We start from the raw sequence: 230,686 nt of genomic DNA on the forward strand, positions 1-230,686 counted from the left end.
TGGGCGGGCTGGCAGTGGCTGCCGGATGCCTGCTGTTGGGTGGCAAGGTGCTGGAGACGAATGGCAAGAAGATCACCTCGATGTCCTTGCTGCAAGGAAGCGTGGTGTCTGCCACCGGCGGCAGCCTGGTGATCGCCGCTTCCCTGTTCGGAATTCCGGTCCCGCTTACGCAAGCGACGACCTGCGCCATCCTCGGAGTGGGAACGGCGGAAAAAGGTTTCCGGCTGTGGCAAAAAGGAATCATCAAGCAGATTGCCATGGTCTGGATCGTCTCTCCGGTGTCATCGCTGGTCGTGTCGTTTGGTCTCGTGCATCTTTTTTTGTTGGGCGACATGTACATCTTGATCGCACTCGCGAGTGTCTTTGTCGCCACCCTGGGATCAGTCGTGCTCGTTCGACTGATCCGCAGAGAGAACAGTTCGATAAATGACCAAGGAGGGGGCATATGAGCAAGTTGCGTTACGCTACGGCAACCGCAGAAGAGCTGGCAGCAATCAATCGGGAACTTGCCAGGGGCGATACCGTCGACGTGATCAAATGGGCGTATGGGACATTTGGGGATGAACTCATCTACTCCTGCAGTTTCGGCGTCGAAGGCATCGTCCTGATCGACCTGATCAGCGGGGTGAAAAAGGATGCGCGCGTCACGTTTTTGGACACCAACCTTCATTTTGCCGAGACGTACGACTTGATCGAGCGCGTCCGCGAGCGCTATCCCGATCTGCGCCTGACGATCAAGCAGCCGGATTTGACGCTGGCGGAACAGGCCGCGATCCATGGCGACAAGCTGTGGGCCAGCCAGCCTGACCTGTGCTGCCAGCTTCGCAAGGTCGAGCCGCTCGACAGTGCGCTAAAGGGAGCGGCAGCATGGATGTCCGGGCTGCGCAGAGAGCAGTCGCCGACCCGGGCGCACGTACAGTTTGTCAACCGTGACGAGCGATTTCAGTCGTTGAAGATTTGCCCGCTGATCCATTGGAAGTGGGATGAGGTCTGGCAGTATGTTCGCATGTTTGACCTGCCCTACAACCCGTTGCACGACCAAAGCTACCCGAGCATTGGCTGCGCCCCTTGCACCAGACCGGTAGCAGCAGGAGAAGATTCCCGTGCAGGCAGATGGGCGAATCTCGGCAAGACTGAATGTGGGTTGCACGTTCCCAAGTGAGCTTTGTCTGGATCACATAATAGCTGCTTGAAAGAAAAGCAGAGTACGTACTGGGATGAGGAGTGGGAGAAATGAGTGGAAGCATTCCGCACGGCGGAACCTTGGTAAATCGTTACGATCCGCACAGCGATTTGTCACAGGCTGTGCATAGCGTAGAACTGGACGCTTTCGCCCTGTCCGATCTGGAGCTGATCGCAATCGGCGGCTACAGTCCGATCACAGGATTTCTCGATCGTCGCGACTATGAATCTGTCGTCGAGCGGATGAGGCTGGCTGACGGGCATGTGTGGAGCATCCCGATCACCTTGCCCGTCTCGCAGGAGGCGGCTGCGCCGTTGCAGACTGGCGACCTGGTACGACTGACGTACCAGGGAACGGTCTACGGCGTGCTTGAGCTGACCGACATGTATCAGCCGGACAAACAGAAGGAAGCCCGTCTGGTGTATGGCACAGATGACCGCAATCATCCTGGCGTGAAAAGGCTTTTGGAGCGTCCGCCCGTTTATCTCGGCGGTCCGGTTACGCTCGTCAAGCGGACGGACAAGGGTGTCTTTTCCGAACATTGCTACGATCCGGCGCAGACACGGAAGCTCTTTGCCGAAAAAGGCTGGAATACGATCGTCGGCTTTCAGACCCGCAACCCTGTCCATCGTGCCCATGAGTATATCCAAAAGGCGGCATTGGAAATCGTCGACGGACTCTTCCTCAACCCGCTCGTCGGCGAGACGAAAGCGGACGACATTCCGGCGACGGTGCGGATGGAAAGCTACCGGGTGCTGCTGTCCCGCTACTATCCTGCCGGCCGGGTGCAGTTGGCGGTTTTTCCGGCTGCAATGCGCTACGCCGGTCCGCGTGAAGCGATTTTCCACGCCTTGGTCAGAAAAAACTACGGCTGCACGCATTTTATCGTAGGACGCGACCATGCAGGAGTGGGCAATTACTATGGCACCTATGACGCGCAGCACATCTTCCGCAACTTTACGGCAGAAGAGCTGGGCATTACCCCTCTCTTTTTTGAAAACAGCTTTTATTGCAAGGCGTGCGGCAATATGGCCTCCAGCAAAACATGCCCGCATGACGCCGCTCATCATGTCGCGCTGTCCGGCACGAAGGTACGGGAGATGCTCGCCCGAGGGGAAGCGCCGCCGCCTGAATTCAGCCGCAAGGAAGTGGCAGATGTGCTGATCGCCGGGCTGCAAGCTCAGGTGAGCCGCTGAGCAGGCATGAGAGAAAAGGGGGAAGTGCGCATGGCAAACGAGTTGACAGAAAATATCGTCTGGCATCACACGACGATCAGCAAGACGGACCGCCAGCAGCGGCTGGGGCATAAAAGCTGTGTTGTCTGGTTTACCGGATTGTCGGGGGCGGGCAAGTCGACATTGGCCAATGCGGTCGAACAAAAACTGCATCAGCGCGGGATCCACAGCTACGTGCTGGACGGAGACAACATCCGGCACGGACTGAACCGAGGTCTCGGCTTTGACCCGGAAGACAGAAAGGAAAATATCCGCAGAATCGGCGAGGTCGCCAAGTTGTTCGTCGATGCGGGCGTAATCACCTTGACTGCCTTTATCTCTCCTTTTCGCGAGGACAGGGAGCTGGCGCGCAGCCTGGTCGAAGCTGGCGAGTTTGTCGAGGTGTATGTCAAATGTCCGCTGGAGGAGTGTGAACGGCGCGACCCCAAGGGGCTGTACCGGAAAGCAAGAAGTGGCGAGATCGGCGACTTTACCGGAATTTCGTCGCCGTATGAAGAACCGGTCGCACCGGAGCTGGTCATCGAGAGCGCGGAGCAATCCGTGGAACAATCGGCGGAGATCATTTTGAGCTATTTGCAGGAAAGAGGGATTATTCCGCTTCCTGTACCCCATCCATTACACAAATCGTAGTAGTCCATGGGCAGGTCCCTGAGCGATAATTCAGGGAACGGCCCATTTTTCTTTGCCATGGGATTCATAATTCTGGTAAAAAGAAGAAGAGCGGATTAGAGAGTGGAGGGCTTGGACATGGGATTGATCCACATCACAAAACAGAATATCGAAACCGAACACATCTGTTGTGCATTGGGGGCAAAACAGTACGAGCACGCGGTACATGAAAAGAAAAAATGGCTGACAGCCCGCATGGAGGAGGGACTCGTCTTCCAGCGCCTGGACGAGAGGGCAAAAGTATTTATCGAATACATCCCGGCCGAGATGGCATGGGTCCCTCTTCACGCGCCCAACTATATGTACATCAACTGCTTGTGGGTCTCTGGCAAATACAAAGAGAACGGATATGCCAGGCAACTGCTGCATGCTTGCAAGGAAGATGCTGCAAATCGTGGCATGGATGGAATCGTACATATCGTAGGGAACAAAAAGTACCCCTATTTAAGTGACAGGCAATTTTTTGCACATATGGGCTTTGAAGTCGTCGACGAGGCACCGCCCTATTTTCAGCTAGTAGCCTGGAAGTGGAACGAACGTGCAGCGCAGCCCTCTTTTCGAAAACTGACCAAGGCAGCGCACGCAGAAGAGGGCATCACCATCTACTACACGGCTCAGTGTCCATTTGCGGTCGGGGTGTTGGACGAGCTAAGGAAGATAGCGGAGAATCGGCAGGTCCCGTTCCAGGCGCATCGGATCACCACGAAGGAAGAAGCGCAAAGCGGGCCGCTGATCTGGACGACATTTGGCTTGTTCTACAATGGCGAATTCATCACGCACGAGATCGTAAGCCCGAACAAATTGGACAAGCTGCTTGCCACATTGTTGTCGAACTAGCGAAAAGACGAATAGGGTGGCCCGGAGGCGGAATTTTGTTTAAAGTGACTAAACAATTTGGCTGTTTACACCCATGCCGGGTTTTCATGTTATATAATGTGAGAAGATACAGATTTTTTTCGCAGAATGTTAGGAAAAGGAGAAAGGGAATTTATGCACAGAATCGGCGTTGTCGGTCCAGCTCCGTCAGTCCAGCGGATCTTGGAAGTCTCCAGGGAATTCCGGCACGAGATTGAATTTGTTTCGTTTCCGTACGAAGAAGCCAAGGAAGTCAGGGAGATCGTAACCAGACACAAAGCGGAAGTAAACGGCTGGTTCTTCTCAGGGCCGATCCCGTATTCCATGGCCAAAGACGTGCTGGAGGATGGCGCCAATTTCATCTATTGCCCGTACACCGGAGCGAGCTTTTACAAGTCGCTGCTGGAAATCTCGTATGACAACAAGCTCCTGGAGATGGAATTTTCGGTCGATATGACCCACTCCACGGAAATGGAAGAACTGCTGCATGAACTCGGACTTTCTCTGTCCGGGATGCATTTGCAGACCTTCGATGAAAACTACAGCAGGCATGAACTGGTCGAATTTCACCTCCGGCTGTGGCGGGAGGGCAGGACAAAAGGTGCGCTGACCTGTTTGAATTCGGTGTTTCAGGCACTGAAACAAGAGGGAGTCCCGGTATACCGGATCAGCATCACCAAAATGGAGATTCGGCAAACGATGAAACTTTTGATCGAGAAAGTGCGCAGCATGTACTTCAAAGGTTCGCAAATCGGGGTGGAAATTCTGGAAGTCGAGAGTTTGAGCCAGGCGACGAGACATTCGTCTGGCAGGTACCGCCGCTTGCACCTGGAGCTCAAGATCAAGGAACTGCTGCTCTTGCATTGCGAAAAAATCGCGGGCACGCTGATGGACAACGGCGATGGCAGCTACCACATCTTCAGTTCACGAAGCGCGATTCAAGGCGGTTTCCAGACGCTTCTCGATACCGTCCAGCAGCTTTCACTGGAAATGGACGTTCCGGTAGCAGTCGGGATCGGCTACGGCGTGACGGCTTTTTCCGCCGAAATCCATGCCCGCCAGGCGATTCGCCATGCCAAAGAAAACAATGGGGGCAAGATCGTCGTCGTCGAGGATGATGGTACGATTCGCGAATATCCCGAGCAGCCATATGAGCCGCTGGAGCACAGCCGAACGGATGATGACCTGCTGCGGGTACAATTGGCCAAGGCGCATATCAGCGTCAAGTCTTATCACAAAATAAAAGCCCTCGTTGCCCGCATGAACTGGGACGGGTTTACGACGGCGGATCTCGCCTCTCATCTGTCGATGACGGTGCGCAACGCACAGCGTATCATGGGCAGCTTGTGCGAGGCGAATTTGGCGGAGATCAAGGGAGAAGACCTCTGTTCCGTGCGCGGCAGGCCCCGAAAAATTTATCGCTTGCTGTAATGACCCCTGTTTATGTCCGAAATAGTGTTAGATAAGCTGACAATTCTGCTTGAAAATATCAATAGAAACAAATATACTTTATTTAACGAAAACTTCGTTATTTATTCTTTTAATAATGGGGGTCAGCATGGGACAAAACGCAAAAATGACAAATCAACTTCCACAAATCGAACAAAAAGGCATTTTGCGATGGATTGAAAAAGTAGGCAACAAGCTCCCGCATCCATTTATGCTGTTTGTGTATTTGTGCATCGTCGTCATTCTCGTATCGTATTTTCTAAATGGTACGTCTGTCATCCATCCCGGAAACGGAGAGACGATTGCCGTCAAAAACCTGCTCAGCGCAGAAGGCATTCACTGGATGTTGTCCGATGCCATCAAAAACTTCACAAGTTTCCCAGCTTTGGGTTTGGTATTGGCAATGATCCTCGGGATTGGTCTGGCTGAGAGAGTAGGGTTGATTGAGACTGTGTTGCGCCGGATGATGGCGAATGTTCCAAAAAGATTGTTAAGTGTGACAGTTGTATTTGTCGGAGTATTGGGAAATATTGCATCCGATGCTGCCTTCATTATCATTCCTCCGCTCGGAGCTCTGATCTTCATGGCAGCCGGGCGTCATCCGCTTGCCGGTTTTGCTGCTGCGATGGCAGGGGTAGGCTGCGGCTTTACCGCCAACCTGCTGATTGCCGGTACAGATGCCTTGCTTTCCGGGATTACGACAGAAGTAGCGAAGACGATTGATCCGAACATCGTCGTATCGCCGGTTGACAACTGGTTTTTCATGTCCGCTTCCGTATTTGTCCTGGCGCTGATCGGGGCCTGGATCACGGACAAGATCGTAGAGCCGCGCCTTGGTGTATATGAAGGAAAAGGCGATTCACAGACTGTCACTGCAATGACAGACGCAGAGAAAAAAGGTCTGAAAGCCGCTGGTATTGCGGGTGCTATTTACGTAGCCATCATTGCCTTCATGGTTGTTCCGGAAGGTGGACTGCTCCGCAACCCGGAAACAGGAGCAATTCTGTCTTCGCCGTTTATGAAAGGGATTATCCCGATCATTCTGCTTTTCTTCATCACAGTAGCGGTAGCGTACGGGCTGCGCACCGGGAAAATCAAAGGCCAGGCAGACGTGCCGCGGCTGATGGGTGAATCGATCAAAGAAATGTCTGGTTTTATCGTGCTTGTCTTTGTCATTGCCCAGTTTATTGCGTATTTCAACTGGAGCAATCTGGGCATCATCCTCGCTGTCCAAGGGGCAGAGTTTTTGGAAAGTATCAATTTGACAGGCTTCTCTGTCGTCATCGGATTTTCTCTGGTGGCACTTGTCGGCAGTATGTTCATCGCCAGCGGATCTGCGCTGTGGGCACTGCTCGCTCCGGTTTTCGTACCGATGCTGATGCTGCTTGATTTCCACCCGGCATTCATTCAGGTTGCGTACCGTGTCGCGGATTCGGCGACCAATACGATTACGCCGACCAACCCGTACCTGCCGATGATGCTGGCGTTTTACCAGCAGTACAAAAAGGATTCCGGATTGGGTACCATCATGTCCACGATGCTTCCGTACACGATTGCTTTCTACCTGGTCTGGATTCTGATGATGGTCGTTTGGCATTACTTCGGTCTGCCAATCGGACCGGGCGTATACAGTCAATAAGATTACTTGGGGAGATGATTTGCTGTGGATATCGTTTCGCTGCGACGTGATTTTCACAAACATCCGGAGGTTGGCTTCACTGAATTTCGCACCGCCTCCAAGGTGGTACAAATCCTGACTTCGCTGGGATATGACGTGATCTATGGAAAGGACGCGCTGGACGGCGATTCCCGTCGCGGATTGCCGAGCGAGGACCAACTGCAGGCTGCCTACGAACGTGCATTGCGCGACGGGGCTGATCCTGCCATCCTGGAGAAAATGAAGGGCGGCTATACAGCAGTGATCGGGGTATTGAAAGGAAAAGCAGAGGGTCCGACGACAGCCTTTCGCTTTGATATGGACGCGCTGCCGATCCTGGAGAGCACCGATGCGGATCACTTCCCGCAGTCATCGGGTTTTCGTTCGATCTATGAAGGAAACATGCACGCCTGCGCGCATGACGCACATACGGCGATCGGCTTGGGTGTGGCGGCAAAGCTGGCAGACCGGGATTTTGCCGGTACCGTAAAGCTGTTGTTCCAGCCAGCGGAAGAAGGGGTGCGCGGCGCGTATGCTGTCGTGCAAAAAGGGATGGTCGACGATGTGGATGCGATCTACTGCTTCCACCTCGGTACCAATGTTCCGTTGGGAGAAGTACACGGCGGCTCTGCCGGATTCCTCGCCAGCACGAAAATGGCTGCTCATTTCTACGGAGTCTCCTCTCATGCGGGAGCCTCACCGGAGCAAGGTCGCAATGCCTTGCTCGGCGCAGCTACTGCGTTGCTGAACATCCATGCGATCCCGCGCTTCAGCACCGGATCTACGCGGATCAACGTCGGCGTGCTGGAAGGCGGAACTGCAGCCAACATCATTCCGGCATACGCCAAGCTGGTCGTAGAGACCCGCTCCGTATCCGAAGAAGTCAATGAAGAACTGGAACGCCGCGTACGCAACATTATTGCCCACAGTGCCGAGATGCACGAGCTGCAGCACGAGGTAGAAGTGATTGGCGGAGCCATCACGATCTCCTGCGACCAGGAACTGGTCGAAGCAGCGCTGGAAGAAGCGCGCAAGGTGGAGGGCTTCCATACCTTCAAAACGATCGAGTCCAGCTCGCTTGGCAGCGAAGACGCCAGCTTCCTGCTGCGCCGCGTCCAGGAACGCGGTGGAAAAGGAACCTACATGATCATCGGGACGGACATTCCGGCTCCACACCACAATCCCAAATTCGACATTCAGGAAGAAGTGCTGCCACGCGCCGTGGAGCTGTTGGAGCGCATTGCCAGAAGACCGGCCAGATAAGGTCGCAGAATGTACGAAGAGGGGGAGTTAGCGTGGATTATCGTCAGGTCCTGTCAGCGATCATTGAGGAAAAAAAGGATCTTTTGGTATCAGTCAGCGATTCAATCTGGGACTTCGCGGAGACGCGTTTTGAAGAATTCAAGTCCGCGGAACTTTTGTGCAAAACATTGGAAGACGAAGGCTTTGTCGTCGAACGCGGTGCTGGCGGAATCAAGACGGCATTTGTTGGCAGCTTTGGCAGCGGCAAACCGGTCATCGGGATTTTGGGCGAATTCGATGCCTTGTCCGGCTTGAGCCAGCAAAAAGGCGTTGCCGAGCAGCTTCCTGTCGTTGCGGGCGGAAACGGTCACGGCTGTGGCCACAACTTGCTCGGAACCGGTTCGTTGGCGGCGGCGATTGCCGTCAAGCAGTACATGGAGAAGCACCAGCTCCCGGGTACGGTTCGCTATTACGGATGTCCGGGCGAGGAAGGCGGCTCGGGGAAAACCTTCATGGCTCGCGAAGGGTTGTTCGATGACCTCGACTTCGCGCTGTGCTGGCATCCGATGGACTACAACGCGATTATGGCGGTCAGCACGCTGGCCAACTACCAGGTGTACTTCAAGTTCAAAGGCAAAAGCTCGCATGCAGCCGCCAGTCCCCATCTGGGCCGCAGTGCGCTGGATGCCGTGGAACTGATGAATATCGGCGTCAATTATTTGCGTGAACACATCATCCAGGAAGCGAGAATCCATTACGCGATCACCAATTCGGGCGGGCTGTCCCCGAACGTCGTCCAGGCGAACGCCGAAGTGCTGTACCTCGTACGGGCGCCGGAAGTGTCGCAGGTACAAGAAATTTACGAACGGGTATGCGACATTGCCAAAGGCGCAGCGTTGATGACTGGTACCGAAGTGGAGATCGTCTTTGACAAGGCGTGCTCCAACCTGGTGCCGAATACTGTGCTGGAAAACGTGATGTACCGCAATTACGTCGAGCTCGGCATTCCCTCGCATGACGAGCAGGAGCTGGAGCTGGCCAGGCGCGTTCGCGCGACGTTGAGCGCACAGGAGATCGACAGCGTCCGCCGGATGAATCCGGAGCTGATGGGAAAAGACCTGGCTGATCGCCTCAATCCGTATACCGGAACGCTTCCGCTGTACGGATCTACGGACGTAGGGGATGTCAGTTGGATTACCCCTACCGCACAATGCACGACAGCCTGCTTCGTTCTCGGCTCACCGGCCCACTCCTGGCAATGGGTAACGCTCGGCGCTACCTCGATCGCGCACAAGGGCATGCTGCACGCAGGAAAAGTCATGGCGGCAACAGCCGTTGACATGCTGCTGAACCCTGAGCTGATCGAGCAGGCCAAAGCAGAACTGCGCCAGCGCGTCGGCGAAAAAGGGTACGTTTGCCCGATTCCTGATGGCGTCGTCCCTTCTGCGAAAAAATAAAGAGATGATACGATCCAACCAGCCTGATGCACGCACGTCGTGATGTCAGGCTGGTTTTTTGTACCCAAAAACAGGAGTACAAAGATACATAAATGAACATGTCGGGACATTCATTAATAGCAAGGATGTTTTTACTCCAATACGAACAGGAGGTAAAGATGTGATGAGCATTTCGCAACTTCAGGAACAGTTTCGCGAAGCAGTGCCAGCGCTGAAGCCGAAAGAAGCGATCGATGAGGCCAACCGCTGTCTCTACTGCTATGATGCGCCCTGTATCAAGGCTTGTCCTACCTCGATAGACATACCCTCCTTTATCAAGAAAATTGCGACAGGCAATCTGCTCGGATCGGCACGGACAATCATGGAGGCAAATCCGGTAGGGGCAAGCTGTGCGCGTGTCTGTCCCACCGAGGAGCTGTGCGAAGGTGCCTGTGTACTAAATCACGACTCCGGCTCACGTGCCATTATGATCGGTTTGCTGCAGCGCCACGCCACGGACTGGGCGATGCAAAACAACGTCTCCCTGTTCACCCGAGGTACGGCAACCGGCAATCGCGTGGCCATCGTCGGCTCTGGCCCGGCTGGCTTGTCCGCTGCCCGTGAACTGGCGAGAATGGGGCATCAGGTGACAGTCTATGAAGCGAAGGAAAAGGCAGGCGGACTCAACACGTATGGGATCGTTTCCTTCCGGTTGCCGCAGGATGTCTCCCTGTGGGAGGTCGAACAGGTCGCTTCGCTGGGCGTACAGTTTTGCACCGGCGTCAAGGTAGGCGTAGACGTGCAGCCGGATGAGCTGCTGGCCCAATACGACGCCGTGCTGCTGGCGTGCGGGATGGGGCAGGTGCCATCGCTCGGAATCGAGGGCGAGGAGCTGGAAGGGGTATTGGATGCGATTTCTTTTGTGGAGGAGACGAAGACAAAGCCGCTCGACGAACGGATGGTGGGCAAAAAAGTAGCGGTGATCGGCGCGGGTAACACGGCGATCGACGCTGCGACCTGTTCGGTCCGCCTGGGAGCGGCGCAAGTGCAAATTTTGTATCGGCGGACCGCCAAGGAGATGACCTGTTATCCGTTTGAGTATGAATTTGCCAAGCAGGATGGCGTAGAGTTCCGCTGGCTCGTGGCACCGACGCGGATTCTTGGCGAGAACGGTCGCGTCACAGGGCTGGAGCTGGTGCGCATGGAGCTCGCAGGCGAACCGGATGCAAAGGGGCGGAAAAAGCCGGTGCCGATTCCGGGGAGCGAGTTTTCCATTGAGGTCGATTACGTCGTCAAGGCGATTGGACAAAGCCGGCTCGTTCCGCTGATTGAATCATTTGGCCTGGCGCACCGCCACGGAGTGGTGCAGGTCGAGGACGGAACATTCCAAACCTCCAACCCGCGCGTCTTTGCCGCAGGCGACGTCGTCTTTGGCGGTGGCAAGACAGACGCGATGGTCGTCGATGCAGCGAATCAGGGGAAGCGGGCAGCGCAGGCGATCCATCAGGTGCTGGTTGGCTGAGCGCGCGTTTTTCGAGGAACAGGACGCCACATTTTTCGGATGTGGCGATGGAATGACGCAAAAAGGAGGAGAGTACAATGGCGGACCTTCGCATCAATTTGGCAGGGATCAAATCCCCCAATCCGTTTTGGCTGGCTTCCGCGCCGCCGACCAACTCCGGCTACCAGGTGCAGCGCGCATTTGAAGCCGGGTGGGGAGGCGCTGTGTGGAAGACGCTGGGAGAACCGATTATCAACGTCACTTCCCGTTTTGCCGGTCTGCATCTGGGCGGGCAGCGCGTGGTCGGGTTCAACAATATCGAGCTGATTACCGACAAGCCGCTGGAAGTGAACTTGCGGGAAATGGACGAGACGAAAAAACGCTTTCCCCACCACACCTTGATCGCGTCGCTGATGGTGGAGCACAAGCGGGAAGCGTGGCATGAAATCGTCAAACAGGTCGAGGCGGTCGGCGTAGACGGGCTGGAGCTGAACTTCGGCTGTCCGCACGGGATGGCAGAGCGGGGAATGGGATCTGCGGTAGGCCAGCATCCAGACCTGATCCGCCAGCAGGTAGAGTGGGTAAAAGAAGTGGCACAGACGCCAGTCATTGTGAAGCTGACCCCGAATATCACCGACATTCGCTTCACCGCACGCGCTGCGGCACAAGGAGGAGCGGACGCAATCAGCATGATCAACACGATCAACAGCTTGATGGGCGTCGATCTCGATACGTGGCTGCCGATTCCCCATGTAGACGGCAAAGGGGCGCATGGCGGCTACTGCGGTCCGGCAGTCAAGCCGATTGCCTTGAACATGGTGGCGGAATGTGCGCGCGACCCGCAGGTAGGCATCCCGATCTCCGGCATCGGCGGCATTTCCAACTGGCGGGATACGGTCGAGTTTTTGCTGATGGGCGCGACTGGCGTACAAGTATGTACCGCTGCGATGCACCACGGATTTCGCATCGTCGAGGACATGATCGATGGACTGAACAACTACCTCGACCAGCGCGGGATCAGCTCGGTAATGGAGCTCGTGGGCAAGTCGGTTCCCACTTATTCTGACTGGGGCAACCTGAACCTCCATTACAAAGTGGTAGCGCGGATCAACGAAGAGATTTGCATCACGTGCAACAAATGCCATATCGCCTGCGAAGATACGTCGCACCAGTGCATCGACCGCGTATGCGATGCCGAGACAGGCAAGGAAAAACTGATCGTGCGCGAGGAAGACTGTGTCGGCTGCAACCTCTGTTCCATCGTCTGTCCGGTGGAAGGGGCGATCGACATGGTGGAAATCAGAAGCAACAAACCTCCGCTCAGTTGGAATCAGCGGCAAGCGGCATTGGCATCGGGCGGCAGTGTGGAGACTGGCGGAGCACACTAGGCGTCTTTGCCGGACAGACAAGAAATGTTCAGAAGGAGGAAACGAGTGTGAAAAAATGGATTCGTGGCGGCACTGTGGTCACCGCCGCCGACACCTACCAGGCTGATGTACTGGTCGAAGGGGAAAAGGTCGTCGCCATTGGCAATGACCTGCAAGTCGGGCAAGCGGAAGTGATCGACGCGACAGGTTTGTATCTTCTGCCGGGAGGAATCGATCCGCATACGCATCTCGCCATGCCATTCGGCGGCACTGTCACCTCTGACGACTTTTTCACGGGCACCAAGGCGGCTGCCTTTGGCGGAACGACTACGATCGTCGACTTTTGCCTGACACAAAAAGGGCAGTCCTTGCAAGAGGCGATCGCGACCTGGCACGAAAAGGCAAACGGTAAAGCGGTCGTCGACTACGGTTTTCACCTGATGATCGCAGACGCCAACGACCAGGTGCTGGAAGAGCTTGCGACCGTGATCGATCAGGAGGGCATCACCTCGCTGAAGGTGTTCATGGCGTACAAAAACGTATTGATGGCAGATGACGAGACGCTGTTCAAAACCTTGATCCGCGCCAAAGAGCTCGGGGCTCTCGTCCAGGTGCACGCAGAAAACGGGGACGTGATTGACTATTTGACCAACAAGGCGCTGCGCGAAGGAAATACCGACCCGATCTATCACGCCTATACCCGTCCGCCGGAAGCGGAAGGAGAAGCGACTGGCAGAGCGATCGCACTGACCGCGCTGGCTGATGCGCAGTTGTACGTGGTGCATGTCTCGTGCGCCGATGCGGTGCGCCGGATCGCCGAAGCGCGGGAAAAAGGCTGGAATATTTACGGCGAGACTTGCCCGCAGTATCTCGTGCTGGATATTACCGATCTGGACCGTCCCGATTTTGAAGGTGCGAAGTACGTCTGGTCCCCGCCTCTGCGCGAGAAATGGCATCAGGACGTCCTGTGGAGCGCGTTGAAAAACGGCATCTTGCAGACGGTCGGCTCCGATCACTGCCCGTTCAACTTTTCCGGGCAAAAAGAGCTGGGCCGCGGCAATTTCACCAAGATTCCAAATGGTGGCCCGATCATCGAAGACCGCCTGACACTGCTCTATTCGGAAGGGGTACGACAAGGAAAGATCAGCCTCAACCAGTTCGTCGACATCAGCTCGACCAAGGTAGCCAAATTGTTCGGAATGTTCCCGCAAAAAGGGACGATCGCCGTCGGTTCCGATGCCGACATCGTGCTGTTTGATCCGGCAGCCGAGCGCACCATTTCCGCGAAGACACATCATATGAACGTCGACTACAATCCGTTCGAAGGGATGCAGGTACACGGCGAGGTAGTATCTGTCCTGTCGCGTGGCGCGTTCGTCGTGCGGGAGAAAGAGTTCGTCGGGCAGGCCGGAAATGGGCGCTATTTGAAACGAGCCACATTCGCCAGACCGTAGCGGAATCGTGGCAGAAAAGGGGGAGTGCAGATGGCAAGCAAAGTCAAAATCGGGCTGATCCAGGCAAAAAATGATGTGCATGGCGATAAGCCGGTACACGTCCACAAGGAAAAGGCGATTGAAAAGCATATCAAAATGGTACAGGAAGCTGCCTCACAGGGCGCGCAAATCATCTGCCTGCAGGAGATTTTTTACGGACCGTACTTTTGCGCAGAGCAAAATACGAAGTGGTATGAAGCGGCCGAAGAAATCCCGAATGGCCCGACCATCCAGCTGTTCCGCGGGCTGGCGCGAGAGCTGGGCACGGTGCTGATCGTCCCGATCTACGAGCGAGTCGGCATCGGCACCTATTACAACACGGCCGCCGTCATCGATGCGGACGGCTCGTATCTCGGCAAGTACCGCAAGCAGCACATCCCTCATGTCGGGGTCGGGGAGAGCGGCTGCGGCTTCTGGGAAAAATACTACTTCAAGCCGGGAAATCTCGGGTATCCTGTATTTGACACCGCCTTCGCCAAGGTCGGGGTGTACATCTGCTACGACCGCCATTTTCCTGAGGGAGCAAGGCTGCTCGGGCTAAACGGCGCGGAGATCGTCTTCAACCCGTCCGCCACGGTTGCCGGTCTCTCCGAGTATTTGTGGAAGCTGGAACAGCCGGCGCACGCCGTCGCCAACGGCTACTACGTCGCAGCGATCAATCGCGTCGGAGTGGAAGCGCCGTGGAATATGGGGGAATTTTACGGACAGTCGTACATCGTCGATCCGCGTGGCCAGTTTGTGACCGTCGGCAGCCGCGACAAGGACGAAGTGATCATCGGGGAGATCGACAAAAACAAAATTCACGAGGTCCGGGACACCTGGCAGTTCTATCGCGACCGCCGACCGGAAACGTACGAAGACATGGTCAAACTGCTGCCGTAAACGACGGCGGGAGAAGGTGCTGCGGCGCCTTCTTTTTTTGTTCACAGGGAAGCAATAAATCCGATTGAATTGTATTCAACCTGGTTGATCCCCTCCTTTCGCCTGGGCTATAATAATACTGGAAAGAAATGAGAAGGGGATGTTTCACATCGAGCTGTCCGAGATTGGAAAACGAATCAGAAAAGCGAGATTGAGCCGCGGCTTTACCCAGCAGGAGCTTGCCGACCGCTGCGGCGTGACCAAAAGCCTCCTGTCCAAGATCGAGAACGGACAAACGGCGTCTGCTGTCGCCACCTTGTCCAAGATCGCGGAGCATTTGCAAACCCCGCTGGCCTGGTTTCTGGAAGAAAATCGGGATGAGCATCTCGTCTTGTCTCCCCACAAGCAGCGTACGACAAAGATGGGCAGCAAGGAGATGGGCTACCTGTATGAAACATTGGCAAATCGCTCCCGCTTCAGCAAAATCGAGCCGATACTCGTTACCGTCCCGCCGGATATGACGTACACCGAGCCGTATACGCATCCCGAGGAGGAGTTCATCTACATCGTCAGCGGAGCGATCATCCTGCTGTATGACGGGGAACGCTACGTGATGGAAGAGGGAGATACGGCCTATTTTTCGGGAGCCAAGCCGCATATTTTTTTGCCGTACCAAGAGACGGAGGCGAAAGTCTTAAGCGTCTTCATTCAACCGGCGAATGAACGATAGAAACAACAGGATAGAAGAGTGGAAGAAAACCAGTCGCATGTAAACGATGACTGGTTTTTTCTTTGCAAATTTTTTAAATTCTTCATATTTACAAACAAAGAGGCGTATAGTAGTATAAAACCATTCAACTAAGTTGAATGAAAGGAAACACACGCTGTCGGGAGGTGAGTCTTCGCGACTGATTGAAAGCGTTTTAATGCAAAGCAGTGGTAAAGACATTGGCACATGAGAAAAAGAGAGATCAAATCCAGATAGAGTAGGAGAAATCAGAATGGCTACAACACGAATTTCCGGTTTTTATCGACTGTCACCCGAGGAAAGGCTCGAATTGATTGCGCAAGCACGGAACTTGAATGGCGAAGAAAAACAGATTCTCTCCGGCGCACAGCCTTTTTCCATCCGTTCCGCCGACGCCATGATCGAAAATGTAATCGGTGTCATTTCGATACCGCTCGGGGTTGCTGTCAATTTCAAAATCAATGGCGTCGACCGCTTCATCCCGATGGCGACCGAAGAGCCGTCTGTCGTCGCGGCTGCCAGCAACGCTGCACGCACGGCGTACGATCTGGGTGGTTTTCACACATCGTTGAGCGGTTCCATCATGCGGGGGCAGATACAGATCGTCGACTTGCCTGATCCGTACGGGGCACAGGCGCGCATTTACGAACACAAGCAGGAAATTTTGGACCGCTGCAATGCCAAGGACCCGACTCTCGTCTCGCTCGGTGGAGGCGCGATCGATGTCGAGGTGCATGTCATCGAGCGGGCAAAAGAACCGATGGTCGTGCTGCATCTATTGGTCGACACGCGCGACGCGATGGGGGCGAATGCGGTAAATACGATGGCAGAAGCGGTAGCGCCATACATCGAGGAAATAACGGGGGGACGCGTAGTGCTTCGGATTATTTCCAACCTGGCTGACCGTCGCCTCGTTCGCGCCAGAGCTGTCTTCTCCGCAGAAGAGCTGGGCGGCAGCGAAGTCGTGGCCAACATCGTACGCGCTTATGAATTCGCCGAGTGCGATCCGTATCGCGCGACCACACACAATAAAGGGATTATGAATGGCATCAGCGCAGTCGTACTGGCGACAGGCAACGATACGCGCGCTGTAGAGGCAGGGGCTCATGCGTACGCCTCTGTGTCCGGCCGCTATCGCTCGCTGACGCGCTGGGAACTGAACCAGGACGGCAACCTGGTGGGCAGCCTGGAGCTTCCCATGGCAGTAGGGATTGTCGGGGGAGCGACCAAGTCTCATCCTACCGCCCGGCTCGCGTTGAAAGTCATGGATGTCCAGTCAGCAGAAGAGCTGGCAGCTTGCATCGCCGCTGTCGGATTGGCGCAAAATCTGGCAGCGCTGCGTGCCCTGGCGACTGACGGAATTCAAAAGGGACATATGGCCCTGCACGCCCGCAACCTGGCAGTGATGGCAGGAGCGACGGATGAGCAGATCGATCTGGTCGTGAAGATGGCGATCGCAGCAAAAGATGTCCGCTATGACAAGATTTTGGAGTTGACCAAACAATTGCAAACGGGGGATGTCCATGGAGACGGAAGTGACAAGCAAGGATAGACAGACCGAGAAAGCGCCAAAAGAGTATTTGGAGGTGCTGGGGGACACGGTTGTTCCCTCCAGCCTGCTTCTCTCCGTCGTGATTAGTGTGACCTGCACGATTGGCGGATTCTTTTTGGGCCAGGCGATTTTCCCCAGCCTGGCGGAAGCCAAAATGGTAAACTCGTACTCGCTTTTACTGGGCATCGGGGGAAGTGTGCTCGCCCTGATCGTATGCGCGCGCCTGTTCAAGCCGAGCCGCCAGTTGAAGGAAGAGCAGACGAGTGCGGAAAATTTGCACGCGATCATGGATGATCTGCAAATCGACGCAAAGACAGAGTACGAGCTGATTGTGAATGACCCTGTGACGCGCAAAGAGATGGAGGAACTTGGCATTCTGGAAACATTCAAGCGAAGCGGGGAGCGTGAAGGCAAATGAGCGTGTTGATGATTTCGATCTTGCTTGCGCTGTTGGGCGCATTGATTTTCACCCTGATCGGTCTGATTTCAGGGACCGATGAAACCGCTATCATGGTACCTTTTACCTTGCTGGTCATTTTGCTCGGCGCACCGCCTGAAGCCGTCCTGTCGTTCTTCATGGCTGCCGTGCTGGCCAAGCATTTGACCCACGCGATCCCGACAGCCCTCATGGGGATTCCGGGCGATACGACGGCCGTTCCGCTGGTGGACCACGCCTCCACGCTGCGCCGCCTCGGAGTGCCGCATGTCGCTTTGCGCAAAATGCTGTCCGGCGGCTTGCTGGGAGCTTTTATCGCGCTGCCTGTGGCAGTCTTGTTCGGGCAATTTCTCGGCCAGTTCGCCGACTTTTTCAAATCGGCCTCCGGTTTGATCTTTACGCTCGCGGCTGTGTTGATCGCCTATTTTTCAAAAGGGAAATGGGTAAGCATCGCCATGATTATCCCCTTTGCCTTCTTTATCAAAAGTCTGGACACGTTCAGCTTTCAGATGGTGGACAAGCACTTGAGCATCAGCTTTTTTCTCGGGATCGCCATCGGGCCGATGTTCTACGACCTGTTGCTCTCGCTGTCTGCGAGCGGCAGAAAAAATCTGGTCCGGCGCGGTCCCAATGAATATCATCTGGCACCGGAGATGAACGCGTGGAAAGGGTTTTTCCCGAATCCGTTCCGAGTCCTGACCAGACGGCAGGTGGCGCATACGTCCGCTACCTCGTTTATCTCCTCACTCACTTTTGCATTCAGTCCGGTGGGGATGACATCCTTGATGGGCGAGATCGTCGGTTCGCGCAACAAGGGCACGTACAAAAAATCGACCTCCAGCCTTGCTGCGATGAACGGCGTGACGGAGTCGACCTACATTGCCGAAGCGATCATTCCGCTTTTGGCGTTCGGGATTCCGCTTTCTCCGGTGGCTCTGGGGCCGGCTGCAGCCCTGTTCAACGCGCCGCCCGTATTTACCAGTGACCCGGTGAACAACCTGCACAACATGCTGAGCGCCTGGGACTTCTTCTTCTACGGGCTGATCGGTCTTGTGGTGGCTTCTTTGATCGCGTATCCGTTTGCCATGAACTACGCTCGGACGGCGACAGTGTTTGTGATGAAGTACATCAGCCAGGAAGCGATTGTCGGAATGTTTGTCGGGCTTGCCTGCCTGCTTGCCTTTTATGAGGCGCAGTTGGTCGGTGTGATGCTGGCGTTGACGATGGCTGCCGTAGGTGGACTGCTCAACCGCGTGCTGGGTGTCGGAGCTGGTGTCCAGTTTATGATTTTCTACGGTTCTTCCTATATGATGATGAAACTGGTGGGGGCGTAAGCGATGATGAAGCTGACTCCGCGAAAGGTACAGATTCGGGAGGTGGGGCCGCGCGACGGCTTGCAAAACGAAGCTACCTTTCTCGCTACTGAGCACAAGATCGCGTGGATCAACCAGCTTTCGCAAACAGGGCTATCCTACATCGAAGCGACATCGTTCGTCCATCCTGCATGGATTCCCGCACTGGCAGACGCTGACCAGGTGATGAGCGGCATCGATCGCGTCCCCGGAGTTGCCTATGCGGCGCTCGTGCCCAACATCCGCGGCTTGCAGCGTGCATTGGCAGCCAATGTGGACGAGGTGGCGATATTTTTGTCAGCCAGCGAGAGCCACAGCCAAAAAAATATCAACAAGTCGATCGAAGAGACGCTGGAGGTGCTGGAAGAAACGGCAACAGCGGCGCTGGCGGCGGGAAAAACCGTACGCGGCTACGTCTCTACCGTATTTGGCTGTCCGTACGAAGGAGAGGTCAAGCTGGACGCGGTACTGCATGTGACGGAAAAATTGTTTGAGATGGGCGTACGCGAGGTATCGCTGGGAGACACGATCGGCATCGCGCATCCAAGACAAGTGGCTGAGGTGCTCGATGAGATGCTGAAGCGCTATCCGGCGGAGCGACTGGCGTTGCATTTTCACGACACGCGCGGACTGGCCATGGCCAATACACTGCTCGCGCTGGAAATGGGCATATCGACCTTTGACAGCGCACTGGGCGGTCTCGGCGGTTGTCCGTACGCGCCGGGTGCCTCTGGCAATCTGGCGACAGACGATCTGCTGTTCATGCTCGATCGATTGGGGATGGAGACGGGGATTGACCAGGAAAAATTGCGCGCCTCTGCACGCTTTCTGGAAGAAAAATGGGGCCGCAAACTGATGAGCCACCAGATGCAAATCTGCTAAACAAAAAAGAGGATTGTGCCCAGGACACATAAGCATGTTCTGATGCACAATCCTTTTATATTCCCGCTTTTCATCACGCTAAACCGAAAAAGTAAATTCTGTCAATAAAATTTACATATGCTCGACTGCTAATCCTTTTTTTGCTAGCATTATACAGTGTTCAAAGATTTTGATAGTTTCGAAACGATTGGCGAAGGGAGCTGACGATCAAAGGGATGGGGTTTTTTCGGAACCGCAGTACACGCAGTAAAATTTTTATTCTTGTTCTTATTATGACTCTTTTCCTCTTGGGTGTGGGAATTACCGGCTACATGAATCTGAGAGTATCGGGTGATCGAATCCAGACAATGTACGAGGAACAGCTTCTCCCAGTGAAGTGGCTGAACGATTGGCGGCAGGAGGTTCGCGCGATCGATGCCACCGTGTACAAAATGCTGATGGACCCGGGTGCAAACAACTACAGCGCCTACGCACAGGAATTGGACCTGCGCCGCGAAAATGCCGGTATGCTGTTTGACACGCTGATGCAGGCCAGACTGGATGATCCCGATTATGAATTTGCCAGTGTCATCAGCCAGTACCTGGAACAGTATTACCACACGCTGGAAAACGTCAAGCGAATGGTCGAGGAAGGAAATCAGGAATACGCCTATTCCTTGTACCGCGCTACGGAGCAGACAGTGAACATTATTACGGAAAAGCAGTTTGACTGGGCGAACTACCGTTCCGAACAGGCTGAAAACATCCGCGCCGAGAGCCATCAATCAGAGCAATTGTCGCGTTTGCTGATGCTCGGTGTTATGGCTGTATCCGTGCTCGTGTCCGTGATGGTGGGATACAAGATTTCACAAATGATCACCGCTCCGCTGCGCGAAGTGATGACCAAGATGAATGAGCTGTCGCAGGGGAATTTGACGGTTGCGCCTGTTTCTTACTCCTCCAAGGATGAAGTGGGTCAGCTCGGGTCTGCATTCAATGATCTGGTCAAGCATTTTCGCGTATTGATCCTGCAAGTAAAGGAAGCCAGTGAGCAAGTCGCATCCTCCTCGGAACAGCTCTCTGCCAGCGCCGAGCAGACCGCCCAGGCATCCCAGCAGGCGATCGGCAGTGTACAGGAGATCGCTTCGACGTCGGAGCTGCAGGGCCAACGTACGAAGGAAAGCGTCCAGGTAATGGAGGAAATGTCGATCGCCATCCAGCGTATTGCCGATACCTCTGCTTCTGTTTCTGAATCGTCGGTGGAAGCAGCCGAAGAAGCGAATCAGGGGAAAGTGCAAATCATTAACGCGGTCGAGCAGATGGCTTCGCTTTCCGCATCGGTCTTCCAGGCCGCCGAGCATGTTCAGCGACTGGGCGTGCGTTCTGAGGCGATCGGCAAAATTGTCGATGTCATTACCGGCATCGCCTCGCAAACCAATCTGCTGGCGCTGAACGCAGCGATTGAAGCGGCCCGTGCTGGAGAGGCCGGAAGAGGCTTCGCGGTCGTCGCCGAAGAGGTGAGAAAGCTGGCCGAACAGTCGGAAGAATCCGCGCGGGAAATCGCTCGACTGATTGAGGAAATCCAGCGGGAGACTAGCAAGGTCGTTTCTGTGATGCAGGAAGGTAAGCATGAAGTGGAGAAAGGCTCCCAGGTCATCCAGGAAGCAGGCGAGACATTCCAGCGCATCGTCGGCTCCTCGCAGAACGTGGCCGATCAGATTCAGGAAGTATCCGCCGCATCCGAAGAAATGTCGGCCAGTGTACAGCAGGTCGCCGCGTCCATGGACGAAATCAACAGGGTAACAGAAGTTGCTGTCGAGCATACGCAGAGCGTTTCGCGAAATGCCGAAGAGCAGTTGGCGACGATGCAGGAAATGGCCCGCTCCAGCGAAAACCTGACGATTTTGGCGCAGAAGCTGCGTGAATCCGTGAGCAAATTCCGCGTCTGATAAAAAACTGGAACCGCCGAGATGGGGTTCCAGTTTTTTTGTGCTGCTGTGCGGTTCCCGATCCGATCAGGCAGAGGCTTCGTGCTTTGTCCGCAGCGTAATTTGCTCGTACTGCTGCTGGCTGATAACCGAGTTGTTCGATTTCATCATCCAGGTGTAGATGAACAGCGAGATCAGCAGTCCTACCGTCCAGGCGTTATCCCAGACAAAGGAGAGACCGGGCATGTATCTGCACAGGAACGGGATGGCGATCCCGATAGCCATCGCCCAGATGGCGTTGCTGTTGAACCCGCTTTTGTACGAATAGATGCCATTCGTTTTGTACAGCTCGATCACATGAATTCTCCGCTTGCGTACGAGCCAGTAGTCTGCGATGGCGATGCCGTCGATTGGTCCGAGCAGCGCTCCATACGTACCCAGCCAGAGGAAAATATAATTTCCAAAATTATCCAAAATATACCAAGGCTGCATCAGCAATGCGACGAGACCGGCAATAATCGCACCGGCTTGATAGCTGAGGCGACGCGGGGCGAGATTTTCCACGGCTTTGGCCGGGGCGACGATATTGGCTGCTACGTTGGTCGTCAAGGTGGCGAGGACAATTCCGATCGTACCGAGGAAAATGGCGAATGGAGAAAATTTGGCGAGTACAGCGGCAGGGTCCCAGATCGCTTCACCATAGATGACGACCGTTGCCGAGGCGACTGCCACACCGATGAAAGAGAAAAAACCCATCGTGGTAGGAAGCGAGCTGGATTGGCCGATTATTTGTGCCTTCTGGCTCTTGGCGAATCGGCAAAAATCGGGGATGTTCAGTGCCATCGTTGCCCAAAACGCGATGGCTCCGGTCAATGAAGGGAAAAATACTTTGAGAAAATCGCCAGTCGTCTCGAAGGAGGACGGAGCAGACAGCATGGGTCCCCAGCCACCTGCCCGGGTCAAAGCCCAGATCAGCAAGGCAAGGCTCATTATGATCAGCACAGGGGCAGCCCAAAACTCCATTTTGCGGATCGTTTCAGGCCCGCGATAGGCGACCCAGACGTTCAGGGCCCAGAAGGCGAAGAACGAGATCCACAAATGCCCCGGCACATTGCCCCAGCTTGTCATCGACATCAGCAGCGTGTCGATGGCCGCTCCGCCGAACCAACAGTTGATTCCGAACCATCCGGCTCCGATCAAGCCGCGTGCGACAGCCGGGATATGCGCACCTTTGGAGCCAAACCAGAGGCGGGCGAAGACGGGGTACGGGATACCGAATTTGGTGCCGGCATGCGAGTTGAGAAGAATGGGAATAAGTACGATAACATTGCCCAGAACGATAGTCAAAATCGCCTGCCACCAGTTCATGCCAAGTGAGATCAGCCCTGCCGCCATCGCGTACGTAGGCAGACAGATCGACATCCCGATCCACAATGTGGCGAAATTGTACCCCGTCCAATGGTGCTCTTCCCGCGTGGTCGGACGCAGCCCTTCGTTGTACAAGGGGCTATCCTGGACCAGTGCTTCGCCTTCCTTGGTGAGTGTCACAATTCCGTTTTGCTCATGTTGGGTCTTCACGAATTACCCTCCTTTTATACGGTGATTCTTCTATTCGGACAACCGCCCCAGTTTGTCTCGAATACAAGTTGCTTAATTATATTGAGGAGGAGAAGGTGTAAGTACAAAAGAATTGCCTGTACATGTTGCTTCGTTTATATAAATCGCTTACAATATGCTCCGCCCCAGATTTCTACCTATTCCCCTGCCAGGGGTGATAGAATAAACCAGAGGTGAGAGTAAATGGTAGCGCACAAAAGAGGGCGGCTCTCCTTTCAAGCCAGGATGATCTTGCTGATTACTGTTGTCATTATTTTGATTATTGGCGCAATGGGAGTCGTATTTACCTCGATTATTGCTTCTTCCATGGAGGATCAGATTGGCAAGCGGGCACTCAGTGTAGCGAAAATTACCGCCAATGATCCCGAGCTGCGCGCGGCATTTTTCACTGCTGACCCGTCCAGGCTGATCCAGCCGATCGCTGAAAACGCGCGAGTCCAGACGGAGGCGGAATTTGTCACGGTCGGAAACCGCGAAGGCATCCGCTATGCCCATCCGCTGCCTGACCGAATTGGCAGAGAAATGGTCGGGGGAGACAACGATCTCGGGCTTGTGCACGGGCAATCGTACATCTCCAAGGCGGTCGGCAGCCTGGGTCCGTCTCTGCGGGGGAAAGCCCCGATCAAAGACGACGAGGGAAACATCATCGGGATCGTCTCTGTCGGCTTTCTGCTCTCCGACATCGAAGAGACGATTCAGGATTACCAGTCCAAGGTGTTTTTGCTCATGGGGGTGGCGGTGATCTGTGCAGTGCTTGGAGCGATCGGGCTCAGCCGCTATTTGAAGCGGGCGATCCTCGGACTGGAGCCGGAGGAGATCGCTTCGCTGTTCGTGGAACGAAACGCCATGCTCGAATCTGTGCGTGAAGGCATCGTCGCCATCGACCAAAATCACCGGATCACGATGATGAACAAGGCAGCAATTCGTATTCTCGGCTTGCCGGAGGGCGATTACCAGAAAAGGCCGATTTCCGAGGTGCTGTCCGATAGCCGCATGCCGGAAGTGCTGGAGACGGGCGAATACCAGTTGGACCGGGAGACACAGGTCGGCGGCAAGGAAATTATCGTTAACCGCCTGCCGATCAAGCTCGGCGAGCAAGTAGTAGGGGTCGTCAGCAGCTTTCGCGCCAAGTCGGAGATCGACCAGCTGGCCGCAGAGCTTTCCCAGGCTCGCCGTTACGCTGACGTCCTCCGGGCGCAGACGCACGAGTTTCACAACCTGCTGTATACGATTTCCGGCTTGTTGCAGCTCGGTTCTACCCAGGAGGCCGTTGAGCTGATCACCAAGGAGACCTCCTCCCAGCAGGAGCTGATTTTGTTTGTAGCCAGACAAATCCCCGACCCGCTGATCGGCGCGTTGCTTTTGGGGATGCACAACCGGGCCAAAGAGTTGAAAATCCAGTTCCAGATCCATCCGGACAGCTATTTGCAGGAGCTGCCCTCCTCGCTGAACCGGCAGCAGTTGATTATTTTGCTCGGCAATCTGATTCAAAACGCCTTCGAAGCCGTCATCGAATCGGGCAGCGAGAGGAAAATGGTGGAATGCTATCTCTCCGACACGGGCGAAGAAATACTGTTTGAAGTCGAGGATTCCGGTCCGGGCATCCCGGAAGAACTGCGTGAACGGTTGTTTGAACACGGATTTTCGACCAAGGAAGGCAAGCAAAGAGGACTGGGCTTGTCCAAGGCTGACGGGATTGTCAAAGAGATGGGCGGTTACATTCTCGTAGGCGACAGCGAACTGGGAGGCGCGCTGTTTACAGTATCGCTGCCCAAAGAATGGAGGGGACAAGGATGAACAAGGTAGAAGTGCTGATCGTTGAAGACGATCTGCGGATTATCGACATCAACAAGCGGTTTGTCAGCAGAATTGACGGCTTTGAAGTGATCGCCACAGCGACCGATGGCGCGGAAGCGAAGGAGCTGCTCGCATGTACGCATCCGCAACTGGTGCTCCTGGATGTCTACCTGCCCGACATGCTGGGGACGGAGCTGGTCTGGTTCATCCGGCAGCACTACCGCGACATCGATATTATGATGATTACTGCAGCGAAGGAAATCGACATGGTGCAGGAAGCGCTGCGCGGCGGAGTGTTTGACTACATTGTCAAGCCGCTCGTCTTTGAGCGCTTTCGCGAACGGCTGGAAAGCTACCGGACGTACCTGCTCAAAAGCCGGGAAGCAGGCGAGGTGGATCAGGAGCTGATCGACCGGATGATGAGGCGACATCTGGCCAAGCAGCAAAAACAGGAGAGCGCGTTGCCAAAAGGAATTGATCTGCTCACCCTGGAAAAAGTGCTGCAAGCCATCCAGCAAACAAAAGATCAGGGGGTTTCCGCCGAGGAGATCGGAAAGGTAATCGGGACGAGCCGCACAACGGCACGCCGATACCTGGAGTACCTCGTCGAGCAAAGAAAGGCCCGCCCTGACCTCGTCTATGGTACGGTAGGCAGGCCAGAGCGCAGGTATCGCTTCCTCTCGTCCTGACCGTGAACAATATGAACAAAAAGGTCAAAAAGGGTAAAATAGGCAATATGTTCAAAAACTGTCCATCTGCTTCCTGGCGTGATACTTTACTCCTAAGCATGAATGCGTTTACAAAAACGAAATAGCTAAGGGGGAAGTGTCATGAAAAAGAGAAGCATGCTTATCGCGCTATCTGCTTTCCTGTCGGTATCGCTCGCTGCCTGTGGCGGCGGCGGAAGCGCCACTGGGGGCAGTGCGCAAGGAGGGGGCTCTGCCTCGACCTATCCAGACAAACCGATTGTGATGGTCGCGCCGTCTGGTGCCGGTGGCGGATGGGACAAAACAGCCCGCTCATTGGGCAAGGTGTTGAATGAAACGAAGCTGGTCGAACAGCCGATCACGGTAGAAAACAAGCCGGGCGGCGGCGGCGTAGTCTTTATGGCCGAATACGTGACGAAAGACAAAGGAAATCCGTACAGACTGTTCGTGAAATCCCCGCCGATCCTGATCAACTACAACAAGAAAGAAGGCAGCAGCCAGTACGGCTACAAGGACGTGACACCACTGGCGCAGCTTACCCGTGATTACGGCGCGCTTGTTGTGAAAGCGGATTCACCGTATCAAGACATGCAAAGCATCCTCGATGCGATCAAAGCCGATCCGTCGAAAATCACACTGGCCGGAGGTTCTGCTCCCGGGTCCATGGACCACCTGATCGCCGTCCTGCCAGCTGCCAAATCGGGAATCGATCCGAAGACGGTCAAGTACGTGTCCTACGATGGCGGCGGCGAAGCAATGGCTGCCTTGCTCGGTGGAAATGCGGACATGATCGCGACCGATGCGTCCAGTGTTCCGGAATATCTGAAAGCGGGCAAAGTGCGCGTGCTGGGCATTACCTCAGACGAGCGACTGGGCGGTGATCTTCAGGATGTTCCTACCTTGAAAGAACAGGGAATCGACGCGACCTTCAATATTTGGCGCGGTGTGTTCGGACCGCCGGAGATGCCGGAAGACGCCAAAGCGTACTGGGAAGAAAAACTCAAGGCTCTGTCTGAAAGCGAAGCGTGGCAAAAAGAACTGGAAGCCAACGGCTGGCAAAGCGAATACAGAGGGGCTGCCGACTTCACAGCATTTCTCGACGAACAGGACCAGCTTGTCATCGAGCTGCTGACCTCGCTGGGCATGGCGAAGTAAACAGGATGGTTGGAGAGGGGGCTCCCTCTCCTTTTTTCCAAGAAGGAGGGATCATCAGGGATGAACAAGACGTTTGATCGATACAGCAGTGTCGCCTTCGCCTTGATCGGAGCATTTTTCGTAGTCGAGAGTCGGAATATTTCCACGAGTGCCTACGGAAGCGAAGTCGGGCCCAACATGTTTCCGCTCGGGCTGGGAATCCTGCTGATTGTGTTAAGCCTGCGCCTGTTTTGGGAGTCGAGCAAAAAAGCAGCGAAAGCCGAGTCCGAAAGCACCGTCTCGATGCAGTACGGGCGCTTTGCCATCATGCTAGTGGCGACGCTGCTCTACGTGCTGCTGCTGGAGCCGATTGGCTACGTCATTACCACATTTTTGTTTTTGCTGGTCGGCTTTCAGACGATGGGGAGCAAGAGCATCCTCGCCTCTACGCTCGTGGCGATTTGTTTTTCAGCCGGCGTCTACTATGTGTATGTCCACATTTTAAAAGGCACGCTGCCGGGCTTTCCTGCCTGGCTCGGCTTGTAGGAGGTGTCGGACATGAGCACGATTCAATATTTGGCGGACGGGTTTTCGATCGCCCTGCAATGGCATAATCTGATCTTTGCCTTTATCGGCGTGTTAATTGGTACAGCCGTCGGCGTCCTGCCTGGCATCGGACCGATGAGCGGCGTTGCGCTGCTGATGCCGGTAACCGCGTCGCTGACAGGGGGACTGGAGCCGGAGCACGCGGCTGCCAGCGCCATTATCCTCTTGGCAGGTGTCTACTACGGAGCCATGTACGGCGGCTCGACGACCTCGATTTTGCTGAACACCCCGGGAGAATCCTCCTCCGTGGTTACGACCCTGGACGGCTACCAGATGGCCAAACAGGGACGAGCTGGTGCCGCGCTGTCCATTGCCGCCATCGGTTCTTTCGTTGCCGGGATTGTCGCGCTGATCGCACTTGTGTTTTTGGCGCAGCCGCTGTCCGATCTCGCCTTGCAATTTGGGCCAGCGGAGTACTTCTCCCTGATGCTGCTCGGTCTGTGCGCGGTCAGCGGTCTGGGCGGAAAATCGATGACAAAAGCACTGATTATGACCATCTTCGGGTTGCTATTGGCGACGATTGGCATCGACTCCGTATCCGGTGTCGCCCGCTTTACTTACGAAATTCCGTCCTTGTACCAGGGATTGGAGTTTCTGACGATTGCGGTGGGGCTGTTTGCGGTGGGCGAAGTGTTTAAAACAATCCTGGAAAAAGACACATCTGCTTCGACCGTCATCAAAGTAGGACGGATCCTGCCGACGAAAGAAGATATGAAACAAAGTGCGGGTCCGATCGCACGCGGTTCAATCATGGGATTTTTTGTCGGTGTCTTGCCGGGTGCAGGCGCTACGTTGGCCTCATTTTTCTCCTATATTATGGAAAGAAAATGGAGCAAAACCCCTGAGCGCTTCGGAAAAGGAGCGATTGAAGGGGTGGCGGGTCCCGAATCCGCGAACAACTCGGCTTCCGGTGGTGCGATGGTTCCCCTGCTGACGCTGGGAATCCCCGGTTCCGGCACGACCGCGATCCTGATGGGTGCTTTGCTGATGTACAACGTCCAACCGGGACCGCTTCTGTTTACCGACCATCCGCAAATTGCCTGGGGTTTGATCGCCAGCATGTTCATCGGCAACGTGATGCTGTTGATTCTCAACCTGCCGCTGGTCAAGGTGTTTGCGAAAATCATCGAGACGCCGCCGCATTTCCTCATTCCGGGAATCGTCGCGATCTCGGTATTCGGTGTCTACGCTGTACAGATCAGCACCTTTGACCTCGTACTGCTGGTCATCTGCGGACTGGCGGGTTACTTCCTGAACAAAAACGACTTTCCGCTTGCGCCGCTGGTGCTCGGGCTGGTGCTGGGACCGATGATTGAAAACAACATGCGCCGGGCGCTCACTTCCTCAAACGGGGACTTTATGATCTTTTTGACCAAGCCGCTGTCGCTGTTCTTCCTGATTTGCGCGCTGCTTTGGCTGCTCATCCCGCTCTTGTTGAAGAAGCGCGGCAAGCAGGTCGTCATCAACGAAGAAGCGTAAGGGAAAAAATTGTTGACAGGTCAGGGCAGACATGAGTATCCTTGTAAAAATTTCGCGGCACTGTACTGGGGTGCAGCCATGCCAGAACAGTCCCGTGAAAAAAGGAGAATTGTTTATGTTGGATGTCAACCCTGTCACACTGGAAGGAACGCATGTCCGTCTTTTGCCGTTGAGACGAACGCATGCGGAAGGGCTGCGGGCGGCCGGAAGCTACGATCAGATTTGGACTTACACGGCGACCAGGATGAACGATCCGATCGCGTACATCGAAACGGCGCTGCGCAACGAGCGCCTCGGTACGGAGCTGCCCTTTGCGATCGTCGAGCGCGGTAGCGGGCAGGTGATCGGCAGCACGCGCTTCCTGGGGATTTCTCCGGCTGATCGGGGTCTGGAAATCGGCAGCACGTGGCTCACACCGTCTGTCTGGAAAACGAGCGTGAATACAGAGTGCAAATACTTGCTGTTGCGCCATTGCTTTGAGGAGCTGGGATGTATCCGCGTCCAGCTCAAAACAGATCGGCGCAATGAAAATTCGCAACGCGCGATCGAGCGGATCGGCGCTGTCCGCGAAGGGGTGCTGCGCAATCACGCAATCGTCCAGAACGGCTATGTCCGTGACACCGTCATGTTCAGCATCATCGACCGGGAATGGCCAGCGGTCAAAAACAGGCTGGAATTGTTGCTGTTTGGTGAATCCTGATCGCGTCTCATTGTGTAGGCCCTCTCGCCATGTGTACAATGGAGGCAGTATGCGACAGGGAAGAGAGGATACCGATGAGATTGCGCCTTTCGCCAGCTGCCTGGCTGCTGTTGGCCGGTGATCTGGTCATGTTTTGGTTATTTGTGTACTACGGGAAAATGATTCACCATATGCCGATTAGCCTAATCGCCATTTTGGAGACACTCGCTCCCTTTTTGGTCGGCTGGGTGGTCGCTGCTCTTTTGTTTCGAAGCTACCGTAAACAGGTGTACGAGAATGGCTGGCGGCTGCTGCTTTCGACACTGCTTACATGGACGGTGGCAGCGCCAATCGGGATCGTGCTGCGTTCCTGGTGGCTGGATGCGCCGATCACATGGATTTTTACCCAGGTAACGTACGGGGTGACACTCGCGTTTTTGCTTGGCTGGCGTGTGCCGTTTGCCGTCGTCTATACAGTCAGAGAAAGGGTTTTGCGCAAGTCGCTGCGGTGATTTGCCGCGGCCCTTTTCTTTTTGTCTCAGGGAAAAGTACAGCTATCGCTTCCGAAGATGGTATAATGGGATTCGTTGCTGGGATTAGCGAGTGGAGGGAGAACATTGACCGAACCAAACCAGAATATCCAGCATGTGACCTTGTCGTCACAGGCGTTTTTATTGTTGTGCCGGTTGTTTGACCGTTGCTATGACGGGTTTGCCAAACATGAAACGATGACCGAACTGGTGGAATCAATCGCCCATATTCTCCTGGCTGGCGTGCAGACGCTGGAGGAGCAAGAGAAAAAGCCAAAAACGATTACCGTTCCACTTACGTTGTCCCAAGCGTTTTTCCTCCGACGGCTGGTCGTGGAACTGCTGGCGCACTCGCCGGAGCAGTATGAGAACACGATGGTCTGGTGGCAGGAATGCCTCAGCGCATTGACTGTCACAGGGGGTGACGGAAATGGCGGAAACGGCGTCACGCCTGCCTGAACTGCATGTAATTACCAGCGGCAAGCAGTCACTGGAACAGGTGCTGTCGATGGCAGAAGCCGCTTATGCGGGAGGCATGAGCTATTTGCACATCCGGGAAAAGCAGCGAACCGCCCGGGAGTACATGGAGTGGGTCCGGGCTTTGGGCGAGGTCGTACCCGCAAGCTGCCTGATCGTCAATGACCGTGCCGATGTGGCGGTCGCGTCCCGCTGCCGCGGTGTACACCTCGCCTACCACAGCTTGTCTGTGCGCGAAGCCCGGACGGTAGTAGCTGCTGGTCAATCTGTCGGCAAATCAGTACATTCGTTGGATGAAGCGATCGAAGCGGCGGCAGAAGGCGCAGACTATGTACTGTACGGACATATTTACCCAAGCGGCTCAAAGCCGGGACTGGCTCCGAGAGGGACGCAGGAGTTGACGGCGATCACCCGGGCTGTATCGATCCCTGTCATCGGATTGGGCGGAATCACTCCCGAGCGGGTAAGCGAAGTGATGGCTGCCGGATGTACCGGTGTCGCCGTCATGTCCGGGGTGACAGCAGCAGATGACGTGAAGCGTGCGACGCTTGCCTATCGGATGGAGTTGGATCGCTTTGTACGGGGAGGAGAATCACGATGAGAAAGCAAGACGTGTTGAAGGAAAAGATGGCGGTTTACCTGGTGATCGGAAGCCAGGATTGCGGCCATTCCATTGAACGTACGGTATCCATTGCCGAAGATGCGCTCCAGGGCGGTGTAGGAATGCTGCAGCTTCGGGACAAGGGCAGCACCTTGACAGACGAGCAGCGCTACCAGTTGGGGTACCGGCTGCGGGAATTGTGTGCCCGCTACGGCTGCCTGTTTATCGTCAATGATGACGTTCGCCTGGCGATTCGCCTGCAGGCAGACGGCGTCCATGTCGGCCAGGAGGACATGCCTCTCCAAGAGGTGCGCGCGCTCGTCGGGGAGACGATGAACATCGGCGTATCAGCCGGAACGATTGAGGAAGCACTGGCAGCAAAAGCCGGGGGTGCCGATTGCCTGGGAGTCGGGGCGATGTTTGCCACCTCATCGAAAGCGGATGCAGGCGAACCGATTGGACCAGACGGCTTGCGGCTCATTCGCGAGGCAGTAGGAGCGGAGATGCCAATCGTGGGGATCGGCGGTATCACCCGCGCCAATGCAGAACAAGTGATTCGTGCAGGTGCTGACGGAATTGCCGTGATCAGCGCGATCACGAGAGCCGATTCAGCGAAAGAATCCGCTTCTGCGCTGCTGCAGATGGTACGATCTGTTTCGCACGGGTAAACCGAGGAAAACATATGGTACGGTAAACAACAGGAGAAGACAGGGAGGTGGAGTACATGAAAAACCGGATTTATCGCATTGGCTACGAATGGGTCAGCAAGCGCGAGATGCTGGAACGCCTCATGCTGGCTGACAGCCTGTTGGTGGAACATAAACGACTCCACCCCGCACCGGAGGATACGGAGACTGAGCTTGCACCGGAGGAAGAGCGTCATGCTGTACTGATCCGCAGCCAGCATCGCACCGGGGAGTGGATTACGTTTAATGGCTTGTACGAGATTCTCAACCGGGAACCGATCCCATGGATTGACTCTCCGATCGAATATCATCAGTTCGGCACGGAACTGATTCCCGGCAATATTCGCAGGGAAAAGGCACCACAAGGGAGGATTCCGCCCAGGACCAAGCTGCAGATCGCGGCGATACGGCAGGATACCGTGTTTGTGACCATCCCTGGCCATCCTTCCCGCCGCTACGAGATGACGCTGGCGCACGCGCGCTTTGCCAAGGATCATCCGACCGAGCTGGAACTCAAGCTGCAAGTGTACGCCTATCCGCCGCGAAATGATATTTTTGTCGATTGGCTGCTGAAAGAAGGCAGGAAATCGGGTATTATCACACGGCCCAATCAGGAGCGAGTGGAGCGTTCCGCTTTTCAGGTATGGGATGAGCTGCGAAAGGAATACGGCCTCAGCGTCAGTGCTGCGCTCATTGCGATCAAGCAAGCCTTGATCGTCCTCGATCGCGCCGGCGTGGAGACCGATTTTCCTTATCCGGTACAGGAGCGTTCGGATCTGTCCCTGTTTAGCGAGGAAGAGCGCGAAGCGTTTTACTCCTACCATGCCGTTCGCTGTGCGATGGCTTCCGTATCGGCATTGCTGACGACCGATCCGAAAGACCCGCTGCAAGATATTTTGCTGCTCGATATCATGCTCGAGCAACAGCAAAACCGCAGACGTGACAGCTAGCGTCTGCGGTTTTTGTTAGATCAAAATGGGAAAAAATGGGTTTTTATGATAGAAGTGGACATCCCGCTACTTTACATCCGGCCCTCTTTACGGTCATAATAAACAGAGGGGGTACTAGACTCGCAATGGAAAAGCACACTGGATACATAGACTAGAAAAAGGAGCCAGAAGCGCTTTGAAAACGAAGATGCGTACGAGTTTATCCAATCTGGCGCATGATATGGCCGCCACTGCTTTGCAGCGATTGTCGACACGTCCAGCATTCGTGGACATTGTAAGTGAACGAGCGAACATATTGGAAAAAACTGTGAGTGCTTTTGTCCGAAAAACGGCAGAAGCGCTGGAAAACGGGGAGTACAAGGAACTGGAGAACTACGTGTATACGTATGCCTTCCGCTGTGCAAGACGCGGAATCCCGCTCCTGTTCGTCCTCTATGCACTTCGCATTTGCAAAGAAATGATCGCCAAGGAAGCACAACTGGTATTTGAACCTGTGGAAAAGACGAAATTTTTTGAATGTAGAGGCGAGATCGAAACATTGTTTGATTCCTTGGTCATGCAAGCCGCATCAGGCTACCACGACAGGGAGGAACGACAGCCTGACATACATGCGCAGCGAAAGCAGCAAGCCGCAGTCTCGGAACAACGGGATGGTTTGCCCGGGGACTCACTGCTGCACCTGATTATCAAATCCAACATGTTCGCCTGTTTGCTGGTCGATTCGGATTTTTCCATCATGGAAGCAAACGACACTTTTACGGAAATGTTCAATCTTCGGCGCGATGAGTTGGTCGGCCGGCAGATTGACAGCATCCGACCAATCCAGCCGAGCAAGCGATTTGTCCAGTGGGTGCTGGAGCGCAACAAGACCGGCCATTACGTCACATCGATCAACGGCTTGTGGGTCACGGTCAGTACCAGCAAGATTTATCAGGAAGGCAAGCCGAACGGTGTGTTGGCGATCTTTAAGAAGCTGACAGACATCAATATTTACGAAGAAAGCATGACAAAAAAGGAAGCGCTTGCGTCAGTCGGACAACTGGCAGCGGGAATGGCTCACGAGATTCGCAATCCATTGACGTCGATCAAGGGATTCATCCAATTGCTTCGCGAACAGGACGCCGCCCAACGAACCCGCGACTCGTATTACTCCGTCATTTTGATGGAGATCGAGCGCATCGACGGCCTGCTAAACGACGTACTCGTTCTGGCCCGTTATCGGGAGGAAAATGCCAGCCTGCAAACCTTTCGGGTGATCGACGAGGTTTTGGGGGTTGTACGACTGCTGGAGCCGGAAGCAAATCGCCGGGGCATCAAGGTGGAACTGCAGGTAGCGAGCGGGGAGTGGTACGTGCATGGGCAAAGCGCACGGATCAAGCAGGCGATTCTCAACATTATGAAAAACGCCTTTGAAGCCATTTATACAAAAGGAAAAATCGTACGGGTCTGCGTCTATGCGACAGCAGCAGAGGTCATCATCACGGTAGAGGATGACGGACCGGGACTCTCCGACGAGATTTTGCAAAAGCTGTTTGTTCCCTTTTACACGACCAAACCAGAGGGGACAGGGCTTGGGTTATCGACGACCCAGCGGATTATCGCAGACCATCACGGAGTAATCTTTGCCGACAATTCCCCCCGATTGGGAGGGGCGCGCTTTGAAGTTCGCCTGCCTCTCGCAACGCTCTCATAAAAATAATGAAGGATGGACTTCGTTCCGTCTATTTTTTTTGCGGGATTACTTGACTAGCCGATGACGCAGTGCCTTTGCCACCGCTTGCGTGCGATCCTCCACGCCCATTTTGTGCAAAATGCGATGCACATGCGTTTTTACGGTACCTTCCGAGATGAACAGATTTTGCGCGATCTGATCATTGCGATATCCGTAGGCGATCTGCTGGAGGACATCGAGTTCGCGGTCGGTCAGATCTTCCAGCAGCAAGACCGCTTCCTCGTCGCCGTTCTGCTGTTCCTGCGGCAGCGTCTGGAGCACCTCGGCCAACGCTTTGGCTGCCGTTACGGTATGGAAAAGGGCTTCCCCTTTGTAGGCTCGTCTGATCAGGTCGAGCATCTCTTGGGAATCTGCGTCTTTGAGCATGTAGCCGACTGCGCCGGCGCGAATTCCTTCCACGACGTAGTTGTGATTGTCGAAGGTAGTCAGGATCAGCACTTTCGTCCGCGGCTGCTTCTCGACGATTTCCTTTGTAGCCTGAATGCCGGATTTCCCGGGCATCTGCACGTCCATCAGCACGACGTCGGGAAGCAGGGAATTTACCAGATCCACGGCTTCTTCACCGTCAGACGCTTCCCCGATTACGGTCATGTCCGGCTGCATCGAGATGACGTATCCCAAGCCCTGGCGAATCATCGTTTGGTCGTCGACCAGCATCACGCTGATTTTTTCTTCACTCATCTCTATTTCCCCCCAAGTAAAAACTAGTCGATCGGAATCGTAACTTCAATTTGAAAACCGTGCGGTTCACGGATAAAATAAGAAAGTGTGCCTCGCAAGGATTGTACTCTTTCCGTCATGCCCGTCAATCCAAAACCTGGTGTAAACGAACTCTCCTTTGTAATCTTTCCGTTATCCTGAATGATCAGCTTGATCGCATCCTGCTCTTTGAAAACTGATACACAAAACCATGTTGCATCGGAGTGACGCAAGGTATTTGTAACCGCTTCCTGTAAAATACGGTAAAAAGTGATGGCGATTTCCTGGGTCAGCGGGATTTCTGCGTCATCTGCGACCATCTCCACCTGCAGTCCGGTATGTTTTTCCACCTGGGACAGGAGGGCACGCAACGGGGTAATGCCCAGCGAATCTTTGTCAATCACCAGTGTGTGAACAGAGGAGCGGATCTCTTCCAGACTTTGCTTGGCGACGGTGAGCATGTTTTGTACCGCTTCTTTTGCTTGCGGCGGGCCGTCTTGCAGCATGTACTTCAACGCGTGCAGCTGGACGATCAGCGAAGTCAGGCTGTGTCCGAGCGCGTCATGGATGTCGCGGGCAATGCGCGTCCGCTCCTCCAGAACCGCCACTTGCATCGTGTGGACAGCGGCATCCTGGAGCTGATGATGCGCTTCCTGCAGTTCCGCGTGGGCATGCTGCAGCTCATGCAGGTGTTGCTGATTCGTCTCATAGGCAATCTCTTGCAGCCGGTAACCTCTTGCCCCGATAAAACAGCCGATGTACGTCAAGACAAACGGGACCAGATGGGTAATCATAATGTTCCGGTCAAACAGCAGGTGCAGGGTGGAGAGCAACCCGAATACCGCGGCGTAAATGATCGAGTGTCTGCCGATGATGTAATACCCGATAAAGACAGCAAGCGGAAACATCAGCCCATACGATTCGCCGCCGGACAACATGCCTTTGAGCAGCGAGACGGTTCCCAGCAAAATCGCCGCGATGCCGAAAGAAACAGGCTTCCAGTTCTTTTTAGGTACCCAGTACAAAAAAATGTAACCGAAGAACAGTAGTATCGTAATAGAGAATTGGAGCGGCGTCTCCCTCAGGAATGCATTGGGTATCAAAGATAGGAGGACGAGGACGGAAAACAAGATAATCAATAATCGTTTTTGTATGGCGTGTTTCATCCCTTTTAACAAAACGAAAGCCTTCTTTCCGTACATAAGATTTGCGCTTAGATTCATTCTAGCATGCAGTGTCGTCTATCTCTAGATAGAGGTGCGGCATAAAAAATCAGTCCTGGGATGGATTTCACCGTGTACAAAGACCTATAGAATGGATAAGGTATTATTTGCTTTTTGCGGTCAAAGGGTTTTCCGCATGGCTGCGAGTAAAGAAAAGGAAGTTGAGGAGCAAGAAGAGACGTTCTGCGCTGCTTCTTTGTTTTACGCGTGCCATTTTTTGTAACAAGCTTGCAACAAGTTGGGAAGAGGTGAGTGGATGTGAATGTCTCTGAACTATCGGTAAGGCGCCCCGTCTTGATGATCATGCTGACGGTGGCTATGTTGATTTTTGGTTTCGTTTCGCTTCCACGCTTGGCAATCGACCTGATGCCGGAACTGAATTTTCCGGTAGCGGTCGTGGTGACCTCCGTCAATGGAGCATCTCCAAGCGAGGTTGAAGAACTCGTAACCAAACCGATTGAGAATGCGCTGGGTACGGTCGCCAATCTGGACAGTATCCAGTCGGTTTCCATGGAGGGAGCATCGCAGGTAATCCTGATGTTCAACTGGGGAACCGACTTAGATATGGCGGCTCTCGATATGCGGGAAAAGGTGGACCAGGTGCGGGGAGCATTGCCTGACAATGCGAATGCACCGCGCGTCCTGCAAATTGACCCGAACAGTATGCCAGTGGTTACCTTCGCCATCACAGGTGACCAGGATGTAAACCAGATGCGCGACATCGCCGAAGATTTGATCCAGCCGAGACTGGAGCGTATTGACGGTGTTGCTTCGGCGTCGATCAGCGGCGGTCAGAGCAGAGTGATTGACGTAATCGTAGACCCGGCAAAACTGTCGGCGTACGGACTGTCTCTCGACCAGATTTCGCAAGCGCTCAACGCCAGCAACATTTCCGGCCAAGGCGGTTCTGTGCGCGAAGGCGACGAAAAATTGAGCATTCGTGTACAAGGCGAATTTGTGAGCGTCGAAGAAATATCCCAGACCCCGATCAATGTAGGCGGCGGCTCGATTCGCCTGGGCGATATTGCCGAAGTGAACGATACGCGGGTCAAACAGACGCAGTTCAGCTACGTAAATGGCGCGCCTAGCTTGGGTATTTCGATCACGAAGGCGTCTGGCGGCAACACGGTGGAAGTGGCTGAGCAAGTCATCAAAGAAATGGAAAAAATCAAGCCTGACTTGCCAGAAGGAATGGAAGTCATCCTGACGATGGACTCTTCGGAATACATCAAAGACTCGATCTTTACGACCGCAGAGCATGCCTTGCTCGGTGGCGGTATCGGGATGATCCTGCTGTTCTTCTTCCTGGGCAGCGTTCAATCCATGTTCGTTGCGATGATCGTGCTTCCGGTATCGATTGTCGCTACCTTCCTGCTGATGTACATGACGGGCCAGACGATCAACCTGATTTCCTTGTCAGGTCTTACACTCGGGTTAGGTTCATTGGTTGACTTCGCCGTCGTTATGCTGGAAAATATTTTCCGGAAGCGCGAAGAAGGCAAAAACATGATGGCAGCGGCACTGGAGGGTTCCAAAGAAGTCGGTACGGCCGTTATTGCATCGGCGTTGGCGCAAATTTGCGTGTTCCTCCCGATTGCCTTGACGGAAGGGATCGCGGCCGAGCTGTTCGGACCGCTGGCACTGACCGTCGTGTACTCGCATATTGCGGCGTTGGTGTTCTCACTCCTGCTGGTGCCAATGCTCAGTTCGCGTATTTTGAAAAAGGTTCCGGATCACGGTGAACGCAAGAACTACCGCGGGATCAATCCTGTCGTTTGGTTCAACATCGGCTACCACAAGCTGGAAAAGGCGTACCATCGCTTGCTGAAATGGTCGCTCGGCCGTCGGAAGACTGTCATTGTCGGTTCCGTGGTGCTGATGTTTGGTTCCCTTTTCTTGACGCCGATGATCGGTGCCGAGTTTATCCCGGCGATGGATGAGGGGCAGGTCAGTGTCTCTATTAAGATGCCGAACGGTACGGTGTTGGAAGAGACACACGACGTGGCCTTGAAAGTAGAAGAAATCGTCAATACAGTACCGGAAAAAGACATTGTCGCGACATCAGTCGGCGGCGGCGGTTCGCCATTGGCGAGCAACTTGTCATCACACATGGCGACAGTGACGCTGACGCTGGTCGATATAAAAGAGCGCAAGCGATCTTCCGAAGAAGTGGCGATGGATTTGCGCGAGAAGTTGCAAGGCATTCCGGGTGCAGAAATTACTGTGAGTGCTTCCCAGGGCATGTCCACTGGGGCAGCTGTCCAGGTAAACCTCAAAGGGGATGACCTCGATGTGCTGCGCGACATCAGCGGCATTATCAAAGGCGAGATCGAAAGCGTCCCCGGTACGGCAAACGTAGAGACGAGTCTGGAATCGTCCCTGCAGGAATTCGCCGTCAATGTGGACATGGAAAAAGCAAGCATGTACGGATTGACAACCGCACAGATCTTGTCCAGTGTCCGGACGTCCTTCCAAGGTCAGACTGTTACGAAGTTTAGAACCGGTGATGACCAGATCGACGTAATGCTGAAATATCCTGAAGAGTACCAAGAAGACGTCAACTTCTTGAGCAATTTGCGGATTGCGGCACCGGGCGGAGCACAAGTAGCGCTCTCGTCGGTGGCGACAATCACGAAAATCGAAACGCCGCTGGCGATCAATCGTACCGACCTGACTCGTCAGGTAAGCATTACGACTGATATTGCAGGGCGTGACCTGAACTCTGTCGTTCGCGAGGTTCAGGCGAAACTGGCTAATTTGAACCTGCCGGATGGATACTCGATTGATTACGGCGGCCAAAGTGAGGACATGGCTGAATCGTTTGCGAGTCTGGGTCTTGCGGTCATCCTGTCCGTCGTCCTGGTGTACATGGTTATGGCGGCACAGTTTGAATCGCTGTACAGCCCGTTCATCATCATGTTCTCTGTTCCACCGACCATTACCGGTGTCTTGCTCGGTCTTCTGGTGACCGGTACCCCGATCAGCGTATCGGTGTTTATCGGATACATCTTGCTGATTGGTCTCGTCGTAAACAACGCGATCGTCTTGATCGACCTGGTCAACCAATTGCGTGCAAAAGGTATGGAGCTGAATGAAGCGATCCTGAAAGCAGGTCCGGTTCGTTTGCGCCCGATTTTGATGACGACCCTGACGACCATTCTGGCAATTGGACCTCTTGCATTCGCGAGCGGTTCCGGTACAGAGACACAAGCGCCGATGGCGATTACCGTAATCTTCGGTCTGAGCTTCTCTACCTTGATTACCCTGGTTCTGGTTCCGGTCGTGACATCCTGGTTCGATCACCTGGGTACGAAATTCCGCAACAAACGCGAGAAGAAAAGACTGAAAAAGCAAATGAAAAAAGAAATGAAGCAGCAAAAGAAGCAGAACAGCGTTCCAGCAATAGAATCCTGATGCTTGGAAGGATAAGGAGGGACATTATGAGTAGAAGGCAAAAACCTGCCATACTGGCGTTGTTGGCGATCACACTGGTGGCAGCTGGCTGCTCCGCTCCGGAAGCAGCCCCCACCCCAACAGAACAGACGGAATCAGTCACTCCGGTACAGGTAGAGACAGTAACCAGCGGTGTCGTATCGTTGGATGCCGGTCTCACAGCAAAGCTGGCACCTAGCGAAGAGGTGCAGGTAGCGCCTAAGGTTGGCGGGAAGATCACATCTCTTCCCGTCAAGCTGGGGGATTATGTGAAGCAGGGACAAGTGCTGTTTAAAATCGACGAGCAGGATCTGCAGAACAGTGTGAAGTCGGCGGAAGCAGCGTTGGCTGTGGCTCAGGCCAACCTCAAGCAAGCCGGCAGCAGCTCGGATCAAGGACTCGTGCAGGCGCAAAACGGATTGAAGCAAGCCGAGCAAGCCTTGTCAGACGCACAAATCAACTACCAGCGCATGCAGCAGTTGTTTGCGCAAGGAGCGATTTCCGCGCAGCAGCTTGAGCAAGCCAATACGCAGCTTACGAATGCGCAAACTTCGTACAACACTGCCCAGCAATCGCTGGCAGCAGCGCAACAAAAAACAAGCATCGACATTTCCCAGGCTTCTGTCAATCAGGCTTCAGTTAGTCTGCAGATGGCGCGTGAGCAATTGGCCAACGCCACTGTGACAGCACCGATTGACGGCTATGTCTCCAGCGTCATGGGAGCCGTCGGACAAATGGCTGGCCAGTCTCCGGTCGTCGTGATCGTCAAAACCAATCCGTTGATTGTCAAAGCGAATTTGTCGGAAGCAGATGTGAACAACGTAAAAGTCGGCACACCGGTGAAAGTACATGTGCAATCGACGGGACAAGAGCTGGACGCACAAGTAACGGCGGTCAGCCCGGTAATGGATTCCCAGTTGAAGGCGTACCCGGTGGAAATCTCGATTCCTAACCCGAACAACGAACTGAAATCTGACATGGTCGTTACGGTTACTTTCCCGTCGGGCGGCGGTGAAAGCGGCAGCTCGCTGGTCGTCTCCCGTCAGGCAGTATTTGAACGGGGCGGCACACAGTACGTATTCAAACTGGAAGGCGACGTTGTAAAACAAGTGGAAGTCACCACTGGCGTCGGGTCCAGCAAACAGATCGAGATCACATCCGGCCTGAGCGAAGGCGATCGAATCGTCGTCAAAGGACAGACCTTGCTGCAGGACGGAGCAAAGGTAAGCATCCAGGAATAAGGCATCGTCGCAAGTACGAAAAAAGGCGCGGGAATATTCCCCGCCTTTTTTCTGTTGGACGAATGGTGTTTGGCAGAATAATGTAACATGCAGGAAAAAAAGAGAGGTGGGAGAAATGTCAGTTTTGCAGATACAGACGGAACGGTTGAAAACGATGTTTTTCCAGTCCTGGTCCATACAGTCAAGCTCCTTGTGGACGCCGGAAAACCCGGCAAAAGGGCAATGTGGTGTTACTTCTTTGGTCGTCCACGATCTGCTCGGCGGGGAAATTCGAAAGACCATGCTCAAAGAAGGGTGGCATTTTTACAATCTGATCGATGGGCAACGGTTCGATTTTACGGAATCGCAGTTTGCAGCTCCGATCACGTACATGGATCTTCCAGCGACACGCGAGGAAGCATTTGCCGATACGAATGCTCAGCAGTACACATTCTTGAAAAAGCGAATTCTCGATCAGTGGTGTGACGCAAACCATTAATTTACATAATAAATCTTATGGAAACATAAATGTCACGGAATTAAGGCAAAGTGCTGCGGACACTTTTGAGGAATGGAAAACTTCGCTACAATAGATAAAACGAAGAGCTTGTATGCGTTTTCGATGGAGGTACATATGAGTGGTGAACTCTCGATCTTGCTCGCTTTTGCCGCAGGGCTGCTGTCTTTTGTGTCGCCGTGCTGCCTGCCGCTCTACCCGTCGTTCCTGTCGTATGTGACGGGAATTACGGTAGATGAGGTCAAAAAGGGAAGAGCTGTCTTTCAGAAACAAGCAATGCTGCACACCTTGTTCTTTATTCTCGGTTTTTCCATCATTTTCATTGCGCTCGGGCTTTCTACCTCCTGGATTGGCAGCCTGTTTGCCGACCAGCAGGACCTGATTCGCCAGCTTGGAGGCATTTTGCTCGTCGTGATCGGTCTGGTCATGCTGCAGGTGTTCAAGATGGATTGGATGATGCGTACCTGGAAGATTGATTTAAAATCGCGGCCTTTGGGGTATACTGGGTCCATACTGGTCGGAATCACGTATGCAGCCGGATGGACGCCTTGTGTCGGACCGATCCTCTCAGGCATTATCGTCATGGGAGTCTCGCAGCCGTCACTCGCCCTGACGTATACGATTGCGTATACACTGGGTTTTGCCATTCCTTTTTTCATCATGGCTTTCTTCATCAGCAAGGTGAAAGCGATCGTCAAATATTCCGATCGTCTGATGAAGGTGGGCGGCGCGCTGATGATCGTGTTTGGCGTATTGCTGTATACGGATAAAATGACGGACATTACCCGTGTGCTGATTCAGCTCTACGGGGGCTTTACCGGATTCTGACCGAGAAAGCCGGGGGATACGATGAGAAAACTACTATTGGCCATGCTGGTTGCAGTAGGGATCGGCTATTTTGTGGTGGGACAGCCGGTAGGCACATACCCGGTGCTAGCCAGCGAACAAAAACCGGAAGCAGGGTTTCAAGCACCGCATTTTGTTTTGACGGGTCTGGATCAGCAGCCTTACAAAGTAGAGGGAAAACGGGAAAAACCGCTCATCCTCAACTTCTGGGCTTCGTGGTGCGGTCCTTGCCGGATCGAAGCGCCTGATCTGCAACATATGTACGAGAAGTACGGCAAACAGGTGGACATCTACGGGATCAATGCCACAGCCAATGACGACCCGGAGTCCGCGATGGCGTTTGTCAAAGAATACAAGCTGACCTTTCCGATTCCGATGGATGTAGCGGGCAAAGTGACAGAACAATACAAGCTCATGGCTTTCCCGACGACATTTATTGTGGACAAGGAAGGTGTCATCCGTAAAAAGATCATCGGTACGCTCGATGCAGCAACGCTGGAAAATGAGATTCGCGAGCTGCTAAACTAGCTGTAATGGCGCTGGACTGCTTCCCCGCCCAAATTCGGGGCTGGAGTCCTTTTTTGTATGTTTGACTAAAGAACAAGGTTGTTCCCCTTCATAGACTGGAGTGAATCCAGGGAAGGGAGGGGAGCATATGGCCAAATCAAAAATAAAAAAGAAGCACGCGCGGCAGCATCCCAACCAGACGCAGATGAAAATCGTCACGTCGCAGACCTGCATGGCGTGCCAACAGCAATGCGCCCGCGGACTGGCGTACCTGGAGAAAATGGCCGAGCCCGGCGCGATCGGTTTTGGCGTTCCCTGCATCCTGACCAAGCGTCAAGCCCAGACACGTTCATAGAAGAAAGCAATCATCCCTTCCAGCCAAGGGATTCTTTTTTTCTCTACTGTGGAGTGCAGCCGTTGCCCGGTTTGCTCTGGAAAGAGGAAAAAGACTGTATTATACTTAAGAAACTGATGGCAGCGAAAGGAAGTGGTCCTGTGCGTCCGTTGCAAATTTCTGCGGAGACAGCAGTCAAGCTGGCGGAGGCGCTCAATGTTCCGTTGGAGAGGCTGATGCATATGCCGCAGCATATTTTGCTGCAAAAAATGATGGAGCTGTCCAAACAAGAGGAGCAGGAGAACAGCAGCCCTGACAAGAAACAAGACTAGCAAGACGCGGATACGTGTATGGATACTGGATACATAAAAGGAGGAGAAGCAGATGGCAGTCAATGTTGCCCACAAGTTTGGAAAAGGCGTAAAACCGGAAGCGTTCGTGACGGGAATGAACAAAAACCAGGAGGCATTTCAAGACTGGTCGCAGGCATTTTCCTGGCCGAGCGAAGAGGATCGCGAATTTTTCGCTTCGCTTCGTTTTCGCGACGACCTGCGCTGCCTGATTTTGGCGGCTGAGTGGTGCGGTGACGTCGTACGCAATGTCCCCGTTATCTTGCAGCTATTGAAAGAGACGGAAATGCCGACTGAGATTTTCATTATGGAGGAACACCTCGACCTGATGGACGAGTTTCTGACAATGGGTGGTCGGGCAATTCCTGTCGTTATTTTCGCCGATACAGGCGGTCATGTACTGGGTACGTGGGGTCCTCGTCCAAAGCATGTCCAGGAGATCATGGTTGCGTTCAAGCAGCAAAACCCGGACCGCAACGCTCCCGACTACGAGGCAAACATCAAGGTAGCGCGCGAGCAAATGCTGCAGCAGTATGGCGAAGGTCCCGGCTACCAGGCTGTGATCGTGAAGGAAGTGCGGGAGCTGCTCTCGTCGTTTTAATTGTCACAGATGGAACAGGCGGGTGTGACAGACCCGCCTGTTGGCATGGAAAGGCTGAGTGGAATGCATTATTACGGAAACGAAACGATCATGTCGCTGGAACAGGTACTGCGGTTAAAGCCGTCGGAAGTACGTATTCTGGAATGGGTGCGAACGTACGAATTCCTCGAGAACAGCTACGGACTGGACGAACCGGTGCCGTACTTTCTGGAGATTCGCTGTGAGCAGGAAGGCGTACGCATCCGTAAAAACCGGATTATTGATTTTCCCGACTACGAATGTGAGGCCGAACAAGTTTTTGCGAACGTGGAAGAAGCGTTGGACGTCTTTCATCGCTGGGCGGATGAAATTCTGCAAAAAATACAGCAATAAACTATTGACTCTATTAGTCGTTCATGGTAGATTGATTATTGCCAGTCATGTTCACGAATGTGAATGGGGCTACTTTCTTCTCTTGGACGACAAGCAGTGTGCAGATCGCGAGGATGACCGTGCTAGCGTAGCACAGGGGTAGTGCAGCTGATTCGTAATCAGCAGGTCGGGGGTTCGAATCCCTTCGCTAGCACCATTTTCTCTTGAAATCCAAGATGGAAAAGGCGACAGTATATTGTACACTTTTCCATGCCGGTGTGGCGGAATGGCAGACGCGCGCGACTCAAAATCGTGAGGGAAACCGTGGGGGTTCAAGTCCCTTCACCGGCACCATCTAAGAAATGAAGCTCTTAGGATGAGGATGTTCCCATCTTAAGAGTTTTTTATTGCAAGCAAACGGTGTTGTGGCCACATCGATTACCCTTGTGAAAGCAACAATGCCGTTCCGTTTTGTGTCTGATCGGATTTCCAACCGATTGGAAATCTGACTTTATAGGAAACTGCACAGCAGGATCGAGGTTAACATAAACACTGATGAATTTAATGAAAGACGCGAGAGCTTACAAAGCCCTCACGTCTTTTTTTATATGAAATAGTGATTGCTTTCAGATTCCGATTGGTGTCGTCCACATTTTTAGAGCAAATGTCCGCCAGACACTTCAATGTCCTCGGCTGTAACCCAGCCGAAATCATCAGACAATAGGTTTACAATGACCTTCGCAAGATCTTCGGGTTGACCGATTCTGCCGAATGCTGATTGTTCTGCCAGAGGCTGGATGAGTTCAGGATGTTTATCGAATGCTCCATCGCCAAAATTGCTGTGCGTAGGACCGGGAGAAACGGCGTTGACCCGAATTTTGCGCGGTGCAAGTTCTTTGGCGATGTATCGAGTCCAGGATGAGAATGCTGCTTTTAACGAGCCGTAAGCGGAGTACCCCGGAAATGACTGGTTCTTGGCTGTGCTCGTGGTATTTACGATGGCTCCGGCATCATCCATGAATCGGACGAGGTGCTGGGTTAAAAAAACAGGTCCTTTGAAGTTTGTATGAAGAATCTTGTCGAAGTACTCTTCGCTCATATCAGCAAACAACATTGGCCCACCAACACCGCCGTTATTGACCAAGTAATCAAAAATCGTCCTGTTCCAAATTTCTTGGAGACTCTGTTTAACTTCCAGAACGAAATGTTCGAATGTCGATATTTGAGACAGATCCAGCTTTAGTGCTACAGCCCGAACTCCTTCATTCGTCTCAATTTCCTCAACGACAGCTTCCGCCCTGTCTTTGTGGGAATTGTATGTGAGAATCACACCAATTCCGCGCTTGCCAAGCTCAAGTGCGGTCGCTTTTCCAATGCCGTTGCTTCCGCCGGTTACGATTGCAATTTTCATAAGATCCTCCTTTTTTGTGTTCGATCTGGCTTTCATTGTAGTCGTTTCTGCTGAAGCGATCGAGATTCAATCCTGCCTTTTTATTGCCTAAAAACACCTTCGTTTTATTTGAAGCACCCATATTGTCTTATGGTTCTCCCGTCAAATAGCCTAAAAATGCCGTGAATTTCGGGGGTGTGTTGAGGAACAGAAAGTCAACGTGATAGAATAGGGGTATGAATAAAGTTTTGGATGAAATTATCGATCTGATGAAAAGAGCAGGCACTCGACCAATGGAAACCGGAGTACCGGGACTGAGCATGATTAAGGGAGACATTCCCGCACATCAACTCGCAGCGCTCTACAAGCCGATGATTGGTTTTACAGTTCAAGGAACAAAAATCCTTTCAATTGGGGAGCGCAGGACTGCCTTGGCAGGTCCTTCATATCATGTGTTACCGGTGCATGTTCCGGCAACGGGGAGTGTACATCAAGGCCGTGATGGCCGTCCTTACATGGCTCTCGGTCTTGAGTTGAATCAGAATGTTCTTCAGAGCTTATTAAGAGATCTGCCTGAAGATCTAATACCGACTGCTTCAGAACATTTCGCGGCTTGTGAAATAGACATTGAATTGATGGAGGCATGGCTGCGCTTATTGCGATTATCGAGGACACCAAGAGATATTCCGGCTCTTGCGCCTGCTTATGAACGAGAAATCCTTTATCGCGTTCTGATGGGACCACAAGGATGGTATTTGAGGCAGCTTGGCTTGCGAGAAAGCAATTTCTCCAAGATTTCTCAGACTGTTACATGGCTTCGCGATAATTATACGAAGCCAATAGACATCGGTGAGATGGCATCAAAATCCGGAATGGCGATCAATACCTTTCACCGTCATTTTAAACAGGCGACGGGTTTAAGCCCGATTCAATTTCAAAAGCAATTACGGCTTCTGGAGGCTAGAAACCTCATTGCATTTGAGGGCTATACAGTAGCCAGTGCCGCATATCAGGTTGGTTATCAGAGTCCTTCACAGTTTAATCGAGAGTACTCCCGCTTCTTCGGTACATCGCCGGCTCGGGATACTGAGAAACGAAGACGAATCGAAAGCGCGAGGGATTAGCGGCGCTTCCATCCAGGTCGGGAAATCAGACGAAGCGAATAACAATTCCATGCGATTTGCCATGAAAGATTACCTGGCCGCCGTTCGTTCGATTGTACTTGAAGATAGGGACCTCGCCTTTCGATCTGCCCGGTGTTCGGATTTTTAAAAATGCTCAAGCTGATCAGCAATCGCTGGAGAGATGCGTAAGAACCCTCGCTCATGGACGAGGGTTCCTTTTTTAGTTATGTGCAAGATAATGTGTTCGCGGCCAATCAGGGTAATCAGTTCTTTGTTCGTGGAGCCTGTGATCGTGCCAATCACGCAAGTCACGACACCTTGATTCTCCAATCGATCAAGTCGATGCTCTATGGACGAAAGCTGGTTCAACGACTGTTGCACATTTTTTCTTTACCTGTATCTGGTCAACCAATGAACTGCCTGATCCAAAACGGATCGGGCTTTTCTTTTTGAGGCGAAAAGATACGTTTTTATTGCACAACACTTGAAGTGTGTATATAATGTGTATATAGTATATATACAATATACAATCCATGCGGATCGCTCTTCGATATTCAAAAAAACCCAAACTTGTACCGATCTTGATTCAGGCAGTATGGGAGAGTAAATCCATTCTGTTCTCGAAAAAATAAAAAAGAGGGATGGGCATGCAGATCATTATTTCCAACAGTTCCAAGGAGCCGATCTATGAACAAATCACGAATCAGATCAAAGCTTCTATTTTGGCGGGTGACTTGCTGGAGGGGACGGCACTGCCTTCCATCCGTCAGCTCGCGAAAGACTTGCAGATCAGTGTCATAACGACGAAACGAGCCTATGAGGAATTGGAGAAAGCGGGCTTTATTTATTCGATTGTCGGGAAAGGTTCTTTTGTCGCAGAGCAAAATTTGGAGGTCATTAGAGAGAAGAAGCTGAAGGTCATCGAGGAGCAGTTGAGCGCGGTCATCACCAATAGCAGAGAGATTGGACTGACGCTTGATGATCTGCAGCAGTTGATGAAGATTTTGTATGAGGAGTGAGAGAATGGAAAACGTGGTTGAATTCAAAAATGTCGAAAAAACATTCAAAGATTTTTCTGTGAAACATATCGATTTGCAAGTAAAGCAAGGCTTTGTTACGGGATTCATTGGGGGCAATGGAGCAGGCAAATCAACAACGATCAAAATAATGATGAATCTACTAAGGCCGGATGCCGGTGAGGTCAAGGTTTTCGGGCTGGACTACAAGACGCATGAGAAGGAGATCAAGGAGCGCATCGGGTTTGTATACGACGGCAATGTATTTTTTGAAGGCTTGAACCTGAAAGACATCAAGCGCATTGTGGGACCAGCGTACAAGCGTTGGGACGATGCATTGTTTTATCAATATGTGGAACAATTTGATTTGCCGCTGAATAAAGCGATCAAAACATTTTCAAAGGGGATGCAGATGAAGGCGTCGCTGGCGATCGCCCTGTCTCATCACGCGGAGTTGATTATCATGGATGAGCCGACAGCAGGTCTGGACCCCATCTTCAGACGGGAGCTGCTGGATCTATTGCAGGAATTAATGCTGGACGGCAGCCGCACGATTTTCTTCTCAACGCATATTACGACCGATTTGGATCGGATCGCGGATTATATCGCATTTATCAGGAATGGGAAACTCGTATTTAATCAATCCATTCACGAGGTAGCTGAGAACTATGCGCTCGTAAAAGGAACAACGGATCTTTTGGATCGGGACACCGAGCAAGCATTCCTGCATATTCGCCGATCATCAGCCGGTTTTGAAGCGTTAACGGACAATCGGTCAAACGTGAAGAATCTGTTCGGCAATCATGTGGTGATCGAGCGAGCTTCATTGGAAGATATCATGTACCATTTAAAGGGGGATACGCGGCATGCTTAATCTGATGAGACGGGACATCATCCTGCAGAAGAAACAGTTGATGATCTTTATACCGTATATCCTGTTCTTTATTCTGATGGACAGTCCGGCTATTTTGACTTTTCTGGTGGCAAGTATTTTCATTCCGTTCAACGCTTATGCTTACGACGAAAAGGCGGCGACCAATATCTTGCTGAACTCTTTGCCGTATACACGAACGGAAATTATCGCTTCTCGATATTTGGGGGCTATTTTGTATATGGTGGTTGCGATCGGCGTAACCTGTCTGGCTTTATTTGTATTCGGGAAAATGTTTACCTGGGCGGATGTGGCGATAGCGGTCGGATTGTTCCTGGTATTTGCCTCGTTGACGTTCCCGCTGTTCCAAATCCTGAAACCGGGCTACATTTCAACGGTGATACTGATGAGCTTTATTCTCGTTGCGATCATTCTTCAACGGATGTTCGGTTACTTGAGCGAATATGTTACGGCCATTTCGGAGTTTATGGATCGATTTTCTGTTCCGACTTTATATACAGGAGCTGCGGTTGTGGTACTGGCAGTCTATGCGGTATCCTGGTGTGTTACCACCGTCATCTACCAGCGCAAAGCGTTCTGAGAACAGGAAGCACCGCCGATTTTCGAGCGCACATGAATACCGACTTTTTGGTGTCGTCTGCGTTACATGTGCGAACACGATCCGAGAACAATGCCGGTCAGCAGCCGGTGATCCTGCGATGCAAAATGGTGCTATCGCTATCTTTGCGAGGTGCTCGATATTGTTTCGTGAATGAGCCGTTGTGCGATTTCTTTCTGTTGTAAATGGAAAGACAATGCACAATTGACGGCAGGAGGGATTCGCGTGGAGGATTTTGCAGAATACGTAGCAAGTATCGATAACCCGGGGCACCGAACTCGCGTGGAAGATGTTTTTGCCTGGGTGGCGAAGACATTTCCTGATTTGGTGCCAAAGATCGCCTGGAATCAGCCGATGTTTACCGATCACGGAACATTCATTATCGGATTTAGCGTATCCAGGCAGCACTTGGCTGTTTCCCCGGAAGAAGCGGGAATTCAGCATTTTTCTGAGCAGATTGTGCAGGCTGGCTACGAACATACCAAAAATATCGTACGTTTCCCGTGGAATCGTCCGGTGGACTATTCATTGCTTGAGAAAATGATTGCGTACAATATTGCGGAGAAAAAAGACTGCATGACTTTTTGGCGGAAGTAATGGCCATAATGCATACGCATATCGATATTCAATCACGTAAGCCCCGCACCTTGGGGCTGTTCTTTTGTCCCGCTGCCAAGGCGGGATTTTTTGCATCCAGGACAAGCTCCTCCCTGCAGGATCTATTGTAGAAATCCTCCTTTTTACGCATAATCAAGTGAATTTCTGGAAAAATAACAGCAAATGGTTCACCGGAGGAGGCCTCCTGCGATGATCAAGCAGTTTACCTTTCTACAAATATCGTTCACCTTTTTGATGTCGGTCGGCATGATGAATCACGTTCTTCTCATGCCACAGCTCATTGAGGTCTCTGCCCGGGATTCCTGGATTTCCGTCCTGCTGGCAAGCGCGCTATTTCTTCCGGTTTTTTTGATGATTGGCTATATTGTCAACAAGACGAAGCAAATTCCGATGATGGAATGGTTGTCGAAGCACTATGGGAGATGGGTCGTGATTCCCGTGTCCGTATTCTTGGTGTTGGTGCTCATTTCAATCGTAATCACAGTCGCAAAAGACATGATGGTGTGGACCACTTCCTCCTATTTGCCGGAGACTCCACCGTCTGTCCTGATCAGTTTGTTTTTGGCTTTAGCCCTGTATTCCGCACTAAAAGGGCTAAAATCAGTCATCATTACGTCCGGTATCCTTCTGCCGATTGTCGTCCTGTTCGGTGAATTCGTGATGATCGCGAATTATCCGAACAAGGACTACAGTCTGCTTTTCCCTGTTTTCGAACATGGGCTGGCCCCGGCCTGGGCAGGGATCGTTTATATCGGGGCAGGGCTGCTGGAGTTACTCTTTTTTGTTCTTGTTCAGCATCATGTCGCGAACAATGTGAGGAAACGGTATTTCATCATTTTGGGACTTTTGCTTGCCGGACTGGCTTTGGGCCCTACCATGGGTGCAATCGCTGCGTTTGGTCCGTTTGAGTCATCTTTGCAGCGCAACCCTGCTTTCGAACAGTGGAGACTGGTCAGGATCGGCGGCTATATTGAGCATATGGACTTCCTTTCCATCTTTCAATGGCTGAGCGGCGCTTTTATCCGGATATCCTTTACGTTATACCTGATACGGGAGTTGATCCCGTGGAAGCGAAAAGGCTTGATTCTGACCGTGATCACCGCACTTTGCTGGATAGTCATACTGTATCCGTTAGGTGACGTTGATCTCTTCCGTATCTTGAAACATTACTATTATCCGATCTTGTTTGTCGTGTTGCTGGGCTTGACCATCCTTTTGTTTGCCCTGGCTCTGTACGCCAAACCCGCAAAGGAGGCGAATACATGAATCTGACGCTGGACGCGATCAAGGACTACTTTGCAAACTGCCATGATGTCGTGTTTGATTACCGCAAGTTTACGGATGAAGAAGGAGTCACTTTTATTTATTGCCGGACATTGTGTGAAGAAAAGTTATTGAACGGGTACGTTTTTTCAGATATTACGCAGATTGATGTTCTGCTTCGAGAGAATGTCGAACACAACCAGAAGAATACGACTCCTTTCAAGGTAAACCGGATGATGGAAACCACCTTGAGAGACATCGATGAGCAGGTTTTTTCCGGGCATGTGGTGCTCTGGATGGAGCATGTGGATTCCTGCTATTATCTGTCTGCCGCCCAAAAGCTCGAACGCCAGACAGAGGAAAGCGGGATCGAGGTGTCCATTCGAGGACCGCGGGACGGTCTTGTGGAAAGCATCGAGACGAATATCGGCCTGATCCGTAAACGATTGCCAACAGCGTCATTAGCTTATGAGGCGTATACCATTGGGACGAGAACGAAGACAAAGGTCGGTCTGCTATACGACGCCGACACCATCACTCCGGTTACACTGGTCAGAATTCAGACCAAACTTGCTGCCGTTCAAAATGAGATAGAGGAATTGCTCAGCGCGAATCAGTTGGAGGAAATCATCTCCGATAACCCTTTTTCCATTTTCCCGCTCAGCATTTACACCGGAAGACCAGATTACATTGCTTCCTGTCTGATCAAAGGCCGATTTGCCATACTAATCGACGGGGTACCCGGTGCTATTATTGCTCCCGCAACACTTGCGTTGATGCTGAAAACGGCCGAAGATACTCATTTTAATTACATTTCATCTTCGTTCGGCAGGATTCTTAGAATGTTAAGTTTGGGAATCGGCATGTTTTTGCCTAGCTTTTACGTGGCCCTAACTGGATTTCATCAGGACCAGATTCCGTTTCCTATGTTAGCGACGATTGGACTGGCGCGTTTGGGTATTCCTTTTTCGATTCCGATGGAAGTTCTGATCATGCTCGGCTTGATTGAAATCTTCAGAGAAGCAGGGTTTCGCTTGCCTTCTCCTCTGGGTCAGTCAATCACCGTTGTGGGCGGGCTCATTATCGGGGATGCGGCGATCCGAGCGGGATTAACCTCGCCGACAATGGTTGTCATCGTAGCCATCGCGATCGTCGCCAGTTCTACACTCATCAGTCAGACGTTGTCCGGTACGGTCAGTGTCCTGCGGTTTGGTGCTGTTCTGCTGTCTTCCTTACTGGGGATGTTCGGTTTTATGTTCAGTTTTTTGTTCGTCGTGGTTTATCTTTCGACACTTACCTCGTACGGGGTTCCTTATCTCGCACCGCTTTCCCCCGTGAATGTGAAGGATTTGCTTCAGGCAATTTTTCTGCTTCCGCGAAAATGGGGCGGCCACAAGCCGAGGTATTTGAAGCCAAAGTAGGGGGCTACGAATGAAAACATGGATGAAGCTTGCCAAGTTGCAAATGGCTTTTGTCCTTTTGCTGTTCTTGCCGGGATGCTGGGACTACAAAGAGATTACGTTCACCATGTACGCAACGTCTCTGGGTATCGATTACAAGGATGGAGAATATACGATGTACGTTCAAGTGCTGAACTTCAGCAATATAGGGAGGTCGGAGGGACAGACCCTGGAAAAAAAACCGATTGTTGTCGGGAAAGGAAAAGGAAAGACGCTGACCGAAGCCGCATTTCAGTTGTATCGTTCCGAACAAATACCGGTATTCTGGGGGCATGTTGCGGCTGTTGTGTTCACGAAAGAAGCGCTTCAACAGATTGATTTTCACGAACTGATAGATCTTATTACGCGTTACCGTGAAATTCGCTATAACATCTGGTCGTATGCTACGGACAATTCAATCGAAGAACTGTTCAATCTCAGTCCTTTTTTTGGCTTATCACCATATGAATCGATTCTCATGAGCCCGATGGACACGTACAGGCAATTTTCCGATATTAAGCCAGTCTACTTGTTCCGGTTCTTGGCCAATTACCTGGAGCCAGGAAGAACAGCCGCACTTCCTATCCTTACATACGATAAATCGACATGGATGGAGGGAGGGAAGATGTCGCCCCAATTGAAGGTCCAGGGAGAGTATTATTTTTACGGCGATTCGTTTCTCGGAAAGTTAAATGTTGAGCAAGGAATTGGCAAACGGTATATGGAGAGAGGTATGAACAGGGTTCCCATGACAGTTTACAAGGATAAACGGCCACTTGTGACGATGGTACTTGAGGTAGACGACTACAAAGTCCACCATTTTGTAAAGAAGGGAAAAGTAACATACAATCTCGACCTGAAGGTCAATATGTTTATCGATGAGATGGAGGCGGACCTGAGTGAAGAATTCATCCTCTCGGAAATTACGAAAAAAATGGAGGAGCAGATAAGGAGCACGTTTGAGCGGGGCCTGCAAATCTCGGCTGATATTTACAATCTGAATGATACCGTATATCGCTATGACCACCAGACCTGGAAAACATATATCAAGGGCAAGCCTGTAAAAGAAACGATGCAGTTGGGTGAAATTCGTATCAAGGGAAAACTTTTCCATTCTGGCAAATTAAAAAACCGGATGGATTAAAGAGTTCAAACGCGCTTGTCTGGTTCCCGGCGATGGGATTGCCTCGCCGGGATTGACAGGTGCATATCATGCAGATCACGCTTCGATGAACCTTACGTTCAAGGTCTACAGGCGGCTGGCAGACTGTGTGCCCATGTTTTCAATATGCCGGACGTTGTTTGCGCAGCACAGCCCGGAAGCAGTGCAGTCCTCCCCACATCTGTCGGGCTTTGGAAATTTCAGTCCCGCTATTACCATTACAGGTGGAACTACTTTTAGTTTTCCCTCGGGTGAAGCATTTTCCTTTGTAATGCCGTTTGACGCGACGATTAATGGCATTTATATGAGCGCGACAAATCTTGCCTTTACTCCTCCGTCGGGACAACAGATTTTTCCTTATGTGGCTTTAGCAACTGCCCCGCCAGGAAGTAACACATTCACCCTGCTTCCGGAAACACAAACCTTTGTCGATACGCCATACGTTGGGGGTACAGCCTATCCTGCGAATACCATTTTATCAGGGTCGCTAACGGGAATCGCAGTACCAATTGCAGGAGGTACGAGAGTTGCTATCGTGTGCGGCTTTGAAACTACAGGATCTCCATTGGCAGCTTCCTATCTTTTCTACTACACTGGAGGTATTTCGTTAGGTAGTTGACAAGACATCGCCTGATGAGCCAGCAACGTGAAAAGTCGGCTTGCAATCGTTGCTGGGTCGTGCTTGATCCATGACAGATGCTCTCGTTTTGCTGTCGCATCTGTCATGGATGCTTTTTGCATGAAACCTGTACAAACTCCACTGCAGGCATGTGGCGAAGTCATAGTCGAAGCAGAACGGACAAAGATTTTGCAAAGCGTATGGACACTGGACAATTCTGGGGAGCTGAAATATAATGAAGCTGGTAAGGGCACGTAGGAAGCACTGAAACGGATTCGTGCGAGTGGGATTGTACCCGATATGCGGGTGTAGTTCAATGGTAGAACTCCAGCTTCCCAAGCTGGCGGCGTGGGTTCGATTCCCATCACCCGCTCCATAGGAAACAAGTCGAGAAGCCTTGAGAAATCAAGGTTTTTTTATTTTGTTGGAGGTTGGGGAAGGGGAGCATAATCGGCGTTTGGGGACGAAAATATTTCGCGTTTAGTTTACGCGGATCAAACATGTCCAGCTTTGGGTAATATCTTATGCAACCTTTTTCGTAATGTACGCATGAAGGTCTGCTGTCGTCTGATACTAGCCTAGTCACTTCTGAATAGCTTTTGCAAAAAAACACCTTCCTCGATTCGTAAAGTTGCAGCCGTTTGAGCAAATAATGCGACGAAACTGCTTAAAGCCATATCGACTCACATATTTTCCTCAATACGGGTGTCGGGGTGGTGCAATACACGGTTGCCTATTGATTACCAAAAATGAAGGGGAAAATTACCTTCCCCATTCCAACAACCATCAAAACCTTTGAGAAGTCAGAGTGAATCATATATTCTAAATAGTAATCAAATTCTAGCAACGAAGAGCGACAGAGTGGAGGTTTTTATGAACAAGGATGTGATTTACGAACAATTGAGACAGGCGACTCATCATCACCAGCTTTCTTCGGGCGACGGGAACTATGAAATCTTTACAAGCAGCTATCTCGCTGACGCATTGGGTAAAAAACGGAACTTGGTGAGCCATACGTTAAATTCTTTGGTTCGCGACGGAAAAGTAGTCAAAGTCAATACAAGACCAGTCTATTTCTTTTGCAAAGAAACATTGGAGCAAAAATGGGCTATTTCCCTGTACAAAAGCGAATTCGCAAGCATGGCAGACCTTTTTGCTTGCAAACAGAACATTTCTTCGTCCGAAGCGGACCCTTTTTCCAAAATGATCGGCTATATGAACACGATTAGCCATCAGATCGAGCAGTGCAAGGTGGCAGTTAATTACCCTCCGGCGGGGTTGCCTGTTCTGATTCACGGAGCGACGGGAGTGGGCAAGAGCTTGTTGGCGCAACACATGTACGAGTATGCCGTTATGGAGAAGGTAATTGATAAACATGCCCCTTTTGTGATTGTGAACTGCGCTGAGTTCGCGAACAATCCCGAATTGCTTACCGGAAATCTGTTTGGCTATGTGAAGGGGGCTTTCACGGGTGCGGATGAAAACAAAACAGGTTTCATTGAAGAAGCGGATGGTGGGTACTTGTTTTTGGATGAGATTCACCGCCTTTCTCCCGAAGGACAGGAGAAGCTTTTTTTGTTCATGGACAAAGGCATGTTCAGGCGATTGGGAGAGACTCAGAGATGGCGCAAATCGAATGTTCGATTCGTTTTCGCTACAACGGAAAATCCGCAGGATGTCTTGATCCAGACGTTTTTGCGAAGAATTCCGATCGTGGTGACGATTCCTTGCCTGGAGGAGCGTTCGATCCATGAAAAGATAGAGTTGATCTCTCACTTTTTCACGGAAGAGTCACGTACCATCGATCTGGATCTGGTGGTTGGCAAGCAAGTGATGAACATGCTGATCCATACGAAGTTCGAAGGGAATATCGGGGAGCTGCGCAATATCATCAAGTACACCTGCGCTAATGCCTATTACAAAAATCTGTATAAGGAAGGCGTTCAGGAGCTGCCGATCCGCGTCAGCCACTTGCCCGATGAGTTCATTCAAAAAAGCGAAAGACTGACCGAGAACCTTTTGAACAAGGAAATCCATTTCGATGATGTGAAAATCAGCAGGAATTTACGGAAACAAGGGGATGTGGGACTGAATCGAAGCAAAGTGCTGGAAGAGCTGGTATTGGACGTGATCGGCATCTACGACAACTATCGAAAAGACATCTTGGATCTGGATGAGCTGATTGCCGACGTAAACAAGGTTATCGATCGATCCTTTGATACGATGATAGCGGAGATCAATGCAGACTTTACCCGGTACTCGGTCCGGTTTTCCTATATAAAGAAAGTGACAGACAGCATTATGGAGGTCATCAAGAACAATTTCGGACTCTCTTTTTACTCCAATACTGCGAATGTACTAGCCAATTTCCTCTACTACAGGTCGAGAAACGGCTATACGGGGGGCAGGGAGTTTGCCAAGAAACTATCTGATTTGCTGCAATTGGTGCGCAAGCTGTATCCAAAAGAGCATGAATTGGCCGTGAAATTCATGGAGTTGATCCGATCCAATCTTGGCATCGAACTGTCGGATGAGGACATTATGATCACGACGCTTTATATCAAAGGGACAAACAAGCACTCAGACATCAACCGAATTCGCGCCATCATTATCTCGCATGGGTATTCCACAGCGAGCAGCATCGCGAATGTGGCTAACCGACTGTTAGGACAGTATGTGTTTGAGGCAATCGACATGCCGTATCAGATGACCCTCGAAGAGATTACCAAGCAGCTGATCGATTACATCAAAGATCTCAACACGAGCAAGGGAATTATCATTCTGGTCGATATGGGAGCTTTGGAAGATATTCACATTAATCTCGATGGGATCGTAGAGGGAACCATTGGGATCATCAACAATATCACTACGTACCTTGCATTGGACACCGGAGCCAAAATCCTGCAAGGGCTGGAGGTTGAACAGATTGTAGAAATGGTCACGGTAGACTGCCAGCCCAAGTACAAGATCATCAAGAACCATGCCCCCAAGAAAAAAGCGATTCTTACGACTTGCGTGACAGGAATCGGAACGGCCCAGAAAATCAAGAACTTGCTGGATCAAAGTTTCGATGACTACAGCGCGGAGCTGAAAGTCATCCCGTATGACTTCCTGCAGCTTAAAAATAACGGGAACAGCGACCCCATTTTCAAAGCATATCAAGTGGTTGCGGTGATCGGGACGGCCAATCCCAAGATCGAACACATCCCGTTTGTGGCATTGGAAGATATCATGCTGGAACAAAGCAACGATATTTTCTCGGATATTTTCCGCGGAGTCATCGGGGAAGAGGAGATCATCCGCATCAACCGAAATATCGTGAAGCTGTTTTCGCTGCAAAGTGTGATCAATCATGTCACGATCCTCAATCCGGACAAGCTGATGAACTATATCGAGGTGGTGACCGACCAGATGCAGCTTGAATTGGGGATGGTATTTAGCAACAGCGTCAAAATCAGCTTGTACGTGCATATCTGCTGTCTGGTGGAACGCTTGGTCAAAAACGAACCGATTCACACCTATGAAGATCTCGCCACGTTCGAGAAGTGTCACAATACGTTTATTCAAGTAGTAAGACGAAGTTTTAGTGTCATCGAGAACATGTACAGTGTCACGATACCGGTTGCGGAGATCGGTTTTATCTACGACATTATCACTATGAAAACAGAAGATCTCACTGTTTAGTAGCTATGCCAGGCGGTGTTACACTGCTTGGCATAGCTTTTGCATTTCAATTTTAAAAAAAGAAAGGAAGGTGAATCTATGCGGCACTATATTATCGCGTCCCACGGCATGCTCTCCAAAGGGATTGTAGATTCAGTAGAGATGATCGTGGGGCAGGTTGCAAATGTGGCGTGTATATCCGTGGTGCCAGGCGACAATGAGGAAACCGTCACGAGTAAGATAGAAGAACTGCTGCAAGAAAAGGGAGAAGAGTGCGAGATCGTTGTGCTGACAGATGTATTCGGCGGCAGTGTGACCAACAGCTTTTTTCCCTACATCCGTACGCACAAGCTTCATGTGATCACGGGTGTAAATCTCCCATTGGCTCTGGAAATTCTGGTGTCGGATGAAAATGAGGATTTGGAAGCCGTCATTTCCGAGTCGATACAACGGGGAAGAGAAGGAATGAAATATTTGAATCCGCTTACAGGCTTGTAAAAGAACAGATGAAAAAGGGGGCCTCCACATGATTACCTTGCTTAGAATCGACGACCGTTTGATCCATGGCCAAGTGGCTTTTGCATGGACTAAGCATTTGGGAGTGAACTGCATCCTTGTCGCAAATGATGCGGTAGCACAGGACGAATTGAAAAAAATGATGCTCAATCTGGCAAAGCCGCCGGGAGTCAAATTGCTTTTGAGCTCCGTTGCCGATGCTGTATCTTTCCTGAACAGCGAAGAGGCGGACAAGTACAAGACGTTTGTCTTGGTAGACAAGGCGCAGGATGCGTTGGCACTGTGCCAGGGAGTGAAAGGAATCAAAGCGGTAAATGTCGGCGGGATGCGCATGTCGGAAGGGAAGAAGATGATTTCCCCGGCTGTAGCGGTAAACGAGGCTGATGTCCAGACGTTTGAGACGATGGTGTCCATGGACATTGAAGTGGAAGTAAGGCAGGTTCCTACGGAAAAAAAGAAACCGATCATGGAACTTATCGGATAAGGGGGCAAGCATATGTGGCTTGAAGCAATTCTCGTTGGCATCATCGCCGCCTTTGGTATTCTCGACTCCCGTATCTTGGGCGACAACATGTTTGGTCGCCCCATCATCATCGGGCCGTTGGTAGGCCTGGTATTGGGAGACTTTCAGACCGGTCTGATTGTCGGAGGGACTTTGGAGCTGATCTTTATCGGTGCGGTTCAAGTCGGCGCCTCCAGTACCGGGGATGTGGTAACCGCCTCTGCATTGGGAACTGCCTTTGCGATCATGTCCAATCAGGGAGCTGCCGTAGCTCTTACGTTGGCGGTTCCCGTTGCTCTGCTCGCGGACAGGGTAGGAGACCTGGCGAGGATCGTCAACACACCTTTGATTCACAAGGCAGACAAATACGCTGCCGAAGGAAACATCGCCGGAGTCGAGAGGATGCACCGAATCGGGTTTCTCGTGTTCTTCCTGAATGGTTTTTTGCCCACATTTACGATGCTGATGCTTGGCTCTGCATTTATGGATGTGTTTATTGCCTCGATACCGCAATGGCTGCTGGATGGATTGCTTGCAGGGGCGCTGCTGCTTCCGGCGATTGGATTTGCCTTGCTGCTGCAGATGATGATCAGCAAAAAGCTCATTCCCTTCTTTATGCTGGGCTTCTTGTTGGCGGCTTACCTCAAGCTGGATATTCTCGGCGTCGCATTGATCGGTCTGGTCATTGCATTGGTCCTGTCCCAATACGATCGCACTGACGAAGAAAGGGTGACAGTATGATGAGCCACGACCAAGAGAAATCGATCAGCAAAAAGGATCTGTGGCGAGTATTCTTTCGCTCGCTGACGCTGCAGGGCTCCTGGAATTTTGAGCGGATGCAGGCTTTGGGATTCGCCTATTCCATGATCCCCATTTTGAAAAAGCTGTACCGGACAAAAGAAGAATTGAGCGCCGGACTGAAAAGGCATCTGGAGTTTTTCAATACGGCTCCATGGATGGGAAGTTTCATCATGGGAGTCACGTCGGCGATGGAGGAGCAAAACGCGAAGGACAAGCAATTCAATCCGGACTCCATCAACGCCGTGAAAGCAGGATTGATGGGACCTCTAGCCGGCATCGGGGACACGTTTTTCTGGGGAACCTTCCGGGTGATCGCAGCGGCAATCGGAGCCTCCTTGACCGCCGAGGGAAGCGCTGTTGGGCTGTTGTTCTACATCATGCTGTTTAACATCCCGCACTATTTTGTGCGTATTGGCGGCATCATGCAGGGTTACAAGGCCGGGATCAAGATCCTGAGCAGAGCGTCGGAAAGTGGACTTACCCAGAAAATTACCAAGGGAGCCTCCATCGTCGGGTTGATGGCAGTAGGTGCAATGACGGCGACCATGGTAGAATTCACCACTCCGCTTGTTTTCGAATTCAGTGACAACAAGATCGAACTGCAGGGCGTACTGGATCAAATCCTGCCATCCTTGCTGCCGCTTCTCTTAACGCTGCTCGTATTTTACCTGCTGAACAAGAAGCAGGTGAAGGTGATCTATCTTTTGGTCGGACTCATCTTGTTTGGCGTCATCGGCAAAGTGATTGGTTTCTTGTAAAAAAAGCTTCACAAGGGAGAGTTGAAAATGGCGATTGAACTGTACGACTACATTGTGGAACAACCCATCGTATTGAAGAAAATTTTGGAAAATTCCAAACGGATGACCGGAGACTTTGTGGAAATTTTGGCTGGGGAAAAGATATCCCGAATCGTCCTGGCCGGCTCTGGCTCCTCTTATAACGCAGCTTATTCAGCCAAATATTTCATGCAAAAGGTGCTTAACATGCAGGTGGATGTACAGGCTGCGCACACATTTACCGCCTATGAAAACATCCTGGGACCGGAAACCTTGGTCGTCGGGATTTCCCAGAGCGGAGAGAGCACTGCTGCGGTAAACAGCATCAGGAAGGCAAACGAGCAGGGAGTGGCCAGCATCGCCGTTACCTCCGAGGATGGAAGCTATATTACGGAGCATGCCAAGTACAAAATGATTGTCCCGTCAGGTGAAGAAGAGGCCGGAGCGACAACCAAAGGATATACCGCTACGGTTCTGGCCTTTTACCTCGCTGCACTGGAGGCCGCCCGCCGTTTGAACCGAGTCGATGATGCACAGTACCAGAAGTATGTAGAAGGCATCACAAAAACCATTGAAGCGATTCCTGCAGCGATTCGCAAAGCAGATGAATGGTATGAAAAGAACCGTCAGCAGCTTGTGGAGGCAAAGACCCTCATCGTTTCCGGGTATGGCAGCAATTACGGGACTGCACTGGAAGCCGGCCTGAAGTTTTTGGAGACGTCCCGTTTTCCGGTAAGCGTTTATGAGCTGGAAGAATTCATGCACGGACCGTACAACGCGATTGATGCGGAGAGCTACATCTTCTTCATCGTTCCGGAAGGCGTCGGGAAGGAACGGGCCCTGCGTTTGAACGAGTATTTTAGCGGCAAGACCGAGCATTCCTTCATGGTGATCAAGGATGACGGTAGCGGGGACGACAAAAACATTCGCGTCCCGTTCCACGAGGACACAGATTTCACCCCGCTGGAATACATCGTGCCTCTTCAAGTGCTGTTTTACCGATTGGCAAAGGATAAAGGAGTGGAGTTGAGAACAGTCCGCTATCCTGATTTTCATCGGTTTATGAACAGCAAGAGACGTTTTGAGTAACAGCAGACAGAACACTGGACAGGAGAGTATGACCATGATCGAGACAAAAGTCGTTGTAGTCAATGAACTCGGGCTGCATGCAAGGCCGGCAGCGCAATTTGTGGAAAAAGCCAAAACATACCGTTCTTCGATCACCGTACAAACGGATACATCCAAAGCAAATGGGAAAAGCATTATTGGCATTATGGGACTGGGAGTCGCCAAAGGAGAGACGATCACCATTCTCGCATCGGGTGAAGACGAAGAAAAAGCGTCACAGGAATTGAAGGAACTGATTAAAGCCTTGAAAGACTAGCCATAAAGCACTGAAAGCAGCATAAATCCGATGTTATGTTGCTTTCTTTTTTGATAGGTACGATAGGGGGGAGAGCAGATGGAAAAGACACAATGGAGGCGAGGGTTGATCGTTTCGTGTCAAGCTGTGCCGGAAGATCCATTTTACGGAGCCGAACATATCGCGCGGATGGCAAAGGCGGCGGAAATAGGGGGAGCAGTTGGACTGCGGATCAATTCGGTGGAGGACATCGAGGAAGTGAAGCGAACCGTGTCCATTCCGGTCATCGGGATTCTGAAGAAAAGGTACGAAAACTCGCTTGCCTATATCACTCCAACGATCAAAGAGGTGGAGCAAGTTGTGGAATCCGGGGCTGATATCGTATGCATCGATGGCACCAGTTCAGTGAAACCGGATGGGAAATCGACAGAGGAATTTTTGCAAGACATCAAGAAGCGCTTTTCGGTTCCCGTTATGGCTGACATATCTACTGTCGAGGAAGGAATTGCCGCCTGGAAAGCGGGGGCGGACATGATCGCGACGACTCTGGCAGGGTATGAGGAATACCTGAAAAACCCCGTGTACAACCCGGCGGATAATTTTAGAGAGCCGGATTTTGAGATTGTCGCCAGCTTGGCTGCACAGGTTGGCATTCCCGTTTTCGCCGAGGGGAGATATTGGACGCCTGAGGACGTCGTGAAGGCCATGCGGCTAGGCGCACATTCCGTGGTGGTCGGTTCGGCGATTACCAGACCGCAGTTGATCACACAACGAATGTCCATGGCCATTGAGCGTTTTCTGACACAGTGAAAGATACTTTCTTAAATGCAAGAGGTGAGAGAATGTGCTGAAAGGAATACCGGCTTCCGGGGGCATCGCAATTGGGAGAGCGCTCGTCATAGCGGAAGCCGAACTGGATATCGATACTGGGCGAGTTGAAAATGTCCAGCGGGAAGTACAACGATTCCATACCGCTGTTGAAACAGCAAAAGAGCAATTGCGTTCGCTGCAAAAGAAGACAGAGAAGAGTCTCGGCAACGAGCAGGCAATGCTGTTCGCAGCTCACTTTTTGATGCTGGATGACCCTGAAATGATTGAAGCTGTCGTCCACAAAATCGAATCAGAGGGCATCCGTGCGGAGTATGCTCTGCAGCAAGTGGCTCATACCATCACGGAGCAATTTAACGCCATGGACAATGCCTATTTTCGGGAAAGGGCCGCAGATGTCAAAGACATTGCCAAAAGGCTTCACCAGATTTTGCTCGGCGAAGAGGAGAGTTCCTTTTCGAACATTACGGAGCCATGCATCCTGGTGACGGGTGACCTGGCCCCTTCCGATACGGCGCAATTGGATCAAAAGTGCATCCTTGGAATTGTCACGGATATCGGCGGAGGAACCTCCCATACGGCGATTCTGGCCCAGTCCTATGAAATCCCCGCTGTCATGGGAACGGCGTACGCGACAAAGACCATCGCAAATGGCGATTTGGTGATCATTGACGCGGACAAGGGGGAGGTTCTGGTCACTCCATCTCCGGAGGTACTGGATGACTACTTCAAAAAACAGGCGCAGCTGTTGGAGGAGAAGAAGGATTTTGACCGATACAAGGACGGTCCCTCTCTCACCCATGACGGCAAAACAGTAGAACTTGCCGCGAATATCGGATCTCCAGGGGATCTCCAACGAGTGATGGACAACGGCGCGGAGGGAATCGGTTTGTTCCGTACTGAATTCTTGTATATGGATCGGCAAGCGCTTCCGAGTGAAGAAGATCAATTTCTGGTCTATAAACAGGTGCTGGAAACGATGCAAGGAAAACCGGTCGTCATCCGGACACTGGATATCGGGGGCGATAAAAAGCTTGACTACTTGCCGATTCCCGATGAAATGAATCCTTTTCTCGGCTATAGGGCGATCCGCCTCTCCCTCGACAGAAAAGACCTTTTTCAAACACAGATCAGAGCATTGCTCAGGGCTTCCACATACGGGAACCTGAAAATCATGTTTCCGATGATCGCAAATTTGCAGGAGCTGCGGGCAGCCAAGCAGGTGGTTGCCGATATGCGGGCCGAGCTGCAGTCCGAGGATGTCCCAACCGCAGACGAGGTGGAGATTGGCATGATGATTGAAGTCCCTGCTGCTGCTGTCATTTCCGACCTCTTTGCGAGGGAAGTTGATTTTTTTAGTATAGGAACCAATGACCTGATCCAGTACACGATTGCGGTCGACCGGATGAACGAGAAAATCTCTCATTTGTACGAACCGTTTCACCCTGCTGTCTTGCGCCTGATCAAGACCGTAATCGACAATGGGCATAAGGGGGGGATATGGGTGGGAATGTGCGGAGAGATGGCCGCTGATCCCAGAGTGATTCCTCTACTGATCGGGATGGGCTTGGACGAGTTCAGCATGAGTTCGCCGTCGATACCAAAAGCGAGAAAAGTCATAGGTGGCGTCGGGTTTGAGAAAATGAGGCAGATAGCAGAGGCTGTCCTGCAGATGGGCAGCGCCGACGAGATAAAAAGCTATCTTGCATCTGCATACTGACTGTCAATAATCATCATTAACATGGCTGTCCTACTTCGCTCAAAACAGAGCCTGACAATTTGTTGTCAGGCTCTTCTAACGGTAAATTGCCAGGTAGGGAAACAAAACCTGCATCTCGCCTTTGACATTCCCTCGCATACTCGGGTTCCTTACAGTACAAATGTAAAGAGCATCGAATCACAATAAAAAAAGGCAGCCTGGTAGCTGCCGCAAAAGGAAATTAGTCGCAAGTGCATGCGACGATTGCCAGCAGAACAAACAAAACCAGGATCAACGCGAAGTTGTCGTCAAAAAAGCTCATTGATAATCACCCCCGCCTGAGATTGAGGATTACCTCAAACTCAAACTATGCATTTCGACACACAATGTACGGGCGATACCACATGAGCTGCCAAAAATAGTTGTTTTGCCTACTTGTCTCGGTGAGTGACATGCTATTCAACGCAACAGGGCGGTCACGACGTATTTATCGCTTGTGGACACTCGAAAACAGCGAGAAGGGACACTTTACTGTTTGTTTGCCCTGATTACCGACCGGATGGCAAAGATGAGAAGCAGTAACCATGCCAGTAAAATAAAGTAGCTGACGACCATGACGACGATAGGCACATAACCGGGAGTGTCGGGGCTATCAGTGGCAAAACCGGCTAATAACAAGGGGAGGATGGGGAGGGCTAAGACAGCAAGACCGTAATTTGCGATGAATAGAGCTGAAATGACGATCACGATCCATGCCCAAATGGGTTGCTTTTTCATTTTCGATAACCTTCTTTGTGAACGGGATACGGTTGATTTTACCAAACCATCGTAAAATTGACAATTTCACCGACGGTTAATGAAGGTTTTTGCGGATTTTTCTGCCATCGACATGGGTAAACCCAAAAAATGTTTACATAACATTTTTACAGTAAACCATTTAAAAGACAGTTGTTACCGTCACGTCGTGCCATATGCTCTGAAGCGACCTGCCATCGATTGTTCCATGTTGGAGGAGATCGTGGTGAGAAGAAAAAACGTGAGCGTCTTCCTTGTAATATTCAGTCAGGACCCATCCATTTGGTGTATTGGTAATGGAAAACTTCCTATCGGAGTAGGTAAATTCGATTTCATGTCCAATAGATAAGTCGTTCTTCAGTTTTTCAAACGTATAGTCCATATACACAAATGCCTCCTGATCTGGTATAGAAAGAACCGCTTGATTCTATCATACACGATGTGGCTGCGCATCATTGCATATTTCAAAAAGGTTCTATCCAACCCGTCTACGGGCAATACTGCTAGTAAATGTACGGGAGGTCGGACCACATTGAAAACAACTTCGATAGGTGCCTTTTTGTTTGGCGTCGGGATGATCGGGATGCTGGATGGAATTGTTTTTCACCAAATCTTGCAGTGGCATAGTGTACATATGCATACGGATCGTGTACACCAAATTATGAGCGATGGTTTCTTTCATTTATTTGTCACCGTGATCATTTTCGTTTCCGGCATTTTTCTGTGGAAAGGAAATCCGCAAGACAGACCGAGTCTGTTCTGGGGCAGCTTTTTTCTGGGTGCAGGCACTTTCAACTTGCTCGAGGGCATCATCAACCACCACATCTTGCAGATTCATCACGTCAAACCAGGCCCAAACCAAGCTGTATACGACATTTCCTACGATGTTTTTGCGCTGCTGCTGATCGTCATTGGATGGGTTTTGGTGCGCCAGCGAAAACGATCGTAAAGGCGGAGACTATCGAAAAGCGTGAATTGCAGCGCTTTTGCGGACGGGCACAGACCCAAATTGTCTGAAATGTTTCAACCAAGCTAACAAAATGGCATACAGTGTACCACGACGAGAACAGGGGGAATGAATTCGTGAGCACACCCATTTTGATTATCGATGCGGGTCATGGAGGCGATGACCCTGGGGCAGTCGGAAATGGTCTGCAAGAAAAAAACCTGACCTTGCAAATCAGCACCTACCAATATGAGCGTTTTCAAGCGTTGGGAGTACCTGTAGCCATCACCCGTTCCACCGATACGACCCTGACAGCCAGTCAGCGGACAAAGCTGGTGCGGGACAGCGGAGCGCGCTACTGCATTTCCAACCATATCAACGCCGGGGGAGGAGAGGGGGTTGAGGCGATTCACTCGATCTCAACCAATGATACGTTTGCCCGGCGGCTTGCCCAGGCCGTTGCCGAAGCTGGCCAGCGCTTCCGCAGAGTATACTCCAGAGCAGGTTCAGACGGCAGGGATTACTACTTTATGCACCGCGAGACCGGTAATGTGGAGACAGTCATTCTCGAATACGGATTTATCGACAATGCAGCAGATGCCAGGCGACTGACTGAAAACTGGAGGAGCTACGCTGAAGCTGTGGTACGAGCGTTCTGCAACCACGTCGGAGTCGGGTACAACCCGCCGACGACCGCAGTCCAGCCAGCCAATGTACAGCTTGTCCAAAACGGCAGTGGCTTCGTCGTAGACGGTGTCTCGTACGTGCCGGTGCGAGCGGTCGCAGAAGCAGCAGGAGCTACCGTCGGATGGGACCCGGGTACGGGGAGGGTCACGATCAATGGAGTCGAGGTACAGGTGCGGCTTCAACAGGGGGTTTCCTACGCCTCTGCGAGGGAATTGGCGAACATCCTCAACCTCGATGTGGAATGGAATGCAAGCAGCAAGACCGTCATACTCAGAGGAAATTTGTAAAGGGAAGTAACAGAGAATGCCTGTTTATCGCTACGCAAAAACGGGTAAGGAAGGAAAAGGAGCAGGATGACGAAAGGTCTCCCGGATGTACCAGGAGACCTTTGATTTGTTTGTAAGGGGGAGGCTTTAATGCTCTTCCTCCAAATTGACATCGCGCAGTTCATCCTTTGCCTTTTCGACCAGGGTTTGATAATCCCGCAATATCTCTGTTAGCGCTGTGACCGACTCCTGGTAGTCCGGCTTGTTGCATATCTCATCGATCGCACGGTGCAGGTGGTGCATTTTATCCTCTGTCCGGCGAATGAAGTCCATCCATTCCATTCCGTTCATCGATCCTCCTCCTTTACCCATAGCCTGTACCAGTTCAAGAAAAGTATGCAAGCTGAAGGGAAAGAGAGGTCTTGTTCCCCCTGCGTATTCATGGTAAGATTCCTCCCATGACCATCGTTGCCCACCTGCTTCTCGCTGATGACTGGCAACCTGTACGGGAGGTAGCGAGAAAGGGGGAGAAAGGTGCAATACATGAGTAAACTCGCCGTATTCAATAAATGGCTGGAAAAAATCATGCCTCTGTTGACCCCCGGTAGTGTCGCGATCGGGGTTCTTTCCAGCAGTTGGCTACAGTCGTATACGTTTCTGGCTCCCTGGGTGTTTGCTTTTATGACATTCGCAGGGAGCCTTGGTTCGGGATTCCGCGAGATGTTTCAGGTGCTGATGCGTCCCTTGCCTGTTCTGGTCAATCTGGTCATCCTGCACGCGCTTATGCCGCTGGTTGCCTGGGGATTGGGCAGCCTGTTCTTTCCGGATGACATTCATGCGGTGACTGGCTTTATTCTTGCGATGATTATCCCAACAGGGGTATCCAGTCTGCTCTGGACCTCCATTTACATGGGGAACATGGCGCTGACGCTTTCCATTATCGTCATTGATACCTTGCTTTCACCGCTGCTTGTCCCGCTGGGGATTTCATTGCTATTGGGGACAGCAGTTGAGATGGAGATGGGGGAAATGGTACGCGGCATGTTTTTTATGATCGTCTTGCCTTCACTGGCGGCGATGACTCTCAATCATGTCACACGGGGACGAGTGAAACAGACCGTTGCGCCAGCGCTGGCTCCGTTTTCCAAGCTGAGTATGGGAGTCATCGTGGCAATCAACAGCTCGGTCGTTGCACCATACCTGACACAGGTCGATGAAAAACTGGTCAAAACCGCGGCTCTTGTATTTGTCCTGGCGACGTGTGGATTCGTGGTCGGGTGGCTGGTCGGCAGGCTGTTCCGCTGGAAGCGAGACGTCATCGTGACGCTGGCATTTAACAGCGGCATGCGCAACATCGGTGCGGGCTCCGTACTGGCGATCGCGTACTTTCCGCCTGCCGTTGCTTTGCCGGTAGTGCTTGGCATGCTGTTTCAACAATCACTGGCAGCCCTATTTGGACAATTCCTGCGGGTCGTGGAAAAAGAAGAGCAGACGGCTCCTGTGCAAGCGGTGGAAAAGCGAAATATGAACATGTAGGAAAAAGGGCAATGATTATATGTAATAAAATATGACATTAATTGATACATTATAGTTGACAATCAACATGTTTATGTTAGTATATATTACATAGCATGCATTCTCTCCACTTCCTATCTTTGACCCAGAAATGGGTCCTTTTTTTTGCTATACGAGAGAAACGGCAAAAAACCGCCCCTGGGTTCTTTCTTCCAGGGGCGTCTTCGTATCCGTCAGCTACTGAAGAAGCTGCGGCTGTATTTTCTTTTTTTGTAATGCGAATGTCCGTAATGGGAGTGGCCGTGTCCTTGTCCGGGATGTGGCGGGTGTCCGTACTTGTTTCGGTAGCGGTAGTCAGAGCTGCTGTATTTGCGGTGACGGTAGTAGTCGCTGCTGCTGTACTTGCGGTAAGGTTTGCGGTAGCTGTGTCCACCCAGTAACTTCATCAATTTTTTTAGCATCAGGGTTGCCTCCTCGGTCTGTTCCCGTATTCTTTTATGATTATGTACGAATAGGTTACAAAATGGTTTCAAAAATTGTTTTTTTCGAACAGGGTTGGCATCAATGCGTCGGACTGGCAAAATAAGAGCATATTCGGTTGCGGGTATCGAGCTTGCAGGAAATTGGCGAAGGCAGGTGGTTCTATGAAAATTGCACTGCACCAGATTGCCTACCAGATCGGGATTCATCCGAGGGAGATGGCAAAATGGGTTTATGAAGGCGAAATTACGGGAGAAGTGCCAGACAACAATCCACAGGCAAAAGATGCCTGGGTAGACGTACACTCCTTGCGCAATTTTATTCAGTGGCGGTTTGAACAAGGCAAATTCGACGAGATGTTTTATCAAAAGGCTGTTCGCCATATCGGCAAATATATGCGCTAAACTGGCTATTGCTTTTCATGCAAAGGAGGACACGATGGAGACGATTTACTGTCTGGTGCCCAAAAGCTATTGGGAACAATGGGTAGGCAAAGACCACTACCTGCCACGCGACTACGAGCAGGAAGGTTTTATTCACGCCACCAAAGGAGAAGATTTGCTGACCAAAGTGGCGGATCGCGTCTATGCACATTATACGGAAGCATTGTATGTCTTACTCGTCGAGGAGGGGAAAATTTCTTCTCCGGTCAAGTACGAGCAGGCGAAGGACGGTCTGTTGTACCCGCATGTTTACGGACCGCTGCAGCAATCGGCGATATACGATGTACGTGAAATGAAGCGGGTAGAAGGCCACTGGGTAATGGGGGAATCGGTCCGCTCATAAAGATTCCGCAGTTGGCGCACAATGAGGTTGGCACGATATTGGCCAGATACCCTTATGATGCGAAGGAGTGGACAGGAAGTGGCAAAACCGGATGATCGTTCTGACAATGCCAAAAAACTGCGCAAAATGGTAAACAACACACGGGAGAACATGGCGGAATCACAATCCTATTTGGCTGAGCACGCCGATGAAATCTCCGCAGTGGAACGGGAAACACTGGAGGCAAAAAACCAGCGGCGCAAACAGAGCATCGAGGCCTTCCAGGAAGAAATCCAGGATGAGACGTAGTCTATAGCCACATCATTCCCGAGCGCCTGACGATCCTATGCGACAGGCGCTTTTTCGCGTCGTGAGGAAAAAGTGCAGACAAAACATGAATTGTTTTGGGAAACATGGTAATCTGATAAAGGAAGAAATAGAACAAAAGAGGAGTATCGCGATGAAACGACCAGAAGACACGCGCGTCGTTGTCGGTATGTCTGGCGGCGTCGACTCCTCCGTGACGGCCTACCTGTTGAAGCAACAGGGCTATGACGTCATCGGCATCTTCATGAAAAACTGGGACGATACTGATGAATTTGGCCATTGTACGGCGGAGGACGACTTCCAGGATGTCCGGCGCGTATGCGAGCAAATAGACATTCCATACTACACCGTAAATTTTGAAAAAGAGTACATGGAAAAAGTGTTCCAGTACTTCTTGGATGAATACAAGCGCGGACGCACGCCCAACCCCGATGTGATGTGCAACCGGGAGATCAAGTTTGGCGAACTGCTCACCAAGGTGATGGATCTGGGAGCCGATTACATCGCTACGGGTCACTATGCGCAAGTCAAGCACGTCGACGGGCAATACAAGCTGATTCGCGGCGTCGACAACAACAAGGATCAGACGTACTTCCTGAATGCCTTGAACCAGGAGCAACTGTCGAAGACGATGTTTCCGATCGGCCATCTTCCCAAACCAAAGGTACGGGAGATTGCTGAGCAAGCCGGTCTGGCTACGGCGAAAAAGAAAGACAGCACAGGCATTTGCTTTATCGGGGAACGCAACTTCCGCGAGTTCCTGCAAAACTACCTGCCCGCCAAGCCAGGCGACATTGAAACAGTCGACGGCGAGGTGATCGGTCACCACGATGGCTTGATGTATTACACGCTGGGTCAGCGCCAGGGATTGGGAATCGGCGGCGGGCATGGGAAGACCGGCGAACCGTGGTTTGTCGTAGACAAGGATTTGCAGCGCAATGTGCTGATTGTCGGAGAAGGGGCCAACCATCCGCGCCTGTTTTCCACCAGCCTGATCGCCACGGACGTCAATTGGGTGAGTGGAGAGAAGCCGACATCGCCGTTGACCTGCACAGCCAAGTTCCGCTATCGTCAGCCGGATCAGGGCGTGACCGTTCATCTGCTCGAGAACAACACTGTCGAAGTCGTCTTTGACCAGCCGCAAAAAGCAGTTACTCCGGGACAAGCAGTTGTGTTTTACGACGGTGAGGTATGTCTGGGCGGAGGAACGATCGACCGCGTCACATTGCTGGATAAAGAGAGATAATCTGCTGGGGGTTGGAGATGGAGGCAACGAAAAAATCAAAGGTTGTCATTCTTGCTTTTTTCGTCGGAATTATTCTGATCGGCATGATGCTTTACAAAGGGATGGCGGCCGGTGGGGATGCCCACATGGAAGTCATTCAGCAGGTCATTTCCGATCAGGGCGGCGAGCTTTTGCCAGGCGGGGTGACTGCTGTGTCGGTGGATGTCAGTCCGTTTGAGCGAAGCGGCAAGGGGAATACAATCTTTCGCATTTCTTATCAAAAAGACGGCAACACCTATACGGCCTGGTATCGCGCGAAAAACCAGTCGTCGATCATTGCCGAACCAGAGGAATGGATTTTTCCGTAAGGGAGTGAGGAGAATTGTCGGCCCCATTGAGTGGACTGCAAGAACTGGCGGAGCTGATCGCACATATTGAATCAGATGTCTCGGAAGCCTCCGTCTCGGTCTTGTCTCCGGACAACCGTGAAGATATCGCCAAAGCGCTGCTCGCCGGATTGGGGGGAAACCTGCCTGTCCAGTACAGCTCCGGTGAATACGCCAACCACCTCGCCGTCGTGCGAGTCGGTGCAAACAAATATACGATCGCCCAGGACTGGCGCGAGCTGTATATCAGCGAGGTCAACTACTGCCCGTGCCGCATCCCCCCGGGTGCGAACGGTCTTTTGGTGTACCACTTTGATTATCCGGGAGTCATTTACGACGTGTCGCGTATTCTCGCCGACCATCAGATCAACATCTCCAAGCTGAATGTCTCTCGTGAGCAAAAAGGGAAAAATGCGTTGCTCGTCTGTGTGACCGACGAGGACATCACGCCCGCCGTGGCCGCAGCCATCGAGCGGGAACCGCAGATTCAGAAGGTGGTGTCGCTGCGGTAGAGAGTACAGAACCAAGCAAAGACAGCCCGGTGCGTGTGAGCCGGGCTGTTTTTTGTTGAACAGCGGACGTTGGAGCATGTATAGAAAAGAGAACCGCTGCTATAGAGCAGCGGTAAGCATAACATGATGAGAAGGGTTATGGTTACGGTACATAGGATTGTTTCTCATGCTTGTGGTCACTCATATCTCCCTCACTAACACTCTCACTTTGGATGAGGACAGAGCTGTTTTGCGAAGTGTTGAATTGGATGGCGGTATGCACGAACGTAACGAGTGCAAGCCCCGCCACGGTATAGACAATGGCCTTTTTCGTTTTGGCGCTTCCACTCTTCCAAAAGATCGCGCCTGCTAGAACGACCAGTATCCAAAATAACAAGGATCATCCTCCTTTCGCTCAACCGATCTGTTGGCACGTATTCGCTCACTGTTTCTCATGTTCAGCTCTTCGCTGTTCCATCTCAGCAATCTCTTCAGGTGTCAAGTCCCGAATGGTCACCGACATTCCCGGAGGAACCGAAGCATCGTCCTCATGTGTTACAGTAACGGTTTCTCCGCGAGGGAACGTTTCACGATATTCTTTTATTCGTTCGATCGTCCCACGTGAATAAAACCCTTCCTCAATCGTGACTTGCCGTTGTTCTTCGGGTGTGAGTTCGTCTGCAGGAACGGGATGCTCATATCCTGCAAGCGCGTATAGTTGCCCCCGCAGTTGTTCTTCAATGATGAATGTTTGTTCATCGGGGGTCAGGGCGCTGTATTTCCAGTATTGGACGCCATTGTATACGATGGAATCCCCGACATCTTTATAAACGATGGTTGTATGGGCTGCATTGAGCCGTTCCAATTCTTCCTCTGTAATGATCCGATCTTCAAGCATGCGTTGCCGTACTTGCTGCGGGGTCAGCAAATGATCGGAGAAATAACCATCCTCGATACGAACCCGTTGCTGTTCTTCTGCTGACAAAGCATCAAATGAAACAAGCTCCCCATCTGTGTGGTCGATGACTCGTCCTGTTGCATCGACATAATAGCTGGCAATTTCTTTGGTAGCGACTTCCTTCTCATAATCCGATAAAACGGAGTATGGAATATACGAGACGTGTGTATTTGCCGCCGAGCCTCCGACACCTTCTTGTGTGGCGTTGTGACTGGCCGTCTCAACCTCGGGTACATGCTTGGAAGCCCAGACGGCTGCAGATGTACCAACGGCTCCCGCCGCAACCAGGGATGCTGTAGCCAGCACGATCATTCTCGTATTCAGCTTTTTTACATTCAGCATCATCTGCAATCTCCTTTTTACTTGTTTTCCGTCACCGGATAGGGAAGCGCAAAACCGTACAGGAACGCCTTTGGAACCAATCATCACGTTCAAGATCGTTTCGCCGTACCGTTTTCGCTCGGCATGGGACATGTCTTTGACGACTTCTTCATCGCAGGACAGCTCGCTCCATGTGTGAATCTCTTTGCGGAGGATGTGAACCAGCGGGTTAAACCAATGCAAGGCACTGGCTGCCAGGATCATCGCCTTGACCCATAAGTCCTTGCGTTTCAGGTGTATCAACTCGTGATGGATGACCATGCTCAGGTCCACATTCGTATTCTTCACGGGCAGATAAATGGTTGGTTTCCACAGACCGATCAGCAAGGGACTGCGGACCGCAGAGTTATACACAAGCTGGACATTCGTTTGAATGTCGAGAGCTTCTTTCGACAAGGCGAGCTGTTTGACCGCTTCCTTCTGTTCAGGTGCGTCGGTGCGGCTATGATGATGGAGGTGGCGTGAAAATGTGCGATAGCAATAGAGCTGCCATACGGAAAAAACGATTGCCCCGATTCCCCATATGCCGATGAGAGGGAATACGATATGGCTTGAAACGCTCAACTCCGGCAAGATGGGCTCCGGATCAAAGCCTGGCAATGGCAGCGCTTGCGGAACAATGGCGGACTCATTTGCAATCATGGCGGATGTGTTTGTATGAGATGTCCAGAGCCATGACAAACATTGAATACCAAAGGCTACCGGGATCAGGTAAAAAGCGATCGCCACTTTTCCGATCACATAACGCCATGTTGCAGGGAGGAGGTTCGGCGAAATCATCCGCAAGATAAGCATGCAGATCACGACAGCACTCCCCGCGGCAGAAAGGGAGACGAGCATCTCCAGAAATGTTTGCATCAAACGCACCTACTTCCTCGAAAACCATTGTTTCAGCTCTTCGATGTCTTCATCCGAGAGCTTGTCGCCATCGTACAGGGCAGCGATCAAATTTTTGACGGAACCTTGATACAGCCCGTCGAGTACGTGCTCCGCCTCCGCGAGTTTGTAATCATCGGGCGTGATCAGGGGAACGTATTTGTTCGTGCGGCCATGTCTGGTTGATTCCAGCACTCCTTTGTCTACCAGCCGCGACAGGAAGGTGGAAATGGTCTGTCCTTTCCATTCCTTGCCGCGCGCGGCGAAAATCTGCAGCAGTTCGGTTGATGTAACAGGGGGCTCGGATTCCCAGATGACTTTCATCAGTTCCAGTTCCGTTTCTGACAGCTTGTGAACTTTTTTCATCGGTGTACACCTCTTTACTTTTTCCGTTATGCGTCCATAACGAGTTAATCACTACGAATCGTAGTGAATATAATGTACTACACATTGTAGTAGTTGGTCAAGGGGATGCCGGAAAATATCACTACCGACTGTAGTAATTTACTCCCGGCTTCGCATTTCACCTCGAAAACGTAAAAGACCCCTTGGTGTAAGGGGCCTTGCATCGTCAATGCTCACATTTAATCTGGAAGCCGGCGGGCAACCTCCCAACCTGTGGCAGGCGCATGAAAAAGGTACTTGCACACGGTTTCATCCGCGCCTTCGATTGCCACCACCATACCTTCCGGCGCAGGTACAATCTGAAGAATTTCACCGTCTGGGACGAGATCGCGAGCGAGGGGAGCGAGGATAGGAACGAACGCGTTTTCCAGCCACATTCTCTCACGGTACCAGCGTGGGGCAGGAATCGGTTGAGGATAGCCGCTGACAGGTGCACCAAGTTCAATCGCCATCCTTTCGGGATCGCATGACAGCTTGCGTCCGGAACCTATGGCTGCCACGAAACGAAGACAAAATTCAACGGTGTTGATCACTTCATCGTAGTCCAAGGAGCCGTTTGCATAGCGAATTTCTACCGTACCGATGTCAAACCATGCAGCGAGATTGATTCCGCAGCGATGAGACTGAGGGCGTCCCTTGTGAAGAAGTGCGGCACTCCCGGGGGCGGCCATAAACCGGTCGTACATGTCCGCTGTAACAGGAGGACAAAAGATGCGGCGATCTTCACTCGTACGCAGCAAATATCGTACCGCCTCCTGATACTGCAAGGCAGCCTCGATAAACCGGGGCATCACGTCCTGTCCCCAAGGCAGTACACCGACGTGTACATGAAGCCCGCAATTCCAGTTTGCTGCAGCTCCTGCAGCGTGGAGGCGAGATAGCATCTCGCGGATTTGTTCCCGCTCATGCCACCGGATGGGAGGCGGTTTTAGCTCGCCGCCGGACTCTTCTCCCGTATCATCGACTTGCAACTCATCTGCTGACAGTACCCACCCCGGCAATAGCTCGAGATTCTCTGTGTTGCCGCCAACAAATTCAATTTCAACGCCAAATCGAAGTTCTTGCCAATCCACATGCAATGGCTTCATCCTGTTCCCATCCTCCCAATTTTATTGTGAAGTGAACGCAAAAAGGGAGTGGGCGGGGAACGGGATTAACGAGGCACTTTTTTTCTCGGCACGGTTTTTCCTCCATTCTGATTTTCCGTTATAAAGAAAGTATAGTAAGCACCGGACGGAATCGCAACATTCAGCCTGATATCGATGGCCAGTCCCTGGCTCTTTCAGGCTGGCTTTTTTGATGCGTGGAAAATGTTGATTACCGCTCTGCAAAAGGCTTTTCCAACTGTCAGCTAGATTCTTCTAAAAATAAGTTTAATTTTATAAAACCTACTAGATAAAAATAATTATAAAAAAGTATTGATTTTCGAATGATAAATGTTATCATTTAACTTATAAAGCAAGCCCATTTCGTTAATGAGGTGATGAAAATGACTACAAACAAAAATCTGACTACTAGCTGGGGAGCACCGGTAGGAGATAATCAGAATTCGATCACGGCTGGTTCGCGTGGACCGACATTGATCCAAGATGTCCATCTACTCGAAAAATTGGCTCACTTCAACAGAGAGCGTGTTCCTGAGCGTGTCGTTCACGCAAAAGGTGCCGGGGCACACGGTTACTTCGAAGTGACAAACGACATGTCCAAATACACAAAAGCAAAACTCTTTAACGACGTGGGCAAACGCACGCCGATGTTCATCCGCTTCTCGACGGTGGCTGGCGAGCTCGGTTCTGCCGATACCGTTCGCGACCCGCGCGGTTTTGCCGTCAAGTTTTATACCGAGGAAGGAAACTACGACATCGTCGGAAACAACACGCCGATCTTCTTCATTCGCGATGCGATCAAATTCCCTGATTTTATCCATACGCAAAAAAGAGATCCGCGTACCCACCTGAAAAACCCGACCGCGGTATGGGATTTCTGGTCCTTGTCTCCTGAATCGCTGCATCAGGTTACCTATCTGATGGGGGATCGCGGTATTCCGGCAACGCTGCGCCATATGAACGGCTACGGCAGCCATACCTTTAAATGGGTAAACGAAGACGGTCAGGCTGTTTGGGTGAAATACCACTTTATTTCCGACCAGGGCGTCAAAAACATGTCCAACGAGGTAGCTGCCAAGCTGGCCGGAGAAAACCCGGACTACCACACAGAGGACTTGTTCAATGCAATTGAAAAAGGCGACTATCCGTCCTGGACGCTGTATGTGCAAATCATGCCGCTTGAGGATGCCAATACGTACCGCTTCGATCCGTTCGACGTGACAAAAGTATGGTCCCATAAAGACTATCCGTTGATCGAAGTAGGAAGAATGGTGCTGAACAAAAATCCGGAAAATTACTTCGCCGAGGTAGAGCAAGCGACATTCTCTCCTGGAAACATGGTTCCGGGTGTCGAGCCATCTCCGGACAAAATGCTGCAAGGACGTCTGTTCGCATACGCAGATGCACATCGCTACCGCGTAGGTGTAAACCACAACCAACTGCCGATCAACCGTCCGAAAGTCGAAGTAAACAACTACCAACGCGACGGCTTTATGGCGACTGGCAACAACGGCGGCGGCTCCGTCTACTACGAGCCAAACAGCTTTGACGGACCGAAAGAATCTGCCCATGCCAAAGTAACGCCGTTTGAAGTATCCGGGGTTGCGGCACAAGTAGCCTACGACCACGATGACCACTATACGCAAGCTGGCGATCTGTACCGCCTGATGACCGAAGACGAGCGTACGCGCCTGGTAAACAACATCGTCGCATCCATGAAGGCCGTGGAAAAAGAAGAAATCAAGATTCGCCAAATCCAGCACTTCTACAAAGCTGACCCTGAATACGGAGCACGCGTCGCAGAAGGACTGGGTCTGACCGTAGGCCACGAGACGAAGTAAGCGTAACAACCCGATTCTCGTTCCATTCTCCATCTATTCTCAATTCACCATATCGTGTAAATAAAATGTCAGAGAGGGAGCATTGCGGGACGATTCCGTCGTCTTCTGCAATGCCCCTCCTTCTTCTCCATCCATTTGACGAAGAGAGGTGTACAGATATGAAGCCCACAACGAAAACCTGCCCGAAATGCGGCACGCAAATTCGCTCGCTCAAACACAGCACGATGTGCGCATGTGGAATGAAACTCAAAACACTCAAAGCGATCCACTGATTCCGGACAGCCCTATGGTGCATGTCCGGTTTTTTTTGCATTTTCTCTTAGGCATACAGGTCCCGCGCAAGGCATGCGAAGGCCATTTTCCTGCCAGCCTCCTTTCTCTTGCACCCCGAATCTTGCACCCCCCTCGACACTCGAAGCGATTTTCCTGCTTGACGAATACGAGATATAGATGGTATTTTGAGTAAACCAACTACATATTGTGCGTGTAGGTGTCTTGCCAAGCCAACTTTTGGCAGACTTAATAGGGAAGCTCGGTGAAAATCCGGCGCGGTCCCGCCACTGTAAGCAGAGAGTACACGCTTGTTGCATGCCACTGGTCGATGGACCGGGAAGGTGAAGCGAGTACGATGATCTGCAAGCCAGGAGACCTGCCTATACGTGAACACGATGGTACCTACGGGAGATAGGGAAGTGTTGAAGACGCTCTGCTTCGCAGTACATGTGACAGACCATGGATGGGTTTCGTACGCGTATTCGACTTTCTAGCCTGAGTCGAGTGCGCGTTTTTCTATGAAAATAGTATTGATAGAGAAAAGGAGCGTAAGAAGTAGAGAGCCATGTTGATCGCATACGATTCACGAACCGGAAATGTGCAGCGATTTGTACGCAAGCTGGGGTCTGCCTATCGCAGTGTGCAGATTCAGCCGGACTTGCAACTGGACGAGCCGTTTTTGCTCATTACATACACGACCGGGTTTGGCCAGGTCCCGGAAAAAGTAGATGCTTTTTTGGCACAGAACCACGCGCTGCTGCGGGGGGTTTCGGCTAGCGGCAACCGCAACTGGGGCGCCAACTTCGCCCGCAGTGCAGACATGATTTCGCACCGCTACCAGGTGCCAGTGCTATGCAAGTTCGAACTGTCCGGCACCGGACGCGACATAGAACAATTTCAAAAAGAGGTGGCAGCAATTGCGGCATATTGAATTGAACAACGAACTGATGCAGCGTGGAGCAGACGGATTTTTTCAACTGGAAAAGGACAGGGAAGCCGTCGAGGTATTCATGGAGGAAGTGCGGGCCAAGACGATGCCGTTTTCGGATTGGAAAGAGCGGCTGGACTACCTGATTGCCAACGACTACTACGAAAACGTGTACGAGCACTACACAGAGGAGCAGGTAGAGGCGATCGTCAAGCTGGTGTATGAGATTCCGTTTCAGTTTGCATCCTACATGGCGATCTCCAAATTTTACAAAGACTACGCCATGAAGACGAACGACAAGGCGTATTATCTGGAGCAGTACCCGGACCGCGTAGCGATCGTGGCGCTGTCGCTCGGCCAGGGAGACTTCGAGCGGGCCAAGCGCCTCGCTGTCTCGATGATGGAACAGCGTCTGCAGCCGGCCACCCCTACGTTTTTGAACGCAGGAAAAAGCCGCCGCGGAGAAATGGTCTCCTGCTTCCTGCTGGAAATGGACGATTCGCTCAACTCGATCAACTACGTGCTGGGCACATGCATGCAGCTCTCCAAAATCGGCGGCGGTGTGGCGATCAACCTCTCCAAGCTGCGTGGACGCGGAGAGCCAATCAAAGGGGTAGAGGGTGCGGCAAAAGGCATCATGCCGGTGCTCAAGCTGTTGGAAGACGCGTTTTCCTACGCCGACCAGATGGGGCAGCGAAAAGGTTCGGGTGCAGCCTACTACAACATTTTCGGCTGGGACGTGAACGAGTTTCTCGATTGCAAAAAGATCAATGCAGATGAAAAAGCGCGCATCAAGACGCTGTCCATCGGCCTGATCGTACCGAATGTCTTTTACAAGCTCGCGGAGGAAGACAAGCCGCTGACCGTGTTCGCCCCATACTCCGTCTACCGCGAATACGGCGTGCACCTCGACGACATGGATCTGGACGAGATGTACGACGAGCTGCTGGCCAACGAGAGAGTGAAGAAAAAGGTCGTGATGAGTGCGCGTGACATGCTGACCAAGATCGCGATGATCCAGATGGAGTCGGGCTACCCGTACATTATGAACAAGAGCAACGCCAACCGCAATCACGCCCTGAAGGATCTCGGCACGGTGAAGATGTCCAACCTATGCACGGAAATCTTCCAGTTGCAAGAGACTTCCACGATCGCCAACTACGGCCAGCCGGACACGATCCGTCGCGACATCAGCTGCAATCTCGCTTCCCTCAACATCGCCAATGTGATGGAGCACAAGAAGATTCGCGAATCCGTACACGAAGGCATCGAAGCGGTGACGGCAGTCAGCGACATGACAGAGATCGAGAATGCGCCGGGCGTGCAAAAGGCAAATCGCGAGCTCCATTCGGTCGGATTGGGCGCGATGAACCTCAACGGCTTTTTGGCGAAAAACCGGATCGCCTACGAGAGCGAGGAAGCGAAAGATTTCGCCCGCACCTTCTTTATGATGATGAATTTCTACTCGCTGGAAAAAAGCATGCAGATCGCGCGGGAGCGGGGAACGACGTTTGCCGGTTTCGAAAAATCGGAGTACGCCAAAGGTACATACTTTCACAAATACCTGGAAAATGAGTACCTCCCGCGTACGGAGAAGGGGAAAGCGCTGTTTGCGGGCATTGCGATCCCGACAAAGGAAGACTGGGCCGCACTGAAAGAGCAGGTACAGAAGCATGGCCTGTACCACGCCTACCGACTGGCGATTGCTCCTACGCAAAGCATTTCCTATATCCAAAACGCGACTTCCAGCGTGATGCCGATCGTCGAGCATATCGAGACGCGAACGTACGCCAATTCGACGACGTACTACCCGATGCCGTACTTGACGCCGGAAAACTACTTTACGTACAAGTCGGCCTACCAGATGGACCAGTTTAAAGTGATTGACCTGATCGCGGAAATTCAGGAGCACGTAGACCAGGGAATCTCCGCCGTGCTGCATGTCAACAGCACGATTTCGACACGGGAGCTGGCCCGCTATTACCTGTACGCGGCGAAAAAAGGCCTGAAGTCTCTGTACTACACCAGAACCAAGCATTTGTCCGTGGAAGAGTGCATCAGTTGCGCGGTATAAACAAAGGGAAGACGAGGAGAAGCAGATGAAAGCAGTCAATTGGAACAGGCCGGATGACGATTTTACGCTGACGTTTTGGAATCAAAACATCATGCAGTTTTGGACGGACGATGAGATTCCTCTCTCCGACGACAAAATGTCGTGGATGGAGCTGAACGAAACGGAGCGCAGCACGTACAAAAAGGTACTCGGCGGTCTGACTCTGCTGGATACGATCCAGGGCGGGGTCGGCATGCCGAAGATCATGGAGCATGTGGACGGCTTGCAGCGCAAAGCGGTCCTGGGCTTCATGGGCATGATGGAGCAAATTCACGCCAAATCGTACAGCAGCATCTTTACCACCCTGGCGGCGACGGAAGAAATCGACGAGATTTTCCGCTGGGTCGAACAAAATCCGCAGTTGCAGAAAAAAGCGGCAATCATCGCGGAATACTACCAATCGATTGAAACGAAAAAAGACTTGTACATGGCAATGGTCGCCTCTGTCTTTTTGGAAAGCTTCCTATTCTATAGCGGGTTCTTCTATCCGCTCTTCCTGTCGGGACAGGGCAAAATGACCAGCAGCGGCGAAATTATCGACCTGATTGTCCGCGACGAGAGCATCCACGGCTTGTATGTGGGTGTCTTGGCACAGGAGGTATTCCACTCCTTGTCCGAGGCCGAACAGGCAGAGGCCAAGCAGGAGCTGTACACGCTGCTGGAAACGCTGTACGAGAACGAACAGACGTATACCGTCGATCTGTATACGCCGATCGGACTGGAAAAGGAAGTCGACACCTACGTCCGTTACAACGCCAACAAGGCATTGATGAATCTCGGGTACGAGCCGTTTTACCCCGACGAGGAAGTCAATCCGATCGTCTTGAACGGAATTCGGACACAGACCAAGCAGCATGACTTTTTCTCCAAAAAAGGCAACGGCTACGTCCGCAGCATCAATGTCGAGCCGCTGCGAGACGAGGATTTCCGCTTCGATCTGTAATGCAAGCAGCCGACAGAGGAGGGTGTGCGGTGCAGGAACTAGCACAGGCTGAGCTGGAAAAATGGTGCCGCGAGCAGCGAACATTCGCTCTGTTCGTTTACACGCCGATGTGCGGGACGTGCAAGCTGGCAGCACGGATGCTCGACGTGGCGCAGGAAGCATTGCCCCAGGCAGAGATTTATCAAATCAATGTGAACGGCTCGCCCGGGATTGCAACGCATTGGCAGATTACGAGTGTACCCGCCCTTCTTCTTTTTGTCGACGGACAGCTTGCCGAACGGCATTACGCACTGCACTCCGTCGGGTTTGTCTTTGACGTGCTGAAATCAATTCCGTGGAGATAGACATACACCTACTTCCTTCGCGATGAATAGAAGAGAAAGGAGAAGAATTGCGAAGGAGGCGGCGTATGCACATTCATGTAGTGGAACAAGGGCAGTCACTTACGTCCATCGCCCAGACGTACGGCTTGTCAGCAGAGGAAATCGCCCGGTCCAACGACCTTCCGAATCCGGATCAGCTCGTTGTCGGACAGGCGCTGGTCATCCCGATCACGGGCAGCTATCACTGGGTCCAGCCTGGGGATACGCTGTATTTGCTTGGTCAGCGCTATCAGATTAGCGCCGCGGAACTGGCGCGCGTCAACCGGATTTCCCAGTATCAACCGCTTTCGATCGGTCAGCGCCTGTACATTCCGCCACGTCCGCGTCCAGCGGCAGATTTCAATGCCTATGCGGAACCGCAGCGGCAGGTAACGCCTGCCTTGGAAGCAGATGTGCGCAGAGCGGCACCGCATCTGACGTACCTGGCTCCGTTCAGTTTTCGTATTCTCCGCGATGGCAGTCTGGCCCGTCCTCCGCTCAATGATTTTCCGGCGATTGCCCGTGACAACCAGGTATTGCTGATGATGGTCGTCACCAATCTGGAAGGGGGGCAGTTCAGCACAGAGCTGGGCGGTCTTGTGCTAAACGACGAGAGTCTGCAAAACACCCTGCTCGACAATATTTTCAATACGGCGCAAGAGCTGGGATTTGGCGACATTCACTTTGACATGGAGGCGCTGCCGCCGGAAGACCGGGATGCGTACGCGGAATTTTTGCGCCGGGCCAAAGCGAGAGCAGAAAGAGCGGGACTGATGCTGTCGGTAGCGCTCGCGCCGAAGACGAGTGCCGAGCAGCAGGGCCGGTGGTACACTGCGCATGACTATGGGCAAATCGGGGAGATCGCTGACTTCGTCGTCATCATGAGCTATGAGTGGGGGTACAGTGGAGGTCCGCCCATGCCCGTATCGCCGATCGGACCGGTTCGCCGCGTTCTGCAGTACGCGATCTCCGAGATGCCGGCGGATAAAATCCTGATGGGACAAAATTTGTACGGCTACGACTGGACGCTCCCCTACGAACCGGGAACGACAGCGAGGGCACTGAGTCCACAAGCGGCGATCGCTCTTGCCGCGCGGGAAAATGCCGCGATTCAATACGATGCCCAGGCGCAGGCTCCGTTTTTTGACTACACGGACGACGAGGGCAGGCAACATCGTGTCTGGTTCGAGGACGCACGTTCGATTCAAGCAAAGTTTAATCTCGTTAAACAACTTGGGTTGCGCGGCGTAAGCTACTGGAAGCTCGGTTTGCCATTTCCGCAAAATTGGCTGCTGATCGAAAGCAACTTCCGGGTACGCAAAAGAAGATGAGGGCAAGCGCGTACATTCCCAAGGGGGTGTACGCTTTTTTTTCGGCAAAGAATCGTGGTATGATGGCAAAAAAGAGGACTTACATATGTGCTGCGAAAAAAGGAGGAACGAACGATGGGAGAATGCAAACTGGACCACAGCGTGGCAGACGTTGAAAAAAAGCTGGAGGAACAAGCCCCTTACTTGCCGGCTGACTTGACAGAGAAGCTGCGTGCTTTCCTGCAGACGGACTTGTCCCAAGCCCAGTGCAATGAATTGTTTCATTTGCTGAAAAAATACGATCTCGCGACTGCCGAGGAGAAGCGGCAGCGTGAAGAAAAAATGGCAGTTCTGGTAGGGTGATTCGGCCCGTACATGCGCTCAAAGCGGTTTTCGGCCCAAAAAGCCGTCGTGCAGCCCGTGGTAATGGCTGACGCTTTCTTCGCCGGCTTTCCAGCAGAGAAGCACCTCTTTGCCGTCGATGATGGAGGGAAAGTCGACTAAGCCCATATCGATGTCTTTCACCTGGATGCCTTGGGAAGTGAGTCGGGAAATGCGCATCTGCGCTTCCATCTCCATGAAATCCAGGCGGCATTCCAGGTCAAATAGTTCCTGCTCGTCTACAGGCTGCCGTTTTCTCACTTGTTCACGCTGTCTGTAGGCTTCGAAGTAGCGGCGTTTGGCATCCTGCAAAAAGGAAATCTCTTCCTTGACATAGGGCAACAGTTGATTTGCCTGTTCCTGCGTAAAGATTTTTTTATTCAAGTGAACCGCCTCCTGGGCACTATTATACGCACGTTCGCTTTGCGAGAAAATGGCTGGGTGCATGCAAAAGTTTTTTGTCGACCAGATTCCCGAAAGGACAAGGAGATAGCATGAAAGACAGGCTGTATTACCAGGACCCGTACACCGATACGTTTTCCGCTTCCGTCGTCAAGCGGGGAGTGGAGGCGGACGGCACGCCGTACGTCGTGCTCGACCAGACGGCTTTTTACCCGACAGGCGGCGGTCAGCCCTGTGATCGGGGCATCCTCGCTGGCATCGAGGTCGTGGATGTGGAAGAAAGCGATGGCGAAGTCCGCCATCGGCTGGCAGCGCCCATACCGGAAGAGGCGCAACAGATAGACGGTCAGATCGACTGGCAGCGCCGTTTTGACCATATGCAGCAGCACGCCGGGCAGCACATCCTGTCCGCTGCTTTTCTGCAAGTGGCAGAGGCGGAAACGGTGGCGTTTCACCTGGGCGCGGAGAGAGTAACGATCGATGTGCGTCTGGATGAGCTGACCCCAGAACTGGCGGAGCAAGTAGAGAGCTTGGCGAATCAGGTCATCCTGGAAAACCGCACGATTACCGCGCAATTTGTGGACGAGCAAGACTTGAGCCGCTACCCGATCAAGAAGCAGCCGACGGTCACGGAAAACATCCGGCTTGTCATCATACCGGAGTTTGACTACAATCCGTGCGGTGGAACCCACCCCGCCCGTACCGGGGAAGTCGGGATGGTCAAAATTCTCGGTTGGGAGCGTCACCGCGGCAATATCCGCGTCGAATTTCTCTGCGGCTGGCGCGCCATGCGCGACTATACGAAAAAGCAGGCGACGCTAAAAGAGGCAGCGCGGCTGTTGGCAACAGCAGAAGCGGACGTGACCGGGCAAATCGCGCGGCTAGTGGCTGAACGCGACGCGCTCAAATCCGAGCTGATCGAAAAAGAGCGGTTGCTTTTGGAGGAGGAAGTGCGGCAGGAGCTGAGCCGTGCAGCTTCACTGGGAGAATTCCGGCTGATCCAGAGGGTGTGCGACGGCAAGTCGATCCAGCAGTTGCAGCAATACGCCCAAGAGGTCAACAGCCAGTCCGCGGATGTCGTCACCTTGCTGGCGACGGTTGGCGAGAAGCTGCAGCTCGTCTTTTCACGGGGATCAGATGTGCCTATTGCCATTAATCAGGTTATGAAGGACACGCTCCCGCTGATCGAAGGAAAAGGCGGCGGAAATCCGGCGATGGCACAAGGCGGCGGAGCGCCGCTGGTCGCCGCCGAGGACGTGCTCGAACACGCCAAAACACTCGTGGAAGCAGCCTTGCAGGCAGGCCTCGAACATCCGTGATAGCGCAAAAACGCAAGGAAAAAGGAGATGATCTGTCGTGATCTGGAATCCGGGAGATATCGTCCGCGTACCGTACAAGACGGGCGAGTACGTGGCAGAAGTAGTGGAGAACCATGAGAGCAAACTTTTGGTCAAGGTGCTGGCTGTGACCAAATTCCCCACCCAGGGCGACCTGCATACTTCCTACGAAGTAGACGTTCCGCTCTTTCACCAGCGCCCGGCGCTTTCGTACCAGGAAAAGTTCATGGTCCCCGTACAGTCGGTCATTCGTTACAACGGGGCAATCCCTGACTACAAGGAATCGCTGAAAAACGCCCTGGAGCGCGAGATGGAGAAGCTGAAAAAAATGTCCGCGTGGGCGCAGCGCTGCCTGGTCGAACTGGAGAACATCCACAAGGAAACCTTTACAAACGCAAAATAGCGTGGTACTGTAAGAGCGAAAGCAGCATTACAAGTGGATACCGCGATTACCAAACGGGGGCCAAGCATCGTTGGCTGAGATTGTAACAAGTGTGTTACTGACCGTTGAACCTGACCTGGGTCATGCCAGCGGAGGAAGAGGTAGGGAAATTTTTGGCGCAAATGACGTGGACGCCCGCGTACTTCTCGAAGAGAGGCGGCGTACCGCTTGCGTTGAGAAGATCGAACCCAACCATCCGGCGGCGGATGGTTTTTTGTTTGCCATTCGCCAGGATGGAAGATGTGGCTTCTTCTGTTTGTCTGGATCATCCAGCATGCGGAAGGAGCCTTTTTTCGTTGCTGAAGAGGGAATCGCGAGTGGCGAAAAGGAGGGGGAACATGCAGATTACGTTAAACGGCAAACAGGTAGAGCTTGCAGACGGGATCGTCACCATCAGCCAACTGCTGGAGGCGTATCAGTTGCGCAAGAAAATTGTCGTGGTTGAGCACAACGGAGAGATTCTCGACCGTTCTCACTACGAGAGCAAGACGATTGCAGATCGTGACCGCATTGAAATTGTTCACTTTGTCGGAGGAGGATGACAGATCATGGATACATTGAAAATTGGACCGTATGAGTTTCGTTCGCGTTTGCTCTTGGGCACCGGAAAATTTGCCGACCTGAAGACACAGGGGGAAGCAGTCGATGTGTCGGAGGCGGAGATTCTGACGTTTGCGATCCGCAGACTGAACGTGGACAACCCAAACGAGCCAAATTTTTTGGAAAAGCTCGATTTGAAAAAATACACGCTCTTGCCTAACACCGCCGGCGCTTACACCGTCGAGGAAGCCGTGCGCATTGCCAGACTGGCGAAGGCATCCGGTCTGTGTGACATGATCAAGGTGGAAGTCATCGGCGATCCCAAAACCTTGCTGCCTGATCCGATCGGCACGCTGGAAGCCTCGCGTATCCTCGTGGAAGAGGGTTTTATCGTTCTGACCTATACCAATGACGACCCGATTCTGGCCAAGCGTCTGCAGGAAGTAGGTGTTCACGCGGTGATGCCAGGCGCTTCGCCGATCGGCTCCGGCCAGGGGATTGTCAACGAAAACAACATCCGCTTTATTATCGAAGATGCGAAAGTGCCGATTATCGTGGACGCTGGAATCGGTTCGCCTGCCGATTGCGCCAAAGCGATGGAGCTGGGTGCGGACGGCGTGCTGCTGAACACGGCGGTAGCGCTCGCCGACGATCCGGTCAAGATGGCAGAAGCGATGAAGCTCGCTGTCCAGGCAGGACGCCTTGGCTATTTGGCTGGACGCATCCCGAAAAAGCGCTATGCCTCTGCGAGCAGCCCGACAGAAGGGATGATTGAGTAAATGGATCGGCTGAATGAGGCTATCGCCGCCATCGCCCGCCGGGAGGATGAACTGTTCGCGCTGCTCGGAAAGCTGATCGCTTGCCCAACGGTAAGCCCCCCCGCCCGCAACAGCGGAGAAGCCCAGACGCTGCTTGCAAATGAGCTTGCCAAATTGGGATTCGAGGTAGACCGATGGCCTGTTTTTCCCGGGGATGACAACGTCGTGGGCTGCCTTCGCGGCTCTGCCTCCGAACAGGCAAAGAGTCTGATCGTCAACGGCCATATCGATGTAGCAGAGGTAGGTGACTCGTCGGGCTGGAGCTATCCGCCTTTTGCCCTGACGCGAGGTGCGGACGGCCGTCTGTACGGACGCGGAGTCGCCGATATGAAAGGTGGACTGGCGGCTTCGCTGTTCGCGATCCAGATGCTGCGCGAACACGGCGTAGAGCTGAAGGGTGATCTGATCTTCCAGTCCGTCATCGGCGAAGAAGCAGGAGAAGCCGGCACACTGGCCGCGATCGAACGCGGCTATACAGCCGACTACGCGGTTGTCGTCGATTCCAGTGATCTGCATATGCAGGGACAGGGCGGCGTCATCACCGGGTGGATCACGATAGAAAGCCCGACGACCCTGCACGACGGCATGCGGGCGAACACCATTCATGCCGGAGGACGGGTGCACGGTGCCTCCGCGATCGAAAAAATGATGAAGATCATCGCCGCCTTGCAAGATCTGGAACGCCACTGGGCCGTGATGAAATCGTACCCAGGCTTTCCGCCCGGCAGCAACACGATCAACCCGGCAGTGATCGAGGGAGGTCGTCATGCCGCCTTTATCGCCGATCGCTGCGCGCTCTGGATTACCGTTCATTTTTACCCCAATGAGTCTCACGAAGAGATCATCCAAGAGATCGAGGATCATGTAAACAAGGCGGCGGCAGCTGACCCGTGGCTTCGCGATCACCTGCCCGTCTACCGCTGGGGCGGCCGCTCGATGATCGAGGAAAGAGGAGAGATTTTCCCTTCCCTGGAGCTTGACCGCGACCACCCGGGACTTGCTTGCCTGCAAGTTGCCCATCAGGCGCAATTTCAGCAAAATCCGGTCGTGGACATGACCCCGACCGTGACAGACGCAGGCTGGTTTGCGCATGCCGGGATTCCCGCAGTGCTGTATGGACCGGGGGAGCTGTCACAGGCGCATACGGTCGATGAATCCGTAGATCCGCAGCAGCTCGTCAGCTTTGCGCAAACGATGGCCCGGTTTATCGCCACCTGGTGCAACCAGCCAAAACATGTGTAGGAGGAAACCAATATGACAGCCTTTCATCAGCGACTGATGGAGCGAGTAGGACCGGTCTGGGAGCGCACCCATCAGCATCCTTTTGTGACCGGGCTTGGGGATGGGACACTGCCCGTCGAGTCGTTTCGCTATTACATGAAGCAGGATTACCTTTACCTGATCGACTACGCGAAAATGTTCGCGCTCGCCAGCGTAAAGGCATACGACCTCGGGACGAGCGCCAAGTTCGCCGCTCTGCAGGAATCGACGTTGAACACGGAGATGTCGCTTCACCGCCAGTACGCGGAGCGCTTTGGCATCTCCCGCGAGGAATTGGAAGCGACCGAGCCTTCCTTTGTCCTCATCGCCTACACCAGCTACATGCTCAAGGTTGCCCAGCAAGGATCGCTGGCAGAGCTGGTTAGCGCACTTTTGCCTTGCACGTGGAGCTATTGGGAGATCGGCAAGAGGCTGGCCAAAGTGGAAGGTGCCCTGGAGCATGAGCTGTACGGAGAATGGGTACGCATGTACAGTTCGGATGAATTCGGCGAGCTTGCCAAGTGGCTGATCGAGATTATGGACCAGCTTGCAGAAGGAAAAAGCGAGCAGGAGCTGGCGCGGCTGGAAGAGCATTTCGTCGTCACGTCCCGCCTGGAATACTTGTTCTGGGATATGGCATACCGGAGGGAACTTTGGCCGTGCTAGAAAAAATCGCGTTCTCCCGCGTCCATTTTTCCTATGGCAGAAAGCCGATTCTGGCTGACTTCGACTTGCTAGTCGGGGCGGGAGAGTTCGTCAGTCTGGTCGGGCCCAGCGGCATCGGCAAGAGCACGCTGTTCCAGCTGCTGGCCGGTCTGTTGCAGCCCGGCTCCGGCGAGATTCGCCTGGACGGCAGCAGCACACAGCAGCGGTTGGGCCGGATCGGCTACATGCCGCAGCGCGATTCCCTCATGGCATGGCGTACGGTCGTGGAGAACGCTGCTCTGCCTCTGGAAATCCAGGGCGTACCTGCCCGGGAAGCACAGGAGCGGGCGCGTACCGAACTCCCGCGCTATGGCTTGGCGGAATGGGCGGACGCCTACCCTGCGCAGTTGTCCGGGGGGATGCGCCAGCGCGTTTCGTTCCTTCGCGCTGTCCTGCACGGAGCAGACACGATGCTGCTGGACGAGCCGTTCGGGGCATTGGACGGAATTACCCGGATGGAGATGCAGGAGTGGCTGCTTGCGATGTGGCAGCATACAAGGACGACCATGCTGATGATTACCCACGATATTGATGAAGCGATCCTGATGGCGGACCGGGTGATTTTGTTGACCGGAACACCGATCACGAGGCCGGTCGAACTGCCCGTATCGATCGTTCGGCCGCGCGCTGCGTCCAGTCGCAACCAGCCCGCGTTTTTGGAGCTGCGGGAACAGATCTGGGAGCTGTTGCGGCAGGCGATGCAGGAGCCGTCGCGAGAGGAGCGGCTGGTACGATGAGCAGCACTCGACGAAGCCTTTGGTTTGCCATCTCGCTTACCCTGTTTCTGATCGGCTGGGAAGCCGTGTGTCGCCTGTTTGCCATCCCGGCCTTTATTCTTCCTGCGCCGAGCTCGGTACTGCTCGCTTTATGGGAGTTGCGCCAGACATTGCTCGGACTTCATCTTTGGGCGACGCTAAAAGAAGTGTTGATCGGGCTTGCGCTGTCGATCGCATTTGCCGTCTTGCTGGCGTTTGCCATGCACATGAACAGGGCGGTCCAGCAACTCGTCTACCCGTATATCGTCATTTCCCAGACGATTCCGATTATTGCGCTGTCCCCTGTCTTTATTCTCTGGTTTGGCTACGACCTGTCGGGGAAAATCGCAGTGACGATCCTGTTTACCTTTTTCCCGATCGTCGTCTCCACCTATGACGGGCTGCGCGCTACCGATCCGGAAATGGTCAACCTGATGCGCACGATGGGGGCCAATCGCTGGCAAATCTTTTCCAAGCTGCAGCTTCCCAGCAGCCTGCCGCATTTTTTCAGCGGATTGAAGGTAGCGGCTACCTACAGTGTATCGGGGGCGACAATCGGCGAGTGGCTGGGAGCAAGCGAGGGTCTTGGCTATTTTGGCAGACGGGCATCAGGAAATTTTCAGGCCGATGCGCTGTTTGCCTCTGTACTACTGCTCTCGCTGCTCGGCATGCTGCTATTCTGGACCGTGGGCCGAATTGAGCGGCACTACAGTCCGGAATGGCGGGCAAAAAAACAAATTGCAAAGTTGCAAAAAAGGAGATCATCGAGTTGAAGACAAAACAGAAGAGCTGGAAAATCATTACCCTGGCAGCGGCACTTGCCACAGGCTTGACTGCATGTGCAAGCCCGGGCCAGGAAGCACCGCAGGCAGCTCCGCAAAGCGGAGACGAGAAGACCAAGCTGACGATCGCGCTTGACTGGTACCCAAACGCGGTCCATTCCTTCCTCTACGTCGCGGAGGAAAAAGGCTATTTTGCGGACGAAAACCTGGATGTACACATCCAGATGCCCTCTGACACCAACGATCCGTTGAAGCTCGCAGCTGCAGGGCAAGTCGACCTGGCTATCAGCTACCAGACCCAGGTCATCTCCGCACGCGCGGAAGACATTCCCGTCGTCGCGGTAGCTGCCCTGGTACGGCACCCGCTCAACGCGATTATGACGAGACAGGACAGCGGTCTTGATTCGCCGGAGAAGCTGGCAGGCAAAGTGATCGGCTATCCTTCCATCCCGTTCAACGAAGCGATCGTGCGCACTGCTGTCAAAGAAGCAGGTGGCGACGACTCGGGGCTGTCGTTTGTCGACATCGGCTTTGACATCGTTCCTGCTCTGACTGCCAAACAGGTAGATGCGGTCGTCGGCGGATACATCAACCATGAGCAATTGATTCTGGAGAAGCACGGGGTCGCCGTCCATGCCTTCCAGCCTGAATCTGTAGGCGTTCCGGACTACTACGAGCTGGTGCTGGTCACCAGCGACGCCAACGCAGAGGACAAAAAAGATGCGATCGCGGCATTTTTGCGCGCGACCAGCCAGGCGCAAGAGTACGTCAAGGCCCATAAAGAGGAAGCGCTCGACCTGCTTCTCGCCAAACAGGCGCAAGAGTTCCCGCTCGAAGAGGACATTGAGCAAAAAAGCCTGGATATTTTGATCCCGCTCATGGACGCCGGGGACCAACCGTTCGGACATCAGACCCTGGAGTCGTGGCAGACGATGATCGACTGGATGAAGGAGCGCGAATTAATCTCCAAACCGCTCCAGGCCGAAGAGATCATGCAGAATATCGCATACTGAAAAAATGATGGGTTTTCTTTCGCACATAAGCACTTTATAATAAGTATGTGAATGCTTGTGTGAGGAGATCATGCGATGGAAGATAATCAAAACAAGCGTGAAAACAAATGGGTATTGGTAGGTATGATCGGTTCCGTGCTCGCTTGTGCGGTCGCGATGGTCATTTTTATCTATCACTCGATCTGATGTATACACGCACATATCCATGTGAAAAAGGCTCTCCTGAAGTCGACCGACCTTCGGGAGCAGCCTTTTGCCATCTTCGTCACCGAATGTCTCTCAGCTTTTGTTCCGCTTGCCGGGGCGACAGATGGTGCAATTCGCGAAATCCGACCTCAAGGGTGACGGTGCGCCCTTCGACGATCGGGTAGACGCCTTGCCACAAGCCTGTAATGCTGTAGAAGTCCGTTCCTTTTACGTTTTGCAAAAACAGCAAATAGTCGCCTCCCGTCAAAGGGCCCGGATACGTTTGGTTGAGCGGACTTTCTCTGCCGGGCAGCGGATCGATGCCCGTGCTGATTAGCGTGACGGAAGAACCGATGCGTCCTTTGATGAGTGTGCGGATGTGAAAGGATTGGGTGTAATTGACGATCTTGCCTTCGCGGATCGTGCGTCCTGTAGGGTAGGAGCGGATCTGGCTGCCAATCGTGCCGATAGCGATCGCGTCCGAGCGCTGGATGAGTCCTCGCAGGCTGGCGGCAGAAGTCGAGTCAATCTGTACGCGAGCCGGGTCGGTAACGGCGTGGCCGGGGATGGCAAGCATCACTGTGACGATGCAGGAAAGCAGGAAGAGAACAGACAGAAAACGGCGTGTCTTCAACAGAGAATGCCTCCTAACTGCTGCGGGAAAACAGGGCTTTTGGCTTAGTATAAGCAAAGAAGGGTTCGTTAGTCGGACGCAATCAGATGTAAATTGTGTTATTATTTTGAATAGATAGAACTTGTGCATCCATGACCTTGCACATAAAAAGCAAAAACGAAGAACGACAATACACGGAGGAGGAGTATATGAACCCTAGTCTCAAACGCGCATGTACCTGGGTATTGAGCATGCTGCTCGTGTTTTCTCTGGCAGCAGCACCCACTTTTGCCCAAAGCCAGCCCGTCGCAGACCAGGCACTGGCCGCACAACTGGAAAGTTACTTGAGCACGCTGAAACAGGAAGCAGACAGCATCGGGCTGCACGCCGGGATTGCTGTATACGATTTGACCGCTGACACATACTTGTATCGGCACAACGAGAATCGGGGGTATATACCCGCATCCAACTTGAAACTGTTCACCACTGTTGCCGGATTCGAGCGGCTGGGACCCGACTATCGCTGGAAAACAGAGGTGTACGTCAACGGATCTGTCTCAGAGGGTGGTGTGCTCACGGGCGATCTCGTCCTGAAAGGGTACGGCGATCCGAGCTTGACCGCAGAGAAGCTGGCAGAGATCGCAGGCGCTCTCAAACAAAAAGGAATTACCCGCGTGACGGGCAAACTGCTCGTCGACGAGAGTTACTTTGATGCACAGCGGCTGGGACCGGCCTGGATGTGGGATGACGAGCCGTACGGATACAGCGCGCAGATCAGCGCCCTTGCTGTCAACAAAAATACGGTCAGCCTGTCCGTGTCTCCCGGGACTACCCCGACGGTAACCTTGCAGCCTGCTACTACATACCTGACGATCACCAACCGGCTGACGAGTGTGCCCGGAAGCAACCAGCGGAGCATAACGATCGAGCGGCCTCGCGGCAAGAATGAGATCATCCTGACGGGGCAGATGGGAGCCAATGCTGCCGTTTACAGGCAGGATGTGACGATGGAAGACCCGGCGCTGTATGTGGCCGATGTCTGGAAGCAGCAGTTGCAGGCGCAAGGAATCGCCCTGCATCCGCAGCTCCAGATCGAAAAGACGACCCTCAGCGGCGGAACACCGATCCATACCCACTATTCGCCCACGCTCGCTGAAATCAGCGTGCAATTGAATAAAGAAAGCGACAATTTTTACGCTGAGATGATGCTGAAAACGCTTGGCGCTACCCAGCGTGGTGAAGGCAGCTTTGCGGCTGGCAGCAGGGTCGTTGCAGAAGTGATGCAGCAGGCAGGCGTACCGGATGGCTACAAAATTGTCGACGGGTCTGGGCTCTCCCGTCTGAACTGGATTACAGCAGAGCAAATGGTGAAACTTCTCGCCTACGTACAGGAGCGGGAATACGCTGACGCTTTTGTCCGGACGCTTCCGATCGCGGGTGTGGACGGTACGCTGCGAAGCCGCCTCGTCGGAACTCCAGCAGCGCAGGTTGTGACCGCGAAGACAGGATCGATGGGCGGCGTAAACGGAGTCTCCGGCTACGTCACGGCGAAAAACGGGCACAAGCTCGCCTTTTCCATCCTGATCAACGGCATCTACAAATCCGCATACGCGCGAAACCTGCAGGATCATCTGATGCTCCAGCTCGCCGCTTACCCGGAAATCACGCCGCCGCAAGGGTACACGCCTGAGCAGGAAAAAACATACCGCTTGTCGGAACTGCTCGATCCGGTGATCGCCGAGGCGGAAGCAGCCCACTTGACGGTCGGGGCACTGGTCAGATCACTGGATGAAACAGGCGAGGAAGCCATCTGGTATGAGCGGGAAGCGGATCGGCTGTTTACCCCGGCAGCCAGTGTAAAACTTTTGACGAGCATCGCTGCCCTGCAAGAGCTCGGCCCGGATTTTACGTACAAAACGGAAGTGTACGCAGGAGCAGCCCTGCCAGCCAATGGCATGATGAACAGCAACCTGTTTATCAAAGGCTATGGCGACCCGACACTGCGCTTGCAGGATTCTTCTGAGGATCAGCAAGGAGCCTCGCTCGACAAAATCGTCACGTGGCTTGCCGACCGAGGGGTCAAACGGATTTCCGGCGATATCGTCCTCGACGAGAGCTACTTCGACCAGGAGCGGCTCGGACTGGGATGGACGTGGGACGACGAAAATGAAGCGTTTAACCCGAGGCTGGGCGCATTGTCCGTCAACAAGGGAACGGTCACGATCGCCTACAGACCGGGCGAAAATGCCGGAGAGCCGGTACAGGTCGACGTATATCCGCGTACTTCCATGGTCGAAGTGAGCAATACGGCTGTTACCGTGGGTGCCAACGAGAGAGAGACCATCACGATCGAGCGCGTGAGAGGAACCAATCAGTTCCGCATCAGCGGCAACCTGCCTGTATCCCGTGACGGAGGAGCCCGGGCGATCCCGGTGGAAGATCCGGCTCTGTACGTGGGAGCTGTGCTCAAGGACAAACTCGAGCAAGCCGGTATCTCTCTTTCCCCGAACAGCAAGGTAGTGACAGGCACGGTGCCGGCGAATGCCGTCAAGCTGACGGAGTTTGCGTCGCAGCCCCTCTCCGAGATCGTGTACGAGATGAACAAAAGCGGCGACAATTTCATCGCAGAACTGCTGATGAAAACGCTCGGTGCCGTGAAAAAAGGGAAAGGCACCAGTTCAGCCGGAGCGGAAGCGATCCTGGAGACAGTGCAAGCGCTCGGCGGACAGACCAACTTTGACCTGGTGGACGGTTCCGGTCTGACTCGTTACAACTGGATGTCTCCGCGCCATGTCGTCGCAGCGCTTGAAGGCATCAGCCAGCAAGCAGTATTCCCCGTCCTGGAAGAGTCCCTCGCTATCGCTGGTGTCGACGGTTCCCTGCGCAACCGCCTGGCCGGTACCGAAGCGGCAGGAAATCTGAAAGGAACCCTTGGTACGCTGACAGATGTAGACACACTCAGCGGCTATGTGACGACAGCTGGAGGAGAGAGGCTCGTGTTCTCCATCATGGTAAACGGCTATGCGGCAGATGCCAAAATACCGGATGATCTGTTGGAGGAAATCGCTGAAATTCTCGCTGCGTACGAATAGCGAAAAAAGGTGGGAGGATGTCCCTTGCGCACAGACTGCGCGCGAGGCGGCATCCTTTTTCGGTTTTTCTGGGTGGATGGCGGATGTCTGCAAGTGTCGGGCGCTCCCCCCTTTGACATATCTATATCCAGAATGCATCTGACATCGATACCGGAACGGACGGAGGACAGGATGGACGTAAAAGGCACGCGATATGATAGTACGAAGCTGGAACTGATTGCTGCTGCCGTGCTGGAGCGGGCAGGCGTTTCTCCCTCCCATGCGAAGACAGTCGCAGCATGTCTCGTGCATGCTGATCTGCGCGGGGTAGATTCGCACGGGCTATCGCGACTGCCGATTTACCTTGCACGGATAGAGACGGGGGCCGTATCTTGCCAGAAAACGCCGACGTTGATCCGCCAAAGCGGTGCGACCGCTTGCCTGGATGGAGCCAATCAGCTTGGTGCGGTAGCTGGTGAGGCTGCGCTGGAGCATGCCCTGGGGCTGGCTCGTGCATACGGAGTCGGAATCGTCGGGGTCTGCCATTCCAATCATTTTGGCGCTTGCTCGTATTACGCGCAAAAAGCGGTGGAACAAAAGATGATACTGCTGGTGCTGTCGAATGCACCGAAGTCGATTGCACCAGTCGGAGGGATACGTCCCTTTTTCGGCACGAATCCAATCGCGATCGGTATTCCCGCGGGTAGCGAGGCTCCTTTTTTGCTGGACATGGCGACGAGCGTGACAGCGAGAGGAAAAATCATGCTGGCCCATCAAAAAGGGGAGTCAATCCCCGCCGACTGGGCGATGGATGCACAGGGAGAGCCGACGACAGACCCGGCAGAGGCATTGCAGGGGACGCTGCTTCCGATCGGCGGGGCAAAAGGATACGGCTTGGCGATGTTTATCGACATTATGTCCGGCTTGCTGACGGGAGCGGCTGTCGGTGAACACGTCAAAGGCTTGTACGAGAGCCTGGATGAGCCGCAAAATGTCGGTCATCTGTTTGTCGCCATCGAAGTGGAGCGATTTATGCCGTACGAACAGTTCCAAGCCATGATGGATTCCTACATCCGCGAGGTGAAAGCAGTGCCGAGGCGAAAAGGGGTCGAGCAGATATGGATTCCCGGCGAGATCGAGTGGAATACCATGCAGCACTATCACAAATACGGGATTCCGCTGGCGCCGGGAATTGCCGCCGAGGTGGAAGCGGTATGTCGCCGTTACGGCATCGACTTCCAGGAAGCGGTGATCCGGGAAGCCGGAAGCTGAACTTTCTTGATGCCCAAGCATCATGGACATCTTTTTGCACATAGACTGGTTTCATCGATGGAAAGGAGTGCCAGTCAGATGCAAAGACATATGTGCAAAGGAAAAATTCATCGCGCTACCGTCACACAGGCCGAGCTTGATTACGTCGGCAGCATCACGATTGACGAGCTTCTGATGAAAGCAGCGGACATCATGCCGTACGAGATTGTCCAGGTGACGAGTCTGCGCAATGCCACGCGCTGGAAAACCTATGCCTTGCCAGCGGAGGCGGGGACAGGTAAGATTTGCTTGAATGGTCCTCCCGCTCATCTTTTCCAACCGGGTGATCTCGTCATCATTCTCAGCATGGGAATGTATGAGCAAGAAGAGGCCGAAAAACTCATCCCGCGTGTGGTGTTTGTCGATGAACAGAACCGGATCACCAAGGTAGAAGAGCACCATCTGATCCAGAATGGGGAGATGAACCCATAAAAGCGCCGAACGTCGGAAAGTGGAGCAAACACAAACATATGGTACTCGACCCGCTCTTGCAAGAGCACTTGCCTGAAACGCAACCCTTTACCCCGGAAAGACTATGGCACTACACGGAAAACTACCGACGTGTACTGCTCAAACCTACTGGCGGCGGTGGCGGAGCAGGCATTATCAAGGTGACAAAGCAAGGGAATGAGCGGTTTCAAATCCACGCGGGCAGCGTGCGCAGGATCGTCACGGGAAAAACGCGAACCGTGCAGGCCATTCGCGCACTGTTTCGACCGAAAATGTACCTGTTGCAACCTTACCTTTCCCTCGGAAGGATTGAGGGGAGGCCCTTTGACGTGCGTGTCATGGTGCAAAGAAAAAGCCGACATGATCCATGGGTAATCACAGGCTGGCTGGCCAAACTGGCGGGACCGGGGTTTATCGTCACCAACATTCGGCGAAGCAGGGGTAAAGTGCTGCCGCTGGAAACCGCGATACGCCGCTCGAACATTGCTGCGCCACCGGATCTTCTGGATGTGCTGTACAACATTTCCATGGCAGTCGCCCAATGTCTGGGCGAGGCGTATCCGACACTCCGGGAAATCGGCCTCGACATGGGGATCGACACGGAAGGCAAGCCGTGGATTATTGAGGCAAACTTTCGCCCCTCCCTGTCGCTGTTTCTGCAACTGCCCAATCGCGCCTATTACAGACGGATCAAGGCCATGCGTCTTCGCAAGGCAGGAGCCACCTAGCTTCCCGACTGTTCGGGCAGGTGGTTCCTCCCATCCTTTTCTTTCTGATACGCACACACGCTTCTTTCACACACGAACTGTTATACGAGAGGATGAAATCTGTGAAAATTGCCCCAGTTTCCGAAGCGGACCGCATTCGTCAGTTGGACATCATCCGCGGGTTCGCCTTGTTTGGCATTTTGCTGGTGAACATGCCGTCTTACTTGCATCCGGCATTGTTTACGACCGTGGCTGGCTTGCCCGTGGACCATACGCCGCTTGATGAATGGATTCGCTTGTTGTTTGACATGTTTGTCCAGACCAAGTTTTACACGATCTTTTCATTCCTGTTTGGAGTCGGCTTTTATGTGTTTATGAGCAGGGCGGAGCAAAAAGGCTTGCCGATGAACCAGTTGTTCTTGCGGCGGCTTATGGTGCTGCTGCTGATCGGAATGTTGCACATGTTCCTGCTCTGGTACGGAGACATTTTGCATACATACGCGATTGCCGGTTTTTTCCTGATGCTGTTTTACAAAAAGAAAAAAGCGACGGTGCATCGCTGGGCGTGGACGCTCTTGATCATCATGCAGACGTTGCTTGGACTTACCCTCTTGATCCCGGGAAGTCTGGCGGGTACCCGCTCGGCTCTCGCGCAACAGGCGATTGAGGTGTACAACAACGGGAGTTGGGGAGAGTGGATGCAATTCCGTTGGCTGCACGAGATTCCGTTTGTGATGGGAAATGAACTGTTCGCTTTGCTCTCTGTCATGCCGCTGTTGTTGTTTGGTTTCTCTGCTGCGCGAGAAGGGGTGTTTTCGCGGACGGCCGAGCACAGGGCAGCGATTTGGCGCGTCTGGCGCATTTCGCTGATTGCCAGCATTCCGCTCGTCGCGATGATCCCCCTGGTGAAATACGAAGTCGTCCGGTTTCCGGCAGCGCCGGAACTGGCGATCCAGGTGTTTGTCAACTGGAGCGGGCTTGCGCTGTGTGCGTTTTACATAACATCCCTGTTGCTGCTGTTGGCAAAGGAAAGCTGGCTCAACCGCTTGGCAGGCTTGGCCCTCGTCGGGAGGATGAGTCTCACCCAGTACCTGCTGCAAACGGTTCTCTTTGTCAGCATCACCAGACTCTTTTCGCTCTACGGCAGCGTCAGTCTGGTCTGGGGTGTGCTGAGCTGCATTGTCTTGTTTGGCTGTCAGGTCGCATTCAGTCGCTGGTGGCTGGAGCGCTACTCATACGGTCCGCTGGAATGGGTGTGGCGCTGCTGCACATACGCAGCAATCGTGCCGTTAAAAAGAGAATAGGAGCCGCCTTGTGGAAAGGGCAGCGAAGACGTCCGATGTGTTTCGGACGTCTTTTTTATTTCCCTCCTTGGGTGGCAAACCGAAAAGGAGGTTTTATGAGATGCGTCACAGCTCGTCTGTGGGCAGACAATGAGTACGACAGGCAGGTGTACCGCCAAAAACAATCGAGGGATTGACCAGACTGGATCGGACGAGTCAGCGGCATGCAGGATAAAAATTACCGATACAGGGCAAAATTTCCTTATTCTGAAATCCTGAAGGGAAAGTGAGGAAAGAGCCTGTGAGCCCCAATCCTCGTCTGTGGTGGAGAAGAACGACGCATAACATCGGTAAGGAAATTCAGCACCAACAGCCTGCATCAGGTCCTGTTACACCTTTATCCCCCGATTTAGCGGTAAATGAAGAGAAGCTGCGCACTATTTTTCGCAACTGTGCCGATGTTGTCTTCCGCGCTTTTTTGATTAACGGAACAGTGAACGCCCTGCTTATTTATATAGATGGGTTGACAGATGAAGCGGAGCTCGATCGCAACGTGCTGCACCCGTTAATGAGTATTGACCGGCCCGCCTCGGAACCTTCCTCTTCGATCAACGAGATGTTCGACAAGCGGGTGACAGTTTCCAAACGCGAAGAACTCTCTACTATCGAAGAGTGCGTCCATTCCGTGATGCAGGGGAACCAGATTTTATTGCGGGCACACGAGTCCAGGGCAATGTCTTTTGGCCTGTACAAGTTCGATAAACGCTCCATTGAAGATCCGATGGCCGAGGGAGCCGTCCGTGGCCCGCGTGAAGGGTTCATCGAGGTTCTCAACGTAAATACTTCCCTGATTCGGCGCATTATCAAGACTCCGAAGCTGAAAATGGAGCAGCTTACGATCGGCACATACACGAAGACATCCGTGCTGGTCGTCTATATCGAGGGCCTTGCCCATCAGGATTTGGTCACAGAGGCGAAAGCGCGGCTCTCGCGAATCGAGATTGACGGCGTACTGGAGAGCGGCTATCTGGAATCGTTTATCGAGGATAACCCGTCCTCGCCGTTTCCACAAATTTTGAGTACAGAGCGGCCGGACGTCGTGTGCAGCAGTTTGCTGGAGGGACGGATCGCGATTATGACGGAGGGAACGCCTTTTGTGCTGATCGCTCCGGTGACGCTCGTCTCATTTTTGCAAGCGAGCGAAGATTACTACCAGCGATCGGCCGTAATGACGTTGCTCCGCTGGTTGCGCTATCTGTTTGCCGCTTCGTCTGTCGTGCTGCCTTCGTTGTACATCGCTTTGATTACGTATCACCAGGAAATGGTGCCGACTTCGCTTTTGGTCAGCATGGCTACCTCGCGTGAATCGGTTCCGTTTCCGGCGCTGGTCGAGGCGCTCTTGATGGAAATTACATTCGAAGCATTGCGGGAAGCCGGGCTGCGCTTGCCCAAGCAGATCGGTCCGGCGGTGAGCATCGTCGGCGGTTTGGTCATTGGACAATCCGCTGTCCAGGCTGGCATCGTCTCGGCGCCAATGATTATTGTCGTATCGATTACCGGGATCGCCTCGTTTATGATTCCCCGCTATGTATTTGGCCTGGGGACGCGATTGCTGCGCTTTCCGATGATGCTGTTGGCGGGTACGCTCGGGCTGCTCGGCATCGTGCTGGGAATCATCGCGACGGTTGTTCATCTCTGCAGCCTGCGTTCTTTCGGGGTACCTTACTTGTCTCCGCTAGCTCCGCTGGGCTCATCGGAACTAAAAGATGTGCTGATCCGCAGCCATTGGTGGAATATGCGCACTCGCCCGTACCTGACTGGCAAACCGAACCTGTTCCGGGAAGCCCCTGACCTAAAACCGAGCCCGGACAAAGGTGGGGAGTCTCCATGAGATGGGGGATCATGCTGGGAAAGACGGTGGTTGTCGTACTGATCTTTTTGTTCGAATGGCCAAAAATCAAGTCACAGTCTAAAAAGGACAAGCGTGCATTTCTCACCCTGCTAGGTATCGGATGGGTGCTCTTTTTATTCGACCTGCCGAATATTCCAGGACCGACAACCTTGCTCGACACCATTTTCAAGCCAATTACCAGCATGATGAGATAACCGGGGAAGGGGAGGTGTGAGATGCTGGAAAAGGGAAGGATTTCTTCCTCGCAGTTGGGGGTGATGATGTTTCTGACCATGATCGCGACGGTTGTACTGACCGTTCCGAGTTTGACGGGGAAATACGCTGGCAATGACATGTGGCTCTCCCCGATCTGGGCATCGGGAACAGGGTTTCTCACCTTGTTCATCATGGTTGGCTTGCATCGCATCTTCCCCGGAATGAGCATCATTCAATATGTGGAGCAGATTACAGGTGTACTTATAGGGAAAGGGATCGGAATCCTCTATGTCTGTTTCCTGATCCATACGACAGGGATCGTCGTCAGGACCTATTCGGAATTTATCGTGAACGCTTTTTTGGATCGGACGCCGATTGTAGTCGTAACCGGCAGCATGCTGTTGTTGACAGGGTATGCGGTTATTTGTGGGCTGGAGACGATCTCGAGGTTGGCTCAATTTTTCCTGCCCTTGTTTTTGTTTCCCCTCTTGTTTTTTCCTTTGCTGGGCAAGGATATGGAATTTGGCAATATCTTCCCGATCTTAAATGATGGGCTGATTCCGTCGATCAAAGGAGCTATCGTGCCCCAGGCATGGTACAGTGAGATTTTTTTGGTCAATTTTCTGCTGCCTTTTCTCGCAGACCCGGACAAGGCTTTGCGCGCCTGTGTTTTTTCAATCATCGGGATGATCCTCGATCTGATCCTTTGCTGCTTGGTGGTTCTGTTTATTTTTGGTCGCCAGGTAACCGATCTGATCTATCCCGTCATGTATGCGTTTGGCTATATTCGCATCGCGGACTTTTTGGAGAACCTGGAATCGCTGGCGATGATGCTCTGGGTCGTAGGCGCATTTGTAAAGATTGCCGTCTTTCATTATGTCAGCATCCTGTCTATTAGCCAGTGGCTGCGCCTGTCTTCGTATCGCTCTGTCGTTTGGCCGATCACATTGTTTATCGGGCTGTGCAGCATGTGGGCGATACCTAACCAGCAGGAGCTGCTGTACTATACCGGCACTACTTTCCCGATCCTTAGTCTGATTGTCCATGTGTTGCTCCCGTCGCTGTTGTTCGGCCTTGCCTGGTTGCGGTTCAGGAGCAGGAAGGGAACGCCTGCTGCCGCTGGCCATCAGAACAGACGGTTCGGGAGAGAGGGGTGAGAACATGAGAAACGAAAGGATCTCTCAACAACAGTTCGCACAAATGGTCTATCCAACTATGGTTACAACTGCGATTCTGTTTGGTCCGCCAGTCATGGCCAGCTATGCAGGAAATGATTTGTGGCTTTCGCCGATTTGGGGAGGGATCGTCGGCTTACTCACCTTGTCTGTGATGTTATCGCTAAGCCGGTATTACCCCCGGCAGACGTTTGCCCAGTACATCCAGCAGATTATTGGCAGGATTCCGGGGAAAATACTGGGCCTTGTATACTTGCTCCTGCAGGTTCAACTCAATGGCTGGATTGTGCGGGATTACACCGATTTTATTTCGATGTTTCTCGTTCAAACGCCGTCAGTCGTGATCAGCTCTACGCTGATCTTTGTTTGTGCGATGGCAGTCTACGCAGGGTTGGAAGCGCTTGCCCGATCCGCCCAGTTTTTCTTTTTGCTTTGTGTCATTCCCCTCGTCATCACGATTATTCTCGTAATTAAAGATTTGCAGCCTGGCAATCTCATGCCGGTTTTGGCCAAAGGGGTTTTACCTTCGATCCAGGGGGCAGTTTATCCCGCAGCCTGGTTTAGCGAGATTTTTTTTCTGTTCACCTTTTTCCCTTTCCTCAAAAACAAAAAAAGTACAGGAAGCGTCGTGCGAAAAACTCTTGTCGCGGGCATCGTGACGATGATTGTCGTAAATGTCGTCACTTTGATGATTGTGGGCAACAACATCGCTAACTTGCTGTACCCGATGATTGACACGGCGAAGTACATCAGCATCGCAGATTTTCTTGAAAATCTGGAGTCTGGCATTATGGCGGTCTGGGTCATGGGGGTGTTTGTAAAATTGTCCGCCCTCTACTATGTGTTGGCTCTTTCTACAGCATCCGTGTTCGGACTGCATAGCCTGCGCACGGTCGTCGCACCGTTGGGGTTGCTGATCCTCGTGTTCAGTCAGTGGGGATTTCCCAATTTCGCAGCCATTTCCGAGATGAGGGTAGCGATTTGCTTTACTCTGCTCGTATTTACGCTCTTCATCCCGTTCTGCCTGTTGATGATTGCCCGTTTTCTCAGACAAAATCGCAGAAACGGGGTTAGTGCGCCATGAAGGGCAGGGCAGTCTGCACGTTTTTGCTTTGCGCTGCATTTTTATTGAACGGTTGCTGGGATCGCACCGAATTGAACGACTTGGCAATCGCGACGGCGATTGCCATCGATCAGGCAGGTGGGGACCGGATCAAACTAACGGCACAATTGCTGGTGACCAAAGGATTCAGTGGCGGGCAAGGGGAAGGTACGGGAGAGATCAAAACATCTACCATCATGCGCTCGAGCGAAGGGCTCAATCTCTCTGACGCGTTGTCCAGGCTGCAGACAAGAGTACCCCGCGAGATATTTTGGGGACATACGAGGGTGTACGTAATCGGGGAAGAGGTGGCAAAAAAAGGAATTTCTGGCCACATCGAATATTTGATTCGCCATCCAAAACCGAGGTTGCAAGGGGTTGTGTACATCTCCAGGGGGGAGGCCGCAGCCGCTCTTGCCATGCCGCATGAGCTCATCGAACGATCGACAGGCGAGACGTTGCGGGAGTTGATGAGCAGGAACTTTGAACTGGATACGACCCTTGTTGATGTGCGCAACATGCTGCGCTCCGAACGGACAGGGATGGTCATTCCGTATCTGGAGCCCGGCGAGTCATGGCGGCGGGAAGATCCCCGTAAAGAAAAGCCTTTTACGCGTGGTTTGGCGATTATGAAGAAGGACAAGATGATCGGCAGCTTGAGTGCAGAGGAATCCCGGGGGATCATTTGGTTATTGAACAAGATCGCGATTGCAACGATTACAGTCCAGCCTGAAGATGGTTCCGGATACATCTCGTACATGCCGATCCGGCATACTATACGTTTCCAGCCGGATATCCGAAAGGGCAAGACAGAGATGATCGTCCACATCGAAATGAACGGACAATTGAAAGAAAACACGACGTCCCTGGACCCTTCCAAGCGAGATGATGTCGCGGTCATGGAGAGAAAAATCAAGCAAGCAATCGAAAAGGATCTGCACCGAACCATGAACAAGCTGCAAAAACAATGGAAGCTGGACGTGGTCGGATTTGATGAAAGTTACTATGAAAAGGCGCCGGATACGTGGAAACAGCAGAAAGCGCAATGGAGCCAAATCTTTTCCCAGATGCAGGTTCGGTATCGGATAAAGGTGACGCTTGATCATCCTGGTTTAATCAAGCGAGCTGCTACGGGAAAGCCGGAGGATGTGAACAAGCCGTGAAAAGCTGGGCAGTCTATCGACCTTTGACTTTGCTTGTATGCTGCTGCCTGCTCCTCACAGGATGCTGGGATCGGGTGGAGGTCAATGATTTGGCGATCGTATCAGGTATGGCTATCGATCTGGATAAAAATCAGCAAATCACCGTGTCAGTTCAGGTATTGTCGCCCCGTTCCATGGGCGCGAGAGGAGGAAGCGGAGGAGGCAGTACGAAAGTGGCCTTTGTGCGTTCCGCAAAAGGGATCACGATTTCTGACGCTTTGTCGCAAATTCAAAAAAAGTTGTCACGTCAAATTTTTTTGGGTCATTGTTGGGTTTTCATCTTTGGTGAAAAAATGGCGGAGGCCGGCATAACCGACATGATCGATTTCTTTTCCCGGCACCCGGAGACGCGCAACCGCGCCCAGTTGTTTGTAAGCAAGGGAGAAGCGTTTCGCCTGCTGCAGTTGGTTCCCCCCCTGGAGAGACACGCGCCGGATGTTCTGCGGGATTTGGCCAAGCAAAATGTCGGACCATCCGTTACGCTGGTAGACGTGACGCAAATGATGCGGGGGGAAGCAAAAACCGTTATCATGCCTATGATGGCGATATTGCCGCTACAGGGGGATACGAAAAAAAACGAGACGGTTCCCTACTTTGTGGGCTCGGCTATCTTTGACCACGGAAAAATGGTAGGGCAACTGTCCAGCAAGATTACGCGCGGGGTAATGTGGCTGCGAAACGAGATATCGCGATCTACTGTGACGGTAAAAGTACAAGGCGTAAAGGGGTATATCTCGGTAGCGCCGATTCGGGAAAAAGCCGAATTGGAGCCGCGGATTGAAAACGGCAAATGGACTATGAAAATTAAAATTGAAGCGGTAGGGAACGTGCTGGAGAACGGGACCAATCTCGATTTGAGCAGTCGCAAATGGATCGCTGCGGTCCAGCGTGCTATGCGGGAGGAGGTTGAAAACAGAATCAAGATGTCACTGGAAGTGCTGCAAAAAAAAATGAATGTGGATGTCGTCGGTTTTGCCAGGAGGTTCAATCAGAAGTATCCGGATGAATTCGCCAAAGTCAAGGACAATTGGAAAGAAATGTTCCCGGAGATCGAACTCGATCTGGAGGTAAAATCGTTTATCCGCCGGGCAGGCATGACGGGTGAGCCTTCGGGCTTGCCGGAAACGGAAGTAGATGAATAACGGGTGGCCAGGCCGTATTTTCCCATGTGCGGCCTGGTTGACCATCACTGTGGGAAGCGGTAGTATGAGAAGGATGTTTTTAATTCATGCAATGTCCGAAAAATGGGAAAATACGGATGGTGAAAAATGAGCAGAAAAGAGCGTATCGCCGAGCTGGAGCTGGTACGAGCCTTCGGGTTTCTGGCGGTCGTCTACCAGCATGTGCTCGGTGTGTACATGCAGGCGCCAAACATCGACGAGCAGACTGCGGTTGCTTATGGAATGTTGTTCCATTTGTTGAAATTTGCCGTCCCTGCCTTTATTTTCATTACGGGTTTTGTCTTGTTTTACAACTACTACGAGAAGATTCCCTATCTTTCTTTTATGCAAAAAAGAGGGAAGGAAATTCTTTTGCCTTATTTGCTATGGTCGGCGATCTACTTTTTACTGGCTCCCCGTTTGGATGGCGAAAATAGCCTGATCTGGAATGTAGCAAAAATTGTGGGCACGGGAAGTGCATCGTATCATCTGTGGTTTGTCGTGATGATCTTCCAGTTTTACTTGTTCTATCCGCTCTGGCAGCGGCTGTTTCGCTTTTTGCGCAGGCACTCCGGCACAGTTGGCAAATTTGTCATCGTGGCAGGGCTTACAGCAGGCGGGTACGCGCTGTTGATGTGGTTTTCGGCGCGCTATATCCCCGCTCAAGGCTTCCGCTTTGACCAGGCCTGGCTGGATGCCTATCTGATCAAATACCGGGATCGCAACGCGCTCTACTACTTTTTCTACTTCCTGATGGGAGGGGTCGGCGCGATCAGCTTGCCGCTGTTTCGCGCGAAGGTGAAGCAGCACTGGCTATCGATCACAGGCTTGTTTCTGTTGCTGTACGCCTACATCGGGTACGAGCTGTTCCGGGATTCGGGCGATGGGCTGATCAATCTCAATGTCGCTACGTCTCTCAAGCCTTCGATGTTTGTGTATACGGTTTTTCAGCTTTTGCTCGTCTATCTCGTGGCTCTATTGCTTTCCGCAAGACCGAACCGCTTGACAGCATGGCTGACGGAATTCGGCAAACATTCGTTCGGGGCGTATCTCGTCCATGCGCTGGTGCTGACGTACGTGATGAAGGGCTTGCGTTCCGTGGAGCTGTTCCACACGGGAATCATGGGCAGCTTTGTTGCCTTTGTACTGTGTTCTCTCATTTCCTTTGGCGTCTCGTATGGCATTAGCAAAATACCGTTTGGCTATCTGCTGGTGGGGTCGGCGCCGAAGAAGCAGAAGAGAGCGATTCCTGTTGCCGACAATGTACGAAAAGAAGCGATGTAAATGAAACCGGGGCTATCCTGCGTCAGAAGACGTTTGGATAGCCCCGGATTGTTTTGCTGTCGTTTATTTCGCCTGTTCCAGATCCTTTACGCCGCTGTAGATCAAGGAGAACAGCTCATCAATATCGGATTCCTCGATGCAGGAGAAAGCGATGCGCAGATCGGTGTCGCCCAGTGCGATTGTACCGACGCCATACTTTTCCAAAAGATGTGAGCGCAAGGTGTCGGCATCGACGGTTTTCAGCTTCAGGCACATAAAGTAACCGGAGTTGAACGGATAGTAGCTCCAGGCGTCATCGTACTTTCCGCTGTCCAGAATCGCCTTCACGCGGTTGGCGCGTCGTTTCATAATCTCGAACTTTTCTGCTTTTTGCTGGGCAAACTCGTCAGAAGTAAGAGCATGCAGGACGAAGGTTTGCGATGGATGCGGTCCGCTGGAAATTGTCGAGCGGATGATCCCCAGTGTTTTTTGTTCCAGTGCGCCAAGCAAATCGGCAGAGCCGCCGCCGTACGTGATGAAGCCGACACGGAAGCCCCAGACGTACTCTTCCTTGGTAGCGCCGTCGACCTTGATCGGCAGAATACGGGGGTGCAGCTCGCTCAAGTTGGCGAACAGGGATTCTTTCAGTGAATCTTCAAAGAACAGACCAAAATAGGCGTCATCCGTCACTACGACAATATTGATGCCAGCTTCCGCACCTGCGAGGAGAGCTTCTACGATCTCTTTTCCTTCCTCTGCTCCAGGCGTGTAGCCGGTCGGGTTGTTGGGGAAGTTGAGCACGACGATCGCTTTTCCTTTGCCCTGTTGCGCCAAAATGGCCTCTTTCAGCCCGGCTGCGTTGAACGTCATTTTTTCGTTGTAAAGCGGATAGTAGACCATTTCTGCACCACGGCGAACCGAGAAGGTCAGCTCGTAGTTTTCCCAGTTTTTGTCGGGGACGATAACACTGTCCCCTTGATCGGCGAACAGATCAGCAACTACGCTCAACCCGTGGGTCAAAGCATTGGTGACAATCGGGTTGCCGAAGGATTTGGAAGCGAGACCTGGCTGTTCCTCGATCATTTTTTTGCGCCATGCGCTTCGCAGCTCAGGTTTTCCGGCTGGCGGCGCGTACTCGTACAAATCTTTCGGATTATAGGCAGAAAGCGTATCCTGGATGACCTTCAGGTGCATCGGCTGTCCGTCTTCCAACGCGATGCCGATCGTTGCGTTGTATTTTTTGGCTTTTGCCTTTGCTTCAGCGGATTGGCTGAGAATGCCTTCTTTGGGGAAGTAGATAAGTCTGCCGATATGCGACAGCATGTGGAACACGTGCGGATTTTCCCGCTGAATTGTTTGGTTCAGTTGTGAAGCCAGTGAATGCATGATAGCCTCCCTCTTTTGTTTTCCATCAGACAAATGGGTTTGTGAAAGTGAATGAGCGACTTCATTATCAGAAATCAAATGTTTACAGTCGCGTAATCCTGTACACAATCATTCTTACACGTTAAAGATAGCGTATCTATACGCATTTGTCATCCGGCGGCGAAGGATTTTTCTCGAATCGGGCACAGGTAGTATTCGTTCCTCGGTGCGGTATGTAAAAAAACCATGCTCCTGATGGAAGCATGGTTTTTGTCCCGTTCTTATCCAGCAAATGTTTGGACCCAGTAGCCATTTACATAGCCAACGCCGATTTTGGTGAAGGAACCATTCAAAATGTTCTGGCGGTGACCCGGGCTATTCATCCATTGTGTCATAACTTCTTCCGGGCTGCGTTGCCCCATGGCAATGTTTTCTCCTGCTGTTTGGTAGGAGATGCCAAATTGTTTCATCATGTCAAATGGAGAGCCGTACGTCGGGCTGGTGTGGCTGAAGTAGTTGTTTTGCGCCATGTCATTTGCCTTGGCAGTCGCCACTTTATTCAGCGCTTCATCCATTTGCAGCGGAGCCAGACCTGCTTTTGCACGTTCCTGGTTTACCAGGTCAGCGACTTGCTTGGTGAAGGAGGCTGCATCCCCTTGTTGTCCAGTAGCCGGTTGTGTCTGTGCTGGTGCCGGCTGGGTTTGAGCTGGTGCCGGAGCTGGAACAACTTGTTGTTGCTGCGGCGGTGCTGCCGGTTTTGGCTGAACCGGAACGTACTGGTTCATTTGCCCGCCATATTGAGGGAAGTAGTTTCCGTTCATCGTGTACGGAATCCACTGTTTGAAATTGCTATATTGTTTCAGGGAAGCAAATGGAGCTCCTGCTGTCATGTTCTTTGCCTGTGGCGGGCACCAGGATGCTGCCGATGCAGTGCCAGTCAAGCTGGTCAATCCCAATCCCAAGCCCATGACCATCGCGATGCTTATATTGCGAATGCGTTTCATGTTCATACTGTTATCGTCTCCTTTTTTTTGCCTACGAGGTTAGTTGTCGGATTCGGGTTGAGGAAACACCCCTACGCCAATGGCGATTCACCCCATGCGAAGCAAGTCCTTCGCAAAAAAAAAATCCCCCGCACTCTCCGTTCCCGGAAAGTTTCGGCTGGTTTGTTTGGCATGTACAAGAATAACAGACGATCGCATGGGAAAACTACCTGTAATTATTGGCAGCCTATGTAAAACTATCAGGAAGAAGGCAAAGAAAAGAGAGAGTATGGGGGGTGAGCATACTCTCTCTTTATCAATTACATGTCCGCACCGGTTACAAGCAGATGTCGATATCCAGAGGCGAGAATTGGCTGTTCAAGACAGTGTAGCCATTCAGAACGCCACCGCCGAGGGCGGTACGTCCGTAGGTCGTAATTTGTACGTTTTCGCTGCCGGGATCTTCTACAGTGAGTCGGATTTCATAGTGGTTTGCAGAGGGGACTGCTGCGTTGAACGTGACGCGCGTATTGCCAGGGACGACTTGAGTGACATCGACGAGAGTAGATACCGGATTGGTCTGCGTAACCGTGTTGCCCCAGTCCAGAACCTGCATGCGGATGACTACTTCCTCGAGGTTTTGGTTGACGACGTCGATGTGGGCATCGATCGTCACAGCCTGGTTGTTTTGCAAGAGACCACTGCTTCGCACAGTAGCATTTTCTTCACGGCGAGAACGCACGCGTCGTGTCCCTCTTTCAAGACTATTATTTTCGCGGTCTGTCATATGCTTCACTCCTTTCTTTTCTATCTGGCGGGACAATACTACTTTATTGATATTTCCATTTTTTTGTAACGGCTAACGGTGGAGGACGAGCAACCATTTCTTGAACAAACCCCTCATTTGTACGTTTTTTCTTGTTGGACAAGGCTTAGACGCAATTCCTGCTAGACTTGCATAAAGCCCCCCTCTTATGGAAAACATTCACACGACAGCATTTTTTACTACGAAAGGGAAGGGAAGAGAAATGGACGACAACAAGAACGGCACTGTGGAAGACAAAAACACCCTGACCAACCGACAGGGGCACCCGATTACCGATAACCAGAATTTGCGAACGGTGGGCAATCGTGGTCCGACGGTATTGGAAAACTACGATTTTCTCGAAAAAATCACACACTTTGACCGTGAAAGAATTCCAGAACGCGTCGTACATGCCAGAGGCGCGGGAGCCCACGGCTATTTCGAAGCGTACGGAAAAGCAGGGGATGAGCCGATCTCCAAATATACGCGGGCCAAGCTGTTCCAGGAAGCAGGCAAAAGAACCCCTGTATTCGTACGTTTTTCAACGGTTATTCACGGGATCCACTCCCCGGAAACACTGCGCGACCCACGCGGCTTTGCTGTCAAGTTTTATACGGAAGATGGAAACTGGGACCTCGTCGGAAACAATCTGAAAGTCTTTTTTATCCGCGATGCAATGAAATTTCCCGATCTGGTGCACGCCTTCAAACCGGACCCGGTCACCAACATCCAAAGCGTGGAGCGAATTTTTGACTTTATCAGCAACACGCCGGAAGCGACCAATATGATTACGTATCTCTTCTCTCCGTGGGGCATCCCTGCCAACTACCGGCAGATGCAAGGATCGGGCGTAAATACGTACAAATGGGTCAACGACAAGGGAGAGGCGGTCCTGGTCAAATACCACTTCGAGCCCTTGCAAGGAATCAAAAACTTGACGCAAGCAGAAGCGGATGAAATTCAGGCGAAAAACTTCAATCATGCCACGCAAGATTTGTACGAAGCGATTGAACGGGGCGAGTATCCGGAGTGGGAGATGTGCGTCCAGATTATGAGTGACGACGATCATCCCGAGCTTGATTTTGATCCGCTCGACCCGACGAAGATCTGGCCAGTGGATCAGTTCCCGTTTTTGCCGATCGGGAAAATGGTCCTGAACAAAAACCCGGAAAACTATTTCGCAGAAGTCGAACAGGCTGCATTCGGTACAGGGGTACTCGTCGACGGACTCGATTTCTCCGACGACAAGCTCTTGCAGGGCAGGACGTTTTCCTACTCCGACACACAGCGTTACCGCGTAGGCGCCAACTACCTACAGCTTCCCGTCAATGCGCCGAAAAAACATGTGGCAACCAATCTGGAAGGCGGACAAATGCTCTACAAGGTAGACCGCAAGCAACGGCATATCAACTACGAGCCGTCGACATTGGGCGGCCTGGATGAAGCGAACCAGCAGGCGAAGGATTACGAACCGTACGTCGAGGGCAAAGTCGTGCGGCAAAAAATCGATCGCACCAACGATTTCAAACAGCCTGGCGAGCGCTATCGGATGATGGAGGACTGGGAGAGAGAAGATCTGATCAGCAACCTGGTAGCGGCTCTCAGCCAGTGCGACAAGCGGATCGTAGACAAAATGGTTGAATACTTCACCAAGGCAGATGAGGATTACGGGCGTCGTGTGAGAGAAGGGGTCGAGAAGGCAGGAACGAGAGGCGGCACCAGCCGATTGAGCGGACCGATGGGCGAGCCCGACGCAGGCAAAGCCGTGAAGCAGGCGGAGCAACAAGGACACAAGGCAGACCCGTATTGATCGGTTGGGAAATAGGTAAAAGGAGCGGCTGCACAAAAGGAGCCGCTCCTTTCTATATTAACGAAGAAAGTTTCCAGCCTATTGCTTCGATCGGACTGCCACTCGTTCCAGGCGTGTTCCCAGACGGCTGAGCCATTCATTGGCGATCGTCCCGGCGGCTGCAGCCATTTGTTCCGCGGAAATGACTTCCGTGCCGTCCTGCCCGATGATCGTGCTGACATCTCCAGCCCGCGTCTCCGGAATCTCCGTCACATCGACCATCATCTGATCCATGCAGATCATACCGATGACCGGGGCGCGCTTGCCGTGGATCAGCACGGCTGCCTGCGAGCCTGACAAGCTGCGGGGAATTCCGTCTGCATAGCCGATTGCCAGCACTGCAATGCGTGTCGGACGCGTCGCCGTAAACGCCCGTCCATATCCAAGCGAATCACCTGGGGCAAGCTCTTTTACGGCGGCGACTCTGGCTTTCAACGAGAGGACGGGGCGAAGGTCGACGGAGCGCCTTGTCTGCTCATCCGGTCTGCTGAGCAAGCCGTACAAGGCGATGCCCATGCGCGCGAAATCAAAACTGCCTTCTGAATCGTTCAGCACGCCGTAGCTGCTGTGAACATGAACCTTCCCCGGCTCGAAGCCCATGCGCTTGATTTGCTCCACGCTCCACTGAAAACGCCTGATTTGTTCGTCTGTATATGCGCGATCGTCAGCCTGAAGGCTGTCCGACACCGCCAGATGGGTGTAGATGCCCTCTACCGACAGGTTCGGGGAGGAGTAGATGGCGCGGATGGCGGAAAGGTTGTCGTACGGTTCCCCGAGTCGCCGCATTCCCGTGTCGATTTTCACATGCACGCGAATCGTTTTGCCCAAACCGCTGATCGCATGGGCGTAGTCGGCATCGAGTACGGTCTGGATCAGCCGATGCCGGATCAGGCGAAAAATCTCGTCGGGATGCGTATAGCCGAGGACGAGGATGTCTCCTTTTATCCCCTGGCGACGCAATCGAATTCCTTCCGACAGGCTTGCCACGGCAAACGCGCGAACCCCCAATCGGTTCAACTCGTTTGCGATAATGGCGTCTCCATGGCCGTATGCGTTTGCTTTGACGACTGCCATGACCTCGCATGTACTCGGCAGAAGCTGTCTGATCGCGTGCAGATTGTGACCCAGATGATCGAGGTTGAGCTCAATCCAGGCGCGTCCGGTAGCAGTTCGTTCCGGTTTTTTCTTTCGCACGAAGAGCCGCACAAGCAGAACGGAGCAAAAGACAGAGAGTGCGACGACTGCCAAATAGTGAGCGAGGCTGTTTTCGATCAGCAGCCATTCAAGACCTGCGACTTTGGCGAAGCCCCTGACCAGGATGATGCAGAGCGGATGAAGGATGTAAACCGCCATCGCGATTGTGCGCCATTGCCGGTTGCTTGCGCCTTTGCAGGTGAGCAGCGCGTGAAACAGAAAAACCATGACAGGCACTAGCATCAGGTACATGCTGTCATGCCGCTGAAGATCGAGATGATGCAAGGTCAGACCTTCCGCGAGCAACAAGACCGAAGACAGCGCGAGCCCGGTGAGCGCCGTTTTTCGTTGCATCTGCTTCTTTTTTCCCGCGATCATTCCGCCGAGCAGCAGGTAGAGCGGGGCAAAGAACAAGCCGTTTCGCGTATAGTCAAAAAACTGGAACAATACAGCGTACAACCCTTGCAAGACCGGGAGTTGCTCGACAAGCCCGTAATAACTGTCGCCTAACAGCCCGATGACGTAAAGAAGTGCAGTGATGGCCAATGCTGTCTGCATCGTAAACGCTCGGAGCAGGATGTAGACGATCCATGCGCCGAGCATGACCGCCGGCAGGTACCAGAGATGGTAGAGAGTACCGTCGAACACAATATCTTTGAGCAAGGCAAGCGGCATGTCCGGTTCGGCAAAATACCCTTTGTACACGAGGACCGGGAGATACAACAGCATGGCGACGAGATACAGCTTGGTCGTCTTGAGGAGAAACTTGCGCAACGAGTCTCCGCCTGCCAGCATGCTCGTGACGAGGAAAAAGCCGGTCGCCATGAAGAAAAACGGGACTCCGACACGGGCGATGATCCGCGTCAAAATAAAATCGGCAGTCGGATCATAGGAGAGCAGTGGAGAGGTGTGATTGGCTACGATCAACACAGCAGCGAGCAAACGAAACCAATCGATCCCCCCGTACTGTCCTCGTTGCTTTAGGGAGTAGCTGTCCATACCGTTACCACCAGTCCGTCCCGATTGTTGCCGGAAATCTGCCACGTGCTGTCGTCGGGCAGATCAATCGTCGCCGTGTTGCCATCTGCTAGAGGAACGTAGTAGATACACGCCAATCCGTTATTCGTCTCGACGAAGAGGTGCTCGCCGTACCGGGTGTACGCTTTCACATAATCCGTATACTCCTCCAGGGTGAGCCCGCGCTCCTGGATGATCTGCGCATGGGGGACTCCGACATAGCGAAAATGCCACGGTTCCCAGCCGATGCCGGTAATTGCTTCCTTGCCTTCGGGATAGCGCTCGATAAATCCGTATGCGGCTGCCTGCTCCCGAAACGCCTGACAAATTCCCGTATACGGAAAGTCGGGACGGATAAAATCGATCTGAGGCCTGTTTTCCCCCAGATCGATCGCTAGCCCGGTCTGGTGTTCGCTGCAATTGGGCAATGCCACATAAGTTTGCGTAAAAGCGAGACCGTTGTCGCGGATCGAGTCCGCGTAAATCTGCTGCTGCTCTTGCAGACTGCGGTATCCGCTGACGGCGACGATCTGCTGCTCGGATTGCAGGTGTGCAAACAGACGACAGAGCGCGGTCCTGGCCCGAATATTTAGCAAGACGGCTGGCTGCTGGCGCTCGTCCACTGCAACCAGCTCCTGTTCAAAGGAGACGTGCGGGTGTATCGGATGCTGCTTGTTGACCAAAATCAAATCTCCGCGGTAGATGGCATCTCGCTCACAGATGATCGTCTTCACGGTGTCACCGCCGTTCCGATCAGGTGATCGAGAATTTCCCCAAACGAAAGACCGATCCCTTTCATCATCGTCGGGAAGCGGCTGTGCGCAGTAAAGCCCGGTATCGTGTTGACTTCGTTGAACACGATGTCGCCAGCAGGTGTAAAAAAGAAGTCAACCCGTGCCAAGCCGCTACATTCCAAAGCGCGATAGACGGTAACGGCAGCGTCTTTGACGCGTTGCGCATCGGCTTTGCCGAGTCTGGCGGGCATATGAATCTTCGAACTTTGCAGCGTGTACTTTTCAGTGTAGTCAAAAAAGCCTCGGGACAACTCGACTTCATCCACTTCTCCGACGACGAGCGACTCCGTTCCCATGATCGCGCATCCCACCTCAAAACCGTCCACCGCTTGCTCGACGATCACTTTCTGGTCGTACTCAAAAGCGTTCAGGACTGCCTCGCGCAAAGCATCTTCCTGCATGACCTTGGTGATGCCAAACGAGGACCCGGCACGCGCAGGTTTGACAAACAGCGGGTAGGAGAGAGATGCCGCTTGCTGCATGTTCTCTTCAAAACGGGAATCGTTGCGGATGACAAAAGAGGCTGGAATCTGGATTCCCGCTGCTTCGACCAGCTTGTGCGCCATATCCTTGTCCATGCACAAAGCAGAAGCAAGCGTGGTGCAGCCAATGATCGGGATGCCGGCCAGTTCGAGCAATCCCTGAACGGTTCCATCCTCGCCGTTTTTGCCGTGCAAGAGGGGGAAGGCAGCGTCAAGGCGGATCGTCATTGTGCTTTTTTGTGAAAACGCAACGATTCCCCGTGTCTGCCTGTCCGGGGATATGACCGCACGGATGAGACCTGGGTCGGCGCTCCAGGAATCGTCTGCAATATTTGCCGGGCTTCCGTCATACAAAAACCATTCGCCGCTCCGGGTGATGCCGAGCGGGAAAAGCTCGTAGCGCTCCATATCGATATGCTGCATCACGGCAGCGGCGGATTGCAGGGAAACCTCGTATTCGCTGGAACATCCCCCGAACAACAGGGCGATTTTTTTCTTCGTCATTTTTTCGCTTCCTTTCAAGAGCAATCTGGCCTGTCTGTCACGGCCATTTTCAGTGTACCGGTTTCGGCCAAACTGTTTTTTAATTTGCTCTTAGTAAAGTCTTGCGAAACTCTTACAAATTTCTTAAGGCATTGCTTTGCCCGATTTTCCCGTAGATCTGCAAGGCGTCTGCGATATGCAAAGGCTCGGATTGGGGAGTGCCGGGGGCACCGGTCGTCACGAGAATGTACTCCTTGCCCGCGATGCTCGCCAGGCTCGCCAGACATAGTCCAGCTTGATCCGTATAGCCGGTTTTTCCTCCGAGAATGACCCCGTCCGGTACTTCCGCAGAGCTCATTTTGGCAAACATCGAACTGAAAAAGGTAATTCCCTCCGGCTGCCGCTTGCTCGGCGCAGTCGAATGCCGGACAGTGGTGAACACCTCGCGGAACAGATCGTTTTGCAAGGCGTACTGCAGCATAATAGCGAGGTCTTCGGGCGTGGAGTAATGGTCCGGGTCATGCAACCCGGTCGTGTTGGCAAAATGCGTTCCCTGCATGCCGAGCTGTTCTGCCTTGCGATTCATCAACTGGACAAAATCCGCTTCCGAACCGGCAGCGGCGATCGCCAAAGCGACACTGCACTCCGCGCCGGAAGGAAGCAGGGCGCCGTAGAGCAAATCGATGGCAGCCACTTCGTCGCCCGGCAAAAATCCGGCCATCGAGGCATTCTCTCGGGACAAGTCTGCGAATATGTCTGCGGGAAGCAATACGGATCGGCTAACGTCCGGAATATGTTCAATGGCGATGATCGCCGCCATGATTTTCGTCAAGGAAGCGGGGTATACCTTGTCTTTGCTGTTTACGTCCAGCAGCACCTCCTGATCGTCCAGGCTGACCAAAATCGCGCTGTGGCTGTACAAGCTGCCGACAGGGATGACCGACGGGCTGGCGGCATGCCGGGAGGGTCCAGGGATGGGGGAGAGATGCTCGTGGACCTGCTCCTCTACCCATAGCCGAATATGATGGCCCGCAACAAAGCATCCGGCGAGCAGGACAAGCAGCAGCCAGCAGACAAGCGCGATTCTTCCGTACCTGTTTGTTCGTCGTCTTCTTTTCATATAAAAAACACAACTCCTTTCCCTTCTATTGAAATACAGGAGAGAGAGCTGTGTTTTGATTTTCTCTTAGCAAAATCTTAAGATTTTCTTTCATTCTCGGATCGAGCGTGTGCAGGAAGGACGACAGTGAAAACAGTACGTTCGTCATTGCTGTCGGCACTGATGCTGCCGCCGTGCGCATGCACAATCTCTTTGGCGATCGCCAACCCCAACCCGGCGCCGCCTGTATTGGTAGAGCGGGCCGTATCGAGGCGGTAAAACTTTTCAAAGATGCTGTCGAGCTTTTCGGCAGGAATCGCTTTTCCCCGGTTGGCAAAAGTCGTGACGATCGAATCGTCCTGCCGTTTGGCCGCGATTTCAATGGTGCTGTTTTCGTAGCTGTAGGCGATCGCGTTTTTCAGGATGTTGTTGAATACTCTGGCTAGCTTGCCTGCGTCGGCGTAGACCGTCAACTCTTCTTCCGTATGCACCACCGCCTGCTTGTTCTGGGGAGCGAGCTGCGGGTAAAACTCATCGGCGAGCTGCATCAGCATGAGCGGCAGATTGATCATCTCTTTTTCCAACACAATCGCTTGCAGGTTAAACCGGGTGATTTCAAAAAATTCGTCGATCAGCTGCTCCAGTCGGTATGCTTTGTCCAGAGTGATGGCTACGTATTTTGCTTTTTGCTCTGGTGGCATGTCCGGCGCCTCGTCCAGCAGGCTGAGGTAGCCGATCACAGAGGTGAGCGGGGTTTTGATGTCGTGGGCGAGGTAGACGACCAGATCATTTTTGCGCTTCTCTGCCTCCAGAGCATCCCTGGCCCGCTTTTGCAGCGTCTGTTTCACGGCATTGAGCTTCTTCTCCATCGATTCCATCTCAGGGGAGAGTACGATCTCTTCCGGTGATTCTTCGACGAGACGGTCAAGGCCGCGGCTGATTTCCGCAAAATAACGGGTCATACGGGACAGCGCCAGATAGATCAGCAGCAACAGGACGGCAAAGTAGCCGATCGCCAAATACAGTTGTTTGTTCTGGCGGAAAAAGGCGTTGTACAAATTATAGGCGGTGTCCCAATCCATTCGCAAAACGCGCAGGCAAAAGGTGATAAAGCTGTCGGCAAAGGTCGATTGCAGGACGCCGTCTATCAAAAACCGCACCATCAGCCAGCCAATCAGCAGCGCGAGTACAGCAGTCACAATTACGGTTACGACGAGTTTTCTTTTCCATGCTCGGAAATCATGCTTCAATTTTGTACCCCACTCCCCATACCGTTTTAATGTACTTTGGCTTTTCCGCAGAGTCGTTCATTTTTTCCCGCAGGTGCCGAATATGGACCATCACCGTATTGTTGCTGCTGGTGTAGTATTTCTCGCCCCAGACCGCCTGGAACAATTCTTCCTGGGTAACGACCCGTCCGCGGTTCGCACACAAGTACCAGAGGATCGCAAACTGGGTAGGGGTGAGGGAAATGGGTTTTTCATTGAGGAGGCATTCCCGTGTGTCCTGATTCAACAGCAGGCCGGAAAAGGAAATCACATTCTCTTCCTTGTCTGCGCCGTACAGGTTGTATCGCGTAAAGCGCCGAAGCTGTGCTTTTACCCGGGCGACCAGTTCGAGCGGCCGGAATGGCTTGGTGATATAGTCGTCAGCCCCGAGTGTCAGGCCGGTGATTTTGTCGATCTCTTCGTCCTTGGCAGTCAGCATGATGACGGGAAAATGGTGGTGTTCACGAATTCGTTGACAAATGGAAAATCCGTCCATGTCGGGAAGCATGACATCCAGAAGAGCGAGGTCGAGTTTTACGCTGTCGATGCAGTGCAAAGCGTCTTCGCCGCTGTAGCACGTATATACCGTAAAGCCCTCATTTTTCAAATAAAGCTGCACCAGGTCCGCAATCTCTTTTTCGTCGTCCACTACCAGAATGGTTGCCTGCATATGGCTGTACCTTCCTTCCTATGCAAAAACGTCACCATCATTGTACAGGATGCCGGGAAAGAAGGTCTTGGTTTTTCATCAGGAAAATTCTTAACAGAATATTAATTTTTCGTTCACATCAAACCAGTATCAAGGGAATTACACTCAAAGCAGGAGTATGTCGAATAATGTAGAATATTACCAATATCTAAAATAATAGAAGTCGGTTGTACTCTCCGATTATAGGCGGAACTAGAGAAGGGGATGGCGTGAATGGATACCAATCCAGATCGTGGGTATAACCGGTATGACCCAACAGACAAACCGCGCAATGAGGGGACGGCGATTGCTCCGGATGGGGACGATCGACGTATTGCGCTGGAAGGTTACCCGGAGATTCGACTGCATTTGCAAATGATTCGTTTGACAGAGGAGGATTTGCGTCTCATCTCCTTGATGCAGCCGTTCATTGCTGACAATCAGGATCAACTGGCGGATTCTTTCTACGAATGTATCCTGCAAACAGACAACTTGCGCGAGATTTTCAGCAAACACGTAGATATGGGGCATCTGCGTGCAGCGTTGTGCGATCATATCGTCGCCATGTTCGCAGGACGAATTGACGAAAGCTATATTGAAAGACGATTCAGAATTGCCGTGTTTCACCAAAAAGTCGGCGTACCGCCGAAATGGTACATAACATTGTACCAAAATTTGCTCACGATCCTCCTGTCCTTTGTCCATGAGATCAGTGATCGCTTGTCCGATGTGGAACGAATGAGGCAGGCAATCACGAAGCTGATCAGTTTTGAGCAGCAGCTTGGACTGGAAGCGTATGAGCAGAGAAGTCAAAACGAAGAGAGAAAGGCAAAAGCGGTCATAGGTGCTGCACGATGAGTTGACAGGCTTGCCCAACCGCAGAATGTTTTCCCAGGAGCTCCAGCGGGCGATTGCGCGTAATGCTGCTGGGGACAAGCACATTGCCGTGCTGATGCTAGATATTGATCGCTTTATAATTATCAACGATGCAGTGGGACATACATACGGAGATTTGTTCTTGCAAGAAATGGCCAGGCGGCTGAAGCAGTGCAAAGACGGCTTGCAGATCACTCTCGCGCGCATGGGTGGAGACGAGTTTGCGGTCATTTATGAACATGACGGAGAATGGACGGACACAATCCAGCTGGCGGAGCGCATGCTCAACGTATTCGAAAAGCCCTACCATGCGCTTGGTACCGATTTTTACGTCACGGCCAGCATCGGCATCGCCATCTACCCTCAGCACGGGGAGGAGGCGGAGCAGTTGCTGAAAAATGCGGACAAAGCGATGTACGCGGTAAAAAAGAACGGAAAAAACGGCTATCGCTTCTTTGCCTTCGACCAGGATGAACAGCTTCTTTTGCGAATCGAGCTGGAAAGCGATCTGCGCAAGGCTGTCAAACGCAACGAACTGGTACTGCATTACCAGCCCCAGTTCGATACGGAAACGAATACATTAATCGGTGTGGAGGCGCTCGTCCGTTGGAATCATCCGACTCGTGGGCAGATACCGCCCGGGGTGTTTATCCCGATCGCGGAGGAGACCGGGTTGATCGATGAGATCGGGACGTGGACGCTGCGCGAGGCATGCCGCCAAATGAAAGAATGGCACATGTCCGGCGGGCCGCTCATTCCCGTGGCAGTGAACCTGTCCTCCGACCAGTTTCATCAGGCCAATCTCGTTGCCTACATTCGCCAAATCCTCAACGAAACTGGCCTGGACCCAGCGTACTTGCAGTTGGAAATTACGGAGAGCATCATGGCAGATGCCAAGGAATCGACGGATATTTTGCGGCAGCTGGAGAGGTTGGGAATCAAGATCAGCCTGGACGATTTCGGCACAGGGTACAGCTCGCTGTCCTACCTGCGGCAGTTCCCGATTCACAAACTCAAGATCGACCGTTCCTTTATCTCGGACATCACCGAAAACGAATGCGACCAGGCGATTGTCTCGACGATCATTGCGATGGCTCGCCAACTGAAGCTGGAAGTGATTGCCGAAGGGATCGAGACAAAAGGTCAACTCGACTTCCTGGTCAAAAACAGATGCAAGGAAATACAGGGCTTTTACTTTAGTCGGCCATTGCCTGCTGAAGAGGTTGCCCAAGCCTTTATTATGGGTAAATAAGCAAGGATGCATGGGGTTTCGACATTTTTGTAGATTTTTTAAAAATTATATGGCTAATTATGTTGAAAACAAACGAATAATGTTTTTGCGGGATGGATTTATCGGATCTTCTTTTTTATAATAAGTTATAAAGGGTTGTTGTGTTAGATAATCGACTTTTTTCCTGCAATCTATCCGACACTGGCACACCTTTGATTGGGCAAATGAGTAAACCGCTTTCAACTCCCCCTTGCTTTGATTACCACAACGATCTTATAACTGTCAGCAGTAAAGTAGAGCGGGGAACGTGAATACAGATAGACCCTTGAAAAATGTTGTGGACCCCCAGGGTTTGCTGTGGATAGGAGTTGTGTAATGCTAGATAATATAGTGGATATGCTTCACTACACAGTAGAGCTAATGAAGAATCTTGGCCCGTGGGGATTGTTCATCCACTCATTTATGGATGCAGTAATCTTTCCCATACCTGCGTTTGTGCTACAGGTGTCCCTTAGTATTCTGGACCCGGAAGCCGCGCTCTGGCTGGCGACGATCGGGTATATTGCCTGTATGCTCGGCACGCCATTCGGTTATATGATCGGCCAATTTGCGGGTAAAGCAGTGTTGAACAAGATTTTGAAAAAAGAGTGGATTGATGCGGCGACAAAGCTGTTTCAAAAAAATGGTGAAACTGCGATTTTGATTGGCTCGTTTACACCTATCCCTTTTAAAGTATTCACGATCTTGTCAGGTGCGCTGCGCTTTCCCCTCTGGAAGCTGATTGCGTACGCTGCGTTTGGCAGAGCGGTCAAGTTTTATGTAGTTGGGATCTTGTTCTACATGTATGGAAGAGCAGCCGCTGGCATGGCAAAAGACGTCTCCCTGTACGTGTTCCTCGGCGCGATTCCGCTGTTGGCCATCTATCTGTACTACAAGAAAAGAAAGGCAAAGAAGGCGGAGGCTTCGGAAGAAAACGAACAGGTGGATGCGGAAAGCAAGAATGAAAAAGAACAAGGCAACAGTTGATGTGAAACCGTTCCTGTGAAAAGAAGAGCGTTATTTCCAGTTTGACCAGACTGGAGATGACGCTCTTTTTTTGTCGTGGAGAGAAAAGACTTGACAAAGAAACAGGTCCACCTTTATTTTTGTATATAGCAATAAGTTTTGCGTTAGGGCAAAACTTTTGTGAATAAGCATAAGTCTTTGCCATCCGCATGAATGATGCGTGCATGCATGTTAAGGAGGAGAAACGAGTGGAGAGTATGTTTATGAGTCAAGTCTGGAAGAAATGGTGGACGGGCGTAATCGCACTGTCGTTGCTGTTGGCAGCTTGCAGTTCAGGTCCATCTGCGAGCGAGCAGCCAAACGATTCAGAAAACGCGGAAAAAATTCGCGTCGTGACGACGATTGCCCAAATTGCCGAGCCGATCAGCGTAATCGGTGGCGACAGGGTGGAAGTGGAGAGTCTGATGGGACCTGGGGTAGACCCGCATCTGTACAAAGCGACCCAGGGAGACATTCAAAAGCTGATGAATGGAAACATCGTCTTCTATAACGGCCTGCATCTCGAAGGCAACATGACCGAAATTTTCGAGCAAATCGGCAAGGACAGACCGGTGGCGGCTATCGCAGAGACGATTGCGAGCGAAAAACTGTTGACCGATGAGACCGGGCAATACGATCCGCACGTCTGGTTTGACATCGACTTGTGGATGGAAGCACTGAACGCGGCAACCGAAGAGCTGAAGAAAGTTTCCCCTGCGGATGCAGACTATTTCGAATCCAACAAGACAGCTTATTTTGCCGAGCTGCAAGCGCTGAAAGCAGAAGCTACCGAAAAGCTCGCGCAAATTCCCGCCGAACAGCGGGTGCTGATCACCGCGCATGATGCCTTTGGCTACTTTGGCCGCATGTTCGACATCGAAGTAGTCGGGCTCCAGGGTCTGAGCACGGAAGACGAGGTCGGGATCTCTGACATCCAGTCCACGGTCGATCTGTTGCTCGCGCATGACATCCCTGCGATCTTTGTCGAAAGCAGTGTCAATCAAAACTCCATTCAGGCTGTACTGGAAGGCGCAGCGAGCGCTGGCCTCGATGTGAAGCTGGGCGGAGAGCTGTTCTCCGACGCGATGGGAGACGCAGGAACAGAAGAGGGCACATACCTGGGCATGTATCGCCACAATGTAGAGACGATCTTCCAGGCGCTGAAGAATTGAGGCATAAGGAGTGAGGTCATGTGTCTGTACTGAAGGTAGAAGACTTGTTTGCAGCGTACCGCAAGACCAGGGTTCTGCACGACGTCAACTTTGAAGTGCAGCCCGGTACGCTGACCGGTATCGTCGGTCCGAACGGCGCAGGCAAGTCCACGCTGCTCAAGGTCATACTGGAGCTGCATCCAAAGCTGTCTGGCTCCGTGTCTTTTTTCGATACATCCTATGCAAAAGTAAAAACCAGGGTCGGCTATGTACCGCAGCGCGGCTCGGTCGACTGGGATTTTCCGACGAATGCGCTCGATGTCGTCACGATGGGCTTGTACGGGCAGGTTGGGTGGCTGAAGTGGCCCAACCGCCGCCACAAGGAAAAGGCGCTGGCAGCCTTGGAAAAAATGGGGATGGCTGCGTTTGCCGACAGGCAGATCAGCCAGCTCTCCGGCGGGCAGCAGCAGCGCGTCTTTCTCGCCCGGGCACTCGTCCAGGATGCGGATTTGTACGTAATGGACGAACCGCTCGCCGGTGTCGATGCGGCGACGGAACGGGCGATTATGACGACGCTCAAGGAGTTGAAATCGGCCGGGAAAACGGTAATGGTCGTCCACCACGACCTGCAAACCGTCGATGACTATTTTGACCACGTCCTGCTGCTCAACAAAACAGTCGTCGCCCACGGCAGGACGCAAGACGTCTTTACGAAAGAAAATGTATACCGTGCATACGGCGGAACGCTGCGCTGGATGAAGGAGGCGTAATCAATGAGCATACTGTTGTCGGCAAATGCGCAGTGGGTGTTGGCCAGCACGCTGATTTTGGGAATGGCATCCGGCACGATCGGATGTCTTGCCTATTGGAAGCGGCAAAGCCTGATGAGTGACGCTTTGTCCCACGCCGCACTGCCTGGCGTCGTGATTGCCTTTGCCCTGCTCGGGACCAAAAATTTGCCGGTGATGATCCTCGGTGCAGCCATTTCCGCCCTGTTCGGAGCGCTGTTGATCCAGATGATTCGCTCATCCAGCAGGATTAAGGAAGACACCGCGATGGGCATCATTCTCTCTGTCTTTTTTGGACTGGGGATCATGCTTTTGACTATTGTCAACCGCACCGGGACTGGCAACCAGAGCGGTCTGGACGGATTTATTTTCGGGCAGGCGGCATCGATGGTGCAAAAAGACGTGTATAAGATGATCTTCTTGGCGGCGGCCGTACTGCTTGTCGTGTTTATCGCCTTCAAGGAGTGGAAGCTGTTTTTGTTCGACCCCGATTTTGCCAAGGGGCTCGGGTTGTCCAACCGCTGGATGAACGGCATCTACCTGGCTGTGCTGGTGCTGGTGATCGTCGTCGGGATACAGGCTGTCGGCGTGATTTTGATGGCGGCGCTACTGATCATTCCGGCGGTAAGTGCCAGGTACTGGAGCAAATCATTTAAGGGAATGGTGGTGCTGTCGGCGCTGTTTGGCGGATTGTCAGGCGTGGTCGGAACGATGGTGAGTGCGATGGGCGCCGGTTGGCCGACAGGCCCGTTTATTGTCGTCGCTTCGTCATCGCTGTTTTTGTTCTCCCTCGTCTTCGGCACGGAAAAAGGGCTCTTGATCCAGAAACTGCAGTTGCGCGCCCAGCGGGAAAAACAGGTGTACACCCAAATTGAGACATCAGAGAGAGGAGGCGAGGTATGATGAGTTATACAGGATGGATTTTGCTGACCGCTTCGCTCGTCGGCTTGTCGTGCGGCCTGGTCGGCGTCTTTCTCATTTTGCGGCGGATGGCGATGATGGCCGATGCGATCAGCCACTCGGTGCTGCTTGGAATCGTCGTCGCCTTTCTCGTCACCCGGGAATTGAGCGGCATCCACATGCTCGTCGGGGCGATGATCGCGGGGATTGTGACCGCACTGCTCGTTCAGTGGTTTCACTCCCGCGGCGTGCAGCAGGACGCGGCGATTGGCGTCGTCTTTACGACCTTGTTTGCCATCGGGGTCATCCTCATCGCGACACAGGCGGGCAATGCCCATCTCGATGTGCAGCACGCATTGATGGGGGAGATTACGTTCGTTCCGTGGGAAACGATGACGGTTGCAGAGCTTGGCGAAATTCCCAAAGCCACCTTTACGCTCGCGGTCGTACTGGTGATTGTACTGGCGAGCATTTTGGCGTTTTACAAAGAGTGGAAAATCACATCGTTTGATCCGGGATTGGCAGCAAGCATCGGTATTCCTGTCGTCCTGATGCACTATCTGTTTATGGGGCTGGTCTCGATTACGACGGTCGCCTCATTCGACGCTGTCGGCGCGATCCTCGTCGTAGCCATGCTGATTACCCCGGCGGCATCCGCCTACCTGTGGACCGACAAGATGTCAGTCATGCTCGTGTTAAGCGGGGCCTTTGGCGTTCTCTCGGCAGTGGTCGGCTATTGCATCGCGGCCTGGCTCGATACGTCCATCTCCGGGGCGATGGCGTTTACGACAGGATTGGTATTCCTCGTCAGCTTCCTCGGCTCTCCACGACACGGACTGCTCGCCCGGATGGTGACGCATTAAGCGTTTGCACCGTCTGGGACGTGTAGTATACAATAATCTTATTTACGGATACTGTTACAAAGTGGAGAGAGATCCTGATGATCTATGAGGAGCAGCACGAGACATATGCACGATTGGCCACTACACTGTGCCCAATCGGTGAACCGCATCAGCAAAGACCAAAAATATACGAAACCCCGTTACACAATCTCTTCCTCGTCCGTATGAACATAGGCTGGCGCCGAGAGTCTTCGTGACCGTTTGCAAGGATTGTTCGGTCGCACCACCGCTGGAACGAGGAGAGAACATATGAAAGTATTCGAAGTCGTCGAAAACCTGTTTGCCCAATACGGGTATCTGGTCTTGCTGCTCGGCTTGCCCCTTGATTTTATCGCATCGCCGATCCCGCCCGGGAACAGCACGCTTACGTATACCGGCTACCTGTCTCACAAGGGCGTTTTGATGGCTGGCTATGCGCTGGCGCTCGCCTATGCCGGTTCGTGTATCGGTTTCACGGTTACGTACGTGATCGGGTACAAGATCGGCTACCCGCTGATTGAACGATATGGCAAATGGCTGATGCTCAAGCCAGAACATGTCCGAAAAACGCGCCGCTACTACAAACGGTTTGGCGAGAAGCTGTTGTTTATCGGCTTTTTTATTCCCGGACTGCGGCAGTTTATCGGCTATTTCTTGGGAATCATCCGGGTGCCGTTTCGCAAAATCGTGATCTATGCTTATCCGGGGATCGCCCTGTGGGTCCTCGCGTTTTTTGGCATCGGCTATTACTTCGCCGATGAATGGCAGCACATTTTCAATCTCGTGGAAGAATATTTGCTCGTGCTGGGTGTCATCTCTGCGGTTGTCCTGATCGTGTTTGTGGCGAGAAAAATCCGCAATCGCTACAAAAAATAGTGCGGGCATTCATCCAATAAAAACGTACAAGAGGCAATCCCTTGCACAAGATGGCGGGAATGTCTCTTTTTTATGCTCCCGTACGCCGCCGCAGTCAAAACCGGACCGCATACGATCAGGCAGGCTGGCACAACCTATTCATGCACATTGTGGAATCATTGCAGGGGAATCGCCGATCGATTCGGGCGATTGAGGGAGGAATGTTGCGATGGAAAAGGAACTGACGTACGGCGAAGATTACGGATTCATTCCTGCCACATCCGTCAATAGCGGCATGGGCATCGAGGTGGCTCCAGGTGTATACAGCTACACGATTCAAATCGTCAATATCGTACTGGTCGAGATGACGGGAACAAATGGCTTTGTCTTGATTGACGCCGGGATGCCGGGGTCTGCAAAGGAAATCGCCGACGCCGTGAGCGAGAGATTCGGCGCGGATCGACGTCCCGAGGCGATCTTGTTGACACACGGACATTTTGATCACGTCGGTGCGCTCATCGAACTGGTCCGCGAGTGGGATGTGCCGGTGTACGCGCATAAGGCAGAATTGCCGTATCTGACCGGCAAACAAAGCTATCCCGAGCCGGACCCGAGTGTCGAGGGAGGGCTGGTGGCCAAACTGTCCATGCTGTTTCCGAATGAGCCGGTGGATGTCGGAGATCGCGTGCAGGTACTTCCTGCTGACGGCAGCGTTCCATTTTTGCCGGACTTTCGCTGGATTCCTACACCTGGTCATACGCCGGGTCACGTATCGTTTTTTCGCGAAAAAGATCGCGTTCTGATCGCAGGCGATGCCTTTGTCACCGTGAAACAGGAATCATTGTACAGCGTCTTCACCCAGGAGCTGGAGCTGCACGGACCGCCGCGATACTTCACGACGGACTGGCAGGCAGCAGAGGATTCCGTCCGCAGGCTGGAAGCGCTGAAACCGGAGATAGCCGTGACAGGACACGGCATGCCGATAGCCGGCGATAGGCTGGCTCGTGACCTGAAACAGCTGGTGGATACGTTCGAACAGGTCGCCATTCCCGACTACGGCAGGTATGTAGACGATACGCCGCAGACGGGAGATCGGGTGTAAAAAACCTCTCAGCTTCGCGTTTTTCACGCGAGTTGAGAGGTTTTTTCTTCATTGTTTTAACAAAAACACGTTGCCATCCTCGTCCTGGAACTGCACAAAAGCACCCCACTGCATTTCCTCGGGCTCTCCCAAAAAGGAGACGCCGTTTGCTTTCATGCGTTCATATGTGCTTCTGATGTCATTGCACGAAAAGACGATAGACGCCTTCATGCTCTCCGCGCCCTTCATCATCGCTTTCGGGTAGATCACCAGGCGCGTCTGGGCACCTTTTGGAGCGGCCTCAAGCCAGTGGGCGTTCGGCCCCATCGGGTGATCGGCGACAACTTCGAAACCGACCTTTTCCGTCCAGAATGTTTTTGCCCTCTGTTGATCTTCGACATATACGGCGACAGTTGCTATTTGGGTAATCACATGTATCCCTCCGATGTTAGCTTGCCCTTGAGTATAGCATGCGGCATCCTTCTCCGCCAGATTCCAGGGAACCGCGATAAACGGGGGCGCACCTGGTACAGCGAATACAATGAAACAAACGGTACGATCTGAGGCAAGCTATCGGGAGGAAAGGAGATGATCGCGTGGAAACGGTCGATAAGCTGTGGGTTGCGCTCGAGGACGTGATCGACCCCGAAGTCGGCGTCAATATTGTCGATCTCGGGCTGGTCTACGATATTTCCCTGGATGAACAGCAGGCGGCGACGATTACGATGACATTGACGATCCCGCAATGCCCGCTTCGCGATGAAATCGTCAGCTCGGTAGAAGAGACGGCCAAAAGCGTTTCCGGTGTCAAGGAAGCGCATGTGAACCTCGTCTTTGACCCGCCCTGGAAGCCGGCGATGATGAATGATCGGGCGATTGAAGAAATCAGACGGCGAAGATCGCTCGTCTAATCAGTCAGGATGGCAAACCCCCGCCGGAGGAGCCGGAAAGTGAAATTGCGTTTTTCGGGAGGGGGTTTGCTGGTTGGTTGACGTGAAACCAAAAGGTGTTATATAATGATTCACATGAAACCATTTGGTTCTATATTTTGACTCGGGAAGGAGAATCGTCCATGGAAACGAATCGAGACAATCACATACAAGACATCGTGCATACGGCCGTACTGGAGGCTCCCATTCAAAAAGTTTGGGAAACAGTCTCTACAGCAGAAGGAATCGCCTCATGGTTCATGCCGAACGATTTTCAGCCTATCGTCGGACATGAATTTCACGTCCAGTCACCGTTTGGCCCCTCCCCGTGCAAGGTAGTGGAGATCGAGGCGCCGCATCGGCTTACGTTTACGTGGGACACGGATGGCTGGTACGTCACGTTTCTGCTCAAAGAAGTCGGGGAGAAGACAGAGTTTACCTTGATCCACGGGGGATGGAAGCAGCCTGACGCGGTCGTTCCGAAAGCCAAGGAGGATGCTGCTGTCATTCGCGAACGCATGAACCAAGGCTGGGATGCGATCGTCCACGAAAAACTTCGCAAAGCAGTGGAAGGGTAATGTCTGCTGTCCAAAAGCACGATGTGTTTCAGGCGATTGCCGACCCGACGCGCAGAGAGATTCTCCGGCTGCTTTCGGAAAAAGACTTGCCGATCTCCGAGATCACTTCCCATTTTCCGATGAGCCGCACGGCTGTCGCCAAGCACCTGAACATTCTGGCGGAAGCCAACCTTGTAAAGGGACAAAAGGTGGGAAGGGAGAAGCGTTTTCGGCTGCATCCAGAGCCATTGGCGGAATTGCAGGAATGGCTCGCATACTACGAGCAATTTTGGCGCAACAAGCTGTCGATGCTCAAGCATATCGTGGAAACGGATGCAAAAAAGGGCGATACATGAGCGATTGTCTCGTATGCGTTTGCAGTGAAAAGGCGACTGTCACCGGTGGCATACCGGATCGGCAGCGCTTTTTTTCGTCCGTGTTCCCGAGCATGGGCGAGAAAATGAGAGAATTTGGAGCGCCAATTTCGGATAATCCTGGATTTTCGTCCAATTTCCCCGCTATTTTTGGCAATTCACGCTTGAAAAGGCCGCCTGTTTTCCATACACTTTTTGTTAGCACTCATCTCTAATGAGTGCTAACAAACTGGTCGGGAGGCGAACGCCGATGTAGACGACAAGTGCAAAACCGGAATGTTCCAGTCTGGAAAAAGTGTACATCCGAACACGGAAAGAAGATTTTTACATCGAACGGTTTTACGGAACAAGGATGAGTTTACTCATTGTTGTTCACAAACAAATTGCGCAATACGTAGTTTGCTTCGCTAGGGACCACGTATTACGGAGTTTTTTTGGCCGATTGGCGTGAGATCCCTCGAATGAAAAAATACTTCTTTTTTTCTTTTGTAGGAGGGTGATTCGACGTGAATGCACTGCTGCTCGCAGGAGGACTGGGGACACGATTGCGGCCATTGACCGAACATTTGCCGAAACCGATGGCTCTGGTGGCCAATCGACCTTGGCTGGAGCATCTGATTGTGCATTTGAAACAGCAGGGGATTGCCGATTTTGTCATTGCCGTCAAGCACTACCCGGAAATCATCCAGAACCATTTTGGGACGGGTGAGAAATGGGGTGTGCGTATTCGCTACACATTCGAAAAAGCGCTGTTGGGGACCGCAGGAGCGATTAAAAACGCGGAGCCTTTTTTGGATGACCGGTTTCTCGTCGTCAACGCCGATATTGTCCATGAAGCCGAGATGATTCCACTGCTCGAATTTCACAACCAGCATGGCGGAGCCGTCACCATCGGCTTGACTACGGTAGACGATCCGTCGCATTACGGTGTCGTGGAGCTGGACAGCCAGGGGGAAATCCTGCGTTTCGTAGAAAAGCCTCGCCCGGGAGAAGCGCCGTCCAACCTGATCAACGCAGGCATCTACGTCATGGACAAGCGCGTACTGCGCCATATCCCCAAGCAACGGGAGGTTTCAATCGAACGCGAGACGTTTCCGCTGTTGATCGAACGCAGTGAAGGTGTCTTCGGGAAGACCATCTCCGGCTACTGGATGGATATGGGCACCAAGGAACGGTATCGCCAAATACACTGGGACTTGTTAAACCGCGCCTACCGATTGCCGCATCTCGGACATCAAAACGAAAACGGAATCTGGGTCGGACAGAACTGTGACATTGATTCCGGTGTTTTGTTTATTCCTCCCGTTCTCATCGGAGACAATGTGAAAATCGGCGAGCGTTCTGTCATCGGACCTTTCAGCGTGATTGGCAACGACTGCGTGATCGGAAAACAAGTCCGCTGCACGGAAACGATCATGTGGGACAGATGTTACGCGCATAGCGGGGTCGTTCTGAACAACTGCATTTTCGGATACGACCTGGAAATCGGCGCAAAACACATTTTGCACGAAGCCGTTATGAGTCGAGCGGAGGTGATGCAAGCATGACACGCGTTGCTTTTATGAGTACGTACGTACCGCAAAAATGCGGACTTGCCACGTATACCTTTCATCTCAGACAGGCCGTTCATGCTGCAAAGGGCTGGAAGGGTACGGACCCGGTCGTCGTCCTCACCCAGCAGCCGGACAAACCGGCAGAAGACCGGATCTTGTGGCCGCTGTACCGGCATGATCCGCATGAATACAAAAAAATGGCTACCAAAATCAACCAGTCGGATGTAGACGTCGTCTCGCTTCAGCACGAATTCGGCATTTTTGGCGGAGAAGCAGGCTCGCATATTCTGACCTTCCTCGACCATTTGAAAAAGCCGCTGGTGACCACGTTTCACACCGTCTTTGAGCGGCCCAAGCCTCCGTACATGGCGATTCAAAAACAAATTGCCGAGAAGAGCGACAAAATCATCGTGATGAACCGCAAAGCGATCCGCTATTTGCATGAAGCGTTTGGCATCCCTGCCGAAAAAATTTGCTATATCCCCCACGGCACACCAGAGCCGAACAAGGCCGGACGTGCTGAATGGCGCAAGCAGTGGAACTGGGAGCAGCGCAACGTATTGCTGACCTTTGGCCTGTTGAGCAGAGGAAAAGGACTGGAATCGCTGCTGGCAATTTTGCCGCAAGTCGTCGAAAAAGTCCCGAATGTGCTGTACGCCATCGTCGGACAGACCCATCCTGAAGTCAAAAAGCGGGAAGGAGAGCAGTACCGCGAAGAACTGCTAAAACAAATCGAAAAAAGCGGACTCGGCGACCACGTGGTGATGATCGACCGCTACATGGAAGAGTCGGAGCTGGTCAAGTGCATTACGGCATGTGACATTTACATCACGCCATATCCGGGTCTTGAACAGATTACGAGCGGCACGCTGGCGTACGCCGTCGGATTGGGGCGCCCGATTTTGACTACGCCGTACTCCTATGCCACCGATCTGCTGAGCGACTATCCGGAGCTGTTCCTCGACCCGGCAGAACCGTCCTCATGGGCACAGAAGATCATCTCGCTGCTCGCCGATGACAGCAAGCTGGCAGAGTGGGGACAAAAAATCGAGAACATCGGAAAAACGATGCATTGGCCGGAAATCGGAAAGCAGCATGCTGCCTTGTTTGCCGAGGTGGGAAATCGTGCGTACATCCAGGCCAGCCTTTAATCATATCCGGCTGCTGACGGACGATACCGGAATTGTCGAGCATGCGATGGGGCGCATCCCCCGCTGGCGCGAAGGCTACAGCACCGACGATCAGGCGAGGGCGCTGTGGATGTGTCTGGAATGGCTTGACCTCGTGGAGGAAGAGGAAAGCGAGTCGCTTTACGCATTGATCGATCGGTATCTGTCCTTTTTGCTCTGGGTGCAAAAAAACGACGGTCATTTCCACAACAATGTCGCCTTCAACCGGACGTGGGAGCCGGAATCTCCGTCCGATGACTGTCTGGGGCGCTGTTTGTGGGCGTGTTCGCTCGCACTGACCCAACTGCCGGACGATGATCGCCGGATTGCAGCTCAGACGATACTGCAAAAGGCGTTGCCCCAGGCTGTGAAAATGCGCTATCCCCGTGGCTGGGCTTACGCGATTGCTGCATGCAGTCTGCTCATCAGCCACAAGCAGCCGCTGGACGCCTCACATGTGCTGGAGCAGTTGACGCACAAGCTGCTTGCTGCCTACCGCTCCAACGCATCGGCGGGCTGGCACTGGTTCGAGCCCGTCGTCTCCTACAGCAACGGTTTGCTGCCATGGGGGCTGCTGAGTGCGTACGAAGTCATCGGGGACCAGGAGATTTTGGATGTGGCCAAGGAAAGCCTCGATTTTCTGATCGGTCTCTCCACGAGTGCAGTCGGCCACATCCGCCCGATCGGCAACAGAGGGTGGTGTACACCTGCGAGCAGGGCGCAGTGGGACCAACAGCCGGTCGATGTAATGAAGCTGCTGCTTGCTGCCAAAAAAGCATATGAATTGATCGGAGAACATGGATATGTACTGATTGTCCATAAATGCCACGACTGGTTTTACGGGGCGAATGACGCCGGCGTTCCGTTGGCCAGCCACGCGGAAGGAAGCTGCTTTGACGGGATCAGCGAGAAAGGTGTCAATCTGAATCAAGGAGCCGAATCGACCATCTGCTACCTGATTGCCGAAGCACTGTACCAAAAAATACAAAAAAACTGAGGTGAAGCATGTATGACAGCGATGCAGCAAAACGGGATTCCGCAGGCTGTATTTCGCGAGTATGACATTCGCGGCAAGGCGTACGAGCAAATCGATCCTGCATTTTGTTACTTGTTGGGAAAAGCGTTTGCCGAAAAGGTGAAGGCAGCAGGCGAACAGCGTGTTGTCGTGGGAAGAGACAACCGGAAATCATCGCCTGCATTTCATCGCGCATTGGTCGCAGGACTTCACGACTCTGATTGCCAGGTCGTCGACATCGGCGAAGTGACGACGCCGATGTTCTACTATGCCCTGGAGCACGAAACATGCTCGAGCGGCATTATGATCACCGCCAGCCACAATCCGGGTGACGAGAACGGCTTCAAGATCGCGATGGACTACACGACGATATACGGCGAGGCGATCCAGTCATTGCGCGAGGCGATGTGCAAGCTGGCAAAAGATCAGCAAATTCCGCAAACATACTCCTGGAATACGCACGCTCTCCAGCAAACAGATATGGAGACGCCGTACCTCGCCATGCTGAAGGAAAAAATCAGGCTCGGTCCACGGAAGCTGAAGGTCGTCGTCGATTGCGGAAACGGCACACCGTCCCCGTTTGCTCCGAAAGCATTGCGAAATTGGGGATGCGAGGTGGTAGAGCTGTACTGCGAATCCAACCCCGATTTTCCGCATCACCATCCCGACCCGGTCGAACCGGCGAACTTGCGCGATTTGATCCACCGGGTCATTGCCGAACGCGCCGATTTGGGGATTGCGTTTGACGGGGACGGCGACAGGCTTGGCGTCGTTGACGAAAAGGGGAACATTCTCTGGGGCGATCAGTTGATGATCCTGTTCTGGCGGGAAATCATGCCGCGCTATCCCGGCTGCCAGGCTCTGGTCGAGGTGAAATGCTCCCAGGCGCTTGTCGAAGAGATCGAGAAGCTGGGGGGCAAACCTGTCTTTCACCGAACCGGCCACTCGCATATCAAAGCGTCGATGCGCCGGCTGGACACGCCGTTTACCGGAGAAATGTCCGGACATCTGTTTTTCCGGGACGAGTATTTCGGATTTGACGATGCGCTGTACGCTGCCGGACGTCTGCTGCGAATATTGAGCAATACCGGCAAACAGCTTTCGGAATGCTTTGCAGACGTGCCGCGCTACTTTGCCACCCCGGAAACGCGCGTTCCATGCCAGGAAGCAGAAAAACCGAAAATTCTGGAGAAGGTAAAGGAACACTTTCGCGTCGCGTATTCGACCATCGAAGTCGACGGCGTACGGGTCCTGTTCCCCGACGGTTGGGGACTTATCCGCAGTTCCAATACACAGCCGATTTTGGTGTTGCGGGCGGAGGCGGATTCGGCAGACGGGTTGAAACGGATTCAGGCAGAGCTGGAACAAGCACTGCAAAAAGCCTCTTGCCACGTATCGATTGCATGGTAATGAAGATGTTCGGGAGTGATGCATATGCCTTTTTATCCGACAGCTTGCGAAGCGAACAAGTTGGATACCAAGTCATTTGCGGATTGCTATCCCGTCACTTTCAAACCGATCGTCCAGGAAAGGGTGTGGGGAGGTAGCCGGTTGAAGTCCTGGTACTCCCTCGACGATGTCCGGCCGATCGGTGAATACTGGCTGCTGTCAGCCCACCCGAGTGGCGTCAGTGTCGTGGATAGCGGTCCTTTTGCCGGTATGCGGCTCGATGAGCTTACCGCCCGCTACCCTGAAGACTACTTGGGGCGGTCGCCACAGGAGCGCTTTCCACTGCTGGTCAAATTGATCGAGGCGGCTGACGATCTGTCCGTCCAGGTCCATCCGGACGACAGCTACGCCCTCCAGGCAGAGAATGACTACGGAAAAACCGAAGCGTGGTATATTCTCGACCATGCTTCCCCAGGGGAAATCATCTACGGTCATCGCTTTGCCGACGCCGATCACTTCCGGCGCTCGCTCCAGCGAAAAAATGTACTGGAGTATCTGAATAGACGACCGATCGGCAGAGATGAACTGGTTTATGTGCCGGCGGGGACGTTGCACGCCATTCGAAAAGGGACGATTTTGCTGGAGATTCAGCAGACTTCGGATGTTACATACCGGGTGTACGACTGGGACCGCGTAGATGCGAAGGGAAGCAGCCGGCAATTGCATATCGATCAGGCTGCCGCTGTCATGTTCCGCACTGATCAGTCCGAGCAAACGATTTGGCAGCGGAAGACGCTCGCGTCCCGCAATGATGGCGTCCACGAACGACTGCTCTCCAGCCCGTTTTTTACGATCGAACGCCTGTCCATTCCGGACCATCGCCATTATGTGCTGCACAGCGGCCGACCGGGCAATCCCGATGTCCTGATTGTTCTCGAGGGAGAGGGGTGGCTTGAATACGGGCAGCCACAACAGCATATTTCTTACAAAAAAGGCGATCTTTTGCTGATTCCCGCTTCCATCCCGTCCTATCGCGTCCATGCCGACCGACGGGCAAAAATCATTCGTACCTATTATTAGCGGGAAGAAGCGGACAAAGAGGTGATTTGTTTCCCATGAACGTATATCGCTATCCCGAAAATCCGGTCATATCCCCAAAAGACATCCCTCCGTATTTGCAGGGCTATGAAGTCATCGGGGTATTCAATGCCGGGGTGATTCGCCATGGCGAGGAAATTATTTTGCTGCTGCGGGTGGCAGAGCGGCCGATCAACCATGACCCGAAGGTAGGCTTGAGTCCGTACTACGATGTGGAAAGCAGCAGCATGGGCGTCCACAAGTTGAAAAAAGGCGTTCCGGGCTACAATTTTTCCGACTCCCGCGGCATCGGTACGCCGGACGGTTCCCTGCTAACATCGATTTCGTATTTGCGCATCGGGCGAAGCCGGGACGGCATCCACTTTGCCATCGACGACCGACCTGCGCTGTTTCCGGAAAACCAGTACGAAATCTACGGCATTGAAGATTGCCGGATTACGCAAATCGACGATACGTACTACATCAACTATTCGGCAGTCTCCAATCTGGGCATTACGACGTGCCTCGCCTCTACCAAAGACTTCTCCTACATTCAGCGCGAGGGCGTGATTTTTCACCCTGACAGCAAAAATATCGCGATTTTTCCGCAAAAAATCAACGGCAAATACTACGCCCTGCATCGTCCGTCCAGCTCCAGCTTCGGGAAGCCGTGCATGTGGATCGCGGAATCGCCCGACCTGCTTTGCTGGGGCAACCATCGCTACCTGATGGGCTGCCGGGAGGGAGAGTGGGACGAAGCGCGAATCGGAGCGAGCTGTGTCCCGATCAAGCTGGAAGAGGGATGGCTGGAGATTTACCACGGGGCGGACCGCAACAACGAATACTGCCTGGGAGCGGTGCTGCTCGATGCCGAGCAGCCGTGGCGCGTCATCGCTCGCAGTCGGCTGCCGCTGTTGAAGCCGGAAACGCCGTATGAAAAAGAAGGTTTTTTCGGCAACGTCGTGTTTAGCTGCGGGGCGCTGTACGAAAATCAACGGGTGAAGATTTACTACGGTGCAGCGGATACGTCTACGTGCTACGCGGAAATCGAGATGACAGACATACTCAATGGGATGAAAGAGGTAGGATGACAGGTGCGCGAAGCATCTCTTTCCACGCGAAAGAGATGTTTTTTTGTGCAGGATCATCGTCCACTGTTTTACTGACCCGGGCAATTTCCATGCAATCTTATCACGGAAAAGGTTTTTCTTTCGCTTCGTCTCCCTTATACTGATTCCGATGAGCTTGTTAGCTGCAAAAGCATAGGAGGAACACGATGGCGGTCTGGAAGTTGCGCTTGTTTAACTTTAGTTATTTTTCATTATTTTCCTTGTTTCTTTCGTTTTTGCCGGTCTATCTCACCTCGATCCAGGTTTCCGAGTCGCAAATCGGATTGATCCTGGGCGTGGGGGGAGTCATCGGGGTGTTCTCCCAGCCTTTCTGGGGAGTGGTCAGTGACAAGAAAAAGACGATCAAAAAAGTGTTGCTGGCGATACTGGCCATTTCCATCGCCGGCGGCTTTGTGCTGTTTCAAACAGTGAATCTGATCCTGCTGTTCGTACTCGTCGCCTGCATGTATTTTTTCTTCATGCCGACAGATTCGCTGGTGGAAAGTCTGAACTACCAGTCGGCGCAGCGCTTTCAGACGCCCTACGGCTCCATACGCATGTACGGCGCGATGGGATACGCTACGGCGTCAATGATTATCGGTGTGGTCGCGGGTCATTTTGGCGTCGGCAGCATGGCATATCTGTTTGTCGGCTACGGCATCGTCGCCTTTTTGGCAGGACTGCGCATGGAAGACGTGGAGGCGGTAAACAAGCCGCTGCAGCTTCATTCGCTGAGGCAGTTTTTTTCGGAAAAGAGCAATCTCGTCTTCTTTCTTCTTATTTTATTGCTGGCGATTCCGCACCGGATCAACGATACCTATATTGGCATCTACATCGAACGCGCCGGCGGAAGCCTGCAATACGTCGGCTACGCCTGGTTTGTGATGACGCTTGCCGAGGTGGCGTTCTTCGCGATCGTGCATCGCTTCCTCAAACCGGGCAAGGAGCTTGCAATTATCTCCGTAGCGGGAGTGATATACGCCCTGCGCTTTTTTCTCACAGCGATAACCGACAGTCCGCTCGTACTCGTGCTTCTTCAACTGCTTCAGGGCTGCACGTTCGTGCTGCTGTACACAGCGGCGATTCAATATCTCTATACGATCGTGCCGCCAGAGTGGAAGGCGACCGGGCAGACAATCCTCGCTGTACTCTTTTTTGGCATCTCCGGTATCGTCGCTTCGATCGCAGGCGGGTTCATTTTCGAGCAGTGGGGAGGTAGCAGCCTGTACCAGCTTATGGCTGTGATCTCGCTTGTAGTGGTCGCTTTTTGCTTCATCATGCGAAAAAAACAGGTGTCAGCGCAGTAAGGCATGCTGGTTGAAACCGAATCACGACCATATTCGTAGCAGGAGGGGTAGGAATTGATGAAGGAGTCAAAAGTCCAGGAAAAAGTCCAGAGCAGATGGAAGCAGTTGCTCGAGGTATGGGGAGTATCGACCAGGCTCGGATTGACGTCGTTTGGCGGTCCGATCGCGCATCTTGGCTATTTTCACGACGAGTACATCCGGCGCAGAAAGTGGCTGGACGAACGCAGCTATGCCGATCTCGTCGCGCTTTGCCAGTTTCTTCCCGGTCCGGCGAGCAGCCAGGTGGGAATCGGCATCGGCGTGATGCGCGCCGGACTACTGGGCGGAGTCGTCGCATGGCTGGGCTTCACGCTTCCTTCTGTCCTTGCCCTCGTGCTGTTTGCGTTTTTGCTCCAGGGATTGAACGTGCAGGAGGCAGGATGGATTCACGGCTTGAAGCTGGTCGCAGTCGCCATCGTCGCCCACGCGATACTCGGCATGGGGCAGAAGCTGGCTACGGGAAAAAGCAGGGCCACGATCGCGATTTTGGCGGCCGTGATGACACTGATGTGGCAGTCGGCATGGACACAAGTGGCGATCATTCTCGCAGCGGGGATCGTGGGCACCTACCTGTTCCGCGAGAAAGACAGCCGGGAAACGGAAGTCTCAAGCCCGATCATTCCAATCGGACGTTCGGTCGCTGTTGCCTGTCTGGTGCTGTTTTTCGCGCTTTTGTTTGCTTTGCCGCTATTGCGTCAATTCTCTGCTGCTCCGTGGCTCGCCATGTTCGACAGCTTTTACCGGGCTGGCTCGCTCGTCTTTGGCGGAGGGCATGTCGTGCTGCCGATGCTGGAAAAGGAAATCGTTCCGACAGGCTGGCTCGGCCGTGAAGATTTTCTCGCCGGGTACGGTGCTGCCCAAGCCGTTCCAGGTCCATTGTTCACCTTCGCTTCGTATTTGGGGGCTGTCATGGGCGGATGGACAGGGGCAATCCTCGCGACGATTGCGATTTTTTTGCCGGGATTCCTGTTGGTGATCGGGGCGCTGCCTTTTTGGGATTTTCTGCGCACCCGCCCAGGTATCCAAGGCGCGCTCGCCGGAGTGAATGCGGCGGTCGTCGGCATATTGCTGGCTGCCTTGTACGACCCGATTTGGACTAGCACCGTACTTGACGCCCGTGATTTTGCGCTCGCCGGTATCCTGTTTGTCATGCTCGCGTTCTGGAAGGCTCCGCCGTGGGTCGTCGTAGTGGCAGGGGCGGTCGGGGGAATCGTGATCGGCTTGTAGGCAGGTCTTTTTCTTTGCAGAAAGGAGTCGGTGGATACTGGAACAAAAGACAAACCCCGCGCTCAAACCGGGAGAGGAGCTTAACGGCCTGGGCATTTTGCTTCTGCTGACGGGATTTCTCTGCATCCTGTTTTTGCTCTATCTGCTCCTCATCGGCTGGATCAAACCGGTCGAGCATGCGAGAGCGTATTACAGTGTAGCGTTCACGCTGACATCCGTCGTCCTGATTGGCTGTGGCGGCTATTTGAGCGTGCAGTTCGTAAAAAATCCGGCGCAAGACCCGGGGGACAAAAAGGCGCGAAAGCAGTTTCTCATCCACGTGTTGACGGCAAACGGGATTACGCTGTTTTTCGTCTCGCTGCTGTTGGCGCTCGTGCAAAGTGTGACATTTGGTTACAGTCTGAGCGAAGGAGCGGTGCCGCTGCTCGATCTTACCGCAGTGGTGGGAGCGGGTCTGGTCGGCATCGCGATCTTGTGCGATGTCATCGCCAAGCGGGACATTGATGATGACGCAGGTGCTACACTCGTAACCTTTGCTTTCATGGTCGCGATCTTGTATGTCATGCTGCTGGCGATCGGTTTGATTCACCCGAGCGAGTATGCACGGGAGCAGTATGAGAGGATGTTTGTCGGACTGGTTTCCGTCATGGCTGTCCTTGCGATTCTCGTCGGACTGTTTGTCCCTGCGAGCATTTACAAGGACGACCGGAAAGGGGCTACCAGCATCCTCTACTACGGGTTGATCGTCAAGACTGGGTCCCTGGCCTTGCTCGCTTGTACGCTGCTGATCGCTCTGATTCAGTACGTCACATTCAGCTATGGATGGAGTGAAGGCATTTTTCCGTTTTTGGATAGTGCGGCGATCGTGTGTTTGCTCATTCCGCTGTTGAGCCATGTCGTGCTGGTCGCGTTTTCCATGTTTACCAAAGGCTACAGGGAAAAGGTCACTCCTCTGAAGATTGCCGGGGCTGTCGCCTACGTTTTGCTCGTCATTGCGGTAATCATGCTGCGAGCGTGGTATTCGTAGGCGACAAGCAGTTGCCATCATCACAGAATTGCGATTATTTGTGAAGGTAAGCGAGCAGTTCCCGCAAATGCTGAATGTACGCAGCGGGGACTACTTCATGGAAGTGCATGTCCTGCTGTTTTGCCCGATAGGCGATGAAAGGCACGCCGCCATCCTGTGCTGCTTTTCCGTCAATCCAGGAATCACCCACCATCACCCAGCGGTCAGCCGGGATCTGTACATAACGATCGAGGATGTAATGAATACCCGAAGGCGACGGCTTGAGCATGTCCATCTGTTCTCTGCCGACGATCAGATCGAAGTGGTGGATGATTCCTGTTTCCTCCAACGCTTTCAAGGCGGCAATGCGAGCATTGTTCGTCAGGATGACCAGCGTATAGTGCTGTTGCAGCGTCTCCAGCACTTCTGCCGCCCCTTCCTCCAGCGTCGCACCATCCATCCCCGCGGATTCATAGGCGACGACAACATCCCACATCGCCGTTTCTGCCTCGGAATGAAAACGATCTGACGTCCGGCCAAGCTCAATCAACTGGGAAGCAGTGTATGCCGCATAGTCAAAGCCCGGATCGACCAGTTCAGACTGGACGAGCAATTCGAAGATAGCTTTTTTCATCTCCGCAAAGTCAATGCTCGACTGCAACAGCGTGTTATCCATGTCAAAAATGATGCCTTTCTTTTTGGCAGCGTTGCTGTACATAAAATCTTCCTCTCTTTCGGTTCGGCTTCACTCCGACTATCGTACCATACCAGGCAAGCGGGGCTTCTGGCGAATTGAAGCAGAAAAAGGGTGCCAACGATACGGGGAAAGGGCATAATAAAGATAGGGAAGCAAACACTAGGATTCATCCATACATACGTAAAGAAAAGGTGATCCGATTGACATCGCAAAAAGCGAACGATACAGGCTGGAAGTTTGACAATAGCTACGCCAGACTGCCGAATCTGCTGTTTTCCAGCACCCGTCCAACCTCCGTGCGCGAACCGGAATTGATTATACTGAACATGTCGCTGGCGGCATCTCTGGGCTTGGAGGCTCAAGCGCTGCAAAGCAAAGAAGGAGTAGACGTACTGGCCGGAAACCGGATTCCCGAAGGCGCGTCTCCGCTCGCCCAGGCATACGCCGGTCATCAGTTTGGGCATTTTACGATGCTGGGTGACGGGCGCGCGATCCTGTTGGGCGAGCAAATCACGCCACAAGGCGAGCGTTTTGACATTCAGCTCAAAGGATCGGGCAGAACCCCTTACTCGCGTGGCGGAGACGGTCGTGCCGCGCTAGGACCGATGCTGCGTGAGTATATCATCAGCGAAGCGATGCATGCACTCGGGATTCCGACTACCCGCAGCCTGGCGGTAGTGACGACGGGCGAGAGCGTAATCCGCGAGACCGATCTGCCAGGTGCCATACTGACCCGTGTGGCGTCCAGTCATCTGCGCGTCGGCACCTTCCAATACGTCGCGAACTGGGGGACGGTCGAAGATTTGCGGACTTTGGCCGATTATGCAGTACAGCGCCATTATCCACAAGCCGCAGACGCTGACAACCCGTACCTCGCCCTGTTGCAAGAAGTGATCAAGCGCCAGGCTGAGCTGATCGCCAAATGGCAGCTCGTCGGCTTTATTCACGGGGTAATGAATACCGACAACATGACGATCAGCGGAGAAACGATCGATTACGGTCCTTGTGCCTTTATGGATGCCTACGATCCTGCGACCGTGTTCAGTTCCATTGACACGCAAGGCCGCTACGCCTATGGCAATCAGCCGTATATCGCCGCCTGGAACCTGGCGCGGTTAGCCGAAGCGCTGCTGCCGCTGATCCACGGCGAGGAAGAGCGGGCACTGACGCTGGCCCAGGATGAAATCGCCCGATTCCGCCACTTGTATACAGGTGCCTGGCTTTCCGGGATGAGAGCAAAATTGGGGATTTTTCAGGAAGGCGAGGAGGATGAGGCGCTGATCGGCGACCTGCTCACGCTGATGCACGAGGCGGGGGCGGATTATACGAACACCTTCCGCGCATTTGCGCTCGACAGACCGGAAGATGCCCCGTTGCACGGGACGGCGGAATTTGCGCAGTGGCTGGAACGCTGGCAGGCCAGACTAGACGGGCAGAAGGAGTCGAAAGCAGACGCGCTGCACTTGATGCGCCAGAACAACCCTGCGGTGATTCCGCGCAACCATCGGGTCGAGGAAGCGTTGGAGAGCGCCGTGATGGAGGGAGATTTCCGTGTCATGGAGCGGCTTCTGACCGTTCTCGAAGAGCCGTACGCGTATTCGCCCGAGCAGGAGGAATACTGCACGCTGCCTTCGCCGTCCAATCGTCCGTACCGAACCTATTGCGGCACGTGATCGTGCGTTTGCGCATTGTTTTGCAAAAAAAGATGGCTGCTCCTCGCGGGGGCAGCCATTTCGTGTGTAGACGAACTTACTTGTTGAGCAGCTTGAAAAACTCGCGCATGAAACCGGGCAAGTCAGGCCAAGCGTGACCGGACACCAGGTTGCCATGTGTGTGCAGCGATTGCTCGATGTACGTCGCTCCGCATCCGACGACATCAGGACGGCAGTTTGGAAATGCTGTAATTTCCCGCCCTTTCACCAAGTCAGGCACGACGGCAAACACTTGTGCAGCGTGGCAGATTGCACCGATTGGCTTGTTGGCTTCAAAGAAATGCCGGATGATGCCCGGCATTGCCTCGTGCATCCGGATGTATTCGGGGGCGCGACCGCCTGGAATGATCAGTCCGTCGTACTGCGTCGGGTCCACATCGGCAAACGAAATATCCGATTGCAGACGATAGGCGGGTTTTTCCACGAACGTCTCCATGTCATCGACGAAATCATGGCTCACTGTTTGCAGTTTCTTGACCGTGGGAGAAGCGATCGTCGCTTCAATTCCTTCCTCCAGGCAGCGGTAGTACGGATAGAAAATTTCGAGAGCCTCTACGGCATCTCCTGTTACGATCAATACTTTTTTGCTCAAGGAAAATCCCTCCATTCATCTGATTATAGAATGATTGTACCATATGTTTCCTATTCATGGGTGGGTGCGATTGGGACAAAGTGGAAAAAACATAAAATTTACCTGTGGTTCATATTTCCGTACGGATGCGGCCACACCATGCGCGCCAAGGTCGACAGACCGAGATACCCAAACAGGGGGTAGAGAAACATCAGCAGTTCGGAGTAGCCGACGAGGCAAAGAACCAGCGCGGACAGGAAGAGAACGAGGTAAATGCGCTGCTCGCTGACTGGCACCAGCTCGCGGATTTGCTGTCCGATCCCGAATACGTTGGAGATCAATGTCGTGAAAATCTCAGAGAACAGGACGAAGACGAAAAAGAGCTGCAGCCACTCATTCCATGTATCGGTGATGACCAAAATCGGAACGTCCAGATGGAGTACATCCTGCCAATGCCCGAGCATCGCGGTATGGACGACGAGGAGCATAAATCCGAGTACGGTTCCTCCGATCACCGCCGCGCGGAACAGCACGACAGGCTCGAGGATCGTATAGCCGATGGGGATGAGAACGGATTGCGCCATAGCCAGGTTGAACGATACATACAGCACCGTTTTCCACAAAAACACGTACTCGGCGGGAGGCTGGAGGATGACAGTCACATCCGTTTGCCCGTCGAACAGGATCAGCAGCGAGAACAGCACCATGGCAGGTACGACGATGATATTGACCGCCATAAGCTGATCCAGACCTTTGTGCAAAACGACGATCGCCAGCACAGCCGTAGCAATCGTGCCCGCCAGGTATGGAATGGAGAAGGTTTCCTCCAGAACGGAGCCTGCACCGGCGAGCATCACCGTCGTGACGCCAAACAATGTGAGAAAGACGATGATGTTCATGGCACGGCCGAGTACGCTGCCGAACAGGCGCTGGTTGAATGATTCATACGAAGGCGTGCGCATCCTGTGCGCGAGAATCATCATTTTGTACCCCAGCCAGACGAACAGCAGCGTGGACAGCAAAATCCCGAGCGTGCCGGCATGGCCGTAAATCGTGAAGAATGCCAGGATTTCCTGTCCACTGGCAAAGCCAGCGCCGACGACAGTACCGATGTAGGTCGCGGCCACTTGTATACTTTTTATCCAATCCTTCATGCCCTGTACGTCCCTTTCTATACGGTAGAATGGCTAGTACACATTGTATGAGGCTTGGTCGCGTCTTTAGAAGAAAAAAGACGAAGAGACATCGCGCGTCCTCCGTCTTTCTTGATGCAGCACTTGAGGCCGACAGGGCTACAGCAGGAACATGGCGAACAGCGTCGTGACGAGCAAGCCGATGACGACCGGGTACAGGTTGCGCCGAGCAAGCTCGAACGGATCGACACCGCAGATGGCAGCAGCGGGGATCAAGGCCCACGGAATGATCGTGCCTCCGCCGACCCAGATGGCAGTGATTTGCCCCAGTGCGGTCAGTGTGGCAATGCCCGACCCCAGCGCAGTGGCAAAAAGCTGGGCCAACGAACCGGCGAGCGTAATCCCGGAGAAGCCGGAGCCGTCCAGCCCGGTAATCACACCAACGGCGGTCAGGGTGAGAGCGGCCACCTCTTTGTTGATGGGAATGGAGTGGGCGAGAGCGACACCGAGGTCGTTTACGATGCCAGCAGATGCTGCCGGCAGCACCTCGCCAAAGACCGAGACAAATCCGCTGTCTCCCATGTAGAAAAAGGCAGCGATCGGGATGACCGGACCGAACACTTTAAAGCCAAACTGAAAACCTTGAATCAAGTGGGAGGTTACTTGTTCCAGCCCGTTCGTCCGGTGAGCCAGCATCGTCGTCACAATGAGGATCAGCAGGGCAGTGCCGCCGATCAGTGCAGTCGCTTCGCCGCCTTGCAGATTGTAGGCAAACATTGCGATGACGTCCAGCGCGAACAGCACAGGAACAACGACGGCCAGCGTCTTGCGGGTGGTGTTCGGCAGCCTTACTTTTACTTCCGACCGCGCAACCGGGGAGGCAGTAGCCGATGAAATCAGTCCGAGTTTCATGTCTTTTTTCAACATCCAGAACGCAGCCACGGTAGTGACCACACCCATGACGATGACCAACGGTACGCTCGCGGCTATGACGTCTTCGACGGGAATGCCTGCCGCCTTGGCAGTAAGCGACGGTGCCCCCTGGATGATGAAATCACCAGATAGCGCGATGCCGTGTCCGAACAGGTTCATCGCCACCGCGACCCCGATCGCCGGCAGTCCTGCGCGCAAGGCGACAGGCAGCATGACTGCACCGACGAGGGCTACGCCGGGGGACGGCCAGAAAAACCAGGAAATGACCATCATCACGATTCCGGTAACCCAGAAGGCGAGAGTGGCGTTGCGCACCAGGTATGTCATCGGACGAATCATCGTCTCGTTGATCCCGGTATCCGTCAGCACGTGACTCATCGCCACGATGATGCAAATGACGAGAATGGTAGGCAACAGTTCGCCGATCGCGTACATAAAACTTCCGAATATTCCGCCTACTGAATCGATGATGGAGCCTGTTGCCGTAAATCCGAGTGCAGCGACCCCGAGAATACTGACCAGACTGGTATCCCGCCGCAACACCAACATGAGGATAATGAGCAGGACAAATACGACATACACGCCGTGCAGCCAAGCAAGCTCCATACCCATTCGTACTCCCTCCTTTTCTTGTTGCGAGATTCGTTTGCTAGCAGAATATGCGCTTATCCAGCCGTGGGTGAGGACCTACTTGCGGTACGAACACATGGCAATCGGAAGGAAAACTGGCATTTTTTGCGCTGATATGCGAGTATAAGAAAAGTGCCATACTGGCACACTTTCGCCTATCTGGAACGAGGGGGGAAACGGCGCAGATTGACACCAACGTGATTGGGTCTGTCAAACTGCCATCGACGATGAAACCAACTATCCAAATGACACCGCCTACACCCGTATTGCGAAAAGTCGACCAAGCGATTGAACTGTTGGAACGCCGTTTTCTGGAGCGAAGCGAATTGATCCGCCTGCTGATGCTGGCTGTGATGAGTGGCGAAAACGCCCTGATCATCGGGCCGCCCGGGACGGCCAAGTCGCAGTTGGCACGCGCAGTCTCCCAGTTGTTCGGCTCGGAACACTGGTTTGAATATTTATTGACACGCTTTACGACACCGGATGAAATATTCGGTCCCGTCTCCTTGCAACAGCTCAAGCAGGACCGCTATCTGCGCAAAACGGCAGGGTACTTGCCCGCTGCCCAGTTCGTCTTTCTGGATGAGATTTTCAAGGCGAACAGCGCGATATTAAACGCCCTGCTGTCGATCTTGAACGAACGGATTTACTTTAATGGAAGCGAAAAAGAAGAAGTCCCGCTCCAGTTCCTGATCGCCGCCTCCAACGAACTGCCGGACGAAAACGAGCAGTTGACTGCGCTGTATGACCGATTCCTGTTTCGCTACGAGGTCGAGTATCTGAAGCTCGCGGCGAGCTATGAAAAAATGCTGACGATGCCGTCTGCCCCGCTGCCGGTTGTCTTTTCCCTGTACGACGTGAAGGACATCCAGGGAGCCGCCTCGCAGGTGAGCATCCCGGAGGCGATCATTTACTTCCTGTTCCGGCTGAAACAAAGCCTGGAGGAAAAGGAATACCGCCTCTCCGACCGTCGCTTGCACAAGATCGCCCGCGTCTGGAAAACCTCTGCTGCCTTGCACGGACGCGAACAGGTGACGATTTGGGATACGGTCTTTACACCGCACATGCTCTGGGACGTCCCGGAAGACTTGCCCGTCATGCGCGAGCTGTACGAACAACAGTTTACGGAAATGCTGAAAGCGGAAATGGAAGAGGAGCTGCCGCTGCGCCATTTTTCCCAGATCGCCGAGAAGTGGCAGGAAAAACAAGGAGATCTGCACGCCTTTCAATTCAAAAAAGAAGTGGGAGCCAAAATCGGCAAGGAAGCGATGGAGAAAAACCGCGACCTGTTGGAAGCAGGCAAAGTCCAGATCGCCGATACGGCCCGCGACCTGCGCCACCGCTTGCTGGAGTGGCAAAAGCGGGAAGCAGATTTGCACAGCTACATCCTGGAGAAAAACAGGCTGATCGCCAATGTGGACAAATATGCCGTCAAATACGCGTATTTGCGCGTCGAGGGAGAGCGGATTTTGCAGCAGTTGCAGCAGACGTACCGGACGCTGTTTGACCAGGAGATTCCTGGAGCGGAATACGACTTCACGAGATAAGGGGTGAGGGAGGATGGTAATTCGCGCCAGCCGCGTAGACCGTTACCTGTTTGATACTTATCTCGCCTCGTCGCGAACGGCGCAGGAGTGGGTAGAACAGGCTCGCACGCACGCTTCCTGGTTTACGATAGAGCTTTTGGCCGACTTCTTCTTCGTCTTCTACCTGGAAAAGCCGGAAGTGGACGCTTCGCAGGAATCGACTCCTTTTCACAAATGGCTGGTCCGATCCCTGATGAAACAGTATTTCACCCGCATGATCCACCCGCGTACGCAGGGACAGGAGAGTGCGTCTTTCAAGACGGCGATCAAGTCGATCCTCTGGCTGACCGAGAGCTTTGCTGAAGAGGTCAAACAGCGTGAGAAAGATCAGAACATCGCCCCCATGATCGCCGGATTGCAAGAGCAGCAAGGACGGGAGGGGAGCGAGCAGGCACAAGTTTTCGAACTGCTCTCGGAAAAACAGCGAGCCAAGCTGCAACTGGTCGGATACACGCTGCAGCAGGGCAAGCGGATCGTCGAAGACAAGCAGGAAGCCCGCGATACGAAGCCGTTGGTCAAAGCGGAGATCGACGCCTTGCGAACGCGCATCAGCGAGCTGCAGGAAGAGATGCGCATCCATTTTACGAAACGAAGCAAGCTCGTACAAAAGGCTAAAAAACTCGAGGAAGAGCTCGCCCAGCGGGAAAAACAGTTGGAGCGGCTGAATCGGCAGGAGCGCGAGGCGATGGATGCCTTCGAGCGAGAACTGGGCCAATGGCTGGCACGTTCACTCAAGGCATCGCTGTCGCAAGAGGAAATGGACAGCCTGCTCGTCCACGAGCTGTTTGCTGCGAGCCAGCAGTTCGCCAACCGGCAATGGGGACACGACCTGGGCAGGCTGCGCCGGCAAAGTTTTGAAGAGTATCTGAAATGGGTGGAAAAGCTGGCCCGCCACCCGGAGCTGGTGCAGTTTCTGCAAGAGGTCGGCCGCAACGTCCAGCAGTTTCGGGTGAAGCAACGGGAAGTGCGCAAACGGCGTCTGCCCGAGGAATACTATGACTTGCGCCAGTCGGACGACGTCGCCCGGATGCTGGCGAGCGAAGCCGCACTGCTGGCCGATCCGGACTACGAGACGTACTTTTTTCTAAAATGGCTGGACCAGAAGCTGATGACCTACGATACGGCGGGCTGGGAGGAAAAGCCGCCCAAAGGACCGGTCATCTGCATGCTCGATACCTCCCATTCAATGCGTGGCGCCAAGCTCCGGCTGGCGCAAATATTCGTGATGACCTTTGCTGCGCTGTCCATGCTGATGCAGCGCGACTTCGTCCTTTACTTGTTCGGAGCCAAGGGAGAAGTGCGCGAACAGCTTCTCTCGCACCGCAAACCGGACTGGCCGGGCTTTTACCGCCTGGCGCAGCTCGCTTTTGGCGGCGGCACCCATTTTGATGCCCCGATCAAGAAGGGGCTTGCGCTGATGGAGGCAAACAAGCAGTTTCAGGCCGCAGATTTTGTCATGGTAACAGATGGTGTGGGCCATATTTCCGGATACGTTCAGGAGCTTCTGGAAGACGCCGGGACACGCTGGCAGCTTCGGCTGCACAGTCTGATTATCGGTTCGGCGAGGCAGCATCTGGTGCAGCAGTACAACCTCTTGGGCATCTCGCATCGCGTCCGCTTTGCCTCTACGTGGGAAGCAGGCGAAGAGGAGAACACCGGACTTTTGCTCGACGTGTTTTCGTAAATACGACTATACAACAAACACCCCTGCGTTCACGGCGAAAACCGTGACAGCGGGGTGTTGTTTGCGTTTTCTTGTTACCCGACCCGCGTCAGGATGGTGCGGCCGAATTCCAGCTCCTCCAGCTTGGCTTTGACCACATCCGCATCATACTCCCATTTGGCGTGTTCCAATGCGTAGGCAATCGGGACGTCGCGGATGATCGTAGCCAGCTTTTGACTGACGTACACCTGCTCGCGGTGCTCTTCGAGTTTGCTGCGCATTTTGGGTGTGCAGGCATGCAGGTTGTCGTACAGGTTGTCCAGCGTTCCGTGCTCGCTGATCAGTTTGATCGCGGTTTTCTCGCCGACGCCCGGACAGCCGGGGATGCAGTCCGAGGTGTCGCCCATCAACGCCTTGACGTCGACCACCTGTTCAGCAGAGATGCCGCGCAATGCCAGCAGGCTTTCCGGCGTGTAATGCTCATGCTTCCCGCCGTTTTTCAGGATTTTGACGCTTGTCCGCTCACTGACGAGCTGCAGCGCGTCGTAGTCGCCGGTAGCGATCACGATTTCGTGCCCCTGGTCTGCCAACTGCGTGCTGACCGTGCCGAGGATATCATCGCCTTCGAAGCCGAGGCAACCGAGGTTGGGAACGGCAAACGCCGCCGTCACTTCCTTGACCAGATCAAACTGCGGGATCAGCTCGTCTGGCGGCGCCTGGCGATTTGCCTTGTAGCCTTCGTACCACTGACTGCGCACCAGCGTTTCTCGCGAGGCGACGTCCCAGCCGACCAACAGATGCGAGGGCCGGACGAGATCGACATAATCGAGCATCATTTTCGTAAAGCCGTACACGGCATTGGTATAAACACCTGTGGAGGTCTGACGGTACCCGCCTGTCCAGGCCGAGGCGTAAAACGCGCGAAACAAAAAGCTCATACCGTCAATGAGCAGAATTTTTCCGGATTGATCCACAAAACGTAATCTCCTTTCCATGCTTGTCTGCAAGGATATGAACCCCATTATAGCACAATGTCCGCGTCTTCCTTTGTCAGATTTTGCATCGGATGCTTTGCCGCGCCAAGAGCCATAGTAGTAGTACAAGAGGTGATCACATCTCTTGACCCAATCCCGGGCTCCAAAACGGAGCGCCTAAAATGGCGGAGCTGATCCGTCACGGGAAAAATACACGTTGGGAGGAATCCAAGATGGCAAACAACAGTGGAAGCAACAACTTGCTAGTTCCTCAAGCGAACCAAGCCCTGGACCAAATGAAGTACGAGATCGCCGCAGAATTCGGTGTAAATCTCGGGGCTGACACAACTTCCCGCCAAAACGGTTCGGTTGGTGGCGAAATCACCAAGCGTCTGGTGAGCTTTGCCGAGCAACAACTCGGCCGTTAATCCCGCATCACGAAAAGCTGTGAACAACCTCATATCTGGATGTAGAGAGGGAGCCGTAACGGTCTCCCTCTTCTTCATTAGCGATGGTTGCGCAAACAGTTCGGCAACCGCTTACAAAAATTGGATAAGATCATATGCCGATATTTTTCGGCGGATTTGCTGAATCTATAATCGCAGGAGGTGATAGGACATGACAGTAGCATCCCAAGTCAAGCAAACTTTGGCAAGCCTGAAAGGCGCACAGGCAAACCTGGAGAGCTTTGCGCTGAGCACGCAAAACAAGCAGGCAAAGCAATTGTTCTCCCAGGCGGCGGAACAAACCCAGTCCATCGTCAACAATTTGCAGCAACGCGTGACTGAACTGGAAAACGAGGAGCCGCAATACAAAGGATTTTAAGTGCTTTCTGCAAGGGTGACGGGGAGAGGGGGCAGCTCTCTTCTCCGAATCCCTCAGGGAAACTGGAGGTAGGCACGTCATGCCGGATTGGCTCAATATCGTTATACGCTCTGTTGGCGCTCTTTTATATCTGTTCCTTCTGACCAAGGTGATCGGAAAAAGGCAGATTCGCCAACTGACATATGTGGAGTACATCGTCGGGATCACGATCGGTTCGATTGCCGCTTTCATGGCGACGGAGCTGGATGGACCTATCTACCATAGTCTGATCTCCCTGACCATCTTTGCCATGTTCCCCGTGCTGTTGGAGTGGCTTTCGCTCAAGAGCAAAAAGGCGCGAAATTTACTCGAAGGAAACGCCACGGTCCTCATCAAGGATGGCAAGATTCTCGAGGACAACCTGAAGTCACAGCGCGTGTCCACAGAGGAGCTGATGGAACAGTTGCGCGAGAAAAATATTTTTCGCGTCGCTGACGTTGAGTTTGCACTGATGGAAGCGAGCGGGAGCATCAGTGTTTTGCTGAAATCGCAGCATCAGCCGCTCACCCCGCAGCATTTGGGCCTCAAGGTGTCCCCCGCCGAGGAACCGCAAGCGGTGATCATGGACGGCATGATTATGGACGAGCCGTTGGCGACGATCGGTTTGAACCGCAACTGGGTCAGGAGCGAACTGGAAAAGGCAGGCGTCGCCCTGGAAAACGTCTTCCTCGGCCAAGTAGACAAGGGCGGCCAGCTCTATCTCGATTTGTACGACGACAAGCTGAAGGTTCCCCAACCCCTGGCGATGAAGCTGACGTTTGCCACATTGAAGAAATGCCAGGCCGATCTCGAACTGTTTGCCCTGAGTACGAAAGACGAGCGAATGAAGCGGGTCTATCAGGTCGACGCCGAAGGGCTGCAAAGCATTATCAACGAGGTAGAGCCGTTGTTATTACGTTAAATCGGAGTGAACAGGATGGCTGACGAAAAAAAGAAAAAACTGACGCTGACCCAGCAAAAGTACCAGCAATTGGCCAAACAGCATGAACCGCCCCGTCCACTGTTGCGCAATTTTGTCCGCGCCTTTTTCGTCGGAGGCGTGATTTGCGTCATCGGGCAAGGGATTCAGGAGATATTTATTCACTTCTTCAACTTCACGGAAAAAACAGCAGGCAGCCCTACCGTGGCAGTGTTGATTTTTCTGTCTGCCTTGCTGACGGGCCTTGGCTATTACGACCGGATCGCCCAGTGGGCAGGAGCCGGAACGAGCGTTCCTGTGACCGGGTTTGCCAATTCGATCACCTCGGCTGCCCTCGAACATCGCAGTGAGGGGCTTGTGCTCGGTGTCGGCGGCAACATGTTCAAGCTGGCTGGATCGGTCATCGTGTTCGGCGTAGTAGCAGCGTTTTTCATCGGGTTAATCAAAACAGTGATCAAAATGGGAGGATGACGAATGCGCCAGGGTCATCAGTCATGGGTGTTTTCGACAAGGCCGGTCATTGCCGGCTCCTCGGCGATTGGCGGGCCTTTTGAAGCACAGGGACCGTTGGCCGAGGATTTTGATACGCTGCACGGTCATTTGATGATCGGACAAGACAGTTGGGAGAAGGCAGAGCGCGTCTTGATCGAGGAGGCTTGTGACAAGGCAATTGAAAAAGCGGGCCTGTCGCGGGAACAGATTCAATTCATGCTGGCCGGGGATTTGATGAACCAGACGATTTCCTCCAATTTCTCCGCCCGTACATTGGCGATTCCGTTTCTCGGACTGTTCGGTGCTTGCTCGACCTCGATGGAAGGCTTGGCTTTGGCCTCGCTACTGGTGGACAGCCAGGCAGCGGATTACGTCGTAGCCGCTACAGGCAGCCACAATGCTGCTGCGGAAAAGCAATACCGCTACCCGACCGAATACGGCTCACAAAAGCCGCCTACTGCCCAATGGACGGTAACCGGTGCAGGCGCAGCTGTCGTAGCACGGTCAGGGACTGGTCCGCGTGTCGCGGCGGCAACGATCGGGAAAATCGTCGACATGGGCATGTCCGACCCGTTCAACATGGGCGGGGCGATGGCACCAGCCGCGCTGTCCACGATCGAAACCCATTTCCGCGATCTGCAGATTCCCCATGATTACTACGACCTGGTCGTTACAGGCGACCTGGGAAAAGTCGGCCACTCGATCCTCTCTGAGCTGCTCCCGGCTCACAACATCCACATCCCGTTGGAGCGCTATGTGGACTGCGGCATGCTGGTGTACGGGAATAACCCGACTGTGCTTGCGGGCGGAAGCGGATGCGCCTGCTGCGCGACTGTTACATACGGACATCTTTTGCGCAGATTGAAGCAGGGGGAATGGAGGCGGATTCTGGTCGTTGCTACCGGGGCACTTCTGTCGCCGATCTCATACCAGCAAGGGGAGAGCATCCCTTGCATTGCCCATGCCGTGGCGATTGAAGCCGGGCATGTGTAAGGAGGAAGAGCATGACGTTTTTATGGGCGTTTTTGGTAGGTGGAACGATATGTCTTGTCGGTCAGTTTCTGATGGATGTGATCAAGCTGACGCCGGCTCATACGATGTCCTCGCTGGTTGTCGCCGGAGCTGTGCTTGACGGTGTCGGTCTGTACGATCCGCTGATCAAATTTGCCGGTGCGGGAGCTACCGTCCCGATTACCAGCTTCGGCAACTCGCTCGTCCACGGAGCCATGGCCGAAGCGGAAAAGACCGGTTTGATCGGCATTGTCACCGGCATTTTTGAAGTGACGAGTGCGGGGATATCATCGGCGATTGTGTTCGGCTTTTTCATGGCCCTGTTGTTTCGGCCAAAGGGTTGAGCGTAAATGGTATGAAAATACGCGCCATGCACATAATAAAGGCGCTACTGCACAAAGGGCAAAAGGAGTGAACGCATATGAAGAAAGCAGTTGCGGTACTGCTGGCTGGTCTTTTGATCGTGTCGGGGTGCAATACAAATAACGACCAGTCGCAGCAGCAAGGGGGGAATAACCAGCAGCAGGGTGGAACTGCCCAGCAGCAAGGCACGCGAACCAAACAGCAAGGCCAAGCCAAAACGAATCAGCAGGGAGGCAAAAGTCAACAGCAAGGGGCGAAGACGCAGCAAGCCCAGAAAAGGGCAAAAAACCGGGAACAGCGGGTGCAAATCGCCAGCAAGAGCGCTACCAGCATCGCCCAATTGCAAGGTGTGCAGCGAGCCCATGTACTCGTTACGAATCGCAACGCCTATGTCGCATGCGTCCTGCAGCCAGACCAGGCCGGTCTCAGCCCTGCCTTGGAGAACCAGATCGCCAATCAGGTCCGTGCGGTAGATCCGTCGATCGAACGCGTGTACGTTTCCACCAATCCCGAGTTTGTCGCCCGTGTAAATCGCTATGTGACGGACGTGCAAGAGGGAAGACCGATTACCGGGTTTGGCAAAGAGTTCCGTACGATGATCCAGCGTGTATTTCCAATGAGCAGATAATGCAGGTGCAAAAGGTTCCCGCCAAGCGCGACAGGGACCTTTTTTTGCGTGGGGCGGCCGTGCATGCCCGCGATGAGCATTACCGCAAGTACAGCTTTAACAATCTCTCCTTGGACATGATCAAATATTTGGGAGCGAGGTCTTTTCCGCGAAATGCGTCTTTGGGGTGGGGGTGGCAGAGGATAAACATCGGTTTTAGGTACAACTGCTTCAGGCGCAAGTACCAGGGGTTGGGGATCTCGTGCACCTCGAAGCCGAGCTTTTTGACTCCCCTGTTTAAAAGCGTAATGCCAATAATGCCTTTGATCTCGGCTTCCAGTGGATGGCGGGCGACATATTGCGCCAGACCGGGCAGCGATTGCTCCACCCGGTTGTATACGTAGAGGGCACGCTTTATGTCATTGTCTATCGCCATGAGCTCTTTGAGGAGAACGCAATTGTGCAGGTGAATTTTCATCACCTGATCGTGTTTGCAAAAGGTGTTGCCGTCGGAGAGGAACAATGCCCTCCCGCGATAGGTCAACGGTTTGACGCGGAAGATGTTTTGCGCGGGTTTGTCAACGTACTCCAATGTACTCATATGATAATACAGACTGTCGAGGACAGACCATGATTGCATCAATGCTTTTCTCATACATATCACCCACGGGACGAATTTTCGAATGTGCCTGACACAGATAGGGTCAGCGAATCAAATGCAAGCTATTCTGCCGGAAGCAAGGGAAAAAGAGGGAGGATGCAGAGATGTATGATCCTTCTAAGCCCTTTTCCGTCGAAAAGGTATAAACACACAAGCACATTGGCGGACTAGTCATATGGTGTAACGAACAGATCACGATCACGCATGGACGATAAAAGGAGAGGTGTCCGCCGATGAAACGCAAGGATGTAAAGCGTCTTTTCCGCCAGCACCCCGAATTTAAGACATGGCTGATGGAAGACTCGTCACGCGCCAAGGAAGTCCGCAAAAATCCGGATAAGGCAGAAGAGCTGTTCCGGCGCTGGAACGAACGAAACCGGCAGCGGCAACGGCTCGACTTCAATTCTTTGTCGCAAAAGACGAAGCGGGCGAGCGAAATGTTAAACGGCGTCCAGTCGATCATGGACATGATGGCCGATTATACAAAGAAATTGTAGGAGGCGAGCGCGTTTTCCATGCACGGTGAGACGGATACGCAGGAGAAGGCTTGGGGTGCAGCCTTCTTTTTCTTTTTCCACAACCCGCTTTCTTTTGGTATACTAGAAAATGGGAGGGAGTGTTCATGCTGCAATCCGTCGTTAATTTTGTGCTGTTTGCTGCCGTCGCGCTCGGAGCGGGGAACAGTGAGTTGAACCGCGAAGTGCTGGCACAGGTCCAACGCCAGGTAGCCCAACAGCAAGCCGTACTTACCGTAACACCCGCCATCGCTTATCCGGGTGATGCTGTTCTGGTGCGCAGCAACCGGGAGACTACGGTAACGCTATTCGAGCAGACGTACCCGTTGCAGCCTTCCCAGGGAGAGTACGTCCGGTTTATTCCGATTCCTTTCCATGCCAAGCCCGGGACGTATCCGGTAACAGACCAGAAAAATTCCGTCTCTTTGACGATAGAAGCCAAGCACTTTCCCGTCGATTCGCTGACGGTGAGCAATCAGTTGAACAGTATGCGCCAGGATCAGGCACGAATATCCGCTGATCAGAAAAAAATAGATGCTGCCCGTTCCGTGTCAGCCCCTGTACCGTATTTTGAAGGGGCTTTTATTCAGCCTGCAACCGGCAGACTGACGACTCCTTTTGGCTATCAACGCGTCGTCAACGGTGTGCCAGCGAATCGTCACGCTGCGATCGACATCGCCAACAAAACAGGTACGCCGATTCTCGCCAGCAACCACGGCAAGGTCGTGCTGGCAGATTCGCTCTACCTGACCGGAAATACGATCATTATCGACCATGGCCTGCGCCTTTTTTCCATTTATGCACACTTGTCCGAACTGCATGTAAACGCCGGAGAAGAGGTCAAACAGGGCCAGGTAATCGGCCTGATGGGCAGTACCGGTTTTTCCACCGGTCCCCATCTGCACTATGGCATGCTGATCGGAAATACGTACGTCAATCCACAGCCGTTTTTTGAGACCTCGCCCTTCCTTTGGAAGTAACAGGAGGTGTTTTCGCAATGAAAGCAACAAACGTACCTAGCAAGGTACTGGACGAAATGGTTCATTTTTTGGCCCCTTATGAGCAGGCGGTCGATGAATTAAAAGTAAAACTAAAAGGAATTAAATACGGCTTTCAGAAAAGTGGTCGTTATTCACCAATTGAATTTGTCGTAGGTCGAGTCAAGAAAGTGGACAGCCTGATCAAAAAGGCGAAGGAAAAAGGCATCGATTTCCAGGATGACCAGTGGCAGGAGGCTGTATCGAAGGGAATCAGTGACATCGCCGGACTGCGCGTCGTCTGCCGGTTTGTCGACGATGTTCGGGAAGTCCAGCAGCTTTTGCAGGAGCGCGAGGATATTATCGTGCGCGACATCAAAGACTACATCGCGGAACCAAAAGAATCCGGGTATCGCAGCATCCACATGATCGCGTCCTACACGGTTTATCACGGCAGTGAAAAGATTACACTGGATTGTGAAATACAAATTCGCACCCTGGGCATGAACTTCTGGGCGACCAACGAACATGAACTGCGCTACAAATACGCCGGAAACATTCCGGAAAACGTATTGATGCAACTGAATGAAGCATCGGTGATCACCCATCAACTGGACCTTTTGATGAACAACCTGCGCCAGGAAATCCTGACTCCTGTCGAGGTGGACACCACGCTGGAAGATCGGCTCGAGGAAATTTTTTCCTTGTATGTAAAACAAGACCTGGACGCGGCGGCGGCATTGTACCAGCAGCATGTGAGCGGGTTTGAAGAGGCGTTTCACGACAATCCAAAACTGAAAATGATCCATGACTTGCTGGGCAAACGATTAGGGTAAGTCTGACAACGATAGCAAGAGCCAACCAAAAAAGTGACTCGAAAGGAAAGGAACCTGACGAACATGAGAGCTTTACTGACAAACCTTCTCGTCGTGGTCATTCTTTTGTGGAGCCATGAAGCATCTGTGGCTTTTGCCGAAGAGACCCAACCGATGGCTTCTCTGTCACTGAACGGAGTGTCAGCCATTTTGATTGACGCCAAAACGGGACAAGTTCTGTATGAAAAAAATCCCGATGAACAGTTGTACCCGGCGAGCATCACCAAAATCGCGACCGGAATATACGCGATTGAAAACGGGAATCCGGATGATATCGTCACCGTATCAAAAAACGCTCGGTACGAAGACGGCACGCGCGTCTACCTGGGTGAAGGCGAGCAGGTAACGCTCCGAAAGCTGGAGTATGGACTGTTGATGCATTCCGGCAACGATGCCGCGACTGCCATAGCCGAGCATATGAGCGGTACGAGAGAGCAATTCGCCGCCGAGATGACCCGCTATATCAAGGAAAAAACGGGGGTACAGCATACCAATTTCACCAACCCCCATGGATTGCACGATGATAGCCACTATACGACCGCGTCAGATATGGCGAAGATCGCCCGCTATGCGATGCAAAACCCTACGTTCCGGGAAATGGTCGCCACCAACCGGCTCCCTTGGGACGGGGCGGAGTGGAAATCGGAGCTGATCAACCACAACAAGCTGATACGCGATTACGAAGGGGCGACCGGGATCAAAAACGGCTTTACCGATCAGGCGATGCACACGTTGGTCGGTTCTGCCAAGCGGGGCGACACCGAGCTGATCGCAGTCACGATGAAGGCTGCGTCCAGCAACATGGCCTACCAGGATGTGGCAGCCATGCTGGACTTCGGCTTTGAGAACTTTGAAACGGTACAGGTTACGAAAGCCGGGGAAGAGTTTCTCCGCGCTGCGGATACGCAGGGAGAGGCGCCGGATCGGTTTGTCGCCAAGGATGATCTTTTTGCCACGGTGCCCATCGGGACAGAGCCAGAGGTCAAAGTGACAGCGCGCGATGAGCTGTCGATCACGGCAGGGTCGCTTGCGATCACGTATCCGCTGGAGCGCATCACTCCACCGAAAAAGGCAAGTCTGTCTGCTTCCGGCGATGGACAAGCCGAACAGGCATCGGCGGGAGATGTCCCTGTTTCGCGTTATTTTCTCTTGGTGGCCTGGCTGGCACTTAACCTGTTTTTAATCGCAGTGACGATAGCACGGGCGCGCAAACAAAGGCGTATCCGGCGACGGGAACTGCAACGAAAAGTATGGTAGCGTACGAATCGAAAACACGACCGATGGAAAAGGGTACAAGGCGATGGCTTCGGGGAAGCTGCCGTCTTGTACCCTTTTTCCGGTATAGCAGCCGTGTCCATCCGTATTCCCTAAGCGTAGTGTAGTAGCAGGACGAAGACTTTGGCTGCGAAGGGGGAGGCGCTCATGGACCAGCAGAAAGAATGGCAGACGCATGTGTCCGTGATCATTGTGGTTGAAAAACACAGGCGCCATTTGAAGCGATTAAGCGCTGCCGCAAAGCGGATCGCCCCGAAAACGGAAGTGATCTTCGTGTGTTCTCCTCAAGCAGCAGGTCAGGTGGAGCGAATTATCGGCTCTCCCGTGACGATTGCGGAAACTGCGTCCAGCCCGATGGAGATGGGGATCATCGGGGCAGCGCAGGCTACAGGAAACATCCTTCTTTTCCTGGAAGATCGCATGCTCTTGTCCACTAGCACTTTGAAACAGTATGTTTCCTCCGTGGAAAAAGGGAAAGATATCGTCCTGACTATATACAAAAGGGAGCGGTCTCCTCATACAATAGCGCACCAACTGCTGAACCACGTTGCTGGTCGCAAAGATTTGCAGTCTGCCTCATTGTGCAAGATGCCATTTGCCGTCAGCCGCAGCGCTTGGCAAACTATCGGTAATGGCATGGCAATACCTCCTTTGGCTCAAGCGCAAGCGGTTGTGTACGGTTTGTCGCTCGCAGCGATTCGCCTGCCTCAACATCCGTCGCTGTCCACAAGATCAAGGGTCGCCTTGCTGCCTGACACAGACGCCGATCCGCTCCTGCGGCAGCATGTCGATGCGATTCGCCTGCTGCTTGCACACAAGGGATTTCGCGGTGGGATCGAGGACGGCGATCGCTTCCGCCAGCTTTTGCAAGTGCCGGGAAAACTCCACTTTCGTTCGGTGTTTCGCAGAGATCCCGATGCATGGTGGTGGTATTCGCGACGAGGGGGAGGATCGAATGAGAAACGAAAGGGGAAACGGACCCGCTCCCGCAAAAAGAGGTAAGGCAGCGCGACTGGATCGCAGGTTTCTGGTGGAAAACGAGACCAGACTAAGCGTCATCATCGAGGTCGCTGACGACAACAAGGCGTTGCGTGGTGTGCTGCGCCAAGTCCAGCGTCTTCGGCCGAAAGAGATGCTGCTCATTGCCAACGGCACAAACGACCTGTCTTTGGATATTGCACTGTCGCATCCGGCCCATAACCTGACGACTTTCGTTTACTCGTTTCCTTTGGGGCAGGATGTATGGCGAGCTATCGGGGCGCGAGAGGCGAGTGGAGACGTCCTTTTGTTTCTTGATGCATCCAGCAAGATCAAAGGCGAGGAGCTGCTGCCGTACGTGGAAGCATGTTACCGGGGCGCTGACATTGCGATCCGCAAAAGAGGGACGGCGCGCAAAGGAAAAAAGCGAACCAAAAGCAAACAGCCCCCTTCACCGCTTTCCTTGGCGAAGGCTTATCTGAACAGCTTGCTGTCTCAGCCGGGTGGCAAATCCTCCATGATTGACCTTCCATTTGCGATGACGCGAGAGGCTGTCTCACTTGTCGGCTCCGAGCATTTGCTCGTTCCGCCGCTTGCCTATGCGAGAGCGGTCACGAATCGATTGACGGTGGAGAGAATTGGCCAGACTGGGTCGACGCGGAAGCAAGCGTCTACGCCCGAACAACAAAGACGGGACATCGTCTATCTCGGCGATCACCTGGAAGCATTTCAGTACGTCGCCGATCAGCTCGATGATGCCGATTCATAAAAAGAGTGAAAACCAAAGCGCGGCAGTCACGGACCGAGATCATGTCCTGGGCTGTCGCTTTTTGAGTGCGGAAGATTTTCGGCTGGGGATAGTCGGGAGCAAAGCAAGATTGCAAGGAGGGAATCTGTTTTTGTTTTTCCGTTTTTTGTAGTACCATAGAAGGGCAATGATTTTTTGAATAGCAAAGGAGCGGTGAAACATGAGTGTACATATCGGGGCCAAGCCAGGCGAAATTGCCGATACGATTTTGCTGCCTGGTGACCCGTTGCGAGCCAAATACATAGCGGAAACATTTCTGGAAGGAGCAGTCTGCTACAACAATGTACGGGGCATGCTCGGGTATACGGGTAGCTATAAAGGCAAACGTGTCTCTGTACAGGGGACAGGCATGGGTGTTCCGTCCATTTCAATTTATATCAATGAATTGATCCAATCCTATGATGTGCAAAATCTGATTCGCGTCGGCACGTGCGGAGCGATCCAGGAAGACATCAAGGTGCGCGACGTCATTTTGGCGATGAGCGCCTCGTCTGATTCGCAGGTGAACCGCCTGTTGTTCAATCAAATCGATTTCGCTCCGACTGCCAATTTCGATCTGCTGCACAAAGCGTACCAGGTAGCGACAGAACGCAACATGTCTGTCAAGGTAGGCAACATTTTTACGAGCGACAGCTTCTACCGGGACAGTCTCGATCTGTATAAAAAACTGGCCGGCTATCAAGTGCTCGCGGTCGAAATGGAGTCATCCGCGCTGTATACGCTGGCTGCCAAGTTCAAGCGTAACGCCTTGTCTGTTTTGACGGTCAGCGATCACATCCTGACGGGAGAAGAGACGACAGCCGAAGAGCGCCAGACGACGTTCCAGGAAATGATCGAAGTTGCATTGGAAGCTGCTTTGATAAAAGAATGACAAGTAAGAAATCGCGTCCTGCAGGTTGAGTAGCCTGTAGGATTTTTTTGTGAGGAAAGCTGTGGGATTTGTACTGGGAAGGGAACAGATGGAGCAGTTGCGAAAAGGGAGAAAGGGATCGTTTGGTTCGGTGCTTTGGTTTGCGGGATGAAGGACAACAGGTGATGTGCGGTACCGGACCGTTTGAGGTATGAAGAAAGAGAGGGAGATTGAGAAAGAGTCGATTCACGCCGAAGCAGAGTGCCTGCCGTTGGCACTCGCTTCGGTTTACTTTTTCTTGTTTTGTTCCAGGTAGTTAGCCAGGTTGTTCAGCGTGTCCTGATAGGATCTTCTTTTTTTGATCGTCATGTTTGTGGAAGTAGACTTTGATTTGGTTGGCAATTTTCTCATCGTAAGACCTCCGAGTTATTTTTTGATATAGTTATCTTAATTTTAGTATATATTAAAAATGAGAAGGTGTAAATACTGTTTTTTAATAATATTGAATATTTTTAATTGTTTTTTAGTATGGTGTGAAATACTGAAACACGTGTATCGTCCAGGTTGTGCAGGCTGAAATATATGCAGAGTGACTGTGGCCGCGGATATGCCGCAGGATGACTGTCGTACGATATGCATGTCCAGCCGAAAATAGAACCTGTTGTGAAGTCAAGGAACTGACTATGCGGGACATAAAGCTGTGCATTGGCTACGTTTATGTGTTGTTGCTATATGTGTTGCTATAGTAGATACAAATGGATTTGCAATCAGACGGCAAGAATCAGTCAGGAACATAAATGGGGCACTCCATCTTGCGGATATGCCCTGGTTTCTTTTGAGTCCGATAATATATATTATGTAAACTGATAAAAATGAGAATACGCCAATAGCTTAAGCCAATATCTCACGGGAGTTTTGGTCGGTTCTGCTGATCTCGGCTGCTGCAAACCAATCGCAAGTCGTTATGGCTTTGTGATTGGATCGAGCTTGTGGATTTATATGAGGCACACAAAAACTAGTATTAGAGTAACAAGTCTTATTTGTATTCAATGACTTTCCTGAAAACCCGATTTATTCATAGAAGATACTAGCAATCGGCTGATTTTGCATGCGTAGGCTGCTACTAGCTATAGCGACAACTGGTTATCGACAACCAGCGTCTGTAGATTCATATTGTACAAACGAACATTGTGAATGCTAATCTAATAATTGACCACCTAGTGGTACATTGCTCATAAAAAAGTTGACCACCTGAGCACCTCTTTCCTGTATCTTGAAGTTGTCGGACCACAAGATATAGGAGGAAAGGAAATGCTTCAGATGGCTAATTACGAGTTTATCAGGAAACAACACATTCTGCTAGGAAAGTCGATTCGCCAAATTTCTCGAGAGACCGGCTATTCCCGTCAAGTGATACGAAAGGCTTTGAAATCCTCTGAGATTCCTGTGTATCAGCTTTCAAAACCGAAGCCAAAGCCAGTCATTGATTCTGTCAAGCCCATCATCTTGGAGTGGCTGCATCAAGATGAACAAGCTCCCCCGAAGCAGCGTCATACTGCCAAACGCATTTACCAGAGACTCGTTGACGAACATGGATTCACCGGCGGTGAATCTACTGTACGACGCTACGTCAGAGAGTTGCGGGTTTCTCCCCCTAAAGCATTTGTCCCTCTCGATTTCCCGCCAGGGCGCTTTGCTCAATTTGACTGGGGTGAGGTTACGGTTCATTTACAAGGGAAACAAGTAAAGGTTCAAGTCTTTTGTATGCGTTGCACATACAGCAGAAAGATTTTTATCAAAACATTTGCTCATCAGAAGCAAGAGGCTCTTCTCCAAGGTCATGTAGATGCTTTTGAATTTTTCGGTGCTGTTCCCCAAGTCATCACATACGACAACCTGACAACAGCCGTTAAGAAGGTATTGGAGGGTAAAAATCGCGAGGAACAAGAGCGATTTACTCAGCTACGTGCCCACTACCTGTTTGAAAGCTATTTCTGTGATCCCGGAAAAGGGCATCAAAAAGGCCAGGTGGAAAACCTCGTACAGTTTGCTCAGAGGCAATTTTTTACCCCTGTACCCAGTGTTTCTTCTCTGGAGGAGCTCAATCAAATCCTCCTCGAAAAATGTATCTCTTACGAGAATACAACCGTTCCAAGGTCTTCACTAACGGTTGGAGAAGCATTTGCTCAAGAGTTGCCTATCATGCTTCCATTGCCTCCACGGCCATTGGATTGTTTCCGTGTTGTACCCGTGAAAAGCAATACGCTATCCATGATCCACATTGAGAAAAATGCCTATTCCGTCCCCGTTTCCTATGCATCGACCCAGCTTACTTGCCGAGTGTTTGCTGAAAAAGTTGAGGTGTATCACGGAAAAAGCCTGATTGCGACGCATGAGCGGTGTTTGGAAAAGGGAAAGGAGATTTTGCAATACGATCATTATCTGGATTTACTTCTTATTCGTCCAGGAGCAGTTCTTTATGCTAGACCATTGCATCAGGCAGGATTACCCGCCATTTACCAAAAGTTCTTGGACAAGTGCCGCAACCGACCAGGAGGGATGAAGGAGTTCGTTCGACTCTTGCTTTTGCACCGTGAATTCGATACTTCTCTTGTCGAAGAAGCACTGGAGGAGGCCTGCCAAAAAGGGATGTTCCAATATGATGCCGTAAGGCAATTATTGTTTCAGCGAACATTGCCGGAACACCGTCTACCCCAACTCTCGTTGGTGGAGGATAGCTCTGTTCCACGTATTCAGGTAAAGGCCCCAGATCTTAGCCAGTACAATCGTTTGTTACAGAAAAGGAGTGTGGTTCATTGAGTACGAGTTTCTTGCTTGAAACCTATGCGAAACGCCTTCGCTTACCTGCGATTAAACGTGTCTATAAGGAAATTGCCCATGATGCTGCTGAACGGCAAATTCCCTACGAGGAGTTCCTCTTAGCCCTACTAGAGCAAGAAGTTCAGCAAAGGGATGCTAACCAAATCGCCAGTCGCATCAAGCATGCCAAATTCCCTTCTATGAAAACGATCGATCAATTTGAATTCTCAGCCATTCCGTCTCTCAACAAGCCCAAATTGCTTCAACTGGCTCGCTGTGAGTACATCGAAAAGACAGAGAACATCATGTTTATCGGAAACTCTGGCACTGGCAAAACTCATCTCTCCATTGCACTCGGGAAGGAAGCTTGCCATCATGGCTATTCCGTCCAGTTTTGGACTGCCGCTAAAATATGCAATGAGCTTATGGAAGCTCAGTCCCAAAAGCGAATTCTCCAGCTAGAGAGGCAATGGTTGAAAACAGATTTGATTATTTTGGATGAAGTCGGGTTTGTCCCTCTCAGTCGGACCGGGGCGGAGTTATTATTCCAATTTTGTGCGGCCCGCTATGAGAAAGGAAGCATGATCATTACCAGTAATCTGGAATTTACGGAATGGACACAGATTTTCAAAGATGAGCAAATGACGTCAGCCCTGGTTGATCGGCTTACCCATCGTGCCCACATCTTTGCAATGAATTGTCAATATCGATTTAATTTTCCCCAAAACTATCGGTTGAAAATCCCCCATTTTTGTCGCTACTGGTTGTTTACTTCAGCAGGCTCTGGTCGGAAGAAACCTGCTTTTTTCTTTTCCTTAATGCGATAACTCTCCCCTTTGATATTGATCGTACTGGAATGGTGAAGAAGTCGGTCCAGAATCGCAGTGGCCAAAATGGTATCTCCGAAAATCTCTCCCCAGGCTCCGTACGATTTGTTTGAAGTCAAGATCAATGAACCTTTTTCATATCGTTCGGATACAATCTGAAAAAAGAAGTGAGCAGCGGTTTCGTCCATTTTGCGGTAACCAATCTCATCGATAATCAACAAATCTGGTTTGGTGAACGCGCGCATTTTTTGGGCAATCGTGCGATTGCCATGGGCCGTCTGAAGCGACTGCACCAGATCGTGGGCGGTGATAAAATAAACCGTATAGCGTTGCTTGATTGCTTCCAATCCAAGCGCAACGGCCAAATGAGTTTTACCAACACCGGGTGGGCCCAAGAAGATGAGGTTTTCCTGATGCTCGATAAAACCCAGAGTCGCCAAGTCACGGATACGTCTTTCATCGATGGAGGGTTGGAAAGAGAAATCAAATTCATCTAGTGTTTTTTTGAACGGAAGCCGTGCTAATCGCGTTCTTGTATGCAAAAATCGTTCGTATTTAGCGGCTAATTCCTCCTGTAAAAGCTTGTCCAAAAACTCCAAATACGATATGTTGTGTTTGGATGCTTCTTCGGCGTGATCGTGGAGGATCTCGGGGATGCGTACCCATCCAAAATGTCGGGACGCTTCCAACAGGCGTTCTTGCAAGATCATTGCAGCGTCACCTCTTCTTCCGCCAGTTCTTCATACGCCGTGAGAGAGCGTTCCAACACTTCGGGTGTTGAATTCGCCATATAACGGGGTGTAGGTTGGGGAACCGGTTTGCTCGTAGATGTGCGAATTCCTTCGAAGTGTTTTTTTATGCTTACGGTCTGATGACGCCCCCACTGTTTGGGGTGTTCCGCGATAAGATGGCCATTGCAATAAAATCGCAAGACTCCATTTTTCTCATCTTGAATTTCTACTACTCGACCGATGTGCTCCCATGGAACAGAGTAACGATTGGCTTCAAAAGAAACATAAGCGTCACTCATCACCTTCCGGTAATGCCGGTCCACAACAGCAAAAGGCACGAGGTTCAAAGGTTGGAGGTCTTCCTCTTTCCATCGTTCATTCGGCATTTGATGGGTGGTTCCGTGAAGGCGACAATTTGCAACGGTGTCCAGCCAAAAGCGTACTTGTTGATTGAGATCTTGCAGCCCGGTAAAAGTGCCGATGCGAGGCCAAAAGTTCTTTCTGAGATAACCCACCCCACTCTCCACTTTTCCCTTCGTTCGAGCCCGATAGGGCTTGCAGCTCAGCAGTTTGCACCCATAGTGGCTGGCAAAGCGGGCGAAACGCTCGTTCCAGATCACCCTACCATTGTCATCTCGACCAAAAACAACTGTTTTCATGTTGTCGTACAAACAACTTTGAGGCACACCCCCAAAGTACTGCCAAGCCCGAAGATGACAACCGATGAGTGTTTCCAGTTTTTCGTCCTCGGTAAATTCTACATACATCATGCGTGAATAACCCAGCACCATGACGAAAGCGTAAAGACGCTTTTGTTTTCCGTTGACATTTGCTCGAAAATGTCCCCAATCTACTTGCGCTTGTTGTCCAGGCTTCGTTTCGTAACGCACAGTTGCTTTTGAACGAAAGTGGGGGCGCAGCGGCTTCATGAAGTCTCGTAAGATGGTGTCCTTTCCGGTATAGCCGCGGGCTTTTATTTCTTCGAAGATGATGCGGGCATTTTGACAGCCCTCAGACATTCGAGTACGGATGAAATCCTTGAAGGGATCCAACTTGCTGGGACGTGGTTTGCGAGAAGGATAGCTCTCTGGCGTTTCTTTCAGGAGCCATTTTCGAATCGTTTTTCGATCCCGTCCCATTTCTTCAGCAATTTGGGTAATACTCATACCTTTCAGACGCATTTCTTTGATCACAAAAAACTCCCCATTCTTCACCATATTTACTCTCCTCCCGGAGAGTATGTCGGCTTTTTCTGGGGAATTTTAAACCGCTGATATTGGGGATTTTACAACCGATTTTGACAGAATGGGGACAGTTATCGCTTTAAACAGAGCATTCAAAGATCGTGATCATGAAAAAGTTACCCACCCGACGGGTGGATTGATTTTTGCCATGGTGGTCAATTTTTTGATGAGCACTGTGGTCAACATTTTGGTTGACATTCACAGAACATTCGATCACTATGCAAATTTCACCTTCTGTATCCAGGAACATGCGATCGGAGTTAACCCTCTCCCTTACTGTCGTTCGTGCAGGTATCTTCCTCGACACCCTCTGTTTGTTTCAGTACATGAAATTGTCATTTTATGAACTGAAAAGACTTCTTACTTTTTTATTTACATAACTTTAATTCAACTATGAAGGATTATTTATTATCTAAATCATTACGCTCCTACATCCGTTTTTACACCCCGTTCCTCATTTTGTTTTTCGGTCTTATACCTATCTTCTACTATAGAACAGACCTCCTCACTCAATCCCTTAATCAGTATATTTAATGGATAATAATGGTGATTTTACATATCCATGGGATATTATCAACAGGAAAGTTTAACAACACCAAAAATTAAAAAGAGCCTCTCTGGCCCTTTTTAATTTCCTGATACAGTTGTTAACTGTTTATCCTGTTTATGATTTTTTTGGTTAGTTTTCCTTTTTTCCTCTAAGTATTCCTTAGCCCATTTTGCAATCGGAAGAGCAACGGCTCTTGCTAACATAACGGGTACTGCATTTCCGATCTGCTTATAAATCTTATCTACTTGACTATTGATTTGAGGGTCGAGCGGACAAAACTCATACCAATCCGGGAATGTTTGTATCCGTTGAATCTCTTTAATGGATAATCTGCGGTACTCTGATTCATCACCCGTGAATTTCCATTTATCCTTTTCAACAAACTCCATTGGTGGCACACCTGGATGCAAAGGGGCTTGTCGCCCAGATGCCTGAATTGTGAAGCTTTGCTCGTCCCAATTTTTCCTTCGATTACGAGACATATAAATTGGAGAAAAGGATCCCTTGTAATATTTTCCATACTTATTGGGGTCACCGTTCAGGTCTTTAATTGCATCACTAAGTGTTACGAATGGTTGTTTTGTACCCGGTCCATGCGTAGGGTTAGGGAATTCATATATAAAATTTAAAGGTTTTTTTGGATCTTCACGTACACCAACGAGGAAAACACGTTCTCTTAGCTGAGGAACACCGTAATCTCTCGCATTTAGCGGTACTGGGAAAATATCCATTGGATCTTTTTTGTAATAAACTTTATATCCTACTGCTTCAAAATCTTCTACAATTTGCTTGAATACTTCTCCTTTACCTAGGGTCAACATACCTTTCACATTCTCAGCAACGAAAATATCGGGCTCTGATTCTTGCAAACAGCGAATGAACTGCAAATATAAAAAGTTACGCTCGTCATCAATAAGGCGTGGACCTGCTTCAGAAAAGCCAGGACACGGGAAACCTCCAAGAACAATATCCGCTTTTGGGAATCGTTTAATTTTTCGTATATCCCCATATAACACGTTGGTTTTTTCTGGATCTTTTAGATTTCTTTTATAGGTTTCTAGTGCTTCCTTGAAATAATCATTAGCAAAAATGGTATGGAATATGCTCTGTTCACGAAGCCTGCTATATTGATCTTTATCTTTAAACGCCTTAAGAGCATTCTCCTCACCAATGACAGCTTGAAGACCAGCTAATTCAAAGCCAAGATCAAGCCCTCCTGCACCACAAAATAAGGATAGTACATTAAATTTGTCAGGTTTATAATGTACTTCATCCTGAATATCAATCTCGCCCTCAATCTTAGATTCTTGAGCAATTTTTTGTAGCAAAAACTCACGTATATCTTCTGGTGCTAAGTTGGGAGCTGGTTTATATTTAGCACGACCTCTTTGTTCCAGTTTAACCATATCTACCGCTCCTTCCTTTAACGATGGCTTATGTACTCTATTTTACTGCATAATGAGGATAATCTAGGCTTTATTTAAAAAAGCATGGCATGTTGTTCCTAAAAACAGAAGGAACATACGTTCTTTTCAATCATAATATCGCAATTCTACTTCGTATTCAAGAGAATATCTAACTATAAACTATATACCGCCCTTCTAGTTAAGCTAAATTTGTAGCACTTTTCCATAGTTGTAAGAAGTGCTGTTCATACTGTGCAGTAATTTCATCATCCGTAATAAATTGAAAGGCATTCACTTCTGCGAAACAACTGTGAGGGATGGTAACAGACTCGTTATCGATGACGTAAACCATGTCACGATCTTCGTCCCATGCAAATTGTGTTGGTGTTACATTGGCCGTCATAACCACTACCGAGTTATCGACAATGATAAACTTATCGTGAATGACGGGATGCCAGAATTTCTGCTCCACGTTCGGTAGCCCTCTTAAAATATTTGCTGCTTTTGCAGCCCTGTTTCCCTGTTTTTGTTGCTCACTTGTTGTTTGCTTTAATACTTTTATCTCAATCTCTTGATTCTTAGCAATCTCTATTAGAAGTTCGACGATTCCCTTATGGTCTTCCGTACCAAAGGGGTTGTAATCGTTGACATGCTGAGTGCAGATATAAATTCTACTCTGTGCGCGTTTGATAAACTTCGAAATACATGTTCTTGCCACCTTAGGGCTTCCTTCTGAGTTGTAAAAAAACCAGGGAGCTGTAAACATGGCATTCCCGGTAATCTGCGTGTTCGTTTTCTTTTGTAACTTATAGTAGGCGTCATGCTGTGCTGCATCTTTAAAATCTTTGTAATCATCGAGTGAGAGCGAGTTTTCTCTAAGATGCCTAAAAAACTGCATATAGGAATGAATTGACTCCTGATCTCCCTCAATGACCAGCATATTCTCACTATGGGATTGATCAGCACAAGCTAAATTGCTGGACGTCAGAATACATTTATGCTTACCGTCTTTAAAGGTAGCAAGTACACATTTCGCATGAAGACTATACGTATATGTTCCTCGATTGTATTGTGTCTCCGACCAAACGTACGTATGAGGGAACAATCGTAAATCAACAACAGGTCCATCAGATTGCGTAATACTTTGAAATATTTTTTCAGCAAATTGTCGCTTACTTTTCTTTTCTCGATATCCGCTTACCGAAACTTCAACCTCACTATATCCATCAAGAGGTATTGTATATACTGTAACTTGAGTTCCTTTAAGAACTTGTTTCTGTAAAAAATCGTGCAGAAAGCGATTGTTATAAAGAAAAAAAGAGGCCTGAATACTTTCAGCCCCTTGAAGTTCAACCATCAGCTTCTTAAGCAAATAAGGGGAACTTCCCTTTTCGTGTTTGACTCTCGTATCTGATGGAACCTCAAAATATGCTCGATACAACTTTGCTCACCCTATCTAGAGAACATCGTTTTATTAAATCCATAGTTATCGTAATCCCTGCTCTGAAAGTCCCGAATAAAGGGAGATAAAAAAGGTGGCTTCTCACCAACACAAAACATCACCACTTTTTCTCTTGCTCGAGAAAGGGCAACATAGAGTACCTTTTTCTCCTCATTTATAATGGAGTCTTCATCTTGATAGTACCCTTCTGATGAGGTATCCCCACCGTGTCGCTTTTTAATCTCATCCATCTTCTGTTTAATAGGATAATGTTCACGATCAAAGTGTAGGATAAACACGTAATCAAACTCAAGCCCTTTTACGGAAAATGCATCCGTAAAAAAGAGAGGAGGTTTCTCTTGATCGTGGTTAAACTTTTTTCCGTAATTCTCTACGCCAATGACGTTAAAATCCCTCTCTAAAGTTAATCGGATCGATGAGTTACGTGTTTTCCATTCATCTGTGTCATATCGGTGAATAATCGCGACAGTAGCATTCGGATCATGGACTCTTGCCTTTTTGATTTCGTTCACTATATATGCAACCATCTTAGGGGTGTCCTGATATAGGCGAATCTCTGGTTTGGGACCCTCTCGAACGAAATCAAGGTCACTCTCCTTGTCATTATCGGTATCGAGAAAGGAAATGGAACGAGCCAGTTTCATGATTTGCTTGGTTGAGCGGAAATTGATTTTCAATTTTCTACTCCGATTACCTTCTATTTCAATTCCTAAAGCCTTTAGTGAATACGGCGTTCTTCGATAGATTCTCTGTTTATGATCACCAGTCATCGTAATCGATTTTTTGCCTAATAAATTCAGCGCTAATAGCTGCATAGGCTGAAGATCCTGCACCTCGTCGATAAAGATGTGATCATACTTCAGCTGTTCTGGAATTGAGTCGATATACTTGAGGAGCAAAAGTGCATAATCTTCCTGATCGTAATCCTCGGGCCAGTGCTCACTCCGAAATCGTTCATACCCTTGAAAAATCTCAAAAACCGTCTTTCGTTGTTCCACAGTTAACCTTGGACTTGTACCTCTCCCTACCCTTTCACAACTTAAGTACTTGTCTTCCTCGATAAAGCCATTGCCTTTCATCCAAAAGATCTCATCTCGAATAAACCCTTCCATATGGGTTTTATAAAGTTGCCGAGTTCTTGGGAGGGACGCATACTCTTTCGATGCCAGGAATTTAGCTAAATAGGCTTCCGTTCTACGATACACATTGTCTTCTCTTCGACCAATGGATCCAATAGATACTCGAAGTAGGTTTAGTGTCATGAGATTGGCTTCCATCAAAATATCACGAACCATTTGGTGAAAGGTCTTGAGATGAACAGTGTGATTATCTTTTAGATCGCGGTACAATTGGGACTGATTGCTGCGTTTACGAGCATCCTCAATAAGGGTTTGCCCGAAGGTTACATATAACAGGCGCTGCTCCCGCTTCTCTTCCGCCATCACCTTAAACATTCGTCCTAGTAACGTAATGCTCTTACCACTACCAGCCGATCCATTAATCATCAAAAATTTATCTCTTCGTTGAACGACGGCCAGTTGCTCCCGGCTTAACGTAATCTTGTCAAAGAGGTTTCCCGTCTTTAAAAAGGATAGCCAATAATGACGGTTCTGAAGCGCTTCATCTTTCTGGTATTCCTTATCTGTCCATGCTTCAGATAGTTGGTTCCAAAAATAGTGTTGAATCGCCATTGTTTCCGCCTACTCTTTCGTATTTGTATAAACTTGAATCCATCTCATCAACGAATCGGCTACGTTTTTGGTAATAGGTCATGACTAGAACAGATTTCGCTCTGGTCATCGCAACATAGAGCAAGCGGCGCTCAACCGCCAATGTTTCTTCATCCAAATCTTCATTTGAGTCATAAGAAGGTACCGTTTTCTCTCGCAGTCGAATGACAAGCGCGGTATCAAATTCAAGACCTTTAGCAGAGTGAAACGTCATTAGCTTTACTCCTTGCTTGATGGCGCTACCCTGATCCTTTGTGACATATTCGACAGGCACTCCTATGGTTAGTAGTCGTTTATAAAAACGTGACAACGAAGGTTTTCTGCGAGAAAGAATACCAATTGTCCATTCTGGATAACTAGTTAGCAATTCTTTTACAGCTTGAACAATGTATTCCTCCTCATCTTCATAGCCCTCACATTCCACTAACAACGGAATTGGTCCTGTTCTCTCTGGTAAAATGGGATGGACGTATTCCTCATCGTTGTTTTTATATAACGGGTCGTGTTTTTGCAAACTATGAGCGAGAGAGATAATTTGCTTGGTCGAGCGAAATGAATCTTGAAGCAACTTAGTGCGACCACCTGTAATATTTACCCCTATATCACGCCATGCGAATGAAGTATTGTATATCTTTTGCCCTTTGTCAGCTGCAATAATCATTCGCTTGTTAGCACACTTCTTGAGCAGTTTGAGCTGTAGTTCTTGTAAGTCTTGCGCCTCGTCCACTAAAACATTATCGAGTGTGGGAAATGAATTAAGATTAGCACATTTACTATGAAGAAGATGTGCCAGGTCATCGAAGTCTACACAATTCAATAGCTGCAGTTCTTTCTGATACTCCGAAAATACGCTAAAAATGACTTCACGTGCTTTTTTATCGACGAAAACCTTGGTGCCTCTGCCTATACGATCCGCACCAAAATACTGCTCTTTTTGCCGAAGGTCCTTGCCTTTCATCCAGCTGATTTCATCGTCTAGAAAATCGAGATACTTCTCTTCCACGACAAGACGATGAGTAATCTGCTCACGGACTTTTTCAATACTCCTTTTTAAGGCCAATTCTTTGTCGGTTTGCTTGACAATATTAAACCGGACACGGATCTTTCTAAGCATTTGCATGGTCCAGGAGTGGAATGTCGTAACGACGAGACGATCAGATCCAATGATGCTTGCTAACTCTTTGGCATAGGCTGACAGTGCACCGTTAAAGGTAAAGAGATAGACTTTTTCATCTACATATTTTGTGAGAATTTTGTTTGCTTTGTTGAGAAGAACTATTGTTTTACCGCTACCGGCAATTCCCCGTATAAGTAAGTCTTGTCCCTCATAATCAACGGCCTCTTGCTGTTTTTTGGTTAATGTTACGTTCTGCATGTCTATTCCCCTTAAATAAAACCGTCATCATCGTCAGAATCAGTCCCTAGAATCGCGTCGCGAAAACTTGGAATCGTTTCGTTTGCTTTTAGAAGTGCCACTTCCCCAGTGATGATACGCATATCGGTAGAAGCAGTCTGTGCTATTCTTATAAGCCTTTCCGGAGGAAGACCTCGACTCCAGCGGCTTGAAATCTCATCAAATAACTTTGTGTCAATCATAAGATGGCCCTCAACTTATCATCGACTGCATAATATCCATTCTTACAGGAAGATAGGTGCGGACACAACCGACATAGCTTCGATGGCGTTGCTCGCATCTGTATTCCTTCTTTAGCTGCTAGTTCCACTAATGTTTCTTTTACACGTTTACGACGAAATGCTTCCCGAACTGGACTCATCAGATTTAGATTTCGTTCCCCATCCGTATAATGGGAACGCAGAAACTGGAATGTTTCACGACCAAGAACATAATCTTTTCCATCTATAGTTGAGTAGTATATATCAAATAAACTAATGTACTTCATGGCATTCTCAGCGATCGTTTGCTTTCGGACCTTGCTCCAAAATGGAAATAACTCAGATATTTGTGCGGTTACTTCCTCATCCGGGCTATCGGATAAGCGGTATCCTGCCTGCAACAAAGCACCAAATAAGAACTGATGGTGGAAGTCAGACGAGAAGGTCGCATAGGGTTGAGTAAGGAAGCTGTAAGTAAACCGCGCAGGACACAACGTAAACTCAGCTGCCGCATCGCTTGGATATTCCGCAAGTGCGGTAAGAGCTTCTTCCTTGTTACCTTCAATGATGTTAAAAGGCATTTCGCTATCAGTCTGGAACAGCGTTTCAATACGAGTTGGCGTTTGTCCAAGTAACGAGATGTACACAGACTCTTCGTATACCTTATTACTCATGTTTTGAACCCAGGAAATCTTAATATTCTCCGCAAATGCAAGCACGCTAAAATACAAATACCTAGCAATATTTGGTGCATACTGTTCACGTTGGAAAAGAAGCGTAACCTCCCTTGTACAGGGAAGCTCTTTTAAAGTTTCCCTTGTAAGTGGCCAAGGGAGTGAGGCGCTGTTATAGGGTAAACTCTCCTCGTCAATTCCACATAGGTGCACATATGATCCTAATAAGGCCGCTCCATCGGCTTCGTCAAACTTTTGGACAGGGCGCATTTCTGTTTTCTGTGTTGAATCGTCTTCCTCCAGAAACCTCCCGCCTAGGTACAGCGCAATTGCATATGACAGGTCTTCAACATAGAATGATTCGTTCGACGAAAAATCTTCACGTAGACGTTCCCTTAGCTCCTCAAGAAGCTTTTTCTCACTTCCTGTAAAGGATTCTGTATCCAGTCCCTCGTCCATAAGACTCTCTATTTTACTTAAATGCTCTCGAATCGTTACTTTTTGCTCTCCTTGGAACAAAAGCTCTGCTTGAACAAATAGTTTTTCAATAAAGAATATAATGTCTTTTACATCGCTAGTCGAAACATTGAAGTAAGAAAACCGTAACATAGGGTTCTCTGCCATTCGATGGAACCTGTTATCTGAATGGGTGAATGACTCTACCGGTCCTTCCTTAATGGCTTGAAGATACTTTGCTGTTTTTCGCCATTCGGCAAGTGTACTACATCCAGAGAAGAAGGGCATAACTGCCTGCAACTGATCTACATAATGTTTGGCATTTTTCCCTTCATGGAAGAGCCATCCTGAAGTAAAGCATTCGAATAGCCCTTTTTCCGTGATTTCAAGCCTTCCTTTTCGTTCATTCCACATCAAGTGAAGGTGGAACAAATATTGTCCGATTGGATAAGAGAGGAAATGACGCTCCTCAAAAGCCTCTGGTACATAATCCTTTAATCGCTCATTCAAGTAGGAATCTCTTGGGGAAATATAACTTGCCTCGTGTTCTTTATAGTACGTTAAAAAACCTGAAAAATCGGTAAATCTGAGGATTTCAGGCTCCCAGGCTGATAAGTCTGGTGTTATTTGTGCACCTTCATAGGAGCTGCTAAAACGATCTCCAAAGTTAAGCTCTTGATCTCGCAAGGTTGAATATGTCCATTTGTCCTTTTTGACCCACGCGCCTAAAAATGCCTCAACAGCTGCAAATGTGCTAGGGTAACGTTGATCATAAAGGTTCAAAAACACCAGTTCTATTCCGTTTGCTTCCAACATGGATATTATACGATGCTGAAGTGGTGTAATAAAGTAGAATCCATGCAGGACAACTGATCTAGGTATCTCGTCTGTGTCGAGAACCTTTTTTAACTGACGAAGAAATTGTTCTGGAGATTGTAAAAAAGTACGAATTTCCGCGAAAGAACGATCTTCCGCCTCCATTCTCCGCCAGCAGCGCTGAAATAACTCCTCCTCCAATGTTTTTGGGGATAAATCGTCCGGGACTACACCCATTTCCGTAAGTAAGCGCATCGAAAGAAGTACATTTTGCTGGTTATGTCGAAATGCGTAAATTAATTTGCCAGCGAATAGCGGATCCGCACCTTCTTCACGAACAATACTAGTCAGCCGTGTAAATTGCGCAAGTTTCGTTGCCGACTTTGCCCAATTACCTAAAAGCGAGTTAATAAAAGGTCCGGCGTTTTTCGTTTGAGGGATCAATTCTTTGTATTGCTTTAGTACACCCTCATATAAGCTGACTGTTGCACAGATTTGCAACTCCTTCTTATATTCCAGAAGCTCTTCGATTTCTGTTAATTTCGTGATGTCGTTATAGGCAAACAACTTTCTAGACATGCGTATGTACCCCCTGTTTGGCAAGAAGCATATACCAGTTGTTATAGGTATACTTTTGATTGGCTATAAGCCAAAGTCTTTCTTCAGCACGAGTCATGGCTACATAAAGTAGCCGAGTCTCTTCTTTGATTGACTCATTCTCTTCAGTGGATTGAAGTCTTACATGGTTATCGTTTTTATACTCAGCTTCACCATCTCGAATAAACCAGCCCGCATGCCATTTATCTTCTAATTTTTCTAAAAGCAATTCGTTAAAAACATAGCGGAAGACTTTATCGGTAAATGGCAAAATAATCGTATGGAACTCGAGACCTTTCGATTTGTGAACGGTCATAACATGCACACGTTCTCCTTGATCTTTTTCATCCAGCAGTGGCTCATCCTCATCCCGATTGACCGCGATTTGAAGTTGTAGCCATGATTGTAGTGAGTACAGGGAAACAAACTCAGAAGAAAACTGGTTGTGAATCAGCTCAAATAGATGGTTTAGATTCAGTTCATACTGCAAGGCACGTGCTCTCGCCTCAGTTTCATTCTCCTGATCCGGTCGTTCCTGATTTAATTGTGCGAGCTCCGTCAAATAATATCGACTAACCGGGTTCGTTTTCTCTACAATCTCTCGGATAACGGCCAATACCGGGGTAATCCGCAGGTCTTCCAAATACTTTTCCCAGTTACCTAATGGGTTTAGAGAGGTCAGAAATTCACTTACCCTACTCTCATCTCCCCCAAATGAAGTAAGAGCTGACCATCCAACGTACGTGTTTGAATAAGATGAATTCAGTAAGTTAAAAAGAGCGATTGGTCGTCTAGGGAATAGGAGCGCGTCAACAAGGGCTTTGAAATCCTTCACTGTCGGACTTACATAAAAGGTGCCCCCAATGTCGAGCTGAACATCGATCCCTGCTTTTTTACACCACTGTTGGATATAAAACGCCTGGTTATTTGTTCGAACCAGCACGGCAATCCTTTGTTTACGAGGATTCTCCAGACCTTCCTTTGCCATATTAATCATATTAATTGTATGGCTTTCTTGTAAATCGCTATGTCGTTCAAAGGTTCGTTTCTGGACGAGAAGTGATTGTTCTTCTGAGCTTTGTCTTACGCCTTTAAGACTATCTTTTTTCCCGTATGGAAGAAAGTCTATCTTACCCCACGCCGAAAAGTACGTTTCCATCTGGTCAAGCAAGCGAACAGAAGAGCGATAGTTAGTTGTAAGCGAATAGTTTCTCATCGTTCCACCTGTGATACTCTTCAACTGATTGCGAAGGATATCAAATGCTGTGTATTTTGCACCTCGGAACCGGTAGATACTTTGTTTGATATCTCCAACTACGAACAATTTCATGTTATATGCACCCACTAGGCGAGAGGCAAGTTTGATCTGAATATCATCTGTATCTTGGAACTCGTCTATGAAAAGGTACGATAGGGTTTTCTTTTTATTTTGGAATACAGATGAATGCCTAGTGATATAGTCGAGTTGACGAGTCAAATCGCTTAAGGTGATTGCATTGGAGTCGATCTTTAACTCTTGAAGTTCTTTTTCACATAATGGAAAAATCGTAGAGAAAAGTCGGTGTAAGGAAGCACTTGGCGTTGCTGCACCTCCCCAATGAATGCATTTGATCTCGTTTTCCGACAAACCTTTTTGCTCCATCTCTTCCCAAAAATCGTTGGCAATCTCTATTACTTTGTAAAGTGGAATATCATTAAAGAGTGCAAGTAACTCTCGGTCTCTATTTTCACTCTGTACCCATTCGTTAATATACCGCTCAATGATAGCCGAGCGTTGCATTTTAAGGCTTTTAATGCTCACATTCGATCCGTAACCGATTATGGATCCCATTTCTTTTATGAGTTCTTTTGCAAAAGAATGAATCGTACTAATCTGCATTGAAGGAAGCTCTTCAATATAGGTAAGATACTTGACGGCACCTGTTGCTTGATATCGGCAATAAAACTCTTCACGCAGTTTTTGAAACATCCTATGAGCCGCTTCCCTCGTAAACGTGATCATCGCCAACTCTTTCAGAGATGTTTCCGTGGTTTGCAGAATGTATAGAATACGCTGAATCATGACCGTTGTTTTTCCGGTACCTGCTCCTGCCTTCACACTCAAATGAACGTCAGAAGGTGCATGCTCAACTAGGTATTGCTCTAGGTTAAAGTGACTACTTTTAGAAAAGTGCTTCAGTGCTCTTCGCTCGAGCAAAGATGAAAATTGTCCATCTACAATTGATAGCATGGGATATTTACTAAGTTCATTACCTTCAGTTACATAAATCTGTAGCAACTTGGCATCTCTATATGCTCGTAAATCCTCAAAGTCGTGATCTCGATCGGTAAACACAATGACCTTCACGCCATTTAGTAGGTATGTTTGCAGTATTTCTTTTTGAATGTTATCCCGTATCGAAACAGTTAAGTATGAATGTTTAGGCATTTTCAATATGATCTACCTTCTTTATACTAGGAATAGAACTTAGCGACTACTACATACGTGTTTTTAATCAACCGAAAAGAAATCCCTTCCATAAAACTTAATAGGAAATAAGAACCATATATAGAAGTTTAACATATAATGAAAACTCTTACAGCCACTCTAAGGAAAATTTTAGTATTATAGAATAAGACATTTCAGACTCGGAAACAAGTGGAGGAAGAACGATGATAACCTCTCGTCAACGCGGTGACCAACATGTAAGAGAAGTACATGCAGTGCTTCTTCATAAACTGACAACTGATACATGGCCGGAACAAGCATCATCTGTTTCCCTTCAAACAGCCCGCTATGTTTGGGAGAAGTTCCCTCACCCAGATAACATTCTGTGCAAGTTTGATTATCCTAACCCAGATGATCATAATGATTTGATCATTATCAAGGGTCCAACTTCTTACCCAGTGAATCTTTTTATTGTTAAGGGTAGCGGAATTATTCAACCAAAAAATCCTGGGGCGAAAAGTTTTTTATCCAGGTACTTTTTAACGGAAGAGCTACAAGAGCGATTTAATCAGTTTATGGAGTTAGAGTATCTGTACTTTTTACAGGAGCTGCTCGAGCTCAAAGACATAACCTATATTCATCTACCCCCTAAACGTGAATTGAAATCCAAAGTTAAAGAATTATTTCCGCATTTTGATAAAGACACTAATCTCCTCCGAGATCGTTTTCTCTTAAAAATCAGGGACTATTGCTTTACGCTCCTGCAGCATAATTACAATACAAATCAAGCAGGATTTATAAATGCTTTTAATGAGTTATTGATGACACGGGAAACAAATATAATTACTCGGAGCAGAAAAAAAGGGGTTACTGTTGAAGAATTCGCACCAGAAATGGGACACTATCAGGACATTATTGTATATAAGAAAGGTAAGAACATTATCGGAATCCATTATGGTTCCATTGCCTTAACCTTACGTTTTAAATTCGAAAGCTCACCTGCTTCATCCATTAAGCTTGCTACTAGTTTTGAATCATATAGAACCGATTTTAGATCTGAAATCATCCAAAAAAATAATCGTACACTTCAACAAATAAACCAAATACTTTATGAGATGAATTATAACCCTAATGGGAATGTAAGTAATGCGGTTGGGAAATGTCATGAAGCATTCACGTATTACTGGATTCTTAAACAAAATCCAGATGTTATTCAAGCGGATGATGAGGAGTGTACTTCCTACTTATTGAGGTATCTCCCTCGGATAGATCGACAAACTGCTGCTGCTATCCAGGAAAGTTCTGAAAAGACGGCTGCTGTAATTTTAGAGTTCATTCAAAAGAAAAAAAATAATGCTATTTTGGAAGGAATACAATTAGTAGCGGATATCTATACTAGTGATCGTTTAAATACAGGAGACTTAAAGATCTCTATTCGTTATATCAACGGTAATGTAGAGGAGATATACATTTCGCTTAAAGCGATTAGTAAAATTGGTCAAAAAATAACCACCAAAAATCCGGGAATTGGGACGATCTTAAGCCGTATGTTTTTTGATGTCCGAGAAGATCTAAATGAAAAGGTATCAGAAGTCAAAAAAATGTATGAGAATGGATTAGATCGCTATGAATGCCTTGTAACGCTATCCCAAGAGATTGGATTCGCATTGGAGCAAGCACCACAAGAGAACCTGAAGAGAGGAATTAATAACTTGCTTGGTAAGGCTCTAATGATCATCACTGCTTATGAACAAAAAAAGGCTTTCCATGTGGAGTACTCACAAATTAAAGGCAATGTAATCGTAAAGCGTAATACTCCAAGTAATATACAAAATACCCTTTTATGGAATAATGGAGACCAGCAATTATCTTTAAGGGTAAAGTTCAGCAAAGGTGAGTCACACGGATGGTCTTCGATCAAACTAACGTCAGAGTATTTGTATAAACCTAATCTGTAAAATTTGATGATACGATGAACCCGGCGATGGGCAATTGACAAGTTCGCGCTCGGCTTCTTCAGAAACTGCGCAACTGAGTTCTGCTTCTTTAAGCGAACAGGTAAAAGGTAAGTGCACATCCTTTGGACCCGTCGCGATAACATAGGGCTATTGTGGTTTTGAAAAGTATTCCCTGGATTTACATTGATACTTGACAATAATAGGAGCGAAGATTTTGGAAGTCAAATAAGGGTCTCTGGCATTTGCCCAACGGGTCCAAACCTTTTGACCGTTAAATCGAGTTGTTCTACAGGTCAAATTTGAACTAGTAGCGATAGCTCCAGTCACCTTCGAGATCACTGGGTCTGTCAATGATTTTGTGTAAACTCCAATAGCCGTTAGGCTCAGAGGAGATATGGTTGAACTCGCTCCGGAAACTGAACGGACAGTTGTAACAGAATTTGGTCCCAGTTCTGAACTCTCCCCGTCCACTTTCGTAACACATCCATGGTTGCCAGGTAGAGCATTTTGAGCAGGGCTTCGTCTGTAGGAAAAATGGCTTTTCCTTTGGTGACCTTTCTCAGTTGGCGATGGTAGCTCTCAATGACATTGGTTGTGTAGATCAGTTTGCGAATCTCGGGTGAGTACTTGAAAAAGGTGGAGATTTCCGCCCAGTTCGTACGCCAGGAACGGACAATAAGGGGGTACTTTTGTCCCCACGTTTGCTCGAATTGATTCAGTTCTTCCAAGGCGGCCTCTTCCGTGGCCGCTTTATAAATCGGCTGCAGGGCCGATGTGATTTTCTTGATGTCTTTATAGGAAACGTATTTGATCGAGTTGCGAATCTGGTGGATGATACACTTCTGGATTTCCGTGATGGGATAGCAAGCGGAAATGGCTTCGGAGAAGCCGCGAAGATTGTCCACGCAGGTGATGAGGATGTCTTGCACGCCCCGGTTTTTCAACTCGTTTAAGACATGAAGCCAGAACTTTGCCGATTCATTTTCCCCGATCCAGATGCCAAGTACATCTTTGTGGCCTTCCAAGTCAATGCCAATGGCCATGTAGGCGGCTTTGTTGACGATGGCACCGTCTTGTTTCACCTTGAAGTGAATGGCATCCAGGAACACGACTGCGTATACCGCCTGCAAGGGACGGTTTTGCCATTCTTTGATCAGCGGGACGATCTTGTTGGTCACGTTGGAGATGAGGGTAGGAGAAACCTCGATGCCGTAGAGCTGCTGCAGGTGATCCTGAATGTCGCGGGTAGAAACACCCTTGGCATACATGGCAATGATTTGGTCTTCGATACCCGTCACGTTCGTTTGGTTCTTTTTGACGATGGTCGGCTCAAACTCACTGGCCCGGTCACGCGGTACCTGAATGTCCACATCGCCGTACTCGGAACGCACCTTTTTCTTGCTGTAGCCGTTCCGGCTATTGGTGGTTTTCTTGTTTTTCGTGTCGTGCTTGGCGTAGCCAAGAGACGTCTCCAGTTCCGCTTCCAGCATCTCCTGAAGAGTCTCGGCAAACAACTCCTTCAGGGCCAATTGCACGTCGTCCACCGATTGCATGTTCTTTTCCTTGATCCACTGCTTGAGTTGCTCTTTGGACATCAGGCTCATGGGCTCTCCCAACCTTTCTTTGAATTCATTGTACTCTATTTGAAGGTTAGGAGTTTACACAAAATAGTTTATAGACTCAGATCACTTGCAACGAGAGCTATACCGCCTCCCGATCACCAGCCTTGTTCTTCTAAATCTTCCAAACGTTTTTTCAATGTCATCACGAATACAGAAGTGTTATCCAAAGTGCTATCCGAACGCATGACTGGATCGACCGAGGTTAGACGCGCGGTTGAGTCGCTTCCCGGCTTCTGGTCGATCCCAAACTCCCAATAAAACGAGCCAGACTTAATGCCGGGTTCATTTTCTACAGCAGCGCATCTAGACCCCCTCCCATACTCACCAATCTGACAGCTACCACCACTCCATATGTCCCTTGATGCTGCACCGATTCCAAAAATCCGTTCTCACCTATCCTCTACTCTATACCTGCTCGAAAATCAAAGGGGCGGATCTCCCCCATGAGATCGCGCCCCGTTTTTTGTTGCTTGTGAGCCCTCTGTATTAACGATTCGTTTGCAAGAGCGTAAAAAACAATTTCGGAACTGGTGTGCCCAGAAGATGTACATGCCCGGTTACCGCGAATTGATTGGAGCCATTGCTGGCAATCCCTTGAATCCAGGAGTTGTTGGAATACAGAGTCTGGTCCCACAGCTTGTTTCCGGAGGCATCCACTTTGAGCAAGTACCCGGTTTGAGAGCTTGTGGAGCTGAGTGCCCCGGCGATTACGAACCCGCCATCCGGAGATGCAGCAATGTCATATCCGTTGATTTCATAGTACTGCGTAGAGCCAGACGCATGCGTACGGGTCCAGGTGATTTTTCCTGTGGCGTCGACACGCGTCAGATTCAGATTTCCGGAAATGCCTCTGGCAGCATAAATCGCTCCATCGGGCAATACTTTACCGGACAGGACATCTCCCGGAAGCATCAACTCCCATTGTTTTTGGAAAGCAGCATTGAGTTTAACAAGCTTGGTTGATACTTGTACGCCAGCATCAGGTAGTGCTTTCTCCTGGCGATTCGTGATCAGGATTCCTCCATCATTTGTCGCCAAGGTGCTGGATACGAATGCCTCATTCGCCGGAAAATAGGAAGAAAGCGCAACAAACTGAATGTTTTGTCCCTGTTTATCGATATGTACCAGTGCACTTTTGGTCGTGTTTGCTTCGAATAGCGAACCGGACAAGACGTAACCGTCAGTCAATTCGGCTATCGAGGTGATGGAATCAAAGGCTTTATCCCCGACTTCCTGCAGCCACTCCATATTTCCGTCTTTGTCGACCTTGATGAGAAAGGCCTGTACGCCAACTTCATCCGATTGATAAAATGTTTGTCCGCCCGCCAGGTACCCGCCATCCGTAGTTTCGATGATAGCTTTGCCTACGAGACCCGGGTAAAAAGCGGTTTCCCAAAGAAGATTTCCTTGCTGGGTAAACTTCTGGAGCGTGAATTGGCGGTCTTTGCTGCCCGTGACAATCCATCCACCATCCGAGACGGGTACAACGTCAAAGCCCGTACTTTCCAATACTGGCGCGTCGACGTGCTCCGTCTGAATGCTCGCATGTTCGGCAGCTGCTGCGGTGGAGGCCATCATCCCCATTGCTGCTGCTACTGCCAGGTTCGTCCACTTCCATTTGAATGCCATGTTTCCCTCCTGATAGTCTGTGGTGTTGTTGGATGACCGGCAGATCGTGCCAAGGACAGATACATTATATCAGATCATGCGCTTTCTGGCTTTGCAGATAGTGTGGGATTCCTCTGCCCCCAAACTATCTTTTGCAAGTCTCAAAATTTGACAATCTACTCATCAACTCCTATACTTAAACTGTAATATTTACGATTAAAAGTCTCCACCTTTCACAAAGGAGTGAACGGCAATGTCAATCTCTCAAGAACCTCGCATCCCTGTCACGGTTTTGACCGGCTTTCTCGGCGCCGGAAAAACAACCTTGTTAAACCATGTGCTAACCGCAGATCACGGCCAGAAAATCGCTGTTATCGTCAACGAATTCGGGGAAGTCGGCATCGACAACCAACTCGTCGTCGGCGCGGACGAAGAAATTTTTGAAATGAACAACGGCTGCATATGTTGTACGGTACGGGGCGATCTCATCCGTATTCTCGCCGATTTGAAAAATGCGAAGCTCGGATTGGACGGGCGCCGTAAAGTCGATTTTGACCGCGTCTTGATCGAAACTACCGGTTTGGCCGATCCCGCCCCGGTGGCGCAAACCTTTTTCGTCGATGACGAAGTCGCCAATTTCTATAAGCTGGACGCGATCGTCACGGTGGTGGACGCCAAGCATGTCGGACAACATCTGGATGAGGGCCATGAAGCACAGGAACAAGTCGCGTTTGCCGATGTGCTGCTGTTGAACAAAACGGACCTCGTTTCCGAAGAAGAGCTTGAACAGGTGGAAGGGCGCCTGCGTGCGATGAATCAGGCGGCCAAAATCTACCGTACGCAGCAGTCCCGGATCGAGATCGACCGCATCCTGGGCATCAGCGCTTTCGATCTGGAGAAAAAACTGGAGATTGAACCCGGGTTTCTGGAAGAAGATCACCACGATCACGATGACGATGTCTCCTCCGTCTTTTTCCGTGAGTCCCGTCCGCTCGATCTGAAAAAGCTGGAGCGCTTCATCAGCGAATGGCTGGTCGAACATGGCGTGGACACATTCCGCTACAAAGGCGTTCTGAATATCAAAGGCTCCAAAAAAAGAGTCGTCTTCCAAGGTATTCATATGCTGTTCGGCGCGTATCCGGACCGCGAGTGGAAGCCGGATGAGGTTCCGGTCAGCGAATTCGTCGTCATCGGCCGAAATCTGGACGAAGAGTGGTTCCGCAAGCAGTTTGCCGCTTGCGTAGCAAGCTAGAACAGATTGGTAGGAAAAAAGAAGCGAGCCGTGAAGGTATCGCTTCTTTTTTTGCGAAGCCGGTAGACAAGCGTATCCCCTCCCCACTTCTCTGCTTCCTATTGCGAATCTGCACAATCTTTTTCTATCATTTAGAAAGCATGCTCTCTCCCGCAGAGATCGTATGCTAGCGGTTCGAATGTTTACCCTTTACAGTCATCATCTGTCGCGACATGTTTACCCGAGCCGAATTTTATAGTACACTTTATTAGTAAAAATTACGAATAAATCATGTGCATAGTACGTTCCCGGGCAAATCGCTACTCGCTCAAACAAGTCAGCGATTCGCATGGACCGTACCGCACGACCATGAGGTGTACACGATGCAACCCATCCATAACAAAAGAATCCTGCCCGCCAAACCGGAACGACATCGACGCTTTGGTTCCACCGACCCTATCCCGGGAAACAAACCGACAGTCAAAGAACAAATGCCCGATTTGCAAAATCATCGGGAAGACTTCCTGTTTGCCATTGACCATGTCGGTATTTGCAGGGTCCAACACCCTATCCTCGTCTGTGCGGAAATGGAGCCTGCGACCCAGACCAGTGTGGCGAAGATTACACTGACCACGAGCTTGCCGCGAGAGTCCAAAGGCATTAACATGAGCAGACTTACCGAACAATTGGAACGATACCGTCAAAAAGGCTGGACAAGCGAGTTTCCCGACCTGTGCGATTTTGCCCATGAGCTCGCGGAACGGATGGGACAGGACAAGGCCGAAATAACGATGACTTTTCCCTGGTTTTATGAACGAAAAGCTCCTGTTACGGAAAAAGCGGGGCTGAATCATGCGGAGGTCACGGTCAAAGTCGTATGCGAGAAGGGGAAGCAATTTACTGCTCAGGCATCTTTGCGAGTAGCCGTAACAACATTGTGCCCCTGCTCCAAGGAAATCAGTGAATACAGCGCTCATAATCAGCGGGGAATGGTGACTATGACTATCGAGATCGATCCTGCCTCTCCCCCGCAGCGCGATTGGAAAGCGATGTTGCTGGAAGCAGCAGAATCCAATGCCAGCAGTGCCCTCCACCCGGTTCTAAAACGTCCGGACGAGAAAAATGTTACCGAACGGGCTTATGAAAACCCGCGTTTCGTGGAGGATATGGTGCGGCTTGTCGCTGCGGATTTGTATGAAATGGAGACGGTTCAGGCTTTTACGGTGGAATGTCGAAATGAGGAGTCGATTCATATGCATGATGCCTATGCAGTGATTTCGTACGACAAAAGAAAGGAAAAGGCTCCGCAATGACGGAGCCCTTTATTATTTCATATGTTTGCGAGCCAGATAAAGAAAAAAGGGAGCGCCCAAAAAGGCTGTAACGGCGCCAACCGGCAGCGATGCCATGCGACCGCCTTCAAATAGCGGAAACGACAGGCCCTGGGACAGAATGTCCGAGCCGACCAGCAGCCACGCAGTGACAAGCGCGCTAAACGGGAATAGTCTCCTCGCATCCTGACCGACGATCCGTCTCGCAATGTGAGGACCGATCAATCCGATAAAGCCGACGGCACCTACGATAGAGACCGCACCGGCGGTCAACAAAGCTGCGATCAGCAGCAATCCGGCTCTGGCAAGGCGAACGGGGACTCCAATTCCTCTCGCAACGCCATCCCCGAGCTGTAATGCATTCCCAGCTCCCGCACTCATCAGTCCGATCGGCACCATGATCAGAAACCATGGCCAAATAATATTCCAGTGAAGCCATACCCGCCCGTTTAACGAGCCGACGGTCCACAGCAAAATGCTGCCGATCGCCTCCGAATGACGGAGCAGTACCAGGGAGGTGCAGGCGGACAAAAAAGACGATACGAGAAGGCCGATCACAGTAAACCGCAGCGCGTCCCCCCTTCGAGACCAGCCTAGCAGATAGATAACCGACACGGTAACGATACCACCGACTAGACCAAATAAGGGGATTTGAAGGGATAAGCTCGCGGATCCTCCCCAAAAGGTCATGTAGAGTACAAGCATCAGCACACTGCCGGCGGATACGCCCAATAGCCCCGGTTCCGCTAGCGGATTGCGTGTAACCGACTGCAGTATCGCCCCCGCCAGTCCTAGCATTGCACCCGCTGCAAGCGCAACCAAGGTGCGTGGCAGCCTCAGTTCCCAAATAATCTGTCTATGGTACGCATCATCGTGTTTGTTCAGCAATGCCAGCACCACTTCACGCGGGGACAAGGCAACCTGGCCAAGCGCAATATGCAAAATGAAAAACACGGCAAGCCCCAACAAAAGAAACAGAGCCCACGACCGAATCCTTCTATTATATTGGGCAGCGGCATTGTTACGATCGATCAAAAGCGACCTCTCCTCTTCGCGGCAAGCATCAGGATGAGCACCGGTACGCCGACGATTGTCGTCCATAAGCCGACCGGGATTTCACGGGGAGTGAATACGGCTTTGGCAAACAAATCTGCCGTCACGAGAAGTACCGCCCCAACTGCCGCAGAACAAGGCAGTATCCATCTGGCGTCTTCCGTTCTGAGTATCGCTCTGGTCAGATATGGCCCAAGCAACGCGATAAAACCAATCGGGCCGCATTGCGCGACGACTGCCGATACCATCACGCCGCTTGCAATCAGCAGCAGCAGACGCAGCCTGCCCACATTCTGTCCAAGTGCTTCGGCCTGCTCGTCTCCGAGCCGGAGCAGATTCAACGGTTTGGCAAACAGCATCGCGGCGGGAATGCCGATCACCGCCCACGGAAGCAAATACTCGACATGGTGCCAATGACGTCCCGATAAGCTGCCCATCAAATACGTGTACAACAGATTGATATCATTTTGTGTCCCCATCGTAACAAGCCACACAATCATCCCGTTCAGCATGGCGGTTACCGCTGTTCCCATCAGAATAATGCTCGTACTATCTGATCGTCCGTATACGGAGCTGATCACGATGAACCCTCCGATAAAACCGCCCAGCAGCCCGAATAATGGAAACAGACTGAACGCAATCGGCAAGTGTAACACCGTGATAACCGCGATGATTAGTGAACTGCCGGCAGTTACGCCAATCAAATCGGGACTAGCCAGCGGGTTTCGCAAGCCATTTTGCATCAACGCGCCTGAAATGCCAAGCATTGCCCCGGATAACACGCCAAGCACAACGCGGGGCAACCGCAGCTCGAGAATGGAGGTAACGGCAAGTTCAGAGCCGTCACGATGCAACAAAATACGCAAAAGCTCATCCCAGCTTACGGACGGATAACCGGATTTCAATGCCATCAGGATGGAGACTGTGCCGGTGACGATCAGGAGCAACACGAGGAAGAACACACGCCTCTTCCTGGTTGCTCCCGTATTGGATTGGATTGCTTCTCCCACTACTGGACAGACCCCTTAAACGTATCGGGATACAAAGTGCTCATTGCTTCATCCAGCACGATACCAAGCGAGCGCGTGCCCCTGCCGTTGGCCCAAATAGCCGTCCTTACTTCTGTAATCTGATTTTCCTTAACCGCCTTCAGTTTGCCCCAGAGCGGATTTGCAGCAAATTGTTCGGACAACGGCTGGGAGTCCGGACTGAAGCTGAATGTCTCGATAAAAATATGATCTGGATTCGTTTCCAGTACCTTTTCCAGCGAGTACGCCATTCCCCCCGCCTGATGGCCTCCGTCTTCCACCGGAGCCGGCCACGGATAGGGGGTGAGCTCAGCCAGCAACGACCCAACCAACGAACCCGCCGTATCGATTCCGAAGTTGACGTCAGCTCCATAAAGAATCAAGGCACTTCGGTTGTTTGGCGATTTTTGTTTGTAATCGGCAATCTTGTCGAGGAATTTCTGCTTGGCAGCCGCGGCTGCAGCCTCCTCACCAGTCCATTTTCCCATCATCTCAAGAAACGCGATCGAGTCTTCATACGTTTTCAGCTCGGCGATATACAGCGGAGCGATGCTTTGCAAGCCGTCTCGGAGCATATCGTGGGTGCCCTTGAGCCCTATGACCACATCGGGTTTCGCCTGGGCGATATCCTCCAGGCTAGGCTCCATGAAGCCGCCCCTGATCTGTACAAAGGAAGCCGCCCGCTCCCCGAAAAACTCCGGATGAAATGCGATGCTGTCCGGTACGACAGCAACCGGCTCCATGCCCAGCTCCGCTAGGCTGTCTACGCAAATTTCGGTTAAACAAGCGATTCGTTTTACTTGTGACGGAAGTTCCAATGAAGCCCCGGTGCTATCTGTAATCGTAACGGGATTCTGCTGCGGACTTGTGGTTGAAGAGTCTTTTCCGGACGACGACTGTCCAGCGGGATCATTCCCCGTATCTGCCACAGAAGCCGCGTTCTCGGCTGAAGGGTTTCCTTCCTCCTTGACCTGACCGCAGCCCGCAAGCAACAGCAGCAAAACCAACAGGGCTCCAATGCATTTGAATCCGACGTTATTTCTATTCCTGTTCATAAATTTACCTCCATATCAAGGATCGCTTCGTCCCTTATTATATTCGTAATTATTACAATTTTAAAGTGTAATAATTACGTTTTGTTAGCGTGCTCACTCCTCCCAAAAGATGCTGCGCCCCACAATTCAACAACTCATTGAGATAACTCCCAATGAGTTGTTCGTTTGCATCGTATCCGCTTATCCGCACTCATTTTCCGTCTTGATTCGCAATGGCATAAGGTAAAAAAACAGGACTGCCGCTTTCGGGATCTTTGATGACGTTGGCATAAATGCCGAAAGCCTGCTCCAAGGTTTGGACCGTCAGCACCTCATCGGGCTTGCCATCGGCTACAATCCGGCCCTTTTGCAGGACGACCATGCGATCCGCATATTTGGCTGCCTGATTCAAATCATGCAATACGACCACAATGGTCATCCCTCTTTCCCGATTTAACCTGCGGATCAGCTCCATTATTTCGAGTTGATGGCGAACGTCCAGAAAGGTGGTCGGCTCATCCAGCATAAGGATCGGCGTTGATTGGGCCAAGGACAAGGCAATCCAAGCTCGCTGCCGTTCACCCCCGGATAACGTGTCAAGCATGCGATGCTGAAAGCTCGTCATCGCCGTCAGATGAAGCGCGTCATCAATGGCTGAATGATCTTGTCTTTTCAACATTCGCAACGGTCCGGCATGCGGGTATCTGCCCTGCTCGACCAACTCCCTTACCGTCAAACTAGCCGGAATTTCCGGCGATTGCGGCAGGATCGCAAGCTGTCGTGCCACAGCGGTTGTGGGTAAGGTTGAAATCGCGGCTCCATCCAAGTACACCGTTCCCTGGTACGGCTTGAGCAGCCTGGCCATTGCCTTCAAAAGAGTAGATTTGCCGGAACCGTTCGTCCCGGTAAGCGCCGTAATTTTGCCCGAAGCAATCGTCAAGCTCAGTTTTGTCACAATCGCGGTATCCGCATAGCGCACATCCAAATTCTCGGCAACCAGTACTGCCGATTTGTCCAAAGCTTCCATCCTGGCAATTGCACCTCCTGGAAGTCATCGCTCCCGAGTTCGGTCATACTATTTCTGATAATCGTAATTAATACGATTATATACACAATTTGTACCATGTGCCAACTTGGACGTGTAGGAAAATTTGCATTCCTGTCATACAGATTTCAGATTCTTATTTCCAAGGGCGCACCCGTACTCTTTGACTCGGATGCGCAATCAGCATGGAATCGAGCAATTTCAGTGCGGCGAGGATTCCTTCATAAGCGATGGAGCATGGAAGGTTCCGGCTTCCAGTACAGCAGCGCCGCTTTGAACCGGTGCGGGTAGAGGAAAATCCCGTCCTGTTCGGTCACAAACTGGCGCAGGATCGCTTCGGCGGCTTTGCGGTCATAGTTGTCATCCAAGATAGCCCCCAGATTGTCTTTGATCAGCTGCTCTTCGTTGTCATAACGATAGATTCGCTCCAGGTCGAGAATTTTGCAATTGACATCGATGCCTTGCTCATACAGCAGATTGGTCAAGTAAATATAATCCCGACGCTGGAATTTGACCTTGCAGCCGAGCTGTCGGTGAATTTCCAACAGATGAGGCTTTTCCGGCCCGCTGGTCAGCCCGATGATCGCCCACCGTTTGGCCGCATTGTTCATATGCAAGAGTGCCCGATCGATCTCCTGCATCCGATAATAACAGTTGACTCCAAAGACAACATCATATCGATCATTGGGCTCGTACGCTTCCCATTTCGCGTGAATGAACCTGGTTTGAAGAAGATTTCTGCGCTTTGTCTCCTCATGCAAATAATCGATTACGCTGCGGGAGCTATCCACACAAGTCAGCGCAGACGCTTTCTTTGCGACGGCAAACGTATAGTTGCCCCAGCCCGGCCCGATCTCCAGCACATGATCGTCCGGTTCGATGAAACGCAGAAGCTCTGTCTGAATATCGGCGGCATAATCGTCCAGACTGTGCGTTTTTTTCGGGATCAATGTCTGCCAGAATGCCTCTTCCTTTGTATCGTCGGTCATTCGTTCCGGCAATTCCCCGTGCCAATCTTTCATCCCTTCGATCCAAAGCCGCTTGAAATCCATATCGAATCGTACACCGTGATACATGAATGTTCCCTCCCAATTTTCTTACGCCTGCAGCGCTTCGATGGCGGTCAGTTTCATGCCATGAACCGCACGCTCAATTTCCATCTTTACCCCGTACACCGCCTCCATGTTGGAAACGGTAAATACTTCTTCGGGTTTGCCGCTGGCGAAAATGCATCCGTTCGCAAGCATGTAAATCACATCCGAGTAACGAGCTGCCAGCTCCAGATCGTGCAGGATCAGCACGACGAGAATGTCGGACCGCTTCGCAAGTCTTCGGACGATTTCCAGCACCTCCAATTGATGGCGAATGTCAAGCGCCGAGGTCGGCTCGTCGAGCAACAGCACATCCGGCTGCTGGGCCAGCGCCCGGGCAATCAGCACTTTTTGGCGCTCGCCCCCGCTCAGCTCGTCCATGTAGCGAGCTGCAAACCGATCCAGATGGAGTTCGGCAAGCAGGGCTTCGACAATGTCCAAATCTTGCTTGGTCACACCCCAGCGTACGTATGGCTTGCGTCCGAGCATCACCGTTTCCATTACGGTAAGCGGAAATCCGGATGTGGCTTGCTGCGGCACGTAAGCCTGGATTTTCGCCAAATCGGCAGGCTTTATCGAACGAACATCCACACCGCCGATTTTCACCGCTCCCTTCTGCGGCGGCAGGATAGAGGCCATGCTTTTGAGCAGCGTGGTCTTTCCCGCCCCGTTCGGCCCGACGATGCTCACTACTTCCCCTTTATTCAGACGCATCTGAATATGGCGTAAAATCATGTTGGAGCGGTAGCCAAACGATAAACCGGCAATCTCCAAGAACAAGAGCATCCCTCCTAGGTCCAGTACTCCCGGCGTTTTTTGAGCAGCAAATAAACGAAAAACGGCGCGCCGAAGAAGGAGGTCACAATCCCGACCGGAAGCTCAATCGGCGACAGCAGCAGCCGCGCAACCGTGTCCGACAGCAGCAGGAGCAAAGCGCCGATCAGACAAGAGCACGGCAGCAAATACCGGTAATCGGTACCGATCATCATCCGGCTGATATGCGGGGCAACCAGTCCGATAAAGCCGATAACTCCGGTAAACGCGATCGCGGTTGAAGCCATGAGCGTCACCGTCAGCAGACAAATCCAGCGCAAACGCTTCACTTTGACCCCGAGCGTGCGCGCGACCTCCTCGCCGGATACCAGCGCGTTCAAATCCCATGCATATTTCATCAGAACTGCAAGAGAGACGGCGAATAGCGGCAAAAGAATGTGCAGCACTTCCCATTTCGCCCCCCAAAATCCGCCCATGAGCCAAACGGTCAAATCTTTAAGCGCTTCGTTATTGGAAAAATATTTGAGTGCGGACACGCCGGCAGAGAACAGTTGACCGATGGCGACGCCTGCGAGCAGCAGCACCGTGGTCGAGCTGCTCTTCAACCGTGCGATGCCGTAAACGACGCCGACTGCCAAACACCCGAATACAAAAGCGTTGAATGCGATCAGCCATTGACCGTGATGCACCAGGTTGATGCCAAAGGCGCTTGCTCCCGCTACAATGGCGAGAGCTGCGCCGAAAGAGGCTCCGCTGGAAACGCCGAGCGTGAACGGATCGGCAAGCGGATTTCGCAGCAGCGCTTGCATAATCGCTCCTGCCGCAGCGAGCGATACGCCGGTCACCACAGCCATCGCAATTCGCGGAAGCCGGACCTCCCGCACGATGTACACATTCATTTCATCGGCTGCACCACCCGTCATCATCGCCCAAAGCTCCCTCGCCGGCACATTGGCCGAGCCTTTCATGGTCGCTGCTCCCGCTACGATTGCCAACAAGATCACGAGTACCGCGAGCAGAAGCAGCTTTCGCATTGCGCTTTTGCGGTACAAGGAAACCAACTGCCGATCCGGGGTGAGAGCCTTGCCCGATTGCGTATGATTGTTTTGTTGGATCGATTTCTCCATCATGGGCTCTCCTTAAACGAGTAGTACCAAATCCCTTGATACGGAACTCCAAGCCATTTTTCAAAATACTCCCGGGCGTACATCTCAGGATCAATATCTTCAAACCGGTCCGGGTACAGCCATTTTGCCAGCTGCAATACGCCGATATACCGTTTGTCCGATCCGATAAAATTGGTATGGAAGAAGTAAACATCCCGCTCTCTTCCCGCTTTCAGTTGGTTCAGGGAAGAGATGGACAACATATTGGCAAATGCTTCTTCAAACGGTTGGGCATCTGTTTCCTTGTAACCGCCAAGCCAGGTGCCATGCAGCGTAATGACGTCCGGATTTCGTTTCAACACGTATTCTTCATCTACCGTGATTGTGGTGGAGGTTTCGGCTGGATTCCACTGCAAGTCGGCCGCGTCGATCCCTCCGGCCAGTATCGTGGCGTACCCCTCGCCGACGCCAGGTGCACCGTCTAGCGACTGGCTCGGAAAAATGCGATAGCCTCCATTGGAATTGAGAAATCCTGCGGACAGCGCCAGTACGCTTTTTTTATCTTCTGCTTCGATCGACTGGATTCGTTCCGCCACGATGCGTTCGATTCCATGCTTCCATTCCAGAAACTGAGCGACTCTCTCTTCTTCGCCGAACAGCTTGCCGAGCAGTTCCCACTCTGCATCTACCTGATCAGGCAGGTAATTGTTCATTCGCACGACCTTGATTCCGGCAGGCTCCAACTTCTCTTCCAGCTTCTCATCAGGCCGGTTCGTAAAGGCGAATACGACCTGCGGCTTCAAGCTCAGAATCGTTTCGAGATTCACCTGCCCGGTTTCCCCGACATCCGGCAAGTTTTCGAAGCCCAAATACGGGTTGTTTTTCACTGTTGTGTCACCGGTTGCGATAATGCGATCAGCCGCTCCCAGCAATGTGATCGCTTCGGCTGTATTTCGGTTAAGAACGACAGCGCGTTGAACCGGAATTTCAAGGGTAATCGTCTTCCCGCTTGTGTCGGTAAACGTGAAGGCTTGGGGGGATTCAGTCTCTGTTTGCAAATCGGATTGGCTGCTCTCTGCCGGAGGCATCTTCGGATCGTTAACCGTCACGGACGAACAGCCTGCAACAAATACCGCGAAAAGAATCACCAGTACGAGACTGCCAATACCACCTGAAACGATACGTTTTGGAATAAGCAATGTTCCTCTCCCTCTCACTTAATTGTAATTATTACGATATTTCATCTTGTTTGGTCCGAGCGGGCAGTTTTCTGCTCACCCGTCATAAAATAGCAGCTAGATGAGAAACAGTCTCCACATACACTTTTTTATTCGTAATATTTACGTTTAAGAAGTCTACCAGCATATTTCCATTATGTCAATTCACTATGATAGCTGCCTGAAAACAAAAAGAAGACCACCCGACAAAAGGATGGTCCTGCTCTTTCTTGCCATATTCATTGATTACACGATTTCGATGTACCCTTCTGTTCCATGTACGCGAATTCGTTGCCCGTCTTTTATCCGTTTGGTGGCATGTTCTACCCCGACAACGGCTGGCAACCCATACTCGCGTGCGATTACTGCTCCGTGCGTCATCAGTCCCCCCACTTCGGTGACAAGACCTTTTACAGAAACAAACAGCGGTGTCCAGCTAGGGTCCGTATAGGAGGTGACCAGTATGTCTCCTTCCTCCAGATCGGCATCCTCCATGTTTACAATGACACGTGCTCGCCCCTCTACTACTCCGGCAGAAACAGCCAAACCGACAATAGCTTCTGGCGGTAAATTTTCTCTTCTGTATTCACCTGCCATGATTTCGCCATCTGACGTGATTACGCGTGGAGGGGTCAGTTTTTCATAGCGTTGATACTCGTCTTTTCGTCTGTTGATGATCTCGTAATCCAGTTTATTGGTGCGTACGGCCTGGTGAAGTTCTTCAAAAGCAAGAAAGTATACATCCTCTTTTTCATGGATCACTTCGGCTGCTACGAGTTTTTCGGTTTCTTTCAGTAAAGCCTGCTTATAAATAAAGTAGCGATGGACCATGCCGTATTTTGGATATTCCCTGTACCCGCTGAAATTCCGGATAAAGTCGATCATTCGTTTTGTTTCGTTGGCTTTTTGTTCCCCATCCGGCAATTGCTTCACGCGATGCAACAGCTCTTGTTCTCTTTTCAGCGCTGCCTGTCGTCCTTGCTCAAATTTTCGTTTGCTTTCATTGGGCGCAAATTTTTTAATGTTATTGAGAATCAGGGGGACGAGTGTCGTCGGTTTTTCGCTCCAACGCGTTCTCGTAATATCGATTTCTCCGGCACATCGCATTCCGTATTTGCTGAGGAAATCCTCGATTGCATCCCTGGCTTGCTGTCCGCCCTCGTACCTGACGAGCCTATCCAAAATGTTATCGTCTTGTACATGCTGTAAATAGTCAATGACTTCCGGATAAGGGCGAATCACATCGGCGACGTCCAATAGCGCTAACCCCATCTCCGACGTAATATTGTTCGGTACAGATTGAGAAAGGATATCTGCTGCGTTTTTTTCGCCTAACCACTCGTTCATGTTTTCATTGATCCAATTGGCAGCATGTGAGGCAGCCATAATGACAGCGGAGCTTTGCGGGTCGAATAAAATCTTCTTTAGTTGTTGGATATCTTCGAGAATAAAATCAAACAAATCTGCTCCTGATTTCGTGTGGATGTTTCGTTGCAACTCTTCTATCGATGATTGACTGCGTTTGATTAGATCAGAAACGATTGTCGGGTCGTTTTCGATTTGTGGTTGAGCGCCAGCATGCGGCATGCTTTTCTCGCTCTTGCCGGGGGTCGGCTCTTTTGTATCGTCTGGCAACGATTTTATAAAATCTCCTCGCTCCATTATCTTCATCAGCGCGTCCTGCATGAGCGGATCATGCTTTCCCATTGCATCAAACAGAAATTCTCTGCTGCCAGGTGAAGCCAGGCTTTGTGTCACATCAACGAATAGCCTTCCACCGGCAGTACGCATGGGAGCGGGAGTCGTTAGCAGGAAAAAAGACAGTCCCAACGGTTTGATCGCGTCGGTCATCATTTGTTGGTGGCCGACGGATACATAAACGCGATTTTCCTGATCCTGTGCTTCCGGGATAGGGTACAAAGTCGTGATCGGCCGACTCTGGACAATGGAAAACGTATCTCCAGCCAAACACCATTCGATGTCTTGCGGACAACCAAAATAAGTCTCGATCTGTCTTCCGATACGTGCCAACTCCAAAATTTGTTGGTCCGTAAGTGTTTGCACATGTTGCTGCTCAGGATCGATCTGCCGAATCTCTGTTCCGCCTTCTTTGCGCCCGTAGATGGCCAATGTTTTGCTTGCGATCCTCTTTTCTGCGACCTGTTCTTCTTTCACTTTATAACAGTCGGCAGATACCAGTCCGGAAACAAGCGCTTCCCCGAGTCCAAAACTGGCATCGATGGTTAGCAACTTGCGGTTTGATGTAAGGGGATCGGCGGTGAATACGATACCCGCAGCCTGGGGGAAAACCATTCGTTGAATGATGACGGATATGGAAACCTGCCTGTGGTCAAATCCATTTTGCATGCGGTAGATGACAGCGCGATCCGTATAGAGGGAAGCCCAGCATTTGCGGATATGCTGCAAGATCGCTTCTGTGCCGATGATATTTAAGTACGTGTCTTGCTGACCGGCAAAAGATGCGTGCGGCAAATCTTCGGCAGTGGCACTGGAACGGACGGCATAAGCATGTTCATCGCCAAACCGGGATAAATAGCGAGCGACTTCTTTTGCAACCTCGGAAGGAATTTCTGTTTCCATAAGAATGTGTCGAAGCTGCCTGCTGATTTCACCAATTTGTTCCCGCTCTTCTACGGGTAGCATGGTTAGCTGGCGCAACAAAGCATGGAAGATGGCGTTTTGCTCAATGGCCTTTTCATATCCTGCTGTTGTCACACAAAACCCTTCTGGCACTTGTATTCCTTCGATTTTAGATAATTCCCCTAGATGTACCGCTTTTCCGCCGACAAGCAACATGTCCGTTTTATTGATTTCCTGCAAGCTGAGAACCAAAGCGCTCATTCTACCTCTCTCCTGTCCATGAAAAATGAGAAAAAACATTTGACAACATCTTGCCAGCGTAGTACAATTAAATTGTAAGATTCGATATTTATGCAGTTGTTGAGATAAACAGAGATATTTTGAGTATATAACCGTTTCTATTTTTATGCAATCAAAAAGAACCTGGAGAAATAGCCCAGGTTCTTTTTTTATTTAAACATGGTTGGCGAAACTACCCCTCTCAATTAAACCCGCCGTTTACGCGAATCGTCTGCCCGGTGATCCAGCGCGCTTTGTCACTGATGAGCAGCTCGATTGCGTTGGCGATGTCCTCCGGTTCCCCCAGTCGGCCGAACGCGTTCATTTTGCGGTACGAATCGATCAGCTCCTCTGATTTTCCGCTCAGGAACAGCTCTGTGGACACTTGCCCTGGCGCGATGCAATTGATGGTGATCTGCTTGGGACCGAATTCTCTTGCCAATTGGCGGGTCAACTGCTCGACTGCCCCTTTTGTCGCCGCGTAGACGCTGTACGTCGGAAGCATCGCTCCGGACACGGACGTCGAAAAGTTGATGATCGTCCCGCCGTTTTCCATATGCTGCATCGCTTGCTGGCAAGCGAAATACGTCCCTTTCACGTTAATCGCAACATGCCTGTCGAACATCTCCTCTGTCACGTCCTCGATCGGTTTGCATTCCATGATGCCCGCGTTGTTGACCAGGATGTCCAGCCTTCCAAAGCGCTCGATCGCCTGTGCGAACAGTGCTTGGACTTCGCTCACCTTGCTCACATCCGCGGCGATGGCGACCGCTTCACCGCCGGATTGCTCGATCATCTTCACGACCTCGTCTGCTTTCTCCCGATTCGTGGCGTAATTGACAACTACTTTCGCGCCGGACTGAGCCAATTGGATCGCGATTTGCCGTCCGATGCCCCGCGATGCTCCCGTGACGATTGCGACTTTTCCATGTACATTCATCGTATGTCCTCTCCTTTTGCTTTCCCTGTTTTTGAATCTTGTACCGTTATACTACTGAATATCCGCTTCCAACCGGTAGAACATACGTGTTCAATCCTTGCCTAATTCTCTACCGTCTCGTTATGATAAAAAGACGACGACACCTTTTTTTCGGAAAGGAACTCGAACATGAACGAGTCACTGGATATGCAGCAAGCCTTGCAACAACTGGCGCGCCTGATATGCCGCCATGCGCCGTCTGACGGGACGCATCCCACACCTGTGCCTTCCTTGATGCTGATGCACGCGACGCATTTGTCCGAACCGATGGAATCTGTGTACAAGCCATCGATTTGCGTCGTGGCACAAGGGGCCAAAACAGCTACGCTGGCAGACAAAACGTACCGCTACGATCCCTCGACGTACCTCGTCACGTCTGTGGAGTTGCCGATCAGCGGAAAAATTATCGAAGCGTCTCCGGAACAACCGTATTTGAGTCTGAAGCTGAGCTTTGACGCCGACGTCATTTTGGATATCGTGAAAGAGATGGATCGGCCTGATTTGCCGCACGAAGATGCTCCGCTTGGCATCACTGTCAACCGCACGTCTCCGGAATTGCTTGATGCCATTCTGAGGCTGATGAAGCTGCTCGAGGAACCGCAGGACATTCCCATCCTGTCGCCGCTGATTACGCGTGAAATTTTGTACCGGGTGCTGCAAAGCGAACATGGCGTGGTCATGCATCAGTTTGCCGTCATCGGCAGCCATGCGCACAGCATCGCACAGGCGATCTGGTTGATTAACCGCGAGTACGACCGTCCGCTGCTGGTCGAACAGCTCGCAAAATCGGTAAATATGAGCACCTCGGCGTTTCACAAGCATTTCAAGCGCGTCACGGCGATGAGTCCGTTGCAATACCAGAAAACGGTCCGCCTCCAGGAAGCGCGGCGCCTGATGCTGAATGAAACGGTGCAAGCCTCCGATGCCGCTTTCCGTGTAGGTTACGAGAGCCCGTCGCAGTTCAGCAGGGAATACGCCCGCATGTACGGCAAGCCACCGATGAAAGACATACAGGAGCTTCGCGCATCGATCGTCTACCCTGACGAACCGGATGCACGGCAAGATCAAAAGACTTGACTGTTCATGCGTCAGGTCTTTTCTCGCTTTCGCACTGGTGGCGCAGGCGTATGGTATAATAGTGGACAACTTACCGCCATCCTGTTTTTGGATGTGCGAGGATACGGGCCTTGTTTTGGATAAGGAGGTACTGACCTTGGAGCAAATCTCGCTTTTTGAAAACGATCAAAGCCGTCCCTTGGCCAGCAGAGTGCGCCCCCAGCGCTAAAGTCGCTGCTCTACGACAAAACGGGAGAGCAACATTACAATCTGATCTCGGCCCTGCATAAATCGATGCGAAACAGTGACGTCGATGCCGCAATCTATTGGCTGGCGCGCATGCTGGAATCGGGAGAAGACCCGTTGTTCATCGCACGCAGACTGGTCCGGTTTGCCAGTGAAGACATCGGTCTGGCAGACAACAGAGCAATAGAAATTGCGGTCTCGGTCTTTCAGGCATGTCAATTTCTCGGCATGCCCGAATGCAATGTCCATCTGACACAGGCTGTCATCTACCTCACACTGGCACCAAAATCCAATTCTGCCTATGTCGCGTACATGGCAGCCAAACGGGACGCCTTGCACTCGATGAATGAACCGGTCCCCCTGCAGCTGCGCAATGCACCGACCAAACTGATGAAAGAATTGCAGTACGGCCAAGGCTATCAATACGCCCATGATACGGAAGACAAGTTAACGACGATGCAGACGATGCCCGCTTCATTAGTCGGACAGACGTATTACCACCCTACCACACAAGGTTCGGAAGAGCGGTTCAAACAAAGACTGCAAGAAATCGCGGAATGGCACAAACGCAACAGCCAGTCCTGAGAAATTCGTTGGAGGGGTCTATGATGACCAAAGGTGAATTTATCGAATATTGCCTGTCCTACCCAGGCTCATACGAAGACCACCCGTTTGGCGAAGGCTGGGTGGCAATCCGGCATAACGGGAACAAGAAAATCTTCGCCCTGATTTTTCATCTCGATGGCCGTTTGTGTGTCAATCTGAAATGCGATCCGCAGCGGGCGGATTTTCTGCGTGGCCTGTTTCCAGATGTCAAGCCCGGTTACCACATGAACAAGGAGCACTGGAACACGCTGATTCTGGACGGGAATCTCCCCGAGCACGAGATTTGTGACATGGTCGGACACAGCTATGCATTGACGAAACCCAAAAATAAGCACAACAGTGCGTGATGTGAGCGTGAAAAATGAAAACCACGATTTTCCCCTTGCATGATGATGCCCCCAAATACAAGCAAATCTATACCCGGTTTAAACGATGGATTGAACGGGGTGACTTGCCGGCGCATGAACAACTGCCCTCCATCCGCCAGCTCGCAGACTCGCTTCAGGTCAGCCGCAACACAACGCTGATGGCATATGAGCAACTGGTAGCCGAAGGATATATCCGTGGAGAAGGAAGAAAAGGCTATTTTGTCAATGAACTGGAGCCGCTTTTTGCACCTGCCCCAGCTCCTTCCGAATCCAAACAGCAAACAGAGCCCCTTCCCCCTCCACTGATCGATTTTCGAGCAGGCGCAGTCGACCACACACATTTTCCGCTTGCCATTTGGCGGAGGATCGCCAGTCACGTATTAACCGCGCGGGAGAGCTATCTTTATGGGAACCCATTCGGGGAAATGTGCCTGCGCGAGCAAATATCGGCCTATTTGCACCAGTCTCGCGGGGTAAAAGCAGACCCGGACGCCATCATCGTGGGCAGCAGCACACAGCAAATGCTCGTCTATGTGGGGCATCTGCTGAAGGATGATGTGGCAAGCGTGATCGTGGAAGATCCCGGCTATGACGGAGCCAGGCTCGCTTTTCAACTAAACGGCTTCGCATTGGAAACCATACCGGTGTATGAAACGGGTGCTGATTTCTCGCAGTTGGAACATCTGCGATCACGCCTCATCTACGTCGCGCCTTCCCATCACAGTCCGTACGGGGTCAGCATGCCCATCCAGCAGCGACAGGCGCTCATCCATTGGGCGAAAAAGAGACAGGGTTACATCATCGAGGACGATTACGACAGTGAATTTCGTTATACGCAAAAACCTTTTCCCGCTCTCGCCTCGATTGATGCAGCGAGCGTGATTTATCTGGGCAATTTTTCAAAGTCCTTTCTTCCCGGAGTGCGCATCAGCTACATGGTTTTGCCACAGCCTCTCCTGCACCGCTACCAAACGCAATTCAGCCACTTTGAGAGTACCGCTTCCCTTCTGAACCAGCTCACCCTCGCCCGGTTTATGAAAGAAGGGGAATGGTATCGCCATATTAAGCGCATGCGGCTGGTCTATCGACGAAAAATGCAGCACTTGGTAAGCGAGCTGCACGAACATTTCGCCCAGCGCATTTCCATTATCGGCGAGCAGTCAGGTTTGTACGTGCTGGTCAAAGTATTCACGAACCGATCTGAAGACAGCTTGATTCAACAGGCTGCCCTGCATGGCGTCAAAGTGTATCCGACCTCACTGTACTTCGTGAACAACCGTACCGAACACCCGGTTGTGAAGCTGGGTTTCGGCAATCTTTCCCATGATGAAATCCAGCTTGGTGTGAAGCTGTTGGCAAAAGCGTGGCTGTAATATTCCTGCGACAGAATCAGGCGGGTTCCGCACATAGCTGGAACCCGCCAATTGATAGCGTTCGTCGTTTTCAGCGGCGATACTGCCTGTTGACTCCTCTGCTCTCCTAATGGTACATCGGCGCGGAGCCCGGCAGCATCGACTCGATTTGTTCGATCAACACTTCGATCGTCACTGGTTTTTGCAGCGCTGCATTCGCGCCCAGCGAGACCGCTTTGTCCAGCCATTCCTCCACTGCACCGGAGTGCACCAGGATGGGAAAAAAAGGGTCTTGGCTGCGAATCTCCTCGATAATCTGGAATCCGATCGTGTCTTTCAAAAACAGGGCGGTGATCAGCAGGTCGTACTTCGGGTATTCTTCCAGTGCTTCTGCACCTGTTGTCACCTGCTTCACTTCGTGTCCAAAATGGGAAAGCAAGTCACGGAAAATGTCCTCGAAACCCAATTGTTTATCAGCAAGCAAAATCCTGGCCACAGTTTCATCTCTCCTGTCGGTAAGGTGAGATTCAGTATAGCATGGCCACCGGGCAAAACCTGTCGATGCGCGTCGCGACAATCATCATTCTTTGCCGAAACATGCCTTACAGATTCGCATGCCAGATGCGCGGCTTGTTCCGATCGGCAAAGTCAACAATCACGCTCCCTTTGGGAAGTGGCACTTCCTCTCCGGCTTTCTCCCAGGCAAGATACAGCAGCAGCTTTCGTTCCAGAAACACGTCCCGCACCTGTTCGTACTCTTGTCTGCTGACCAACTCCCCATGCGCTGCCTTGTTTCGGATCGCATGCAAGGCAAGCAATGCCTCGGCTGCCTGTGGCACGTATTTTTTCAAGATCGGCAACTCATGCTGCGCCACGTAATCGACAATCTCTTTCCACATGATTCGCTTGTTTGCAGGCACGTTTTCACGAGAGTGGATGATCGCTCGCAGTTCGCGTTCGACCACGCCAAAATACCCCATGACCAGCGACTGGTAGGAAAGCAGCCCGGGTGACTTCACCGGGAGATTTTGCTCGGTTTCCAGCACCGTTGCCAGTGCTTTTAGCGACTCATCGGAAAAGGAGTAATACTCATTTTTGAGGATGTAGAACCGATTCTCCAAAGGATCTTGCCCCTTGAATTCGATCCACACGTCCTCGGGGCGCTTGTCCGTCTTCTTCAACTCCCAGTGCGTCAAGGTATCCCCCGTATCGATGTACAGAATCGCTTCATCAAAGTACGTCCCCTCCGGTATCCTCTCTTTGATCATCCGGTAGGCAAACGAAACCGTGATTTGCAGGGCGCCGTAGTCCAGGGTGGCTCCTTTTGGAAGTTGGGCAAAATCGAGGATTCCTGCATACACGGCATGGTCAATGACGATCTGCTCCTCGAACTCGCTCAGCCTCTCCTCCATCTGCACCTCTGCCAATTCGCTGTAGGCTGCATGGATGTTCGTCAGTTTTTCGGGCCGCAGTCCCTTTTCGAACAGCCAAAACAAATCGCTGTAGATCATCAGCAAAATTTCGTCTCTTCTGCTGGTTCCCAGTTCATGCAAAAGCTGCTCCATGCGAAACAACGTGTACGACCTGACACCAGTCGGCTTGGTTCCGCGGATCTTCGGGAGATTGTCCTCGTGGATGTTGGCATAGAGGATTTGTTTGAACATTTTTTTGGTGGTGTTTCGCCGCGACTGAATCGCTCTTTCCAGATGCGATGCTGCAGGCTTCAACACCCATGCCCCGCTTGGCTGGGGTGAAGTCGATTCCGCTTTTGGCATGCAGCATACTTTATACTTTTTTTGCGATCCGCACGGACATGGCTGATTTTTTGCGATCATATGGACAACCCCGTCTTTCTCTACTCGTGGATTCGGTATGGTTTCGCCCGGGCATGCTCAGTAATAGCCGCTTGATCGGCGCTTGCTTCCCTCTTCCGGATGATCGATCCAGGATGCGATATACGCGGTGATTTTCGGCAGCCACTGCTCCATTCGCTGCGTGTCTACGACGTGTTGGGAATCGTGCTTGAGCGGCATCAGGTTGTAGGCCAGTCCGAGGGCGATAATCGCCAGGTCTTCGTTTTCAAAATCGATAGGAACTTTGTGAAAATTCACATACAGGTTGTAGTACGAAGCGCGATGTCCTGAGATGTAGCGGTCTTTTACAATCAGAAAATGCCGCCTGGGAACAGCGTTCGAGATGTGTTCCATTACGATGGTCGGATCATCATACGATTGCAAGATGCGGTCGATGGCTTCCTCCCGTTTGCTGAGCGTCACATCCAAGTCGATCATGGAAACCTCCTGTAGTATTGAGAGAGCTGTGTAGATTTGTACAGTTGCTGCTCTGGATTTCATTTCCTGACTTGAGTGTACCCTGTTTTGCAAGGATCGACCAGTGCTCGTTCCCCTGCCAGCTCGGCTGCATGGGAAAAGTTTTTGTTGCATTATTCAGTCGTACTGTATATAGTAAAACTATACAGTATAGCGATATAAAGTCGCACCAAAGGAGCGAAGCATGGAACGAAGCAAACACTTGCCGTTGACGGAAACGGTATATTACATTTTGCTGGCCTTGGTTGAACCGGCGCACGGGTACCGGATCATGCAAAAGGTGGAGGAACTGAGCGGCGGGCAAGTTCGGATGGCTGCGGGTACCCTCTACGGCGCTATCGAGAATCTCGTCAAGCTGAAATTTATCCAGCCTGTCGCAAGTGAAGACAGCCGCCGCAAAGTCTATGCCATTACAGATGACGGTTTGAACATACTGCGCCTTGATCTGGAGCGGATGCAGCATATGATTCGCGTCACGACAGAACGTCTCAACGACAAGGAAGGTGATCGCGTGTGAAAACATACAAGTTTTTTACAGACTTTGAAAAAGAGGAAAAATGGCTCAATGACATGGCCAGAAAAGGCTATCGTTTCCAAAGAAAGACAATGCTTGGCTATGTGTTCGAAGCGGCAGAACCGGAAGATGCGACGATCAAGATCGATTACCGCACATTCAAAAAGCAGGAGGACTTCGAGGATTACCGTGCTCTGTTTGAAGACAGCGGCTGGGAGCATCTGTCCGGTACGAAAAGCTCCGGCTATCAATACTTCAAGAAAATGAACGACCAGGGCAGCGACGATATTTTTTCCGACGTCGATTCGAAAGCCGGACGCTACAAGCGGCTGTCTGAGATGTGGGTTTCGCTCGCGGCTGCTTTCCTGCCGATCGTGGTCGCTCTCATCGCTACCGATACATTCGACATCGCCGTTTTGCGCGATCCGAAGCTGCTGTACTTGACGCCAGGACTTTGGGAGTTGGATGGAGCGGCTTTCTGGCGGGCTCTCCTGTTCGAGACGCCATTTGCCTTGTTCCGCGGTCTGCCCTTGCTGATTTTACCGCTGACGGTGGCCTCCTACCTCTACTTCGCCGTCCACGCCAATCTGCAATACAAACATTCCAAACAATAGTGACAGAAGGCCCGACGAGGGTTTCTCATGTGTAAAACTCCAAACGGGCAAAGCCAGTCGGCGATTTTTCATCAGTCGACTGGCTTTTTTGGACGACACGAAAAAGGACGGAACCATTCCGTCTCGCCACGTTTCGCGTTTTCCGCCGTTAGAGCAATCCACCTGCTTTTCCCAGCAGCACCAGCGCTCTCACGGTCATCACTGTCAGCACTGCGTTGCGGAAAAAGCGATCCGATATTCGCTTTTGCAGCATCATCCCCGCTGCCAGCGCCGCTACTGTAGGAATCAGTGCCAACAGCGAGTAAAACGGTATCTGTCCTTTGTACAGTCCCAACTGATAGATGCTCACACATTGGGTAATATCGACGATGAGGAAGTAGCAATTGATCAAAAACAGAAACTCGGTTCGCTCCAGTTTCATCTGCAAAATACATGCTGATGATCGGACCGCTCGCCCCGGATGCCCCCTGCAGCATACCACCGCCAAGTCCCACCACACTATCGAGCAGCGCGTGCCGCCGAATAGCTGGCAACAGTGAAAAAACCGACGTTGCCACGAAGACGAGAATCACCAGTCCAAGAATCCCCGAAAGGATGAGCTGGTTCACCTGCACGAGCACGATGGAGCCGATGATGATACCGCAAATGCCAAAGAGCATGAGAATCCCTGCTTGTTTCAACAGGCTCCAGTTCTTCGGCAGCCGCGCCAGCATGATCGCATCGGTGACCAATGTCGCAGTGATGGTGACGGCAATCGCGGTCTGCAAGTCAAACAGCACAGCCAGGATCGGGGTGGCAATCACGGGCACACCCATCCCGCTGATTCCTTTTGCCAAACCAGCGAGCAGCAGTGCGCCGACTGCGATGACGATTTCCAAAGCTGAAATATCCAAGCGTGATCCTCCATTCGCATAGTTGGGGTCAAGATGTCGTAATCATCAGTACAGTACCGCAAAAGATCAAAGACACCGTGGTCCATACCGACGGTGGCAGCGGTTCTTCCTGTTTCAGCATCCACTTGCTGATCAATACGGTCAACAACGGCTCGGTCGCAGCGACCACACTGACGTAGGACACCTGGGTCAACGAACTGCCGAGGAAAAAAAACAGCGGTCCCATGGTCGTCATCACACCGGCGAGCAGGTAATACCGGTTCACCTCGCCAAACGACTTGCGCACGACTGTGCGGAACTGTCCACGCGCTGCTTCATAGAGACAGACAAACACCAGTGATGTCACTGCCCCGACGAAAGCTCCAAAAAAGGCGTCGTTCATCAACAAAAGCCCCTGCTTTCGCAGCCCTTGCCCGACGCCAAAGGCAACCGCAGATAAAATGCCAAAACCGTATCCAAACATTTGCCAGTACAGATTTGCCTTCTCCTCTGCCGTTTGGGACAAGGCTTTTCCCTCGTGATTTTGCCGGAACAGCATACATCCTTGAAACAGGATGCCTGCCAGCATCACGGCGATCCCGATGGCCGGTCCCCAGGCAATGAATTCGCCCAAAAACAAAAGTGCAAAAAGCACAGTAAACATCGGAGCGCCGTTTTTGAGCGCGGACGCGCGTGACGGGCCAATCCGCAGAATGCTGGCAAACAGCGTCAGTCTGCCCAGTGCAGTCGTACCAATGCCGGAGAGGACGAAGAAAATGAATGCAGTCATATTGAATGAAAACGAAAATCCGCGAAACATCCAGGCGAACAGAAAGATCAAGCCGAGCAGGATGACGTTGATGAGAACCGTGATGAAATAGCCGTTGTCCCCGCTCGCTTCATCCTTCATGCCCTTTTTCATCAAAATGTTGTTGCACGCAAACGCCAACCCGCTGACAGTGGCGCAGCTTGAAATGCAGACAGACGTTGCTTCCTTCTTTGGGCAGCAAGTTTTTCAAATCGGCGAAGCTGCCTGCCGGGCGTATGACATCGTGAATGACGGGAGCGCCTGGCTCTGCGGCTTTTACGACATCGAAGACCGGCTCCAGCTCCTCGTACTCGACGTCAATCATGTTCAGTGCCTCTGCGGCAATCTTCGGATTTTCAGCGATGACCGCTGCGACAGGGTCGCCGACGTACCGCACCCTGTCAATCGCCAGCACGGGCTGATCTTACTTGGGAGAAAGCTCACTTTCCGTGACCCACTTGTGATTGCGCACGACTTCTCCCCCTGTAGCAGGCACGAAATCAATCATGTATACCGTCGTATGTTCAGCAGCATCAATCGTTGCTGCAGCACCATCCATACCATGCATATGGTCGGCACGGATCGTCACTTCGGTACCGGGCGCAAGCGGATTTGTGCCGGACTCAGCCAACTCTTCATGTACGACCCACTTGTGGTTCGTCACCCGTGGTCCTCCAGTTGTCGGGGTATAGGAAACAGCATAGGCGACCGTATCGAATGCGCCGACGATCGTCGCGGTTGCCCCGTCCATCCCGGGCATATGGTCTGACTGAATGATCGCGTGACTGCCGACTTTGTACGTCGGATTTGCAGCGACTTGCAATCCGGGCGGGAGTTCACCTGAGCTGGAGTGTTCCATCTCAGCGTGATCCATATGGACTGGCGCTTCTTCTACTGCATTGTTTCCACAAGCAGATAACACCATGATGGAAACCGCACCAATGACAAGCAAATGTTTGTTCATGCGATGACGCACCTCGTATCGTTTTTTGTTTCTCATACTCCATATATACCCCTACCTGGTATGTGGTGTCAATCACTTTTTTACTATACCCCAGTACCCTATATTGTAGACGACTTTATGCTGCTTTCGATAAACAAAAAAATCCGGCCCTTCTACTACGAAGAACCGGATTTTTTCTTGCTTTCTGCTCTGAGAGGCACTTTACGCGAACGTGTCAGCGTCCGCTTTTGTTCTTGTCTTCGGACAGGTTGGCATCCAGGGCTTCGTCAGCTGCGTCGCCAGCTTGGTTGCCCAACGCTCCGCCGACGACAGCACCGGCAACAGTGCCAAGCGGTCCAAACAGCGAACCGACGGCAGCACCTACACCGGCACCTCCCACGGTTCCTACAGCTTCGCTAGCATCGACGCCTGTCGTGTTGTTGGTGGCGTTCATGCCATCAGCATTGTTCTGATTGCGGTTTTTGTTTTCAGCCATCCATCTCACTCCCTCTGTTGAGTGGAAGCGCCGCTGCATCGCTAGCGCAGTCCCGGTTTCTATTTTGTCCGAAAGTGCACCAGTTTACGCACCCAAAAAGGGAATTGTTCTGTACAGAAAAATGGGCAGCATAGGAAAGTGAATGTTTAAGCCAAAGAAGCGGGTCATGTCCCGGAATGTGGATTGCGCTCTTTGCTGTTTTCACTCTCCGCGCTTTTTCCCGCATCTTGCTGCGCTCTGTTTGGCTTGCGATCCAAGATGGAGCGCAATTCTTTGATGTCCTCCTCTGACAAGGGCTGATCCTGGATGAATTGCACCAGCATCGTTTTCAGCGCGCCGCCGTAAATGCGCGACAGAAAGGATTGCGCCTCAGCACGGCGACATTCCTCCCGCGAATACAACGGGAAAAACGTGTACACCCGTCGATCTTGATTGACCCCCACTGCCTTTTTTTGCACGAGACGATCCAGCAGTGTGCGGATTGTTTTTGGCTTCCAGTCCGTTCGCTCCTGCAAGGCGGAGATGACGTCGTTCGCAGTTTGCGGGGCACTTTCCCAAAGGACGTTCATCACTTCCCATTCTGCCTCCGAGATGTTGGGTATTGATTTTGCCATCGATTCACCCCCTTTTTTTGATGTTAGTAAATCCCTTTCTTCTGCAATATGGATAGCGTAATTTCCGCCGCTTTCCTGCCGTCACTGCCGTCCTCGCGTTGGATATTGGTGGCAAAGAAATAAGTGTTTCCTTCTGTCTCGACGTATCCGACGAACCACCCGTTTTGATTTTTGTTGTTTACCGTACCCGTACCCGTTTTGCCGGAGAGTACCTTCCCGTCCTTTTCTTCGAGCCGGATCGCTTCTTTGACTGTCTGGACATTTTGCTCGGCAAATCCCCATTGATTCGTATAGAACGCATGCAGAAGCTGCACCTGCTCCACCGGTGAGATCGTAAGCGAGGATTCGAGGTAATACGGTGACGTTCCACCTGAGACTTTGCCGTTCCCGTAACCGGTACGCTTCACATAATCGCGTACGCGGTCGAGTCCGATTCGCCGATCTACCTCATCGAAGTACCAATTGGTTGAATTTTCCAGAGCTGTATACACTGTCTGATCCTGATTCCAGGCTTCGTACGGATACTGCACGCCATTCCAGGTGATCAGCGACTGTTCGCTCGTGATCGAGTCGGATTCGAGCCCGAACAGCGCAAGAAAAATCTTGTACGTCGAATCCGGGGAAACGCGCGTGACACTTTTCGGTTCATTGAAGATGCGATAGGAATCCGCTCGACTGTCATACAAGACAAAGCTGCCTTCAAAACCTGCGAAGTAGGAAGCCAGATCTTCGTAGACGACTCGCTCATGGCGAAACGCATAGCGATGATTTTCTTCTGCCATCACCGAAACAAGCGGAATCTGGCTGGCGACCATTGCCCCTGCCAGAGCAAAAATCGCCACGCTCTTTAGCTTCAACAGCTTCGATTCTGTCGTAAAAGCTGCAATCTTCTCGATACGTTTTTTTATGTGGACTTTGGGACCGTTCAATTGGCTGGAGAAAACAAGACTTCTCGCCTGAACGCCTCTGTCCACAAAATGCAGGATGGTGTTGCCGTACTCAGCATAACTGCCTTGGCCGAGGCGTTCGAGGACGGCGTGATCACACGCGATTTCCCGGTCCACGCGCATTTCCCGAAAGGCAAGCCAGACGAGCGGGTTGAACCAATACACAATTTGAAACAGCGCGATCCCGTAATTCGTGACGAGGTCTTTGTGCTTGTAGTGGACCAGCTCATGCAAAAAAATATGCCGGATTTCTTCCATCGACAACCACTCGTCGACATGTGCGGGAAGGACCACATAGGTCTTGCCCATTCCAAACATCATCGGCGATCGGACGAGCGGGGACTGTCCGAGGATCAACGCTTTGGAGATGCGCAATTCCTGCTTGCACTGTTCGAATAAAGCGAGAATTTCTTTATTGTGCAGTGGCGTTATCGTCTTTTTCATGGACACAAGCTGCAGCCAGGCTCGTACCATCAGCAGGGAAAACAGACACATCCCGGCGATCCATACACCAGCTACAACAGTATCCAGATACGCTGGCGTGGAATCCTGGATGGAGATAGTAAAATCCTGCAGCCAGTCCGCGGATTCCTGCACGGGATGATTGGTGCGTGCTGGGGTCGCTTCGATTTCATGGATAACCGTCCGATCGAGAACAAAAAAACCGGGAGCAACGATCAGATCAGTCGGCAAAAATGGCAAAGCCAACGCAAGAAACAGTAAAAACCAGAGATGGTACTGCGTTTTTACGGACAGTTGCTTGCGAAATAGTTTCTTGATCAGCCATATGCCTGCTACGGTAAGAGAAGACATGATACTGCTTACCAGAAAAAGCGTCAACAACTCACTCGCTCCCTTCCCTTACCTTTTGAAATTACATTTGTAATACCTGATTATAGTCGCTTTCTGCCTGATGAGCAAGAACACTGATTTTTGCTTGGGGTACTTTTGACCATATCGAAGAAAGGGAATCCTCCCCCTGCTTTCGTTACCGCGGTTCTATGCCACGGGCAAAAGCAGTCGAAAAATTCCCTGGTATTTTCATTTTCAGTCTGCCTCATCTATCGCATCGGGGTATGTAGACTGGCAGACAATCTGCCTTACCCAATCACGAGGGGTCCTCTGCAGATGTTATCGCTTCGATCGCGACCTTGGTGGCTTGTGCGATCAATGCATTGTCGTAGGGGGCATCCGCGGTGTCGCGGCTGGAGAGCACAGCGATCACGATCGGGTCTGCATCCGGTGGCCAAATGACCCCGATGTCATTGCGTGTTCCAAAGCCCGCCGACCCGGTTTTGTCTCCCACCTCCCAACCTGCTGGCACTCCCGCGCGGATGAGCTCGTCTCCTGTCTTATTGCCCTTGAGCCATTCAATCAGGATCGCCCGTTTGTCTTCGGAAAGGGCATCATCCACGGTCAACGCCTGAAGTGTGGTGGCAAGTGCTCGCGGCGAACTCGTGTCGCGGGTGTCTCCCGGTGTCGCTTCGTTGAGTTCTGTCTCGTAGCGCGCTGCAATCGTAGTAGTATCGCCGAGCTGGCGCAACACGTTTTGGAATTCTTCTGGGCCGCCCAGTCTCTGGAACATGAGATTGCCTGCCGTATTATCGCTGTACTGAACGGCAGCCTGGCAAATCTCCCATAGCGTCATCCCGGTCTCCACGTGCTTTTCCGTAATCGGAGAATAGGTGACCAGGTCTTCCTTGCTGTACGTAATCACGTCGTCGAGCTGTTCAATCGTGTTTTGCATCAGGATCGCGCCTGCGGCCAATGCCTTGAACGTAGAGGCGTAGGCGAAGCGCTCTTCCGCTCGGTAGGCGACGGTACGACCGGTGCCGGTATCGATCGCATATACGCCGAGGCGAGCGTCGTACTGTTTTTCCAAATCGCCAAACGCCTGTTTGACCTGGCTGGTTTGCTCCGAGTGGGCTGCCTGTTCGGATGGAGAGGCAGAAGTGACCGGTGCCGCTGGATTTGCGGGAGGAGTGGCGGAAGTGACCGGTATCGCTGGATTTGCAGCAGGAACGGCAGAAACCTCACCTGTGGCGCAGCCGGCAAGGGGGAGCAATGCGAGTACCATCGCGGGTACGGTAGCTGTCATTTTGAGAACATTACGATGCAAGTTCATGTGTGTGCCCTCTTTTCTTTCTTGAATATATGTCTTCTTTGCCACGATTTGTGTTTGGCTGAAATCGCGATACGGCGTTTGACAAACAATCTGCCTGAAACGCCTTTGATTGCAGGGATGTCGTATTCTCGCCCCCTTTCTACAGTCTGTTGACTACAACTGTAGTCATATACTACATTCGTAATCTAAAAATGTCAACCTCCGTACAACAAAAAAAGATAGCTTCTGAATCAAGTCAGAAGCCATCTTTTTGGTTCTCGACGCAGCCCTGATGCGTTGCCAGCTCATCCTGTCGCGTACTGTGAAAAAATCTCGTTCACAGAAAAACTCGCTCCCGTACACCGGGTGATGTGTACTGCCCTTGACTCCTACGCACAGCATGCGAGAGCGCTTTCCCAGACACGGTCATCAGTCTACTGTACACGCAACGATGGCCAACAAGACAAACAGCACCAAAATCAATGCAAAATTGTCGTCAAAAAATCCCATTATCCTCACTCCTTCTCCGGAATACTGCATGGTATGAACCGGGCATCCGGTTGGATTGGACAAATGCTTACTGCTCCTCGCAAAATGGTCACTTCCCCAGCCTTACTCCCCACAACTTTTCCAACCGACCTCATACGCTAAGGTAGGAGGTGGTCAGCTTGGCACGAAGATGCCTGTGCAAAGGTCGGTGCACAGCCGATTGTGCATGTGGATGTATGCGGCGAAAACGATCGAAATGCTAGTGAAACATAGAAAATGCCAGGGGCCAGGAGGGATCTATGCTTTTCTATAACATACTCTTTCTCTATCTGGTCACAATTGGCAGCATGCTCTATGTGTACAAAAATCGGTCGGAGTTGTCCTGTATGGATGGGATGATAATGGCCATGGCAATCGGCGCGATGTCGAGCCTTACCCTCGGATTGAATCTGGAAGTGTACTGGGCCGGCAATCTGACGCTTTCCACAATCGTCGCGGTCGTGATCGGCATGGTAGCAGGTTTTTTTACCGGCATAGCGGTCTCTCTGATGGCTTCGATCGACGGGGCACTGGCAGGAGTCATGGGTGGAATGATGTCTCCGATGCTGGCGGCGATGCTCAGCAGTCCGATGACAATGGTGTGGTTTCTCGATATTGTTTACATCGTCGTCTTGATCATGCTCGTTGCGCTGGTGAGGGAAGCGCGGCAAGCCTTTCGGGAAGAAAAGCTCAAGGAAGAAGCCAAACGCAGCGAATAGGATGACAGCAAAAACCGCCAGCTAGCAGTCTGGCGGTTTTCGTGTCTGTGCAAGTTTTGTCAGCGAACCCCGAGAATGATTTCCATGGTAAGCTGATCGAGCTTTTCATAGGCAAGTCCTTTTGCCGCGATTTGATCACGATCAAACCGGATTGCTTTCAATGCTTGATGTTTGTCGGCTGAGTAGCGGAAGTCAAATCCGGGCAGATCGGCGTCGAGATGTTGCAATTGCTGCAGCAACTCCTGGATTTCCGGGTCGCTGTTGAAGCGTTTGACTTTCTCCTTGAGGATCAGGTAGCTGCGCATGCACCCTTTGGCGAATTCACGCACTCCTTCCAGGTCCTCAGTGCGATAGGCGTGCGCGTCAAAATGCAACGGTCCCTGATAGTTGTAATCTTCCAGCAGTTTGACGAGGAAGAAGTTGTTTTTCACATCTTCTGAACCGAAGCGCAGGTCCTGGTCAAAGCGGCCCGGCTTCTGATCGTTCAGATCGATATGGAACAGCTTGCCGCTTTCGAGCGCCTGGGCGACTGCGTGGTAAAAATTCAAGCCCGCCATCCGCTCATGCGCTACCTCCGGATTGACGCCGACCATCTCCGGGTGATCGAGCGTGGGGATCAATCCGAGCATGGCACCGGTCGTCGGTACGTAGAGATCGCCTCTCGGTTCGTTTGGCTTCGCTTCCAGGGCGAACTTGATGTCGTATTTGCTATCGATGACGTACTCGCATAAGTAGTTCACGCTTTCGCGGTATCGCTTCATCGATTCGACGGCATCCTTGGAGGCATCTACCTCTGTTCCTTCCCGTCCACCCCAGAGGACGAAAATGGAGGCACCCAATTCGGCGCCAAGGTCGATGGCAGCAGTCGTTTTTTGCAGCGCGTAGGCACGAACCCGCGGATCGTTGGAGGTAAAGGCACCGTCCTTGAATACGGGATGCGTAAACAGGTTTACCGTCGCCATCGGCACCTTCATGCCCGTCTCCGCAAGCGCCTGCTTGAAACGGTTGACGATCTGGTCACGTTGCTGCAATGTGGCGTCAATCGGCACCAGGTCATTGTCATGCAGGCATACGCCGTATGCACCGAGCTCCGCCAGCATTTTCACCGCCTCGACTGGCGAATAGCCCGTCCGGACCGGCTCTCCGAAAGGATCACGCCCCGGATTGCCGACGGTCCACAGACCGAACGTAAAACGGTCGGAAGGTGCAGGTTGATAATGGTTCGTCATGGTAATTCCTCCTTCTCTCATATCGTGTACGATAATTGCAAAATGGCAGGTCGCTTGTAGATACGGTCATTTACCTCGCAGGCAATCGTCGGCCAACCGGCTCCTTGTGTAAGCAGGGTCGCTGTGGCACCCTGCACGAGAATCGTATCCTCGGATTTGCTCCCGGTGATCGACGGGTTCCAGGCCAGCGCTTGCGAATCCTGAATCGTCCCTGCTGTAGACGCCGTGACGAGAAATTCGCGGTTGGCGTAGCCAACTGGTCCGCCTTGATGATGAAGCTGCCATTCGTCCGGATAGCCTGCCTGGCGATAGGCTTCCATCGCTTTTTGCAGCACGTCCTGATACGGCGTGCCGGCCTTGGAGGCATCGATCATCACACTCTCTATATGTGCCACCTGTTGATGCAACGCCAGGAGCGAATCGGGAATCGGACCGACATGCACCACGCGAGTCAGCGCTACGGTCAAGCCGTATTTTCTCGAGCAGCATACGATCATGCCGTGCCGCTGCAAGGGCTTTTCTGTCGGAATCGGATGGCGATAGCGGGCGATCCGCTCATCGTGTGCGACCAGTGTTACGGTTGGCTCAATCCCGCGCTTTAGCAAGGCGGAATGAAGGCGGCCTGCGACTTCCCATTCGGTAACGCCCGGTTTCAAACCGAAGCATATATCTTCAGTGATGCTGGCCGCTGCCTGCCCGAGTTCCTTGATTCTCTCCACTTCCAGCTTCGTCAGGGGAAAACGAAGCGGATTCAGTTCGTCAGGCAAGTAGCGGCAGCCTACGACCGGTGCGTCTGCAGCGATCGTCTCCAGCGTGCCGACACGCGCCAGCACGTCGGTCAACGGCTCGTGCCAGGAATACTCCAGCCATGTCGCCTCAATGCCCGCGCACTCCTCGGCGCGAAGCCGCGGCGCTTCGATGTTGTTCGTGACGATGATGTAGTCGGTGAGCGTGACGAGTACCCCTGCCTCTCCCATTTCCGAGTTGCTCGGAATGTGGTTGTCACCCCCACCCGTGATCCAGGCAAACGATGCACGCGTCATAAAAAAAGCGCCAAACCAGCCCTGTTCCTGCAACAATCGACGCACGCGCAGCACTTTTACGTCGATGTCTTCCTGTCGCTTCATGCTTGTTCCTCTTTGACCACCAGCTTGTGCAACTGGTGCGCGCTCTCCTTGAGATCGCCATACAACTTGCGGTAGACGGAATAGTACGCCTGGTAGACTGGCACATGGGCGGCAGCAGGCAGAAGCGTATCAGCGGTGCGGATCGTCGCTTCGCATGCTTCCTCGACACTGTTGTACACGCCTGTTCCAACACCGGCTAGCAGTGCGGCTCCGAATGCCGGGCCCTCGTTTGCTTCAACTGTGCGAATCTCGCAATTGAAAATATCCGCCATCATCTGCCGCCATATGCGGCTGCGCGCCCCGCCACCTGATGCGTGGACGTGCGCGATGTCGATAGACAGTTCTTTCATCAGTTCGAGGCTGTCCAACAAGCTGTACGTCACGCCCTCCATAAGCGAGCGAACGAAATGGTTTTTTTCGTGACGGGACGTAATCCCGACAAAGGCTCCTTTTGCAAATGGGTCCAGATGGGGAGTGCGCTCGCCCATCAGATAGGGCAAAAACAACAGCCCCTCGCTTCCGGCAGGCACCCGCTCAGCTTCTTCCGACAGCAATTGATAGACGTCTTTGCGCAAAAAGGAGGCCATGCTTCGCTCCAAATCGCCGAATTGATTGCGGAACCACTGCAATGATCCTCCGGCAGCCTGGGTCACACCCATCAGATGCCATTTTCCTGGCACCGCATGGCAAAAGCTGTGCAAACGCCCCTTTGGATCGATCACGATCTCATCCGTGAAAGCGAAGACCACGCCTGATGTCCCGATTGTGGCGGAAGCGATGCCGGAGCGGACGATGCCATTGCCGACAGCGCCTGCCGCCTGATCGCCGCCTCCTCCGGCTACAGGAGTCCCGCGGACCAAGCCGGTCTGTTGTGCCGCCTGCTCCGAGACAGAGCCTGACACGTAGTACGACTCGTATACATCCGGCAGCCACTCCGCCTGCACATCCAAATGTCCCAGCATCTCCGGCGACCATTGCCGGCGTGACACATCCAGCCACAGGGTACCGGAAGCATCCGAAACTTCTGTCGCGAATTCGCCAGTCAGTTTGTAACGAATGTAATCTTTGGGCAGCAGTACCTTTGCGATCTTTTCATAAATGTGCGGTTCATGCTTTTTCACCCAGAGCAATTTCGTCGCTGTAAAATTGGGCAGTGGCGGGTTCGCCGTATAGTGGATGACGTTGTCCCTGCCGATCTTCTCCTCGATCCACTCTGCTTCTGCTTGTGTGCGCTGATCGCACCAGATGAGAGCCGGGCGCAGGACGTTTCCGTTTTTGTCGAGCAGCACCAGTCCGTGCATTTGGCCGGACAGGCCGATGCCCGTAATGGATGTCGGAGCAATCGCTGCCTGGCTGATGATCTCCGCAATCGTCCGTATGACTGCCTCCCACCACTGTTCCGGATGCTGTTCTGCCCAGCCCGGCTTTGGCTGGAGAAGCGGATAGTCGGAACTGGAGGCTGCTACCAGTGATCCATCTGCTCGAAACAGGCACGTTTTTACGCCAGACGTTCCTACGTCAATTCCCAGTAAATACCCCATTTTGCTCGTCTCCTTTCCGTCTGTCACATTCTGACTACTTTGCCTGTCCGCAGCGATTCATAGCAAGCGTCGATTACCTGCATATTGCATACGATTTGTTCGTGCGAATACGCCGCGGAGATGCCGTTTGCAATCATCGCGTTCATTTCCGCTACTTCCAGCGCATACTGGTCGGCGACGATTTTCTCTTCGCGTTCGCTGCCGTCTGATCCGGTCACGATGACAAGACCTTCGCCGTCGTGCAGGTCAGGCCGATATGCTCGCGGCACGCGAATCGTCCCTTTTGTTCCAACCACCTCGTAGAAATGCTGGAACACACTCGCAAAACTGCAATCAAAAACGACACGGATGCCGCTGTTCATCTCGAGCTGGGCTGCAACCAGCGTGTCTACCTGCCGCGCATCGTCAATGCGACCGCTGGCAAAGACCGCTACCGGCTCTTCCTGCAAAATATGGCGGGCGGAGTGGATGCAGTAGCAACCTACGTCGTACAGGCTGCCGCCCCCCAACTCCCGATCCATGCGAATATCTCCTTCATCTTCGAGCAAAAAGTGGAGGCCGGCACGAAACAACACGACCTTGCCGATCTCGCCAGAGCGGATGATCTCTTGAACCCGCTGATGCTGGGGGTGGTGGCGGTACATAAAGCCTTCCATGAACACCACATCGTGTTCGCGGCACACTTCGAGAATGTCACGCGTTTGCTCACTGGTCAGCGACGACGGCTTTTCGACCAGCACGTGTTTGCCGTTTTGTGCCGCCTTGATCGCCCATTCCTTGTGAAGGCTGTTGGGCAGCGGGATGTAGACAGCCTCGACCTGGGGATCGGCGAGCAGCGCTTCATAGTCTTTGTATACGTTGGCAATACCAAAGCGCGCAGCTACTTCCCGCGCCCTTCCACTGTTGCTCGCAATCGCCACAATCTCGCTGTTGCCTTCCCGGAGCATCGCGGGCATCAGCTGCTCCTGAGCAATTCTCGCTGCACTCATAATCCCCCATTTCACGGTCCGCATGGTTTTTTCACTCCTCCCATGGTATTAAGCCCGATTCGCTCAGGACTTGTTTTTGGTCGCAATGTCCAGCCAGACGGCGAAGACGAGAATGGAACCTTTGACGATATACTGCCAGAATGGTTGCACGTTCATCATGCTCATGCCGTTGTCGAGGCTGACCATGACGAGGGCGCCGATAATCGAGCCGACAATGCTTCCGGTTCCACCGGCGAGGCTCGTTCCACCGATTACGACAGCGGCGATTGCATCCAGCTCAAAACTTTGACCCGCACCCACTGTCGCTGCATTCAGGCGCGACGTCAACACGACACCGGCTACGCCAGCGAGTGCCCCCATCATCACAAAAACGGAAAGTGTGTGGGCTTTGATGTTGATCCCCGAGTATTTGGCCGCCTCCGGATTTCCGCCGATGGCGTAGATGTACCGGCCAAAACCCGTTTTCGTCGAAATGAATAAAAAGATCAGACCGAGCAGCAGGACGATCAGTACGGGAATCGGGATTCCGTAGTAGCGGTTCATCATATAGGCGATTCCCATAAACACGATCGAGTAGGCAAGCGCCTTGCCGTAGTCGATCAACGAACTGTTCAAGGGAAGCTGCAGTTTGGCGCGTTTTTGGCGTCTGCGAAATGTCGCGACGAAAATGCCGATACACATGACGGCAGCCAGCACGTATCCCCAAACATAGGGCAAATAACTCTGGCCAATCTGCACGAAATCCTCCTGCAACGGCGCGATCGTCTCCCCGTTGCTGACGCCGAGCAGCACGCCGCGCCAGACCATCATCCCGCCCAACGTGACGATAAAGGCGGGGACGGCCCGATAGGCTACCAGCCAGCCTTGCAAAAGTCCGATGACTGCACCGGCGAGGATTGCGACCAGCACAGCCGGAATCGTCCCCCAATCGTGCCATACCTGCAAAATCGCAGCGATTCCTCCGGTCAATCCGACAATCGAGCCGACCGACAAATCAATCTGCGCTGCTACGATAACCAGTGTCATGCCAATCGCGAGTATGGAGATGACAGACATTTGCCGGAACAGATTGGACAGGTTGCGCGAGGTCAGAAATCCTCCGTCTGTCAAAATGCTGAACAAAACAGCGATCACGATAAGCGCGATCAACAACGTATAAGCACGAACATCAAATCGAAAGGAGAGCTTCTGCTTCTGTTTTTCCACTTGCACCACCCCCGGTTGCGTACAGCATGATCTTCTCTTGGGTTGCTTCCTCACGTGTCAATTCAGCGGCGATCCTCCCTTCCGCCATGACCAGAATCCGATCCGACATGCCGAGCACCTCAGGGAGTTCAGATGAGATCATTACTACAGCCATTCCTTGCTGCACCAATTCATTGATCAGTTTGTAAATTTCGTACTTTGCGCCGACATCGATGCCGCGTGTCGGCTCGTCGAGGATCAAAATCTTCGGATCGTTCATCAGCCATTTGCTGAGGACTACCTTTTGCTGGTTTCCTCCGCTCAAGTTGTTCACTTTTGCTTCCGGTCCGGAAGTTTTTACTTTCAGCTTGCCGATGTACTGATTGACCACACTCACCTCGGCAGCCTCGTCAATGACCCCTCTGTTCATCAATTTGGACAATGCCACCAGCGTCGTGTTTTTCTGAACGCTCATGTCGAGCACAAGACCGTACTTTTTGCGATCCTCGGAGACATATGCAATCCCGCTTTCGATGGCATCGCGTGGACTGTGGATAGAAACCGGGCTGCCTTCGATCCGGATGTCGCCACGGGCCTTTCCTTCGAATGTGCCAAAAATGCCGGTGAACAGTTCCGTTCGTCCCGATCCCATCAAACCTGCGATACCCAGTATTTCGCCTTTGTGCAAAGAAAAAGACACTTCTTGCACGACAGGTTTGTTGTCGTGGCGGCGGTACAGGGAAAAGTCGTTTATTTCCAGCGCTTTCTCTCCCCGCTGTTTTGGCTCGTATGGGAACAGCTCGGTCAAGGTCCGCCCGACCATCAGCGAGATGATTTTTTCCTCTGTCATCTCTTCGATGGGATGCGTCGCGATCGTCTTGCCATCCCGCAAAACGGTGACTGAATCAGCGATGGCCAGGACTTCATTGAGCTTGTGCGAGATATAGATGCAGGTCACGCCATCTTTTCGCAATTTGCGCAAAATCTCCAGCAACAGCGCTACTTCCGCTTCGGTCAGCGCTGCAGTCGGTTCATCGAGAATGATGATCTCGCTGTTTTTGGACAGTGCCTTGACGATCTCGACAAGCTGCTGCTGACCGATCCCGAGATTTTTGACCTTTGTTTCCGGATCGATCTCAAGTCCGACCGATTTCAACCATTTTTTTGCTTCCAGGTACAGCGTGTCCCAGTCGATCACACCGAATGTTTTCGGTTCGTTCCCGAGGAAAATATTCTCGCCGACGGTCATTTCCTTGGCGAGAGCGAGCTCCTGGTAAATGATCGAAATGCCTGCCTTCTCCGAATCCTTGATGCTTTTAAACACTTTCTTTTCCCCGTTGATGATGATGTCTCCCGTAAACGTGCCGTCAGGGTACACTCCACTCAGCACTTTCATCAGGGTAGACTTGCCAGCCCCGTTTTCGCCGCAAAGCGCGTGAATTTCTCCTTTTTTGACGGAGAAGGTGATCTCGTCAAGCGCGCGGACACCGGGAAACTCCTTGGTGATCGAGTTCATTTCCAGCGCATACATGCTATTTCACCCCAGAAAGTGGTTTGGGTACGGGAGAAAGCACCCACTGCTCTCTCCCGCAGCAACGACACGGACTACTGTTTCGGACGCTGGTCTTCCGGTACGTTTTTGTAAACGTCTTCAAACTTGTGGAAGCCGTCCTTGATGATCGTGTCCATGACATTGTCCTTGTCTACCTGGATCGGATCGAGCAAAATCGTCGGAACGTCCACTTTTCCGTTGTTCATCGTTGTCGTCGCATCGATCGGTTCGTTTTTCGCCAATTTTACTGCTACCTCAGCCGATTTGCTGGCAATTTCCTTGATCGGCTTGTAGACAGTCATCGACTGCTTGCCTTCCACGATCCGCTGGACAGCGGCGAGGTCCGCATCCTGGCCGGAGATTGCCACCTTGCCTACCAGTCCCTGGGCAGCCAGCGCCTGGATGGCACCGCCGGCTGTATTGTCATTGGAGGCGACGATCGCATCGATCTGGTTGTGCGTCGACGTGAGCGCGTTTTCAATAATTTGCAGGGCGGCATCGGCTTGCCAGTCTTTGGCCCACTGGTCGCCGACGATCTTGATGTCGCCTTTGTCGACCAGCGGCTGGATGATGTTCATTTGCCCTTCACGGAACAGCTTCGCGTTATTGTCTGTCGGCGATCCCCCGAGCAGGAAGTAGTTTCCTGTCGGCACCAGCTTCGTCAAGGACTCTGCCTGCATTTCGCCGACGCGTACATTGTCGAACGTCACGTAAGCGGATACATCCGAGTTGGTAATCAGCCGGTCATACGCCAATACGGGTACGTTTTCCCGCTGCGCTGCGTCCACTGCCGCTGCCATCGCTTCGGAGTTGTGCGGAATAATGACCATGACGTCGACACCGTTGGAGAGCATGTTTTCGACCTGCGACAGTTGTGTAGCGTCATCGCCGTTTGCTGACTGGACCTCGACCTCCGCTCCCAGCTCCTTCGCCTTGGCGATGAAAATGTCCCGGTCATGCTGCCATCGTTCCAGACGCAAATCATCAATAGACAGACCGATCTTGATGACTTTCTCCTCTGTTTGCTGCTCGCCTTGCCCTTGTCCCTGCGAATTGGCAGCGCTTTCAGTTTGTGGCCGTGCATCCTGGCCACAACCTGCAACAGCAAAAGCCAGCAAAAACAGACTTACTGCGGAAGAAAACAACCTGACCCTTTTCTTCATAGCGATACCCCTCTTTTTTCAATTTTGTAACAATTCGTACTCCTATCATATCACCTCGACTTACTTTGTTCAATCGATAAACAAAGAAAATAAATAAACCTCTTCTCAATTTCATTTATATCAAATGAAAACGTGATTTTCAGGAAATTATCATGTATAATTAAGTATAACGATTAAACAAAGTGGTGGGGACATGCAAACTGGCGACCAGTATCTTGTGAAAAAGATCAACAAATCAATCGTATTGGAAACAATTATCAGGCACTGCCCGATTTCCCGTGCGCAAATCTCGGAGGTAACCGGGCTGAATAAAGCGACGGTATCATCACTCGTCAACGAACTGATTGAGGAAGAGTTTGCGTATGAGATCGGTTTGGGACAGTCAAAGGGCGGACGCAGACCGCTCATGCTTTTGTTTAACACGACTGCCGGGCATGCGATTGGCGTGGATATTGGCGTCAACTACCTGCTCGCGGTCCTTACCGACTTGCAGGGCAATGTCGTGCAGGAAATAACGGAGACGATCCGCGATTACTCGTTCGAGCAGATCGTCGACATGCTCAAACAGACGATCCACACCCTGATTGCCCAGGCTCCGCCAAGCAAATACGGAATCGTCGGGATCGGCGTAGCCGTCCCGGGAATCGTCGACGAGCACGGCCACGTCCTGTTTGCGCCCAACCTCGGGTGGGAAGACATCGACTTGAAGAGCATCATCCAGGGGCATTTCCAACTGCCGGTCACGATCAACAACGAAGCGAAAGCCGGCGCGATGGGCGAAAAGATTTTCGGGGCAGGCAAAGGGATCTCGCACTCGGTCTACGTCAGTCTGGGGATCGGGATCGGGACGGGGATTATTATCAACAACGAGCTGTACAGAGGGTTGAATGGCTTCGCGGGAGAAACGGGACACATTCCGATCGAGCCAAACGGCAAAAAGTGCCGTTGCGGAAACCGCGGTTGCTGGGAACTGTATGCATCGGAAAACGCGTTGCTGGAACAGGCAAAGGCGCTGTCGCTGCCGTTGCCTTCATCCGAGTCGGAAATCACCCTCGCCCATCTGGTCACATTGGCTTCCGAAGGCAATCACGAAGTCATCAATTTGTTCAATCAGGTCGGCGAGTATATCGGGCTTGGGCTGACGACCATTATCAACACTCTCAATCCGGAACTGATCGTCATTGGCAACAGGCTGACGTCAGCCGAAAAATGGCTGATCAACCCGATTCAGCGCGTAGTGGAGAACCGTTCACTTCCTTACAATCGCAAGCAGCTTCGCATCCAGTTCTCCAGCCTGAATCACCATTCGGCGGTTTTTGGCGCGATCTCATTTTCGATCAACAACTTCTTCGCCGACACGCGCATCTCCCTGTAAGCAACAGGGGCAAGCACACAGCACGAACAGGCCGCCGGCTCTCCGGCGACCTGGACCATCTTCGCATCATTGCGTTATAGCCTTCCTGTATACTCCGCGCCTTTTTCCTTGGCGCTTTCCAAAGCGCATGAGCTTGTTTATGGCAAGTTTAATGCAGTCTGGATGTTTTGCTGATCCAGCATCCGCTGCTCATGCACATTCCACGGATGATACCAGCCTCGCTCAATCATGTACATACTGATTTTTTCATGCAGATCGATCGCTTCTTCCAGTTGTTTGGCCAGGGTCGCCTTTACTTCTGGTGTACCTGCTTCGGTCAGCGCCATCGCGTAGTTGCGCACGCCGCTTTTGGCTGAAATCAGCAAATCCATCGCGATCACTTGGTCGGTCATCCCGCCCATGCCGGTCAATGTTTGCAGAATTGGATTCATGGCGTTGCATCCTCCCTTGATTCTGCGTTTGCCAGCAATGTACTCAGTTCCTGAACCTGCCTGGTCGATACTTGGACATCATCGATCAAAATCTGCCTCAATGCTTCATCGGTCACCAATTTTTGCATCATCTTGGACTTGGTCAGACATAGCGCTTTGAAAGCAGCGATCTCATGGACCTCAAGCTCCTCATGCAGTCCGTAAGCCATTGCCGTTCCACCTCCCTCTCTTTTTTCCCCTCATGGCTTCAAGACGACTTTGATGCAATTGTCCGTCTTCGTGTCAAATACCTCATATCCTCGCTTTGCTTCACTCAGCGGAAGAACGTGCGTAATGATGTCGCCCGGGTCCACTTTTCCGCTGGCAACGAGCTCGTACATATGCGGCATGTAGTGAATGACCGGGGCTTGTCCGGCACTGATCGTGACGTTGCGCTGCATGATGTCGCCGAGCGGGAAGCCGTTGTAGCGCCCGCCGTACACGCCGGTGATCTGGATGGTGCCGCCCTTGCGCACTGCCTGGGAGGCGATGATAAGTGCGCTTAGTGCCCCTCCTTGCAGCTTTAAACCGCTCGCGAGAAACTCCAGATCGGTCATTTTGCCGTCCATGCCGACTGCGTCGATCACGACGTCTGCGCCGCCTTTTGTCATTTCCTTCAGGTAGCTGCCGACATTTTCATGCTGTTCGAAGTTCACGATCTCGACGTTGTTCGTACGTTTTGCATGCTGCAAGCGGTAATCGACGTAGTCGACCGCGATCACACGCTTGGCGCCTTTGAGCCAGCAAAACTTTTGCGCGACAAGCCCAATCGGTCCGCAGCCCAAGACGATGACGGTATCTCCTTCCTTCACCCCGGCTTTGTCTACACTCCAAAAAGCAGTCGGCATGACATCGGCGATCAGGCAGAGTTTCTCATCTTCCACTTCACTGTTTTCCGGTATTTTGAAATGGGTAAAATTCGCGAATGGCACGCGCAAATACTCTGCCTGGCCTCCGGGATAACCGCCCGTAGAGCCTGAATAGCCAAAATACGCGCCCATCTCTCCATTGTCGTTTGAATTGTCGCATTGGCTCTCCAGGTGGTTTTTGCAGTAATAACATTCGCCGCAAGCAATATTAAAAGGAATGATGACGCGATCTCCCTTTTTCAGCTTGGTCACTCCTGGTCCGACTTCCTCCACGATGCCCATCGGTTCATGCCCGATAATGTAGTCTTCCTGGAAATTGGGAATCATCCCGTGAATGACATGCAAATCCGAACCGCAAATGGCTGTGCTGGTCAGCCTGACAATCATATCGTCCGGTTTTTCGATTTTGGGATCGGGAACCTCTTTGACTACCACGTTCTTAACGCCTTGATACGTCACGGCTTTCATCCACAGTTCCTCCCCTGCTACTTGTCATCTGGCGTCCGATCGAACATGCCTGTGCGCGATGTATCTCCCGGGAACAGATTCATATGTCCGATCTGGATCGTATTCATGGCCGCAAGCTGGTCCAATTGATACTGTTCATTGAGTTCGTAAGGGTGGAACCATTTTTTCCGGATCATCAGCTCGGCAATCTCCTGATGCAGCGCAATTGCTTGCTGGAGCTGTTTGCGCAATACCGTTCGCGCCTCCGTCGACACAGTCTCGGTCAGGGCGATCGCCGTGTTGCGGACGCCTTCCTTGGCCCGCATGAGGAAGTCCATGGCGAAGGTCATGTCCGCCATCTCCGGCATGTGCAACGCATTGATCGGATCTTGATAATCGTGATTCATTCGCTCCCCACCTTCAATTTATGATTGGCGTCGGACGATTCTGCGGAACAGCCGTTTCAAAAGGCGCTTTTTTATAGACGGCCTGCAGCTCGGCAAGCGCTTGTTCTGATTGTTCTACATCCTTTTGCATGAGCGCCTTCAGCTCCTGATCAAATACGAGGCCTTGCATCAGCTTGGACTTGGCCAGGCAGAGCGTCTTGAAATTGATCGCTTCGTGGATTTCCAGGGATTCATGTGCAGCCAGCGTCAGTTTATTCATGCAGTCGCCACCTCCTTCTGGTTGTTGGACAGTAGTATTCTTTTCCTAAGCATGTAGAGGTATGCAGCGCCTGTCGCTAGCAGTCAACTGTTTATCGCGCCGCTGCAACAAAAAAAGCACCCTGGTTACGGTGCTTTGTCGATCAGTCGAGTTTCGTTTTGACCTGTCTTCTCTAGTGCTGCTTCCACGTCAACACTTCATCCGGATTGGCCACTTCTCTGCCGTAATACCTCCTGGAACGGAAATTGTGGATTTCCGCACATGCTTTCGCCATTTTTTCCAGAATGTCGCGTTGCGGCTCATTGTCGTCAGGGCTCCAGTAGTACACATTCATTTCGTACACTTGACCCGCGTCATTTTCCCTTCGGTATTGAATCCGGTCTGCTTTCTTGAATCCGTTCTTGCGGTAAAAATGAACCCGTTTCACGGTATCCTCATCTTCGCGGTCTACAGGCTCGACTTCGAGCAAGATCGTCTTGCCTTTTTGTTTCAGCTTGTTCAACACCTTCGTACCGATTCCTTTTCCCCTCGTCTCCGGGTGAATGAGCAAGTAATCGATGAACAGAAAGGTGGGAAATTCGGCATACAGCAGCAAATACTCAGTTGTTTCCTCTTTGTGGTAGACATCCTTGTCCTCAATCAATGCTTGAAAGTGATCCGGGTCTTTCATCTCGTGTTCCGGAAAATACTCATTCAGGCGTTCGTACCATTCCATGCTGCTCCCCCTTGCGCTTCACTGTGCACGTCTAGGGTTAGCATTTCCGAATCGGATAGGCTCCACTCCTGTATCCAAACCTTGCTACTTCTCGATATATTCCGCCAACATCGGATCGCCGCCGCGGTAAAAACGCGGATCGTAAATGCCCAGGACGTGTTCGTCGTTTACGACGACGACGAAAGGCGACCACGTGTACAGCACTTCTGCCTTGGGATTTTGTGCGAACAAAGGCGTAAGGTCGGCGTCATCTGCGGAAGGCAATGTCTGTACGTATTGCGGCTGACCAAATCCGGAAACGGAAAACATGTCGATGCTGCCCTCGGTTTTGCCGAACACCTGAAACTGCGTCGGGACAAAGCCGGCTGCAACCGCTATCTGATCGTACTTCTCACCCAGCTTCGCGTGTATCGCATAGACTTGCGCAGACTGGACGAGGACGTGCAGCGCCATCACCGCCCAGGCTGCGCGCATCATGTAGTGGGGCGGGTATCGTTTAATAACAAAACGCGCGAGCCAGCCAAACAGGATCACAACCCAAAAGACAAGGTCGACGATGGGAATCGCTCCATACGTAAACCGCGCTTGTGAGAACGGCTCCAGCAAGCCGGTGCCCCATGTGTTGAGCCCGTCGCTTCCAATATGTATCGCCACGGCTACAAGACTTAACTTATAGATGATGGCGTCTTTTCGTTTAAAGACGAGGTAGCACAGCAGCCAGATCAAAAGTGACCAGACCGGCACGAGAAAGACGGAGTGCGTCAAGCCGCGGTGCCACATTTGGTACATGGTATCGCCTATTTCCGTAAAACTGACGACGAAGTCGATATCGGGAATTTGGCTTCCAATCAGCGAAGCCGCAAAGAGACTTTTTTTCAGAGATGGATCCAAGTTTCGTTTGTCGAGTGCTCCGTACAATGTCAGACCAAATAGAGTATGGGTGATCGTATCCATGCGACGCTTTCTTCCCCCCTAATCATAGCTGCCAATAGGTAGACGTTATAAATAATGCCTTATATCGTGCAAGGCTGTCAATTAATATACCGATTAGGGGGTATTCCATCATGCGCTTAGCAAAGCTGCCCGTTTTTTTTGTACGTTTTCACTCGTTGCTGATACTGGGTCGGCGTGATGCCTTCTTTCTTTTTGAAAACCCTTGCAAAATAATTCGCATCAGAAAAACCGCAGGAAACACTGATTTCGGAGATCGAGCATGCCGTATTTTCAATCAGATGCTTGGCCCGCTGCAAACGAAGGTTCGTCACGTATTGGGTAATCGTCAACCCTGTTCCTTGCTTGAACAGTCGGCACAAATACTGGGGATGCAGGTGGACGTATCCGGACAACAGGTCTAACGTCAGGTTTTGGTTGAGATGCTGCTCGATGTAGCGAACGACTTTTGTGACGACGGGGTGTTCGTGACTTGCTGGCGGCGAGTGGTTCTCTTTTCGCGCAGAGGACGGGAGCAATGGTTGCAACGCCTGTCGTATCTCATCGGGATGGGCGGGTTTTAGGATGTAGTCATCCGCTTTCAATTTGATCGATCGGATTGCGTAATCAAATTCATCGTACGCCGTGAGAAACAGGACACGGCAGTCCTTCACTTCTTTTTTGATAATCTCAGCAGCAGTAATGCC

The 230,686-nt window shown here is 51.8% G+C and carries 225 protein-coding genes, 3 tRNA genes, 1 pseudogene and 3 riboswitches (2 of these 232 only partly in view); of the genes and pseudogenes, 150 read left to right on the plus strand and 79 right to left on the minus strand.

From position 1 onward, the window contains the following. The 19 genes from ACAF76_RS09565 to ACAF76_RS09655 form a co-directional block, all read left to right on the plus strand. Positions 1 to 449 carry the end of an inorganic phosphate transporter gene (locus ACAF76_RS09565; protein WP_421617903.1) on the plus strand. It extends 637 nt beyond the left edge of the window, so 449 of the gene's 1,086 nt are visible here — the last part of the coding sequence; the start codon falls outside the window, past its left edge; the stop codon is at positions 447 to 449. Then, positions 446 to 1,162 carry a phosphoadenylyl-sulfate reductase gene (locus ACAF76_RS09570; protein ID WP_421617702.1) on the plus strand — a complete coding sequence of 239 codons (717 nt, stop codon included), beginning with the start codon at positions 446 to 448 and terminating at the stop codon, positions 1,160 to 1,162. Before ACAF76_RS09565 ends, ACAF76_RS09570 begins: the two co-directional genes overlap by 4 nt. 71 nt (positions 1,163 to 1,233) lie before the next feature. Further along, positions 1,234 to 2,379: a sulfate adenylyltransferase gene (gene sat, locus ACAF76_RS09575; protein WP_421617703.1), complete on the plus strand. Its 1,146-nt coding sequence runs from the start codon at positions 1,234 to 1,236 to the stop codon at positions 2,377 to 2,379. A gap of 30 nt (positions 2,380 to 2,409) precedes the next feature. After that, positions 2,410 to 3,048, plus strand: a complete 639-nt coding sequence (gene cysC, locus ACAF76_RS09580) for an adenylyl-sulfate kinase (RefSeq protein ID WP_421617704.1) — start codon at positions 2,410 to 2,412, stop codon at positions 3,046 to 3,048. A 117-nt stretch (positions 3,049 to 3,165) separates the two neighbouring features. Next, the gene (locus ACAF76_RS09585; protein ID WP_421617705.1) at positions 3,166 to 3,924 is read left to right on the plus strand and encodes a GNAT family N-acetyltransferase; all 759 of its coding nucleotides are present in this window, start codon (positions 3,166 to 3,168) and stop codon (positions 3,922 to 3,924) included. A gap of 153 nt (positions 3,925 to 4,077) precedes the next feature. After that, a complete protein-coding gene (locus tag ACAF76_RS09590) occupies positions 4,078 to 5,373 on the plus strand; it encodes a hypothetical protein (RefSeq protein WP_421617706.1) in 1,296 nt (431 codons plus the stop codon). A gap of 127 nt (positions 5,374 to 5,500) precedes the next feature. Further along, positions 5,501 to 7,030, plus strand: coding sequence for an AbgT family transporter (locus ACAF76_RS09595; RefSeq protein ID WP_421617707.1), 1,530 nt, complete (start codon positions 5,501 to 5,503; stop codon positions 7,028 to 7,030). A gap of 24 nt (positions 7,031 to 7,054) precedes the next feature. Beyond that, positions 7,055 to 8,311, plus strand: a complete 1,257-nt coding sequence (locus ACAF76_RS09600; RefSeq protein WP_421617708.1) for an amidohydrolase — start codon at positions 7,055 to 7,057, stop codon at positions 8,309 to 8,311. Positions 8,312 to 8,343: 32 nt separating this feature from the next. Next, complete coding sequence (locus tag ACAF76_RS09605) at positions 8,344 to 9,747, plus strand: M20 family metallopeptidase (protein ID WP_421617709.1); 1,404 nt, start codon at positions 8,344 to 8,346, stop codon at positions 9,745 to 9,747. Between the two features lie 163 nt (positions 9,748 to 9,910). Then, on the plus strand, positions 9,911 to 11,248 hold the full coding sequence (locus ACAF76_RS09610) for an NAD(P)-dependent oxidoreductase (RefSeq protein ID WP_421617710.1): 1,338 nt from the start codon (positions 9,911 to 9,913) through the stop codon (positions 11,246 to 11,248). Between the two features lie 77 nt (positions 11,249 to 11,325). Beyond that, positions 11,326 to 12,615, plus strand: a complete 1,290-nt coding sequence (preA, locus tag ACAF76_RS09615; RefSeq protein ID WP_421617711.1) for an NAD-dependent dihydropyrimidine dehydrogenase subunit PreA — start codon at positions 11,326 to 11,328, stop codon at positions 12,613 to 12,615. A gap of 47 nt (positions 12,616 to 12,662) precedes the next feature. After that, entirely contained in the window at positions 12,663 to 14,048 is a 1,386-nt protein-coding gene (gene hydA, locus ACAF76_RS09620) for a dihydropyrimidinase (protein ID WP_421617712.1), read from the plus strand. Positions 14,049 to 14,078: 30 nt separating this feature from the next. Continuing rightward, complete coding sequence (locus tag ACAF76_RS09625) at positions 14,079 to 14,969, plus strand: nitrilase-related carbon-nitrogen hydrolase (protein ID WP_421617713.1); 891 nt, start codon at positions 14,079 to 14,081, stop codon at positions 14,967 to 14,969. 139 nt (positions 14,970 to 15,108) lie between these two features. Continuing rightward, positions 15,109 to 15,678: a helix-turn-helix domain-containing protein gene (locus tag ACAF76_RS09630; protein ID WP_421617714.1), complete on the plus strand. Its 570-nt coding sequence runs from the start codon at positions 15,109 to 15,111 to the stop codon at positions 15,676 to 15,678. A gap of 271 nt (positions 15,679 to 15,949) precedes the next feature. Next, positions 15,950 to 17,248, plus strand: a complete 1,299-nt coding sequence (locus ACAF76_RS09635) for a hydroxymethylglutaryl-CoA reductase, degradative (protein ID WP_421617715.1) — start codon at positions 15,950 to 15,952, stop codon at positions 17,246 to 17,248. Beyond that, entirely contained in the window at positions 17,232 to 17,666 is a 435-nt protein-coding gene (locus ACAF76_RS09640; RefSeq protein WP_421617716.1) for a hypothetical protein, read from the plus strand. The genes ACAF76_RS09635 and ACAF76_RS09640 overlap by 17 nt, the downstream gene beginning before the upstream one ends. After that, on the plus strand, positions 17,663 to 19,018 hold the full coding sequence (locus tag ACAF76_RS09645) for a tripartite tricarboxylate transporter permease (RefSeq protein WP_421617717.1): 1,356 nt from the start codon (positions 17,663 to 17,665) through the stop codon (positions 19,016 to 19,018). Before ACAF76_RS09640 ends, ACAF76_RS09645 begins: the two co-directional genes overlap by 4 nt. Positions 19,019 to 19,024: 6 nt before the next feature. After that, complete coding sequence (locus ACAF76_RS09650) at positions 19,025 to 19,918, plus strand: hydroxymethylglutaryl-CoA lyase (protein ID WP_421617904.1); 894 nt, start codon at positions 19,025 to 19,027, stop codon at positions 19,916 to 19,918. 215 nt (positions 19,919 to 20,133) lie between these two features. Next, the gene (locus ACAF76_RS09655; RefSeq protein ID WP_421617718.1) at positions 20,134 to 21,846 is read left to right on the plus strand and encodes a methyl-accepting chemotaxis protein; all 1,713 of its coding nucleotides are present in this window, start codon (positions 20,134 to 20,136) and stop codon (positions 21,844 to 21,846) included. Between the two features lie 66 nt (positions 21,847 to 21,912). Here ACAF76_RS09655 and ACAF76_RS09660 read toward each other — a convergent pair whose 3' ends face one another. Then, positions 21,913 to 23,403 carry an NCS1 family nucleobase:cation symporter-1 gene (locus ACAF76_RS09660; RefSeq protein ID WP_421617719.1) on the minus strand — a complete coding sequence of 497 codons (1,491 nt, stop codon included), beginning with the start codon at positions 23,401 to 23,403 and terminating at the stop codon, positions 21,913 to 21,915. Positions 23,404 to 23,625: 222 nt separating this feature from the next. Between ACAF76_RS09660 and ACAF76_RS09665 the strand changes: the two genes are divergently transcribed. From ACAF76_RS09665 to ACAF76_RS09720, 12 genes are all read left to right on the plus strand, one after another. Next, on the plus strand, positions 23,626 to 25,239 hold the full coding sequence (locus tag ACAF76_RS09665) for an ATP-binding protein (RefSeq protein ID WP_421617720.1): 1,614 nt from the start codon (positions 23,626 to 23,628) through the stop codon (positions 25,237 to 25,239). Then, a complete protein-coding gene (locus ACAF76_RS09670) occupies positions 25,236 to 25,928 on the plus strand; it encodes a response regulator (protein WP_421617721.1) in 693 nt (230 codons plus the stop codon). The genes ACAF76_RS09665 and ACAF76_RS09670 overlap by 4 nt, the downstream gene beginning before the upstream one ends. A gap of 141 nt (positions 25,929 to 26,069) precedes the next feature. Beyond that, positions 26,070 to 27,101 (plus strand): tripartite tricarboxylate transporter substrate binding protein, encoded by a 1,032-nt coding sequence (locus ACAF76_RS09675; RefSeq protein ID WP_421617722.1) that lies wholly within the window; start codon positions 26,070 to 26,072, stop codon positions 27,099 to 27,101. Between the two features lie 60 nt (positions 27,102 to 27,161). Beyond that, positions 27,162 to 27,626 (plus strand): tripartite tricarboxylate transporter TctB family protein, encoded by a 465-nt coding sequence (locus ACAF76_RS09680; protein ID WP_421617723.1) that lies wholly within the window; start codon positions 27,162 to 27,164, stop codon positions 27,624 to 27,626. A gap of 12 nt (positions 27,627 to 27,638) precedes the next feature. Then, positions 27,639 to 29,165, plus strand: a complete 1,527-nt coding sequence (locus tag ACAF76_RS09685; RefSeq protein WP_421617725.1) for a tripartite tricarboxylate transporter permease — start codon at positions 27,639 to 27,641, stop codon at positions 29,163 to 29,165. Positions 29,166 to 29,280: 115 nt separating this feature from the next. Beyond that, positions 29,281 to 29,865 carry a GNAT family N-acetyltransferase gene (locus ACAF76_RS09690; RefSeq protein WP_421617727.1) on the plus strand — a complete coding sequence of 195 codons (585 nt, stop codon included), beginning with the start codon at positions 29,281 to 29,283 and terminating at the stop codon, positions 29,863 to 29,865. A gap of 74 nt (positions 29,866 to 29,939) precedes the next feature. Beyond that, a complete protein-coding gene (locus tag ACAF76_RS09695) occupies positions 29,940 to 30,356 on the plus strand; it encodes a DUF3054 domain-containing protein (RefSeq protein ID WP_421617728.1) in 417 nt (138 codons plus the stop codon). Positions 30,357 to 30,461: 105 nt separating this feature from the next. Then, a complete protein-coding gene (locus ACAF76_RS09700; protein ID WP_421617729.1) occupies positions 30,462 to 30,833 on the plus strand; it encodes a hypothetical protein in 372 nt (123 codons plus the stop codon). Then, positions 30,805 to 31,452, plus strand: coding sequence for a thiamine phosphate synthase (locus ACAF76_RS09705; RefSeq protein WP_421617730.1), 648 nt, complete (start codon positions 30,805 to 30,807; stop codon positions 31,450 to 31,452). The genes ACAF76_RS09700 and ACAF76_RS09705 overlap by 29 nt, the downstream gene beginning before the upstream one ends. Next, positions 31,449 to 32,120 (plus strand): thiamine phosphate synthase, encoded by a 672-nt coding sequence (gene thiE / locus ACAF76_RS09710; RefSeq protein WP_421617732.1) that lies wholly within the window; start codon positions 31,449 to 31,451, stop codon positions 32,118 to 32,120. Before ACAF76_RS09705 ends, thiE begins: the two co-directional genes overlap by 4 nt. A gap of 56 nt (positions 32,121 to 32,176) precedes the next feature. Then, a complete protein-coding gene (locus ACAF76_RS09715; RefSeq protein ID WP_421617733.1) occupies positions 32,177 to 33,088 on the plus strand; it encodes a hypothetical protein in 912 nt (303 codons plus the stop codon). 175 nt (positions 33,089 to 33,263) lie between these two features. After that, positions 33,264 to 34,781: a two-component system sensor histidine kinase NtrB gene (locus ACAF76_RS09720; RefSeq protein ID WP_421617734.1), complete on the plus strand. Its 1,518-nt coding sequence runs from the start codon at positions 33,264 to 33,266 to the stop codon at positions 34,779 to 34,781. A 45-nt stretch (positions 34,782 to 34,826) separates the two neighbouring features. Here ACAF76_RS09720 and ACAF76_RS09725 read toward each other — a convergent pair whose 3' ends face one another. Then, positions 34,827 to 35,501: a response regulator gene (locus ACAF76_RS09725; protein ID WP_421617735.1), complete on the minus strand. Its 675-nt coding sequence runs from the start codon at positions 35,499 to 35,501 to the stop codon at positions 34,827 to 34,829. Between the two features lie 23 nt (positions 35,502 to 35,524). Then, positions 35,525 to 36,721, minus strand: coding sequence for a sensor histidine kinase (locus ACAF76_RS09730; protein ID WP_421617736.1), 1,197 nt, complete (start codon positions 36,719 to 36,721; stop codon positions 35,525 to 35,527). Positions 36,722 to 37,000: 279 nt separating this feature from the next. Here ACAF76_RS09730 and ACAF76_RS09735 point away from each other — a divergent pair, with 279 nt between their 5' ends. From ACAF76_RS09735 to ACAF76_RS09785, 11 genes are all read left to right on the plus strand, one after another. Continuing rightward, positions 37,001 to 40,156, plus strand: coding sequence for an efflux RND transporter permease subunit (locus ACAF76_RS09735; protein WP_421617737.1), 3,156 nt, complete (start codon positions 37,001 to 37,003; stop codon positions 40,154 to 40,156). A gap of 26 nt (positions 40,157 to 40,182) precedes the next feature. Continuing rightward, entirely contained in the window at positions 40,183 to 41,415 is a 1,233-nt protein-coding gene (locus ACAF76_RS09740; protein ID WP_421617738.1) for an efflux RND transporter periplasmic adaptor subunit, read from the plus strand. Positions 41,416 to 41,530: 115 nt separating this feature from the next. Next, entirely contained in the window at positions 41,531 to 41,893 is a 363-nt protein-coding gene (locus tag ACAF76_RS09745; RefSeq protein WP_421617740.1) for a YunG family protein, read from the plus strand. Between the two features lie 135 nt (positions 41,894 to 42,028). Then, entirely contained in the window at positions 42,029 to 42,739 is a 711-nt protein-coding gene (locus tag ACAF76_RS09750; RefSeq protein WP_421617741.1) for a cytochrome c biogenesis CcdA family protein, read from the plus strand. 21 nt (positions 42,740 to 42,760) lie between these two features. Continuing rightward, positions 42,761 to 43,285 (plus strand): TlpA family protein disulfide reductase, encoded by a 525-nt coding sequence (locus ACAF76_RS09755; RefSeq protein ID WP_421617742.1) that lies wholly within the window; start codon positions 42,761 to 42,763, stop codon positions 43,283 to 43,285. 127 nt (positions 43,286 to 43,412) lie between these two features. Next, positions 43,413 to 43,619: a hypothetical protein gene (locus tag ACAF76_RS09760; protein WP_421617743.1), complete on the plus strand. Its 207-nt coding sequence runs from the start codon at positions 43,413 to 43,415 to the stop codon at positions 43,617 to 43,619. A gap of 140 nt (positions 43,620 to 43,759) precedes the next feature. After that, a complete protein-coding gene (locus tag ACAF76_RS09765) occupies positions 43,760 to 43,930 on the plus strand; it encodes a YycC family protein (RefSeq protein WP_421617744.1) in 171 nt (56 codons plus the stop codon). A gap of 52 nt (positions 43,931 to 43,982) precedes the next feature. Beyond that, positions 43,983 to 44,549 carry a thioredoxin family protein gene (locus ACAF76_RS09770; protein ID WP_421617745.1) on the plus strand — a complete coding sequence of 189 codons (567 nt, stop codon included), beginning with the start codon at positions 43,983 to 43,985 and terminating at the stop codon, positions 44,547 to 44,549. A 63-nt stretch (positions 44,550 to 44,612) separates the two neighbouring features. Further along, a complete protein-coding gene (locus tag ACAF76_RS09775) occupies positions 44,613 to 44,921 on the plus strand; it encodes a hypothetical protein (RefSeq protein WP_421617905.1) in 309 nt (102 codons plus the stop codon). Between the two features lie 121 nt (positions 44,922 to 45,042). Then, a tRNA-Thr gene (locus ACAF76_RS09780) sits at positions 45,043 to 45,117 on the plus strand. A 55-nt stretch (positions 45,118 to 45,172) separates the two neighbouring features. After that, positions 45,173 to 45,254, plus strand: a tRNA-Leu gene (locus tag ACAF76_RS09785). Between the two features lie 301 nt (positions 45,255 to 45,555). Here the strand turns inward: ACAF76_RS09785 and ACAF76_RS09790 are convergent. Further along, positions 45,556 to 46,311, minus strand: a complete 756-nt coding sequence (locus ACAF76_RS09790) for an SDR family NAD(P)-dependent oxidoreductase (RefSeq protein WP_421617746.1) — start codon at positions 46,309 to 46,311, stop codon at positions 45,556 to 45,558. A gap of 227 nt (positions 46,312 to 46,538) precedes the next feature. Between ACAF76_RS09790 and ACAF76_RS09795 the strand changes: the two genes are divergently transcribed. The 19 genes from ACAF76_RS09795 to ptsP all read left to right on the plus strand — a co-directional run bounded on the left by ACAF76_RS09795 (position 46,539) and on the right by ptsP (position 65,190). Continuing rightward, on the plus strand, positions 46,539 to 47,414 hold the full coding sequence (locus ACAF76_RS09795) for an AraC family transcriptional regulator N-terminal domain-containing protein (protein WP_421617747.1): 876 nt from the start codon (positions 46,539 to 46,541) through the stop codon (positions 47,412 to 47,414). A 647-nt stretch (positions 47,415 to 48,061) separates the two neighbouring features. Further along, positions 48,062 to 48,433 (plus strand): GntR family transcriptional regulator, encoded by a 372-nt coding sequence (locus ACAF76_RS09800; RefSeq protein ID WP_421617748.1) that lies wholly within the window; start codon positions 48,062 to 48,064, stop codon positions 48,431 to 48,433. Between the two features lie 4 nt (positions 48,434 to 48,437). After that, on the plus strand, positions 48,438 to 49,304 hold the full coding sequence (locus ACAF76_RS09805) for an ABC transporter ATP-binding protein (protein ID WP_421617749.1): 867 nt from the start codon (positions 48,438 to 48,440) through the stop codon (positions 49,302 to 49,304). Then, positions 49,297 to 49,902 (plus strand): ABC-2 transporter permease, encoded by a 606-nt coding sequence (locus ACAF76_RS09810; RefSeq protein WP_421617750.1) that lies wholly within the window; start codon positions 49,297 to 49,299, stop codon positions 49,900 to 49,902. Before ACAF76_RS09805 ends, ACAF76_RS09810 begins: the two co-directional genes overlap by 8 nt. Positions 49,903 to 50,145: 243 nt before the next feature. Continuing rightward, positions 50,146 to 50,517 (plus strand): iron chaperone, encoded by a 372-nt coding sequence (locus ACAF76_RS09815; protein ID WP_421617751.1) that lies wholly within the window; start codon positions 50,146 to 50,148, stop codon positions 50,515 to 50,517. 210 nt (positions 50,518 to 50,727) lie between these two features. Continuing rightward, complete coding sequence (locus ACAF76_RS09820) at positions 50,728 to 51,804, plus strand: GerAB/ArcD/ProY family transporter (protein WP_421617752.1); 1,077 nt, start codon at positions 50,728 to 50,730, stop codon at positions 51,802 to 51,804. Further along, positions 51,801 to 53,222 (plus strand): spore germination protein, encoded by a 1,422-nt coding sequence (locus tag ACAF76_RS09825; RefSeq protein ID WP_421617753.1) that lies wholly within the window; start codon positions 51,801 to 51,803, stop codon positions 53,220 to 53,222. Before ACAF76_RS09820 ends, ACAF76_RS09825 begins: the two co-directional genes overlap by 4 nt. Before the next feature lie 10 nt (positions 53,223 to 53,232). Next, positions 53,233 to 54,384: a Ger(x)C family spore germination protein gene (locus tag ACAF76_RS09830; protein ID WP_421617754.1), complete on the plus strand. Its 1,152-nt coding sequence runs from the start codon at positions 53,233 to 53,235 to the stop codon at positions 54,382 to 54,384. An 85-nt stretch (positions 54,385 to 54,469) separates the two neighbouring features. Continuing rightward, positions 54,470 to 55,021 carry a hypothetical protein gene (locus tag ACAF76_RS09835; RefSeq protein ID WP_421617755.1) on the plus strand — a complete coding sequence of 184 codons (552 nt, stop codon included), beginning with the start codon at positions 54,470 to 54,472 and terminating at the stop codon, positions 55,019 to 55,021. Positions 55,022 to 55,323: 302 nt separating this feature from the next. Then, positions 55,324 to 55,397, plus strand: a tRNA-Gly gene (locus ACAF76_RS09840). A 497-nt stretch (positions 55,398 to 55,894) separates the two neighbouring features. Beyond that, positions 55,895 to 58,705: a sigma 54-interacting transcriptional regulator gene (locus ACAF76_RS09845; RefSeq protein ID WP_421617756.1), complete on the plus strand. Its 2,811-nt coding sequence runs from the start codon at positions 55,895 to 55,897 to the stop codon at positions 58,703 to 58,705. Positions 58,706 to 58,783: 78 nt separating this feature from the next. Next, entirely contained in the window at positions 58,784 to 59,182 is a 399-nt protein-coding gene (locus ACAF76_RS09850) for a PTS sugar transporter subunit IIA (protein ID WP_421617757.1), read from the plus strand. A gap of 28 nt (positions 59,183 to 59,210) precedes the next feature. Next, positions 59,211 to 59,684: a PTS system mannose/fructose/N-acetylgalactosamine-transporter subunit IIB gene (locus tag ACAF76_RS09855; RefSeq protein ID WP_421617758.1), complete on the plus strand. Its 474-nt coding sequence runs from the start codon at positions 59,211 to 59,213 to the stop codon at positions 59,682 to 59,684. Between the two features lie 12 nt (positions 59,685 to 59,696). Further along, positions 59,697 to 60,443, plus strand: a complete 747-nt coding sequence (locus ACAF76_RS09860; RefSeq protein WP_421617759.1) for a PTS mannose/fructose/sorbose/N-acetylgalactosamine transporter subunit IIC — start codon at positions 59,697 to 59,699, stop codon at positions 60,441 to 60,443. Then, on the plus strand, positions 60,443 to 61,261 hold the full coding sequence (locus tag ACAF76_RS09865) for a PTS system mannose/fructose/sorbose family transporter subunit IID (RefSeq protein ID WP_421617760.1): 819 nt from the start codon (positions 60,443 to 60,445) through the stop codon (positions 61,259 to 61,261). Before ACAF76_RS09860 ends, ACAF76_RS09865 begins: the two co-directional genes overlap by 1 nt. A gap of 27 nt (positions 61,262 to 61,288) precedes the next feature. Next, positions 61,289 to 62,368 (plus strand): SIS domain-containing protein, encoded by a 1,080-nt coding sequence (locus ACAF76_RS09870; RefSeq protein ID WP_421617761.1) that lies wholly within the window; start codon positions 61,289 to 61,291, stop codon positions 62,366 to 62,368. Between the two features lie 34 nt (positions 62,369 to 62,402). Next, positions 62,403 to 62,663 (plus strand): HPr family phosphocarrier protein, encoded by a 261-nt coding sequence (locus ACAF76_RS09875; protein ID WP_421617762.1) that lies wholly within the window; start codon positions 62,403 to 62,405, stop codon positions 62,661 to 62,663. 78 nt (positions 62,664 to 62,741) lie between these two features. Next, positions 62,742 to 63,452 (plus strand): N-acetylmannosamine-6-phosphate 2-epimerase, encoded by a 711-nt coding sequence (locus ACAF76_RS09880; protein ID WP_421617763.1) that lies wholly within the window; start codon positions 62,742 to 62,744, stop codon positions 63,450 to 63,452. Positions 63,453 to 63,486: 34 nt separating this feature from the next. Then, entirely contained in the window at positions 63,487 to 65,190 is a 1,704-nt protein-coding gene (gene ptsP, locus ACAF76_RS09885; protein ID WP_421617764.1) for a phosphoenolpyruvate--protein phosphotransferase, read from the plus strand. 220 nt (positions 65,191 to 65,410) lie between these two features. Here ptsP and ACAF76_RS09890 read toward each other — a convergent pair whose 3' ends face one another. Together ACAF76_RS09890 and ACAF76_RS09895 are read right to left on the minus strand one after the other, a co-directional pair. Next, complete coding sequence (locus tag ACAF76_RS09890) at positions 65,411 to 65,491, minus strand: YjcZ family sporulation protein (RefSeq protein WP_421617906.1); 81 nt, start codon at positions 65,489 to 65,491, stop codon at positions 65,411 to 65,413. Between the two features lie 206 nt (positions 65,492 to 65,697). Beyond that, positions 65,698 to 65,946 (minus strand): hypothetical protein, encoded by a 249-nt coding sequence (locus ACAF76_RS09895; protein ID WP_421617765.1) that lies wholly within the window; start codon positions 65,944 to 65,946, stop codon positions 65,698 to 65,700. Between the two features lie 592 nt (positions 65,947 to 66,538). On the opposite strand from ACAF76_RS09895, the gene ACAF76_RS09900 reads away from it, so the two are divergent. Both ACAF76_RS09900 and ACAF76_RS09905 read left to right on the plus strand, forming a co-directional pair. Beyond that, the gene (locus ACAF76_RS09900; protein ID WP_421617907.1) at positions 66,539 to 66,913 is read left to right on the plus strand and encodes a DUF2243 domain-containing protein; all 375 of its coding nucleotides are present in this window, start codon (positions 66,539 to 66,541) and stop codon (positions 66,911 to 66,913) included. A 134-nt stretch (positions 66,914 to 67,047) separates the two neighbouring features. Next, on the plus strand, positions 67,048 to 67,884 hold the full coding sequence (locus tag ACAF76_RS09905; RefSeq protein WP_421617766.1) for an N-acetylmuramoyl-L-alanine amidase: 837 nt from the start codon (positions 67,048 to 67,050) through the stop codon (positions 67,882 to 67,884). A 126-nt stretch (positions 67,885 to 68,010) separates the two neighbouring features. Here ACAF76_RS09905 and ACAF76_RS09910 read toward each other — a convergent pair whose 3' ends face one another. Then, positions 68,011 to 68,214 (minus strand): hypothetical protein, encoded by a 204-nt coding sequence (locus ACAF76_RS09910; RefSeq protein WP_421617767.1) that lies wholly within the window; start codon positions 68,212 to 68,214, stop codon positions 68,011 to 68,013. A gap of 192 nt (positions 68,215 to 68,406) precedes the next feature. Here ACAF76_RS09910 and ACAF76_RS09915 point away from each other — a divergent pair, with 192 nt between their 5' ends. Continuing rightward, the gene (locus tag ACAF76_RS09915) at positions 68,407 to 69,399 is read left to right on the plus strand and encodes a bile acid:sodium symporter family protein (RefSeq protein WP_421617908.1); all 993 of its coding nucleotides are present in this window, start codon (positions 68,407 to 68,409) and stop codon (positions 69,397 to 69,399) included. Between the two features lie 212 nt (positions 69,400 to 69,611). Here ACAF76_RS09915 and ACAF76_RS09920 read toward each other — a convergent pair whose 3' ends face one another. Next, positions 69,612 to 69,839 (minus strand): hypothetical protein, encoded by a 228-nt coding sequence (locus ACAF76_RS09920; RefSeq protein WP_421617769.1) that lies wholly within the window; start codon positions 69,837 to 69,839, stop codon positions 69,612 to 69,614. Positions 69,840 to 70,022: 183 nt separating this feature from the next. Between ACAF76_RS09920 and ACAF76_RS09925 the strand changes: the two genes are divergently transcribed. The 6 genes from ACAF76_RS09925 (at position 70,023) to ACAF76_RS09950 (ending at position 73,073) form a co-directional block, all read left to right on the plus strand. Then, positions 70,023 to 70,262, plus strand: coding sequence for a hypothetical protein (locus ACAF76_RS09925; protein ID WP_421617770.1), 240 nt, complete (start codon positions 70,023 to 70,025; stop codon positions 70,260 to 70,262). Between the two features lie 34 nt (positions 70,263 to 70,296). Continuing rightward, complete coding sequence (locus tag ACAF76_RS09930) at positions 70,297 to 70,644, plus strand: DUF952 domain-containing protein (RefSeq protein ID WP_421617771.1); 348 nt, start codon at positions 70,297 to 70,299, stop codon at positions 70,642 to 70,644. Between the two features lie 78 nt (positions 70,645 to 70,722). After that, the gene (gene tlp / locus ACAF76_RS09935; RefSeq protein WP_421617772.1) at positions 70,723 to 70,932 is read left to right on the plus strand and encodes a small acid-soluble spore protein Tlp; all 210 of its coding nucleotides are present in this window, start codon (positions 70,723 to 70,725) and stop codon (positions 70,930 to 70,932) included. Between the two features lie 151 nt (positions 70,933 to 71,083). Beyond that, positions 71,084 to 72,196 (plus strand): tRNA 2-thiouridine(34) synthase MnmA, encoded by a 1,113-nt coding sequence (gene mnmA / locus ACAF76_RS09940; RefSeq protein WP_421617773.1) that lies wholly within the window; start codon positions 71,084 to 71,086, stop codon positions 72,194 to 72,196. Positions 72,197 to 72,213: 17 nt separating this feature from the next. After that, positions 72,214 to 72,543, plus strand: coding sequence for a hypothetical protein (locus ACAF76_RS09945; RefSeq protein WP_421617774.1), 330 nt, complete (start codon positions 72,214 to 72,216; stop codon positions 72,541 to 72,543). A 26-nt stretch (positions 72,544 to 72,569) separates the two neighbouring features. After that, a complete protein-coding gene (locus tag ACAF76_RS09950) occupies positions 72,570 to 73,073 on the plus strand; it encodes an ACT domain-containing protein (protein WP_421617775.1) in 504 nt (167 codons plus the stop codon). 142 nt (positions 73,074 to 73,215) lie between these two features. Here the strand turns inward: ACAF76_RS09950 and ACAF76_RS09955 are convergent, their stop codons facing one another. The 4 genes from ACAF76_RS09955 to ACAF76_RS09970 all read right to left on the minus strand — a co-directional run bounded on the left by ACAF76_RS09955 (position 73,216) and on the right by ACAF76_RS09970 (position 76,760). After that, positions 73,216 to 73,449, minus strand: a complete 234-nt coding sequence (locus tag ACAF76_RS09955; RefSeq protein WP_421617776.1) for a hypothetical protein — start codon at positions 73,447 to 73,449, stop codon at positions 73,216 to 73,218. Between the two features lie 45 nt (positions 73,450 to 73,494). Beyond that, positions 73,495 to 75,249, minus strand: coding sequence for a M56 family metallopeptidase (locus tag ACAF76_RS09960; protein WP_421617909.1), 1,755 nt, complete (start codon positions 75,247 to 75,249; stop codon positions 73,495 to 73,497). Positions 75,250 to 75,258: 9 nt separating this feature from the next. Beyond that, entirely contained in the window at positions 75,259 to 75,633 is a 375-nt protein-coding gene (locus tag ACAF76_RS09965) for a BlaI/MecI/CopY family transcriptional regulator (RefSeq protein ID WP_421617777.1), read from the minus strand. Positions 75,634 to 75,851: 218 nt separating this feature from the next. Then, on the minus strand, positions 75,852 to 76,760 hold the full coding sequence (locus ACAF76_RS09970) for an amidoligase family protein (RefSeq protein WP_421617778.1): 909 nt from the start codon (positions 76,758 to 76,760) through the stop codon (positions 75,852 to 75,854). 401 nt (positions 76,761 to 77,161) lie between these two features. Between ACAF76_RS09970 and katA the strand changes: the two genes are divergently transcribed. The 7 genes from katA to ACAF76_RS10005 all read left to right on the plus strand — a co-directional run bounded on the left by katA (position 77,162) and on the right by ACAF76_RS10005 (position 84,911). After that, positions 77,162 to 78,619: a catalase KatA gene (gene katA / locus ACAF76_RS09975; RefSeq protein ID WP_421617779.1), complete on the plus strand. Its 1,458-nt coding sequence runs from the start codon at positions 77,162 to 77,164 to the stop codon at positions 78,617 to 78,619. A gap of 471 nt (positions 78,620 to 79,090) precedes the next feature. Further along, positions 79,091 to 79,290, plus strand: a riboswitch (cobalamin riboswitch). Positions 79,291 to 79,457: 167 nt separating this feature from the next. Then, positions 79,458 to 79,823 carry a class Ib ribonucleoside-diphosphate reductase assembly flavoprotein NrdI gene (nrdI, locus tag ACAF76_RS09980; protein WP_421617780.1) on the plus strand — a complete coding sequence of 122 codons (366 nt, stop codon included), beginning with the start codon at positions 79,458 to 79,460 and terminating at the stop codon, positions 79,821 to 79,823. Continuing rightward, positions 79,810 to 81,894, plus strand: coding sequence for a class 1b ribonucleoside-diphosphate reductase subunit alpha (gene nrdE / locus ACAF76_RS09985; RefSeq protein ID WP_421617781.1), 2,085 nt, complete (start codon positions 79,810 to 79,812; stop codon positions 81,892 to 81,894). The genes nrdI and nrdE overlap by 14 nt, the downstream gene beginning before the upstream one ends. Before the next feature lie 25 nt (positions 81,895 to 81,919). After that, the gene (nrdF, locus tag ACAF76_RS09990) at positions 81,920 to 82,876 is read left to right on the plus strand and encodes a class 1b ribonucleoside-diphosphate reductase subunit beta (RefSeq protein ID WP_421617782.1); all 957 of its coding nucleotides are present in this window, start codon (positions 81,920 to 81,922) and stop codon (positions 82,874 to 82,876) included. Positions 82,877 to 82,905: 29 nt separating this feature from the next. Then, positions 82,906 to 83,220 (plus strand): thioredoxin family protein, encoded by a 315-nt coding sequence (locus ACAF76_RS09995; protein ID WP_421617783.1) that lies wholly within the window; start codon positions 82,906 to 82,908, stop codon positions 83,218 to 83,220. Between the two features lie 65 nt (positions 83,221 to 83,285). Then, a complete protein-coding gene (locus ACAF76_RS10000; RefSeq protein ID WP_421617784.1) occupies positions 83,286 to 84,569 on the plus strand; it encodes a glycosyl hydrolase family 18 protein in 1,284 nt (427 codons plus the stop codon). A gap of 114 nt (positions 84,570 to 84,683) precedes the next feature. Beyond that, positions 84,684 to 84,911, plus strand: coding sequence for a hypothetical protein (locus ACAF76_RS10005; RefSeq protein WP_421617785.1), 228 nt, complete (start codon positions 84,684 to 84,686; stop codon positions 84,909 to 84,911). 18 nt (positions 84,912 to 84,929) lie between these two features. Here the strand turns inward: ACAF76_RS10005 and ACAF76_RS10010 are convergent, their stop codons facing one another. Next, positions 84,930 to 85,313: a DUF2203 domain-containing protein gene (locus ACAF76_RS10010; protein ID WP_421617786.1), complete on the minus strand. Its 384-nt coding sequence runs from the start codon at positions 85,311 to 85,313 to the stop codon at positions 84,930 to 84,932. 110 nt (positions 85,314 to 85,423) lie between these two features. Between ACAF76_RS10010 and ACAF76_RS10015 the strand changes: the two genes are divergently transcribed. The 9 genes from ACAF76_RS10015 (at position 85,424) to ACAF76_RS10055 (ending at position 92,983) form a co-directional block, all read left to right on the plus strand. Beyond that, entirely contained in the window at positions 85,424 to 86,650 is a 1,227-nt protein-coding gene (locus ACAF76_RS10015) for an alanyl-tRNA editing protein (protein ID WP_421617787.1), read from the plus strand. A 37-nt stretch (positions 86,651 to 86,687) separates the two neighbouring features. Continuing rightward, the gene (locus ACAF76_RS10020) at positions 86,688 to 87,071 is read left to right on the plus strand and encodes a kinase-associated lipoprotein B (protein ID WP_421617788.1); all 384 of its coding nucleotides are present in this window, start codon (positions 86,688 to 86,690) and stop codon (positions 87,069 to 87,071) included. Positions 87,072 to 87,114: 43 nt separating this feature from the next. After that, positions 87,115 to 87,225, plus strand: a riboswitch (TPP riboswitch). A gap of 223 nt (positions 87,226 to 87,448) precedes the next feature. Then, entirely contained in the window at positions 87,449 to 87,652 is a 204-nt protein-coding gene (gene thiS, locus ACAF76_RS10025; protein ID WP_421617789.1) for a sulfur carrier protein ThiS, read from the plus strand. Positions 87,653 to 87,658: 6 nt separating this feature from the next. Then, the gene (locus ACAF76_RS10030) at positions 87,659 to 88,429 is read left to right on the plus strand and encodes a thiazole synthase (RefSeq protein ID WP_421617790.1); all 771 of its coding nucleotides are present in this window, start codon (positions 87,659 to 87,661) and stop codon (positions 88,427 to 88,429) included. Continuing rightward, entirely contained in the window at positions 88,430 to 89,710 is a 1,281-nt protein-coding gene (locus ACAF76_RS10035) for an acetylornithine deacetylase (protein WP_421617791.1), read from the plus strand. A 12-nt stretch (positions 89,711 to 89,722) separates the two neighbouring features. Then, positions 89,723 to 90,394, plus strand: a complete 672-nt coding sequence (tenA, locus tag ACAF76_RS10040) for a thiaminase II (protein ID WP_421617792.1) — start codon at positions 89,723 to 89,725, stop codon at positions 90,392 to 90,394. After that, entirely contained in the window at positions 90,388 to 91,170 is a 783-nt protein-coding gene (locus tag ACAF76_RS10045; protein ID WP_421617793.1) for an ABC transporter ATP-binding protein, read from the plus strand. Before tenA ends, ACAF76_RS10045 begins: the two co-directional genes overlap by 7 nt. After that, the gene (locus ACAF76_RS10050; protein WP_421617795.1) at positions 91,167 to 91,961 is read left to right on the plus strand and encodes an ABC transporter permease; all 795 of its coding nucleotides are present in this window, start codon (positions 91,167 to 91,169) and stop codon (positions 91,959 to 91,961) included. Before ACAF76_RS10045 ends, ACAF76_RS10050 begins: the two co-directional genes overlap by 4 nt. Beyond that, a complete protein-coding gene (locus ACAF76_RS10055; protein WP_421617796.1) occupies positions 91,958 to 92,983 on the plus strand; it encodes an ABC transporter substrate-binding protein in 1,026 nt (341 codons plus the stop codon). Before ACAF76_RS10050 ends, ACAF76_RS10055 begins: the two co-directional genes overlap by 4 nt. A gap of 265 nt (positions 92,984 to 93,248) precedes the next feature. Here the strand turns inward: ACAF76_RS10055 and ACAF76_RS10060 are convergent, their stop codons facing one another. Then, positions 93,249 to 93,803, minus strand: coding sequence for a hypothetical protein (locus tag ACAF76_RS10060; RefSeq protein ID WP_421617797.1), 555 nt, complete (start codon positions 93,801 to 93,803; stop codon positions 93,249 to 93,251). A 188-nt stretch (positions 93,804 to 93,991) separates the two neighbouring features. Between ACAF76_RS10060 and dacB the strand changes: the two genes are divergently transcribed. The 12 genes from dacB to ACAF76_RS10120 all read left to right on the plus strand — a co-directional run bounded on the left by dacB (position 93,992) and on the right by ACAF76_RS10120 (position 108,634). Continuing rightward, positions 93,992 to 96,874 carry a D-alanyl-D-alanine carboxypeptidase/D-alanyl-D-alanine endopeptidase gene (gene dacB, locus ACAF76_RS10065; RefSeq protein WP_421617798.1) on the plus strand — a complete coding sequence of 961 codons (2,883 nt, stop codon included), beginning with the start codon at positions 93,992 to 93,994 and terminating at the stop codon, positions 96,872 to 96,874. 171 nt (positions 96,875 to 97,045) lie between these two features. After that, positions 97,046 to 98,125: an Ldh family oxidoreductase gene (locus ACAF76_RS10070; RefSeq protein WP_421617799.1), complete on the plus strand. Its 1,080-nt coding sequence runs from the start codon at positions 97,046 to 97,048 to the stop codon at positions 98,123 to 98,125. A 78-nt stretch (positions 98,126 to 98,203) separates the two neighbouring features. After that, positions 98,204 to 98,596: an aspartate 1-decarboxylase gene (gene panD / locus ACAF76_RS10075; RefSeq protein ID WP_421617801.1), complete on the plus strand. Its 393-nt coding sequence runs from the start codon at positions 98,204 to 98,206 to the stop codon at positions 98,594 to 98,596. Next, complete coding sequence (locus ACAF76_RS10080; protein ID WP_421617910.1) at positions 98,593 to 99,342, plus strand: YheC/YheD family protein; 750 nt, start codon at positions 98,593 to 98,595, stop codon at positions 99,340 to 99,342. Before panD ends, ACAF76_RS10080 begins: the two co-directional genes overlap by 4 nt. Positions 99,343 to 99,443: 101 nt before the next feature. Then, positions 99,444 to 100,625 (plus strand): DUF418 domain-containing protein, encoded by a 1,182-nt coding sequence (locus tag ACAF76_RS10085; RefSeq protein ID WP_421617802.1) that lies wholly within the window; start codon positions 99,444 to 99,446, stop codon positions 100,623 to 100,625. Between the two features lie 280 nt (positions 100,626 to 100,905). Beyond that, positions 100,906 to 102,495, plus strand: coding sequence for a spore germination protein (locus tag ACAF76_RS10090; RefSeq protein WP_421617803.1), 1,590 nt, complete (start codon positions 100,906 to 100,908; stop codon positions 102,493 to 102,495). After that, complete coding sequence (locus ACAF76_RS10095) at positions 102,492 to 102,710, plus strand: hypothetical protein (RefSeq protein WP_421617804.1); 219 nt, start codon at positions 102,492 to 102,494, stop codon at positions 102,708 to 102,710. The genes ACAF76_RS10090 and ACAF76_RS10095 overlap by 4 nt, the downstream gene beginning before the upstream one ends. Before the next feature lie 21 nt (positions 102,711 to 102,731). Further along, positions 102,732 to 103,868, plus strand: a complete 1,137-nt coding sequence (locus ACAF76_RS10100) for a GerAB/ArcD/ProY family transporter (RefSeq protein ID WP_421617805.1) — start codon at positions 102,732 to 102,734, stop codon at positions 103,866 to 103,868. Positions 103,869 to 103,872: 4 nt separating this feature from the next. Continuing rightward, a complete protein-coding gene (locus ACAF76_RS10105; protein WP_421617806.1) occupies positions 103,873 to 104,970 on the plus strand; it encodes a GerAB/ArcD/ProY family transporter in 1,098 nt (365 codons plus the stop codon). Further along, a complete protein-coding gene (locus tag ACAF76_RS10110) occupies positions 104,967 to 106,151 on the plus strand; it encodes a Ger(x)C family spore germination protein (RefSeq protein WP_421617807.1) in 1,185 nt (394 codons plus the stop codon). Before ACAF76_RS10105 ends, ACAF76_RS10110 begins: the two co-directional genes overlap by 4 nt. Then, positions 106,148 to 107,332, plus strand: coding sequence for a Ger(x)C family spore germination protein (locus ACAF76_RS10115; protein WP_421617808.1), 1,185 nt, complete (start codon positions 106,148 to 106,150; stop codon positions 107,330 to 107,332). Before ACAF76_RS10110 ends, ACAF76_RS10115 begins: the two co-directional genes overlap by 4 nt. Positions 107,333 to 107,458: 126 nt before the next feature. After that, positions 107,459 to 108,634, plus strand: a complete 1,176-nt coding sequence (locus ACAF76_RS10120) for an acyltransferase (RefSeq protein WP_421617809.1) — start codon at positions 107,459 to 107,461, stop codon at positions 108,632 to 108,634. Positions 108,635 to 108,697: 63 nt separating this feature from the next. Here ACAF76_RS10120 and ACAF76_RS10125 read toward each other — a convergent pair whose 3' ends face one another. The 3 genes from ACAF76_RS10125 to ACAF76_RS10135 all read right to left on the minus strand — a co-directional run bounded on the left by ACAF76_RS10125 (position 108,698) and on the right by ACAF76_RS10135 (position 111,703). Beyond that, positions 108,698 to 109,999 (minus strand): aminotransferase class I/II-fold pyridoxal phosphate-dependent enzyme, encoded by a 1,302-nt coding sequence (locus tag ACAF76_RS10125; protein WP_421617810.1) that lies wholly within the window; start codon positions 109,997 to 109,999, stop codon positions 108,698 to 108,700. Between the two features lie 260 nt (positions 110,000 to 110,259). Continuing rightward, complete coding sequence (locus ACAF76_RS10130) at positions 110,260 to 110,982, minus strand: CAP domain-containing protein (RefSeq protein ID WP_421617911.1); 723 nt, start codon at positions 110,980 to 110,982, stop codon at positions 110,260 to 110,262. 13 nt (positions 110,983 to 110,995) lie between these two features. Beyond that, a riboswitch (cyclic di-AMP (ydaO/yuaA leader) is annotated at positions 110,996 to 111,151 on the minus strand. A 147-nt stretch (positions 111,152 to 111,298) separates the two neighbouring features. Next, positions 111,299 to 111,703 carry a hypothetical protein gene (locus ACAF76_RS10135; RefSeq protein WP_421617811.1) on the minus strand — a complete coding sequence of 135 codons (405 nt, stop codon included), beginning with the start codon at positions 111,701 to 111,703 and terminating at the stop codon, positions 111,299 to 111,301. A 286-nt stretch (positions 111,704 to 111,989) separates the two neighbouring features. On the opposite strand from ACAF76_RS10135, the gene ACAF76_RS10140 reads away from it, so the two are divergent. After that, positions 111,990 to 113,576 carry a catalase gene (locus ACAF76_RS10140; protein WP_421617812.1) on the plus strand — a complete coding sequence of 529 codons (1,587 nt, stop codon included), beginning with the start codon at positions 111,990 to 111,992 and terminating at the stop codon, positions 113,574 to 113,576. Between the two features lie 78 nt (positions 113,577 to 113,654). Here the strand turns inward: ACAF76_RS10140 and vanT are convergent, their stop codons facing one another. The 6 genes from vanT to vanR form a co-directional block, all read right to left on the minus strand. Further along, on the minus strand, positions 113,655 to 115,808 hold the full coding sequence (gene vanT, locus ACAF76_RS10145) for a serine racemase VanT catalytic subunit (protein WP_421617813.1): 2,154 nt from the start codon (positions 115,806 to 115,808) through the stop codon (positions 113,655 to 113,657). Continuing rightward, positions 115,790 to 116,560 (minus strand): M15 family metallopeptidase, encoded by a 771-nt coding sequence (locus tag ACAF76_RS10150; RefSeq protein WP_421617814.1) that lies wholly within the window; start codon positions 116,558 to 116,560, stop codon positions 115,790 to 115,792. Before ACAF76_RS10150 ends, vanT begins: the two co-directional genes overlap by 19 nt. Beyond that, on the minus strand, positions 116,557 to 117,606 hold the full coding sequence (vanG, locus tag ACAF76_RS10155) for a D-alanine--D-serine ligase VanG (protein ID WP_421617815.1): 1,050 nt from the start codon (positions 117,604 to 117,606) through the stop codon (positions 116,557 to 116,559). Before vanG ends, ACAF76_RS10150 begins: the two co-directional genes overlap by 4 nt. Before the next feature lie 112 nt (positions 117,607 to 117,718). Further along, positions 117,719 to 118,705: a D-alanyl-D-alanine carboxypeptidase family protein gene (locus ACAF76_RS10160; protein ID WP_421617817.1), complete on the minus strand. Its 987-nt coding sequence runs from the start codon at positions 118,703 to 118,705 to the stop codon at positions 117,719 to 117,721. Between the two features lie 77 nt (positions 118,706 to 118,782). Further along, complete coding sequence (gene vanS / locus ACAF76_RS10165; protein WP_421617818.1) at positions 118,783 to 119,934, minus strand: vancomycin resistance histidine kinase VanS; 1,152 nt, start codon at positions 119,932 to 119,934, stop codon at positions 118,783 to 118,785. Then, complete coding sequence (vanR, locus tag ACAF76_RS10170; RefSeq protein WP_421617820.1) at positions 119,924 to 120,622, minus strand: VanR-ABDEGLN family response regulator transcription factor; 699 nt, start codon at positions 120,620 to 120,622, stop codon at positions 119,924 to 119,926. Before vanR ends, vanS begins: the two co-directional genes overlap by 11 nt. A gap of 252 nt (positions 120,623 to 120,874) precedes the next feature. On the opposite strand from vanR, the gene ACAF76_RS10175 reads away from it, so the two are divergent. The 9 genes from ACAF76_RS10175 to ACAF76_RS10215 all read left to right on the plus strand — a co-directional run bounded on the left by ACAF76_RS10175 (position 120,875) and on the right by ACAF76_RS10215 (position 129,468). After that, positions 120,875 to 121,498 (plus strand): protoglobin domain-containing protein, encoded by a 624-nt coding sequence (locus ACAF76_RS10175; protein ID WP_421617821.1) that lies wholly within the window; start codon positions 120,875 to 120,877, stop codon positions 121,496 to 121,498. Next, entirely contained in the window at positions 121,485 to 122,768 is a 1,284-nt protein-coding gene (locus tag ACAF76_RS10180; RefSeq protein WP_421617822.1) for a putative bifunctional diguanylate cyclase/phosphodiesterase, read from the plus strand. The genes ACAF76_RS10175 and ACAF76_RS10180 overlap by 14 nt, the downstream gene beginning before the upstream one ends. A gap of 375 nt (positions 122,769 to 123,143) precedes the next feature. Continuing rightward, a complete protein-coding gene (locus ACAF76_RS10185; protein WP_421617912.1) occupies positions 123,144 to 123,773 on the plus strand; it encodes a YqaA family protein in 630 nt (209 codons plus the stop codon). 242 nt (positions 123,774 to 124,015) lie between these two features. Next, on the plus strand, positions 124,016 to 124,963 hold the full coding sequence (locus tag ACAF76_RS10190) for a metal ABC transporter solute-binding protein, Zn/Mn family (protein ID WP_421617823.1): 948 nt from the start codon (positions 124,016 to 124,018) through the stop codon (positions 124,961 to 124,963). A 20-nt stretch (positions 124,964 to 124,983) separates the two neighbouring features. Then, positions 124,984 to 125,712 carry a metal ABC transporter ATP-binding protein gene (locus ACAF76_RS10195; protein ID WP_421617824.1) on the plus strand — a complete coding sequence of 243 codons (729 nt, stop codon included), beginning with the start codon at positions 124,984 to 124,986 and terminating at the stop codon, positions 125,710 to 125,712. 3 nt (positions 125,713 to 125,715) lie between these two features. Continuing rightward, the gene (locus ACAF76_RS10200; protein ID WP_421617825.1) at positions 125,716 to 126,633 is read left to right on the plus strand and encodes a metal ABC transporter permease; all 918 of its coding nucleotides are present in this window, start codon (positions 125,716 to 125,718) and stop codon (positions 126,631 to 126,633) included. After that, on the plus strand, positions 126,633 to 127,493 hold the full coding sequence (locus tag ACAF76_RS10205; RefSeq protein WP_421617826.1) for a metal ABC transporter permease: 861 nt from the start codon (positions 126,633 to 126,635) through the stop codon (positions 127,491 to 127,493). Before ACAF76_RS10200 ends, ACAF76_RS10205 begins: the two co-directional genes overlap by 1 nt. A 288-nt stretch (positions 127,494 to 127,781) precedes the next feature. Then, positions 127,782 to 128,387, plus strand: a complete 606-nt coding sequence (locus ACAF76_RS10210) for a DedA family protein (protein WP_421617827.1) — start codon at positions 127,782 to 127,784, stop codon at positions 128,385 to 128,387. 208 nt (positions 128,388 to 128,595) lie between these two features. Then, a complete protein-coding gene (locus ACAF76_RS10215) occupies positions 128,596 to 129,468 on the plus strand; it encodes an MBL fold metallo-hydrolase (protein ID WP_421617828.1) in 873 nt (290 codons plus the stop codon). Positions 129,469 to 129,516: 48 nt separating this feature from the next. Here the strand turns inward: ACAF76_RS10215 and ACAF76_RS10220 are convergent, their stop codons facing one another. After that, positions 129,517 to 129,879, minus strand: a complete 363-nt coding sequence (locus ACAF76_RS10220) for a VOC family protein (protein WP_421617829.1) — start codon at positions 129,877 to 129,879, stop codon at positions 129,517 to 129,519. Between the two features lie 164 nt (positions 129,880 to 130,043). On the opposite strand from ACAF76_RS10220, the gene ACAF76_RS10225 reads away from it, so the two are divergent. The 12 genes from ACAF76_RS10225 (at position 130,044) to ACAF76_RS10280 (ending at position 142,219) form a co-directional block, all read left to right on the plus strand. Next, entirely contained in the window at positions 130,044 to 130,358 is a 315-nt protein-coding gene (locus ACAF76_RS10225) for a metal-sulfur cluster assembly factor (protein WP_421617830.1), read from the plus strand. A 161-nt stretch (positions 130,359 to 130,519) separates the two neighbouring features. Next, complete coding sequence (locus ACAF76_RS10230; protein ID WP_421617831.1) at positions 130,520 to 130,954, plus strand: SRPBCC family protein; 435 nt, start codon at positions 130,520 to 130,522, stop codon at positions 130,952 to 130,954. Beyond that, positions 130,954 to 131,289 (plus strand): ArsR/SmtB family transcription factor, encoded by a 336-nt coding sequence (locus tag ACAF76_RS10235; RefSeq protein WP_421617832.1) that lies wholly within the window; start codon positions 130,954 to 130,956, stop codon positions 131,287 to 131,289. The genes ACAF76_RS10230 and ACAF76_RS10235 overlap by 1 nt, the downstream gene beginning before the upstream one ends. Positions 131,290 to 131,813: 524 nt before the next feature. Further along, positions 131,814 to 132,854: a sugar phosphate nucleotidyltransferase gene (locus ACAF76_RS10240; protein ID WP_421617833.1), complete on the plus strand. Its 1,041-nt coding sequence runs from the start codon at positions 131,814 to 131,816 to the stop codon at positions 132,852 to 132,854. Beyond that, positions 132,851 to 134,011 carry a glycosyltransferase family 4 protein gene (locus ACAF76_RS10245; protein ID WP_421617834.1) on the plus strand — a complete coding sequence of 387 codons (1,161 nt, stop codon included), beginning with the start codon at positions 132,851 to 132,853 and terminating at the stop codon, positions 134,009 to 134,011. The genes ACAF76_RS10240 and ACAF76_RS10245 overlap by 4 nt, the downstream gene beginning before the upstream one ends. Continuing rightward, on the plus strand, positions 133,986 to 135,026 hold the full coding sequence (locus ACAF76_RS10250; protein ID WP_421617835.1) for a glycosyl transferase: 1,041 nt from the start codon (positions 133,986 to 133,988) through the stop codon (positions 135,024 to 135,026). The genes ACAF76_RS10245 and ACAF76_RS10250 overlap by 26 nt, the downstream gene beginning before the upstream one ends. 12 nt (positions 135,027 to 135,038) lie before the next feature. Next, positions 135,039 to 136,454: a phosphomannomutase/phosphoglucomutase gene (locus ACAF76_RS10255; RefSeq protein WP_421617836.1), complete on the plus strand. Its 1,416-nt coding sequence runs from the start codon at positions 135,039 to 135,041 to the stop codon at positions 136,452 to 136,454. Between the two features lie 24 nt (positions 136,455 to 136,478). Next, a complete protein-coding gene (locus tag ACAF76_RS10260; protein ID WP_421617837.1) occupies positions 136,479 to 137,513 on the plus strand; it encodes a type I phosphomannose isomerase catalytic subunit in 1,035 nt (344 codons plus the stop codon). A 35-nt stretch (positions 137,514 to 137,548) separates the two neighbouring features. Continuing rightward, complete coding sequence (locus ACAF76_RS10265; protein ID WP_421617838.1) at positions 137,549 to 138,601, plus strand: glycoside hydrolase family 130 protein; 1,053 nt, start codon at positions 137,549 to 137,551, stop codon at positions 138,599 to 138,601. 185 nt (positions 138,602 to 138,786) lie between these two features. Then, positions 138,787 to 139,926 carry an MFS transporter gene (locus tag ACAF76_RS10270; RefSeq protein WP_421617839.1) on the plus strand — a complete coding sequence of 380 codons (1,140 nt, stop codon included), beginning with the start codon at positions 138,787 to 138,789 and terminating at the stop codon, positions 139,924 to 139,926. 57 nt (positions 139,927 to 139,983) lie between these two features. After that, a complete protein-coding gene (locus tag ACAF76_RS10275; protein ID WP_421617840.1) occupies positions 139,984 to 141,192 on the plus strand; it encodes a chromate transporter in 1,209 nt (402 codons plus the stop codon). A 97-nt stretch (positions 141,193 to 141,289) separates the two neighbouring features. Further along, the gene (locus ACAF76_RS10280; protein ID WP_421617841.1) at positions 141,290 to 142,219 is read left to right on the plus strand and encodes a hypothetical protein; all 930 of its coding nucleotides are present in this window, start codon (positions 141,290 to 141,292) and stop codon (positions 142,217 to 142,219) included. A 34-nt stretch (positions 142,220 to 142,253) separates the two neighbouring features. On the opposite strand, the gene ACAF76_RS10285 is transcribed toward ACAF76_RS10280, so the two are convergent. Then, positions 142,254 to 142,916 (minus strand): HAD family hydrolase, encoded by a 663-nt coding sequence (locus tag ACAF76_RS10285; protein ID WP_421617842.1) that lies wholly within the window; start codon positions 142,914 to 142,916, stop codon positions 142,254 to 142,256. Between the two features lie 179 nt (positions 142,917 to 143,095). Here ACAF76_RS10285 and ACAF76_RS10290 point away from each other — a divergent pair, with 179 nt between their 5' ends. Further along, entirely contained in the window at positions 143,096 to 144,568 is a 1,473-nt protein-coding gene (locus tag ACAF76_RS10290; protein ID WP_421617844.1) for a protein adenylyltransferase SelO, read from the plus strand. A 76-nt stretch (positions 144,569 to 144,644) separates the two neighbouring features. Here the strand turns inward: ACAF76_RS10290 and ACAF76_RS10295 are convergent, their stop codons facing one another. The 3 genes from ACAF76_RS10295 to ACAF76_RS10305 all read right to left on the minus strand — a co-directional run bounded on the left by ACAF76_RS10295 (position 144,645) and on the right by ACAF76_RS10305 (position 147,856). Continuing rightward, positions 144,645 to 145,199: a DJ-1/PfpI family protein gene (locus ACAF76_RS10295; protein ID WP_421617846.1), complete on the minus strand. Its 555-nt coding sequence runs from the start codon at positions 145,197 to 145,199 to the stop codon at positions 144,645 to 144,647. A 98-nt stretch (positions 145,200 to 145,297) separates the two neighbouring features. Further along, positions 145,298 to 146,332 (minus strand): hypothetical protein, encoded by a 1,035-nt coding sequence (locus ACAF76_RS10300; RefSeq protein WP_421617847.1) that lies wholly within the window; start codon positions 146,330 to 146,332, stop codon positions 145,298 to 145,300. Between the two features lie 138 nt (positions 146,333 to 146,470). After that, positions 146,471 to 147,856 (minus strand): hypothetical protein, encoded by a 1,386-nt coding sequence (locus tag ACAF76_RS10305; RefSeq protein WP_421617849.1) that lies wholly within the window; start codon positions 147,854 to 147,856, stop codon positions 146,471 to 146,473. 263 nt (positions 147,857 to 148,119) lie between these two features. On the opposite strand from ACAF76_RS10305, the gene ACAF76_RS10310 reads away from it, so the two are divergent. Then, positions 148,120 to 149,421 carry an AAA family ATPase gene (locus ACAF76_RS10310; protein ID WP_421617913.1) on the plus strand — a complete coding sequence of 434 codons (1,302 nt, stop codon included), beginning with the start codon at positions 148,120 to 148,122 and terminating at the stop codon, positions 149,419 to 149,421. Positions 149,422 to 149,434: 13 nt separating this feature from the next. Next, entirely contained in the window at positions 149,435 to 151,144 is a 1,710-nt protein-coding gene (locus ACAF76_RS10315; protein WP_421617851.1) for a hypothetical protein, read from the plus strand. A gap of 74 nt (positions 151,145 to 151,218) precedes the next feature. Here the strand turns inward: ACAF76_RS10315 and ACAF76_RS10320 are convergent, their stop codons facing one another. Continuing rightward, positions 151,219 to 152,097 (minus strand): 5'-3' exonuclease, encoded by an 879-nt coding sequence (locus ACAF76_RS10320; RefSeq protein ID WP_421617852.1) that lies wholly within the window; start codon positions 152,095 to 152,097, stop codon positions 151,219 to 151,221. Positions 152,098 to 152,330: 233 nt separating this feature from the next. Between ACAF76_RS10320 and ACAF76_RS10325 the strand changes: the two genes are divergently transcribed. From ACAF76_RS10325 to ACAF76_RS10355, 7 genes are all read left to right on the plus strand, one after another. Next, positions 152,331 to 152,525 carry a small, acid-soluble spore protein, alpha/beta type gene (locus ACAF76_RS10325; protein WP_421617914.1) on the plus strand — a complete coding sequence of 65 codons (195 nt, stop codon included), beginning with the start codon at positions 152,331 to 152,333 and terminating at the stop codon, positions 152,523 to 152,525. 190 nt (positions 152,526 to 152,715) lie between these two features. Next, entirely contained in the window at positions 152,716 to 152,922 is a 207-nt protein-coding gene (locus tag ACAF76_RS10330; RefSeq protein WP_421617854.1) for a DUF1657 domain-containing protein, read from the plus strand. 79 nt (positions 152,923 to 153,001) lie between these two features. Beyond that, positions 153,002 to 153,862, plus strand: coding sequence for a DUF421 domain-containing protein (locus ACAF76_RS10335; RefSeq protein WP_421617856.1), 861 nt, complete (start codon positions 153,002 to 153,004; stop codon positions 153,860 to 153,862). Positions 153,863 to 153,877: 15 nt separating this feature from the next. Next, a complete protein-coding gene (gene spoVAC, locus ACAF76_RS10340) occupies positions 153,878 to 154,351 on the plus strand; it encodes a stage V sporulation protein AC (RefSeq protein ID WP_421617858.1) in 474 nt (157 codons plus the stop codon). Positions 154,352 to 154,354: 3 nt separating this feature from the next. Continuing rightward, positions 154,355 to 155,365, plus strand: a complete 1,011-nt coding sequence (gene spoVAD / locus ACAF76_RS10345; RefSeq protein ID WP_421617860.1) for a stage V sporulation protein AD — start codon at positions 154,355 to 154,357, stop codon at positions 155,363 to 155,365. 11 nt (positions 155,366 to 155,376) lie between these two features. Next, a complete protein-coding gene (gene spoVAE, locus ACAF76_RS10350) occupies positions 155,377 to 155,727 on the plus strand; it encodes a stage V sporulation protein AE (RefSeq protein WP_421617861.1) in 351 nt (116 codons plus the stop codon). A gap of 77 nt (positions 155,728 to 155,804) precedes the next feature. Further along, the gene (locus ACAF76_RS10355) at positions 155,805 to 156,374 is read left to right on the plus strand and encodes a YhcN/YlaJ family sporulation lipoprotein (protein ID WP_421617863.1); all 570 of its coding nucleotides are present in this window, start codon (positions 155,805 to 155,807) and stop codon (positions 156,372 to 156,374) included. A gap of 79 nt (positions 156,375 to 156,453) precedes the next feature. Here ACAF76_RS10355 and ACAF76_RS10360 read toward each other — a convergent pair whose 3' ends face one another. Beyond that, complete coding sequence (locus tag ACAF76_RS10360) at positions 156,454 to 157,008, minus strand: YkoP family protein (protein ID WP_421617865.1); 555 nt, start codon at positions 157,006 to 157,008, stop codon at positions 156,454 to 156,456. Positions 157,009 to 157,247: 239 nt separating this feature from the next. On the opposite strand from ACAF76_RS10360, the gene ACAF76_RS10365 reads away from it, so the two are divergent. From ACAF76_RS10365 to deoD, 7 genes are all read left to right on the plus strand, one after another. Next, positions 157,248 to 157,511, plus strand: a complete 264-nt coding sequence (locus ACAF76_RS10365) for a hypothetical protein (protein ID WP_421617867.1) — start codon at positions 157,248 to 157,250, stop codon at positions 157,509 to 157,511. Between the two features lie 125 nt (positions 157,512 to 157,636). Further along, positions 157,637 to 158,509 (plus strand): M23 family metallopeptidase, encoded by an 873-nt coding sequence (locus ACAF76_RS10370; protein WP_421617869.1) that lies wholly within the window; start codon positions 157,637 to 157,639, stop codon positions 158,507 to 158,509. A gap of 17 nt (positions 158,510 to 158,526) precedes the next feature. Next, positions 158,527 to 159,342: a GTP pyrophosphokinase gene (locus ACAF76_RS10375; protein WP_421617870.1), complete on the plus strand. Its 816-nt coding sequence runs from the start codon at positions 158,527 to 158,529 to the stop codon at positions 159,340 to 159,342. A gap of 63 nt (positions 159,343 to 159,405) precedes the next feature. Beyond that, positions 159,406 to 160,638, plus strand: a complete 1,233-nt coding sequence (locus ACAF76_RS10380; protein ID WP_421617871.1) for a D-alanyl-D-alanine carboxypeptidase family protein — start codon at positions 159,406 to 159,408, stop codon at positions 160,636 to 160,638. Between the two features lie 165 nt (positions 160,639 to 160,803). After that, positions 160,804 to 161,658, plus strand: coding sequence for a hypothetical protein (locus tag ACAF76_RS10385; protein WP_421617872.1), 855 nt, complete (start codon positions 160,804 to 160,806; stop codon positions 161,656 to 161,658). Beyond that, entirely contained in the window at positions 161,612 to 162,403 is a 792-nt protein-coding gene (locus ACAF76_RS10390) for a glycosyltransferase (protein ID WP_421617873.1), read from the plus strand. Before ACAF76_RS10385 ends, ACAF76_RS10390 begins: the two co-directional genes overlap by 47 nt. 199 nt (positions 162,404 to 162,602) lie before the next feature. Continuing rightward, complete coding sequence (gene deoD / locus ACAF76_RS10395) at positions 162,603 to 163,313, plus strand: purine-nucleoside phosphorylase (protein WP_421617874.1); 711 nt, start codon at positions 162,603 to 162,605, stop codon at positions 163,311 to 163,313. Positions 163,314 to 163,580: 267 nt separating this feature from the next. Here the strand turns inward: deoD and ACAF76_RS10400 are convergent, their stop codons facing one another. Further along, a complete protein-coding gene (locus tag ACAF76_RS10400; protein ID WP_421617875.1) occupies positions 163,581 to 163,703 on the minus strand; it encodes a hypothetical protein in 123 nt (40 codons plus the stop codon). Positions 163,704 to 164,603: 900 nt separating this feature from the next. Between ACAF76_RS10400 and istA (ACAF76_RS10405) the strand changes: the two genes are divergently transcribed. Together istA (ACAF76_RS10405) and istB (ACAF76_RS10410) are read left to right on the plus strand one after the other, a co-directional pair. Then, positions 164,604 to 166,112, plus strand: a complete 1,509-nt coding sequence (gene istA / locus ACAF76_RS10405; protein WP_024985261.1) for an IS21 family transposase — start codon at positions 164,604 to 164,606, stop codon at positions 166,110 to 166,112. Next, positions 166,109 to 166,939: an IS21-like element helper ATPase IstB gene (gene istB / locus ACAF76_RS10410; protein WP_421617876.1), complete on the plus strand. Its 831-nt coding sequence runs from the start codon at positions 166,109 to 166,111 to the stop codon at positions 166,937 to 166,939. Before istA (ACAF76_RS10405) ends, istB (ACAF76_RS10410) begins: the two co-directional genes overlap by 4 nt. Here the strand turns inward: istB (ACAF76_RS10410) and istB (ACAF76_RS10415) are convergent. The 9 genes from istB (ACAF76_RS10415) to ACAF76_RS10455 form a co-directional block, all read right to left on the minus strand. Beyond that, the gene (istB, locus tag ACAF76_RS10415; protein ID WP_421617417.1) at positions 166,870 to 167,649 is read right to left on the minus strand and encodes an IS21-like element helper ATPase IstB; all 780 of its coding nucleotides are present in this window, start codon (positions 167,647 to 167,649) and stop codon (positions 166,870 to 166,872) included. The two genes, istB (ACAF76_RS10410) and istB (ACAF76_RS10415), sit on opposite strands and share 70 nt — an antisense overlap. Then, entirely contained in the window at positions 167,646 to 168,887 is a 1,242-nt protein-coding gene (istA, locus tag ACAF76_RS10420; protein ID WP_400162873.1) for an IS21 family transposase, read from the minus strand. Before istA (ACAF76_RS10420) ends, istB (ACAF76_RS10415) begins: the two co-directional genes overlap by 4 nt. Positions 168,888 to 169,541: 654 nt before the next feature. Next, a complete protein-coding gene (locus ACAF76_RS10425; RefSeq protein ID WP_421617877.1) occupies positions 169,542 to 170,870 on the minus strand; it encodes a DNA cytosine methyltransferase in 1,329 nt (442 codons plus the stop codon). 199 nt (positions 170,871 to 171,069) lie between these two features. Then, positions 171,070 to 172,311 carry a phospholipase D-like domain-containing protein gene (locus tag ACAF76_RS10430; protein ID WP_421617878.1) on the minus strand — a complete coding sequence of 414 codons (1,242 nt, stop codon included), beginning with the start codon at positions 172,309 to 172,311 and terminating at the stop codon, positions 171,070 to 171,072. A gap of 11 nt (positions 172,312 to 172,322) precedes the next feature. Further along, on the minus strand, positions 172,323 to 174,023 hold the full coding sequence (locus tag ACAF76_RS10435; RefSeq protein ID WP_421617879.1) for a UvrD-helicase domain-containing protein: 1,701 nt from the start codon (positions 174,021 to 174,023) through the stop codon (positions 172,323 to 172,325). Next, positions 173,986 to 175,437 (minus strand): 3'-5' exonuclease, encoded by a 1,452-nt coding sequence (locus ACAF76_RS10440; protein ID WP_421617880.1) that lies wholly within the window; start codon positions 175,435 to 175,437, stop codon positions 173,986 to 173,988. Before ACAF76_RS10440 ends, ACAF76_RS10435 begins: the two co-directional genes overlap by 38 nt. Before the next feature lie 11 nt (positions 175,438 to 175,448). After that, the gene (locus ACAF76_RS10445; protein ID WP_421617881.1) at positions 175,449 to 175,658 is read right to left on the minus strand and encodes a hypothetical protein; all 210 of its coding nucleotides are present in this window, start codon (positions 175,656 to 175,658) and stop codon (positions 175,449 to 175,451) included. Further along, positions 175,655 to 178,201: a hypothetical protein gene (locus tag ACAF76_RS10450; RefSeq protein WP_421617882.1), complete on the minus strand. Its 2,547-nt coding sequence runs from the start codon at positions 178,199 to 178,201 to the stop codon at positions 175,655 to 175,657. The genes ACAF76_RS10445 and ACAF76_RS10450 overlap by 4 nt, the downstream gene beginning before the upstream one ends. Continuing rightward, positions 178,194 to 180,647, minus strand: a complete 2,454-nt coding sequence (locus ACAF76_RS10455) for a UvrD-helicase domain-containing protein (protein ID WP_421617915.1) — start codon at positions 180,645 to 180,647, stop codon at positions 178,194 to 178,196. Before ACAF76_RS10455 ends, ACAF76_RS10450 begins: the two co-directional genes overlap by 8 nt. 224 nt (positions 180,648 to 180,871) lie before the next feature. Here ACAF76_RS10455 and ACAF76_RS10460 point away from each other — a divergent pair, with 224 nt between their 5' ends. Beyond that, a complete protein-coding gene (locus ACAF76_RS10460; protein ID WP_421617883.1) occupies positions 180,872 to 182,605 on the plus strand; it encodes a hypothetical protein in 1,734 nt (577 codons plus the stop codon). Between the two features lie 383 nt (positions 182,606 to 182,988). Here ACAF76_RS10460 and ACAF76_RS10465 read toward each other — a convergent pair whose 3' ends face one another. Both ACAF76_RS10465 and ACAF76_RS10470 read right to left on the minus strand, forming a co-directional pair. After that, positions 182,989 to 184,209, minus strand: a complete 1,221-nt coding sequence (locus ACAF76_RS10465; protein WP_421617884.1) for an IS256 family transposase — start codon at positions 184,207 to 184,209, stop codon at positions 182,989 to 182,991. A gap of 504 nt (positions 184,210 to 184,713) precedes the next feature. Beyond that, positions 184,714 to 185,856 (minus strand): hypothetical protein, encoded by a 1,143-nt coding sequence (locus ACAF76_RS10470; RefSeq protein WP_400163506.1) that lies wholly within the window; start codon positions 185,854 to 185,856, stop codon positions 184,714 to 184,716. Between the two features lie 232 nt (positions 185,857 to 186,088). On the opposite strand from ACAF76_RS10470, the gene ACAF76_RS10475 reads away from it, so the two are divergent. Together ACAF76_RS10475 and folE2 are read left to right on the plus strand one after the other, a co-directional pair. Beyond that, positions 186,089 to 187,087 carry a CobW family GTP-binding protein gene (locus ACAF76_RS10475; RefSeq protein WP_400163507.1) on the plus strand — a complete coding sequence of 333 codons (999 nt, stop codon included), beginning with the start codon at positions 186,089 to 186,091 and terminating at the stop codon, positions 187,085 to 187,087. 371 nt (positions 187,088 to 187,458) lie between these two features. Next, positions 187,459 to 188,379: a GTP cyclohydrolase FolE2 gene (gene folE2, locus ACAF76_RS10480; RefSeq protein ID WP_400163946.1), complete on the plus strand. Its 921-nt coding sequence runs from the start codon at positions 187,459 to 187,461 to the stop codon at positions 188,377 to 188,379. 12 nt (positions 188,380 to 188,391) lie between these two features. Here folE2 and ACAF76_RS10485 read toward each other — a convergent pair whose 3' ends face one another. The 10 genes from ACAF76_RS10485 to ACAF76_RS10530 form a co-directional block, all read right to left on the minus strand. Next, positions 188,392 to 189,432: a FecCD family ABC transporter permease gene (locus ACAF76_RS10485; protein WP_400163508.1), complete on the minus strand. Its 1,041-nt coding sequence runs from the start codon at positions 189,430 to 189,432 to the stop codon at positions 188,392 to 188,394. After that, entirely contained in the window at positions 189,429 to 190,460 is a 1,032-nt protein-coding gene (locus tag ACAF76_RS10490) for a FecCD family ABC transporter permease (protein ID WP_400163509.1), read from the minus strand. Before ACAF76_RS10490 ends, ACAF76_RS10485 begins: the two co-directional genes overlap by 4 nt. Further along, entirely contained in the window at positions 190,460 to 191,533 is a 1,074-nt protein-coding gene (locus ACAF76_RS10495) for an ABC transporter substrate-binding protein (RefSeq protein ID WP_400163510.1), read from the minus strand. Before ACAF76_RS10495 ends, ACAF76_RS10490 begins: the two co-directional genes overlap by 1 nt. A gap of 190 nt (positions 191,534 to 191,723) precedes the next feature. After that, a complete protein-coding gene (locus ACAF76_RS10500; RefSeq protein WP_400163511.1) occupies positions 191,724 to 192,539 on the minus strand; it encodes an ABC transporter ATP-binding protein in 816 nt (271 codons plus the stop codon). Positions 192,540 to 192,778: 239 nt separating this feature from the next. Further along, entirely contained in the window at positions 192,779 to 193,633 is an 855-nt protein-coding gene (locus tag ACAF76_RS10505; protein ID WP_400163512.1) for a class I SAM-dependent methyltransferase, read from the minus strand. Between the two features lie 21 nt (positions 193,634 to 193,654). Then, entirely contained in the window at positions 193,655 to 194,428 is a 774-nt protein-coding gene (locus ACAF76_RS10510; protein ID WP_400163513.1) for an ABC transporter ATP-binding protein, read from the minus strand. Between the two features lie 11 nt (positions 194,429 to 194,439). Next, positions 194,440 to 195,549 carry a FecCD family ABC transporter permease gene (locus ACAF76_RS10515; protein ID WP_400163514.1) on the minus strand — a complete coding sequence of 370 codons (1,110 nt, stop codon included), beginning with the start codon at positions 195,547 to 195,549 and terminating at the stop codon, positions 194,440 to 194,442. Further along, complete coding sequence (locus ACAF76_RS10520) at positions 195,549 to 196,727, minus strand: ABC transporter substrate-binding protein (RefSeq protein WP_400163515.1); 1,179 nt, start codon at positions 196,725 to 196,727, stop codon at positions 195,549 to 195,551. Before ACAF76_RS10520 ends, ACAF76_RS10515 begins: the two co-directional genes overlap by 1 nt. 264 nt (positions 196,728 to 196,991) lie before the next feature. Continuing rightward, positions 196,992 to 199,607 (minus strand): phosphoenolpyruvate synthase, encoded by a 2,616-nt coding sequence (ppsA, locus tag ACAF76_RS10525; RefSeq protein WP_400163516.1) that lies wholly within the window; start codon positions 199,605 to 199,607, stop codon positions 196,992 to 196,994. Positions 199,608 to 199,827: 220 nt separating this feature from the next. After that, a complete protein-coding gene (locus ACAF76_RS10530; RefSeq protein WP_400163517.1) occupies positions 199,828 to 200,565 on the minus strand; it encodes an SDR family oxidoreductase in 738 nt (245 codons plus the stop codon). 168 nt (positions 200,566 to 200,733) lie between these two features. Here ACAF76_RS10530 and ACAF76_RS10535 point away from each other — a divergent pair, with 168 nt between their 5' ends. The 4 genes and pseudogenes from ACAF76_RS10535 to ACAF76_RS10550 all read left to right on the plus strand — a co-directional run bounded on the left by ACAF76_RS10535 (position 200,734) and on the right by ACAF76_RS10550 (position 204,253). After that, on the plus strand, positions 200,734 to 201,681 hold the full coding sequence (locus ACAF76_RS10535) for an AraC family transcriptional regulator (RefSeq protein ID WP_400163518.1): 948 nt from the start codon (positions 200,734 to 200,736) through the stop codon (positions 201,679 to 201,681). Positions 201,682 to 201,888: 207 nt separating this feature from the next. Next, positions 201,889 to 202,491, plus strand: a pseudogene (locus tag ACAF76_RS10540) (replication-associated recombination protein A); the annotation flags it as partial. 23 nt (positions 202,492 to 202,514) lie between these two features. Further along, entirely contained in the window at positions 202,515 to 202,859 is a 345-nt protein-coding gene (locus ACAF76_RS10545) for an MmcQ/YjbR family DNA-binding protein (RefSeq protein WP_400163519.1), read from the plus strand. Between the two features lie 14 nt (positions 202,860 to 202,873). Beyond that, positions 202,874 to 204,253 (plus strand): PLP-dependent aminotransferase family protein, encoded by a 1,380-nt coding sequence (locus tag ACAF76_RS10550; protein ID WP_400163520.1) that lies wholly within the window; start codon positions 202,874 to 202,876, stop codon positions 204,251 to 204,253. A 106-nt stretch (positions 204,254 to 204,359) separates the two neighbouring features. On the opposite strand, the gene ACAF76_RS10555 is transcribed toward ACAF76_RS10550, so the two are convergent. The 3 genes from ACAF76_RS10555 to ACAF76_RS10565 form a co-directional block, all read right to left on the minus strand. Next, positions 204,360 to 204,728 (minus strand): response regulator, encoded by a 369-nt coding sequence (locus ACAF76_RS10555; RefSeq protein ID WP_400163521.1) that lies wholly within the window; start codon positions 204,726 to 204,728, stop codon positions 204,360 to 204,362. 106 nt (positions 204,729 to 204,834) lie between these two features. Beyond that, the gene (locus tag ACAF76_RS10560; RefSeq protein WP_421617885.1) at positions 204,835 to 206,067 is read right to left on the minus strand and encodes an SEC-C domain-containing protein; all 1,233 of its coding nucleotides are present in this window, start codon (positions 206,065 to 206,067) and stop codon (positions 204,835 to 204,837) included. Between the two features lie 57 nt (positions 206,068 to 206,124). Next, on the minus strand, positions 206,125 to 206,523 hold the full coding sequence (locus ACAF76_RS10565) for a hypothetical protein (protein ID WP_400163522.1): 399 nt from the start codon (positions 206,521 to 206,523) through the stop codon (positions 206,125 to 206,127). Between the two features lie 223 nt (positions 206,524 to 206,746). Here ACAF76_RS10565 and ACAF76_RS10570 point away from each other — a divergent pair, with 223 nt between their 5' ends. Together ACAF76_RS10570 and ACAF76_RS10575 are read left to right on the plus strand one after the other, a co-directional pair. Continuing rightward, on the plus strand, positions 206,747 to 207,079 hold the full coding sequence (locus ACAF76_RS10570) for a PadR family transcriptional regulator (protein WP_400163523.1): 333 nt from the start codon (positions 206,747 to 206,749) through the stop codon (positions 207,077 to 207,079). Further along, positions 207,076 to 207,690 (plus strand): DUF2812 domain-containing protein, encoded by a 615-nt coding sequence (locus tag ACAF76_RS10575; RefSeq protein ID WP_400163524.1) that lies wholly within the window; start codon positions 207,076 to 207,078, stop codon positions 207,688 to 207,690. The genes ACAF76_RS10570 and ACAF76_RS10575 overlap by 4 nt, the downstream gene beginning before the upstream one ends. Positions 207,691 to 207,761: 71 nt before the next feature. Here the strand turns inward: ACAF76_RS10575 and ACAF76_RS10580 are convergent, their stop codons facing one another. The 9 genes from ACAF76_RS10580 to ACAF76_RS10620 form a co-directional block, all read right to left on the minus strand. Next, the gene (locus ACAF76_RS10580) at positions 207,762 to 208,583 is read right to left on the minus strand and encodes a TSUP family transporter (RefSeq protein WP_400163525.1); all 822 of its coding nucleotides are present in this window, start codon (positions 208,581 to 208,583) and stop codon (positions 207,762 to 207,764) included. 28 nt (positions 208,584 to 208,611) lie between these two features. Further along, a complete protein-coding gene (locus tag ACAF76_RS10585; RefSeq protein ID WP_400163526.1) occupies positions 208,612 to 209,472 on the minus strand; it encodes an EamA family transporter in 861 nt (286 codons plus the stop codon). Then, on the minus strand, positions 209,462 to 209,785 hold the full coding sequence (locus tag ACAF76_RS10590) for a hypothetical protein (protein ID WP_400163527.1): 324 nt from the start codon (positions 209,783 to 209,785) through the stop codon (positions 209,462 to 209,464). Before ACAF76_RS10590 ends, ACAF76_RS10585 begins: the two co-directional genes overlap by 11 nt. Before the next feature lie 9 nt (positions 209,786 to 209,794). Next, positions 209,795 to 210,334 carry a YdhK family protein gene (locus ACAF76_RS10595; protein WP_400163528.1) on the minus strand — a complete coding sequence of 180 codons (540 nt, stop codon included), beginning with the start codon at positions 210,332 to 210,334 and terminating at the stop codon, positions 209,795 to 209,797. A 214-nt stretch (positions 210,335 to 210,548) separates the two neighbouring features. After that, positions 210,549 to 210,767, minus strand: coding sequence for a glycine zipper domain-containing protein (locus tag ACAF76_RS10600; protein ID WP_400163947.1), 219 nt, complete (start codon positions 210,765 to 210,767; stop codon positions 210,549 to 210,551). A gap of 206 nt (positions 210,768 to 210,973) precedes the next feature. After that, entirely contained in the window at positions 210,974 to 211,423 is a 450-nt protein-coding gene (gene blaI, locus ACAF76_RS10605) for a penicillinase repressor BlaI (RefSeq protein WP_400163529.1), read from the minus strand. 23 nt (positions 211,424 to 211,446) lie between these two features. Next, positions 211,447 to 213,213, minus strand: coding sequence for a BlaR1 family beta-lactam sensor/signal transducer (locus ACAF76_RS10610; protein WP_400163530.1), 1,767 nt, complete (start codon positions 213,211 to 213,213; stop codon positions 211,447 to 211,449). Positions 213,214 to 213,478: 265 nt separating this feature from the next. Beyond that, on the minus strand, positions 213,479 to 214,468 hold the full coding sequence (gene bla, locus ACAF76_RS10615) for a class A beta-lactamase (protein WP_400163948.1): 990 nt from the start codon (positions 214,466 to 214,468) through the stop codon (positions 213,479 to 213,481). A 435-nt stretch (positions 214,469 to 214,903) separates the two neighbouring features. After that, the gene (locus tag ACAF76_RS10620) at positions 214,904 to 215,014 is read right to left on the minus strand and encodes a YjcZ family sporulation protein (RefSeq protein ID WP_400163949.1); all 111 of its coding nucleotides are present in this window, start codon (positions 215,012 to 215,014) and stop codon (positions 214,904 to 214,906) included. Between the two features lie 335 nt (positions 215,015 to 215,349). Between ACAF76_RS10620 and ACAF76_RS10625 the strand changes: the two genes are divergently transcribed. Further along, on the plus strand, positions 215,350 to 215,721 hold the full coding sequence (locus tag ACAF76_RS10625) for a hypothetical protein (RefSeq protein ID WP_400163531.1): 372 nt from the start codon (positions 215,350 to 215,352) through the stop codon (positions 215,719 to 215,721). Positions 215,722 to 215,780: 59 nt separating this feature from the next. On the opposite strand, the gene xylA is transcribed toward ACAF76_RS10625, so the two are convergent. From xylA to xylF, 7 genes are all read right to left on the minus strand, one after another. Further along, the gene (gene xylA / locus ACAF76_RS10630; RefSeq protein ID WP_400163532.1) at positions 215,781 to 216,950 is read right to left on the minus strand and encodes a xylose isomerase; all 1,170 of its coding nucleotides are present in this window, start codon (positions 216,948 to 216,950) and stop codon (positions 215,781 to 215,783) included. Positions 216,951 to 216,967: 17 nt separating this feature from the next. Then, a complete protein-coding gene (locus tag ACAF76_RS10635; protein ID WP_400163533.1) occupies positions 216,968 to 218,077 on the minus strand; it encodes a M24 family metallopeptidase in 1,110 nt (369 codons plus the stop codon). Then, entirely contained in the window at positions 218,074 to 219,618 is a 1,545-nt protein-coding gene (xylB, locus tag ACAF76_RS10640; protein ID WP_400163534.1) for a xylulokinase, read from the minus strand. Before xylB ends, ACAF76_RS10635 begins: the two co-directional genes overlap by 4 nt. 23 nt (positions 219,619 to 219,641) lie before the next feature. Next, the gene (locus tag ACAF76_RS10645; protein ID WP_400163535.1) at positions 219,642 to 220,631 is read right to left on the minus strand and encodes a Gfo/Idh/MocA family protein; all 990 of its coding nucleotides are present in this window, start codon (positions 220,629 to 220,631) and stop codon (positions 219,642 to 219,644) included. A 39-nt stretch (positions 220,632 to 220,670) separates the two neighbouring features. Beyond that, on the minus strand, positions 220,671 to 221,813 hold the full coding sequence (locus ACAF76_RS10650; protein ID WP_400163536.1) for a sugar ABC transporter permease: 1,143 nt from the start codon (positions 221,811 to 221,813) through the stop codon (positions 220,671 to 220,673). After that, a complete protein-coding gene (locus ACAF76_RS10655) occupies positions 221,776 to 223,323 on the minus strand; it encodes a xylose ABC transporter ATP-binding protein (protein ID WP_400163537.1) in 1,548 nt (515 codons plus the stop codon). Before ACAF76_RS10655 ends, ACAF76_RS10650 begins: the two co-directional genes overlap by 38 nt. A gap of 74 nt (positions 223,324 to 223,397) precedes the next feature. Continuing rightward, positions 223,398 to 224,507, minus strand: a complete 1,110-nt coding sequence (gene xylF, locus ACAF76_RS10660) for a D-xylose ABC transporter substrate-binding protein (protein WP_400163538.1) — start codon at positions 224,505 to 224,507, stop codon at positions 223,398 to 223,400. Between the two features lie 193 nt (positions 224,508 to 224,700). Between xylF and ACAF76_RS10665 the strand changes: the two genes are divergently transcribed. Beyond that, positions 224,701 to 225,882 carry an ROK family protein gene (locus ACAF76_RS10665; RefSeq protein ID WP_400163539.1) on the plus strand — a complete coding sequence of 394 codons (1,182 nt, stop codon included), beginning with the start codon at positions 224,701 to 224,703 and terminating at the stop codon, positions 225,880 to 225,882. Positions 225,883 to 226,019: 137 nt separating this feature from the next. Here ACAF76_RS10665 and ACAF76_RS10670 read toward each other — a convergent pair whose 3' ends face one another. The 8 genes from ACAF76_RS10670 to ACAF76_RS10705 all read right to left on the minus strand — a co-directional run. Next, entirely contained in the window at positions 226,020 to 226,313 is a 294-nt protein-coding gene (locus ACAF76_RS10670; RefSeq protein ID WP_400163540.1) for a spore coat protein, read from the minus strand. Then, positions 226,310 to 226,522 (minus strand): hypothetical protein, encoded by a 213-nt coding sequence (locus tag ACAF76_RS10675; RefSeq protein WP_400163541.1) that lies wholly within the window; start codon positions 226,520 to 226,522, stop codon positions 226,310 to 226,312. Before ACAF76_RS10675 ends, ACAF76_RS10670 begins: the two co-directional genes overlap by 4 nt. A gap of 30 nt (positions 226,523 to 226,552) precedes the next feature. Further along, a complete protein-coding gene (locus tag ACAF76_RS10680) occupies positions 226,553 to 227,689 on the minus strand; it encodes a zinc-dependent alcohol dehydrogenase (protein WP_400163542.1) in 1,137 nt (378 codons plus the stop codon). 17 nt (positions 227,690 to 227,706) lie between these two features. Beyond that, positions 227,707 to 228,075 carry a spore coat protein gene (locus ACAF76_RS10685; protein WP_400163543.1) on the minus strand — a complete coding sequence of 123 codons (369 nt, stop codon included), beginning with the start codon at positions 228,073 to 228,075 and terminating at the stop codon, positions 227,707 to 227,709. 13 nt (positions 228,076 to 228,088) lie between these two features. Then, positions 228,089 to 228,334: a spore gernimation protein GerQ gene (locus ACAF76_RS10690; RefSeq protein ID WP_400163544.1), complete on the minus strand. Its 246-nt coding sequence runs from the start codon at positions 228,332 to 228,334 to the stop codon at positions 228,089 to 228,091. A 172-nt stretch (positions 228,335 to 228,506) separates the two neighbouring features. Then, positions 228,507 to 229,049 carry a GNAT family N-acetyltransferase gene (locus tag ACAF76_RS10695; protein ID WP_400163545.1) on the minus strand — a complete coding sequence of 181 codons (543 nt, stop codon included), beginning with the start codon at positions 229,047 to 229,049 and terminating at the stop codon, positions 228,507 to 228,509. A gap of 84 nt (positions 229,050 to 229,133) precedes the next feature. Next, the gene (locus ACAF76_RS10700) at positions 229,134 to 230,003 is read right to left on the minus strand and encodes a metal-dependent hydrolase (protein ID WP_400163546.1); all 870 of its coding nucleotides are present in this window, start codon (positions 230,001 to 230,003) and stop codon (positions 229,134 to 229,136) included. A gap of 116 nt (positions 230,004 to 230,119) precedes the next feature. Further along, on the minus strand, positions 230,120 to 230,686 hold the 3' portion of the coding sequence (locus tag ACAF76_RS10705; RefSeq protein WP_400163950.1) for a response regulator. The gene runs 174 nt beyond the window's last position; only the last 567 of its 741 coding nucleotides appear in the window; its start codon lies off the right edge, out of view — the gene reads right to left on this strand; it ends in the stop codon at positions 230,120 to 230,122.

Source organism: Brevibacillus sp. TJ4 (assembly GCF_044627595.2).
Classification (GTDB): Bacteria; Bacillota; Bacilli; order Brevibacillales; family Brevibacillaceae; genus Brevibacillus.

Coding starts and splice junctions, on each gene's coding strand:
- ACAF76_RS09895 (WP_421617765.1), bottom strand. CDS start 65,946: ATGAAAAAGCAACCCATTTGGGCATGGATCGTGATCGTCATTTCAGCT.
- ACAF76_RS10370 (WP_421617869.1), top strand. CDS start 157,637: ATGCTGCAATCCGTCGTTAATTTTGTGCTGTTTGCTGCCGTCGCGCTC.
- ACAF76_RS10470 (WP_400163506.1), bottom strand. CDS start 185,856: ATGGCATTCAAATGGAAGTGGACGAACCTGGCAGTAGCAGCAGCAATG.
- ACAF76_RS10105 (WP_421617806.1), top strand. CDS start 103,873: ATGAGAAACGAAAGGATCTCTCAACAACAGTTCGCACAAATGGTCTAT.
- ACAF76_RS10300 (WP_421617847.1), bottom strand. CDS start 146,332: ATGAAGGATTGGATAAAAAGTATACAAGTGGCCGCGACCTACATCGGT.
- ACAF76_RS09755 (WP_421617742.1), top strand. CDS start 42,761: ATGAGAAAACTACTATTGGCCATGCTGGTTGCAGTAGGGATCGGCTAT.
- ACAF76_RS10425 (WP_421617877.1), bottom strand. CDS start 170,870: ATGGTTAAACTGGAACAAAGAGGTCGTGCTAAATATAAACCAGCTCCC.
- ACAF76_RS10110 (WP_421617807.1), top strand. CDS start 104,967: ATGAAGGGCAGGGCAGTCTGCACGTTTTTGCTTTGCGCTGCATTTTTA.
- ACAF76_RS09625 (WP_421617713.1), top strand. CDS start 14,079: ATGGCAAGCAAAGTCAAAATCGGGCTGATCCAGGCAAAAAATGATGTG.
- deoD (WP_421617874.1), top strand. CDS start 162,603: ATGAGTGTACATATCGGGGCCAAGCCAGGCGAAATTGCCGATACGATT.
- ACAF76_RS09665 (WP_421617720.1), top strand. CDS start 23,626: ATGGTAGCGCACAAAAGAGGGCGGCTCTCCTTTCAAGCCAGGATGATC.
- ACAF76_RS09930 (WP_421617771.1), top strand. CDS start 70,297: ATGGAGACGATTTACTGTCTGGTGCCCAAAAGCTATTGGGAACAATGG.
- ACAF76_RS09570 (WP_421617702.1), top strand. CDS start 446: ATGAGCAAGTTGCGTTACGCTACGGCAACCGCAGAAGAGCTGGCAGCA.
- ACAF76_RS10360 (WP_421617865.1), bottom strand. CDS start 157,008: ATGAGAAAAGCATTGATGCAATCATGGTCTGTCCTCGACAGTCTGTAT.
- ACAF76_RS09725 (WP_421617735.1), bottom strand. CDS start 35,501: ATGAGTGAAGAAAAAATCAGCGTGATGCTGGTCGACGACCAAACGATG.
- ppsA (WP_400163516.1), bottom strand. CDS start 199,607: ATGAGCGCTTTGGTTCTCAGCTTGCAGGAAATCAATAAAACGGACATG.
- ACAF76_RS10380 (WP_421617871.1), top strand. CDS start 159,406: ATGAGAGCTTTACTGACAAACCTTCTCGTCGTGGTCATTCTTTTGTGG.
- ACAF76_RS09685 (WP_421617725.1), top strand. CDS start 27,639: ATGAGCACGATTCAATATTTGGCGGACGGGTTTTCGATCGCCCTGCAA.
- ACAF76_RS10160 (WP_421617817.1), bottom strand. CDS start 118,705: ATGAAAAGAAGACGACGAACAAACAGGTACGGAAGAATCGCGCTTGTC.
- ACAF76_RS10005 (WP_421617785.1), top strand. CDS start 84,684: ATGGGAGAATGCAAACTGGACCACAGCGTGGCAGACGTTGAAAAAAAG.
- ACAF76_RS09910 (WP_421617767.1), bottom strand. CDS start 68,214: ATGAACGGAATGGAATGGATGGACTTCATTCGCCGGACAGAGGATAAA.
- ACAF76_RS10365 (WP_421617867.1), top strand. CDS start 157,248: ATGAAACGCAAGGATGTAAAGCGTCTTTTCCGCCAGCACCCCGAATTT.
- ACAF76_RS09970 (WP_421617778.1), bottom strand. CDS start 76,760: ATGAAGCCATTGCATGTGGATTGGCAAGAACTTCGATTTGGCGTTGAA.
- ACAF76_RS09695 (WP_421617728.1), top strand. CDS start 29,940: ATGAGATTGCGCCTTTCGCCAGCTGCCTGGCTGCTGTTGGCCGGTGAT.
- istA (WP_024985261.1), top strand. CDS start 164,604: ATGCTTCAGATGGCTAATTACGAGTTTATCAGGAAACAACACATTCTG.
- ACAF76_RS10585 (WP_400163526.1), bottom strand. CDS start 209,472: ATGAAGGATGAAGCGAGCGGGGACAACGGCTATTTCATCACGGTTCTC.
- vanG (WP_421617815.1), bottom strand. CDS start 117,606: ATGACGAAGAAAAAAATCGCCCTGTTGTTCGGGGGATGTTCCAGCGAA.
- ACAF76_RS10285 (WP_421617842.1), bottom strand. CDS start 142,916: ATGTACAGCAACGCTGCCAAAAAGAAAGGCATCATTTTTGACATGGAT.
- ACAF76_RS10070 (WP_421617799.1), top strand. CDS start 97,046: ATGGACGTAAAAGGCACGCGATATGATAGTACGAAGCTGGAACTGATT.
- ACAF76_RS10560 (WP_421617885.1), bottom strand. CDS start 206,067: ATGATCGCAAAAAATCAGCCATGTCCGTGCGGATCGCAAAAAAAGTAT.
- ACAF76_RS09690 (WP_421617727.1), top strand. CDS start 29,281: ATGTTGGATGTCAACCCTGTCACACTGGAAGGAACGCATGTCCGTCTT.
- ACAF76_RS10190 (WP_421617823.1), top strand. CDS start 124,016: ATGAGTCAAGTCTGGAAGAAATGGTGGACGGGCGTAATCGCACTGTCG.
- ACAF76_RS10620 (WP_400163949.1), bottom strand. CDS start 215,014: ATGCAGTATTCCGGAGAAGGAGTGAGGATAATGGGATTTTTTGACGAC.
- spoVAC (WP_421617858.1), top strand. CDS start 153,878: ATGGCTGACGAAAAAAAGAAAAAACTGACGCTGACCCAGCAAAAGTAC.
- ACAF76_RS10475 (WP_400163507.1), top strand. CDS start 186,089: ATGTCAATCTCTCAAGAACCTCGCATCCCTGTCACGGTTTTGACCGGC.
- ACAF76_RS10335 (WP_421617856.1), top strand. CDS start 153,002: ATGCCGGATTGGCTCAATATCGTTATACGCTCTGTTGGCGCTCTTTTA.
- ACAF76_RS10570 (WP_400163523.1), top strand. CDS start 206,747: ATGGAACGAAGCAAACACTTGCCGTTGACGGAAACGGTATATTACATT.
- ACAF76_RS10200 (WP_421617825.1), top strand. CDS start 125,716: ATGAGCATACTGTTGTCGGCAAATGCGCAGTGGGTGTTGGCCAGCACG.
- ACAF76_RS10185 (WP_421617912.1), top strand. CDS start 123,144: ATGCTTCACTACACAGTAGAGCTAATGAAGAATCTTGGCCCGTGGGGA.
- ACAF76_RS09790 (WP_421617746.1), bottom strand. CDS start 46,311: ATGAAAATTGCAATCGTAACCGGCGGAAGCAACGGCATTGGAAAAGCG.
- ACAF76_RS10375 (WP_421617870.1), top strand. CDS start 158,527: ATGAAAGCAACAAACGTACCTAGCAAGGTACTGGACGAAATGGTTCAT.
- ACAF76_RS09860 (WP_421617759.1), top strand. CDS start 59,697: ATGTGGCTTGAAGCAATTCTCGTTGGCATCATCGCCGCCTTTGGTATT.
- ACAF76_RS10235 (WP_421617832.1), top strand. CDS start 130,954: ATGTCTGCTGTCCAAAAGCACGATGTGTTTCAGGCGATTGCCGACCCG.
- katA (WP_421617779.1), top strand. CDS start 77,162: ATGACTACAAACAAAAATCTGACTACTAGCTGGGGAGCACCGGTAGGA.
- ACAF76_RS10210 (WP_421617827.1), top strand. CDS start 127,782: ATGAAAGTATTCGAAGTCGTCGAAAACCTGTTTGCCCAATACGGGTAT.
- tenA (WP_421617792.1), top strand. CDS start 89,723: ATGACAGCCTTTCATCAGCGACTGATGGAGCGAGTAGGACCGGTCTGG.
- mnmA (WP_421617773.1), top strand. CDS start 71,084: ATGAAACGACCAGAAGACACGCGCGTCGTTGTCGGTATGTCTGGCGGC.
- ACAF76_RS09655 (WP_421617718.1), top strand. CDS start 20,134: ATGGGGTTTTTTCGGAACCGCAGTACACGCAGTAAAATTTTTATTCTT.
- ACAF76_RS09610 (WP_421617710.1), top strand. CDS start 9,911: ATGAGCATTTCGCAACTTCAGGAACAGTTTCGCGAAGCAGTGCCAGCG.
- ACAF76_RS09650 (WP_421617904.1), top strand. CDS start 19,025: ATGAAGCTGACTCCGCGAAAGGTACAGATTCGGGAGGTGGGGCCGCGC.
- ACAF76_RS10685 (WP_400163543.1), bottom strand. CDS start 228,075: ATGAATCACGATTATCAAGATCCGATCAATGCGTTGCACATGCCGGAG.
- ACAF76_RS10120 (WP_421617809.1), top strand. CDS start 107,459: ATGAGCAGAAAAGAGCGTATCGCCGAGCTGGAGCTGGTACGAGCCTTC.
- ACAF76_RS09825 (WP_421617753.1), top strand. CDS start 51,801: ATGAATCTGACGCTGGACGCGATCAAGGACTACTTTGCAAACTGCCAT.
- istB (WP_421617417.1), bottom strand. CDS start 167,649: ATGATCTTGCAAGAACGCCTGTTGGAAGCGTCCCGACATTTTGGATGG.
- ACAF76_RS09770 (WP_421617745.1), top strand. CDS start 43,983: ATGGCAGTCAATGTTGCCCACAAGTTTGGAAAAGGCGTAAAACCGGAA.
- ACAF76_RS10595 (WP_400163528.1), bottom strand. CDS start 210,334: ATGAACAAACATTTGCTTGTCATTGGTGCGGTTTCCATCATGGTGTTA.
- ACAF76_RS10500 (WP_400163511.1), bottom strand. CDS start 192,539: ATGGAAGCTTTGGACAAATCGGCAGTACTGGTTGCCGAGAATTTGGAT.
- preA (WP_421617711.1), top strand. CDS start 11,326: ATGGCGGACCTTCGCATCAATTTGGCAGGGATCAAATCCCCCAATCCG.
- ACAF76_RS10205 (WP_421617826.1), top strand. CDS start 126,633: ATGAGTTATACAGGATGGATTTTGCTGACCGCTTCGCTCGTCGGCTTG.
- ACAF76_RS10675 (WP_400163541.1), bottom strand. CDS start 226,522: ATGGCTTACGGACTGCATGAGGAGCTTGAGGTCCATGAGATCGCTGCT.
- ACAF76_RS10325 (WP_421617914.1), top strand. CDS start 152,331: ATGGCAAACAACAGTGGAAGCAACAACTTGCTAGTTCCTCAAGCGAAC.
- ACAF76_RS10390 (WP_421617873.1), top strand. CDS start 161,612: ATGAGAAACGAAAGGGGAAACGGACCCGCTCCCGCAAAAAGAGGTAAG.
- ACAF76_RS09740 (WP_421617738.1), top strand. CDS start 40,183: ATGAGTAGAAGGCAAAAACCTGCCATACTGGCGTTGTTGGCGATCACA.
- cysC (WP_421617704.1), top strand. CDS start 2,410: ATGGCAAACGAGTTGACAGAAAATATCGTCTGGCATCACACGACGATC.
- ACAF76_RS10100 (WP_421617805.1), top strand. CDS start 102,732: ATGCTGGAAAAGGGAAGGATTTCTTCCTCGCAGTTGGGGGTGATGATG.
- ACAF76_RS09805 (WP_421617749.1), top strand. CDS start 48,438: ATGGAAAACGTGGTTGAATTCAAAAATGTCGAAAAAACATTCAAAGAT.
- ACAF76_RS10535 (WP_400163518.1), top strand. CDS start 200,734: ATGAACGAGTCACTGGATATGCAGCAAGCCTTGCAACAACTGGCGCGC.
- ACAF76_RS09730 (WP_421617736.1), bottom strand. CDS start 36,721: ATGTACGGAAAGAAGGCTTTCGTTTTGTTAAAAGGGATGAAACACGCC.
- ACAF76_RS09630 (WP_421617714.1), top strand. CDS start 15,109: ATGTTTCACATCGAGCTGTCCGAGATTGGAAAACGAATCAGAAAAGCG.
- ACAF76_RS09715 (WP_421617733.1), top strand. CDS start 32,177: ATGAAAAACCGGATTTATCGCATTGGCTACGAATGGGTCAGCAAGCGC.
- ACAF76_RS10600 (WP_400163947.1), bottom strand. CDS start 210,767: ATGAACGCCACCAACAACACGACAGGCGTCGATGCTAGCGAAGCTGTA.
- ACAF76_RS09925 (WP_421617770.1), top strand. CDS start 70,023: ATGAAAATTGCACTGCACCAGATTGCCTACCAGATCGGGATTCATCCG.
- ACAF76_RS10695 (WP_400163545.1), bottom strand. CDS start 229,049: ATGGAATGGTACGAACGCCTGAATGAGTATTTTCCGGAACACGAGATG.
- ACAF76_RS09835 (WP_421617755.1), top strand. CDS start 54,470: ATGAACCTTACGTTCAAGGTCTACAGGCGGCTGGCAGACTGTGTGCCC.
- ACAF76_RS09585 (WP_421617705.1), top strand. CDS start 3,166: ATGGGATTGATCCACATCACAAAACAGAATATCGAAACCGAACACATC.
- ACAF76_RS10050 (WP_421617795.1), top strand. CDS start 91,167: ATGAGCAGCACTCGACGAAGCCTTTGGTTTGCCATCTCGCTTACCCTG.
- ACAF76_RS10215 (WP_421617828.1), top strand. CDS start 128,596: ATGGAAAAGGAACTGACGTACGGCGAAGATTACGGATTCATTCCTGCC.
- ACAF76_RS09845 (WP_421617756.1), top strand. CDS start 55,895: ATGAACAAGGATGTGATTTACGAACAATTGAGACAGGCGACTCATCAT.
- ACAF76_RS09670 (WP_421617721.1), top strand. CDS start 25,236: ATGAACAAGGTAGAAGTGCTGATCGTTGAAGACGATCTGCGGATTATC.
- ACAF76_RS10665 (WP_400163539.1), top strand. CDS start 224,701: ATGCAAACTGGCGACCAGTATCTTGTGAAAAAGATCAACAAATCAATC.
- ACAF76_RS10530 (WP_400163517.1), bottom strand. CDS start 200,565: ATGAATGTACATGGAAAAGTCGCAATCGTCACGGGAGCATCGCGGGGC.
- ACAF76_RS10450 (WP_421617882.1), bottom strand. CDS start 178,201: ATGTCTAGAAAGTTGTTTGCCTATAACGACATCACGAAATTAACAGAA.
- ACAF76_RS10000 (WP_421617784.1), top strand. CDS start 83,286: ATGCACATTCATGTAGTGGAACAAGGGCAGTCACTTACGTCCATCGCC.
- ACAF76_RS09855 (WP_421617758.1), top strand. CDS start 59,211: ATGATTACCTTGCTTAGAATCGACGACCGTTTGATCCATGGCCAAGTG.
- ACAF76_RS10315 (WP_421617851.1), top strand. CDS start 149,435: ATGGTAATTCGCGCCAGCCGCGTAGACCGTTACCTGTTTGATACTTAT.
- ACAF76_RS09635 (WP_421617715.1), top strand. CDS start 15,950: ATGGCTACAACACGAATTTCCGGTTTTTATCGACTGTCACCCGAGGAA.
- nrdI (WP_421617780.1), top strand. CDS start 79,458: ATGTTGATCGCATACGATTCACGAACCGGAAATGTGCAGCGATTTGTA.
- ACAF76_RS10305 (WP_421617849.1), bottom strand. CDS start 147,856: ATGGGTATGGAGCTTGCTTGGCTGCACGGCGTGTATGTCGTATTTGTC.
- ACAF76_RS09850 (WP_421617757.1), top strand. CDS start 58,784: ATGCGGCACTATATTATCGCGTCCCACGGCATGCTCTCCAAAGGGATT.
- ACAF76_RS09820 (WP_421617752.1), top strand. CDS start 50,728: ATGATCAAGCAGTTTACCTTTCTACAAATATCGTTCACCTTTTTGATG.
- ACAF76_RS10515 (WP_400163514.1), bottom strand. CDS start 195,549: ATGGAGAAATCGATCCAACAAAACAATCATACGCAATCGGGCAAGGCT.
- ACAF76_RS10550 (WP_400163520.1), top strand. CDS start 202,874: ATGAAAACCACGATTTTCCCCTTGCATGATGATGCCCCCAAATACAAG.
- ACAF76_RS09945 (WP_421617774.1), top strand. CDS start 72,214: ATGGAGGCAACGAAAAAATCAAAGGTTGTCATTCTTGCTTTTTTCGTC.
- ACAF76_RS10400 (WP_421617875.1), bottom strand. CDS start 163,703: ATGAGAAAATTGCCAACCAAATCAAAGTCTACTTCCACAAACATGACG.
- ACAF76_RS10030 (WP_421617790.1), top strand. CDS start 87,659: ATGGATACATTGAAAATTGGACCGTATGAGTTTCGTTCGCGTTTGCTC.
- ACAF76_RS10175 (WP_421617821.1), top strand. CDS start 120,875: ATGGATACCAATCCAGATCGTGGGTATAACCGGTATGACCCAACAGAC.
- bla (WP_400163948.1), bottom strand. CDS start 214,468: ATGACAGCTACCGTACCCGCGATGGTACTCGCATTGCTCCCCCTTGCC.
- ACAF76_RS10355 (WP_421617863.1), top strand. CDS start 155,805: ATGAAGAAAGCAGTTGCGGTACTGCTGGCTGGTCTTTTGATCGTGTCG.
- ACAF76_RS10700 (WP_400163546.1), bottom strand. CDS start 230,003: ATGGATACGATCACCCATACTCTATTTGGTCTGACATTGTACGGAGCA.
- ACAF76_RS09830 (WP_421617754.1), top strand. CDS start 53,233: ATGAAAACATGGATGAAGCTTGCCAAGTTGCAAATGGCTTTTGTCCTT.
- ACAF76_RS10255 (WP_421617836.1), top strand. CDS start 135,039: ATGACAGCGATGCAGCAAAACGGGATTCCGCAGGCTGTATTTCGCGAG.
- ACAF76_RS09800 (WP_421617748.1), top strand. CDS start 48,062: ATGCAGATCATTATTTCCAACAGTTCCAAGGAGCCGATCTATGAACAA.
- ACAF76_RS09810 (WP_421617750.1), top strand. CDS start 49,297: ATGCTTAATCTGATGAGACGGGACATCATCCTGCAGAAGAAACAGTTG.
- ACAF76_RS09870 (WP_421617761.1), top strand. CDS start 61,289: ATGGCGATTGAACTGTACGACTACATTGTGGAACAACCCATCGTATTG.
- ACAF76_RS10455 (WP_421617915.1), bottom strand. CDS start 180,647: ATGCCTAAACATTCATACTTAACTGTTTCGATACGGGATAACATTCAA.
- ACAF76_RS09675 (WP_421617722.1), top strand. CDS start 26,070: ATGAAAAAGAGAAGCATGCTTATCGCGCTATCTGCTTTCCTGTCGGTA.
- ACAF76_RS09915 (WP_421617908.1), top strand. CDS start 68,407: ATGAGTAAACTCGCCGTATTCAATAAATGGCTGGAAAAAATCATGCCT.
- ACAF76_RS09680 (WP_421617723.1), top strand. CDS start 27,162: ATGAACAAGACGTTTGATCGATACAGCAGTGTCGCCTTCGCCTTGATC.
- ACAF76_RS10275 (WP_421617840.1), top strand. CDS start 139,984: ATGAAGGAGTCAAAAGTCCAGGAAAAAGTCCAGAGCAGATGGAAGCAG.
- ACAF76_RS09865 (WP_421617760.1), top strand. CDS start 60,443: ATGAGCCACGACCAAGAGAAATCGATCAGCAAAAAGGATCTGTGGCGA.
- ACAF76_RS09750 (WP_421617741.1), top strand. CDS start 42,029: ATGAGTGGTGAACTCTCGATCTTGCTCGCTTTTGCCGCAGGGCTGCTG.
- ACAF76_RS09920 (WP_421617769.1), bottom strand. CDS start 69,839: ATGCTAAAAAAATTGATGAAGTTACTGGGTGGACACAGCTACCGCAAA.
- ACAF76_RS10440 (WP_421617880.1), bottom strand. CDS start 175,437: ATGCAGAACGTAACATTAACCAAAAAACAGCAAGAGGCCGTTGATTAT.
- ACAF76_RS10670 (WP_400163540.1), bottom strand. CDS start 226,313: ATGAATCCAATTCTGCAAACATTGACCGGCATGGGCGGGATGACCGAC.
- ACAF76_RS10385 (WP_421617872.1), top strand. CDS start 160,804: ATGGACCAGCAGAAAGAATGGCAGACGCATGTGTCCGTGATCATTGTG.
- ACAF76_RS09960 (WP_421617909.1), bottom strand. CDS start 75,249: ATGCAAACATTTCTGGAGATGCTCGTCTCCCTTTCTGCCGCGGGGAGT.
- ACAF76_RS10655 (WP_400163537.1), bottom strand. CDS start 223,323: ATGTATGCGCTGGAAATGAACTCGATCACCAAGGAGTTTCCCGGTGTC.
- ACAF76_RS09875 (WP_421617762.1), top strand. CDS start 62,403: ATGATCGAGACAAAAGTCGTTGTAGTCAATGAACTCGGGCTGCATGCA.
- ACAF76_RS10140 (WP_421617812.1), top strand. CDS start 111,990: ATGGACGACAACAAGAACGGCACTGTGGAAGACAAAAACACCCTGACC.
- ACAF76_RS10435 (WP_421617879.1), bottom strand. CDS start 174,023: ATGGCGATTCAACACTATTTTTGGAACCAACTATCTGAAGCATGGACA.
- ACAF76_RS09965 (WP_421617777.1), bottom strand. CDS start 75,633: ATGAAAAAAGTTCACAAGCTGTCAGAAACGGAACTGGAACTGATGAAA.
- ACAF76_RS10035 (WP_421617791.1), top strand. CDS start 88,430: ATGGATCGGCTGAATGAGGCTATCGCCGCCATCGCCCGCCGGGAGGAT.
- ACAF76_RS10310 (WP_421617913.1), top strand. CDS start 148,120: ATGACACCGCCTACACCCGTATTGCGAAAAGTCGACCAAGCGATTGAA.
- ACAF76_RS10095 (WP_421617804.1), top strand. CDS start 102,492: ATGAGATGGGGGATCATGCTGGGAAAGACGGTGGTTGTCGTACTGATC.
- ACAF76_RS10130 (WP_421617911.1), bottom strand. CDS start 110,982: ATGAAACGCATTCGCAATATAAGCATCGCGATGGTCATGGGCTTGGGA.
- ACAF76_RS09705 (WP_421617730.1), top strand. CDS start 30,805: ATGGCGGAAACGGCGTCACGCCTGCCTGAACTGCATGTAATTACCAGC.
- ACAF76_RS09745 (WP_421617740.1), top strand. CDS start 41,531: ATGTCAGTTTTGCAGATACAGACGGAACGGTTGAAAACGATGTTTTTC.
- ACAF76_RS10445 (WP_421617881.1), bottom strand. CDS start 175,658: ATGATTGACACAAAGTTATTTGATGAGATTTCAAGCCGCTGGAGTCGA.
- panD (WP_421617801.1), top strand. CDS start 98,204: ATGCAAAGACATATGTGCAAAGGAAAAATTCATCGCGCTACCGTCACA.
- xylF (WP_400163538.1), bottom strand. CDS start 224,507: ATGAAGAAAAGGGTCAGGTTGTTTTCTTCCGCAGTAAGTCTGTTTTTG.
- ACAF76_RS10270 (WP_421617839.1), top strand. CDS start 138,787: ATGGCGGTCTGGAAGTTGCGCTTGTTTAACTTTAGTTATTTTTCATTA.
- ACAF76_RS09880 (WP_421617763.1), top strand. CDS start 62,742: ATGGAAAAGACACAATGGAGGCGAGGGTTGATCGTTTCGTGTCAAGCT.
- ACAF76_RS10680 (WP_400163542.1), bottom strand. CDS start 227,689: ATGAAAGCCGTGACGTATCAAGGCGTTAAGAACGTGGTAGTCAAAGAG.
- sat (WP_421617703.1), top strand. CDS start 1,234: ATGAGTGGAAGCATTCCGCACGGCGGAACCTTGGTAAATCGTTACGAT.
- ACAF76_RS10505 (WP_400163512.1), bottom strand. CDS start 193,633: ATGTATCACGGTGTACGATTCGATATGGATTTCAAGCGGCTTTGGATC.
- ACAF76_RS10245 (WP_421617834.1), top strand. CDS start 132,851: ATGACACGCGTTGCTTTTATGAGTACGTACGTACCGCAAAAATGCGGA.
- ACAF76_RS10635 (WP_400163533.1), bottom strand. CDS start 218,077: ATGAAGCGACAGGAAGACATCGACGTAAAAGTGCTGCGCGTGCGTCGA.
- blaI (WP_400163529.1), bottom strand. CDS start 211,423: ATGGCAAAATCAATACCCAACATCTCGGAGGCAGAATGGGAAGTGATG.
- dacB (WP_421617798.1), top strand. CDS start 93,992: ATGAACCCTAGTCTCAAACGCGCATGTACCTGGGTATTGAGCATGCTG.
- nrdF (WP_421617782.1), top strand. CDS start 81,920: ATGAAAGCAGTCAATTGGAACAGGCCGGATGACGATTTTACGCTGACG.
- ACAF76_RS10565 (WP_400163522.1), bottom strand. CDS start 206,523: ATGATCGACTTGGATGTGACGCTCAGCAAACGGGAGGAAGCCATCGAC.
- ACAF76_RS10690 (WP_400163544.1), bottom strand. CDS start 228,334: ATGAATAAACTGACGCTGGCTGCACATGAATCCCTGGAAATCCACGAA.
- spoVAD (WP_421617860.1), top strand. CDS start 154,355: ATGCGCCAGGGTCATCAGTCATGGGTGTTTTCGACAAGGCCGGTCATT.
- ACAF76_RS09760 (WP_421617743.1), top strand. CDS start 43,413: ATGGCCAAATCAAAAATAAAAAAGAAGCACGCGCGGCAGCATCCCAAC.
- ACAF76_RS10260 (WP_421617837.1), top strand. CDS start 136,479: ATGCCTTTTTATCCGACAGCTTGCGAAGCGAACAAGTTGGATACCAAG.
- ACAF76_RS09590 (WP_421617706.1), top strand. CDS start 4,078: ATGCACAGAATCGGCGTTGTCGGTCCAGCTCCGTCAGTCCAGCGGATC.
- ACAF76_RS10545 (WP_400163519.1), top strand. CDS start 202,515: ATGACCAAAGGTGAATTTATCGAATATTGCCTGTCCTACCCAGGCTCA.
- ACAF76_RS09900 (WP_421617907.1), top strand. CDS start 66,539: ATGATCGGGATGCTGGATGGAATTGTTTTTCACCAAATCTTGCAGTGG.
- ACAF76_RS10465 (WP_421617884.1), bottom strand. CDS start 184,209: ATGAGCCTGATGTCCAAAGAGCAACTCAAGCAGTGGATCAAGGAAAAG.
- ACAF76_RS09775 (WP_421617905.1), top strand. CDS start 44,613: ATGCATTATTACGGAAACGAAACGATCATGTCGCTGGAACAGGTACTG.
- vanR (WP_421617820.1), bottom strand. CDS start 120,622: ATGCAGGCAACCATTCTGGTAGTGGACGACGAAAAAGAGATTGCGGAC.
- ACAF76_RS10625 (WP_400163531.1), top strand. CDS start 215,350: ATGGATGGGATGATAATGGCCATGGCAATCGGCGCGATGTCGAGCCTT.
- ACAF76_RS10230 (WP_421617831.1), top strand. CDS start 130,520: ATGGAAACGAATCGAGACAATCACATACAAGACATCGTGCATACGGCC.
- ACAF76_RS10460 (WP_421617883.1), top strand. CDS start 180,872: ATGATAACCTCTCGTCAACGCGGTGACCAACATGTAAGAGAAGTACAT.
- spoVAE (WP_421617861.1), top strand. CDS start 155,377: ATGACGTTTTTATGGGCGTTTTTGGTAGGTGGAACGATATGTCTTGTC.
- ACAF76_RS10125 (WP_421617810.1), bottom strand. CDS start 109,999: ATGCATTCACTGGCTTCACAACTGAACCAAACAATTCAGCGGGAAAAT.
- ACAF76_RS09890 (WP_421617906.1), bottom strand. CDS start 65,491: ATGAGCTTTTTTGACGACAACTTCGCGTTGATCCTGGTTTTGTTTGTT.
- xylA (WP_400163532.1), bottom strand. CDS start 216,950: ATGACGAACCATTATCAACCTGCACCTTCCGACCGTTTTACGTTCGGT.
- ACAF76_RS10330 (WP_421617854.1), top strand. CDS start 152,716: ATGACAGTAGCATCCCAAGTCAAGCAAACTTTGGCAAGCCTGAAAGGC.
- xylB (WP_400163534.1), bottom strand. CDS start 219,618: ATGGGGTATTTACTGGGAATTGACGTAGGAACGTCTGGCGTAAAAACG.
- vanT (WP_421617813.1), bottom strand. CDS start 115,808: ATGGACAGCTACTCCCTAAAGCAACGAGGACAGTACGGGGGGATCGAT.
- ACAF76_RS10495 (WP_400163510.1), bottom strand. CDS start 191,533: ATGAACAGGAATAGAAATAACGTCGGATTCAAATGCATTGGAGCCCTG.
- thiS (WP_421617789.1), top strand. CDS start 87,449: ATGCAGATTACGTTAAACGGCAAACAGGTAGAGCTTGCAGACGGGATC.
- istA (WP_400162873.1), bottom strand. CDS start 168,887: ATGGTGAAGAATGGGGAGTTTTTTGTGATCAAAGAAATGCGTCTGAAA.
- ACAF76_RS10265 (WP_421617838.1), top strand. CDS start 137,549: ATGAACGTATATCGCTATCCCGAAAATCCGGTCATATCCCCAAAAGAC.
- ACAF76_RS09645 (WP_421617717.1), top strand. CDS start 17,663: ATGAGCGTGTTGATGATTTCGATCTTGCTTGCGCTGTTGGGCGCATTG.
- ACAF76_RS10645 (WP_400163535.1), bottom strand. CDS start 220,631: ATGCGGACCGTGAAATGGGGGATTATGAGTGCAGCGAGAATTGCTCAG.
- ACAF76_RS09595 (WP_421617707.1), top strand. CDS start 5,501: ATGGGACAAAACGCAAAAATGACAAATCAACTTCCACAAATCGAACAA.
- ACAF76_RS10015 (WP_421617787.1), top strand. CDS start 85,424: ATGAAAGACAGGCTGTATTACCAGGACCCGTACACCGATACGTTTTCC.
- thiE (WP_421617732.1), top strand. CDS start 31,449: ATGAGAAAGCAAGACGTGTTGAAGGAAAAGATGGCGGTTTACCTGGTG.